This window comes from Dichotomicrobium thermohalophilum (genome assembly GCF_003550175.1).
GTDB classification, from domain to species: domain Bacteria; phylum Pseudomonadota; class Alphaproteobacteria; order Rhizobiales; family Rhodomicrobiaceae; genus Dichotomicrobium; species Dichotomicrobium thermohalophilum.
In genome coordinates this window covers 1-195,270 of record NZ_QXDF01000003.1, presented here as the reverse complement: position 1 = coordinate 195,270, position 195,270 = coordinate 1, and the positions used below count along the sequence as shown (strand labels likewise).

Below are 195,270 nucleotides of genomic sequence, written 5' to 3'. Positions count from 1 at the left end.
CCGCTCATCGCCCTGACCGCCGTCATGCGCAAACTCATCACCATTGCCAACGCCAAACTGCGCGATCACGCCATGCTCAAAACATGGTAGATCCACGAACTGGCCGAGACATTCGAAGTTGAATTGCGTCGCTTCGCTCGCAATGGCGGATGGTGCCACAGATTTCGCCTTGGCGCGGCTTAGGCGGGCGGCGGGCCGAACACCAGCACAGCGTTGAGGCCGCCGAACGCGAAGGAGTTCGACATGGCGTAATTGATCTCGTGCTCCCGGCCTTCATTCGGCACGTAGTCCAGATCACACTCGTCGCCGGGCGCGTCGAAGCCGATCGTTGGCGGTGCGTAGTTCTCCTCGATCGCCTTGATACAGGCGCTTGCCTCTATGCCGCCGCCTGCGCCCAGTGTGTGCCCGGTCATTGATTTCGTGGAAGACACCAGAAGGTCGTTCGCTGCGCTGCCGAATACCCGCTTGATCGCGTTCGTCTCGTTGACGTCGTTGATCGCCGTCGCGGTGCCGTGTGCGTTGAGGTAGTCGATCTCGGCGGGGCTGATCTGCGCGTCCTCCAGCGCAAGTTGCATCGCGGCGGTCGGCCCCTCAATGTCCGGATTGACCATATCGCCGGCATCCGCCGTCATCCCAAAGCCCATCACTTCTGCCAGGATGTTGGCGCCGCGCGCCCTTGCGTGCTCCAACTCTTCGAGCACCAGGATGCCCGCGCCCTCGGCCAGCACCGTGCCGTTGCGCCGCTGCGAGAAGGGATAGCAACCATCCGGCGAAAGAACGCGCATCGCCTGCCAGGCGCGCATCGAGCCGAAGGTGAGCGCAGCCTCGGAAGCACCGGCGACGCCAAGGTCGGCCGCGTTGCTGCGGATGAGTTGAAGCGTCAGGCCGATGGCGTGTGCGGCGGTCGAGCAGGCGCTCACCGTGCCGAAGCACGGACCCTTTATGCCATAGTCGATGCCGACATGCGCCGCCGCCGAGCTGCCGATTGTGCGCAACAGCGTCAGCGGATGCGTGGCCTTCTTGTTGTGAACGAAGAGATCTTCGTAGCCCTTTTCCAGGCTGACCAGGCCGCCGATGCCGGAACCGATAACGCAGGCGGTGCGCAGCCCGTTCTCGACCGGACCGTCAAACCCGGCCTGGGTCATCGCCTCCTTGGCGGCCACGCCCGCGAATTGGGAGTAGCGGTCGGCGAGCAGAATGTGTTTGCTGTCCAGCAGTTTGCGCGGCTCGAAGTCCTCCACTTCGCCGGCGATGTGGATGTAAAGCTCGCTGGTGTCGAAGCCCTTGATCTCGCCGATGCCGCACCGGCTAGCGCGCACGCTTTCCCAGAATGGTTCAATCCCGATCCCAATCGGGGTGACAGCCCCGTGGCCAGTTACGACAACGCGGCGCGCGCCATTGGACTTTGTCATTGCTCTTTCGTTTCGGTTGCGGGCCAGCGCGCGATTGACGGAACGATCAGCCGGGCCGTGCGGTTGCGCCGACGCCGGTCAGGCCGCGGCGCCGGACGCGTCGGAATTGGAAACAAGTTGCCGCACCCGCTCGACGACCGAGCCGACAGTGGCAAAGTCTTCCATTTCCTCGTTGGCGTTGTACGGGATCTCGATGCCGAAGCTGTCCTCGATGTCGAAGACGATCACGGCCAGGTCGAGCGACTCAATGTCCAGATCGCTCAGCTTCGTATCCAGAGAGATCGTCTCCGGCGGATCCTTCATGTTCTTTTTCAGGATCTCGATGATCTTGGAAGCGACTTCGTCCATACCGAACCCCCTGCCTGCCGTGGCTGGTTTGTCATTCGCCGATGTGGAATGCACGCAAATTCATGCTTGGAAAATATCTCGGTCCGCCAGCGTAGTGCTGGTTTCCCTTAATCGGAAACGAAGCCTAAGTCCAGCGCAGGATGGTATCGATCGTGCCTTTCAACCGCGCGTCCTCCACTTTGTGGAAGGCGGACGCGAAGTTGCCGCCGGCTGGCCTTGTTCTTCGCCCCGTCCTTCATCCATCATCGCGGCGATTGTGTTATGAAAGTGACACCAGCGTTGCAAGGGATGGGTTTTCGGCGAATTTGATCCTGTCCATACTCCCGGCGCACAAAGGACGCATGATGAGCGTCCCAACTCAAAACAAGAACCCGCAGCCATGGCGAAACACCCACAATTTTCCGAAACAGGCGCCGAGCTTGGCGCCGCTTCGGACGAGTCAAACCAGGAACTGTACGGCATTGGCGAACTGGCCGAAGAACTGGGGATCAGCCAGCGGGCGGTGCGCTTTTATGAGACCAAGGGACTCTTGAAGCCGCGGCGCGTGGGTGTGAACCGCGTCTATGACCGCCGGGACCGGGCGCGGCTCAAGCTCATCTTGCGCGGCAAACGGCTGGGTTTCTCGCTGCAGGAGATCGCCGAATATCTCGATCTCTACGACGAGGACCCGGAGCAGATCCGGCAGGTCCGGCATCTGCTGAACAAGGTCGAGCAGGCGATCGAGGACCTGCAGCGGAAGCGCGACGATATCGATTCCACGCTGGAGGAACTGGCCTCCATCCGCGAAGAGTGTCTGGGCCGGCTGAAGGCGGAGGAGTGAGGTCGATAATTCAGCCATGCCGTCATTGCGAACGACCTGAAGCAATCCAGCTATGCGCTCCGAACTCTCCGCTGGATTGCTTCGGTCTAAGGGCCTCGCAATGACATGCCTGTGCCTGGTTCAGGCTGCGGCCTCTTCCGTCCGCGGTGCCTCAAGAATTGCCGCGACGCCCATGCCGCCGGCCGTGCAGATCGAGATCAGCCCGCGCCCGCCGCCGCGCTCGTTCAGCAGCTTGGCGAGATGTGCCGTGATCCGTGCGCCGGTGGCCGCGAATGGGTGACCGTAGGCGATGCTTGAGCCACGCACGTTCAGCTTGCTGCGGTCGATCGGACCGAGCGGTTCGTCGCGTCCCAGCACCTCGCGGCAATACGCCGGCGATTCCCAGGCCTTGAGCGTGCACAGCACCTGCGCGGCAAACGCTTCGTGGATTTCGTAGAAGTCGAAGTCCTGCAAGCTCAGGCCCGCACGGTCCAGCATCTTCGACACGGCGATGGTCGGTGCCATCAGCAATCCGCGTCCGCCAACGAAGTCTATCCCGGCTGTCTGGCTCTCGACGATGTAGGCTTGCGGCACGAGGCCATTTTTCTGCGCCCAGTCCTCCGAGGCGATCAGGACGGCTGAAGCGCCGTCGGTGAGCGGGGTCGAATTGGCGGCCGTCAGCGTCCCGTTCTTCGACTTGTCAAAGACCGGATTCAGCGTGCCCATCTTTTCAAGGTCGATGTCCGGGCGGATGTTGTTGTCCTGGAACACGCCGGCGCAGGGGACGATCATGTCGTCAAGGAAGCCGTCCTTGTAGGCCTGTGCGGCGTTCTTGTGGCTGTTGTAGGCGAGCAGGTCCTGCTCCGCGCGGGGAATGTTCCACTCCTTCGCCATGAGTTCGGCGTGCTGGCCCATCGAGAGGCCGGTGCGTGGCTCATTGACACTCGGCGCTTGCGGGGCCAGCTCGCCGGGCTTGAAGTCGCCGAACTGCTTGAGCTTTTGCCCGAAGCTCTTGGCGCGGGAGGCGTTGATGAGCCGTTTGGCGAACTTGCGGTTGAAGACGATCGGCGCGTCCGAGACCGTGTCCGAGCCGGTGGCGATCGCGCAGTCAATCTGGCCTGTGGCGATCTTCGCCCCGCTGCCCAGCGCCGCCTGTAGGCTTGTGCCGCAGGCCTGCATCATGGTGATGCCCGGCGTGGAGGGCGCGAGGTCCGTCCCGATCACGGCTTCGCGCGCGAGGTTCCAGTCCTTCGCGTGGGTGACGACCGCGCCGCCGACCACCTCATCAATATGCTTACCTTTCAGGCCGTACTTCTCTGATAGACCGTTCAACGCGGTGGTCATCATGTCGAGGTTGGTCAGTTCGGCATAGGCGGTGTGGGAGCGGCAGAACGGCGTGCGCACCCCACCGATGACGGCGACTTTTCGCATGGCGTGGCTCTCTCAGCTTGTGATTCAGGCGGCCTGCGCGGTACTTTCGCCGGCCTTGTCCTTGGAGCGGCGGTAGTGCAGCGGCCCGCCCCGGAATGGCGCGAAGCCGGTGCCGAAGATCACACCGGCATCGACGAGATCGGCGTTCGCGACGATGCCGTCGTCCAGCACGCGCTCGCATTCGTCGATCAGCGGCTTCAGCATCTCCTCGCCAAGCCGCTCCAGTTCCGCCTCATCGTAATCCGTGCCGGCCTTCTGCGGCTTGCCCTTCTCCCAGGTGTAGAAGCCCTGGCCTGTCTTTTTGCCGAGTTTGCCGGCGGCGACGAGCCGACCCAGATCGCTGTCCTGCGCCGGGCTGGAGCCGAGTGTTTCGTTGACATTCATGCAGACATCCAGTCCGACGACGTCAGCCAACTCGATCGGCCCCATCGGCATACCGAACTTCTCCGCCGCAGCGTCCAGCTTCTCCTTCGGCGTGCCTTCCTGCAGGCGGGTGATCGAGCCGAGCAGGTATGGCGCGAGCACGCGGTTGACGAGGAAGCCGGGGCAACTTTTCACGATCAGCGGCAGCTTGCCGATGTGGTTGACGAAGGCCGCGCCCTTTTCGACTTCGTCCTCGCGCGATTGCTCGCCCTGTACGACTTCGACGAGCGGCATCTTCTCGACGGGATTGAAGAAGTGCAGGCCGATCAGGCGGCCGGGGTCCTGCAGGCTTTGCGCGATATCCTCGATGCGCAGCGAGGAGGTATTCGTCGCCAGCACCGCGCCAGGCTTGAGCTGCTTCTCAAGATCGGCGAACAGCTTCTGCTTGGCATCCAGGTTCTCGACAATCGCCTCTATCACGACATCTGCGCGCTTGATGTGCTCGCCCGGCACGTCGCTGATCAGCCGGCTCATGGCGACGTCAACGTCCCGGCTGGAGCGCATCCGCTTCTTGAAGAGCTTTTTCGCCCGGCCAAGCGCCGTGTTCACCTGATCCTGTGTCTGGTCCTGCAGCGACACCTCCATGCCCGAATAGACGCCCCAGGCCGCGATGTCGCCACCCATCGTGCCCGCGCCGATGACGTGCAGGCGCAACGGCTTGAACCGGCTCTTCGGCGCCTGGTCCTTCAGCATCTCCTGCAAGCGGAATACCCGGCGCAGGTTGCGCGAGGTGTCGCTGATCATCAGCGGGATGAAGGTGCGCGATTCCGCCGAGGCCATGCGCTGCGGGTCGCCGCCGTGGCGCTCGAACAGGTCGATCAGCTTGTAGGGCGCGGGGTAATGGTCGGGCCGCGCCTTCTTCTCGGTTTCCTTGCGCATCCTGTTGGCGAGATAGCCGCGCGCAGGCGATTTGGTCAGCAGGCGCTTCCACCAAGCGCCGCCTTTCGACTTGCGCTTCTGCAGCACGGCCTTGCGCGCTGTCCATGGCAGTTCGAGGTGGCTCGGGACGAGCTGGTCGACCACGCCCATGCCGCGGGCCGCGCCCGGGCGCAGCATCTTGCCGGTCAGCATCGCCTGCATGCCCGCGATCGGCCCGGCGAGCTGGAGCATCCGCACCGTGCCGTTCAGTCCCGGAATGATGCCGAGCTTGACTTCCGGCAGGCCGATGCGCGTGCCTTCCTCGCGCGTCGCGACGCGGTAGTGGCAGGCCATCGCGAATTCCAGCCCCCCGCCGAGGCAATAGCCGTTGATCGCGGCGACCGCCGGCACCTTGAGCCGCTCGACCCGGTTGAACAGCTCGATCACCGGGTTGATGACGTCTTCCACGTCTTTCTCGGTGCGCAGCGCGTCGAACTCGTTGATGTCAGCGCCGGCGATGAAGTTGTTGGGCTTGGATGAGATGAACACCACGCCTTTTACATCGCCACGCTGCGCCGCGTCCTCGACCGTGCTGACGATCTCGGCCAGCTCCTCCACCGGCTCGCGGCCCAGCGTGTTCATGCGCTGGCCTGCTGTGTCGAACCAGGCCCAGGCGATATTGTCGACGTCGATATCGAAGCGCCAATGCTTCAGGTTCGGCAGTTCGTAGGACATGTCGTTTCCAGTCTTTATGGTTTTATTCGGCCGCCTGCACGCCGCCGTCCTTACGGTCCGGCTCCGGCGCGGCCTCGGCTTCTGCGGGCTCGCTCACGCGGTCCTGATAATCGGGCCAGGGGGCGCGCTCCGTCGCCTCGGCCACTTCGTGATGGGGCGATCCGCTGTCCTCCCCGCGTGCGCGCCCGGTGATCGCTTCCGGGTCGAAGTGATCCACGGAGATCACCTTGAACACAAGCGCCTCCGTCTCGCGCAATAGCGTGACTTCCTCGCCCGTGATGATGCCTTTGGCCTCGGCGTCGCCCAGCCAGTCGCGGTCGAGCGAGCGACGGATCAATCCGGCTTTCAGCGCCTTTTCGACCTTGCGCTCGGCCGGTTCCGCCTCGATGATCTTCTCCAACGTGACCTCGAGAATGCCCATCGGGTCGTCTGCGTTGCGGCTGACGTATATGTCGCGGGTCAGCCGGTCGCGTACCTCGCCCGGCCCAAGCGCGGCGCGAACCGCGGATTTTCCGATGCTGTACCCGGCCGGTTCGAAGGGAAAGCCAAACGGGAAGACCAGCCGGCGCAGCACCCAGCCAACGCCGAAGAACGGGAAGTTGCGCGTAACCTCCTGCAGCGCGGTGTAGAAGCGGTACAGAGAATTGCGCAGGCAAAGCTCCACGATGCGCCGGTCAGCGAGAGGCTGGCCGTCGTCCTCGTAGCGCTTGAGCACGGTCGAGGCGAGATACAGTTCGGACAGCGCATCGGCCATCTGCCCGGTGAGGCGCTGGCGCGTGCGCAGACCGCCACCCAGGAGCGCGACGCACATGTCCGCCACAAGCGCAAAGTTCTGGCTGGCGCGGCTGAGCTGCTGATACCACTTCGCTGTCTCCGAAACGCGCGGGGCTTCGGCGAACTGGCCGAAGGTGACGTTATGGAACAGCGCGCCGAAAACGTTGCCGACGGCGAAGGCGACGTGATTCTCGAAGGCGTCCTCGAACATCTCGAAGCCCTGATCCTCGTCCCAGTGCTGGGCGGCTTCGATCTCCTTGTAGAGGAACGGGTGCGAGCGCAGCACGCCCTGCGTGAACGTGATGAGGCTGCGTGTGAGGATGTTCGCGCCCTCCACCGTGATACCGATCGGCACCATCTGGTAGGCGGCCTGCAGGTAGTTCGACGGGCCGTCGCATATCGCCTTGCCGCCGTGAATGTCCATCGCGTCAGAGACGGCCTGGCGCATCCGTTCGGTGGACTGGTATTTCATCATCGCCGACAGCACCGACGGCTTGGCCCCTTCCCCGACCATGGCGGCGGTGACGGAGCGCGCGGATTCGAGCAGGTAGGCGGTTTCCACGAGGCGCGCGAGCCGCTCTTCGATGCCCTCCATCCGACCAATGGCGATGCCGAACTGCTTGCGAATGCGGCCATAGGCCGTGGAGCTCCGCAGCATCGACTTGGCGGCCGCCGTGCTGGTCGCGGGCAGCGAGATCGCCCGGCCCGAGGACAGGCAGCTCATCAACATCCGCCAGCCCTGGCCGGCGCGCTCCGCCCCGCCAATAATCGCGTCCATCGGCACGAACACGTCCTCGCCCCAGGTCGGGCCGTTCGGGAAGGCGTTGCCGCAGGGCAGGTGACGGTCGCCGATATTCACCCCGGGGGTGTCGGTCGGCACAAGCGCGAGCGTGATGCCGAGTTCATTACCTTTGCCGAGGAGGTTGTCCGGGTCGTACAGACGGAAGGCCAGACCGAGCAGCGTCGCGTTCGGCGCGAGCGTGATGTAGCGCTTGTTCCAGGTCAGCTTGATGCCCAGCGTCTCCTGCCCGTTGTGCTCGGCCTTCGTGACGATTCCAACATCGCGCATGGATGCCGCGTCCGAGCCAGCATAGGGGCTGGTCAGCGCGAAGCAGGGGATTTCCTCGCCCTTTGCCAGCCGCGGCAGGTAATAATCCTTCTGGTGATCAGTGCCGAATTTCTCGATCAGTTCGCCCGGGCCGAGCGAGTTGGGGACCATGACGACCGTTGCTACGTCCGGGCTGCGCGAGGCGATCTTGCCGATAATGAGCGACTGCGCCTGCGGCGAGAAGCCTAGACCACCATGCTCCTTGGAGATCAGCATCCCCAGAAAGCCCTTTTCGATGATGAACTGCCAAATGTGTTGGGGGATCTCACGCTGATCGAAGCGAATGTTCCAGTCGTCGATCATCGCGCAGAGTTCGTCGACCGTCTCGTTCAGGAACGTCCGCTCCTCATCGGTCAGGGCAGGCGCACCAATGGCGCGGAGCTTGCTCCACTGCGGGGAGCCGGAGAAGAACTCGGCATCAAAGCCGACCGTGCCGGCTTCCAGCGCCTCCTTTTCGGTGTCAGAGACCGGCGGCAGGATACGCTTGACCGTGTGGAAGGCCGGGCGGGTGACGACCTGTTGGCGGATAGGCCGGAACGACAGTAGCCCGAGCCCGATCGCGGGTGCCCATGCGATCCAGGCGCCGATGCTGCCAAACGGCGCCTCGAATGTCGCCCAGGGGAGGCCGGTTTGCGCCAGGAAGGTGATTGCCGCGATGACGAGGGCCCAGGCCCAGAGCGGCGACCGCTGAATGGCCAGCGCCGTCAGCGCGGCCAGGCTCACGAGAACAAAAACGAGCGTAATCATGGCCTGTTGATCCTTTCTTCGCGGCGAGCAACGTCGTCCTGACTATAACTGCACATGATTGACGTTAACGTCAACTCACATGCGTCTGATGCCGCTGCCACTGCCCCTGTGATTTGGGCGCGCAGTTTAGCAGGATTGCCATACCGACGCGAACGCCGATGCCCGCGGCGGGGTTCCTGTTGGCGCCATTGTCAACCCGTTTTCGGAGCCAGTGTGGCGGCTCTGTCTTGCATCCACATCGCGCGAGCGGCAAAACAACAGGCATGATCCGACGTGCGGCCTTTTCCCTGCTACGCCCCTATTTCCGGCTGACCCGTGGCATGACGCTGGGAGCCCAGGGCGTGATCATCGATCGGGATGAGCGCGTCCTTCTCATTCGCCACGCCTATCAGCCCGGTTGGCGTTTTCCCGGCGGCGGCGTCGAGTGGCGTGAGACGCTCGAAGAGGCGTTGGCGCGCGAATTGTTCGAGGAGACGGGCGTGCGGGTCGCAGGCCGCCCCCGTCTCCATGGCGTCTTCGGCAATTTCACCACTTTCCCGAGCGATCACGTGGCCCTCTTCTTGATCCGCGAATGGGAGCAGGCGCATGTGCCCGAGCCGAACCGGGAAATCGCCGCCCAAGGTTTCTTCCCGCGCGACGCTGTCCCCGAGGATACGGTGCGGCCGGTGCGTCAGCGTCTCGCCGAGATTTTCGAGGGTGCGGAGCTAAGCGGTCATTGGTAGTGGCGAGGCGTTGGGCAGATGGTCCCGGCTGTGCGGTGCATTGAAGTGGATTTCCGGTCCCACCGGCACGATACGGGACGGGTTGATGGTCTCGTGTGAGCCGTAATAATGCCGCTTTATGTGATCGAGCGAGACGGTGTCCGCGATGCCCGGCATCTGGTAAAGCTCGCGGACATAGCCCCAGATGTTCGGGTAATCGATGATCCGGCGCTGATTGCACTTGAAGTGGCTGTAATAGACCGCGTCAAAGCGCACGAGCGTCGTGAACAACCGCCAGTCCGCCTCGGTCAGCCGGTCGCCGACGAGATAGCGGTTGCGTGACAGCCGGTCCTCGATGTGGTCGAGCGTGTCGAATAGCGGGTGGAAATTCTCTTCGTAGGCATCCTGCGTGGTGGCGAAGCCGCATTTGTAGACGCCGTTGTTCACGGTCGTGTAGACGCGCTCATTGATCGCGTCGATCTCATCGCGCAGTTCTTGCGGGTAGTAGTCGCCCTTGGCTGCGCCCACGTGGTCGAACGCGCTGTTCAACATGCGGATGATCTCGGCGGACTCGTTGCTGACGATCGTCTCGCGCTTCTTGTCCCATAGCGTCGGCACAGTCACGCGGCCGGTGTAGTCCGGTTTGGCCTTGAGGTAGTTTTCGTAGAGCCGTTTCGCGCCGTTCACGGTATCGCCCGTCGCGCCGGGGTAGCTGTCATCGAAGACCCAGCCTTCCGACCCCATATCCGGATGTACGACATCGACGCTGATCATGTCCTCCAGCCCCTTGAGGGCGCGGAAGATGAGGGTGCGGTGCGCCCACGGGCAGGCGAGCGAGACATAGAGGTGATAGCGGCCCGGTTCCGCCGCGAAGCCGCCTTCGCCCGAGGGGCCCGGCGATCCGTCGGGCGTGATCCAGTTGCGGAAGACCGACTCGCTACGGACGAAGCGGCCGCCGGTCTTTTCGGTGTCGTACCATTTGTCGTACCAGACTCCGTCTATCAGAAGTCCCATGACCCTCTCCTTGCTTTGGCCTTGGGCACGGGATGTCTGGCGAGGCTGCCCCCAGATCAAGGTGCGCGGCGGATTTTGCCTGTCACGATCGGGTGAGAGGGGCGGCTCGGTTTTGCTGGACGGGCCTGCGGGCGCATGCTATCGGCGATGCCATGATTCGTTATCCGGTCCATCCGCGCATGAGGGCGCAGCAGGCGCGACGACGAAGCCGTGGCTTCGCGCGTTGGCGCGTATGCGTGCGTCCGGTCCCCGAATTCGCATTGTCTCGCTGATCCGACCGAACCCGCCGCGCCAGCGCTCTTGATGTCTGGTAACGTGTGCGGTGGGGAGAAATGACGATGGACAACCGGTCGATCCGGCTGAGCGGGCCGGAAGACGCAGCGCTGATCGAACAGCTCCATGATGCGGTTTTCGGGCCGGGGCGTTTCACACGGACGGCCTATCGCGTGCGCGAGCAGGCGGGGGAGGCTGGCTTTGGGCTGACGGCCTGGTGCGACGGGGAACTGATCGGCTCGGTGCATTTCACGCCGGTGACGATCGGCGGGCGCGGTGGCGTGATGATGCTTGGCCCGCTGGCGGTTGCGCCGGGCTTCAAGGCGCAGGGTTTCGGGCGCTGGCTGGTTGAGGAGGGCGTCAAGGAAGCACGGGCGCGCGGTGCGGAATTGGTCATCCTGGTCGGCGATCTTCCCTATTACGCGCGGATGGGCTTCCAGCGAGTCCCAGCGGGCGAGATCAGCTTGCCTGGGCCAGTGGCGCCAGAGCGGCTGCTGGCGCGCGAACTGCGCGAGGGCGCACTCGCGGCTTATAGAGGGATGGTGGCTGGCGATAATGGATGGCGCCCTCGGGCGGCATCAGAGACCCCAGGGCAACGCGCCGCTGAGTAACGTGGCCATTTACTGGTCATTGCGTGGGGGCGTCCGCCCCGACGGAGAGCATCTCGCCGCCGTAACGGTTGATTTCCACCGTGGTAATGTCGTGGCGCGTGTCGTCTTCTCCCAGGGCCGGCTGGCCGCGCACGAACTTTTCCATCGGATGGGGCGCGATGCTTGCCCCGGCGTTCTCCACGTCGCTCGCAACCATGTCGTAGGGCAGATACAGCCGGATATCGCGCATAAGTGTTCCGACGGCACCTTCGCCCCCGGCCACGTAGGAATCGTCGCTGACTGAGACAACGAGGCTGCCCACAGGCGCCGCTTCGAGCGGGGTGGAGCGGAGCGCCCGGAGCTGCGCAGTGGCGGTCTGCAGGGCATTTTTTGTGCGGAAGCTGTCCCAGGCGGCCACAAAGTGCTCAGCCTGTTTGATGACCGCCGCCTGGGCATCCTGACCCATCTCGCGGTAGCGCGCTTCGATGCGCGCGCGCTGCGCGTCATCAGCGTTATTCATCGCGAGCACCAGCAGTGCCAGGCCCTGTGCCCGTAAACGGTCGTTGGCATCCGCCTGCCACAGCATTTCGCCGAGATAGGCCTGCGCCGGAGCATATCTCTTCTGGCTCGCCTTGAGGAGCCAGCTCGCCGCGAGGCGCCGGCTGCGTGCCACGCCATCGCCCTCGGCGTACATCCTACCGATTTCGAACTGCGCCCTGGGATCGCGGAAGTAGCTCGCGGCATCGCGCATCAATTGCGCCGCGCGTCGGGCATCGGGCTGAAGACCGATTTCGGGCACGCCGTCGCGGTAGAAGCGGGAGAGATTCCGCAGGGCTTCGGCGACATGCCGGGAGACCGGATGCAGCCGGTCGACATCGCCATATTCGTTGACGATCATGTGGTAGTAGGTCAGCGCTTTCGCGCGACTGCGGTAAGTCTCGTCGCTGCTGTACAGGCGCGCGAGCCGCAACTGCGCACCGAGCACCCCGCGATCCGCCGCGAATTCGAGCGCCGGTACGGCCCTGGCGACATCGTCGTTCGCCAGCGACTCGACACCGATCCGATAAGCCGCATGTGGCGAGGCGAAACGCGCCTCGTCATCCGGCCTTTCGCCATATGATCCGCCTTCGATCAGTGCGGCCAAGCCGGCCACCCCGATCGTCATCACGGCAAGGAGCGCAGCCCCCCGCCAGCCCCGCTTAGATATCCGCATAACACGACACTTCCGCTTCTGCCCCGGGATGGGTCACGGCCCCCTCGCGCGCCGCGCCTACCGTCTGGGCATACTTCCACAGCGCACCGCTCTGATAGTCCGTCTCGCGCGGCGTCCATTCAGCTTTGCGCCGCTCGAGTTCTGCCGCATCGACTTCCAGGTTGATCACGCCGTTTTCGGCGTCGATCAGGATCGGGTCGCCGTCCTTCACCAGCGCGATCGGACCGCCGACCGCCGCTTCCGGCCCCACATGGCCAATGCAGAAGCCGCGCGTCGCACCGGAGAAACGGCCATCCGTGATGAGCGCGACCTTGTCGCCCATGCCTTGGCCGTAGATTGCCGCCGTCGTGGAGAGCATCTCGCGCATCCCCGGGCCGCCCTTCGGGCCCTCGTAGCGGATGATGATGACGTCGCCCTCCTCGTACTGGCGCGCATCGACCGCCGCGAAGGCCTCCTCCTCGCTGTCGAAACAGCGCGCCTTGCCGCGAAAGACAAGGTTCTGCATGCCTGCGACCTTTACGATCGCGCCGTCGGGCGCCAACGTGCCCTTGAGGCCAACCACACCGCCGGTCGGGCGGATCGGGTTCGTCACCGGATACACGACATCCTGATTGTCCGGGAAGCGCACGTCTTCGAGATCTTGCGCGATGGTCTTGCCGGTGACGGTCAGGCAGTTCGGATGCAGATAGCCCCCCTCCAGAAGCGTCTTGAGCACGATCTGAACGCCGCCAACCTCGAACAGGTCTTTCGCAACGTACTTGCCGCCCGGCTTCAGATCAGCGATGTAAGGCGTCTTCTTGAAGATCTCCGCGACGTCGAAGAGGTCGAACGCGATGCCGGCCTCATGCGCGATCGCGGGCAGGTGCAGCGCGGCGTTCGTCGAGCCTCCGGTTGCCGCCACGACCACCGCTGCGTTTTCGAGCGCCTCGCGGGTTACGATGTCGCGCGGGCGGATCCCATCGGCGATCAGGCGCATGACGGCGCGGCCCGAGGCGTCGCCGTATTGATCGCGCGTCTCGTAGGGCGCGGGCGCGCCGGCCGAGCCGGGCAGGGCGATGCCCATCGCCTCGGAGACGCAGGCCATGGTGTTCGCGGTGAACTGCCCGCCGCAGGAGCCCGCGCTCGGGCAGGCGACGCATTCCAGCTCGTGCAGGTCCTCATCGGACATCTGGCCGCTGGAGTGCTTGCCGACGCCCTCGAACACGTCGACAACCGTGACCTCCTTGCCCTTGAACTTGCCGGGCAGGATCGTGCCGCCGTACATGAAAACGCTCGGCACGTTGAGCCGGACCATCGCCATCATCATGCCCGGCAGGGACTTGTCGCAACCGGCGAGGCCAACGAGTGCGTCGTAGCAATGACCGCGCATGGTTAATTCGATGGAATCGGCGATGACCTCGCGGCTGACCAGCGAGGACTTCATGCCCTGGTGGCCCATCGCGATGCCGTCGGTCACCGTAATCGTGCAGAACTCGCGCGGCGTGCCATGCTCTTCAAGAACGCCCTGTTTCACCGACTGAGCCTGGCGCTGGAGCGCGATATTGCATGGCGCAGCTTCGTTCCAGCAGGTCGCCACTCCGACGAAAGGCTGATGAATTTGTTCTTCGGTCAGCCCCATCGCGTAGTAATATGAGCGGTGCGGGGCCCGGTTGGCGCCTTCGGTTACGTGACGGCTGGGAAGCTTCGACTTATCGAACGTTTTGGCGTCCATGGCGTACTTTCACTGACCTCACTCGGCGCGGTGCCTGACCGCTCGGCACGCGACCTGAAAAGTTGCCACACCCCACCGGGCACCGGCTTCACGAATTTGTCATCGGCCGGTGATCGCAGGATCGATTGGTTGTCATAAACCACTCAGGGTGCACGGTCGAAATCCATTATGGCGCAAACTTGACGCGCATGCAGCAACATGTTGTGTCGTGGTCACACTCGGAGTGAAACCGGACTCGCAGGCCGGTTTTCGCGCGGCAGCGTTCACGCGCGCTTAACAGTTTGGGGACAATTTGCAGGCTTGTGATCGCGGCGCTCAGGCCGCGCTTTCCAGACGCTTCAGCGCCGCTTGCAGCCGCTGCGCCGCCGCTTCGGCCTCCGCGCGGCGCTCGCGTTGCTCATCGACCACATGCTCTGGTGCGCGGGAGACGAACTGCTCGTTGGCGAGCTTCTTGTCGATCTTCTCGATTTCCGAGCCCACCTTCTCGATCTCGCGGCGCAACCGGTCGCGCTCGGCGGCGATGTCGATCACGTCCGCCAGGGGCAGCGCGACAATGGTCTCGTCGACCACTGTCTGGATCGCGCCGGCAGGCGCTTCGTCCGCGAAACTGATGGACTCAAGTCGCGCCAACCGGGCGATGCTGTCCTCGTAGGTCTCTGCGCGTCGCCGTGTTGTCTGGTCCGCGCCGACCAGCACGACCGGCGCCTTGGCCGAGGCCGGCACGTTCATCTCCGCGCGGACCGAGCGAATTTCGCTGACCAGCGCGACGACCCAGCTCAGTTCGCGATCGGCTTCGGCGTCGGCCAGTCCCGTTGGATGCGGCCAGTCGCTCAAGCACAGCAACTCGTCGCGCGCGATTCCGGACTCCGCCGCGAGCTTCTCCCAAAGCTCCTCGGTGATGAACGGCATGAAGGGGTGCAGGAGCTTCAGGATCTGGTCCAGCGTCCATGAGGCTGCGGCCTGCGTTTCCGTCTTGACCGGGCCGTCCGGGCCGTTCAGCGCCGGCTTGATCAGTTCGACATACCAGTCGCAGAAGGTGCCCCAGATGAAGGTGTAGAGCGCGTTCGCTGCCTCATTGTAGCGGTGCTGCTCGATGGCCTGGGTCACCGAGCGGGCAGTGCGCTCAGTCTCACCGAGGATCCAGCGGTTGATCGGGTGCTCGACCGCGTGCGGGTCGAAGTTCGGGTCGATCCGGCAACCGTTCATCTGGGTGAAGCGCGCCGCGTTCCAGAGCTTGGTCGCGAAGTTGCGATAGCCTTCGACGCGCGCCGGCGACATTTTCACATCGCGGCCCTGCGCCGCCATCGCTGCCAGCGTGAACCGCAGCGCATCCGCGCTATAGGTCTCGATCATCTCCAGCGGGTCCAGCACGTTGCCCTTGGACTTGGACATCTTCTGGCCCTTCTCGTCGCGGACCAGCGCGTGCATGTAGACCGTATGGAACGGGACCTCCTCCATGAAGTAGAGCGACGCCATCATCATCCGCGCGACCCAGAAGAAGATGATATCGAAGCCGGTGACGAGCACGTCGGTCGGATAGTATCGCTGCAACTCAGGCGTCTCTTCGGGCCAGCCGAGCGTGGAGAACGGCCAGAGGGCGGACGAGAACCAGGTGTCCAGAACGTCCTCGTCCTGCTCCAGTTCAACCGCCTTCCCGTAATGCGCCTTGGCTTGCTCGTGCGCCTCGGCCTCGTCCATCGCAACGAAAATCTCTCCGTCCGGGCCGTACCACGCCGGGATGCGGTGCCCCCACCACAGTTGGCGCGAGATGCACCATGGCTGGATGTTGTGCATCCACTCGAAATAGGTCTTTTCCCAATTGCGCGGGACGAACTGCGTGCGGCCATCTTCAACCGCCTTGATGGCCGGCTTGGCGAGCGTGACCGCGTCAGCGAACCACTGGTCGGTCAGGTAAGGCTCGATCACGACATCGGAACGCTCGCCGTAGGGAACCATCAGCGTATGGTCCTCGACCTTCTCCAGCAGGCCAAGCGCGTCCAGGTCCTCGACAACTTTCTTGCGCGCCTCGAAGCGGTCCAGCCCCTGATAGGCTTCCGGCGCGTTTTCGTTGATGTGCGCGGTCTCGTCGAAGATGTTGATCATCGGCAGGTCATGGCGCCGGCCGACCTCGAAGTCGTTGAAGTCATGCGCCGGGGTGATCTTCACCGCGCCCGAGCCCTGCTCCGGGTCGGCGTGCTCATCCGCTATGATCGGGATTTCGCGCCCCGTGAGCGGCAGCTCGACCATCTTGCCGACATACTTCGTCCAGCGCGGGTCGTCCGGGTGAACCGCCACGGCGGTGTCGCCCAGCATGGTTTCCGGGCGCGTCGTTGCCACGGTAATGTATTTTGCCTTGCCCGGCTGCTTGATCTTGTAGCGCAGGTGCCAGAGATGGCCCTGCGTCTCGACCGAGTTGACCTCCAGGTCCGAGATCGCGGTCTGGAATTTCGGGTCCCAGTTGACGAGGCGTTTGTCGCGGTAGATCAGGCCGGCGCGGTACCAGTCGACGAAAACCTTCAGGACCGCCTTGCTCAGGCCCTCGTCCATCGTGAAGCGGGCGCGCGACCAGTCGCAACTTTCGCCCAGGCGCTTCTGCTGATCGACAATCATGCCGCCGGATTCAGCCTTCCACTCCCAGACGCGCTCGACGAACTTTTCCCGGCCCATCGTGCGACGATCGGGCTCCTGACGCTCCATCAGCTGGCGCTCGACGACCATCTGCGTGGCGATGCCGGCGTGATCCATGCCCGGCTGCCAGAGGACGTCGCGTCCACGCATCCGCTCGAACCGCGCGAGGATGTCCTGGATCGTGTGGTTGAGCGCGTGGCCCATGTGCAGCGAGCCGGTCACGTTTGGCGGCGGCAGCATGATGCAGTAGGGCTTTCCGGCGTCTTCGCCTTTCGCCGTGTCGGCGCGGCGGCCGGCGCGGAATGCACCCGCGTCTTCCCATTTCCTGTAAATGCGTGGTTCGACTTCCGCCGGATCGTAGGTTTTTTCAAACATCTGCAAGTCTTGCGTTCGCCACCGTCTCGCCCGTCGTCGTCGGGCGGAAGAATGCGCCTGTGTTGTGTCTGAAGTCTCGCGGCGGCCCGGCCCGACAAGGACGTCAGGGCCGGCTGCCGACGTGGATGACTGCTATTGCTGTATGACGCCCACGGCGAATTCGTCAATCTCCGAAAGAATGTGCGGCCTGTTCTTCTGCGGCCGGCTATGCTCACCGATCGTCGTCCTGACCTTCGTCTCGTGATGCGGGGCGGCTGTCATCGGAGGTTACGCCCTGCGACGCCGCCACGTGTTCTCGCATCGCTGCTTCGACCAGCCGCGGCATGTTCTTGTCCAGCCACTCCTGCAGCATCGGGCGCAGCAACTCCTTCACGCTGTCCTCCAGTGTCTTGCCGCCAACCGATGCCACGGGCGGCTCGGACGACTCCGATGCAGGGGGCTGTGCTGCCGCTTCTGGCGCAGAGGCGGCTTGGTGCGCCGTTGCCTGGTCTTCAATGGCTGCCGCGGTTCCCCGCGCCTCGGACACGGTTTCGGCGGGCTGTTCTGGCTCGGGCGCCGGGAATTGCACTGCGCTCATGTGACTCTCTTCCAGTTCATCCTCGGGCGCGCCCGTGGTGTTGCCCGCCATCAAGCCGTCGTCCGCCTCTTCCTGAGGTGTCTCGACGTGCGGTGTCTCTTCGGCCGCGAAGGTGTCCTGCGGCTGCGCAGGGCCAGCCCACTGGCGCGGGGGCATCCCGAAGACGGCCTCGAGCTCGTCCGCCGCGGGGAAGGTGCGGAGCGTTTGTGTCGTCTGCTCAGACGCTTGCTCTTCTGCTGCCGGCTCCTCGGCCATCTCGCTGTCGAGGCTGGGCTCGGCTTCCGCCTCCGCGTCGAGCTCCCAAGCCTCCCCGGCTTGGGCCTCGCTGAAAGAGGTCAACTCGATGCCCGGTTCATCCGCGTGGTCATCCTCAGCCGGCGTTTGGTCCTGCGGTTCCGCCGGCTCAGGTGTCTCTGGTTGCTCCTGCTCCTCGGCCTGGCGCGCGACGCGGGCGGCGGGCCCTTGCGAGCGCGCCAGCTTGTAGCTCTCCGTTACGTCAAAGGGGTCGTTTGAAGGCCAGGCGCTCTCCGGGTGGGTTTGGGTGGCGGTGAAAGGCGAGGTTGGTCCCCCTTCGCCAACCGGCATCTGAAAGTCCTGCGGCCAGGCATCCGCCTGCGTGATCGCTTCCTCGTCGGTCTCCGTTGCGGAAGGCTCGTCCAGTTTCGGTTCCTCTGGCGCCGACTCGTCCTGCTGCGTCTGGGCACCCGGTTGAGCCTGCGCCATCCGCTCCTGCTCGCGGCGCAGCGCGGCGGTCGCCTCGGTGACGATGAACTCTTCCGACAGGTCGAGCACGTCTTCGGCCGGTTCGGGCGCATTTTCGCCGGTCGCCGTCGTTTCCGCCTGCTGCCCGCCGCGCAGAACGCTCAGGATGTCGGGCTTTCCCGGCTCTCCGGCATCCGGCTGGGTGTCCGCGGTCTCACCGTTGCGCGGGACATTACCCTCGGTTCCGCCTTTCTCGTCGCTGTCATCTGCGATGATCTCGCGGATCGAGGACAGGATGTCATCAATGCTGGGTTGCGACTCTTTACTCTCCGCACTCATTGGAAGGTTCCCCGCTTACACCGCCGCACTGCTATCAAGGGAAAGAGGATACGGATCCAGTTTGCCCGACTCGCTCGTTAACGGATCTTTACCTTTTCTGCAGGGTGAATAACGCAGGTGGCCCCGTAACGACAAGATGTTCCGGGCCGTTTGCGCGGAGGATAAGACGAATTTCCGGCCTTTGGGGACAGGCCGGGATAAGTGGCGGCCAAGCCGCCACCGGTCACTTCAGGGACGTGGCGTCGTCATCGTCCGGCACGACCCACGGCTCGGTGCTCACGCCGACTCCCGCGGTCTGCTCATCGACCATTTCGAGCCCGGGCTCGAGAACCGCGTCGCCGCCGACGACGGTCGTGTCCTCCACCGGCAGGACGCTTGTCGTCCAGTGAAAGCCGAACGGGCGATTCTTCACGTCGCGATAGTGGACATCCGGATCATAGATCTCGGTCGGCAGGCCGAGATCCGACGGTGTCAGCCGCCCGATCGCGGCGAGCAGAGTGTAGGACGCCACGACGAGATCGCGCCGGCTGGTCACCAGCGAGACCTGCGAATCGAGCAACTCCTGCTCCGCGTCCAGAACGTCGAGAACGGTCCGCTGACCGACCTGCTCTTCGGCGCGCACACCGTCCAGCGCGATCTTGTTTGCCTCAACCGCAGCTCGATCCGACACCAGGGCCGCGCGGGCGGCCACTACTTGTCCCCAGGCCGACACCACGTCCGCGCGGACCGCCTGGCGGGCCTGATCCACCTGCTGGCGGCGCTGAAGTTCGGTGTCCTGCGCCTGGCGCACGCGCGCCGAGACTTCACCCGCCTGATAAATCGGAACGGTCATACGGCCTGTGATCGTCGTGGTGTCCCGCTCTTCCGCTAGCCCGGTCTCGAAGCTCTTCTCGTAGCTTGCCTCAAGCTGAACCTCTGGCAGCAGTTCGCCCTTGACGGTCTTGGTGTCATATTCCGACGCCTTGACGCGGAACAAGTTGGCCAGGATCTGCGGGTTCCGCATTTCCCCTTCCTTGAGGGCGGCTTCCAGCGTCGAAGGCAGAAGACGGTCCACCGGCTTCGGCGTCTTGAGATTGCGTGGCGGGAAGCCGATCACGCGCTCATAGGCGGCGCGGCTGGTTTTGAGATTGGCCTTGGCCAGGTTCAGCGCGGAAATCGCCTCGGAGCGACGTGCGCGGGCTTGCGCCACGTCCGTCTTGGTCACCTCCCCGACCTCGAATCGGTCCTGAGTGGCTTGCAATTGCTCCGTGAGGAACTGGACGTTGTTTTCGCGGAGGCGGACGATGGCCTGATCGCGCAGGACGTTCATGTACTGCGTCACCGCGTCCAGCAGCACCTGCTGTCCGGTGTCGCGCAGGTCCTCGCGGCTTGCCTCCACGTTCGCCTTGGCGGACTCGACCGAATTTATCGTCCGAAACCCGCGAAAAAGCGGCTGCGTCAGATTGATCGAATAGCTGCGTGGCCAGCGGTCACCGTCCGACGGAGAAGAAGGGCGAGACGATACATCCTGATACGAGTGTGTCACTTCGCCCTGAATGACCGGTCGGTAACCTGATTTCGCGCGCGAAACTTCCTCATCGGTCGCGCGCAACTGCGCCCGCTGTGCCTTGATTTGCGGGTTTGCGATGTAGGCCGCTGCTAGTGCCTCCTTGAGAGTTTCCCCATGAGCAGCGGGTGTTGACAGCGCGCCTGCCACTGCAAGCGCAAACGCTGACACGAGGACTGTGCGCATTATCGGATCGCCCTTTCGCCGGCTAGCAAGTTTCAAAAGCCCTGGCCTTGCCCTCCCTCGACGCGATCACCAGCAGCGAACGACCGTTTTGGCCGTCCGGAACAAGGCACCCCCGATGTCGGAAAACGTATCGGTCAGATGCGGCAGGTCAAAGCGCGGCGCATGGAGATGCACACAAGTTTTCCCACCACGTGACCTTTTTGCCGCGCTGCGCCCCTGCAACCTTGGCGAGTGCGGCATTCGGAGCACACTCGCCATCCTGACGAACATGTTTTACAGAAGAAATCCACTACCGGAGCGCAGCCAGCGGGCGAATCACGTAACTGCGTTGGTGCCCCGCGCCCTTTGCGCCTGGCCGTTAGCCGACTTGCGGTTCGGTGGTTGCGGCAGGATGCAGGTGACGGTCGTGCCCTCGCCAGGCTTGCTCTTGATGTCGAGACGGCCCTCATGCATTTCGAGGATCGAGCGCGAGATTGCGAGCCCAAGCCCTGACCCCTTGTGATCCTTGGTGAGCTGGTTGCCGACCTGCTGGAATGGCTTGCCGAGCTTGGCAATCTCGTGTTTCGGGATGCCGACCCCGGAGTCGCTGATCGATATGCGCACCGTTCCCTTGTAGCGATAGCTGCGAACCGAGATGTCACCGCCCTCCGGGGTAAACTTCACCGCGTTCGAAAGAAGGTTGAGCAGCACCTGCTTCAGCGCGCGCTTGTCGCCGGCGATTTCGATGTCCGGGTTGCCGGACTGGTTGAGGTCGATCTTGCGCTCTTCGGCAGTGGGCTGGACCACCCGCAGGCTTTCGTCGATCAGGTTGCCGGCGCGCACCGGCTCGATCGACAGCGAGAACTGTCCCGCCTCGATCTTCGACATGTCGAGGATGTCGTCGATCATCTCCAGCAGGTAGCGGCCGCTCTCGCTGATGTCGGTGGCGTAGTCGCGATACTTCTCGTGGCCGATCGGACCGAAGAACTCCTCGGTCATCACTTCCGAAAAGCCGATGATGGCATTAAGCGGTGTGCGGAGCTCGTGGCTGATGTTGGCCAGGAACTCGGACTTGGCCTTGCTGGCCTCCTCCGCGCGCGCTTTCTCCTTGGCGTATTTGTCCGCCAGCTCAACGAGCTGACTCGTCTGGCTTTCCAGCTTCTGCCGCGAATCCTCCAGTTCCTCCACGGTCGCGCGCAGTTCGCGCTCACTCTGGGCGAGGCGGCGCTCGTTGCGCTTCAGCGTGGTGATGTCGGTGGCGATGCTTACGAAATCGCTGGTGCGCGTGCGCCGCTCGGACACCGCGATCCAGCGGCCATCGTCCAGCTCGATATCGTAGCTCGCCTCTCGGGATTTTGGCGCGCCAGCCGCCGAGCGCGGCCCCTGCGGTACGTTGCATTCGGCGGCGGCCTGGATTTTCGCGTGAGGCATGCCGGGCATCGCCTGATCGCCGGCAAGGCCATACAGCTCAAGAAATCGCCGATTGCAGAACACCAGCCGTTCGCTACTGTCCCACAGCGCGATCGCATGCTGCTCGCTGTCCAGCGCCTCGGTAAGCCGCGCGGCCATTTGCACGTCCCGGCTTTCGCGACGCTCGTCGCTCGGCACTTCCATGATCATGCCGAGGAACACGGGCTGCGCCTGCCAGCCACCCTGAAAGATGCGCCCGCGCATTTCGAACCATACCCAGTCGCCCTGTGCATCGGCCATGCGGAAGCGGGCGGCGAAGTCGGGCGTGCCGTCCTTCATGGCGCGGTTGATGCTGCTGTAGAGGTCGTCTTCCGGGTGCAGCAGGCCGCGAAAACGGCTGAAGGCAATCGGCCCGGCCGGCGCATCGAGGCCCAGCGCAGTAAAGACCGAACCGGTGATCCGTAGTTCGCCGCGTACGATGTCCCAGAAGCAAAGCCCGGCGCGTCCGCCGTGCAGTGCTGCGTCCATGTCACTGCGGAAGGCTTCGGCGGAGCGCAGCAGAGCGTCGTGCCGGCCGAGCTGGCGAAGGAACAGCCAGAACATGCCTGCTGCTGTCAGGAGCGCGATAAGGCCAAGCGCGCCGAAGAGGATGACATCGTTGAACCAAACGGTGAGGGCGGCATTGGGCTTTGCCACCACGATGATTCGGCCGCCGTCATTGAGCGCACGTTCGGCGCGCAGGAAGCCGTCTGTATTCTCGGTGAGCGTGCTCACGGGCTTGCCGGCATGGCCGCGAACCGGCTGTTCAGCGATGACCTGGCCCTCGGCGTTGATGAGAAACGCGCCGTGGTAGTCGGCACCGCGCAGCGCCCGGCCAGTTTCGGACAAGGCGGCGCGCCAGGCGTCGTAAACGGCGACGGGCTTCGGCTCTGACGGCTCGCCCCCGTCTTGCGGCGGCGCTGATTGCCGTGGTTGCGCCCGGACTCGCCTGATTTCGGAAGCAACAAGCGCCGCTGCCATGTCGACGCGCTGCTCTGCGGTCTCCAGCGCGGATTGGCGCGCGTCGAGGAGATGAATGGCGATCCGCGCGCTCAGCCCCAGCAGCAACGCGATCGCGAGCAGCGGCAGCACCCAGCGAATCCAGAAGCGCGGAGTGCGCGTGACCGTGGCGAAAGAACCGGCCTGTGGCGAGATATGCCAGCCGGCTCCCGGAGGCGTGCCACCATGATCGGGCGATTCCGCCTCCATCACGCTCATCCGTCCTCGTGCTGCGTGTTGACTGCGCGCACCCTGCGCCAACTCCCAAATGCCCTTGGACTCTATCGAATGATTCGCTCGATCGGCCAAGCAGGCGGCCCGTCAGCCTGTGGACCATGCGGCGCCGTGTCCCGTCCCTTTGCATTGCGGGAAGGCGCGGCTGTCGCTATCTCCCCACGGAAGGAGATGGAGAACGAAAATGCTGCGCTGGATCCGATTCGGGCTTTTCCTTCTGGTGGCTTTTGCGCTTGGGCTGTCTGTACATTTGGCGCTTGAACGCTTCCAGCAGCCCGCGCCGCCGCAAACGGCGCAGAGCAGCGGCGAGGCGCTGATCGGCGGACCGTTCGAACTGGTGAGCCACGAGGGCGAGACAGTTACGCATAGGGACTTCGCCGGTAAGCACATGCTCGTCTTCTTCGGTTTCACGCATTGCCCGGATGTCTGCCCGGCCAAGCTGAACCATATCAGCGTGGCGCTTGACCGGCTTGGCCCGCTCGCTGACGAGGTTACGCCTATATTCATTACGGTCGATCCGGAACGGGACACGCCCGAGCGCATGGCGCAATACGTCTCCAACTTCAGCGAGCAAATCGTCGGCCTGACCGGCACGCCGGAGCAGATCCGCAAGGCGGCAAAGGCCTATCGCGTCTATTATGCGAAGGTCGAGATGGAGAACTCGGCCAGCGGCTATCTCATGGATCACAGCGCCTTCACCTACCTGATGGACGAGACCGGCGACTACGTCACCCACTTTGCCTATGGCGACAGCATCGAAAAGATGACCGAGCGGCTGCGCCGGGAACTCGGCGGGGACAAGACCGCCGCGCGTGTTGGCGCGGCCCCCACCGCGCAATAACGTCGCGCTTCTCAACAGCCGGATATCCCTTCCACATCGCTGCCATTGTTGCGGTGCAGCAATGCGCGTATGTTAACGGCTGATTTGCCTGTCCCATTTTGGGACAGCGGACAAGAAATGCGGGGTTTTAGTCAGTGCTCTACCACCTGTACGAGATGACGGCGGCCGCTATGGGGCCGGCGCGGGCGGCGAGTGATTCCTGCAGCCTGATGATGCGCAACCCGTTCAATCCGATTGGGCGGACCACGTTCGGCAAGGGTACGGTGGCGGCCTGCGAGCTATGGGAGCGCACGACGCGCCGCTATCCCAAGCCGGAATTCGGCATCCGGCATACCGAGGTTTTCGGCCGCAAGGTGCGGGTCGAAGAGGAGACGGTCTGGCGCAAGCCGTTCTGCCGCCTGCTGCACTTCCGGCGCGACACGCTCGATTCGCGCGCGGCGCGTCAGCCCCGGCTGCTGATCGTCGCGCCGATGTCGGGGCATTTCGCCACGCTTCTGCGCGGGACGGTTGAGGCGATGCTGCCCGATCATGACGTCTACATCACCGACTGGGAGGACGCGCGCCGTGTCCCGCGCGCGGCTGGCCGCTTCGATCTGGACGACTATATCGACTACGTCCAGGAGATGATCGAACTGTTCCGCGGCGATGTGCATGTCATGGCCGTGTGTCAGCCCTCCGTGCCGGTGCTGGCCGCTGTGGCAGACATGGAGGCCCGCCAGTCGCCGCATGTGCCGCGCAGCATGATCCTCAAGGGCGGGCCGGTCGACACACGCATCAACCCCACGCTCGTGAACGATCTCGCGGAAAAGCGCGGCACCGCCTGGTTCGCGCGCCGTGTCATCTCGACGGTACCGTGGCCCAATCCCGGCTATGGCCGGCCGGTCTATCCGGGCTTCCTGCAGCTCACCGGCTTCATGACCATGAACCTGGACCGGCACATCAACGCGCATCGCGAGCTGTTCTTCAACCTCGTGAAGGGCGACGGTGACTCGGCAGAGAAGCACCGCAAGTTCTACGACGAATATCTCGCGGTGATGGACCTGACGGCGGAGTTCTACCTTCAGACCGTGGATCAGGTTTTCGTGCGCCACGCGCTGCCGCGGGGCGAGATGACCCATCGCGGCCGGCGCATTGACCCCGGCCTGATCCGGCGCACTGCGCTCATGACGGTGGAGGGCGAGAAGGACGACATCACCGGCGTTGGCCAGTGCCATGCGGCGCACACGCTGTGCCATGCCCTGCCGCGCGCGAAGCGGGCGCACTGGTTGCAGCCGGGCGTCGGGCATTTCGGGATCTTCAACGGCTCGCGTTTCCGCGAAGAGGTCGCGCCGCGCGTCGCCCGGTTTATCCGTAAAAATGACGCGCGCACGAGCATCACCAAGCGGCTGGCGGCGGCCCTGACGGGCCGGCGGCGGATCCATGCCGCGCCGCCGGTGATCGTGCCAGGGCATGAGCAGGGCTGGCCGGAGCGCGCGCCCGCTCTGTTGGAGCCCCCGCGCTGAGCCGGACGCAATCTCGCCATGTTTTAGTCAAGAGAAAGGCGCAAAAGCGTCAGTATTTCCGTCTGATTTATGAAACTGTCGTGCAGCGGGACTTGCGCCTCAATAAGGGATTGCTTCACGCTTTATTTCGAATGATCCGCGAAAACGCGGTGGTTGATTTGACTTTATCTCCAGTGCGTGGCTTCTCGATGCGGACAAGAGGCTTCGGCCTCGCTCGCAACCCTGGAGAAGCAACATGACTCGACTTTTCGCACTCGCCGCCATCGCGCTGGCGCCCTTCGCCACCCCCGCGCTGGCGCAAGAGGCCTGCGACCCGGAAGCGCGCGTCGTCCTCGACCGGGCCGAGCCGAACGAACCCGTGAGTGAGCTGGAAGACGGCTACAATGAGCGGATCATCGTGTCGCGGTTCCTGAATAACAGGATCGACAACTGCGGCCCGCAGCAACAACAGATGCAGATGGTCGATGTGGAGGAGCAGCAACAGCAGCAGCCCGCGACCAACTAGGCTCTGTGGCGGCTCATCCGGTCCGGGTGAGCCGCTCAGCCGAGCGCCAATTCGCCGCGCGCGACATGTACCGCGTGACCGCCGATGCGCAGACCCGTCACCGTCCGCCCTGACACCTCGGCCTCAAGCACGATTTCACTGGGCCGGCCCATCTCGAAGCCCTGCTCGATCTCGTAGCGGTTCAAGCCATCGGCCGGGCGATCGAAACGGTTGATCGCACCCGCGAACGCCGCCGCAGCGGAGCCCGTTGCCGGGTCCTCGGGCACGCCCATCATCGGCGCGAACATCCGCGCATGATACGATGCCCGTTGACGAACCGTTTCCCGGCAATAGACGAAAGCGGCCATCAGCTCATCCCCGCGGAAAGCCTCTTCCCAGTGCGCGTGGACCACATGCGCGCGGCGGATCGCGTCGAGCCCATCGACTGGCACGAAAGTGAACGGCATGCCTGCGTTGAAGCGCGACGGGTGGTGGTTCTCGAACCCGATTTCGGAGGTCGCGAGACCGAGCGCCGCCGCGATCCGGTCCTCCGGCGCGGTTGCGCCCGCGTCGCCCGGCAGGCGCGGCGCGTCAAACTCGGCGTAGTCGGCCGTGCCGGGGATCATCCGCACGCCCACGCGCACCGCCCCGATGTTCTCCTCCAGCACGATGATCGCGTCCTGCTCGGTGCTCACCTCGCCGAACTTGAGCTGAGCCAGCAGGATGGCGGTGCCCACGGTCGGGTGGCCAGCGAACGGCAATTCGGATTTAGGCGTGAAGATGCGCACCCGCGCCGAATGCGCTTCGTGCTCCGGGTCCATCACGAACACCGTCTCGGAGAGATTGAACTCCCGCGCGATGCCCTGCATCCGGTCGGTGTCGAGACCGTCGGCACCGCACACCACGGCAAGCGGATTGCCGGCAAGCTGATCCTGGGTAAAGACATCGAGAACGTAGTAAGTCAGATTCATGTTGAGCGCGCCCGGCTGCTTGATCGGTCTGCTGATCGGGACGGGAGATTAGCGCAATCCGGGCGGCTTGACACCCGCCGATCGTTCGCCGTGCCCAGATTCCGGTTAGCCCGTAAGGCTTTCGCGCAGGCTGGTGCCGGTCACCGCGTCGATCAGTGCGGCGAAGGGGTAGAGCAGGGCATCCCACGGGCCGATGCCGCTGCCCGCGCGGACGATCTCCGGGAACACGATAAAACGGTAATAGAGCCAGGCGAACGCCACCGGCGCGAAAATGCTGAGGACGCGCGCGAAGGCATGCTGCGCCAGGCGCGGGGCGAGCCGGTCGGCGAGGCGGTAGGCGATGCCGTCCCATGCGCGCGGCGCGTCGATCAGCCGGAGGGCCTGCAAAAGCAGCCCGCCCATCGCGGTGTTGCGCCCGTCGGGGCCGGTGAAGGTTTCGCGGAGCTGCTGGTGAATGCGCCCGTAGAGGTAGAAGCGCGCTAGCCCGACCGGCCCTTGCCGCGTCGTCAGCCAGACCGCGGCGATTTCCCGCCAAGCCCACAGGCCGGTGATGACCAGCCACGCGCCGTAGCCGTAAATGGCGAGGATCAGCGTCGTCGTGACCAGCAGACGGGTCTCCCGGTCCTCGATCGCGCCGCCCGCCCACTGTGCCAGTGCCAGCAGCGCAATGAAGACGACGATGTGCAGCAGGAAGTCGCGCAGCCAGGCATGGATCGCCGCGTCGACCTCCGCCGTTGCCAGCCGCTCCAAGAGCATCTCGCCCTGGTCCGCCGCCGATTGCAGACGGCTCTGCAGCGACTTGCGCAGCGTATCGAAAACCATTTGTTGGGTCCGGCCTTCGCGTTAAAGTCGTGACTATATCAAACCGGGAGCCGTCGAACATGCCGATCCTCGCGCATCTCGATGCGGCGCTGGACGATCCGGATAGCTGGGCGGGGCTGTTCGCCGCGGCGAATGATAACGAGCTGGCGCCAATCGCGGAGGTTGTGGCGCCCTATGCGCCGGCAGGCACCGGCGAAGCCCCGAAGCGGGAGCGGTTGGCTGCGGGGGCCGCGGCGCTGGCCACAAAGGCACACGGTCAGCCCGGCCCGCTGGCACTGGCGCGTTGGGCTGTGCGCCGGCTGGGCGCGCAGCCCGAGACCCCGGAGGCGCTGGGCGACGTGGATGCCTGGCTGCTGAGCCTGCTTATGGCGGCTGCGGGCCTCGATGTCGCGACGCAGCACCCCGCGCGGGAGCCGCTGGCAGCTGCTGTTGAGGACGCCGTTCAGCGCGCCTCGGCGCCCGAGTTGGCCGCGATGCGCCTTGCGCTGGAGGCGGCCATTCTGCGCCGTGCCAAACGCGCGCGCTTCTTCCGCGTTGGACGATGGCTCGGCCTCGGTGCGCGCGCAAAGCCGGTCCCGTTCCCTGACCCTGCCGCGATCCGCGCAGCGGAGCCGGAAGCCGCCGGCCCGCGCTGGCGTGACCTGATGGACGCCGCGGGCAAAGTCCCGCTCGACCTCTGGGAGCAGCGCCTGAAGGAGGCGCGGGCTGAACTGGGCCGCTTCAATATCGTCGTCGCCGGACGCACCGGCGTCGGCAAGACCACGCTTATCGGCGCGGTGTTCGGCAAGGAGGTCGGCGATACGCTGGCGGGCCGGCCGCGTACGCGCGGGCGCATCTGGTATCCGGAAGAGCCGGGGGAGAAGGATATCCTGCGCGTCTGCGACACCGAGGGACTGGAAATCGAGCGGTTCCGGGAGACGCTGGACAATCTTCGCCAGGAAATTGCCGCCGCGAACAAGTCCGATGATCCCTTTGATCATATCCATTGCGCCTGGCTGTGCATCGACGAGCCGTCCCTCACGGTCCAGCCGGGTGAGGAAAAGGCCGTCGCGCTGTTCCGCGAGTTCGGCGTCCCGGTCATTTGCGTGTTGACGAAGGCCGGAATGGCGCCCGGGTTCCCTGAGCGCGTGCGCGAAATCCTGCCGGCGTGCGCAGCGGTGGTTCGCGTGCGTGCCCTCGCGATCGAGATCGAGGGGCAGACCTTTCAGCCGATGGGGCTGGACGATCTGATGGCCGAGACCGAGCGGGTCATGCCCGATGAGGCTGAACGCGCCTTCGCGCTCGCCTCGCGCAATCTGGAGGCCATGTCCGCCAAGGCGATGCAGACCGTGCGCGCCGCTGCCGGAGCGGCCGGAGCAACCGGCGCGACGCCGCTTCCGCTCGCCGACGCAGCCGGTGTTTTCGGCGTTCAGGCGGGCATGATCGTGCGTGTCTCGCTGCAGATGGGCGTGCCGCTGGAGCGCGGCGACCTGCGCAAGCTGGCGGGCACACTCCTGGGCGCACTGGGCCTGACTGCCAGCGGGCGCTTTCTCGCTGGGCGCGCGATCAAGCTGATTCCCGGCATCGGCCAGCTTGCCGGCTCGGCGATCACCGGCGCCACCGCAGCCGCCTTGACCTATGGCCTGGGTCACGCATATGTGACCTATCTGCGCCGGTTCCACGCGCGTCACCAGCGCATGCCGCGATCCGACGAGATCATCTCCGGCTTTACGGAGTTCTGGCGTAACTGGCGCGGCAAGCATGAAACGCCGCCTCCCGCCGCATTGCACCCTCAGTCCTGAGCGTCTATACCCAGCGGCACGCACGAAACCGGCAACACCACACGCAGCAGGAGTGAACGTATGAGCGTCGGCGCGAACTCTGACGAGAAGAGCACATTCTGGGAGACCGTGCGCGTCGTCGTCATCGCCCTGCTACTGGCGTTCCTCGTGCGTATTTTCCTGTATCAGCCCTTCAACATTCCGTCCGGCTCCATGAAGCCGACACTGTTGATTGGAGATTATCTTTTTGTCTCCAAGTTCAGCTACGGATACAGCCAGTATTCATTCCCTTTTGGACTGGCGTCGTTTGACGGGCGCATTTTCGCGGGGAAGCCGGAACGCGGTGACGTAGCGGTCTTCAAGCTGCCCCGCGACAACAACAGCGACTACATCAAGCGCATCGTCGGTCTGCCGGGCGATCGCATCCAGATGATCGACGGCGTGCTGCACATCAACGGCGAGGCGGTCAAGCGCGAGCGCCTGTCTGACTTCACCTTGCAGCTGGGTCGCGGGCGGACGCGGGAGGTGCGCCGCTACCGCGAGACGCTGCCCAACGGCGTCACCTACGAAACGCTTGACGTCTACGACAACCGCCCGGGCGATAACACCGATGTGTATGTCGTCCCCGAGGGTCATTACTTTATGATGGGTGACAATAGGGACAACTCCTCTGACAGCCGCTTTTTCGGTGCTCGGGGAGTCGGCTTCGTGCCGGCGGAAAACCTGATCGGGCGGGCGGAAATCACCTTCTTTTCGGTAAGCCCTGAAGGCAGCCTGTTCGAGTTCTGGGAGTGGCCCTTCGTGATCCGCTGGTCGCGGCTGTTCCAGGTGATCGAATAGAACAGGTGGCGGAACTGAAAGGGCAAAACACGCTGCCCGGAAGGCTGGGCTATGAATTTGCTGACGCCGGGCTCCTGCGGCTGGCGCTGACGCATCCGAGTGCGCAAACGGCGTCCAGCGGCGCGGACTATCAGCGGCTCGAGTTCCTGGGCGACCGGGTTCTGGGGCTGGTCGTGGCCGAAAGCCTCTACAATACGTGTCCGCAGGATAGTGAAGGCGCGCTCGCGCGGCGTTACAACGAGTTGGTGCACCGCGACACCTGTGCGGCGATCGCACGGTCACTGGACCTTGGCTCGCATGTCCGCATGAGTGAGGCCGAGGCGGCGAGCGGCGGTGCCGAGAAGGCCGCGATCCTCGCGGATGTCTGCGAATCGGTGATCGGCGCGGTATTTCTCGACGGCGGATATGATGCGGCGCGCGACCTCATACATCGGCTATGGGGCCAGCGGTTGAGCGAGCCGGGGCCGGTGCCGATCGACCCCAAGACCGCGCTGCAGGAATGGGCGCAGGGTATGAAGCTGCCCTTGCCGGAATATAATGACGTCGCGCGCACCGGGCCCGATCATGCGCCGCAGTTCACCGTGGAGGCGCGCGTCTCGGGGTATGAGCCGGCGCGGGGGACGGGTTCAAGCAAGCGGGCGGCACAGGAGGCGGCAGCGACGAAGATCCTCGTGCGCGAGGGCGTCTGGCCGGAGAGCAAGCGTGAGTGAGGCGCAGGACGCGAACACCCCGAACATCGAGGAGGGTGAGACCGCTTGCGGTTTCGCCGCGATAATCGGCGCGCCGAATGCCGGAAAGTCGACCCTGACCAATCAACTCGTCGGGTCCAAGGTCACTATTGTCACGCACAAGGTCCAGACCACGCGAACCCGGTTGAGGGGCATTCTGATCGCGGGCAACACGCAGATCATCCTGGTCGACACGCCGGGAATCTTCCGTCCGCGCCGCCGGCTTGATCGGGCCATGGTCGAAGCGGCCTGGCACGAGGCGCTGGAGGCGGATGTCGTCCTCTTGCTCGTGGATGCTCAGAAGGGTGTGGACGAGCAGGTCGATTCGATCATTGAGCGGCTGGCCGGGATCAAGCAACCGCTGCTCCTTGTGCTGAACAAGATCGACCGGGTCCGCAAGGACCGTCTGCTGGAGATGACGGCGCAACTCAGCGCGCGGGTGAACTTCGACCGGGTCTTTATGATCTCGGCGCTGACGGGTGACGGTGTTGCCGATCTGCGAGACTATCTCGCCGAGGCGATGCCGCCCGGCCCGTGGCTTTACCCGGAAGATCAGCTTGCAGATGCGCCGCTGCGCGTCTGGGCGGCGGAGGTCACGCGGGAGAAGGTTTTTCTGCGCCTGCACGACGAACTGCCCTACGAATCCACTGTCGAGACGACCGAGTTCAAGCATCTGAAGGATGGCTCGATCCGGATTGAGCAGATCATCTATGTCGCCCGCGAAAGCCAGCGGAAGATCGTGCTCGGCGCGGGTGGGCGCACGATCAAGCAGATCTCGATGCAGGCGCGACAGGAGTTGAGCGAACAACTCGGCGTTCCCGTGCATCTGTTCCTTCAGGTGAAGGTGCGCGAGCACTGGGCCGAAGACCCCTCGCTGTATGCCGCGATGGGGCTCGAATTTCCGAAGCGATAAGCCATGCAGTGGACGGATGAAGGCATCGTGCTGTCGGTGAGGCCGCACGGCGAGACGGCGGCGATTGCGGAACTGTTGACGCGCGAGCATGGCCGGCATCTCGGCCTGGTGCATGGCGGGCGCTCGCGGCGGCTGCGGCCGGTGCTGCAGCCGGGCAACGCAGTGCGCGCGCTCTGGCGGGCGCGGCTGCCCGACCAGTTGGGCGCGATGACGGTCGAGGCCGAAACGTCTTATGCGGCGCAGGCGATGAGCGACCGGCTGGCGCTGCTCGCGCTGAGTTCAGCGTGTTACCTGGCGCGGCTTCTGCCCGAACGGGATCCGCATCCTGAGGTCTATGAAAGCCTGCGCGAACTCATGGCGGCGTTGCCGGAACGGAACCTGTGGCCTGCGCTGCTCGTGACTTGGGAGCTGGCGCTGATCGGGGAGTTGGGCTTCGGCCTTGACCTGGGCCGCTGCGCAGCGACGGGGGCGCGGGCAGAGCTGCGCTATATCTCGCCGAAGTCGGGCCGCGCGGTCAGCGCCGGGGCGGGCGCCCCGTATCATGACAAGCTGTTGCCGCTGCCGCCGTTTCTCGCGGGCGACGACAAAGCACCATCCGATGCGGACATCTGTGACGGCTTGCGGCTGACCAGCTACTTCCTCGAAAAATGGGTGCTTGCGCCAAACGAGATGCGCCTGCCCGACGAGCGAATCCGGCTGCTACGCCAGCTTGAGAAGGCGGCCTCGCCTGCGCAAGGGTGAGGCAATTTTCGCTTGACCACTCGGCCTCGCCGCGTTTTTTCCCTACCGCGTTTGTGTTATGTTCCAATTTGAGAATTGCCGAGGAATAGGTGACTGCCAAGAAGAGGGAAGCGAGATGATGAAATCTGTCAGTTCAGTGTGCGCCGGGCTGATGGTCGCGGCCGGTCTGGCCGGCGCGGCTTCGGCGGCGCAGGTGGAGGCGCCGGTGTCCAACCTGCCGGCGGGCATCACGTCGCAGGCCGATGGTGTTCGCGTGGCCGACGCCGGGGATTTCGGCGCGGGCGTGGCCGTCGGCGTGATCGGCTCGCTGATCGCGCAGGGCATCGCCGAGGAGCGCGCCCGGGAAATCCGCAACGAGGAATGGCGTTGGCGCAAATGCGACCGGGAGTTTCGCTCGTTCGAGTGGGATACCGGCATGTACACGACCTATAGCGGTCATCGCCGCGTTTGCCCGTATCTGCGCTAAGCGCGCTGTTTTGATCGGTCAGCATCAGGTCACGCCTGTGCTTACCTGTGCTCGGGCTTGACGCGGGAAAGCGCAGTCCAGCGTCATCACCGGGCTTGACCCGGTGATCCAATCGCAAGGGCAACCTCTTGTTTCTGGATTGCCGGATTACTCGGGTCAGGCCCGAGCACATGCAAGTCCGGCAATGACGAAAAGATGAGCTTTTGCCACCTGTTGGACATTGTGGCCAACGGTGAAGCTGACGAGTAACGGATAAGCGCGGCTGGGGCTTCCAGCCGCGTTTTTTATTGCGCGGCGGTGTCGTCGAAGCGGCCGGATTTCGGGAAGCCGCGTGGGACGGGCTTGCCGGCGCTGGCGCGGCTGCCGGTCCATTCGGCCAGATCGGTGACGGTGCGCGTGCGCCCGGCGCTTCAAATCCTTACGATCCGTCCAGCAGCCGCGTGACAAGGTCATCGATTTGTTGGGAAAGACCAGCCTCCGCGAGAGCAGTGCGGATCACTTCGCGAGCCTTCTGGAAACCGACGGTCTTAGGGATATCGATGGCGGCGGCCACCTGTTCCGCCTCCGCACCGGCCGCGGCAAGGTCACCATGTAGCGGATTCTGGGCCGCAAACCGAGGTATGGGAAGGTTGAACATGACCTTATGGAAGTGGCGGGCACCCCATTGCCCTCTGGCTTGGAAGTCAGCGATGCGCATACGTGCGGTCTCACTGTTGAGAACGGTGGTGATATAGCGGGCTTCATCGAGTGATTCGAGTTTAGCCCAGTATACTCCACTTTCGACAATGGCTGAGCTGTCAGCCAACACTACTGCCGCGGGAATCTTGCCGGAGGTCGCATATGCGACCCGCAGAGATGGGACAGGAAACTGTGCGCCTAGTTCGTTGTGATAATTCCAGCGGTCGACGAGGAACATGTCGCTGGTCTTATTGGCATTCCAGGCGGCCTCCGCGTTCTCCATCCACGAGGCGAGATGCACCAAGCCCCGCCGCGATGCGCCGGCTGCGTCCAGCACATTGCCGTTTTGATCGGTTGGAATGACGCCCTCGAATGCCCTGAGCACGCGAAAAGGCGCGATCGATTCGCCAAGATAGACCGGCCGCAGAAACTCGGCCTCGACATTGCCTTCAAGGCCTTGGAGAGACTTCCAAGGCTCCTTTTCCTGGCGCGAACGCCAGCTCCGAACCAGCGGGGCGGCAGGGTTGCCGCCAAGCCGGCTTACGGGCGCTCGTTCGACAAGGCAAAGCATACGCGGCACCAATGTCGCTCCTTGCCGGAAGGCGGACCTGTAAGCCGATCCTCCTTCGTACTGCGCGGTTTCCAGCGCCGGAGCATTCTCGGTAATGGTGAGGTGAAGGTCCGCCATCTCCTCAGATGCATCGCGCTTCGGCAGACGCCCGGAAAACGCCGTTACCCGATCCGGCATGGCCTTTGCGAGCGCGTGTTCGCGGCGGGCGAACACAACGCAGGACGGCACAGGAAACAGAGGCTCAACGGAGTCGTCGAAAGTCCATGCCTCGTCGAAGGCAACCTTGGAGGACCCGAAAGACCCGTTGCGGAACGCTTCGAACTGGCCCCGAGTCAGCGCCGCCATCGGCATCACGAATGCGATACGTCCATCCCGCTTCAAATACAGTGCCACAGCACGGGCGAAGAACAGCGCGGAAAGATCGTTCTGGGCGGCGAGCTTGCCGCCGACATAAACCCGTTCGCCTCTGGAAAGTTCGCGAAACCTGTTTTGCAGGTCTTTATTCATGTGCCGAAACGCGAGCCAGGGCGGGTTGCCCACGATAACGTCCGCTTTACGGGTGTCTGCGGAGAGATATAGCGGGCGGCTCAGATTGCGGGCTACGTAAGCCCAGATCGAATTGCGGTCGGTACGGCGTAATTCGTCATAAAGTCTATAGGTTTCAGCAAGATCGGCCAGCACCCCTTCGTCCGCGATGCCCAAAGAGCGGACGGCAGCTACGAATGCCTTTACTCCACGGCCCTGTTCCGAGTGATCCTGCATACGTTGAACAACACTATCGAGCAGAGCGGGATCGCGGCAGACCACTTGCGGGAAGCGGAGCGCCTTCTCGCCAGTCGCCACCTGTCCCCGAGGTTCCTTCGCAGGGGGCGCAGGAACGGAAACGATCAGTTCCTCGCCCGCAAGCATGTGCTTGACCGAGAGTTGCAGGGCATCGCCGACATAGACAGGAATAGAGATGCTAGCTGCACGGCTCCCGAGAACAGGACCGAGCGCCAGGAGGTAGGTAACGCGAGCGATGATCGCCGCGACTGGGTGGATGTCCATTCCGGCGACAAGCGTAGTGGCGCGGGCCGCCCGCTCCGGCTCCGGGATCCCCTCCTCCGCAGCGACGGAAAGGAACCTCTTTACCGCATGGAACAGGAAGGTTCCCGAACCGCACGCGGGATCGAGCACACGCTGATTGAGGGGATCACTCACCGTGTGCCGAACGACCTTCTTGGCGAGCCAGTCGGGCGTATAGTATTCGCCAAGGCCATGCCGCTGCGCCCGGTCTATCAGCGATTCATAGAGCACCTTGAGAACGTCAGTGTCGACATCGACCAAGCGGAAACGGGCGACGTGTCGCACGATCCGCTGTACCAAATCGGGACCGCCGGGCGCTTCCAGTATCCAGTCGAAAAAATCGCTTTCTACGGCGCCGTTAACGCCGTGAGCGACGAACTGCTGGCCAGAAAGAAGGTCGTCCGGTTTGGAAGTGGGTAGTTCAAGAACCTTAGCTGCGATCGCCTTGGCGACGATGACGAGGAATGTATGCTGAAACCATAATGCCTCATCCTCGATATCGTTACCATAGACGAGGCGAAGGAGCTGCTGCCAGAGCTGACGCTTTAGTGCCGCGGTGGGGCGATCCGCTACCTTCTCCCAAGCATCGGAGAGATCGGCCAATGCGCGCTTAAATGCGACACTCTCGGCCCCGAGCTGCAAGCGGATCGTTTCGGCGTCGGGGGCAAGCTCTGAACCTACAGCCAAGGTCCCCTTTAAATGGCCCAGAAACTGTCCAGGACAGGAAGGATCGAGACGCCACTCCTTTAGCGTTACCAAAATACCTGCACGCAGTTCGTAAGCAATCCAGTCAAGACCGTCGGTTACGACGGCGACATAGCGCTCGCCGGTGTCACCCTCCCGCCCAGCGAGATAATCCGGCACACGGCGCTCTGCATCTGCGCGCTCGCGGCCGAGGTCAGACTTTACCTCGAAAATCGTGCGCCCCAGGACCGCATCAATACGGCCACGCACCTCTGGGACCGGTTCTTCAAAATAAACGTCGACCCGATCTGCCTTGAATTCGGCAACCAAAAGTTCCCGGATCGAGGATTTGACCTCGTCATGGCCGGGCTTGCGCGCGAGATCCTGTAGAAGGCTGTCGATGCGTTCGTTGCTCACAATGAAGCCTCTATCACGATCGCCCTCGCCCAATACATTTTATGAGAGTTGGGCTTAAAAAGCTTTTGGTAACCAACGAGCAAACGAATATAGCCGCTTCGAATCGATGAAGCGACCCGACAAATTTAATGTCTCAGGGCAAAGCACACTATGACGGCGTGTCGTCGAAGCGGCCGGATTTCGGGAAGCCGCGTGGGACGGGCTTGCCGGCGCTGGCGCGGCTGCCGGTCCATTCGGCCAGATCGGTGACGGTGCGCGTGCGCCCGGCGCTGTCGGTCCATTGCAGGCCCTCGGCGCGGGTGAACACGCGCGCATCGCTCAAGGCCCCGCCGCGATAACGCTGAAGCCGGACGCCGCGCCCGCGCGTCATCTCGTTGACCTCATCCAGCCCGAACACCAGCAGCTTACGGTTGTCGCCGACCACCGCGACGCTGTCGCCGTCCGCCGGGGTGCAGACGACCGCCCGTTCGCCCTTCCCGAGGTTGAGCGCCTGCTTGCCCTTGCGCGTGGCGGCGTAGACCTCGCTCTCGCTCACGATGAAGCCGTTGCCCGCGTTCGAGGCGATAAGCAGCTTGCGGTTCGGGTCGTGGACCAGCAGCTCGACGATCCCGGCGTCTTCCTCCAGATCGACCATCAGCCGCACCGGCTCGCCGGCGCCGCGCCCGCCGGGCAGGTCGCTTGCGCTGAGCGTGTAAAACTTGCCGTTGGTGGCGAACAGGATGAGCTTGTCGGTCGTCTGCGCCTTGAGCGCGCGCAGCAGCTTGTCGCCGGTCTTGAATTGCAGCTTGTCCAGGTCGTTACCGTGGCCTTTCAGCGCGCGGATCCAGCCCTTTTCCGACAGGATGACGGTGATCGGTTCGCGCTCGATCAGCGCCTCGTCCAGGTTGACCTCGATCTGCGGCACATCGCCAAAGTCGGTGCGGCGGCGGCCGACCTCGGTGTCCTTGCCGAAGCGCGCGCGGACCTCGCCGATCTCGTCCGAGATGCGCGCCCACTGCTTGTCGTCGGAGGCCAAAAGCGCTTCAATCTCGCCCTTCTCGGCGGTGAGGGTGTCGTGCTCCTTGCGGATTTCGATCTCTTCGAGCTTGCGCAGCGCGCGCAGCCGCATGTTCAGGATCGCCTCGGCCTGCACCTCGGTCAGGTCGAAGCGCTCCATCATCACCGCCTTGGGGTGGTCCTCCTCCCGGATGATGTGGATGACCTCGTCGATGTTGAGATAGGCGACGAGATAACCGCCCAGCACCTCCAGCCGGTGCTCGATCTTCGCCAGCCGGTGGCGCGAGCGCCGGACCAGCACCTCCTTGCGGTGCGCCAGCCACTCGTTCAGCACCTCCCGCAAAGACAGCACGCGTGGCACCTGCCCGCCGCTCAAGACGTTCATGTTGAGCGGGATACGCGATTCCAGATCGGTCAGGCGGAACAGCTGCTCCATCAGCAGGTCGGGCTCCACCGTTCGGGACCGCGGCTCCAGCACGATGCGGATGTCCTCGGTCGACTCGTCACGCACATCGGCCAAGAGCGGCAGCTTTTTCGCGGTGAGCAGCTCGGCGATCTTCTCGATCAGGCGGGATTTCTGCACCTGGTACGGGATTTCGGTGACGACGATCTGCCACTGCCCGCGCCCGGTATCCTCCCGGTGCCAGCGCGCCCGCACGCGAAAACCCCCGCGCCCGGTGGCGTAGGCGTCCCCGATCGACGCGCGGTCCTCCACGATCACGCCGCCGGTGGGGAAGTCCGGGCCGGGGACGATGTCGGCAAGCTCGGCCGCCGTGATGTCGGGCCGCGCAATCAGCGCCTGCGCCGCGGCGCAAAGCTCATCGAGGTTATGCGGCGGGATGTTCGTCGCCATGCCGACCGCGATCCCCGCCGCGCCATTGGCCAGCAGGTTCGGCAGCGCGGCGGGCAGCACCACCGGCTCGCTGTCCTCGCCGTCATAGGTGTCGCGGAAATCGACCGTGTCCTCGTCGATGCCGTCGAGCAGCGCGCGGGCCGCCTCGGTCAGCCGCGCCTCGGTGTAGCGCATGGCCGCGGCGTTATCGCCGTCGACATTGCCGAAATTGCCCTGGCCGTCGACCAGCGGATAGCGCACCGCGAAGTTCTGCGCGAGGCGCACCAGCGCGTCATAGACCGCCTGGTCGCCGTGGGGGTGGTATTTACCGATGACGTCGCCGACCACGCGCGCGCATTTCTTGAAGCCGGCATCCGGATCGAGCCGGAGCTGGCGCATGGCGTAGAGCAGGCGGCGGTGAACGGGTTTCAGCCCGTCGCGCACGTCGGGCAGCGCGCGGTGCATGATGGTGGAAAGCGCGTAGGACAGGTAGCGCTCTTCCAGCGCGTCGCGCAGGTTGACCGGGGTGGGGTCGGGCGTGGCGTCGGAGGGCGGTGGTGTCTGGTTCATGGGTTTTGGTTAGCGGAGTCGCGGTGGGGTGGCAAGCGCATCCACGCTTGACAAACCTCTTTATTGGCGATCCGAATCTGAGTATTTATTTTGCCTCCCACCCTTCAACAACCCTATATAAAATGATGCCATGCCCAACGACACCACGGGATCGCTCACAGACGAAGAAAAATCGATAGTCAAATCACTGTTAGCTGACGGCTGGAGAAATCAAGATATCCATGCTCTCGTGAACAATGGACGGAAAGCGACTGTCAACTTCGCGAGAATCACGGAGGTGAAACAAGATGATACGATTCCATTGGCCTCCGATAATACCGTTGAGCTATTTAAGGAAAAAAAGAGATCGTATGATCCAATTACTGGGTTAAATCTGTTTGATGACGAGCGCCTGATACGATCGCGAGAGGCGATGTATGTGGCTGTCCAAGTTTTTAACAACCCGAGCGTAAAATTCAAGACCGAGACATTCTGCGTAATGGCTATAATCGCCTGGACATACCTCCTACACGAGTATTATGTTCGGTCAAACATCAATATCGTAAACAAGCAAGGAAAAACATTCAGTCTATCATACATGTTGCGTCGGAATGACTGCCCCCTCCGAAAAGGGGTGATTCATAACCTTGAAGATATGATTGAAATTCGGGATGCTGTGGAGCACAAGCTTTTTGCAAGAGCCGACAAAAAGTTTTTTCCTTTATTTCAAGCGTGTTGTTTAAATTTTGATAATTCAATACGGGAGTTATTTGGAGAGTCGTGCTCACTCCGAAATGATCTTGATTTTGCATTGCAATTTGCTAAGTTAGATATTGAGCAAATTTCGGTGGTTCAGGATTTTGATATTCCTAGTCATATTAGCTCGCTGGACTCTGAGCTGACCGGAAGACGCAGCGAAGAAGAAATTAATGACCTCGAATATAGATTTAGGGTCGTGTATACTTTGGAAAGTGCGCCGAAAAGCCAAGCGCATATTAGATTTATCAATCCCAACAGCGAAGAAGGAAAAGAGATACGGCACGTTCTTGTAAAGCATAAGCCTTCAGACCAACTCTATCCGTATAAACCTAGTCATGCGGCTGCGCTTGTTGCTGAACGATCAGGGCGACACTTCAGCTTGCACCTTCACACAAAGGCTTGGAAAAAATACCGCGTGAGACCGCCTTCAGGATCTCCCAATCCTGATCAAACGGATCCGGATTATTGTACTTACAATTCGCTATACAAATCGTACTCATATTCTGACGCTTGGATAGATTTCCTTGTTGCTGAGATTGCTACCGATTCAGGTTATAATCAATTAAAAAATTTTACAGAGTCGAATTAAAGTCCATCAAATATCCAGCCCGTCCGCATAGGGCGCGCGCTCCTGGATAAACGCGAACCGCGCCTCCGGCTTCGTGCCCATCAGCCGGTCGACCACGCCGGCCGTCGCGCCGTCATCCTCTTCGATCGCCACGCGCAACAGGCTCCGCGTCGCCGGGTCCATCGTCGTCTCCTTGAGCTGCGCGGGCATCATCTCGCCCAGACCCTTGAACCGCGCGATCTCCACCTTGCCCTTGCCGGTGAATTCGCTTTCCAGCAGCGCGTCCTTGTGCGCGTCGTCGCGCGCATAAAGCGTCTTGCCGCCCTGCGTCAGCCGGTAGAGCGGCGGCACCGCAAGGTACAGATGCCCGCCCTCGATCAGCGGGCGCATCTGCGTGTAGAAGAAGGTCATCAGCAGCGAGGCGATATGCGCGCCGTCCACATCCGCGTCCGTCATCACGATCACCCGCTCATAGCGCAGGTCGTCCGCGCGGAAGGCGCTGCCCGTCCCGCAGCCCAGCGCCAGCACGAGGTCGGACAGAAGCTGGTTCTGCGCCAGCTTGGCGGATGAGGCGTTCGCCACGTTAAGGATCTTGCCGCGCAGCGGCAGCACCGCCTGCGTGCGCCGGTCACGCGCCTGCTTGGCCGAGCCGCCGGCCGAATCGCCCTCGACGATGAAGATTTCGCTGCCCGCCGCCGTGTTCTGCGAGCAGTCGGCCAGCTTGCCGGGCAGGCGCAGCTTGCGCGTCGCGGCCTTGCGGTTCACCTCCTTCTCGCGCTTGCGCCGCAGCCGCTCCTCCGCGCGCTCGATGACGAACTCCAGAAGGCGCGAGGCTTGCGCGGGGCTGGCCGTCAGCCAGTGGTCGAACTCGTCGCGCACCGCCTGCTCGACGATCCGCGCGGCGGACTGGCTGGCGAGCTTCTCCTTGGTCTGGCCCTGGAACTCCGGCTCGCGGATGAACACCGAGAGCATCGCGCCGGCGGCGGCCATCACGTCCTCGGCGGTGATCTGCGCGGCCTTCTTGTTGCCGACCATCTCGCCATAGGCGCGCAGGCCCTTCGACAGCGCGGCGCGCAGGCCGGTTTCATGCGTGCCGCCCTCGGGCGTCGGGACGGTGTTGCAATATGAGCTCATGAAGGCGTCGCGGTCGCCCAGCCAGGTGATCGCCCATTCGACCGTGCCGTGGCCGGTTTCCGCCTTGTGCTTGCCGGCGAATGGCGCAGGGGTGACGGTCGTCGCCCCGGCCGTTCGCTCGGCGAGGAAGTCGGCCAGCCCGCCAGGGAAGTGAAACTCGGCCTCCGCCGGGATGTCGTCATTTGCGCCGATCAGCTCCGGGTCGCAGGACCAGCCGATCTTCACGCCGCCGAACAGATATGCCTTCGCCCGGCTCATGCGGAAGATGCGCGCCGCGCGGAAGGCCGCGCCCTCGCCGAAAATCTCCGGGTCAGGCAGGAAGCGCATCGCGGTGCCGCGCCGCCCGCGCGTCGGGCCGACGCGCTCCAGCGCCGTGACGGGCTGCCCGCGCTCATAGACCTGCCGCCACAGCGCGCCGTCCCGCGCGACCTCCACCTCCAGCCGCGCAGAGAGCGCATTGACCACCGACACGCCCACGCCGTGCAGGCCGCCCGAGGTCGCGTAGACCTTCGAGTTGAACTTGCCGCCGGAGTGCAGCGTCGTGAGGATCACCTCCAGCGCCGACTTGTCGGTGAACTTCGGGTGCGGGTCTACGGGTATGCCGCGCCCGTCGTCGCGCACGGTCAGGAAGCCGTCGGCCTCCAGCTCGACCGTGATGCGCGTGGCGTGGCCCTCCACCGCCTCGTCCATCGCGTTGTCTATCACCTCGGCGAAGAGGTGGTGCAGCGCCTTCTCGTCCGTCCCGCCGATATACATGCCGGGCCGGCGGCGCACCGGCTCGAGACCTTCGAGAATTTCGATGTCGGCGGCGGTATAGGAGCCGTCCTTGTTGACGCGCGCCTTTGTGTTCTGGTTGCCCTGCGGCGCGGCGGCGAACAGATCGTTGGATGATGTCATATCTGGCTGTCGGTCGCTGTTTGGCTTGGCCCATTCTGCCCGATTCGCGCGCGCAGCGGCGCGAATCCCTCGCCGTCTTGCTCGCACGGGAACCTCAAGCCCGCAAGTGCCGCTGGGCGGGCTGTGGGCAGGTTTCACTTTGTTATTCGGGGCGGAAGGCAGCCCAAAAAAGGCGCCGGAGCCGTGTAACGGCCCGGCGCGGAGTTCAGACCTCGTCAACAGGATTCACGAACGGCTGCACCGGAATGCGCTGTCTGGCGCGGCAAGGAACCAGAGCGCCCCATCGCCGCTGTTCGTAAAACCCTACAGACCCATCGGCCTCGTCTCAACGCAGTGACAGCCGCCGACGGCTCCTGACTCCAGTCATAATCAATTCTGTGTGAGAAGAAAGCGGGCAATTTTGAAAAAATTGCATTTTTTACGGGTCAGGTAAATGCGGGAGTGTCCTTCGACACATGCTCACACGGCTGAAGCGGATTTGAGGACGTCTCGTCACGGAATGTTTCCGCGAGCCGCGAACCGAGGAGCGTGTCGTAGACGTCCAGCGTGGCAGACTGCATCGCCTGCGTCGTGAAGCGTGCCGTGACATGCGCCCGGCCGCGCGCGCCTATTCGCGCCAAGGTCTCGGGCGGGAGGCGCAGCGCGTTTTCGAGGCAGGCAGCGAGGGCATCCGGGTCGTCGGGCGCGACCAGCCAACCCGTGCCCTCGTCCCCCGAACAGCGCATCGGCACCAGCGTCTCCGGCAACGCACCGCGCTCCGCGACGATGACCGGTTTTTCGGCCGCCTGCGCTTCCGCCGAGGCGCGTCCGAAGGCTTCGGCCTCGCGTGAGGCGACCACGACGATCTCGGCCGCGCGGCAGGCGGCAGGCACGTCCGAAACGTGGCCGACCAGTTTGATCCGGCCGTCCAGTCCGTTCGCGGCGATCAGCTCGCGGAGTTGGCGTTCATATTCGTGCCGCCCCTGCGCATCGCCCGCGAGCACAACGGCCACGTCGCCCATATCGGCTTGCTTCAAGACGCGCGCGGCCGCGGCGATGACGATGTCCTGCCCCTTCCAGCGGGTGAGGCGGGCGACCTGCAGCACGATCCGCGTTTCCGGCGCGACGCCCCAGGCCGCGCGCAGCGCCGCGACCCGCTCGGGCGAAACGGCGTCCGGTGCGAACCGTTCGACATCCACTCCGCGATAGATCACGCGCACCTGTTCCGGCTGCGTCCCATGCCGGCGCATGAGCAGATCGGCGGTGTAGCGCGAATTGGCGATGACGACGTCGCCGCGCGCCATGACAGAGTTGTAAAAGCTCTTGGCCCGCGATTTCTGGTTATAGGCGCCGTGATAGGTTGTCACGAATGGCACCCCGGCTAGCCGGGCCGCCGCCAGCGCGCTCCAGGCCGGGGCGCGGCTGCGGGCATGGACCAGATCGACGCCGCGCGCCCGGATCAGACCGCGCAGCGCCGCGATGTTCGCCGCCATGCGCACGGGGTTCTTGGTGGCGAGCGGCAAGGGGCAAAGCTCGCCGCCCGCCCGCGCCAGCGTCTCCTCCAGGCGTCCGCCCTGCGAGGCCACAAGACACCGCCCGCCCGTGCGCGTCACCGCTTCGACCATCTCGATCGCGGACGCCTCGGCGCCCCCGGTGTCGAGTTCAGGCACGACTTGAAGTACTGTGGGTGAGGGCTTGCCGCTCACGCTTGAACCACCGCGCAGATATATGATGTTTGTCGGCTCGAGCCGGAAACGAGTGGGGACCTTAGAATGAGCACCGAGAACAATCAATTCCGCCTGCCTTCGCAGACGCTCCCAGTGACGGATGCCAGCGGCAACACGACCGACATCGCCACCATCTGGCACCGTGGCTCCGGCCCGTACCGCCCCACCATCATGTGGCTGAGCGGTTTCAAGTCCGACATGCGCGGCGGCAAGGCGATGAGTCTGGCGGAGTGGTGCGGCTGGCACGATTACGGTTTCCTGAGCCTCGATTATTCCGGCCACGGCGAGTCGGGCGGCCGCTTTGAAGACGGCACCATTGGCGACTGGCTCGCGCAGGCGCGGGCGGTCCTAGAGTGGGCCGATCCGGCGCGCTTCGTGATGGTGGGCTCCAGCATGGGCGGCTGGATCGCCATGCTGCTGATGCGTCAGTTGATGAAGGAAGATCCCGAACGCGCCAAGCGGGCGATCGGGCTGGTGCTGATCGCGCCGGCCTGGAACATGACCGAGCGCATCTACAACGAGATGACCGACGAACAACGCGCGGCGCTCGAACGCGACGGCGAGGTGATTCGCCCGTCCGACTATGATCCAGCCGGCTATCCCATCACCCGCAAGCTGATCGAGGAGGGCAAACGGTATCTGATCCCTTCAGACACTCCGATCGACGTGGGCGCGCCGGTGCGAATCATTCAGGGGATGCACGACGAAGATGTTCCGTGGCGCGATTCGCTGGAGCTCTTTCAGCGACTGGTGCAGGAGGACGCTCACCTGCATCTGGTCCGCGATGGCGAGCATCGCCTGTCACGGCCGCAGGACATCCATCTGATCTTTAATGCGGTGCGGCATGTGCTTGAAACCCTGACGGAGTCCTGAGGCTGTCCAGCGCGCTTGATTCGCCTTGGACTGTTCCGTTACCGTTTCCATTTAAAGTGGTGGCAAGGCGGGAATACTGCCGAGGACCCAGCCGCGAAGCGGAGCAAGTCGTGACCAAGCACGCCAGGCGATTTCCCGAGTTCTACATCACGGCGCCACAGCCCTGCCCATACCTGCCGAACCGGCGCGAGCGAAAACTGTTTACCCATCTCGTACCGGGAAAATCCTCGGCGATCATTGATAACCTGCTGACCAACGGCTTCAGGCGCAGCCAGAACATCGCTTACATCCCCTATTGCGAGAATTGCTCGGCCTGCGTGTCGGTCCGGATCGTCGTTGATCAGTTCGAACGAAAACGCACCAACAAGCGTATCTGGAAACGCAACCACGACCTGTATGTGGAGCGCGTCTCGGCGATCCCGACTGCAGAGCAATATGCGCTGTTCAGCGATTATGTCGGTACGCGCCACGCCGATGGCGGGATGGCCGATATGTCCGCGCTGGATTACTCGATGATGGTGCGCGACAGCGTCATCGACACGTTCCTGAGCGAGTACCGCCAGCGCCCGGAAGACGCCGCCCCGGATGCCGATCCGCAGGACTGGCCGCTGGTCGCCGTCGCGTTGTGCGACCGTCTGAGCGACGGGCTGTCGCTGGTCTACAGCTTCTTCGATCCGGAGCTGTCCTGGCGGAGCCTCGGCAACTTCATAATCCTTGAGCACATCGAGCAGGCGCGGCGCGAAGGCTTGCCCTACGTTTACCTGGGCTACTGGATCAAGGACTCGCCGAAGATGGCCTACAAGACGCGCTTTCAGCCGCAAGAGCATCTGACCGCGCGTGGTTGGGTGCTGTACGAGCCTGAAGACGGTGAGGAATAGCGGGTCTCAGATACGCTGGTTATATTCGCCGACCTCGTCGTAGCTCTGCAGGTGCGAATCGATCGCCTCGAAGATCGCGCGCATGTTCTCTTCGCTGGTCGGGCTTTCGACCACCACGACCAGCTTCGGCTCGTTCGACGAAGCGCGCACGAGGCCCCATGTCCCGTCCTCCAGCACGATCCGCACGCCGTTGACCGTGATGAGATCGCGAATCGGTTGCCCCGCCAGCTCCGCGCCGCTCCGGGAAAGCTGCTTGAAGTGCGCGGTCACCCGGTCGATCACGTCATACTTCTTGTCGTCCGGGCAGTGCGGCGACATCGTCGGCGACTGCCAGGCGGGCGGCAGGTCGCGCAGCAGATCGGCGAGGCTCTTGTCCGGGTTGCGGTCGAGCATCTCGCACACCGCCAGCCCGGCGATCAGGCCGTCGTCATAGCCCCGGCCCAGCGGCGGGTTGAAGAAAAAGTGCCCGGATTTCTCGAAGCCGACCAGCGCCCCGACCTCGTGGCTGTAGCGCTTGATGTAGGAGTGGCCGGTCTTCCAGTAGTCGGTCGTGGCTTGGTTCGCCTTCAGGACAGGATCGGTCAGGAACAGGCCGGTTGATTTGACGTCAGCGACGAACTTCGCGCCCTTGTGCTGGTAAGAGATGTCGCGCGCCAGCATCAGGCCCATCCGGTCGGCGAAAATCTCCTTGCCCTCGTTGTCGACGAAGCCGCAGCGGTCGCCGTCGCCGTCGAAGCCGAGCGCCACATCCGCCCCGTGCTCCAGCACCGCGTCGCGCATGGCATGGAGCATCGCCATGTCTTCCGGGTTCGGGTTGTGGCGGGGGAAAGTGTAGTCGAGCGTGCAGTCCAGCGGCACGACCTCGCAGCCCACCGCCTCGAACACGCGCGGCGAAAAATAGCCCGCCGTGCCGTTGCCGCAGGCCACGACGACCTTGGGCCGGCGCGTCAGCTTTGGCCGGTCGGTCAGATCGGCGATGTACCGCTCCGCCATGTCCGGCACGCGCATGTAGCGCCCGCCGCCCGGAAGTTCATATTCACCGTCAAGCACCATCCGGCGCAGCGCGTCCATCTCGTCCGGGCCGAAGGTCAGCGGGCGCTGCATCCCGATCTTGATGCCGGTCCAGCCGTTGGGGTTGTGGCTCGCCGTGACCATCGCCACACCCTCGACCTCAAGCGCGAACTGGGCGAAATAGGCCATCGGCGACAGCGCCAGCCCGATATCGTGCACCTCAGCGCCGCCCGACAGCAGTCCGGCGATCAGCGCCTGTTTCACGGCGCAGGAATAGGAGCGGTAATCATGCCCGACGACGATTCGCGCCGGCACGCCGCGCTGGCGCATGAGCGTTGCCAGGCTCGCGCCGATGGCGTGGAAGCCGGGCAGGTTGATGTCTTCGGGATAGCGCCAGCGCGCGTCGTACTCACGAAAACCCGACGGCTTGACATAGGCGAACTGCTCGAACTCCGCGGTGTTCGGCGTCAGATCGGTGCGCGGCTTCGCGGTCATGTCGCTCCCGTCGGTTGCGCGGGCGACGGCTATTGCGTGAGTGTCAGTTGCTGCCCGCTCATCTCGAATCGGCTTAGCCGATTGATGAAACTCATGCCAAGCAGATTTTGCCGGAGCCGCCCCGGTGCTGTCACCACGGCGTCGACATGGCGCACGACGATCTCGCCGATTCGCACCTCGTCGAGCACGACGGGCGCCACCGCCGTTGTCCCGTTGGCCGTTTCCGTCTTCTTGATGAAAGGCAGCTCGGACGGCTGGAGCCCCAAGCTCAACGCGGTCTTGAAGGTCAGCGCCACATAGGTCGCGCCGGTGTCGGTCATCATCTCCACCGGCATGCCGTTGATATCCGCGGTGACGCTGAAATGCCCGAGCGCGTTCGCCTTGAGGGTCACGCTGCGGTCCGGCTGCGAGTCCGAAGCCTGCGACTCATCGCTCTCCGCGCGCACGACTTCGGCTTGCCATGTCGGATCCGGCCGAACCTGCGCAACCGACAAATTCTGATGCGCCGGCTCGAAATAATGATAACTCGCCAGCGCCGCGAAAATCCCCGCAAGCGCGGGCGCGACACTGCACGCGCCGGGAAAGCGCCTCATGGCCCTTGTGTCCCCTCGTACTCCTGCACCCGAATCGAAACGCCTGCCGCTGTTACCCCCGCAGCGTCAGGACGTCTCCGGAGAACTCATAGGAACGCAAACGGCTTAAGAAACTCATACCAAGAAGGCTTTTTGAAAGCGAACCGGGCCGCGTGACCAGCGCCTCGACATTGCGCCGCACGACCGGGCCGACCGCCACCTCGTTCAGCCGCAGCCTTGCGGCGTAGGAGCGGCCATTCGCCGTCTGCACCGGCACATTATAAGAGATGCCGGACAGATCGATCCCGGCGCGGCGCGCATCCTCGGCCCGCAGCACCAGCGCGGACGCGCCCGTGTCAACGATCATGTCGATCTCGGCGCCCTTGACCGAGACCCGCGCGGTGAAATGCCCGTCCCAGCCGCGGCGCACGCGCACGGCCTGCGTCTCGCCCACGCTGGACACCGCCACCTGCGAGCCGCGCGGCAAAAGCTCGCCCGCCACCCGCTCGGCCACCACCAGCAGCTCGGCGCGGTAGGCGTACACGCCGACCAGGAACAGCATCAGCAGCAGCCACGCCGCGATGTCCCGCGCCGCGGTGCCGATTCGCCCGCGATACGCGCCCAGCAGCGCGCTGCCGAGGAACACCACCAGCGCCAGCCCCGCCACCAGCCGCGCGAACGCCTCGTTGCTGAACCCCGCGATGGTGCCCGCGTCATGCGACACGATCAGCGCGACCGCCGCCGCGCATAACACACCCAGGGCGATCCACACCGCCACGCTTTGCCCTCCTCACATTTGCCGCGCGTCACGCACGCGCGCACGATAGCGTTAATGCCTTAAAGGATAGTGCGCGCGCGCAAGTTTGGCGAGGGGCGCGGCCCGGCGTCATTGCGAGCGCAGCGACGCAATCCAGCCCGAAACGTTGTCCTCGCGGCTGGATCGCTTCGGCCTAGCGGCCTCGCGATGACGGTTGTCCCTGGTGCCGCCCGGCGTCATTGCGAACGAAGTGACGCAATCCAGCCGCAAACGCCAATGCTAACCGCTGGATCGCTTCGGGCCATCGGGCTTCGCGATGACGTCGGTGTCACGCGATGATCTCTGGATAGAGGTCGGCCCAACCAGGATTGTGCGCCTCGATCAGGGCAATTTTCTTCGCGCGCGAGCCGGCCTTGATTTGCTTCTCGCGGGCGATGGCATCGGCGATGTGGTCGAACAGCTCGAAGTGCACGAGCCGATCGCAGCCGTATCTTGCGGCGAAGCCCTCTGATACACCTGTCTTGTGCTCGTGGATTCGCTTGACGAGGTTGGATGTGACCCCGGTGTAAAGCGTCCCGTCGCGCCTGTTGGCAAGGATGTAGACCGCTGCTTGCCTGTCGTTGTGTATTGGCTTCATGACGTTGGCTCCCGTCCAGACGCGCGGCAACATTGTTGTCATTGCGCGCGTCTCGTTCTGTCATTGCGAACGAAGTGACGCAATCCAGCCGCAAACGCCAATGCCAACCGCTGGATGGCTTCGGGCCTGCGGCCCTCGCCATGACGGTTGTTATGGCGCCGCTCGTCGGCATTACGAATCCACCTCCCCATGTCATTGCGAGCGAAGCGAAGCAATCCAGCCAAGAACGCTAACGCTCGCCGCTGGATCGCTTCGGGCTTGCAGCCCTCGCGATGACGGTTGTCCTTGGCGCCGCCCGGCGTCATTGCGAACGAAGTGGAGCCGAAGGCCGGCGCGGAGCGACGACGCAATCCAGCCGCAAACGCCAATGCCAACCGCTGGATGGCTTCGGGCCTGCGGCCCTCGCCATGACGTGGCGGGCGGGGCTTCGCGATGACGCCAACCTGCGCCGCCACCAACCCCCAAGTGGCGCAAAAGCAACAAGGTCGCTCGGATTCCACACAGCGTGTTGGGTTGCTGTTTACCCCCCACGGCGATTGGACTAACAGTGAGATGCACGTTTGGTGCGCTGCTCAGCAAACGGCGGCTTGATCACCGCCTTGGGCAGCAAGCCAAGCACTGAACCGCTCCGGCGAACGGATGGGGGTCATCCAAGAGTTTGGCGGTGCGTTCATCAAGTCCGGCTAGCCAGATGGGGGTGCGCAAGCACTTGGCGAGGCCGGCAACAACGGCGCGGGAACGTTAATTCCCGCATTTGGGCACCTCGGTGCGTTTTTGCCGAGGTAAAACTGGAGATGGTGATGATTGGGGGAACTATGAAAACGACCAGTCGTTTTGCGCTGGCCGCTGCCGCCGGTCTCTTCGTGGGCGCGATGGCGTTCACGCCGGCGAAAGCTGCTGACCTGGGCGGTGACTGCTGCGCCGACCTGGAAGAGCGTGTTGCTGAGCTTGAGGCCACTACGGTCCGCAAGGGCAACCGCGTGGTCTCGGTCCAGCTTTATGGTCAGGTCAATCGTGCCCTGATGTTCTGGGATGACGGTGTCGACTCTGACGTTTACGAAGTCGACGGTGACGGGTCCGGCACGCGTATTGGCGTGCGTGGCTCGGGCGCCCTGATGTCGGGCGTGGAAGCCGGCTATCGCCTTGAGTGGGAGCTGCAGACCAATGACAGTTCCGACGTAAGTCAATTCAATCACGAGGGCGATGGCGTCAAAGACGGTATCGCTCTGCGTCAGGCAAACGTCTATCTCGACGGATCCTTCGGCCGTGTCACCCTGGGGCAGCAGTCTTCGGCGCTTGACGGCGTTGCCCAGGTAAATCTCGGCGGCACGTTCGCCGTGCCGGACAGCACGAGCGTCGGCGGCTTTTTGATCCGCGATGACAATGAGAACGTTACGCCTGGCTTCACTTGGGGCGATGTCATCTTTGACGGTGACGGTGGCCGCAACAACGGCATCCGTTATGATTCGCCGTCGCTGGCCGGGTTTATCTTGTCGGCCTTCTGGGGCGAGGATGATCTCGCCCAGGTCGCGCTGCGTTTTAGCAAGGAGTGGAACTCGGTTCGTGTTGCTGCGGCAGTCGGTTACGGCCTGAGTGATCCTGACTTGAAGACGGAAGGTCCAGGTGCTGGTACCGGTTTGGAGGGCTCTGACGACGAGCTCGAGTGGGTTGTCGGCTCTGTGTCGGCGATGCACGTGCCGACCGGCATCTTCGCAATGTTCAGCGCGCATGACAGCGAGCTGGATTATGAGGCGGCTGGCACCGATGATCTTGAGCGCTCGCACTGGTATGTGCAGGCCGGTGTGAACAAGAACTGGACCGGCATGGGCTCCACACGGATCTTCGGTGAGTACGGTGAGCATGAGACCGAGGGTGCTGTCGCCATTTCTGACGGAGTCTTCGACCCGAGCTTCCTCACTGGAGATGCCGAAGCTACCGTTATCGGTGGTGGTATCGAGCAGACCTTCGATGCTGCGGCGACCGACGTGTACCTCCATGTCCGCAACTATGAGCTGGACGGGGATACCCCGGACGAGTATGTGGAACAGGAGTACGAGGGTGACGCCGAAGATCTGACCACCGTCATGGGCGGTATGCGCGTCAAGTTCTAAGCCGGCTTGATCGCAGAACGATCCAAGGGGAGGCCGCCTTCGGGTGGCCTCTTTTTTTTTTGCGCTACCGCGCGCCGCGCCCGCCCGCCTGCCGTCATCGCGAGCGCAGCGCGGCGATCCAGCGTCGAACGCCGTGCCGTGCGGCTGGTTTGCTTCGGGCCTGCGGCCCTCGCAATGACGGTTACGCCGTCATCGCGAGCGCAGCGAAGCCGAAGGCCGGCGCGAAGCGACGACGCGATCCAGCCGCTAGCACCTTGCCGGGCGGCTGGTTTGCTTCAGCCCTTCGGGCTTCGCAATGACGAGGCGTCGCGGTGTGCTCTGCCGTCATCGCGAGCCTAGCGACGCGATCCAGCCAAGAACGCCGTACCTTGCCGCTGGTTTGCTTTGGGCCTGCGGCCCTCGCAATGACGGTTACGCCGTCATCGCGAGCGCAGCGTGGGGTGGACGCTGAGGCGCGCTCTGCCGTCATGCCCGTGCTTGACACGGGCATCCAGAGGTTGCGCCCACCCCTGATGGGTAGATCACCGGGTTCCCCGGATCGGTGTCCGGGGACAGGCAAGCCCGGTGGCGACGATGGCGTGGTGCTATTGTGTCATCGCGAGCGCAGCGAAGCGATCCAGCGTCGAACGCCGTGCCGTGCGGCTGGTTTGCTTCGGGCCTGCGGCCCTCGCAATGACGGTTACGCCGTCATCGCGAGCGAAGCGAAGCCGAAGGCCGGCGCGAAGCGACGACGCGATCCAGCGTCGAACGCCCTGCCGTGCGGCTGGTTTGCTTCAGCCCTTCGGGCTTCGCAATGACGAGGCGTCGCGGTGTGCTCTGCCGTCATCGCGAGCCTAGCGACGCGATCCAGCCAAGAACGCCGTACCGTGCCGCTGGTTTGCTTCGGGCCTGCGGCCCTCGCAATGACGGTTGACTTGGCACTTCCCCGTCATCGCGAGCGCAGCGAAGCGATCCAGCCTCACGCGCCGTACCTCTCGGCTGGATTGCTTCGGCCTGACGGCCTCGCAATGACGGCAATGACGCCGGTGTGGCATTGCGCTTGCCCCCTCCCAGCGCTTAAATCCGGGTTATGCCGAAAGCCGACAAGCCCACGCTCCCCAGCGCCGAAACCCTTCGCGCGCCCGCCGCCGCGCAATCCGCCCCGCCAGCGGACGCGCCTGCGCGCCCGGCCACCGGCCCCGACGTCATCGCCGGCTATCTCCCGCACCTGTCGGGCAGCCCCGGCGTCTACCGCATGATCGGCGCGGACGGCGAAGTGCTCTATGTCGGAAAGGCGCGCAACCTGAAAAAGCGCGTCAGCTCCTACGCGCGCGGCGGCGGGCACAACAACCGCATCACCAGCATGATCGCGCAGACCGCCGCGATGGAGTTCGTCACCACCGCGACCGAATCCGAGGCGCTGCTGCTCGAAGCGAACCTCATCAAGATCCACCGCCCGCGCTTCAACGTGTTGATGCGCGACGACAAGAGCTTCGCCAACATCCTGATCGCGCGCGACCACGAGGCCCCGCAACTGCGCAAGCATCGCGGCGCGCGCACGCGCAAGGGCGATTATTTCGGCCCCTTTGCCTCCGCCGGCGCGGTCAACCGCACGATCCACACGCTCCAGCGCGCGTTCTTGCTGCGCACCTGCACCGATTCGGTCTACGAAAGCCGCACGCGCCCCTGCCTGCTCTACCAGATCAAGCGCTGCGCCGGCCCCTGTACCGGCGAGATTTCGCTGGCCGACTATAACAAGCTCGCCGATGAGGCCGCCGCCTTCCTGCGCGGGGAGGGCAGCCGTGTGCGCGACGAGCTTCAGCAGAAGATGGAGGCCGCCAGCGCCGAACTCGACTTCGAGCGCGCCGCCATCTACCGCGACCGGCTCGCCGCGCTGGCGCAGATCACCGCGCGCCAGGACATCAACCTGGACGGCATCGAGGACGCCGACATCTTCGCCGCGGCGCAGGAGGGCGGGCAGACCTGCGTGCAGGTGTTCTTCTTCCGCGGCGGGCAGAACTGGGGCAACCGCGCCAACTTCCCGCGCGCCGACCAGCAGCAGACCGTCGAGGAGGTGCTGAGCGCCTTCATCGCGCAATTCTACGACGCGCAGCCCGCGCCGCCGACCGTGCTGGTCAGCCACGACCTGCCGGAGCGCGAATTGCTCTCCGAGGCGCTGAGCCTGAAGGCCGAGCGCAAGGTCCGCGTCCATGCGCCCAAGCGCGGCGAAAAGCGCGCCGCCGTCGAGCACGCGCAGCGCAACGCGCGCGAGGCGCTGGGCCGCCGTCTGGCCGAATCCGCGAGCCAGGCCCGCCTGCTGGAGGGGCTGGTCGACGCCTTCGGGCTGCAGGACGCGCCGCGCCGCATCGAGGTCTACGACAACAGCCACATCCAGGGCGGCCAGGCGGTCGGCGGGATGATCGTCGCGGGGCGCGAGGGCTTCGTGAAGTCGCACTACCGCAAGTTCAACATCAAGGCGGCCGATCTCACGCCGGGCGACGATTTCGGCATGATGCGCGAGGTGCTGCGCCGGCGCTTCACCCGGCTGATGAAGGAGGCCGCCCGCGCGCCGGACGCGCCCGCCGCTGGATCGCTTCGCGACGCTCGCGATGACGAGGAAGTAGGCCACACACCGTCATTGCGAGGGCCGCAGGCCCGAAGCAATCCAGCCCCGGACGACGCCGACCCCGACGCCTTTCCCGCTTGGCCGGACCTCGTGCTGATCGACGGCGGGCAGGGTCAGCTTTCGGCAGCTTCTGAGGTGTTCGCCGAACTGGGCATCAACGATGTGCCGCTCGTCGCCGTCGCCAAGGGGCCGGAGCGCAACGCCGGGCGCGAGCGCTTCTTCATGCCGGGCCGCAGCCCCTTCAGCCTGGAGCCGCGCGATCCAGTGCTCTACTTCATTCAGCGCCTGCGCGACGAAGCGCACCGCTTCGCCATCGGCGCGCACCGCACCCGGCGCAAGAACGCGAACGTGGCCAACCCGCTTGACGAAATCGCCGGCATCGGCCCGACGCGCAAACGCGCGCTCCTGAACCATTTCGGCTCGGCCAAGGCGGTGAGCCGCGCCGGGCTGGATGACCTCGCCGCCGTGCCCGGCATCAGCCGCTCGATGGCCGAGGCGATCTATAACCACTTCCACGACAAGTAAAAATCCCGCTGAGCATTTTCCGCGCTCTCACGATTTTAGCCCTGGCAGCCTTGCGCCCCGGCGGCCAAATCACCGATACTCTCTGCGTGGTGCGAACGTCGGCCAGCGGCGGGCCGGCGCGCCGCCAGATGCGAGGGGGCCCATGTCGTCCGAGCTTGCCTTTCGGGCGCAGCTCGTCATCAGCGAGCAACGCGAGGTTTACGATTATTGGCGACGCGCCGCGAACGGCCGGCCCATGCCGGCGCGCGCCGACCTTGATCCGGCGATGATGCGCCATCTGCTCCCCGGAATCAGCATCCTCGACGTGGGCGCGCGCTTCGACGCGTTGCGCTACCGGCTGGCCGGCACGCGACTTCATGACATCTACGGCTGTGAGGTGACCGGTCAGAACGTGTTCGAACTGCGCCTCGGGCCGAAACGACGCTATTGGCAGGCGGCCTATCGCCGCGTGGTGGAGGAGCGCATCCCGATGCAGGGCGCGGTAAAGGGGCCGGTCGCCGGGCGCGATCATGTCGTGCTGTTCTGGCTGCGCCTGCCGTTGTCTGATGACGGCGAGCGGGTGAGCAAGATCCTGTGTCACGATGTCGGGATCATGCCCGCGGCACTGGAGTCTGAAGCGCAGAGCGAGAATGTCGCGGAAGAATGAGGCTGGCGCCCATTGAGGTGGCGCCCCCTAGGGGAATCGAACCCCTGTTTCCAGGTTGAAAACCTGGCGTCCTAACCATTAGACGAAGGGGGCTTTGAAGCCCGGCCCGCGCTGCCCGCGAGCCGCCATAGCTTTACGTTCCGCGGCGCACGGCGTCAAGGGCGCTTTGCCGGCGCTGCGTCCTCAATCAGCACTTCGATGCGCTCGCGCCCGTTCCAGAAATCCCGCTGTAGCCGGCCGGCGATGTGCACCGGCGCATCGGGCTGCGACAATAGGTAATCGCCGAGCGGCGTGCCGACAACGCGGAACGCGACCGCGCCGATGGAGCCGCCGTCACTGCCGCGCAGAGAACAGCGTACATGGTTTTCACCAACCTGCTTGACGAAGCTTAGGCGCTGGCTCGGAAAGACGAAGCGCGGCGACGGGTTGCCCGCGCCGAACGGCCCGGCGCGTTCGATCTGGTCGATCAGCTCGGCGGTGGCCGCGCGCGGCGACAGCGCGCCGTCGATCTTCAGGCCGGCTTCGGCGCGCGCACGCATCGCGTCGCTGCCCAGCGCGTCGTCGAAAAAGGCGCGCAGGCTGTCAAGCCCGTCGCGCGCGATGGTGATGCCGGCCGCCATCTCGTGGCCGCCGCCCTGCAGCGCGAAGCCATTGGAGACCGCCGCGCGCACCGCCCGGCCGAGGTCGACGCCAGGAAGCGATCGGCCAGACCCTGTGCCGGTGCCCGCCGCATCGTCCCAGGCGAAGACGAAGCTCGGCCGCTGGAACCGCTCGACAAGCCGCGCGGCGACCAGCCCGATCAGCCCCTTGTGCCAGTCCGCCGAGCCGAGAAGCAAAACGGCGGTGTCCGGCTGTGCCTCCAGCATCGCCTCGGCCGCGGCGACCGCCTCTTCCAGCGCGCGGGCTTCCATCTCGCGGCGCTCCGCGTTCAGCGTGTCGAGCCGCGCGGCGATCTCGGCGGCCTCGCTCGCGTCGTCGCTGGCCAGCAGCCGCGCGCCCAGCCCGGCATCGCCGATCCGTCCGCCCGCATTGATGCGCGGGCCGAGCAGATAGCCCAGGTGATACGGCTCCGGCGGCTTGTTCAGCCCGGCGGCGTCGGCCAGCGCGGTGAGCCCTGGATTGCGCCGGCGGCGCATGACTTTCAGGCCCTGCGCCACGAGCGCGCGGTTCACGCCGGTGAGTGGCACGACATCGCAGACCGTCGCCAGCGCGACGAGATCGAGCAGCCCGCGCAGGTCCGGCCCCGCGTCCTGCCCGGCCGCGCGCAACTGTCGTGCCGTTTCAACCAGTAGCAGGAAGGTGACGCCCGCGCCGGCCAGATGGCCTTGCCCGCTCAGATCATCCTCACGGTTCGGATTGATGACGGCGTGGGCCGGGGGCAGCGTTTCGTCCGCCTGGTGATGGTCGACAACGACGACATCTGCCCCGAGCGTGACCGCCGCGGCGATTGGCTCGTGGCTCAGCGTTCCGCAGTCGACGGTGAGGATCAGCTTCGCTTCGCGCGCGAGCGCCTCCATCGCCGCGACATTCGGCCCGTAGCCCTCGCTCAGTCGGTCGGGAATATAGATGCGCGCTTCCAGACCGTGCGCGCGCAGGAATCGGGCCAGCAGCGCCGAGGATGCCGCGCCATCCACGTCGTAGTCGCCGAAAACCGCGACCGCCTCGCCTCGCCGGATCGCCTCGGCCACCCGCGCCGCGCCGGTTTCCATGTCGCGCAGCGAGGCGGGATCGGGCAGCAGGTCGCGCAGCGTCGGATTGAGCCAGGTGTCGATGTCCTCCAGCACCGCCCCGCGCGCCGCCAACACGCGCCCGAGCAGCTCGGGCAGGTCGTGGCGCTGGGAAATCGCCGTGGCGAGTGCGCTCTTATCTGGCGTAAGCCGGTCGATCCAGCGCAGACCGCGCACGGACTTCGTGATGCTCAGAAATGCGCTCTCCGGCTCGTCACTGATCGGTGGGGTCGGGGCAATGGCCATTCAGGCACTCGCACAATTACTTCTGAGTGGAGCCTACCCGATTCTGTGCATTGCGGGGCGGGCTGTGGAAAACGGGCAGAAGGTCATTCCCTGGTCAGGCGCTTGTGTCGGTAGCGCCCCAATCCAGCATCCAAGCTCACCGCTTCTGGATAGCTGCGGGCCTGTGCGGTCCACGGCTTTACGTTTCCGGGGGCGACCTGCGGGCTAAGCTGCCGCGAATCGGCACGAGTCAGCCCCTCGGCCCCCGCAGTGACGGTTTGCAGTCTAGGCGACGGGAAGATGCTTGTGCTGCGAGGAAACCCAGCGTACCGAACCACGCGCGCTGCGCATGGCGAGCGTGTGAGTGTGAATGCCGTTGGCGTCGGACAGGATGCCGCGCAATAGCGCGCCGCCACTGATCCCGGTCGCGGAGAAGACGATGTCGCCCGCCGCCAGTTCGTCGGCGCGATACTTGCGCTGCGGATCGAGACCGCTAGCGGCCACGAGCTGACGCTGATCGTTGTTGAGCGGGGTCAGTCGGGCCTGCATCCGTCCGCCCATGCAGCGTAATGCCGCCGCGGCGATGAGACCTTCGGGTGCGCCGCCCATGCCCATGTAGATATCCAGGCCGGTGAGGTCGGCGCGGGCGGTCTCGATGACGGCGGCGATATCGCCATCGCTTATGAGCCGCACGGCGGCGCCGGTTTCGCGCAACGCGGCGATCAGGTTGCCGTGACGCGGGCGGTCCAGCACGCACACAGTGATGTCCTTGGGCTGAACGCCTTTCGCCTCGGCCAGCGCTTGCAGATTATCGGCGGGCGACATGTCGAGATCGACGAGGCCCTCCGGGTAGCCAGGCCCGATGGCGATCTTTTCCATGTAGACGTCCGGCACGCTCAGCAGACTGTCGGGCAGGCCCATGACCACGGCGGACAGGGCGTTCGGCAAGGCCTTGGCGCAGAGCGTCGCGCCTTCCAGGGGGCTGACTGCCAGGTCGATGCGCGGCCCACCTGTCCCCACCCGCGTGCCGACCATCAGCCGCTCGTCTTCCATTTCGCTGTCGCCGACCATGATGCGGCCGTCCGCCTCCAGACGGTCCAGCTCGGCCAGAAGCATCTGTGCCGCTGCAGCCATGGCTGCCGGCTCGTCACCCCGACCGCGATGTGCTGCCGCCGCGATGGCCGTCGCCTCGGTCATCTGCAGCGCGGAGAGCAGCAGCCCGTCAGGCAGCATGTATTCGGAATCCGTCACGCGCGGCCCCCTTCCGGCGCGATACGCGCCCGTTTGGCACGACCCGGATGCGGCCCGTTACGCCACGGTGATGGACCGCGTGACTTGCCAGGTCTTTCCGTTTCCGTCGCGCCAAGTGAACGCGAATTCGCCGGACTCTTCAACCCGCACCGGAAAGGCGATGTAGGGATTCGCGGAAATGGCCGGATAAAGTTTTGCGCGGAACACTTCCTTGCCGTTAAAGCGAGCCGTGAACTCTTCGATGATGTTCCGCGGGATCAGTTCGCCGGTGCGCTCGTCGGCGCGCTGACCGCTTTCCATCGGGTGGGCGATGATCGTCTGGATCTCGATGGTTTCGCCGGCGGCCACTGTTTCCGGCATCTTGATCTGCGGTTCTGCGGGAAATGTCATTTTCAACCGTGTTCGTTTGTGCGGATCGGCTTACTCGCCGCAGCAGCCGACGAGAACTTCGATGCGCCGGCGGCCAATATAGAACTCCCCGCCATTGGTGTGGGCCAGCGCCACGATCTCCTGGGTGCGCAACAGGCGCATCCGGCTCGAAGCCCGGGCGATGCTGGAGGCCGGCGTGAAGTAGAACGAGGCGACCGGCGGTGCGTCATTGTCGGTCGCGATGACGTGGATGGCCTGGATGAAGTCGGTATCGGTCATCTGGTGATCGACCGCGACCGTGAATGGGACCAGGTTGCCGTTTTCCGACACTTCCGGCAGGTCGAGCGTGACCTTGTCCTCTACCGGCTCTTTCCCCTTGAGGATGGAATCGAGATGCGCCTGCCAGTCGGCCGGCGTCTCGCTTTCTGTCGCGCGAATCGGCCGATAGCCGAGTCCGAACGCGGCAAGCGTGGTCGCCGTCAGAGCAGTGAATTGCCGGCGGCTGAGCTGCATCAATGACTTGGGTGTTTTGTTCATCACTGTCTCAAAACGCTGCGCCTGAGAGCGCGGGTCATGCACAAATCTCGGGCGGAAACTGGCGGCGACGGCCTGCTGTCATGCCCGAACTGTATTCTATCACAGCCTCACTTGTATCGCGATTGCGTCGAAATTTTGTGCCACTGCGAAAAGCAAGGAAATTGCTTGGCCCGCGACATTTTTCCCAAGCGGTATATACTGGGGTGACATTGGCGCAATTTTTGCAAACCTCAATTGATTGAGGATGCAGACCCGCAACAGCATGTGGCCGTGGTGCTGACGGTCTCCGACGCCCCATTGCTGCAACGCAAAAAATCCTTGAAATCGATGCATGATTGGCCAACGATCAGTAAGCTTGTGGAATAGGCATTTTACACCACAGGCCCGACGCCCCGTCGGCTTCGTCCGAGAGTGCCCAAGGAGGAAACATCAATGACCGAACCCGCCGTCGCCAATACCGCCCCGGCCGGGCAGGAGTACAAGGACCTCTACGAGATCGGCGAGATCCCGCCGCTCGGGCATGTACCGAAGTCGATGTATGCGTGGGTGATCCGCAAGGAGCGGCACGGCCCGCCCGATCAGGCAATGCAGATGGAGGTCGTTCCGACGTGGGAACTCGACAGCCACGAGGTACTGGTCCTCGTGATGGCGGCGGGCGTGAACTACAATGGTGTTTGGGCCTGTCTCGGGCAGCCGGTATCAACGCTCGACATTCACAAGAACCCCTACCAGGTTGCCGGCTCCGACGCCGCGGGCGTGGTCTGGGCCGTCGGCTCGAAGGTTAAGCGCTGGAAGGTTGGTGACGAGGTCGTCATCCACTGCAACCAGGACGACGGCGACGATGAGGAATGCAACGGCGGCGACCCGATGCTGTCGCCCAGCCAGCGCAACTGGGGCTATGAGACGCCCGATGGCTCCTTCGGTCAGTTCACGCGCGTGCAGGATCGTCAGCTCATGCCGCGTCCGAAGCATCTGACATGGGAGGAGTCGGCCTGCTACACGCTCACTCTGGCCACATCCTACCGTATGCTGTTCGGCCACCGCCCGCATGTGCTGCGTCCTGGCCATAACGTGCTCGTCTGGGGCGCCAGCGGCGGTATCGGCTCGATGGCGGTACAGCTATGCGCGACCTCGGGCGCCAACGCTATTGGCGTGATCTCGGATGAGGACAAGCGGGAGTTTGTCCAGTCACTGGGCGCCAAGGGCGTGCTGAATCGCCGCGACTTCAACTGCTGGGGCGAGATGCCCAGCGTCGGAACCGAGGAATACAAGACCTGGCTGCAGGAAGTCCGCAAGTTCGGCAAGGCGATCTGGGACATCACTGGCAAGGGTGTGAATGTCGACTTCGTGTTCGAGCACCCCGGCGAGGCGACCTTCCCGGTCTCGGTTTTCGTGGTCAAGCGTGGCGGCATGGTCGTGATCTGCGCAGGTACGACCGGCTACAAGCTCACGCTGGACGCCCGGTATCTCTGGATGCATCAGAAGCGCGTGCAGGGCTCGCACTTCGCCAATCTGATGCAGGCCTCGCAGGCGAACAAGCTCGTGCTGGAGCGGCGCATTGACCCCTGCATGTCGGAGGTGTTCCCGTGGCATGACATACCAAAGGCGCATATGCGTATGTGGCGGAACGAGCATCGTCCGGGTAACATGGCTGTGCTGGTGAATGCGCCGCATGGCGGTCTGCGCACCTTTGAAGATGCCGTGGAAGTATCGCGCGCGCGTTACGGCTAGAACGACAAGGCCGCATGCGCGCGGGTACTCGTGAAAGCGTGGGAAGTGTCGACACGCCGGGACGCTTGACTATGATCGCGGCCGCGCACGCCGCGATGCAGACGAGAGAGACATCCGAACGTATGGGGCCTGCGAGATGAACGTATTTCCAAGCGATGTGGACGTCGTGCTTGATGAGCTGAGCGCGGTGCGCGCCCAGGCCGAGCATAAGCTGTCCGGCAACGATTACTTCAAGGCCGTCAGTCGGCTGGAAGAGCTTGCCGCAGAGGTCCGCCAGGCCAAGGCGTCGGGCGAGGCGAGCGAAGAGTTCTTGCGCGCCGTGGTGTTCGAGATGGACGGCATCCGCGCGCGCCATGATCTCGAATTGCCGCCGCGCAGCGTTGAAGAGGCGGGGACGCCCGCCGCGCTTGGCACAGGGCAAGCCGATGCGTCCGCCCAGCCAGAGGGTGAGCTCACCGGCAATGCCTATTACATGCAGGCGAGCCAGGCGGCGCTTTCGCAGGCCGAGACAGGCGCAGCGCCGGAAGCCGCTGCTACGTCAGCAACCGAGGCGGCTGCGCCCGCCGGCGAAGAGGCCGGTGAGCGTGCCAGCGAGGCGTTGACCGGAAACGAGTTCTACATGAAGGCCACCGCGACGGCCATGGCTGCGGGCGCCGTGGCCCGCGAAGCTGGCATGACCATCCAGCAGTTCGCGCAGTCGGTCGCCGAGAAGTCGGGCGAAACGGCACAGAGCTGGGCGCAGTCACTGGAAGGCCGGGCTTCCGAGGTCGTGAGCAGCGCGGCAGAACGGGCGCGGCAGGCGGGCGAGAGCGTGCAGTCGTTTGCCCAATCCGTCGCGGCCAAGGCTGGAGAGACTGCTCAAAGCTGGGCGCAGAATGTCGAGGAGCGGGCACCCGGCGTCGCGCAGGCGGCCGGAGAGCGGGCCCGCGAGGCCAGCGAAACCGTCTCGCAGTTTGCGCACACGGTCGCGGAAAAGGCCGGTGAGACGGCGCAAAGCTGGGCCCACACCGTGGAGGAGCGCGCGCCGGAGGTGGCCCAGCGCGCCGCGGACACCGCGCGGCACGCCAGCGAGAGCGTGCAGCAGTTCGCGCATTCGGTCGCCGAGCGCACGAGTGAAACCGCTCAGAGCTGGGCGCAGAAGATGGAACAGGAAGCCTCCCAGGCCGCCGGTACCGCTGCGGAGAGCGCCCGCGAGGCCGGGGAGAGCGCACAGGCGTTCGCACAGTCCGTGGGCGAACAAGCCCGGGAGACCGCGCAAAGCTGGGCTGCGTCGGTTGAGCAGCGCGGCGCGGAGGCAAGCGAGGCCGCTGCCGAGACGGCGGAACAGGCGAGCGAGACAGCACAGCGCTGGGCCGAGGGCGCCGAGCAACAGGCGTCCGAAACCGCCCAGCAAGCGGGCGAGGCCGTGAGCGATTTTGCGCAGTCCGTCGGGCAGAAGTCTGCCGAAACCGCGGAAAGCTGGGCGCAGACGGTCGAGGAGCAAGCATCTGAAACGGCCAGCGCGGCTGAGGAGACGGCGCGAGACGCAGCGGAGGCCGCCAAGGGTTGGGCACAGAGCGCCGAGGAACAGGCGTCCGAAACGGCCCAACAGGCCGGCGAAAGCGTGAGCGATTTCGCGCAGACGGTCGCGGAGAAATCCGGAGAAACCGCTGAAAGCTGGGCGCAGTCCCTTGAGGAACAGGGCGCGCAGACAGCCGGAGCGGCGCAGGAACGGGCGGAGGAAGCTGCCGAAACTGCGCAGCGCTGGGCGCAGAGCGCAGAGGAGCACGCCGCCGAAACTGCGCAGCAGGCGGGCGAGAGCGTAAGCGAGATTAGCCAGTCGATTGCCGAGAAGTCGGGCGAAACCGCAGAAACTTGGGCGCAGTCCGTCGAAGAAAGTGCGGCGCAGGCGTCTGGCGCAGCCGGAGAGACGGCCGAACAGGCGCGTGCGCAGGCCGAAGAGGCTGCGCAAGGGGTCGAAGAACGAGTCATGACTTCCGCGCCGGAAGAGCCGGAACAGGCGCCGGGCGAGCCCGCGACCGAAGGGCGGTCGCAGCCGGAATCCGAGGCTTCGGAAACGCGTGTCGCAGCAGAGCCCGTGGCCCCGCCAGTCTCGGACCTTTCCGGCGTTCGCATCGACCAGGCGCAGACCGGGGACCAATCGGCCGAGGCTCAGCCGGCCGCCGAACACCTGGCCGCGGAGCAGCGAGCCGAGCCAAAACAGGATCGCGGCGAAGGCGCCGTATCGCGCTTCTTCAAGGCGCTGCTAGGCCGGAAATCCTGATCGCCGCCCGGCGATCGTGATCCGTGAGCGCGTTGATGCGTAGGCGAGTGAGCCTGCGCAAAAGCCAAGGAGTTGGCCATGTCCGTTGCCCTTCAGTCACCGAGCGAGACGCCCGCCCTGCTGGACGACCTGCCCGTCCTTCTTGACCCGGCGGCAGACGCGGCCAAGCGGCTGGTCGAGTTGGTCCGCGAGGGTGTCTGGCAGCGGGTGGCAGGCGACGGCAAGCCTGACGCCGCGCTGATGGAGCAGGAGCAGCACGTCGCGCACGGTTTTGCCTGGTTGACGACGTATGAGCAGACGCTCGCCGAACTGGCCCGCCATGCTGCAAACGCCTCGGGAGAGGGGCGATTCGGCGAGCTTGAGGCGCTGCTTGCGCAGATCGCCTTCGCGGAGTACCTGCACCAGATGGTCGGCGGTATCCCGATGAGCCAGACAGAGGTCTTCCGCCCGACCGATCTCGGCTTTCGCGCCGCCGATATTGACGCCTGTCTGAACCCGCAGGCCCGCCGGCTGATGACGCTGGGCAACACGCCCGCCGCGCGGCAGCGCCTGGCTGAACTCATGATCGAGCGCGACGGCGCCGCGACCTTCGGCGATGCCGGCCTAGACGAGACAATGGAAGCGATGCGCGACGAAATGCGCCGCTTCACCGAGGCCGAAGTGGTGCCCTACGCCCACGAGTGGCACCTGCAGAACGCCTACATCCCGATGGAGACCATCTCGCAGATGAGCGAGCTGGGCGTGTTCGGGCTGACGATCCCGGAGCAATACGGCGGACTGGGGCTGGGCAAGGAAGCCATGTGCGTCGTGTCGGAGGAATTGTCGCGCGGGTACATCGGCGTCGGTTCGCTCGGCACACGTTCCGAGATCGCCGCGGAGTTGATCCTGCTGGGCGGCACGGAGGACCAGAAACAGCGCTGGCTGCCGGGTATTGCCTCCGGCGACATCCTCCCGGCGGCGGTGTTCACCGAGCCGAACACCGGTTCCGACCTGGCCTCGCTCAAGACCCGCGCGGTGCGCGACGGCGATGTCTACCGCATCACCGGCCAGAAGACCTGGGCGACGCACCCGGTCCGCGCCGACCTCATGACCGTTCTCGCGCGCACCGATCCAAACGAGCCGGGCTATCGCGGTTTGTCCATGTTCCTGGCGGAGAAGCCCCGCGGCACTGACGATAACCCGTTCCCGGCCGACGGCATGACCGGGGGCGAGATCGAGGTGCTCGGCTACCGCGGCATGAAGGAATACGAGATCGCCTTCGATGGCTTCGCGGTGCCGGCGAACAATCTGCTCGGCGAGACCGAGGGGCAGGGATTCAAGCAGCTCATGGCGACGTTCGAGTCCGCGCGCATCCAGACGGCCGCGCGGGCCGTCGGCGTGGCGCAGAACGCGCTTGATCTGGCGTTCCGCTATGCCCGCGAGCGGGAGCAGTTCGGCAAGCAGATTGTCAGCTTCCCGCGGGTGGCCAACAAGCTGGTGATGACGGCGGTCGAGACGCATGCCGCGCGCCTGCTGACCTACTATGCCGCGCGCGAGAAGGATCAGGGCCGGCGCTGCGACGTCGAGGCGGGCATGGCGAAGCTGCTCGCCGCGCGCGTGGCTTGGGCGGCGGCGGATAGCGGGGTGCAGATCCACGGCGGCAACGGCTTCGCGCTGGAATACCCCATCAGCCGCGTGCTGTGCGACGCCCGCATCCTGAGCATCTTCGAGGGGGCAGCCGAGATTCAGGCGCAGGTGATCGCGCGCCGTCTGCTCGAAAGCTAGGCGCAGCGCCCCGAAGGCGGTATAGGCCAAGCGCGATATGACCGTTCGGCTGCGGGCGCATCACCTGCTGTGTATGCTGACTTACGCTGGGGACGGCTATAGTCGCGCCTTCACGGCCAATTTCGATGCCATGGTGGCGCGAATCGCTGCTGGCGAGGAAGTGTTGATCGTTGCAGGGCCGGACGATATTTGCGCGCCGTTACTCTGCGAGGCCGAGTGTCACTGCCTGCGCGACAGCGTACGGGCACGCGACGAACTGGCCGCGCGTGATCTGGGTCGGTTGCTGGGCATTGATCTGTCCGAAGAGCAGCGACTGCTGGTCGGAAAGTCGGAATTGCGTCGAATGCGAGCGGCGTTCGCCGGCGGCGAAACGCGCGAGGCTTGCCGGGGCTGTGAATGGCATGGTCTGTGCACCAGGGTGGCGCGGCGCGGCTTTCGTGGCGCCAAGCTCGGCCGGACGGATTAGCGCCCCTCGCGATACCACATGAGCGCCAGCAGACCGAGCAGCAGCGCCAGCGCCAGCGGCCCGGCATAGAGCGGCGTGTATTTCACGCCAGTGACCATATAAGCCTGTCGGTCGCGCAGGCCCGCCCAGTCATCGCCGTGCATCTTTCGGCTCTGGCTCAGCATGCTGATGCGCGGTAGCCCTGCAGCAGCGGGTTCCTCCGCGCCGCCTAACCAGAAAGCGCCGCCGCCCGTCTCGTCCAGAACCGGCGCAAGCGGTTCGCGGCTTGCTGTGACCTCGGTCAGCTCGCGCGAGTTCACCGCGCCGACATGGGCAACCGCCGCGAGATCGCCCGAGGTCACGCGATAAAGACCCGGCGTCTCGGCCGTCACGTTCGCTCGCCAGCGCCCGTCGTCGACTTGCTCAAGCGTCACGCTGCGCTGCTCACCGTCAGGCGCATTGACCTCCACCGGCCCGATGCTGTCCGACATTGACCGCCGCGTGATCGTCAGGCTCTGCCGTCCGGCTGAGACATCAAGCGACTCTTCTTCCAGGTCCGGTTCCTTCATCAGCCAGTGTGAAATCCGCCGCAGAATGTCGGCATATGGCCCGCCGCCCTCATAGCCGCGCGCCCAGAGCCAGGCGTGGTCGGACAGGAACATGCCGACACGGCCTTCGCCCTGCCGCGCGAGAACCAGCAGTGGCGTGCCATCCGGCCCGGTCATCAGCACATCGCCCTCTGCGTTCTGCACGTCGATGGTGCGGAACCAGCGCCCCCACTCCGGCTCATCCGCATCGTTCGCGCCGGGCAGATCGGCGGTGACGGGATGGCGCTCGCCCTTGTCCGACACACGCGGCTTGAAAGCGCGCTCGATGATGCGCCCGGTCGGGCGCGCGGGCACGATCCGCGACAAGGGGGTCCGGTACAGGCTCAGCGGCGAGGCGAAATCCGGGCCCGCGGCAATCAGAACCGCGCCGCCTTCGCGGACATAGCGCGAGACGTTGTCGAGATAGATGAGCGGCAGGACGCCCCGGCGCTGGTAGCGGTCGAAGATGATCAGGTCGAATTCGTCGAGCTTTTCGGAGAACAGCTCGCGCGTCGGGAAGGCGATCAGCGAGAGCTGGTTGATCGGCGTTCCGTCCTGCTTCTCGGGCGGGCGCAGGATGGTGAAGTGCACGAGGTCCACCGAGGCGTCCGAGCGCAGCAAGTTCCGCCAGGTTCGCTCGCCGGCATGTGGCTCGCCGCTGACAAGCAGCACGCGCAGGTTCTCGCGCACGCCCTCGGCCTTCATCACAATCCGGTTGTTCGCCGTGGTCAGCTCGCCCTCGACCGGGGCCAGCGCGACCTCCATGTAGGTCGGCCCGGCGCGGGTGAATCGGAACGGCAACCGGATTGTCTGGCCCACGCCGACATTCAGCGTCTCCGGCCCTTCGCCCTCACGGCGCACGGTGAGCGTCGCGGTCTGTGGCTGGTCGTCGGCGCCGGTCTGGACGACCTCGATCTCGGCGGTCTGGGTGCTGCCGACGAGACCGAAGCGGGGCGCGGTATGGATCTTGATGTGCCGGTCGAACTCGCCCTCTTCGCCGGTCAGCATTGCATGAACGGGCGCGCCGAAGTTGACCTCGGCTGCCTCGCGCGGGACATCATGGATTTGGCCGTCCGTCACCATGAACACCCCCGCAAGGCGCTCCGCGGGAACGTCGGCCATGCCGCGATTGAGCGCATCGAACAGCCGGGTCTCCTCGCGCTCCGCATCGCCGCCGGGACCGGCGCGGACAAACCGGATATCGAGGTTTGGGATCTCCTGAAGCCGCTCGGATAGCTCCTGCCGGATCGCGTTGGTGCGCTCGGGCCGGCCGGCGATCTTCTGGCTGGAACTTTCATCGATAACGACCACGGCGATATTGCGCAGCGGTTCGCGCTCTTCCTGCTTGAGCACCGGGTTGGCGAGCGCCAAAAGCAGGAACGCCCCGGCGAGCAGGCGCAAGAACGCGCCGCGCTGGCGGCGGATCAGGTGCCCGATCACGGCCAGCGCCACGAGCACGCCCGCGCCGATCAGCACGCTTTGCGGCAGGAAGGGCGAAAATTCGATACTCCAGTTCATGCGAAATCCTTGCGACGGCCTATTGGCCGAGCCGTTCGAGCAGCGCCGGCAGATGAACCTGATCGGCCTTGTAATTGCCGGTCAGCGCGTACATGACGATGTTAACGCCGGTGCGGTACGCCATCTCGCGCTGCATCTCGCCACCCGGCACGACCGGAAACAGTGGTCGGCCGCTGTCATCGCGCGCCCAGGCGCCGGCGAAATCGTTGGCGGTGATGATGATGGAGCTCACGCCGTCCGCGCGCACCGCCTGGCCCGGCTCCGCCGACCCGGAGCGCGCCTCGACCCAGAGCGGTCCGCCATCCCAGCGGCCGGGGAAGTTGTCGAGCAGGTAAAACGATTTGGTCAGCACATGGTCCTGCGGTACCTGCTCGAGACGCGGCAGGTCCAGCCGCCCGATCAACGCGGCCAGCCCGGTCTCGCCCGGCGCGCCGCCCAGCCCCATCTCGTCGAAGGTGCGGCGATTCTGGTCCCGCGTGTCGAACAGGATCATGCCGCCCTGTTTCATATAGGCATCGACGCGCGCCAGCGTTTCGTCTTCCAGCGGGCGCGGCTCCCGCAGGACCGGCCAATAGATCAGCGGGAAGAACACCAGTTCATCGCGCGCCACGTCGAGGCCCACCGGCTCGGCGGGCTCTACCGCCGTGCGCGCGGTGAGCACCTCGGACAAGCCTTGCAGTCCGGCGCGGCTGACGCGGTCAATCTCCTCGTTGCCCGTAATGACATAAGCGAGGCGGGTCTCCAGCGCGCCTTTCAGCGCAAGTGCCTCGTCGCGCCGCTCGTCGCCTTGCGCGCGCGCATCGCCCATCAGCGCGAACGGTAGGGCTGCGGCCATCAGCACCGCGGCCGATCGGCCCGCTAGCCGGCCGCTTGTGCGCAGGTTCATCAGCAGGATTGCCAAACTCTCGACGATGAACACGGCAACCGCGGCCATGAACAGCCACGGCGCGAGGTCAACGGTCTCACCGGTCTGATAAACGGTCATTTGCGCTCCCGAGATCGGTTCCAGCGGCTTGATCTCCGCGCCTTCGCGGATGACGTTGAGCGCATACGCTCCGCCCGTGGGACCGTAGAGCCCTGGCGGGCGCTCCGGCCCCGGCACGGCCGAGGCGGCTTCGGTCGCCGGGAGCGGCGAGGCGGTTGGCGGCGGCGGGCCGAGCACGCCGAACCCGTCAACAATGCGACGCGGCATCAGATAGCCAGCCTCGCGGGTGCCTGTTTCGCTACCGGCCTCGCTGTCACCAGCCGGGCCGGCGGTGTCGGCCATTGCAACAGTGCGGCGGAGCATCTCCACGAAAGCCCCGGAAAGGGGCAGGTTCGACCAGTCGGAATTCGCTGTGACGTGGAACATCACCAGCCGGCCGTCGCCGCGTTCCCGCGCGGTCACGAGCGGCGTCCCGTCCTCCAGGCGTACCCAGACCTCGGCCTCCCCCAGACCGCTCGGGTCTGCCAGCACCTGCCGCTTGACCGTCACGTCTTCGGGCACCGCCATGCCGGCGAACGGGCTTTCCGGTGGATAGGGCGCAAGCTTCTGCGGTTGGCTCCAGGACAGCGCGCCGCCCAGCACGCGCCCGCCGCGGCGCAGCGGCACCGGCATAAGCTGGTCGCTGGCGCGCTCGAGCCGCGGGCCCGCGAAACGGATCAGCATCCCGCCGTCCTCGACCCAGTTAGTGATCTGCTGGGCGGACTGGCCGATGAGCTGCCCGACATCCGAGAGAATCAGCACGGAGGGCGAGCGGCTAAGCACGTCGTCGACAGCCGCCGCGATGTTGCGCTCCGAGACCGAGATGACCTCGGCGTAAGGATTGAGCGCCTTTTCGATGTAATAGGATTGGGAGAGCAGCGGCTGCGCCTGCCCGCGCGCCTCGCCGGTGATGATGCCCACCCGCCGCCAGCGCGCCCGGTCGTCGATGAGATGCACCGCCCCGGCGGAGTTCTCGCCCGGAATGCGCAGTTGCGCCACGTCGTTGCGAAGCTCCAGCGGCAGCTCGAAAGTCGCTTCTGTCGAGATCGCGCCGGCCTCAAAGCTGTAAGTTGCCTCGGCCAGCCGGTCCCCCCGGGCCGACAGCGCATGGATCTGACCGGATAGTGCCTCGCCACCGGGGCGAAGGATGCGTGCGCGCAGGCTGCGATCCTCGCCTGTGTAGCCGTACATGCCCAGCGGCGTCTGCCCACCGGGATCGCTAACCACCGTGACGTCGCCGTCGGCGGCTTCCCGCAGGCGTGCGACAAGTGCGTCGGTACCGGGATGGGCCACGCCGTCACTCAGCCAGAGCACGTCGAACACCTGATCCGGCGGCAGCGTGTCAGCCAGCCGGCTCGCCAGCAGTGCGTGGTCGGGCGCATACGGTACCGGCTCCAGACTTGCGGCACGTTCGCGCACGTCGGCAGGTGTGGCGGGTGCGGCGGACCAACTCTGCGATAGGCCCGCGGTCGGTGCGAGGACGACCGTCTGGCCGTTGCGCTGCGCGGCATCCAGCGCATTGTCCATCGCGGACTTGCGCGCGTCCCAGCGGCTTGCTGCGCTCCAGCCGTTGTCCACGACCAGCAGCAGCGGCGCTCCACCCGCCGTTTGGGCGCCCGGCGGGTTGAGCACCGGGCCGGAGAGCGCCAGCACGGCCAGCGTCACCAGCAGAATGCGCAGCGCCGTCAGCCACCACGGGCTGCGCGCAGGCGTGCGCTCGCGTGATTGCAGGCCGGCCAGCAAGCGGGTCGCCGGGAACATGATGCGCTTCGGCATTGGCGGCGTGAACCGCAGCAGCCACCAGATCAGCGGGATCGCGGCAAGGCCCAGCAGCAGCCACGGGTTGAGGAATGTCAGCGCGCCCAGACCCATGCGTCAGCCTCCCGCGTTTTCGGAGAGGTCGGCCTCCGTGGCGGGGCGGACCGGTTTGGCGCGGTAATGCTTGTCGAGCCCGGCCATGCGTGTGTGCAGTGCCAGCAGCGTTTCCTCCGCCGGCCGGTCGGTGTGATGACACAGGAATGGCCACTGCAGCTTGCGCGCGAAGCTCTCGACTTCGGCGCGGTGGGCGTGCAGCCGCGTCTGGTATTGCTCGCGCAGTTCGCTGGCGCGCTCTGCAGTAATGCGCTCTCCGGTCTCGCTGGCAATGAACTCGACGCGACCGTCATAGGGCAACGTCTCTTCCGCAGGGTCGAGCACCTGTACCAGGTGGCCGCGTGCATTCTGGTCGGCAATGCGCTGCAGGCTGTTTTGTATGTCCTCTATCGGATCGAGAAAGTCGCTGAATACCATGCAGTTGGCGTAGCGACTGATGCGCGCCGACGGCGGCAGACTTGGCATTGTCGAGCCGCTTCGCAGTTGCTTTGTCAGCGCCACCGCCATGCGATGGACGCCCTGGCGGCTGGTGCTGGGCGGTGTCAGGCCGAGCAGGCCGACGCGCTCGCCCCCCTGGATCAACAGCTCAGCCATTGCGAAGCCAAGGACGATTGCGCGCTCGGCCTTGGTCTGCGCCGCGAGATGCGAGCGAAAGCCCATCGAGTCCGACAGGTCCAGCCAGAGCCAGACGGTATGCGCCGCCTCCCATTCGCGCTCGCGCACGAAGAGGTGATCGGAGCCGGCCGAGCGCCGCCAGTCGATGCTGGTCGCGGTATCGGTCGACTCATAATGACGGAACTGCCAGAAGGTTTCGCCCGGTCCGGCGCGTCGGCGGCCGTGAATGCCGTGCGCAACAGTGTGCGCTGCCCGGTTCGCCTCGATCAGCAGGGCGGGCAGACGGGTCGCCAGCGCGTGTGCCGTGTTTTCCAGGTCTTGCGGCGCGGGCGCAGGGAAATGCTGCGGCATCGCTGGTGGTGGCACCTTGCTTAATTCAACAATTCTGTGAGATCGCCGATCACGTCGTCGATCGAGACATCCTCCGCACGGGCGGAGAAGGATAGCGCCATACGGTGACGCAGAACCGGTCCGGCAAGCTCGGCCACGTCGTCAATGGACGGTGACAGCCGGCCGTCGAGCAGTGCACGCGCCCGGATCGTCAGCATCATAGCCTGAGTAGCGCGCGGTCCGGGGCCCCAGACGACCAGATCGTTGATGCGCGGTAAAGCGTCCGGCGTGCCTGGCCGGGCAGCGCGGACGACGCGCAGGATGGCATCGACGACCTTCTCGCCCACGGGCATCTCGCGTACGAGCCGCTGGGTCGTCATCAGTTCGTCGGGTGTGATGACCCGGCTGGGCTTGCGCCGCTCCGCGCCGGTCGTCGCCAGCAGCATCTGCCGCTCCGCCGCCTCGTCCGGATAATCGACATTGATCTCAAGCAGGAACCGGTCAAGCTGCGCCTCTGGCAGCGGGTAGGTGCCTTCCTGTTCCAGCGGGTTCTGCGTGGCGAGGACGTGGAACGGGCTGGGCAGCTCGTGGCTCTCGCCCGCGACCGTCACGTGATGCTCCTGCATCGCCTGTAGCAGGGCCGACTGTGTCTTCGGGCTGGCGCGGTTGACCTCGTCGGCCATCAGCAGCTGCGTGAAGACGGGGCCGGGGATGAAGCGGAAGCTGCGCGCGCCGGTCTCGCTCTCCTCAAGAACCTCCGATCCGACGATGTCGGACGGCATCAGGTCCGGCGTGAACTGGATGCGCTTGGCGTCGAGCCCGAGCACCGCGCCAAGAGTCTCGACAAGGCTGGTTTTTGCGAGGCCCGGCACGCCGATCAACAGTGCGTGACCGCCCGACAAGAGCGTGATGAGCGACTGTTCGATCACGCGTTGCTGTCCAAAAATGACGGATTCGGTTTCTTCTCGGGCCTTGTGAATCTTGACAGCGGCCTCTTCGATTTGCTGGATGATGCGATCTTCAGACTGTCGTATATCCACCATTTTTGGACTTCAAAACCTTGTTGATGGCCGCGATGAGTTACTTGCGTCGTGTCTGAGGGTATCACAACGTCAAGTCGATTTCCGAGACATAAAGTGCGGTCGGGTGTTTCGCAAGTTCGCACGAGGGGGCAGCGATCATGGCGAATCGGGCTTCTTTCAAGAGGGCGGCACGGGTCAAGCGCACCGGGCGCATCCGGCCCCAGCTTCGTGCGGCGCGCAAGCCGGTCGTTGTTGCCCTTCAGGCTGACGCCTCCACTGCACCGCCCATCCGCATCGACAAGGACGGCCAATGGCACTCGCGCTATGGTCCGATCACACGCCAGCGCGTGCTGAAACTCTACGCGAAGGCCCTTCGCCGTGATGGTTATCGCAAATATTCACTGGCTGCGCCGTGCGACAAAGTGCGCGTGGAGGTTGAGGATGCGCCATTCATCGGCGTTCAGCTCACCTGCGAGGGCGAAGGACCGGACCGCAACCTCCGGCTGCGCACCAATCTCGACGAGGAAGTGACGATCGGCCGGGAAAACCCGGTTCGCTTTGACCGGGATGCGGAAACCGGCGGCCTCATTCCCTATGTTCTGCTGCGGGACGGGCTGGAAGCGCGTTGCTCGCGGTCTGTGGCGTTCGAACTGGCCGCGCTCGCAAACGAGGAGGTTTATGGCGGCGTGCCGCATCTGGGCTTGTGGAGCGCCGGCGTATTCTTTCCGATCTGTGCTGCCCAGATGGCGCAGCCAGCCTGAGTGTCGCCGCTGGCCCGTCCGCTGCAGCGAGAAGGTGACAGGTGGCCAGCGCCCATCCGACGAAATTCAGCGAAGACGATCTGCGAAGACGGGTGCAGCGCCGGCTCGGCGGCGGCATTGCGTCCGCGCCTACGCCGCAGGCCGGTGGGGACCACGAATTGAACCCGGAGTGGCCAGAGGCCGAGGAACACGGCCCCGTGCGCCGCCCCTGCGCCGTGCTCGTCCCGGTCACGATTCACCCGACCGGCGCCTGGGTGCTGATGACGCGTCGGGCGGATCATCTGCCGCAGCACGCGGGCCAGATTGCCTTCCCCGGCGGCAAGATCGGTCCTGAGGACCGCTCGCCCGTGAACGCGGCTTTGCGCGAGGCTTACGAGGAAATCGGGCTGCACCCGCAATTCGTTGACATCATCGGCCGGCTGGAGGATTACCGCACCGCGACGGGTTTCGACATCGCGCCGTTTCTCGGTATTGTCCGCGCGGGGTTCACGCTCGTGCCGGACCATAACGAGGTCGCACAGATCCTGCAGGTGCCGCTGGCGTTCCTGATGCAACCGGCGAACCACCAGATCCGCGAGGTCATCTGGCGCGGGCGGCCACGGCGGTTCTACGCGATGCCGTACAAGCAGCACTATATCTGGGGGGCAACCGCCGGAATTCTCCGGCGCATGTATGAAAGGCTCTACAGCGAATGATCCGTGTTATCCTGATCAACCTTTTCCTGCTGCTGCTGCCCTTCATCATCTATTTCGCGTATGTGTATCTGGTCAAAGGCGGGCGCGGCAAAAACGAGCCGATCAATTTCACGCCGCTTATCATCCTTTTGGGCATCGGGCTGATCTTGATGATGGGCGCGATCGCGTATTTCATCCAGTTCGAAAGCGGCAAGCCGGGTCAGCGTTACATTCCACCAAAGGTCGAGAACGGCGTCTTGAAGCCGGGGCGGCTGGAATAGCACCTCAAGGGCTTGCAGGGAGGAGCCTCCATTTCATGAGCGATCCCGCAAATACGAGGGAAGATGTCCAGCCAGGCCTGCTGGCGGGGGCGGAGTGGCTGGAACGCGCCTCTACGCAAAGGGTGCTGGAGCTGCTCAATCGCAATGGTCACGAGGCGCGTGCGGTCGGCGGATCGGTGCGCAACGCGCTCATGGGTATTCCCGTGACGGATGTCGACATCGCGACGACAGCGACCCCCGACGAGGTCATGCGGCTCGCCGGAGAGGCGGGCGTGAAAGCGGTTGATACCGGCTCCGAGCACGGCACTGTCACGCTTGTACCCGACCATGAGCCGATCGAGGTCACAACGCTGCGCCAGGATGTCGAGACCTATGGCCGCCATGCCCGCGTGACCTTCACCCGCGACTGGGCGAGTGATGCGCGCCGGCGCGATTTCACGATGAATGCGCTGTATGCCGGTCCGGACGGCACGGTCTACGACCCGCTCGGCGGCTATGCGGACCTGCAGGCGCGGCGCGTGCGCTTCATTGGGGATCCGCATGAACGCATCCGCGAGGATTATCTGCGGATCCTCCGCTTTTTCCGCTTCGAGGCGGAATACGGCGCGCCGGAATCGCCGCGGGAGACGATGGATTCAGAGGCGCTGGCCGCGATCGAGGAGGAGAGCGAGGGGCTGGAGCGGCTGTCGGGCGAGCGCGTGCACACCGAGCTGATCCGGCTGCTGGCGGCGCGCGGGGCCGCGCGCTCGCTGGAGGCGATGATGGACACCGGCGTGCTGGTGCGGCTGCTCGCCGGCGCGCCGCGGTTGACGGCGTTTTCGCGGGTTCAGGCGATCCAGCAGGCGCGGCGGTTCACCGCCGATCCGATGGTGCGGCTTGCGGCGCTCGCCGTGCGCGTCGAGGAAGAGGCAGAACGCCTGGCGGATAACCTGCGTCTGTCGAACGCCGAGCGGGACGAATTGGTCGCGTTGCCTCGCGCGGCGCGGCGGCTGGACGCGAGCATGGCGCAGCTCGACGCGAAGGCGGCACTCTATCGGTTGGGGCCGAAGGTTTACCGCGGCGGCTTGCTGCTGGCCTGGAGCGACTCGCGCGCGGCGGTGGAAGATACTGCGTGGGGCGCTCTGTTTACTCTGCCGGATGCGTGGGAGACCCCGGTCTTCCCGCTCAAGGGGGCTGACCTGCTTGCTCTCGGGATGCAGCCGGGCCCGGCGGTCGGCGAGGCGTTGCGCGCCCTGGAGCAGCGCTGGATCGAAGGCGACTTCGCGGCGGATCGCGAGACGCTCATGGACTGGGCGCGCGAGTTGGTCGCTAGCCGCGCTTGAGCATGTTGCGCAGTGCCAGCGCGGCCAGCACCAGCAACACGACGCCGATGACGTTTTGCATCAGTGCTGCGACCGACGCCGCTAGCGGCACCACGGCTGCGCCGCCCTCCAGTCCATACAGGCAGCCATAGACCCGTTGGGCTGCAAGCGGGCTTTCCCACGGCACGAAGAACAGGCTGTTCTTGAAGGACAGGTACAGCGCCTCCCCTGAGGCGCTGCCGTCGCCTGTCACGCAGCCGCCGGAGGCGTAGAGATTGGCGATCATGTGGAATGACCACTCACCAACGCCGGCCAGCCAGTCAAACATGCTCTGGAACGACCGCGTATCGGGCCAGGCCGGAAAAGGCGCTTCGGTCGTCGTTGGCGCGGGTGTGTCCCGCAGACCCAGGTAGACCAAGGCAAACAGGACGGTGGTCACCACCCACAGCCCCAGTGGCCGCAGGATCGATCGGCCGAAATTTGCGGTCCCGCCATACAGCCAGCCCAGCCAGAATCGCCCCGCGCCGCGCCCCAGCGGCTTGTGCCGCCAGAATCGGGCCGCGCGCAACTCGTCGGCATAGAAGGCGCCCTCGCGCTCGTGGTCCAGCCCGGCGCGTGCCAGATGGCGGAGTTGGCGGAACCGCGCGGCCTCCAGCCCATCCCGCGCCACAGGCATCAGCCGGAACAGCCACGGCCGCGGATCGCGTTGCCCATCGCCCCACCGGCGGAAGCGGCGCACGGGTGCCTTGATGCCCATGTTTTCCAACCGGGGCGGTTGTTTGATCTGCGCGTTCAGGAAATCCGGTGCGCCGTCGAAGCGCGTTTCCGCCAGCGTCAACGCGCTGTCACTGCGCAGACCGGAGAAATCCGCATCGCCGGCGAAAGCAGCCCCTTCGAAATCCGCGGGCGCGCGGAACCGGGCACTGTGGAAGCGAGCGTCAGTGAAATGCGCCGTGGCGAAGTCGGCCTGGTCCTTGAAGCGGGTCGCCGCAAAGCTCACAGGCGCGAAGAACCGGCAGGCACCGAAGCCCGCCCGGCCACCGAATTTCGCGTGGTTGAACGAGGCATTGTCGGCGAACACCGCGCCGCGAAACAGCGCGCCTTCCTCAAATTCCGCGCGCTCGAAGGAAGCCTCGCCCTCGAACCGGGCCTCGGCGAACCGCGCCTCGTCCTGCAGTTCCGCATCGGCGAAGCTCGCGTCGCCCGCGAATCGTGCCTGAGCGAAGGCAGCGATACCCTTGGCGCAGACCCCGGCGAAGTCCGCGGCGCCCTGGAAGGACGCGGAATCAAAGCGCATTCCCTCGTCAAAGCCGGAGCGCGTGAACTTGGCGTTGCCCGCGAAGGCTGTTTCCCGGAAATCCGTGCGCCCGGCGAACTGGCAGCGGCTGAACCGCGCGGCGATGACCAGCGGACCATCGCTGTCCATAGCGAATTGCGCGTGCTCGAAGGCCGCGTCCGCTGTGAACATCGCCTCGTCAAAATCCGCGATGCCGGCAAAATTCGCGCGTTTGAAGCTGGCCGCCGCCTCGAACCGCGCCTTGGTGAATACCGCGCCGGACTCGAAGCGCACATCATCGAAGGTTGCCCCGCCTGAAAATGCGCAGTTCGCGAACACGACAGGGCCGGGAAAGATGTAGCCCGCGAAATGCACGTTCTCCGGAAACACCTGATCCGAGAAATCGGCGCGCGCGTCCTCGAGCCACGCGCGCGTGGCGTCGTTTTCGCCCTCGCCGAACGGATTGGCCGCCCATTCATCCGCCTCGATCAGGCGGGCCTTGCGCGCCAGCAGCTCTTCCGCCCACGCGTTCCAGCTTTCCTTGCCTTCACCCCAACGCGCCAGTGTCTGTTCGACGCTCATGTCGCGCTCGCCATCACGAAAAATTGCCTTGCGCATTGGAAACCGGCCTTGGTCCCGAGAGGCTTCATCATTAAACAGTGAGGGAACGAAAAATAGGGCGGCGTCGGCCGGAACCGGCGATGGTGCCGCGCCATGATGCCCCGGCGCAACACAGTGTCACCTTCAGGGAGTGGTCCATGCTCTATGCCTGCATCTGCAAGGACAAGCCGAATGTGAGCGAGCTTCGCCAGCAAACACGCGAAGCACATCTCGAGCACCTGCGCGGGCACGCCGGCGCGATCGTCTCGGCTGGACCGCTACTGGGCGAGGATGGCAGCACCCCTGTTGGCAGCCTGTTGATCGTTGAGGCGGAATCGCTGGATGCGGCGCGGGCCATGATGGACGCGGACCCGTACGCGAAGGCCGGACTGTTCGATCAGATCAATGTCTATCCCTGGCGGTGGGTGCTGGGCACGGTCAATCTTCAGGAATAGCGAGGTGGACGGGAAATGCGTCTGCGTTATCTGATCCCGCTTGTCGCTGTGATCGTCTTAGCCGTCGCGGTCCCGCCGGAGCGGATCATCGCGGCTTACACCGGGAAATTCCAGGACCGGCTGGTGGCCGCTGCGATCGAGCGGACGCGCAGCGTTGTCATCTACGATCCGGCCTACCGGGATATTCCCAACGAATGGGGTGACGTTGCGCCCAATCGCGGGGTGTGCACGGATGTCGTGGTGCGGGCCTATCGCGATCTGGGAATAGATCTGCAAACGCGTGTGAAGCGCACGCTCGGCGGCGATCCCAATATCAAGCATCGGCGCGTGCGCGAACTGCGCAAGTTCTTCGCGCGTTACGGTCAGAGCCTGCCTGTAACGAAGAACCCGGACAACTACAAGCCAGGCGATCTCGTGACGTCGGTGCGCCCCGACGGTGTGACGCACATCGTCATCGTCACCGGGCGGCGCTCATGGGACGGAGAGCGCCCGCTGGTGGTTCATAACGAGGGCTTCGGCCCGAAACTGGACGACGCGCTGTTCAAGTATCGCGTGACTGGTCATTACCGCTACATCCCGCAGTCCTAGCCTCAGTCGGTGGTCAGCGCGACGCTGCGCCGCCCTTCGCGCGTGATGCGCCCGGCCAGTTCCAGCTCCATCAGGACGACCGCCACCGCGCGGGCGGAGAGCCCGGTCATGCGGATCAGCTCGTCGATCTCGATCGGCACGGGGCTGAGCGCCGCCGTCACCTGCTGGCGGGCGCGATCGTCGAGGTCGAAAGGGGCAGCGTCCGGCTCGGAAAAGCCGGCCAGCGAGGGCTGCGGCTCGGGGAAGATTTCCGCGGCACGCAGCGCTTCCAAAACATCGTCTGCATTTCGGATGAGCGCCGCGCCGTCCTTCAGGAGCGCGTTTGGCCCTTCCGCGCGCGGGTCGAGCGGGTGGCCGGGTACGGCCATCACGTCGCGCCCCTGCTCGCCGGCGTGTCGCGCCGTGACCATTGAGCCGGAGCGGCGCGCGGCCTCCACGACCAGCACGCCCGACGCCATCCCGGAGATAATGCGGTTGCGTCGGGGGAAGTCGACGCCGCGCGGCTTGAAGCCCGGCGCGCTCTCGGCGATCAGCAGACCCTGCTCGGCGATTGCGCCGTAAAGCGTCTCGTTTTCGGGCGGATAACGAATGTCGATGCCGCCCGCCAGAACGGCGATGGTGCCGCCTTCAAGTGCGCCCTCATGCGCGCTGGCGTCGATGCCGCGCGCGAGACCGGAGATGACGGCAATGCCTTCCGCGCTCAGGCCGCGGGCGATGTCCTGCGTCAGCTTCCGCCCGGCGGCCGAGGCGTTGCGCGATCCGACGATGGCGACGGCCTGCCTTTGCGCCAGCGTCGGCTCCCCGGCCATGTAGATCAGGGGCGGCGGCATCGGGATCAGGCCGAGCCGCACTGGGTAGTCCGGTTCACCGATGGCGACGAGGCGCGCGCGGCTGCGCTTCTGGGCCGTGGCGATCTCGCGTTCGGCTTCGCGCGGCGTGCAGATGCGCAGCGGATTGCGCCGGCCGCCGCGCTCGGCCAGTTCGGGAAGTGCCTCAAGTGCCTTTGCGGCGGTCCCGTATCGCTCCAGCAGATCGAAGAAGGTGACCGGGCCGACATTCTCGCTGCGGATCAGCCGCAGCCAATCCACGCGTTCCTGATCGTTCAGCCGCTTCCCCGCGTTCACGGCTTACCCTTTCACAGCTTGATCCGCGATTCTTCGCCGCGTACGAGCCGGCGGATGTTGCCCATGTGCTTGATGATGATGAGCACAGCGAGCAGCGCGAACAGCCCGGCGGCGAGCCAGCGGTCAAACGCGATGGCCGCCAGCGGCGTGGCCGCCGCGCCGATCAGCGCCGCGAGCGAGGAATAGCGCGTGACCCCCGCGACCGTCAGCCAGACGACGGCGAACACGGCCGCAACCTGCCAGACCGTCGCGCCGACGACGCCGAGGAAGGTCGCCACGCCCTTGCCGCCGCGAAAGCCGAGCCAGACCGGAAACAGATGCCCAAGAAACGCGCCCAGACCAGCGAGCGCGGCGGTGTCCGGCCCCCAGCGCGCGGCTAAGAGAACCGCGGCGACGCCCTTGCCAGCATCGGCGATAAGTGTGGCGGCGGCCAGCGACTTGCGCCCCGTGCGCAGCACGTTGGTCGCACCGATATTGCCGGAACCGATAGAGCGGATGTCCCCGACCCCAGCCAGCCGGGCAAAAAGATAGCCGAACGGGATGGACCCGAGCGCGTAGCCGAAGGCCAGCGCGGCCAGGAAATAGGGCCAGGAGACGCTCCAGGCGGTGTAACTGAACATCGCTCCGCTCGGACAGGCTTACCTCAGGCGTGATCGGCGGCAGCGTAGCGATAGACGATGCGCCCGGCAACAAGCGTCATCATCACGCGGCCCTGGAACATCTGGTCCTCGAAGGGCGTGTTCTTTGACTTCGAGCGCAGGGCGCGTTCCTCGACAACCCACGGTGCGTTGAGGTCCACGACGATCAGGTCAGCGGGCGCGCCGGTTGCAAGCCGTCCGCCGGGCAGGCCCAGCAATTCGGCCGGGCGCGCGGACAGTGCGTGGAGCAGACGCTGCAGCGGCACCTCGCCATTGTGATACAGCCGAAGCGCGGCCGCCAGAAGGGTCTCCAAGCCGATCGCTCCGTCAGCCGCTTCCTCGAACGGCCGGCGCTTGGCGTCAAAGTCCTGCGGATCGTGGCTGGAAACGATGACGTCGATCTCGCCATCGCGCAGCCCGCGGACCATCGCCTGCCTGTCCTCCTCGGTGCGTAGCGGCGGGCGAAGCTTGAAGTAGGTGCGATAGGCGCCCACGTCGTTCTCGTTCAGCGCGAGATGGTTGATCGAGACGCCGCACGAGACCGGCAGCCCGTCCGCGCGCGCCCGGCGCAGGACGTCGAGCGAGCCGGCACAGGAGATGGGCGCGGCGTGATAGCGCGCGCCCGTCAAGCCGACCAGGCGCACATCGCGGGCGAGCACGATCGTCTCGGCAACATCGGGAATGCCCGGCAGTCCCAGGCGTAACGACACCTCGCCCTCGTTCATCACCCCGCCGTCTGCGAGCGTATGCTCGTCCGGAAACTGCACGACGAGGGCGTCGAAGTCGCGCGCATATGCCAGCAGCAGGCGCATGAGCTGGGCGCTGGGCACGCTCGCGCGTCCCTCCGTGAAGGCTACCGCACCGGCGCTTTTCAGCAACCCGATCTCGGAGATGACCTCGCCGGCGAGGCCCTTGGTCGCTGCGGCCATCGGGTGGATGTTCACGATCGCGATATCCCGGGCGCGCCGCTCGATGAAGTCGACCAGCGCAACGCCGTCGATCACCGGCTGGGTGTTCGGCATACAGATGATCGTGGTCACGCCGCCGGCCGCCGCCGCGAGGCTTGCCGTCTCCAGCGTCTCGCGGTGCTCCAGCCCGGGCTCACCGGCGAAAACGCGCATATCGATCAGGCCCGGGGCGAGCAGCTTGCCCTCGCAGTTGATCGTTTCGACGCCGGGCGGGCCTGCGTCCGCCAGATGCGGGCCGAGATCCGCGATGACACCGTTCTCGACGTAGACGCCGCCGCGTTCATCGCGCCCACTGGTCGGGCACAGCAGGCGCGCATTGATGAGGGCAAGCGGCTGAGACGGTTCGCGGCGGGCGGGCAGGACGGGCGCGTTCATGTGCGGCCTTTATCGGTGGGAAAGGTTTTCGGCGAGCGCCTGGAGCACGGCCATGCGGACCGCAACGCCCATCTCGACCTGCTCCTGGATGACGCTGCGAGCATCGTCGGCGACGCCGGAGTCGATCTCGATACCGCGGTTCATGGGGCCGGGATGCATGATGAGCGCGTCGGGTTTGGCATAGGCCAGCTTGGCGTGGTCGAGGCCGAAGAAGTGGAAATATTCGCGACGCGAGGGCACATAGGACTGGCGCATTCGCTCGCGTTGCAGTCGCAGCATCATCACGATGTCGCAGTCCTTCAGCCCGTCCTCCATGCGCGTGTAGAGCTCCGCGCCGAGCTTGTCCGCCGCTGGCGGCATCAGCGTGGAGGGCGCGACGAGCCGAACGCGCGCGCCGAGCTTGTTGAACAGCGTGACGTTAGAGCGCGCTACACGCGAGTGCAGAATGTCGCCGCAGATGGCGATCGTCAGCCCTTCAATGCGTCCCTTGTGATGGCGGATCGTGAGCGCATCAAGCAGCGCCTGTGTCGGGTGCTCATGCGCGCCGTCGCCGGCGTTGATGACCGCGCATTCGACCTTCTGCGCCAGCAGCGCCGCGGCGCCCGCCGCCCGGTGGCGCACGACGAGCAGATCGGTTTTCATGGCGTTCAGGGTGATGGCGGTGTCCACCAGCGTCTCACCCTTCTGCACCGAGGAGGTCGGCACTGACATGTTCATCACGTCCGCGCCAAGGCGCTTGCCGGCCAGCTCGAACGAGCTTTGCGTGCGCGTGGAGGATTCGAAGAACAGATTGATTTGAGTGCGCCCGCGCAGTGTGTCACGCTTTCGGCCAAGCTCGTGACTGCCGTTATACTCCCGCTCGGCGCAGTCGAGCAGGTAGAGGATGTCCGGGACCGCAAGGCCTTCGATGCCCAGAAGCTGGCGGTGCGAAAAGGTGTGTGAGGGGGCGGACGGCGCGTGTTTCATTAAAGCCCGAGTTATACGCCTCTCCGCCCGGCTCGGCAATGAGATGTGAGCCCGCGCGCACAAATGAATGAACAAATCCGCCCTGCGCGAATGGAGGAACACCATGTCGGTCGAAGCCGTGACCGAAATCGGGACAGCGACCGAAACGCATGAGGTTTTCAACCAGAGTCCGGTCTTCGCCGATGTCGATTTGTTCGCGGCCAATCCGGGCCTGCGCGCGGCGCTGGCGCGCGAGGGCGCAGGCTGGGCCGCTGAAGAACTGGCGGCGCTCGGGCGTCGGGCTGGAAGTGCGGAGGTACTGGAATGGGGGCGGCGCGCGAACGAGAACCCACCAAAGCTGCGCACGTTCGACCAGAAGGGCCGGCGCATCGACGAGGTCGAGTACCACCCGCATTATCATGCGCTGATGCAGCTCTCGTCCGAATACGGGCTGCACGCGCGTTCCTGGGAGCATTTTAGCCAGGGGCGCGAGCGCTGGCCGGGCGAGGCCGTGGCCCGCGCGGCGGGCTTCTATATGATGGCGCAGGCCGAGGCCGGGCATTGCTGCCCGATCACCATGACACATGCGAGCATCCCCACGCTGCTGCTGAACCCGGAGCTTGCGCGGGAGTGGCTGCCGAAGATTGTCGCGCGCGATTATGAGCCGGAGCTTGCGCCGCTGGCCGAAAAGCGCGCGGTCAAGTTCGGCATGGGCATGACCGAGAAGCAGGGCGGGACCGATGTGCGCACCAACACGACCCGCGCGGAGCCAACCGGTGATGGCACCTTCCGCCTGACCGGGCACAAATGGTTCATGTCCGCGCCGATGTCGGATGCGTTCTTTGTGCTCGCGCAGGCGCCGGGCGGGCTCTCCTGCTTCCTCGTGCCGCGCGTGTTGCCGGACGGGTCACGCAACGCCATCCGCCTTCAGCGACTCAAGGACAAGCTCGGCAACCGCTCGAATGCGTCGTCGGAGGCCGAGTTCGTCGGCGCGCATGGCTGGCTGGTCGGAGAAGAAGGCCGCGGTGTGCCCGCGATCATCGAGATGGTGACGTATACGCGGCTGGACTGCGCGCTCGGCTCGGCCGGACTGATGCGGCTGGGGCTGGAGGTGGCCGCGCGGCACTGCGCGCATCGCACCGTGTTCCAGAAGAAGCTGATCGACCAGCCGATGATGACCCGCGTGCTGGCGGAGCTGGCGCTGGATGCGGAGGCCGCAATGATGCTGGCGATGAGGCTGGCCGGCAGCTTCGACCGGGCGGCAGAGGATGAGGACGAAGCCGCCTATCGCCGGCTGATGACGCCGGTCATCAAGTACTGGGTGTGCAAGGCCGCGCCGCCGTTCCTGTACGAAGCGATGGAGTGCCTGGGCGGCAATGGCTATGTCGAGGAGGGGCTACTGGCGCGCGCCTATCGGGAAGCGCCGGTCAACGCGATCTGGGAAGGCTCGGGCAATGTGATGTGCCTGGATGTTCTTCGGGTTCTGCAGCGCAGCCCGGAGGCGGCGGCGCGCGTGGCCGAGCGGTTCGCGAAGGAAGCGGCGGGCGAGCCGCGGCTGATCGCGGCGGTCGAGACGCTCAAGCAGGTGCTGGGTGCGCCGGCCGAGGCCGATGGGCGCCATCTCACCGAGACCCTCGCGCTGGTCGGCGCGGCGTGCGAAATGCACCAGCATGCGCCGTCGGCGGTCGCGGATGCGTTCATCGCCTCGCGGTTGGCGGGGGCTTCCGGCTATACCTTTGCGGCAGGCCCGGCCCATGGTGATGCCCGCGCGATCCTCGCCGGGGTCGTGCCGGCGACAAAGGGCACTGACCAAACAGACTGAAATATACAACGGGCGTCATTGCCGGACTTGATCTGGCAATCAAATCAACGGATTAGCGGATTCCAGTTGATGGATGCCCGTGTCAAGCACGGGCATGACGTGGCTCAAGCTGATCGGACGACGCGCTAGCGAGCAGGGCGCATCGGTGTCTACAGGTTTTCCGCGATGAAGACGAACAGCGGCAGCGTCACGGCGGCGAACAGCACCTGCACCGTCATGATGTTCGCCATCAGCGCGGCATCGCCGCCCATCTGCCGGGCCATGACATAGGACGAGGAGGCGGTCGGTACAGCCCCGGTGATGATCGCGATGGTGCGGGCCAGCCCGTCGAGCCCGACGATCCAGCATAGCAGCACCACCAGCAGCGGCATTCCGAGCAGCCGCATCAAGACGCCGACCGCGACCAGCATCTTGGTTTCCATCGCCTGCCCGATGCTTAGACCCGCGCCCACCGCAAGCAGCGCCAGACCCAGCCCGCCGTCGCCGATGATGTCGATCGCGCCATAGATGAAGTCGGGGACGCCGGTAATGTTCAGCGCGAAGCCGATGATGCAGGCAACGATCAGCGGATTGCTGGCGATCTTCAGGATGACCGTGGTCCAGTCCGGCTTTGCTTCCGCTTCCCCGAAGATGGTCAGAACGGCAACGTTCAGTATGTTGATGAGCGGCACCATCACGCCAATGGCGATGCCGCTGAGCGCGACGCCTTCATCGCCATAGAGCGAGCCGACGATCGCCAGCGCCATGAAGCCGTGAAAGCGCGTCGCGCCCTGGAAGATGCTCGTGAACGTCGGCCCGGAAATGCCGAAGCGGCGCGCGGTGACCGGCTGCAGGAGCAGCAGCAGGAGCGCCATGCCGATGACACCGCCGGTGATGGCGATGGCGAAATTCGTGATCGGGATCGCTCCGAGATCAGCCCGCGCCAAAGTGCGGATGATCAGGAACGGCATGAGAATGTAGAAGCAGATATGCTCAACGACCGGCCACATGTCGTCGGGCACCAGCCGGACTCGCTTGAGCAGGTTGCCGGTGATGATGATGAGGAAGATCGGCGCGATGGCGTTCAAGGTGGTGAGCATGCGCGCCTTTATGCCGCGCCGGCCGTGCGGGGCCAACCCCTTGAGCGCATAGCTGCTTCCGCCCTTAGAGGTTCTGGAGCCTGTCGAGCACGCCCTGCAATATATATGCGGCCGCGACCTTGTCGATGATCTCGGCGCGGCGCTTGCGCGAGGCATCGGCGGCGAGCAGGGCGCGCTCGGCGGCGACGGTGGACAGCCGCTCGTCCCACAGCAGGACGGGCAAGCCCGTTGCTGCCTCCAGATTGCGGGCATAGGCGCGGGCGGATTGCGCGCGCGGGCCTTCCGAGCCGTCCATGTTGAGCGGCAGGCCGATCACGACGCCGCCCACTTCGTAGTGCGCGACGATGTCATTCAGCCGGGCGAGATCGTCGCGGAACCTTGTGCGCTTTATCGTTTCCAGTGACGTGGCCACGCTGCGGTTCACGTCTGACACGGCCACGCCGATGGTCTTGGTGCCGAGGTCCAGTCCGATCAGCCGCGCGCCAGCAGGCAGGGCGGCCTGGAACTCCTCGACGGTCATGGCGTTGGCGCTGGGCATCGGTTCTGGCTGGTTTCTTGCGCCAAGGCTCTCGTGTTGAGGCGGCGCCTGTGCGATTTATACTGCGCCGCGTATCGACCCTCGCGCAACCGGCCAATTACTGAAAATGGAGGCCAAGCATGAAACTCACCTGGCTCGGACATTCCGCGTTCAGACTCGAAACGGGTTCCAACGTCATCCTCATCGATCCTTTCCTCTCCGGCAACGACAAATTCACCGGCTCGGTGGACGACGCTGCCCAGGGCTGCACCCATGTCGTGCTGACCCATGGCCATGACGACCACACCGGCGACGCCTTTGACATCTGTCAGAAGACGGGCGCGAAGCTGATCGCGGTCTATGAGCTGGCGCTCTACATGAACGCGAAGGGCATCGAGAACATCGACCCGGCCAACCCTGGCGGAACGCTGGCGCAGGACGGCTTCGATGTGTCCTTCGTCAAGGCGTTCCACTCCTCCGCGACCATGATCGACGGCAAGCCGGTCTATCTCGGCGCAGCCTGCGGCGTGGTCATCCGCGCGGAGGGCGAGAGCATCTATCACATGGGCGACACCGAGATCTTCTCCGACATGGCGCTCATCAACGAGGTGTTCGCGCCGACCGTCGGCCTCGTCCCGATCGGCGACCGCTTCACGATGGGCGCGAAGACCGCCGCGATGGCTTGCAAGCGCTATTTCAACTTCCGCACCGTCGTACCGATCCACTACGGCACCTTCCCGATCATCGACCCCGACCCCTCGAAGTTTCAGGCGCAGATGGAAGGGCAGAACGTGGTCGTGCCGGAGATCGGCGGGGATGTGGCGCTGTAAGCTGCGCGGCGGGGGCCGGCAAGCGTCCGGCCCGCGCCCGCCAGGGATGGCCAGGCACCTGTGTCCACAATGACACAGCTCGCCGTCTAATCGATTTGTGCGAGCACTACACCCCTAGATTGTAATAATTCTTTTCTTCCCTTTTTACGCGATCCGTTATACAACAACACCTGCCGCTGGTGCTGCGGGGCCGGAACTGCCCTTCCGGTCGCGCTTTCGGTCAATGTGTCGAGGGCTACGTTTTCGCCGGCGGTTCTCGACTTCGGCCGGAGCACGAAAAGGCGGCCGCCTCGATCCGAGTTGAATCCCACCAACTCCGAGCGGGGTGTTACCGGGGGAAGGGGTCGCCGTTCCGGCGGCCCCTTTATCATTTTTGCTGAGCAGCAGCGTTGAGTCGCCTGATGGCAGCGGTCGCCGCCAATCGTTGCGCGCGCAGACCGGTGATCAATGCGAAGCCGATGGCGCGGGCAGTCCGGCGTTGCAGGAAAAACACGATACGCGCCAAAACGCCCCTAATCAGTTTGTGTGGCGCCTACACGCCCAGATTGCAGGCGTTTTGCACTTCCCTTTTAGCGAGCATTCTCATAAAAACACAACCAATGCGGGTGCGACAGGCGCCCTTCGCCCACTCGGCGAATGCCCGGCTGGGCGGAGCCTGAACCCGCCTTTCACTGGCCCGTGCTTGATGCGGGCGCACCTGACAGGCGTTCAGGACAACAGGAGAAGTGAGGATGACAATATTCAAATGGCTTTGCAGCAAGAGGGCCATGGCGCTGGCAGCGGCTGGCGCGGTGGCGCTCGGGGTCGGGATGGTCGCGACGCCGAATGAAGCGGCGGCGCAATGTGCGATTGTCAACACGTCGGATGATCCAGATACAACCGTTGGGACTTTCGGTGAATTGAGGGATGCGACAACCAATCCGGATGGCGACAACGTCGCAGTCGACTGTACGGACTCGATCACGAGCGGGGACATCCAGACGGATGCGGTGACAACAAATGAAATCGCCGACGGCACGATCACGAGCGACGATCTCGGGACCGATTCCGTCACAGCGAATGAGCTCGCAAACAACGCGGTCGACACCGACGCGATCCAGGACGGCGCGGTGACCACCGACAAGATCGCCGACGACGCCGTCACCTGGGGCAAGCTGTCTCCGGGCGTCCGTGACCGGGTCAACGAAAACCAGGAAGGCGTGGCCATCGCGCTGGCCCTGCAGAACCCGGACCTCGTCGGGAACGAGACCTTCGGCATGTCCGTCAACTGGGGCGGCTTTGAAAGCTCCAACGCGCTCGGCATCGCCGCGACGGGCGTCCTCGGACATGACCTCTTCGGCGGTGGCGACCGGCTCGCCATCGCTGGCGGCGTCGGCTTCGGTCTCGACAAGGATACTGTCGGCGGCCGCGTCGGCGCGCAAGTCACCTGGTAACGGGTAGCGGGGTGTTGCCAGGGATGGGGCCGCCCCCGTGGCGGCCCCTCTTGCTCTCCTCGGCTGTTATGGTCCTGTGATGGTATCTCGTTCTTTCATTGCGGCGCTGCTCGTCTGCATGTCTTACGCGTTTTTGACGCCTGAGACGCCCGCCTTCGCGCAAGAGCAGCAGGCAAACGCAAAGGCGCGCAGGCCAGCTATACGGTCGGACGCCGATGCGCGCCGCATCGTCCGGCTCGTCCGCGAAACCTTCGCCGCGGTTCATCAGGCGAATGTTTCGGGCAACTATGCGGTCTTCCGCGATCTGGCCGCGCCGTCGCTGCGCTCGTCCATGTCTCTTCTCGACCTCGCCAACTATTTCGCGCCCTTGCGCAAGCAGAAGGCAGACCTTGGCCGCGCGCTCCTTGCCCTTCCGAAGTTCCGGGAGAAGCCGCTCATCGTCCGCAACAAGTTTCTCGTCCTGAAGGGCTACATCCCGGGGCAGCCCCGGCGCATCGCCTTCGATTTCACCTATCAGCGCGTCGGCGGGCGCTGGCGCTTCGTCAATATCGCCATAAGGCCCGTAACGGCGAAGGCGGATGCCGCTACCCCAGAGAACAAGAAACCTCAGCAGGCGGGATCCGCCACTGCACGGACCGTTATACCGCCTGCGCCGTCACGAAGACCTTTCGGGCAGCCGAAAAAGGCGGCCGCGCCCTCCGGCAGTGCACTGCAGACGACGACCATCGCGAAGACCCCATCGCCGCCGGAAAGCCCGGAAGAGGAGCACTGGCCAATGCGCCTGTGGTATTCCCTTCCGCTCACCGGCGGCCGGTGAGCTTGTCCCTGGCCCGGTATTGTCCGTATCGGGCGTGCACCGCGCGGCCCGTGTTGCGCTTTGGCGCGGGGAACGCTAAGACAGGCGAAACGTCCCGGACAGCGGGCGCGAAACGCTTTTTCACAAATCGGATCAGACAGCCAATGCAGATCGATGAGGCCACGGTGCGCCATATCGCCCGGTTGGCGCGCATAAAGATTGGCAAACAGGAAGCCGCGAACCTGGAGCGCGAACTCACCGCGATCCTCGACTGGGTGGACCAGCTCGGCGAGGTCGACACGGAAAATGTCGCCCCCCTGACCCGCATCGGCGACCTGACGCTGCCATGGCGCACTGACGAGGTCACGGCGGGCGGCTGCCAGGACGACATCCTCCGTAATGCCCCGATGACGGAAGACGGCTTCTTCGTCGTGCCCAAGGTCGTGGAGTAGGCATGCCCAAAACGAAGACGACCAATCCCACCGACCTGACGCTGACCGAGGCGCGCGACGCGCTGCAGTCCAAATCACTGAGCTCGGTTGACCTGACGCGCGCGCATCTGGAGGCCATCGCGGCAGGCAACGAGCAGCTTAACGCCTTCATCGAGGTGACGCTGGAGAAGGCGTTGGCGATGGCCGAGGAATCGGACGCGCGGATCGGACGTGGCGAGGCCCGTCCGCTGGAAGGCGTTCCGCTCGGCATCAAGGACCTGTTCTGTACGCGGGATGTGCACTCAACCGCCTGCTCCAACATTCTCAAAGGCTTCCAGCCGCCCTACGAGTCGACTGTCACGCAAAAGCTGTGGGACTCTGGCGCGGTCATGCTCGGCAAACTCAACATGGACGAGTTCGCCATGGGCTCGTCGAACGAGAGCAGCGCGCGCGGCCCCTGCGTGAACCCGTGGCGGGCGAAGGGCAAGCGCAAGAAGCTGGTGCCGGGCGGCTCGTCCGGCGGCTCGGCGGCGGCGGTTGCGGCGCGGTTCTGCCTCGGCGCGACGGCGTCGGACACCGGCGGATCGATCCGTCAACCCGCGGCCCTCACCGGCACGGTGGGCGTGAAGCCGACTTATGGCCGCTGTTCACGCTGGGGCATGGTCGCCTTCGCTTCCTCTCTCGACCAGGCGGGGGTGATAACCCGCACGGTCAAGGACAGCGCCATCCTTCTGCGCGAGATCTGCGGGCATGATCCCAAGGACTCGACCAGCGCGCCGGTCGATGTGCCGGACTTCGAGGCGGCGCTCGACGAAACGGTCAAAGGGCTGAGGGTCGGCGTTCCGAAGGAATACCGCCTCGACGGCATGTCGGCGGAGATGGTCGCGCTTTGGGAGAAGGGGATCGAATGGTTCCGCGATGCTGGCGCCGAGATCAAGGAAGTCAGCCTCCCCCACATGCGCTATGCGCTGCCGGCCTACTACATCATTGCCCCGGCCGAAGCCTCCTCGAATCTCGCCCGCTACGATGGCGTTCGCTACGGCCTGCGCGTCGACGGCAACGACCTGATCGACATGTACGAGCGCACGCGCGCGGAAGGCTTCGGAGCGGAGGTCAAGCGCCGGATCCTGATGGGCACCTACGTGCTCTCGGCTGGCTATTATGACGCCTATTACCTGAAGGCGCAGAAGGTCCGCACGCTGATCAAGCAGGATTTCGACACCGCCTTCGAGGATGTCGACGTTATGCTCACCCCGACGACGCCGGGCCCGGCCTTCGGCATTAATGAAAAGCAGGACCCAGTGGAGATGTATCTGAATGACATCTTCACAGTGCCGATCAACATGGCGGGGCTGCCCGGTTTGTCGGTGCCTGCCGGCCTGACGGAGAGCGGGCTGCCGCTGGGGCTGCAGCTCATCGGCCGACCCTACGACGAGGCGACGATGCTGCGCGCGGGGCAGGTGATCGAGGATGCTGCAGGGATGTTCCCGGCGCCGCGGAACTGGTGGGCCAAGTCAAAAGCGTGAGCCACGCTTTCAAGGCAAGTAGGAAACGAGCGGACGAGGGCGACGGCGATGAGCACCAAACGGCCGGAAGACTGTCAGAATATGGAACAGGTGCGCGCCGAGATCGACCGGATCGACGACGCGCTCGTCGACCTGATCGCCCAGCGCTTCACCTATGTCGACCGCGCGTGGCAGCTCAAATCCCGCCCGGAAGAAGCGACGGTGCCGTGGCGCATCCAGGAGGTGATCGACAAAGTCGAGGCACGCGCCCGTGACCGCGGCCTGCCGCCGGAACTGGCCGAGGCGCTGTGGCGTCAGATGATCGGCTGGTTCATCCAGTACGAGGAGCAGCGCCTCAGGCGCGAGCGCGGCGAACCCACATGATGGGCCAGCGCCGGCCGCTGAAGAGGAGCAGGGCGAATGAAACAGCGCAGCATCTGGCCGGCCGCTGCGGTTCACATTTTTACGGCGACCGGGGCGGTTCTCGGTTTCTTTGCGCTGACCGCCACGGCGCGCGGTGCTTTCGAAACGGCGTTCCTCTGGCTCGGCGCCGCTCTGCTTGTCGACGGGCTGGATGGTCCGCTGGCCCGGTATTTCTACGTCAAGCAGACGCTGCCTCGCATCTCCGGCGAGAGCCTGGATCTCGTCATCGATTACATGACCTATGTCATCGTGCCGGCCTTCATGCTCTATGAGGCAGACCTTGTGCCGGCGGGCTTTTCAGGTATTGCGGCTGGCGCAATCATGCTCACCTCGTTGTTTCATTTCGCTGATAACCATAGCAAGACGACGGATGGCTTTTTCGTTGGCTTCCCGGCGCTGTGGAACCTCTTCCTGCTCTATGCCTTTGTGCTGCAGCCGGCGCCGGAACTGGTGCTCGCCGGGGTGGCGCTGTTTTCGGTGCTGACATTCGTTCCGCTGAAATGGGGGCATCCGGTGCGGGTCCGGGCTTTCCGGTGGGTGACACTGACCGTCACCGCGATATGGTCGGTCGCCGCGATCGCCGTTCTCCTGCGCGGCTTCCCCGGCGATCTGGTCACGCAGGTGATTTTTGCGGGCGCAGCGGTTTATTACATCGCCCTGAGCCTGACACGTACGGCGGGCCTGGCAGCGCTCAACGAAACGCATTAAGCGGCGCGCAGCCGATAACGCGCCATTGATTTTTCATCGCCCGATCCGGAAAAAAAGGGGCACACAATGATTGAAATTCTCGCCGACACGAATGTGTGGGCCAGCCTTCTGACCCTGACGGCGATGGAGGTTGTGCTCGGCATCGATAACCTGGTTTTCATCTCCGTGCTGGCGTCCCGTCTCCCCGAGCATCAGCAGGCGAAGGCCCGAGCGATCGGGCTGGGTCTCGCGCTCCTGTTCCGCATCATAATGCTGTTCGGGCTGACCTATCTCATCGCGCTGCGCGAGCCGGAGTTCGTGGTCTACGGACACGAGATTTCCTGGCGCGACATCATCCTGCTCGGCGGCGGGCTGTTCCTGCTGGCGAAGGCGACACTGGAAATCCACGGCGAGATCGAGGGCCACAAGGACGAAGGCGGCGGAGTGGCTTATTCCGGCTTCTACATGGTTATCGCGCAGATCGCCGTGATCGACATGGTTTTCTCGGTCGACTCCATCATTACCGCCATCGGCATGACCGAGTATATCGGCGTGATGATTGCCGCGGTGACGATCGCCATTGCGGTGATGTTTGTCGCGTCGGAGCCGGCGACGCGTTTCATCGAGCGGCACCCCACCACCAAGATGCTGGCGCTGAGCTTCCTGATCCTGATCGGGGTACTGCTGGTGGCCGACGGGATGGGCTTCCACGTGCCGCGCGGCTACGTCTACTTCGCGATGGGCTTTGCAGCCATGGTCGAGGTGTTCAACGTGCTGGCCCGGCGGGCGCGGCGCGGGGGCACCGCCTGAGGTCAGCGGGCCAGCGCCAACGCGATCTCGTCGATGATCTTGCCTGCGGCGGCGGGCGGATCGTCGGCGGCGGTGATGGGCCGCCCGATGACGAGCTTGTCCGCGCCGGCGGCGATGGCGTCGGTTGGCGTCGCGGTGCGGCTCTGATCGCCCGCCTGCGTGCCCGCCGGCCGGACGCCCGGTGTGACGATTTCGAGACTGGTGCCGAAGGTTTCGCGCAGCGCGCCAGCCTCCTGAGGCGAGGCGATCACGCCGTCCAGCCCCGCGTCCAGCGCGAGGCGCGCGCGATGCAGCACCATCTCGCGCGGCGGGCGAGTGACGCCCTGCTCGCTCAGGTCCCGGAAGTCGAGATTCGTCATCACTGTCACCCCGAGCAGGCGCAGCGGGCTGGCGCCGCGGCCGCGAACGGCGGCCGTCAGCGTCTTGGTGTCGGTCGCATGAATGGTGAGATAACGCGCGCCAAGTCCCGCAATCTGGTCCGTCGCGCGCTCGACCGTGTTGCCAATGTCGAGCAGCTTGGCATCGAGGAAGACCTCATGCCCGCCCGCAGCCAACTCGCGCGCAAGGTCGATGCCGCCGGCATAAATCAGCTCAAGCCCGATCTTGAAGCTGGTGATGGGTGGGCTGAGTTGCTCGACCAGCGCCCGCGCCGCATCAACGGACGCCAGATCGAGTGCCACGAAAAGGCGCCCTGCGGCATCGGCGCGGGCCGCATCACCTGGTCCCAGGTTTTCCGGGGTGGTCATGTCCAGTTCCCCCTTGAGGGGTTAGCCGGTATCCCCGACACGCTCCCAGAAGGCCTTGACCCGCGACAGGAAGCCAGTGGCCTCCGGGCTGGTCTTCTGCGTGGAGCCCTTGGCGAACTCGCGCAGCAACTCCTTCTGCTTGCGAGTCAGGTTCTTGGGCGTCTCGACCTCGACCTGGACGTAAAGATCGCCGGTCGCCTTCGAGCGCAGCACGGGCATCCCCTTGCCATGGACGCGGAACTCGTGACCAGACTGCGTGCCTTCAGGGATGCGGATTTGCGCACTATCGCCGCTTATGGTCGGCACCTCGATCTGGCCGCCGAGCGCCGCTGTCGTCATCTGTATCGGCACGCGGCAGAACAGGTCCGCGCCGTCGCGTTGGAAAAGCTCATGCGGCTCGATCGACAGAAAGATGTAAAGATCGCCGGACGGACCGCCGCGTAGCCCCGCTTCGCCTTCGCCGGCGAGGCGGATGCGCGTGCCGTCCTCTACGCCGGGTGGGATTTCCACCGACAGCGTGCGTTCGCGCGTCTGGCGCCCGGTGCCGCCGCAGTCGGCGCAGGGGTTCTCGACCACTTCGCCGGCCCCGTGACATGCCGGGCAGGTGCGCTCGATCGTGAAAAATCCCTGGCTGGCGCGCACACGCCCGATACCGCCGCAGGTCCCGCAGGCGCTGGGTTGCGCGCCGCCGGCCGCGCCCGTGCCCGAGCAGCCTTCGCAGGCGATGGACGTCGGAACGCGGATTTCAGCGCGCTTGCCGAAATAAGCGTCGCCCAGAGTGATCTCCATGTTGTAGCGCAGATCACCGCCGCGCTCCCGGCCGCGCCGCCGGCGCGTCTGGCGTCCGCCGCCCATGAACTCGCCGAACAGGTCATCGAAGATGTCCGACATGGAAGCAGAAAAGTCGCTGCCGAACCCGTGCGGCCCGCCAGCGCTGCCGTCGAAGGCGGCGTGACCGAAGCGGTCATAGGCTGCGCGCTTCTGCGGGTCGCTCAGGACGTCATAGGCTTCGTTGACCTCGACGAAGCGGCGCTCGGCCTCCGGGTCGTCCGGGTTGCGATCCGGATGATGCGCCTTGGCCTGCCGACGGAACGCCTTCTTGATCTCGTCGTCACTCGCTCCGCGCGAAACGCCTAGAATCTTGTAATAGCAGCGCTTTTCCATAAAGACGCACTCTTTTCGTCAACTCGTTTCGTCGTCCGCGCAGGGGCTATGGAAGCTGACCTTCAGCTTGGTCCGCTCCTGTGAACGATAACCGTGTCCCCCGTGCAGGTCGATCACCGAGGTGCCGGCCTGTCTGCTGCATCAACAACGAGCCATCGCAGCGATAGCGCGCCGTCAAGTGACGTTGCGTATTTCCAGTTGAGCGCGCGCCGCTGCCGGAGCCAACAAACGCGTCTGAACAGATCGTGGCCCGTTTGGACGTCATGGCGGCTCAGCGGCCCCGTCGTGATTAGTCAGAACGCGAAAGCGGCGCGACCGATGGCCGCGCCGCTGTTCTTCAGGCGTTATGCCCGCTTTTTCTTCTCGTCGTCGTCGACTTCCTCGAAGTCGGCATCCACGACGCCTTCGCCCTCGCTGGAGGCTTGCTCGGCACCGCCAGCGGCGCCGCCTTCACTTTCCTCCGAGGACTGCTGATACATCGCTTCGCCGAGCTTCATGGACACTTGCGCCAGCGACTGGGTCTTGGCCTCGATGGCCTCCTTGTCGTCGCCTTCCAGCGCGGTCCGCAACTCGGAGACAGCATTCTCGACCGCGGTCTTGTCCTCCGCGGAGACCTTATCGCCGAGGTCGGACAGGCTCTTCTCGGTCGAGTGGATCAGCGCTTCGGCCTGGTTCTTCGCGTCGATCAGCTCCCGGCGCTTCTTGTCCTCTTCAGCGTGGGATTCGGCGTCCTTGACCATCTGCTCGATCTCTTCCTCTGTGAGACCGCCAGAGGCCTGGATGCGGATGGATTGCTCCTTGCCGGTCGCCTTGTCCTTCGCGGAGACGTTGACGATGCCGTTGGCGTCGATGTCAAAGGTGACCTCGATCTGCGGGACGCCGCGCGGCGCCGGCGGAATACCGACGAGGTCGAACTGACCGAGCAGCTTGTTGTCCGCCGCCATCTCGCGCTCACCCTGGTAGACGCGGATGGTCACGGCATTCTGATTGTCCTCGGCGGTCGAGAACACCTGGCTCTTCTTGGTCGGAATTGTCGTATTCCGGTCAATCAGACGGGTGAACACACCCCCCAGCGTCTCGATGCCCAGCGACAGTGGCGTCACGTCGAGCAGCAGCACGTCCTTGACGTCGCCCTGCAGCACGCCGGCCTGAATGGCCGCGCCGATGGCCACAACCTCGTCCGGGTTGACGCCCTTGTGCGGCTCCTTGCCGAAGAACGACTTCACGGTCTCCTGAACCTTCGGCATGCGGGTCATGCCGCCGACAAGGACCACCTCGTCGATCTCGCCCGGCTTCACGCCGGCGTCCTTCAGCGCAGCCTCGCACGGGCCGATCGTGCGCTGAATGAGGTCATCGACGAGGCTCTCCAGCTTGGCCCGCGTCACCTTCATGGTCAGGTGCTTCGGACCCGACTGGTCGGCCGTGATGAACGGGAGGTTGATCTCGGTCTGCTGCGTCGAGGACAATTCGACCTTCGCCTTTTCCGCAGCCTCTTTCAGGCGCTGGAGTGCCAGACGGTCATTGCGCAGGTCGATGCCGTTCTCGCGCTTGAACTCGTCCGCGAGATAGTCGACCAGGCGCATGTCGAAGTCCTCGCCGCCGAGGAAGGTATCGCCGTTGGTCGACTTCACCTCGAAAACGCCGTCGCCGATCTCCAGCACGGAGATGTCGAACGTGCCGCCGCCAAGGTCATAGACCGCAATGCGCTCGCCTTCCTTCTTGTCGAGGCCATAGGCCAGCGAGGCCGCGGTCGGCTCGTTGATGATGCGCAGCACTTCCAGCCCGGCGATCTTGCCCGCGTCCTTGGTGGCCTGGCGCTGGGCGTCGTTGAAGTAGGCCGGCACCGTGATGACGGCTTTCTCTACTTTCTCGCCGAGATAGCTCTCTGCCGTCTCCTTCATCTTGCGGAGCACGAAGGCAGAGATCTGCGACGGGGAATACTTCTTGCCGTGGGACTCGACCCAGGCGTCGCCATTGTCGGCCTTGACAATCTGATACGGAACCAGCTTCTGGTCCTTCTCGACGGTCGGGTCATCGAAGCGCCGCCCGATCAGGCGCTTGATCGCGAAGAAGGTGTTTTCCGGATTCGTCACCGCCTGGCGCTTGGCCGGGACGCCGACAAGCGTCTCGCCCTCTTCGGTGAAAGCCACCATCGACGGTGTCGTGCGCGATCCTTCAGCGTTTTCGATGACTTTCGGGTTCTTACCCTCCATTACGGCCACACACGAGTTCGTGGTGCCGAGATCGATGCCAATCACTTTCGACATGCTCATCAACCCTTATCGTTCTCTGAGATCCAGCGAATCGCCGGGCCCATACTCCATTGCGGAAGTTTGGTGGCACCCGACTCGACGCCGAAGCCGCTGCATCAGCCGACCCCGGCGTCACCCAATACGATTCCACAGCGCCCGACTTTGCCGCGTTATATATGCCGGGCCAAACTGTGCTGCAAGCCGCCTGATTTTGTTGTCCCGGGCGTTCCTGGGGACAATACTCCGCGGCCGCCAGTTAAATCTTCAATGTCGAGAAGTTTGTGACGACCGATGAGTACGGCTTTGCCCATCGATCACAGAGTTGGGTACCTCGACGCCGCCGCGCAAGCACGTCTGCTGCAGGCGATCCAAGCGGTTGTGGCCGAAGCGCCACTTTTTGTGCCGCGGATGCCACGTACGGGCCGGCAGTTTTCGGTGCGGATGACGAATTGCGGCCCGCTGGGATGGCTGGCGGACAAGCAAGGTGGCTATCGCTATGAGCCGGTGCATCCCGAGACGGGCAAGCCGTGGCCGCCTATCCCGCAGATGTTGCTGGACATCTGGGAAGATGTCGGCGGCGGAGCGCCGCCGGAAGCGTGCCTCATCAACTACTATGGGCAGGGCGCGAAGATGGGGCTGCACCAGGACCGGGACGAGGAAGACTTCTCCGCGCCGATCGTATCGGTGTCGCTTGGCGATACCGGACTGTTCCGCGTCGGCGGGAAAACGCGCAAGGCGCCGACGCAGCGTTATGAGCTGGCGTCCGGGGATGTGCTGGTGATGCGTGGCGAATCGCGGCTCGCCTACCACGGCATCGACCGCATTGTCCCCGGATCGAGCGACCTGCTGCCCGAGGGCGGGCGCATCAACATCACCATGCGGCGCGTGCACAAGCCGGATATCTAGGGAATGGGAATTTCGTCGCCATTACGGGGCTCGGTTCCGTGACACCCAATAGGACTCGCATCGCCGGGGCTGGGCCCCGTGATGACAAGAAGCTGCGTCCAAACCCGCTCGCGGGTGGCCAGGCCCACTGGTGGCGTTATGCCTTCCGGCTCGCCGAGTCGGCTCCGTAGCTCTCTTCCGTTTCGGCGTTGATGACCGGCTCGTTGAGGCGTGATGAGCCGCGCGGTTGCGCTGATGCGCTGTCGGTCTTGGAGGTGTCGCTCTCGGTGTTGTCCTCAGCGGACGCACTGGCGCTGCCGGTCTGGGTCTGCTCCGCGCGCTGTTCCGAGGCCGGATTGTCGCCGGTGCTCTGAGGCTGGTCGTTCGGCCTGTCCTGACCGCCCGACGTGGCGGGCGCGGCCTTCGACACGCCGACAAGCGCGGGACGCAGCACGCGGTCCTCAAGCAGATAGCCCGGCTGAACCACCTGCATCACCATACCGCTCGGCATGTCGGCGGTGGGGATCTCGAACATCGCCTGGTGAAAGTTCGGATCGAACTTCTCGCCTTCCGGGTTCAGCTTGGCGATCCCATGCCGCTCCATGGCCTTGTGCAACTCGCGTTCCGTCACCTCGATGCCTTCGAGGAAGGTCTTGAGCGCCTGGTCGTTCGCCGCGGCGTCCTTTGGCACGGCGTCGATGGCACGCTGAATGTTGTCGGCGATTCCGAGCACCTCACGGGCGAAGTTGGCGATGGCATATTTCGCGGTGTCCGCCTTTTCGCGCTCCATGCGCTTGCGCAGGTTCTCCTGTTCGGCCACGGCGCGCTTCAGGCGTTCTTCCAGTTCCTTGATGCGGTCTTCCGGCGTGCCGGCCTTGCTGGCAGCCTCCGCCGCTGCGGCTTCGCCAGCGCCTTCCTGCGCCCCGGCCTCGTTGGTCTTGGCTCGATCATCACCCGAAGCGGCTGCGCCTTCGGCTTTCGTTTCCGCGTCGTCGCGCGCGAAAGGATCGTCGTTTTGGCGCGCCTTCTCGGTTTCCGCCGTCGTGTCTGATTTCTTCTCGTTGCTCATCGCTTTCGGATCTCTCGTGGAAATGGTCGGTTCGTCAGCGCCGGCCGATCGCATGTTTGCGACTTCTTTCGGCCGGTCGCGGCGTTCAAGTCAACAGTCGTCCGACAAGTTTGGCGGTGTAGTCCACCACCGGAATGACCCGCGCATAATTCAGTCGCGTCGGCCCGATAACGCCGAGCACGCCGACAATGTTCCTGTCATTGTCGCGGAACGGCGCGACGATCACCGAAGAGCCGGACAGCGAAAAGAGCTGATTCTCGGAGCCGATGAAGATGCGCACGCCCTCGGCCTCGTCGGCCAGGTCCAGCAGCCGGACCAGTTCCTTCTTGGACTCAAGGTCCTCAAACAGCAGCCGGATGCGCTCCAGCTCCTCGATCGCCTTTAGGTCCTCAAGCAGATGCGCGCGGCCGCGCACGATCAGGCTCTTGGTCTCCTCGCGTCCGCCGGACCATTCCGCCAGGCCTGCCTCAATCAGCCCCTTGGTCAGCTCGTCGAGCAGGTCGCGCTTTTCTTTGAGCTCCTGATTGATGCGCTCCTTGGCTTCGTGCAGCGTCAGCCCGCGAATGCGCGCGTTGAGATAGTTGCCGGCCTCGATCAGCGCGGAGGGCGGCAGCCCTTCCGGCAGATTCACGACGCGGTTTTCGACCGCGCCGTCCTCGCCCACCAGAACCAGCAGCGCGCGCCCGTTGTCCAGATTGACGAATTCGATGTGCTTGATGCGGTTGATCTGCTTTTCCGCGACCACGAGGCCCGCGCATCGCGACAGGCCGGAGAGCATTCCGCTGGCCTCGGACAGGACTTCGTCGACGCCCTGGCGGGTGTACTCGGCGGTCATCTGGCGCTGGATCTGCTCGCGCTCGCGCGTGCTGAGATCGCCGATCTCCAGCAGGCAGTCGACGAACATGCGCAGCCCCGCATGCGTCGGCATGCGGCCCGCGCTGGCATGCGGCGCGTATATCAGGCCCATCGCCTCCAGGTCCGCCATGACGTTGCGCACCGAAGCCGGCGACAGCGTCATTGGCAGTTGCCGGCTCAGGTTGCGGGAGCCAACGGGCGCGCCCGTCTCAAGGTACGTTTCGACGATTTGTCTGAAAATCTCGCGCGAGCGCTCGTTGAGCTCTTTCAAGCCGCCCAGAGGTTCGGTCATCTGTTTCACCGAAAGGAAAAAAAACCAGCACCTCGTTTACTTGCTGCAGAAAACCCCTGACAGTGGCCTTAACATAGGCGTGGTCCGTGAAAGCGTCAATTCGGCCCGGGCGCTAGCCCCGCATGTCAGGCGCCTGCCAGACCGGGTGTTTTTCGCGTTTTGATCGCGCACAAAAGCGGTTTGCGCCGCCGCGGCGATCGGCTAGGGTGCGCGCCATTCCCGAAGACGAGCGAGCAGCAAGAGGTCGACATGACGGATCAAACGGGGGCTAACCGATGAGGCCGTCCGGGCGTGAAGCCGATGCGTTGCGGCGGGTGAGTTTCGAGCGCGCGGTGTCGCGCCATGCCGAAGGATCGTGCCTGGTTAAGTTCGGGCACACGCATGTGCTGTGCACCGCAACCATCGAGGAGCGCACGCCGCCCTGGCTGAAGGGTCAGGGCAAGGGCTGGGTCACTGCGGAATATGGAATGCTGCCGCGCGCCACAACCGAGCGGACGCGCCGCGAAGCCGCGAGTGGCCGCCAGTCCGGACGCACGCAGGAAATCCAGCGGCTCATTGGCCGGTCGCTTCGTGCGGTGATGGACCTTCAACTGCTTGGCGAGCGCCAAATCCTCGTGGATTGCGATGTGCTGCAGGCCGATGGCGGCACCCGCACCGCGGCGATCACCGGCGCCTGGGTGGCGCTCAAGGACGCCGTTGACTGGATGCAGGCGCGCGACATGGTGAATGCCAGCCCGCTGAGCGACCAGGTGGCGGCGGTGTCCTGCGGGCTGTATGGCGGCGAGGCCGTCCTTGATCTGGACTATGAAGAAGATTCCGAGGCCGACGCCGACGCCAATTTCGTCATGACCGGCGCGGGCGGGATCGTCGAAATCCAGTGCACGGCCGAGACCAGCGCCTTCAGCGAGGATGACTTCGCCAAGCTGATGAGCCTTGCGAAGAAAGGCATCGCCGAGCTGACTGAGCTGCAGAAAATGGCGGTGGCCTGATGGCGGAGGCGCCTGCGAGCCGAAAGCTGGTCATCGCCAGCCACAACCCCGGCAAGGTGCGCGAAATCCGCGATTTGCTCGCCCCGCTTGGCTTCGACATCATCTCCGCAGGCGAGGCCGGCGCACCGGAGCCGGAGGAGACCGGCCACACATTCGCGCAGAACGCACTCATCAAGGCGGAAGCCTGCATGACCGCGACGGGATTGCCGGCGCTTGCCGACGACTCCGGGCTTGAGGTCGACGCGCTGGGCGGGGCGCCGGGAATTTATGCGGCGCGCTGGGCCGGACCGGAGAAGGACTTCGGCGTGGCCATGGAGCGCGTCGAGCGCGAACTGCAACAAGCTGGCGCGAAAACGCTGCAAGACCGCCGCGCCAATTTCGCCTGCGCGCTTGCTCTGGCGGGCACGGACGACTGCTATCATATCTTCATCGGCCGGGTTTTCGGGCATCTGGTCTGGCCGCCGCGCGGCGATCGCGGCTTTGGCTACGACCCGATCTTTGTGCCCGACGGTTATGACATCACCTTCGGCGAGATGGACCCGGCGGAAAAGCACCGGATTTCCCATCGCGCGGCGGCATTCGCGAAGCTGGTGGCGCATCTGCGCCGCACGGAAACAACGCTATGAGCATGGACCAGCCCTCTGACGCCGGTTTCGGTGTTTACGTTCACTGGCCGTACTGCGCGGCCAAGTGCCCGTATTGCGATTTCAACTCGCATGTGCCGCGCGGCGCGGTGAACGAGCAGCGCTATGCCAAGGCGGTCATCCGCGAGTTGGAGCATCACGCGGCGCTGACGCCGGGGCGTCGAGTCGACACGATCTTTTTCGGCGGCGGCACGCCGTCGCTCATGCAGCCCGACACGGTTGCCTCAGTGATCGACGCGATCGCCGCGCTCTGGCCCCTCGCGTCGGATGCCGAGGTCACGCTGGAAGCCAATCCGTCGAGCGTGGAGGCCGCGCGCTTCGCCGGCTACCGCGCGGCTGGCGTCAATCGCGTTTCGCTTGGCGTGCAGTCGCTGCGCGATGACGCGCTGCAATTTCTTGGACGGCTGCATTCCGCGGGTCAGGCGCGCAACGCTGTGGACGTCGCGCATGCTCATTTCGAGCGCGTCTCGATCGACCTGATCTACGCGCGGCCGGGCCATGCCGTCGAGGCCTGGCGCGATGAACTGCGCGAGGCGCTCGCGCTCGGCGTCCGGCACCTGTCAGCCTACCAACTCACGATCGAGCCGGGCACCGCTTTTTATCGCCTGCACGCGGCGGGCAAGCTCGACACGCCACCCGACGACACCGCGACCGCGCTGTTCAAAGCGACGCAGGAGCTTTGCGCCGAGGCCGGACTTGCGTCTTATGAGGTCTCGAACCACGCCGCGCCGGGCGAGGAAAGCCGGCACAATCTGATCTATTGGCGCTACGGTGATTACGTCGGCGTTGGACCGGGCGCGCATGGCCGGATCGCTTTGGCGGATGGCGCGCGCTTGGCGACGGAGACGGTCCGCGACCCGGCTGCATGGCTGGAACAGGTCGAAGGGGACGGCCACGGTATCGAGACGCAGACCACGCTCGCCTCGCTGGAGCAGGCTGAGGAGATGCTCCTGATGGGGCTGCGGTTGGCCGACGGTGTCTCCCGTGCGCGGCTGCGCGGGCTTAGCGGGCACGATATCGCGCCGACGACGTTGGAGGACTTGCGCGCACTCGGCCTGATCGCTGTTGTGGATGAGCGCGTTCGCGTCACGGATGACGGCCGGCTGCTGCTGAACCAGATCGCGCTCAAGCTTGCCGACGCGCTGAACCCGGTGGAAAGCGCACCGGCCGCTGCGACCGGCTAGAACTGGGCGCCCGCAAACGTACGCGGCGCCGGATCGACCACGTTTGCACCGAACCGCTGCACCTCAAGGATCGCCAGCCCGCGCTGGGACAGTCCGTTGTCCCGCAGCCGGAACAAGCCATCCACGCCCGAAAAGCCGCTATCCCGTGTCAGCCGGTCGGCGGTGTAGCGGTTGCCTTTCGACCCTTCCGACAGTGTGGCCGCGAGGCTCACCGCGTCATAGGCAAGGCTCGCCAGGCGTGGCGGCGGGTCGCCGTAGGTCTCGACGTAGCGCTTGGTGAAGTCCTGCCAGCCACTCGGGTCGGCTGCCGGGAACCAGGCGCCGCGTAGCGGCTTCTCGCGGCCGATGCCGGTGTAGTCCCAGCCGTTTGAGCCGAGGATCTGGATCGACGCGGTGTCCACCTCGAAGTAGGGTAGAAGCGGGGCCAGCGCGGGCAGCGTGTCCGAACTGCCGGGCATGAACAGCGCATCGAACTGGGGCGGTTGCTCGCTACCCTTCTTCGCCAGCGCGGCGACCTGTTCGACCGGCTTGAGCATGCTGTTGGCGTCCGGCTTGTAGGTCTGCAGCGCCACGATCTGCCCGCCCGTGTCGCGCACAGCCGTTTCGAACGCCTCCTGCATGATCTTGCCGAAGGCGTTTTCGGGGATCAGCGCCGCAAAGCGCCGATGGCCCTGCGTCATGGCGTAGGAGACGATCCGGCGCACCTCGCTTCCGGCCAGGAAGCTCAGCAGGTAGACACCATTGCCGGCAACCTTGCGGTTGCTGGAAAAAGCGATGACCGGCACGCCCGCCTTGCGCGCGACGGGTGCCGCACCCTGCACCGCCTCGGCAAAAAGCGGGCCGATGATCAGTTCCGCGCCTTCCTGAACGGCCTGTTCCGCGGCGACTTTCGCGCCCTCCGGTGTGCCTCGGGTGTCCTTCGTCATCAACTGGAGTTCTGGGTTCTTGAAGTCGAACAGCGCCAGTTCCCCGGCGCGCTTCATCGCCTCGGCAATCTTCTTGGTGTTCCCTTCGGCCGAGAGCGGCAGCAGGACTGCCACCTTGATCGAGGGTCGCTTCCGCGTGGGCGATCCGGTTGTGTCGCTCGACGCGGTCACCTGGCTGCCGGGCATGGAGTTCGGCCCGCCGACAGTGCAGCCGGTCAACATCAGCGCCGCAATGAGAAGGCCCATCAGCGTCGACAACCGGCTTGCAAGATTTGAAATCAGCGGCTTGGCGTTGACCTCGGGACGAGGCGCAAGGCCGGGGCTTGGATGGGCAGTGGCTGGCATCAAGTCCCTTGCGGATAAGCTGTTTTGAGATTTTAGCCCGCGCGAACGGCGCATACCGTCAGATTGTGATTCGCGCCGTATGTCAGCAGACAGCTATGGCCCCTTTGTGGCGACGGCTCTGCGGGCGCGGCTGGCCGTTCCCTTTCGCGATCCGGTTGTGATACCGCTGTTCCATGAGCGAGAACGAACACGGCACAAACCGCGGCGCGCGGATCTCCAGGCGCACGGACAGCCAGCTCGAAGCGCTGCTGAACCAGGGATTGGCGCCCGGGCTGCATATCGTCGCCACGCCCATCGGGAATCTCGGCGATATCAGCCTGCGGGCGCTTGCAGCGCTGGCCAGCGCGGACAGGCTTTTGTGCGAGGACACCCGGCGTGCGCGCAAGCTGCTTTCGCATTATGGGATCAGCCGGGACTTGCGTGTCTATGAGGAGCATAGTGCCGAGCGTATCCGGCCGTACGTGCTCGAATGGCTGCGCGCGGGGGAGGCGGTGGCGCTGATCTCCGATGCCGGCACGCCGCTGATTTCCGACCCCGGTTACAAGCTCGTGCGAGACGCGGTTGAGGCTGGTGTGCCAGTGCATACGGTGCCGGGCCCGGTTGCGGCCGTGGCCGCTCTGACGGTCAGTGGGCTCCCAACCGACAGCTTTTTCTTCGCAGGCTTCCTGCCGCCGAGGGCGGCAGCGCGCCGGCAACGGCTCAGTGAACTGGCCGGAGTTGAGGCAACGCTAATCTTCTATGAAAGCGCGGCCCGTTTGATGTCGGTGCTTCGCGACATCGCGGATACGCTCGGCGAACGCAAGGTTACGATCGTCCGCGAGATCACCAAGCGCTTCGAAACGCATTATCGTGGAACGGCCGAGGCGCTTCTCGCGGAACTCGAAGGACCGGCCCTCAAGGGTGAGATTGTCGTCCTCGTAGAGCCGCCGACGACACAAGGCGAGGTTAGCGATGAGCTGATTTTGCAACAGTTGGAGCAGGCGACGAGGACGATGTCCCCGCGCGACGCTGTTCGATGGGTTGCGGATGTGTTAAACGTTCAACGTAAACGTGTTTACGATTTGATGGTGGCGCAGCGCCGGGATCAGGACCACTAGCTTGGGGGCCTGACACGTTCGGCCTAATGAGAAAGCAGCGGGCGGCGGGCGATTCCCGGATCATCGATACACGGGTGGCGCTCGTCGTGCGGTGGTTTGCAAAACGCATGATCGCGGATTTGCGTCCCTGGATTTGAATGGGGCAATTGATGCTCGAAGTCGAAGAATCAACAAACGCCGTGAACCCGGGTAACAACCAGTCGAGCGCCCTGCGAACCCGCAAGCGCCGCAAAGCACCTTCGTCCTACTTGAAGGGCATCGACGCGGAAGCGATCGCAGCGCAGATTCTGCAGCGCAAGGGGTTTCGTCTGCTGGATCGCCGTTACCGAACGGCGGCCGGCGAACTCGATCTTGTCGTGGCCGACGGACAGAGCCTTGCATTCGTGGAGGTGAAGCGCCGAACGTCCCACGCCACAGCCGGTGAGGCCATCACTGTCCGCCAGCAGATCCGCATGACTGGCGCCGCGGAAATCTGGCTCCAGGAGCACCCTGAATACGCGGATCGTGACATCACCTTTGATGCGGTCCTGATCTGTCCACGATCTGCGCCGCAACATATACCCGACGCATTCAGGCCTGCGGCGTAGCCGCGCCGGCCAAAACACGCGCAAAGGCATCGCGCTTGAGCGCGGGAAGACGGATGGCAAGCGTCAAGGCGCGCGTGATGAACAGCACCATCAGTGCGGCCCACAGCCCGTGGTTGCCGAATGGCGGCGTTAACGCGGCCCAGGCCAGCAAGTAAACTGCCAGACTGACCAGCATCATGTTGCGCATGTCCCGAGTCCGTGTCGCGCCGATGAAAATCCCGTCGAGCTGAAAGCAGGCAACGCCGATAACGGGCGCCAGGGCGGCCCAGACGAGGTAGTCCCGCGCCAAAGAGCGCACGGCTTCGTTAACGGTCATCGCGTCGATGACAGTGTCGCCGCCCAGCCAGAACACCGCGCCGACGGCCAGGCTCAACCCCGCAGCCCAGATCGACGATAGCCGCACCGCATCATGAAAGCGGGCCAGATTGCGCGCGCCTATGGCCTTCCCGGTCAGCGCCTCGGTCGCATAGGCTATCCCGTCAAGGAAATACGCCGAGACCGAGAGGAAGTGCATCAGGATCGCGTTTGCTGCCAGGATGAGGTCGCCGGCCCGCGCGCCCTGCGCCGTGAAGAAGGAGAAGGCAAAGAGCAGGCTGAGCGTACGGATCATGATGTCGCCGTTGACGGCGATCATGCGCCGCAGCTTGGCAGCGTTGAACACGCGCCAGAGCCGTATCTGCAGCCCGGCGGATGCCCGCAGCGCCACCGCCAGCCCCACGAGCGCGGCGCCCGTCTCCGCGATCAGCGTGCCCGCTGCGACACCGGCCACGCCCCAGCCGAAGGCGAGCACGAACAGCGCGTCCAGCGCGATATTCGTCAGGTTGAGCAGAAGCTGGAGCCGGAACGCCATGCCCGCGCGCCCCAGACCGATGAACCAGCCGACCAACGCGTAGTTTGCCAGTGCCGCAGGCGCGCTCCAGATGCGGATGGCGAAATAGGTACGGGCGGCCTCGTCGACATCGGGCGAGGCACCCATGAGCGCGAAGGCCGCTTCGGCGATCGGCCATTGCAGCATGATGATCGCGACGCCCGCGGTACCGGCAACCAGCAGCGCGCGATAGAGCGTGGCCAGTACTTCGCGGTTGCGCTCCGCGCCGCTGGCCTGCGCGGTCAGGCCGGTCGTGCCCATGCGCAGGAAGCCGAAGGCCCAGTAGAAAAACGTGAAGATGGTCGCGCCGACGGCCACCGCGCCGATGAGATGCGCCGCTCCGAGTTGTCCGATCACGGCGGTGTCCACCGCGCCGATGAGCGGTGTTGTGACGTTGGAGAAGATCATCGGCCCGGCGATCGCCAGCACGTCGCGGTGGCGCAAGCGGGCTGCCGGCTGATCGGTGCTGAGCGGGGTTACGCTTGCCTCCCTTCAGACGCAGTGGGATGTCCGGATGTCGATTGCCGGTGGTGTAGCACGCTCTTGGCCGTGCTGCGTCCAGCCTGATGCATAGCCGTTAAGCGCTCGTCGCGGATCGCGCATTCCGAGGCACACGTCTCCCGCAAGCGGCGAGAGCATTAACGGATGTCTCTTGGGGCATGGATGGTGCCGCATGGCGGACTCGAACCACCGACCCACGCATTACGAATGCGTTGCTCTACCAACTGAGCTAATGCGGCCGCCTGCTCTTGAGATACTCGCATCTGCGCTGCCATGCAAGCATGGTCGGCGAATTTCGCGGTATGTGTGCAGCTCGTCGAGCGCCGCCAAGGCATATGCGTTCGCGATCTGGGAATTCATGTGGCGACCGCGCCCGATGCGCCTTAGATAGGCAATCCCCGCCGAGGAAATTTTATGAAAGGATTCCATTTACGCGTTGGGTTTACCTGCCGGCCAGGCCGTTGGCCGTTATCGCCGTCGTGCAGCCGGATCCGGCAAAGGCCTCCCACAATCTGCCCGATCTCGTGATCCGCTCGGTCGAGCTGAAAGCCAGCGGCACATGCAACGCGTTCCAGCCGATCGTGACGGGGACGCTGGTTATCAAGAACATTTCGGATGTTCGCGCGCCGCTGGTGGTGGATGCGCCCCTGTTCGAGGCGTTCGGACGTCGATGACCGGAGCTTTTTCGACAAGGATTTCCGCCCGCTGGAATCGCTCGCGCCGGACGAGACCGCGACCGCATGCGTGCGGGTGGGGGCGTTTTGCAACAAGGATGGCGTGAGGGCGTACGCCGCTTCGTCGCGGTCGCCGACCCGGAAGACCGGACCGAAGAAAGCAATGAGCGGAACAATTCCTATTTCATGCGCGTTCGCGTGAACGGCCCCTAAAGCGGTGTTTTCTCGGGGCGCACTGCGCCGGGGCCGTGGGCTCCGGCGTTTTCTTTTCAGCGATTTTTGCCGCTGGCTTGTGAGACGCATCGCGCAGCCTCACGTACTGCGGGGAGCGCGATCTGTCGCTCCGCTTACCCCGCAAGGTTGTCGACCGGATGTCCAATCACAGCTCGTTCGAGCCAACGCGCACGCCGCCGCCCGCATCCGGGCCGCCGCGGCCCGAACGCGGCAAGTTCACGCGCGGCTCCACGATGCGCCATATCCTGGTGATGAGCGGGTCGTCGGGCATCGGCTTGATGGCGGTGTTTCTCGTCGACTTCGCCGATCTTTATTTCCTCGGGCTGCTGGGCGAGATCGAGGTCGCCGCGGCCATCGGCTATGCCGGCTCGGTGCTGTTCTTCACCGTGGCGTTGGGCGTGGCTCTGTCCATCGCGGCAACCGCGCTCGTCTCGCCAGCTCTCGGAGCAGGCAAGAAGCCGCGGGCGCGGCGCCGGGCGATCAATGCGCTCATTTTCGCAGTCGGCGCTGCGTCGGTCCTGTCGCTGGTCTTGTGGCTCAGCGTGCCAGTGCTGCTCGGCTGGCTTGGTGCGGAAGATCGGGCGTTTGAGCTTGCGTCTTCCTATCTGCGCATTGTTCTTGTTGCCACGCCGCTGCTCGTCGTGGGCATGAACTGCGCGGCGCTCTTGCGCTCGGTGGGCGATGCCAAACGGGCGATGTACGTCACGCTGTCGGGCGCCATCATCAACGGGCTGCTCGATCCGCTGTTCATCTTCGCGCTGGGGCTTGGCGTGGACGGCGCGGCGATCGCCTCGGCGCTGGCGCGCACAACGATGGCGTTGGTCGGGCTCTATGGCGTTGTGCTTGTGCACGGGCTGCTTGCCTATCCCAAGCCCAGCCGGTTCTGGCCGGATGCGCTGACGATCGCGGGCGTGGCCGCGCCGGTCGCGCTCACCAATCTCGCGACACCCATTGCCAATGCCTACGTGACCTCCTCTATGGCGCCTTTCGGGGTGAGCGCGGTTGCGGGCTGGGCCGTGCTGAGCCGGCTGATACCTGTGTCCTTTGCGGGCATTTTCGCACTCTCAGGCGCGATTGGACCAGTGCTCGGCCAAAATCTGGGCGCGCGGGAGTATGCCCGGCTACGGCACGCGTTCCTGAACGGCGTCATCGTCGTGCTGATCTACGCGCTCGCGGTCTGGGCGATTCTTGCGAGCTTTCACGAGTACATCGCACACGCCTTCAATGCCCGTGGCGATGCCGTCCGGGTGATCGCGTTCTTTTGCGTCTGGCTCAGTCCCGGCTTTGGCGTGCTGGGGCTGCTGTTCATGTCGAACGCCGCGTTCAACAATCTCGGCCGGCCGCATTACGCAACGATTCTCAACTGGGGCCGGGCGACGCTCGGCACGATGCTCCCGGTGTCGATCGCCAGCCAGTATTTCGGGCCCTATGGCGTCCTCGCCGGGCAGGTGCTGGGGGGCATGAGCTTCGGCATCATCGCTGCCACAGCGTGTTATCTTTATATCTGCAGCCTCGAACGCGCCGCGCACAGCGCGCCCGCTCCGGAGCCGGCACCGGCGGAATAGTCCGGCTTGTCGTTGCGTTTGCGCAACAGTCGGAAAGACTTTCCGACAATGCCTGTTCATGATGGGCTCAGTTTCAACACAACCCTGCCGCGAACCATTACCATTCTACGTCAAAGTGTGATTCGCATCTCCCCAAGTTCCCTGCGTCGATGCGGTTGGTCCTGCGTGCGCGTTAGCAAACGCCGCGCCGAGCGAGCGCGGGCACTCGAACCAATTTCGACAGAACGGGAAGCGAACCCATGAAGCTGTTTCGAATTATAGCCGGCGCTCAGAATGGGCGTGTCTTCGCGAATCTGGGCGCCTTGGTCGGCCTTTCGGAAGAGGCGACCGCCAAATGTGTTGAATGCCTTGGGCAGCCGCTTGTTGACGCTCTGGGCCGGCGGACGAGCGACCGGCAGGGCGTGATCGACCTGCTCGATCTGTTCTCGGCGCGCCGCTATGACCGGTTTCTGACGACGACGCAGATCTTCGGTCATCCGCGCTCGGCATCGGAAGGTCAGCGGATCCTTGATTTCCTTATCGGAGATCGCGAGACACTGGAGCACATCATCCGCACCCAGCAGGAAAAGTTCGAACTGGAGCGCACCACGGTCGAGGCGCTCTTGCCCTATGTCGCCATCATGGTGATGGGTGCGATGGAACACCGCCTGCGCGAGCCGTTCTTCGAGATCGTCAAGAAGCTGGACGACCCGGAGCTCGTCAAGCAGGCCGAGCGCAATCCGTTCGTCACGCTGGCCGAGCTGCTTCGCGCACGTCTCGGCACCAGCCGGGAGGAACCGGTCGAGGCGGACGCCCAAGGCGAGGCCAGCGAGGTCAGCCTGCAGCGCACCAGCGAGCCGGGCGATCTGATCGACAAGCTGGTCTCGGAGGGCGGGTCGCAGCACGCGGCCTGACCCGCGGGGCGTTCAGTAGGCGATTTCTTCGAACAGGTGGTCGATGTCGCCGTCCCACTCGCCGTGATACTTCTCCAGCAGCCACTCCGCGGGCGTGCGGTTCTCCGCGACGATGGTCTCGAGCGGTTCCAGATAGCTGGACTCGTCGTTGCCGTCGGCGTCGCGGAAGTCGCGCGCCTGCAGGCCGTGGCGGGCGATCGCCAGCATCTCGCGTGACAGTGTGCCGACCTTATGCCGGCCGACCCGGGCGTTCAGCCCGTGGCGCGGCACCTCGTCGCGCAGCGTCTCGCGCTGCTCATGCGTCCATTTCTTGACCATGTCCCAGGCGGCGTCGAGGCTGGTCTGGTCATACATAAGTCCGACCCACAGAGCCGGCAGGGCGCACAGGCGCGGCTGCGGGCCGCTGTCGGCGCCGCGCATCTCCAGGAAATGCTTGAGCCGGACCTCCGGGAACAGCGTCGTGAGGTGGTCGGACCAGTCCGCCATCGCCGGGCGCTCACCGGGCAGCGCGGGCAGGCGCCCTTCCATGAAGTCGCGGAAGGACTCGCCGGCGACATCGAGCTGCTCGCCGCCACGCTTGATGAAATACATCGGAACGTCGAGGGCGTAATCCACGTAACGCTCGAAGCCCATGCCGTCCTCGAAGGCAAAGGGCAGCATCCCGGTCCGGTCCGGGTCCGTATCGCGCCACAGTTCACTGCGGTATGACAGGAAACCGTTGGGCTTGCCGTCGGTGAAGGGCGAGTTGGCAAACATCGCCGTCGCGAGCGGCTGCAGCGCCAGGCCGACCCGCAGCTTCTTGACCATGTCGGCTTCGCTGGAGAAGTCGAGATTGACCTGCACGGTCGCCGAGCGGAACATCATGTCGCGCCCAAGGCGGCCAACCTTCGGCATGTAGCGCCGCATGATCTTGTAGCGCTGCTTCGGCATGACCGGCGTCTCAGCCAGCGTCCATTTCGGTGAAAAGCCGATGGCCAGAAAGCCGATGTTGAGCGCCTCGGCCACTTCACGCACCTGCCGCAAGTGGGTGCTTACCTCCGTTGCGGTCTCGTGAATGTTCGTCAGCGGCGCGCCGGATAACTCGAACTGCCCGCCCGGCTCCAGCGTGATATTGCCGCCATGCTCGCAGCAGGGGTCCTTCAGCGCGACGACATTGCCCGCCTCCATCACCTGCTCCCAGCCGAAGCGCTCGGCAACGCCTTCCAGCAGCGCCTGGATGCTGCGGTCGTTCTCGTAGGGGACGGGGCGCAGATCGTCGCGGCGAAAGCCGATCTTCTCGTGCTCGGTGCCGATGCGCCAGTCCGTGCGAGGCTTGCAGCCGGCTTCCAGATACGCCACCAGCTCATCGCGGCTTTCGATGGGCCGCGCGATGGCGTCCTCGTCTTGAGCCAACATGGGTGCTGTTCTCCAGGTTATCTGCGGGCGATGCGGCGACCGCCATTATTGTGTTTCGTCAGCCCGGCCGACGGCCTCAGTGACGCGAAAGCTGCGCGCATGACGCACCCTGCCGTTTTGGCGCTCAGTGAAACAGTATACAAGATGGCATCACCTCATCGCCAGTCGCCGAGCACGGCATTCACCAGCGCCAGCGCGGCCACGGCGGCGGTATCGGCGCGCATGACGCGCGGGCCGAGCGAGATCGGGACAGCGAACGAGGCGTTGCGTAAAACGGCGCGTTCCTCGGCGTTGAAGCCGCCTTCCGGCCCGACGAGAACCCCCAGGGGGCCGGGTGCGACCGCTCCCAGAGCCTCGACCGGGCTGGCGATCGGCGCGGCCTCATCACAAAAAATTAATCGCCGCTCCTCCGGCCAGTGGGCCAGCACGGCGCGAAGTGGCTGCGGCTCCGAAACCTCCGGCACCCAGAGGATATTGCACTGTTCGGCCGCCTCGATCGCATTTGCGCGCATCCGCTCCAGGTTGACTCGATCGGCGACGGTATAGGCCGTCATCACCGGGCGCAGCGCCGCGACGCCCATCTCGGTTGCCTTCTGAACCATGTAGTCCAGCCGGGCCTTCTTCAGCGGCGCGAACAGGTAGTCTATGTCCGGCGGCGTTTCCTGCGCGCGCAGCGTTTCGCGGATTTGGAGCGTGCATTTGCCCCGCTTGGCCGTCGTGATCTCCGCCAGCCACTCGCCATCGCGGCCATTGAACAGGCGCACGGCCGCACCGGCCCGCAGCCGGAGAACATTCACCAGATAATTCGCCTGGCCCGGCTCGCAGGTGACTTCCGCGCCTGCTGCGAGATCGGCCGCAACGAACAGGCGCGGCGCCTTGGCAATGCGGTTTTCTTTGTGCGTTTGCGTCACGGTCGCTCGTTTTGCGGTTGTTCATGGGTCGCGGCCGCTAGGGCTTGCTCAATCGCGCCCGCGAGGCCACTATCCGGCTCAGAAAAGCGTGCCGTTCCGGCCGCTGAATGTCCAACCTCTGACCGAGCCAGGCTGATGACGCAAGCGGATACCGAATCCGTCGCTGATGCCCCGCGCGGCAACTGGGTCGATAGCTGGGCGCCCGCGCCGACGCGCCCCTATCTGCGCATGATCCGGGCGGACCGGCCTATTGGAACATGGCTTCTGCTGTGGCCGTGCTGGTGGTCGACCGCGCTGGCGGCGGTCGCCGCGGGCGACCGGCTGCCGAATTTGTGGTATCTGGCGCTGTTCGCGATCGGCGCGTTCGTGATGCGCGGGGCTGGTTGCGTCTACAACGACATTGTGGATCAGGATGTCGATGCCGCCGTGGCAAGGACGCGCTCGCGCCCGTTGCCGAGCGGCCAGGTGAGCGAGACAGCCGCCAAGATCTTCATGCTCGCGCTGGCTTTCACCGGTTTTCTGGTTCTGATCCAGTTCAATCCATTCACGATCGTGCTTGGCATCGCCTCACTCGGCATCGTCGCGGTCTATCCGTTCATGAAACGCATCACCCACTGGCCGCAGGCGGTTCTGGGGCTGGCATTCTCGTGGGGTGCGCTGATGGGCTGGGCGGCGGTGTTCGGCCGGCTCGATCTCGCGCCGGTGCTGCTCTACGCTGCCTGCATGGCGTGGACGATCGGCTATGACACCATCTACGCGCACCAGGACAAGGAAGACGATGCGCTGATCGGCCTGAAATCGACGGCCTTGAAGTTCGGCGAACGGACGAAGCCGTGGATGGTGCTGTTCTATGGGCTGGCGATTGCCGGCATCGCGGCGGCGGGGCTGCTGGCCGGTAGCGGGCCCGTGTTCCTCGTCGGCTTGGCGCTCGGCGCGGCGCATCTGGGTTGGCAGATCATGACGCTGGACGTGAACGATGGCGACAATTGCCTGAAACGATTCCGGTCGAACCGGGATTTCGGCGCGATCATCTTCATTGCGCTGGTGGCCGAGGCTGCGTTGAGCGTCTGAGAACGTGCAGCGCCCCAGCGCGAAGGACGAGCTTTTAAGCGATGACCTCTTCGAAAGACGCGCGCGATGATCGCCTGCCGGAGCTTTCCGAAGACTATGATCTCTTGCGCCGGGCGGTCCGCGACGCCGGCGCGACCGCGCTCACGTATTTTCGACGCGACACACCTGTCTACCACAAGGGCGACGGAAGCGAGGTGACGGACGCCGACCTCGCCGTCGATGCACAGCTTCACGCTGAATTGCGCACGCCGCGCCCCGCTTATGGCTGGCTCTCGGAAGAAACCATAGATGAGACGGAACGGCTTGACGCCAGGCGCGTTTGGATCGTGGACCCTATCGACGGGACGAGGGCGTTCATTCAGGACCGGGATCAGTGGGTAATTTCCGCGGCACTTGTCGAGGATGGCGAACCGGTTGCAGCGGCGGTCTATAATCCGGCGCGGGATGAGTTGTTCGCCGCCTTCAGCGGACACGGCGCGGAGCTGAACGGCAAGCCTGCGCAGGTGTCGCCGCGGCACGACCTGCACGGCGCCCTCATCCTTGCGCCGAAAGGGGTCGCGAAGCGCGCGGGCTGGCATGAGCCGGGGGAGCCCGACGTCAGGACGACGTTCGTCTACTCGATTGCATACCGGATGTGTCTCGTCGCGGCGGGGCGCGCCGACGGTCTTATCGCAAAGGGCCGAAAGAGCGAGTGGGACGTTGCGGCGGGAACCTTGATCGTGCAAGAAGCAGGCGGACGGGTGACATCGACTGACGGCGCGCGGTATCGCTTCAACCAGAGCAAACCCCTTCTGGACGGAACTATTGCCGCGCCGCCCGGCCTCCACGAGCGCCTGTTGGCCGCCGTTCGGTAGCCGGCGAGACGAAAATGCGGAGCGAGAGACGCCATGCCGGAGCAGGAGAGAGAGCAACCGAAGAAGCAGCTTCTTCACCTCGTTTTTGGCGGCGAGTTGAAATCGCTGGACAGTCTCGAGTTCAAGGATGTTTCAAAACTCGATATTGTCGGGATGTATCCGAACTACGCACAGGCTTATGATGCGTGGAAGGACGCCGCCCAGCGGACGGTCGATGATGCCCATATGCGCTACTTCATCGTGCATATTCATCGGCTTCTCGACCCCGAAAGCGGGACGGTTTCGGAAACCGATTGAGAAAAACGCGCCCGCCGCGTCGGCAATGCCGCGATCATCGTGAGTGTTTCATGGCGCAACGCCGTTCCACACCACAGGCTCTGAAGAAGGCTCTTGGCTGGTTTGCCGCGCGGTACATTGCGCTCGTGCGCGACACCTCGAAGGTAATCCGTGTGCCGGAAGACATGGACCGGCGCATTGATGAGCTGGCGCCCGCGATCTTTACGACCTGGCACGGCCAGTTCCTGATGTCGGCGACAATGAAGCCGGCGCATCAACCGGCGAAGATGATGATCGCGCGCCATGGTGACGCGGAGGTGATCGCACAGGCCGTGCGCCATTTCGATATCGAGCTGATCCGCGGCGCCGGCGCTGCCGGACGCCGGAAGGATCGTGGCGGAGCGACTGCCTTCAGGTCCGCGCTGGGCAGCCTTCAGGATGGCGTCAACGTGGCGATGACCGCCGATGTGCCGCCCGGCCCAGCGCGCAAGGCCGGTACCGGCGTGGTGGCGCTTGCGAGCGCGTCTGGCCGACCGATCATCCCGATGGGTTTCGCCACCCGGCATACCATCGCCTTCAGGAGCTGGAGCCGCTTCACGCTCAATCTGCCCTTCTCGAAATTCGCGATGGTGATGGGCGACCCGCTGCGCGTGCCCGAGGATGCGGATGACGAGGAGCTTGAGGCGAGCCGGCGCGATCTGGAGCAGCGGGTCAATGCCGTCACGCGGCGAGCCTACGCCCTGGCGGGCGGCAGCGCACATCTGGCCGAGCCGGTCAGCGCCGCGAACCCCGAACGGCCCGGCCTTGCACTGAAGACGTATCGGCTGCTGACGCGGGTGGCGCGCCCGGCCGCCGGCTCGCTCCTGCGTCGGCGCGTGGCACGGGGCAAGGAGATCGGTGAGCGGCTCGGTGAGCGCTTCGGAAGGCCGGGGCGCACGCGCCCACCGGGGCGGCTGTGGTGGTTCCACGCGGCGAGCGTGGGCGAGACGAACGCGATCCTGCCGCTCATGCACGCGCTGCGGGAGCGTTACCCCGATATCCGTTTCGTGCTGACTACCTTCACCGTGACCTCCGCGCGCATCGCGAGCAACCGTCTGCCCGAAGGCGCGGTGCACCAGTTCGCCCCGCTGGATTCGCCGCAGTTCGTCCGTCGTTTTCTGGATTACTGGAAGCCGGAGCTGGCGGCTTTCACCGAGTCGGAAATCTGGCCGAACCTCATCATGGAAACCCACGCGCGCGGTGTCCCGATGGTGCTGGTCAATGCGCGCATGTCGCCACGCTCGTTCAAGCGGTGGCGCAAGCAGCCGGGGATGAGCCGACCGCTGTTTTCGCGCTTCGACATGGTGCTGGCGCAGGACCAGACACTGGCACGTCGCTTCATGAAATCTGGCGCCCATACGGTTCACACTCTGGGCAACCTGAAGGCCGATGCACCCGCGCCGCCCGTTGATGAGGCACTGCAAGGCGAACTTGCTGCGGCGCTGGCGGCCCGGCCAATTTTGCTGGCGGCAAGCACGCATCCGGGCGAGGACGAGATCGTCACGGAGGCCGCCGAGCGGCTGCGCGCGCGTATTCCCGACCTGCTTACGGTGATCGTCCCGCGCCATCCCGAGCGTGGCGCGACGATCCTGGAGATGGCGAAACAGCGGGGCGTCTCGGCGGCGCGGCGCTCACGCACGCCGCTGCCCGGCGCGGACACCGAGCTGTTCATCGCTGACACACTTGGCGAACTGGGCACCTGGTATGCCGTCTCGCCGCTGGCGCTGATCGGCGGCTCGCTCGTGCCGCATGGCGGACAAAACCCGATCGAGGCGGTTAAGCTTGAGACCGGGGTCATCACTGGACCGCACCACGAGAATTTCGCCCAGAGCTTCGAGGCGCTTATGAAGGCCGGCGGCTGCCGCGAGGTGGCGAGTGCTCAGGACCTTGCGGACACGGTCGCGGAGCTTTTGGCCGACCCGCAGGCGCTTGAGGATATGCGTGCTTCCGCCCGCGCGGCCGCCGCCGAGCTTCAAGGCGCGCTGGAGCGTACGCTGGCCGCGCTGGCGCCCTACGCCGAAGACGACGCCGTCCGCCCGACGCAGCGCATCCTGCCCAGCGGGGCCGTCGCTGCTGCGTCCGGGCTGGCGTCGGGCGAGGCCGCGGCGTCGGAAGCCCGCGCGGATACGCGCCATGCCTCGTGATGCACCGGGGTGGTGGTCGGACGCGCCTGACCGCCGCACGTCCACGCGGGATTGGCTCACGAAGGCCGCGCTGACGCCGCTGGCCTGGCTCTACGGCGCGATAACGCCGCTGCGGTTCGCGCTCGCCCGCCCCTACCGCGCGAATGTCCCCGTGATTTGCATCGGCAACTTCACGGCCGGCGGCGCGGGCAAGACGCCGACGGCCATCGCAGTCGCGGAAATGCTGCAGGACATGGAGGTGTACCCGACCTTCCTCAGCCGCGGCTACGGCGGCGCGCGCGCAGGCTCGCACCTCGTCAACCCGGATCGCGACCACGCGGGCGCGGTGGGCGATGAGCCGCTGCTGCTGGCGCGCCATGCGCCAACGGTGATTTCGCGGAACCGTAAGGCCGGCGCGGCGCTGATCGAGCGCCAGCACGCCGGCGCAATCATCATGGATGACGGCTTCCAGAATCCGCAGCTCGCAAAGGATTTCTCGCTGGTCGTTGTCGATGCCGCCGTCGGGGTGGGCAACGGCGCGGTGATCCCGGCGGGGCCGCTGCGTGCGCCGCTCGGCTTTCAGGCGCGGCGCGCGGATGCGCTGCTGCTCATCGGCGAGGGGGGCGCGGGCGAAGAGCTGGCGCGGCGGCTGGAACTGCCGGTGCTGCGCGGCCGGCTCGTGGCGGATGCCGACACGCGCTGGCTCGAAGCCGGCCCGGTGATCGCCTATTCGGGAATCGGGCGGCCCGCAAAGTTCTTTGAAACGCTGGAGCGACTCGGCGCGCGGATCACGGGGCGGTATGCCTTCCCCGACCATCACGACTACACGCCCGAGGACGCCGCAAAGCTCCTGACTCACGCGCAGCAGGCGGAAGCGCGTCTGGTGACCACGCAAAAGGACTGGGTGCGGATGCCCGAGGGCCGGACCCCGGTTGGCGCGCTCAAGTTGGCATCACATATCCTGCCTGTCCGGCTGGTGCTGGATGCGGACAGCGAGGGCCGGATGCACCGCATGCTCGCTGGCGTCGTCGGTCAATAGCGCAGCACGCGCAGCGGAAAACCTTGGGTAAGCGGCTGGATTGTTGCCCGCGCGGCTGATACAACGCGCGCAAACGCCGCGCTACTTTCGCAAAAACTCGCATGTAAAGAGCCACCAGGACGATGGAACACGTCAAGACCCCAACAGGCGCAGCCGAGGCCGAAGCGCCGTCCGAGCGCGACTGGCGCGAGACCCTGTTTCTGCCGAAGACCGACTTCCCGATGAAGGCCGGGTTGCCAAAACGCGAACCCGAATTTCTGGCGCGCTGGGAAAAGCTCGACCTCTACAAGCGTTTGCGCAAGGAGGCGAAGGGCCGCCCGCCGTTCACGCTGCATGACGGCCCGCCCTATGCCAACGGCCACATCCATATCGGCACGGGGATGAACAAGATCCTCAAGGATGCAGTCGTGCGCTCGCAGCAAATGATGGGGCGGGACGCGAATTATGTGCCCGGCTGGGATTGTCACGGCCTGCCGATCGAATGGAAGATCGAGGAGCAGTACCGCAAGAAGGGCAAGAACAAGGACGAGGTGCCGATCGTCGACTTTCGCCGCGAGTGCCGTGAGTTCGCCGATCACTGGATCGAGGTCCAGCGCGAGGAATTCAAGCGCCTCGGCGTCGAGGGCGACTGGGAGAAGCCCTACCTCACCATGAGCTACGAGGCCGAGAGCGTCATCGCCCACGAGTTGATGAAGTTCGCAATGGCGGGCGCCCTTTATCAGGGGTCGAAGCCGGTGATGTGGTCGGTGGTGGAACGCACCGCGCTGGCCGAGGCGGAAATCGAGTACTACGAGCACGAGAGCCCGACGATCTTCGTGAAGTTTCCGCTGCAGGAAAATGCGGCGTCCAAGGGGCTGGCGGACGCGAAGATCGTTATCTGGACGACGACGCCGTGGACGATCCCCGGCAACCGCGCCATCGCCTATTCGCCGGACATTTCCTACGGCTTGTACGAAATCACTGAAGCGCCAGAGGGCAACTGGGCTGCCGTCGGCGAGAAACTGATCGTGGCCGACAGCCTCGCGGAGAGCCTGAAAAACGCTGCGCGGGTTGAAGCGTGGGAGCGCGTGCGCGATGTCAACCCGGCAGGTTTCGTCTGCCGCCATCCGTTCCACGAGAGCGGCTACGATTTCGAGGTCCGGCTCTATCCGGCCGATTTCGTGACCGAGGAAGCAGGCACGGGTTTTGTCCATGTCGCGCCCGGCCACGGTGCGGACGACTACAACCTGTTCGTCGCCAACAGGAAGAGTTTTGCCGAAGCCGGCATCCCCGAAGTGCCGCACACGGTGCGCGAGGACGGTTATTACTTTGAGGATGTCCCGCTTTTCGGCGGCGACGAGCCGAAGCGCGTCATCACGGACAAGGGCAAGTTCGGCGACGCCAATGACGCGGTCATCACCGCGTTGATAGAGGCCGGGATGCTCGCCGCGCGCGGCAAGCTGCGGCACCAGTACCCGCATTCGTGGCGGTCGAAGGCACCGGTGATCTTCCGCAACACGCCGCAGTGGTTCATCCCCATGGACCAGAAGATCAAGGTGAAGGGCCGCCGCAAGCAGTCGACGCTGCGCGAGATGGCGCTGGAGGCGATCGACGAGACGCGCTTCGTGCCCGCCGCCGGTCAGCGCCGCCTGCGCTCGATGATCGAGCACCGTCCGGACTGGGTGATCTCGCGCCAGCGCGCCTGGGGCGTGCCGCTGACGATCTTCGTGCATCGCGAGACGGGCGAATACATCCCGCGCGGCGATTTCGACGGCTCGACGGAGCTGGTCAAGCGCATCACCGATGCCTTCAAGCAGGAGGGCGCGGACGCCTGGTTCGCCGATGGCATGCGCGAGCGGTTCCTCGACGGGCTGGTCAAGAACCCGGCGGAGTGGGAGCCGGTGACGGACATCCTGGACGTCTGGTTCGACTCCGGCTCGACCCATGTCTTCACGCTCGAAAAGCGCCGCGACCTGCAATGGCCCGCCTCGCTCTATCTCGAAGGCTCGGACCAGCACCGTGGCTGGTTCCAGTCCTCCCTGCTGGAAAGCTGCGGCACCCGCGGCCGCGCGCCGTACGAGACCGTGCTGACCCACGGTTTCGTCATGGCTGAGGACGGGCGCAAGATGTCGAAATCGCTTGGCAACGTCGTCGCGCCGCAGGATGTGATCAAGCAGAACGGCGCGGAAATCCTTCGCATCTGGGCCCTCAGCGCGGACTATGCGGAGGACGTCCGGGTCGGGCAGGAGATCATCAAGTCAAGCGTGGATGCCTACCGCAAGCTGCGCAACACGCTGCGCTTCATGCTGGGCAACCTGGCGCATTACGAGGATGATCTGCGCGTGGCGCCGGAGGAGATGCCGGAACTGGAGCGTTATATTCTGCACCGGCTGGCCGAACTGGACGAGCTGGTGCGCACGGCTTACGACGCCTTCGACTTCAAGAGGGTGTTCCACGCGCTCTACAACTTCGCGACCATCGACCTGTCCGCGTTCTACTTCGACATCCGCAAGGACACGCTCTATTGCGAGCCGTATTACAGCGTGAAGCGGCGCGCCGCGCTGACCGTGCTGGATGAGCTGTTCTCCTGCCTGACGGCGTGGCTCGCGCCGATCCTGTGCTTCACGATGGAAGAGGTTTGGCTCTCGCGCTTCCCGTCAAAGGATGGGTCGGTTCATCTGCGCCTGTTCCCGGAGGTGCCGGCGGACTGGCGCGACGAGGCACTGGCGGAACGCTGGTCGAAAATTCGCAAGGTTCGCCGCGTTGTCACCGGGGCATTGGAGATCGAGCGGCGCGAGAAGCGCATCGGCGCCAGCCTGGAGGCCGCGCCGGTGATCTATATCAGCGATGATGCGCTCTATGAGGCCGCGAAGGGCATGGACTGGGCGGAAATCGCGATCACCAGCGATGCAACACTCAAGCATGGCGAAGGTCCGGCGGACGCCTATCGCTTCGAGGAGGTCGAGGGCGTTGCGGTCGTGCCCGAACTGGCGCAGGGGCGCAAATGCGCGCGCTCGTGGAAGATATCGCCGGACGTCGGGAGCGACCCGGAATTCCCGAACCTGACGCCGCGCGACGCGGAGGCTGTGCGCCAGTACGACGCGCGCTTCGGCGCCTGAGGGGGCGGCGATGTCCCTGGGCCCGTGGTTTCGGCTGGGGCTGGGCGTGGCGCTCGTCGCGCTCGTGCTCGATCAGGTCACGAAGTGGTGGATCGTCCATGTCTACGAGCTGCCGGAGCGCGGGCGTGTCGCTGTTACGCCGTTCTTCGACCTGGTCATGCTCTGGAACCCAGGCATTTCTTACGGACTGCTCGCGCAGAACACCGATTTCGGTCGCAACGTGCTGATCGCTCTGGCGGTCGTCGCGGCGGTCGTGCTCACCGTCTGGATTGCGCGGACGCATAACCGGCTGCTCGCGATCTCCCTGGGCCTGATCGTGGGCGGGGCGATCGGCAACGCTGTCGACCGGGCGGTTTATGGCGCGGTTGCTGACTTCATCTCGCTGCACGCCTATGGCTACTATTGGTACGTATTCAACATCGCGGACGCAGCGATCGCGGTCGGCGTCATCGGCCTCCTTTACGACACGGTGGCGCCGGGCCATAAAATCGACGCAAAGCGTTCCGATTCCTCAAGTAACTAACGATTTGATTCGCAGGACGCTCGGGGGCGTATTTCATGGCACGACGGCGCACAAGCATCAGGCTGGCGCGCATTGGAGCGGTGGGCGGACTCGCCATGCTGCTGTCCGGCTGCGCGGGCACCGACGTGCAGATTGACGCGCCGATCCTTGAGGCGGCTGGCGTCAACCTAACCTCGAAGCCGCCGCCCGAGCCGGATCTGGAGGAAAAACCGCCGCTCGTGGTGCCGCCGACCACCGAGAAGCTGCCCGAGCCGGGCGAGCGCCAGGTGGCCACGGCGGAAGAGCAGTGGCCGGAAGACCCTGACCTGATCGCCAAGCGCAAGGCCGAACAGGCCGAGAAAGAGCGTGAACGCTACTGCCGCGAGGGCGACTGGTCTGATGATGCGGGCATCGAGGAATTCCGGAAGAATATGGGCCAAGAGCAGCGCTGCCGCAGCCAGCTCGGCAAGGCCCTTAGCGAAGCCCTTGGTGGCGGCTCCGCATCCGACGGGCAGACAGAGTAACTCTCCGACGCTCAAGAAGGCGTGCCAGATCGTCGCGTTTGGCGCGCCTTCCTTCTTTTCGCCGGCTGACGCGCTGAATCGTTCTTCTTGATGACGTGCTGTTAACTTGCACCTTGTCGCCGGCGCGCTACATTTTTTCCAGACCTGATGCAATCACGCGCTGCACACCGCAGCAGAGGAGCCATCATGGACCGCACCGGCAGTCGCATGCCACGCGCGTTCGCCGCCCGCGCGACGCGCAATTCCCTTCTTGACCGTATCGGCGTTTCCGGCTTCGCCACCCTTATCGCCATGGGGATCGCGATTATGACAATCTCCAACGCTCACGCAGAGGACCAGCCCGGCGCCAGCGCCCTCGAACTCGCCGGCAGCGCACCGCAAGTCGCCAGCTACACGCTGGACAACGGCATGAACGTCGTCGTCATCCCGGACAATCGTGCGCCGGTCGTCACGCACATGGTCTGGTACAAGGTCGGGGCGGCGGATGAACCGCCCGGACATTCCGGCATCGCGCACTTCCTTGAACACCTGATGTTCAAGGGCACGGAAAAGCTCGACCCGGGCGAATTTTCGAAGATGGTCGCGCGCTGGGGCGGGCAGGACAACGCCTTCACATCACAGGACGTGACCGCCTACTTTCAGCGCATCCCGAAGGATCGGCTCGGCGACGTCATGAAGATGGAGGCAGACCGGATGGTCAATCTTCGTCTCGCCGAGGAAAATGTCGTGACGGAGCGCGACGTGATCCTGGAAGAGCGGCGCATGCGCGTCGACAACGACCCCGCAAACATCCTGATGGAGCAGGCAAAGGCCGCGCTGTACTTGGCACACCCCTACGGCACGCCGATCATCGGCTGGGACACCGAAATCCGTCAGCTTGACCGCCGGGACGCACTTTCTTTCTATGAGCGGTTCTATGCGCCGAACAACGCCGTTCTTGTCGTCTCGGGCGATGTCGCGCCCGAAGAGGTGCTGGAGCTTGCCCGTAAGCATTACGGCGACATCGCGCGCCGCGACGAGGTCAGCCGCGGCAGCCGGCCGGCCGAGCCAGAGCCGCGCGCGCCGCGCGAGGTGATGCTGAAGGACCCGCGTGCGGCCAAGCCGACGCTCTACCGTTATTATCTCGCGCCGAGCTATGCGCAGGATGAGGGGCTTGAGGCCGAGGCGCTGGAGCTGCTCATGCGTATCGTCGGCGAAAACCCGACCGGTCGGCTCTACCAGGAACTGGTCGTGAAGCAGAAGCTGGCCACGACCGCCGGCGGTTGGTTCTCCGGCATCACGCGCGATTATGGCTCGTTGGGTATTTATGCGGTCGCCACACCGCAGACCGATATCGTGGATGTCGAGGCCGCGCTGGATCGGGTCATCAGCGACGTCGCTGAAAACGGCGTGACAGAGGACGAGCTGGAGCGGGCGCGCCGCGCGGCGATCGCCGAGCTGGTCTACGACTATGACAGCCAGACCAGCATGGCCCGCATCTACGGTTACGCGCTCGCGACAGGCCGCAGCGTTGAGGACATTGCCAAGCATCCGCAGCGCCTCGCGCAGGTGACGATGGAGGATGTTGCCGCGGCGGCCGAAAAATATCTGCAGGCCGAGCGCTCCGTCACCGCGAAGCTGATCCCTGACCCACAGGCGGTGGCCGAAGACAGGCAGCAGACGGCCCAGCCGCCTGCCGGACCGACAACAACAATCCAGTGAGGCGGCGCAGCGGCGCGTCTCATTCCCAGCGAGGTTGAACCATGCTCCGATCGCGAGCGATTGCGGCGCTTTGCGTCAAAGCCTTTAGCGTCCTAACCTTCGTCGCCGTCCTTTTCGCCACAAGCCACGCGGCCAACGCCATGCGCATTCAGAAAGTCGTCAGCCCCTCCGGTATCGAAGCCTGGCTTATCGAGGAGCACCGGATCCCGCTGATCACGATGGAGTTCGGCTTTGACGGCGCGGGCGCCAAGCAGGACCCGGACGACAAGGCGGGTCGCGCGCATTTCCTTTCCGGGATGCTGGACGAAGGCGCGGGCGAGATGGACGCGCAAGCTTTCCAGCAGCGGCTCGAGGACCTGGCGATCCGCCTCAGCTTTGATGCCGGGCGTGATAACTTTACCGGGCGCCTGCAGACCCTGACCGCGAACAAGGACGAGGCCGCGCGCCTGCTGAGCCTGGCGCTGAGCGAGCCGCGCTTCGATGCGGATGCCATGGAACGCATTCGCGGCTCCATTCAGACCGATCTGAAATTTGCGCAGGAAGACCCGGGCAAGGTCTCTACCCGCGAATGGTTCGAGTTGGCCTTCACCGACCACCCTTACGCCCGCCCGACCAAGGGCACGCTGGAAACAGTCGAGGGGATTACCGCCCAGGATTTGCGGGACGCGATGGGTGACACCTTCGCGCGCAGCAACCTGAAGGTTGCGGTCGTCGGCGACATCACGGCCGAAGAACTGGCGCCGATGCTGGATGAGATGTTCGGCGGGCTGCCGGCCAAAGCGACGCTGCGGGAGGTCGCCGATGCCAAGCTTGCGAGCAAGCCCGAGCCGGAAATCGTCACGATGGATGTGCCGCAGTCCACGGTGCGCTTTGGCCTGCCGGGCTATAAACGCCACCACGAGGATTTCTACGCGGCCTATGTCCTCAATTACATCATCGGCGGTGGCGGCTTCGCCTCCAGGCTGATGGAAGAGGTGCGCGAGAAGCGCGGGCTGGCCTATTCCGTGTTCACCTATCTCTATCCCCTGGATCATGCCGGCATGATGATCGGCGGCGTCGCTACCAAGAACGAGGCCGTGGGGCAGAGCATCGAGGTTATCCGCGAGGTGCTGTCTGATATTGCCGAGAATGGGGTCAGCGACGAAACGCTGAAATACGCGAAACAGTATCTTGTCGGTTCCTACGCGTTGCGTTTCGATACCAGCGGCAAGATCGCGCAGCAACTCCTCGGCGTGCAGCTCGATGAGCTTGGCATCGACTATTTCGACAGTCGCAACAGCTATATCGAGGCGGTGACGCAGGAAGACATCAAGCGGGTGGCCGCCGACCTGCTCAAGCCAGAGCAGCTCATCACGGTTATCGTTGGCCAGCCCCGGATGGAGGCCGCTCCCCGGGGCTGACGCCGTGGCCGTTTATTTCCCCGAGCGGCTTTGCTAAAAGCGCGTCATTCACAGAGGACGCGCAGCAATGCGCGAGATGGCGGGCACCATGACCTTTCACCACGACATCACCGGTTGTCTGGACGAGCGTATCGGCGCGCGAGGGCTGGCGCACGCTGCGCTGGATGCGCGGCTGCACGCTCTGGAGCCGAAATTGGCGGAGTTGCGCGAGAGCCTGGGCCAGGGCGGCTACCGCATGCTCGGGATCGCGCGCGAAAACCAGGACATCGAGACGACGCGCGCCGCGCTTGAGCGCCTGTTCGACGGCGCGAAGACGCTGGTGGTGTTCGGGACCGGCGGCTCAAGTCTGGGCGGGCAGACGCTCGCACGGCTTGCGGGCTGGTGCATCCCCGGCGATCAGCGGCCTGCGGCCAACACGCTGCCGCGCGTGCGCTTTTACGACAACCTCGACCCCTTGTCGCTGCAGCACGGGCTGAACCTGCTCGACCCGGAAACCACGCGCTTTCTCGTGATCTCCAAGTCCGGCGGTACGGCGGAAACGCTGATGCAGGCGCTGAGCGCGCTCGACTGGATGCGCCGCGCTGACATGGGACACATGATCCCGCGCGCCTTCCTCGGGCTGAGCGAGCCTGCGCGCGAGGGCACGAAAAACCCGCTGCGCCAGCTCTTTGAGGGCTTGGGCGTCCCGCTGCTCGACCATGACCCGGAAATCGGTGGGCGATTCTCGGTGTTCAGCAATGTCGGCATGATCGTGGCGCTCGCGCGCGGGCTCGATGCGCACGCGATCCGCGATGGCGGTCGGCAGGTGCTGGACGAGCTTGAAAGCCAGTCGGCCGCGGACTTCGCCCCGGCAGTCGGCGCGGCCACGGCCGTTGCCCTGGCCGAGGACAAGGGCGTGCGCGTCAATGTGATGATGCCCTACGCCGACCGGCTGTCGCACCTTGCGCGCTGGTATGTGCAGCTCTGGGCGGAAAGCCTCGGCAAGGACGGCAAGGGCACGACGCCGCTTGCCGCGCTGGGACCCGTGGACCAGCACAGCCAGCTCCAGCTTTTCATGGACGGCCCGCCCGACCACATGATCACACTGATCCGGCCCGCGCATGGCCGCGACGACCCGCCCATGCCCGCCGATCTCGCGGAAATGGCCGGGGCCGAGAACCTCGCCGGCCGGCGCGTCAGCGAGCTGGTGTCCGCGCAGCAGCAGGCCATTGGCGATGCGCTGATGCAGGCGGGGCGTCCGGTCCGCGTCATTGATGTGGACAATCCCGACGAAACGACGCTTGGCCACCTGCTCATGCATATGATGGTCGAGACGATTCTCGCCGGGCACCTGCTCGGGGTCGACCCGTTCGGCCAGCCCGGTGTGGAGCTTGGCAAGAAGCTGACACGGGAATACCTGGCCGCATCCGATGAGCGCGACTCAGCACATTCGCCAGCTCGACGCGGGGCTGATTAATCGCATCGCGGCGGGCGAGGTCATCGAGCGGCCCGCCAGCGTGGTCAAGGAACTCGTCGAAAACGCGATTGATGCGGACGCGCGCCAGATCGACGTGGTGACGGCGGGCGGCGGCTCGTCTCTGATCCGCGTGGCGGACGATGGTGTGGGCATGGACGCGAACGATCTCGCGCTATGCGTCGAGCGCCACGCGACATCGAAGCTGCCGGGCGATGATCTCGCGCATATCGACACGCTCGGCTTTCGGGGTGAGGCGCTGCCATCCATCGGCGCGGTCGCAGACCTGCGGATTACCAGCCGGCGCGCGGGGGCGGACAGCGCGCATGAGATCGCGGTCACCGCTGGGGCTAAGGGCGAGATGCGGCCCGCCGCGCTGAACGCCGGCACGGTCGTCGAGGTCCGCGAGCTCTTCCACGCCACGCCCGCGCGGCTGAAATTCATGAAATCCGAGCGCGCGGAAAACGCCGCGATCGCGGATGTGGTCAAGCGCATCGCGCTGGCGCACCCGGAAATCGGCTTTACGCTGACGACCGGCGAGCGCACCGGCCTGAAGCTGCCCGCCGCGGGCGATGATGATGCCATCCGTCATCGGCTGGAGCGCATTGTGGGCGCGGAATTCGCGGCCGACGCAACGGCGCTGGAGGCCGAGCGCGAGGGTCTGCGGCTCGCCGGGTATGCCGCGCCGCCGACGCTCCACCGCGCGACCGGGCAGGCGCAGTATCTCTACGTGAACGGGCGGCCCGTGCGCGACAAGCTGCTGCTCGGCGCGGTGCGCGCGGCCTATGCCGATTTCCTGCCGCGCGGACGCTTCCCACAGCTTGTGCTGTTTCTGGAGGTCGCGCCGGAGCGCGTGGATGTGAACGTGCATCCGGCCAAGGCGGAGGTGCGTTTCCGCGACGCCGGGCTGGTCCGCGCCTTCGTGCATGGCGCCTTGCGCCGCGCGCTGGGGGCCGAAGCCGGCCAGCGGACGACGCAGACGATCGCGGCGGAGACGCTTGAGCGCGTGAGGCCCAACGGCTTTTCAGCTCCCCGCCAGCCAGCCTACGCTGCCGCCGACTGGCAGAGGCCCATCGCCGAACTCGACCGTCCCAGCGCCGATGCCGCCGAGCCGACCGGCGAACCGGCGAACCATCCGCTCGGCGCGGCTCGGGCACAGGTCCATTCCGCCTACATCATCTCGCAGACCGAGGATTCGCTCGTCATCGTCGATCAGCACGCCGCGCATGAGCGCCTCGTCTATGAAAAGCTGAAAGCCGCCCTGTCGAATGGCGGCGTGAAAAGTCAGGGCCTGCTGATCCCCGAGATCGTCGAGATGGACGAGAGCGACATCGACCTGATGATGGCGCAGGGGGAGGATTTCGCCCGGCTCGGCCTGATGATCGAGCGGTTCGGTCCCGGCGCGCTGGCGGTTCACGGTGTGCCGGCCCTTTTCGGCGACGGTGACATCAAGGGGCTGATCCGCGATCTGGCGGACGAACTGCGCGGCCACGGCGCGGCCTTCAGCCTTGAGCAGCATCTGTATGACATCTGCGCGAAGATCGCCTGTTATGGCAGCGTGCGGGCCGGGCGGCGGCTTAAGCCTGCCGAGATGGATGCGCTCCTGCGCGAGATGGAAGCGACGCCGCATTCCGGCCAGTGCAACCACGGGCGGCCGACCTATATCGAACTCAAGCTGCACGATATCGAGCGGCTGTTCGGCCGGCGGTGACTCGGGCGTATTGGACCGTCATTACGAGGCCCGAAGGGCCGAAGTAATCCAGCGTCGTGCCTGGCGCTTAAAGCTTGATTGCGTCGCTTCGCTCGCAATGACGCAATTCGCCCGTTAGCCCTCGAACCGCAGGAAGTGAACGGCGGTATCCCCATAGCGGCGCGCGTCCAGTGTCGTGAAGCCTTCCGGCGCGGCGAACCCGGCATCCGCGCGCTCCTCGATCACGCAGACGGCCCCGGGCTTAAGCCAGTCGCCTTGGGCTGCCGCGGTGAGCGCCCGTTCCGCCAGCCCCTGCCCATAAGGCGGGTCCGCGAACAGCAGATCGAACGGCTTCATTGACCCCGCCGGCCCTAGCCGCGTGGCATCGCGCCGAAACAGGCGCGTGACGCCCGTGAGTTCCAGATTCTCGATGTTCTGTCGGATCAGTCCGCGTGATGAGGGCGCGTTGTCAACGAACAGGCAGAAAGCCGCGCCGCGCGACAGCGCTTCGCAGCCCAGCGCGCCCGTGCCCGCGAACAGGTCGATGACCCGCACGCCGTCGATCTCGAAGTCCTCGATGCCGTGCGCCAAGATGTTGAAGATCGCTTCGCGCACCTTGTCGCTCGTCGGGCGCAGGCGCTGGTCCTGCGGCGTGGCCAGCTTCGCGCCGCGCAGGCGGCCGCCGACGATCCTCATCGCCGCGCGCCCCGCGCCGCTGCCTTGCGCCGCGGCGGCTTGCCGCGCTCCGGCGGCTTTGCCTTGGCATGGCCGGTCCGCCCGCCCAGAGCGAATTGCCGTGCCAACTCGGGCCCGAGTTGATCGGCCAGCACGCGCGGCTTGATCTCTTCCACCGCGCCGACCGGCAGATCGCCCAGCATGAATGGCCCGAAGGACACGCGAATCAGCCGGTTCACCGACAGCCCGAGATGCTCCATCAGTCGGCGGATTTCACGGTTTTTCCCCTCACGCAGACCGACCGTCAGCCAGATGTTCGCGCCCTGCACCTTGTCGATACGCGCCTCGATCGCGCCGTAGCGCACGCCTTCGATGGTCACGCCGTCCTTGAGCTTGTCGAGGGCGGCCTGATCAACCTTGCCGCGCGCCCGCACGCGATAGCGGCGCAGCCAGCCGGTGGCTGGCAACTCCAGATGCCGCGCCAGTTCGCCGTTGGTCGTCAGCAGCAGCAGCCCTTCGGTGTTCATGTCGAGCCGACCGACAGAGACCACGCGCGGCATGTCCTCGGGTAGCGCCTCGAACACGGTCGGCCGGCCTTCCGGGTCACGATGGGTGGTCACGCGTCCGCGCGGCTTGTGATGGCGCCAGGCGCGCGTTGGCTGCGGTTCGGGCAGCGGTTTTCCATCCACGGTGATTCGCGCGTCCGGCATCACGTCCAGCGCCGCGCTTTCAAGCACGCGACCGTTCACGGCCACACGGCCTTCAGCGATCAGCCGCTCGGCCTCCCGTCGGGAGCACAGCCCCGCATGTGCGATTCGCTTGGCGACGCGCATCCCCTCCTCAGGCTTTATTGATTTCTTGCCTGCCATGAATTCGACCCATATTACCGCCACGGTCTCTGGTTGTAGGCTTGTACGGGCACAAGTCTACCTGAAAAGAAACGCCAGATGGGGGCCAGCCATGCGGCGCGATGATATTGTGAAGGCCGTGGATACCCTGCGCGATGCCTTACAGGCTGCGCGTATCCGCGAATTGCTGCGCATTAATCGAAACGGAGAGTCCGAAGGCGTCAATCGGACCCAGAAAGTTCTGCTCGCATATAGTGTTTTCACCCGACATTATCAGGCTTTCGGAGAGCAGGAAAAGGAGCTGATGGCCTATTTCGGCCTGTCGCCGCTGCTCGACATCAATTTCTGGTCAGGATTGCTGGAAAGCGACCAGGGCGTTTCGCGCAAGGTGCTCGCCGATCTGGATGTCGGCGCGTACAATGTCATCTATGTCATGCCGCGGCTGCGTGACCTGCTGATTCGCGAAACCGAATCAGATGAGTTGACCATCGCGGACAGTGCTGGGGCAGAAACGCAGATGCGCCGCCTGCGAATCATGCTCGCCGAGCGGCCTCGGGCACTCACGGATCCACAGGTCCTTGTCGGCGTGATTCGCTCGGTTGAGGAGGTCTACGAGGCGTTGAGCACGCTGCGGCGGAGCGAAAACACGCCGCTGGTGATCGGGGCGATGGACGCGGGTGACTCCAAGTCGATCGACTTCTTCGGGTCGAGCACGATCGTCGAAGAGCTTCAGAGGCTGATCCTCGATGTCTGGGACCGGCTGAAATACAGCACGCAGGAGAACTATCGTTACCAGATCGAGGTGGCGCTGATGGCTGCCGGTTTTGTCGGTGCGGTGAACGAATCGCGCACAGCCGAGGGTATCAGCGAGGAAGAGGGCCAGCGTATCACGCGGCGCGTGGCCAAGGCGATCGAAGCGCTGTTCAAGGCCGGAGCTTATACGCCGGAAATGGACGAGCCGCGCGAGGTGCGGGCCAGCGACGTGCTTGCGCCGAAGCGGGAGATGCTCGAATACAAGGCGGAAGAGCGTCCCAGCGATCCGGCTGATGAGCGCCGCGGCGAGGATCTGTCACCGGAAAAGATCGAGCCGATGCTGCGCGGCCATGATGCGTTGTTACGCGAGCTGGGCGGCGATAAGGTCAAACCGGAAGAGTCGGCCGCATCGAAATCGCGCGCCGAGGAGAAGCCCGCGCCTGCTGCTGCGATCACCAATGGCGACGCCAGCAAGGGCCAGCCGCTGAAGTGAGCCGGGCGGCGCGGGTCGCCCAGCAGTCGTCATGCCCGAGCCGTGCCAGGACAGCCCTATGGACCGCGCCTTCGCCGAGGCACAAGCCGCTGCCGCACGCGGCGAAGTGCCGGTTGGCGCGGCGATCGTCTGCAACGAGCGCGGCATCATCGCTAGTGCAGGCAACCGCACGCTGGAGTGGCGCGATCCCACTGCCCATGCCGAGATCATTGCGATCCGGGAAGCGTGCCGCGTGATGGCCAGCGAGCGTCTGCCCGCCTGCGATATCTACGTTACGCTGGAACCCTGCACGATGTGCGCCGCGGCGATCTCCTTCGCGCGGTTGCGGCGACTCTATTTTGCGGCCTATGACCCGAAGGCGGGCGCGGTCGAAAACGGTGTGTGCTTTTACGCGCAGCCAACCTGCCACCATGCGCCGGACGTGTATGGCGGGATCGCCGAAACCCGCGCGCGCGCGCTGCTTCAGCGCTTCTTCAAGCTCCTACGCGATTGAGATAGGTATCAAGCGCGTGCTTGACCTCGTCGCGGATCGGCTCGGATTCCTCCAGGATCGTTGCGATCTTGAAGAAGTCGAGGACGTTGTACTGACAGACGTCGGGCCGGATGAGTGCATCCGGCGCGCCGGCACGCAACTTCTCCGCCTGGATCGAGTTCAGCGTGATCTGCGTGCTCCCGATGATCGCTTCCAGAGCGGAGGGCATGTCCGTGCGGCCGTACTCCGGACCGGCGCTGACATCGACCGCGACGGTGTAGTCACAGTCGTCACGCAGGATGTCGAAGGGCAGCGGATTGACGAAGCCGCCGTCAATCAGGATGCGCTCCTCGATGCGCACCGGCTTGAGCAGGCCGGGCAACGCGGAACTCGCCGCAATCGCGGGCAGCACATCCCCGGCTTCGATGACGAACTCGCTCTGGGTGTAGAAGTCCGATGTCATCACCTTCAGGGGGATCTTGAGATCGGAGAACTTGCAGTCGAGTTCTTCCGGCACGAGGGCGCGCAGCAGCACGACGGGATCGAACATCGCCGGCCTGCGCGGTGTCCAGAGCGCGAACAGCTTGCCGGTCTTGCCGTTCATCACCCGGCGGATGACCGCCGTCCGGTTGGAGAACAGCGCGACGCAGTAGTCGCGGATGTCCTTTCCGCTCATGCCGGCTGAATAGGCCGCGCCGAAAATCGCGCCGATGCTGGTCCCGGCAATGATGCCCGGGCGCACGCCTAGTTCGTCGAAGGCTTCGAGCACGATGATGTGGGCCAGTCCGCGCGCGCCGCCGCCGCCGAGAGCAAGGCCGATGCCAGACGGCGCGCCGGTCTCCACGGCGTGCTGTGCCCCGCCGTGCGCCGCGACATCTCCGCCGTTGCCGGCGGCCGGCTCGCTATCCTTGGCCATCAACGCGTTCCTTTCCATTGGCCGGTTCTCCGGCGGTTTCCCGTACTACATCGCGCCAGCCGATATCCTGCCGGTAAAAGCCTGCCGGCCAGTCGATGCGGCTGACCGCCTCATAGGCGCGGGCATGCGCTTCGCGCACCGTTTTGCCGAGCGCGGTGACGCTCAGGACACGTCCCCCTGAAGCGATCAACTTTCCGCCTTCGCGTTTCGTTCCGGCATGGAACACCTCGACGTCAGCCATCCCGGCAGCGTCCTCGACCCCGCGAATTTCGCTGCCTTTCTCATAGGCGCCGGGGTAGCCGCGCGTCGCCATCACGACGGTCAAGGCCGTCTCGGCGCGCCAGGCGATATCCGCCTCGTGCAGCCTGCCGTCGCACGCCGCGAGCAGGACCGGCAGCAGGTCGGATTGCAGGCGCATCATCAGCACCTGCGCCTCCGGGTCGCCGAAACGGACATTGTATTCGATCAGCCTGGGCCCGTCCGCCGTGATCATCAACCCGGCGTAGAGCACGCCACGATAGGGGGTCGCGCGCGCGGCCATCGCCTTTACGGTCGGCGTGATGATCTCGTCCATGACGCGGTCGCACATTGCAGGCGACATGATCTTCGCGGGAGAATACGCGCCCATCCCGCCGGTATTCGGGCCGGTGTCGCCGTCGAAAGCGCGCTTGTGATCCTGTGCGGCGACCAACGGCAACACGGTTTCGCCGTCGACGATTGCGAAGAAGCTCGCTTCCTCCCCCTGGAGGCAGTCCTCTATAACCACTTGCGCGCCCGCCTGCCCGAACGCGCCGGAAAAGCAGGCGTCGATGGCGGCCTCGGCTTCGTGTTGGGTCTTTGCGACCGCCACGCCTTTGCCGGCGGCCAGGCCGTCCGCCTTGATAACGACGGGCAGGGCGCGTTCTTTCAGATGCGCGCGGGCGGCCTCGGCGGTGTCGAACGCGGCATAATCGGCGGTCGGGATGCCGGCCTCGGCGCACAGGTCTTTCGTGAAGCGCTTCGAGCCTTCGAGTTGGGCTGCAGCCTTCGACGGTCCGAAGACGCGAATGCCCGCCGCCTCCAGCGCGTCGCCCAGCCCGGCGACCAGCGGCGCTTCCGGCCCGACCACAACCAGGTCGATCGTCTCCTCCCGGCAGAACGCGACAATATCCTCATACCCGTCCACATCGAGGGCCACGCATTCGCCGATTTCCGCGAGACCCGGATTGCCGGGTGCGCAATAAAGCTGCGTAAGCACGGGACTTTTCGATAGCGCCCAGCCGAGTGCGTGTTCGCGGGCGCCGGAGCCGATCAGAAGCACTTTCATGAGGACAAATCGCTTTTCACCTTTGCCGCCGCCTGCGGCACTGGGCTTTTTCTAAACGGAAAACCGCGCCGGCGAAACCGGAGGGCCGTTTTCATCGCCGTGCTTTTGGCGATGGTCCCGAGAACCCTTATGTTAGATAAGCCTTCGCGCCAAGGAACAGGAGGTCCCTTGCCCAGGCCTGCGCCCGCAAGTAACGTCGCGGAGTACTCCGTCTCCGAAATCTCCACCGCCATCAAGCGGACGATGGAGGACAATTTTGGCTTCGTGCGTGTGCGCGGGGAAGTGGGGCGGGTCTCGCGGCCGGCCTCGGGGCATGTCTATCTCGACCTGAAGGACGAGCGGGCGGTGCTCGCCGGGGTGATCTGGCGCAGCACGGCGTCGAAGCTGAAATTCAAGCCCGAGGAAGGGCTGGAGGTCATCGCCACAGGGCGCATTACGACCTATCCCGGCTCGTCGAAATACCAGATCGTTATCGAGGCACTGGAGCCTGCCGGCACTGGCGCGCTGATGGCGCTGCTGGAAGAGCGCAAGCGGAAGCTGGCGGCTGAAGGGCTGTTCGCCGAGGCGCGCAAGAAGGCACTGCCCTACCTCCCGCGCGTGATTGGGATTGTGACCTCGCCGAGCGGGGCGGTGATCCGCGACATGCTTCACGGCTTCGATGAGCGGTTTCCCAGCCATATCATTGTCTGGCCCGTGCGCGTGCAGGGCGAGACCTGCGCGGGCGAGGTGGCGGCGGCGGTGCGCGGCTTCAATGCGCTCGCGCCCGGCGATCCGTTGCCCCGGCCGGACTTGCTGATCGTCGCGCGCGGCGGCGGCAGTATCGAGGATCTTTGGGGTTTCAACGAAGAAGCGCCGGTGCGCGCTGTTGCAGCGAGCGACATTCCTGTGATTTCGGCCGTCGGCCATGAGACCGATTGGACGCTGATCGACCTGGTGGCGGATGCGCGCGCGCCAACCCCGACGAAGGCGGCCGAATGGGCCGTACCGCGGCGCTCCGACCTGCTGGCGCGTGTCGTCGAATTGCGGGACCGTCAACGGCTGGCGATCCAGCGCACCCTTGAGAGTCACCGGCGCGAGTTGCGCGGGCTGGCGCGTGGGCTTCCAAGGCTCACCGATCTGCTTTCGCTTCCGCGGCAGCGGTTCGATGCGGCGGCAGAGCGGCTGGCGCGGGCGCGCTATACCTATGTCGCGCAGCGGCGCGGCGAACTGCAGGCCTGGAGCGGGCGGTTGCGGCCCAGCCTTCTGACGCAGCGTACAGCGCAGGCGCGCGAGCGACTGGACGTTGTCAAAGGGCGCCTGTTACGCGCTCTCGCCGAGCGTGTTAGTCGTGAACGCCAGCAGTTGGCGGCATGGGCTGGACGTTTGCGGCCCGATCTGCTCACGCAGCGCACGGTCCAGGCGCGCGAGCGACTGGACGTGGCGACGGGGCGCCTGCGCCGGTCGACGGTCGCCACCGTCAAGCGCGAGCGGCAGCGGCTCGACGCGCAGGCCCAGCTTCTGCGCGCTCTGAGCCACAAGGGTGTTCTGGCGCGCGGCTTCGCGCTGGTCCGCGACGCGGAGGGGCACGCCGTACGCACGGCCGAAGCGGCGCAGGCCCTCACCCGCGTCGACATCGAATTTGCAGATGGCACGGTCGGCGCACATATCGAAGGCAAGGGGCAGAACCCCGCCAGAGCAGGCGGGCAGCGCGGTGCGTCGCGATCGGCTGGTCCGGCCAAACAGGGCAAGCTGCTTTGATCGCTCTCGCACTTTGGCGCGCGGCGCGTTATCGTGGTTGAAACGGCATCAGAACATCCCGGACCTGCATGAATCGTTACGAGAAATCCTTCGGTCTGACGAAAGAGGCGCGTCTGCGCTACGACGACGGGGAGTATCACGTTGTGATCCCCGGCGACTTCGTGCGCTGCGCCGTTACCGGCAAGCAAATCCCGCTTTCGGAGTTGCGTTACTGGAGCGTGGAGCACCAGGAGGCCTATGCCAGCGCGGCGATCTCGTTCCGCCGCTACCTGGAATTGATCGGCCATCCGCGCGCGAGCGAGTCGCCCGAGCCTTACGGCGACGAGGACTAAAAGACCTTGGCGAGCCGGGCGCAGGCATCGTGGCGCGGGCAGGTGACGAGGTGGTCGTTCACCATTCCGATCGACTGCATATAGGCGTAGGCCAGCGTTGGGCCGGTGAAGCGAAAGCCGCGCTCGCGCAGCGCGCGTGAAAGCCGCTCGCTCAGCGGCGTGACGGCAGGCACATTCGCCGGATCGGTGAAGCGGTTCTGGATCGCCTCGCCATCGACGAAATCCCACAGGAAATCAGCAAGCGTCGCGGTCTCGCGCAGGCGTAAATAGGCTCCTGCATTGTTGATCACCGCCTCGATCTTGCGCCGGTTGCGGATGATGCCCGGCTCGGCCATCAGCGCGTCGATCTTCTCCGGCCCGTAGCAGGCCACCGTCTCGGCGTCGAACCCGTCGAACGCGGCGTTGAACGCCTCGCGCTTGCGCAGGACGGTCAGCCACGACAGCCCGGCCTGAAACACCTCCAGACAGAGCTTTTCAAACAGGGCGGCGTCATCAGTTTTCGGCACGCCCCATTCCTCGTCGTGATAGGCGATGTAGAGCGGGTCGCTCGTCGTCCAGGCGCACTCAACGGTCCGCGGCGCGCTCATTCCGCCGGCACGGGGAAGTCGAACGCCGCCCAGTCCGGCCGCACCAGTTCCACCGGAATCTCGCCAGCCTTGATCGCCTCGCCGCGCGACAGCGCCTCGCCCGCGCGGTCGATGCGCACGAGCGCGAGGCCGCGGCCGCCGGCCACAGAGGTCAGCTTGCCAAGATTGGTCGAGCCCGCCGTCACGGCCGCGCCCGGCTCGGGCAGGCCCCGGCCGCGCACCGCAACGAAGCGTTTGCGCGCCGTGCCGCGGTGATGCATCCGCGAGACGACCTCCTGGCCGACATAACAGCCCTTATGGAAGTCGATGCCGCCGAGTTGGTCGATGCAGGCGTCATGCGCGAACACCTCGCCGGACTCGTAATCCTTGAAGCCCTCGGGCACGCCCTGCGAGATCCGGTGCGCTTCGTAGTCCGCCGGTTCCGCCAGGGCCCAGCCCTGCTTTTCGGCCGCCTGGCGCAGTTTGTCCTCGGACGCGATCAACCGCCGGCCCAGGCCTTCCGCGCGCGGATCGGCGAACGCGTGCCCGCCAGCGGGCGCGGCGGCCTCATCGGGCGCGTCCCAAAGGGCGGCAACGGCCAACTCTTCCGACTTGTCGGCGATCTCCACTTTCGACCGCAGCTTGTAAAAGCCAAGGCGGCGCGTGAGATCGGACAGGGCCGCGCGCGCGCAGTCCAGCAGATAGCCGCCCTCATGGCGCAGCACGAGGAAATCGAACAACACCTTGCCCTGCGGCGTCAGCAGCGCGGTGTAGGTCGCCTCACCCGGCTTCAGGTTCTCGATGTTCTGCGTGACGAGCCCGTGCAGGAACGGCGTCGCATCCTCCCCGGTGACGCTGATGACGCCGCGATCGGGCAGAATCGCCAAGCACCCGTTGTTCATGAACCGCTCTCCTCCCTTGAACCTTAGGGCATGATTGCGTAAGCGCTTCTGAGCATCAAGAGCGCGCTGCGCACTCGTAAACGTAAGTCAACCCATGACCTCCAGCTATGATCTCGTCGTCGTCAACGGAACCATCGTCAATCACGATGGCGTGTGGGAGGGCGACATAGGCGTGCGCGACGGCAAGATCGCCGGGCTGGGGCAGATCGGCGCGCAGGCGGGCGCGGAGGTGATCGATGCGCGCGGGCTGCATGTTTTGCCCGGCGTGATCGACAGCCATGTGCATTTCCGCGAACCGGGCGCGGAGCAGAAGGAAGACCTGGAGACCGGCAGCCGGGCTGCGGTGATGGGCGGCGTGACGACCGTCTTCGAGATGCCCAACACATCGCCGCCGACGACAACCGCCGAGGCGCTGGCCGACAAACTGCGCCGGGCCGAAGGGCGGATGTATTGCGACCATGCCTTCTACATCGGGGCGAGCCTGGAAAATCTGGGCGAACTGGCGACGCTGGAGCGGCTGCCCGGCGTGGCGGGGGTCAAGGTCTTTGCGGGCTCATCGACAGGTAACCTGCTGATCGCGGAGGAGCCGGACCTTGCGCGCGTGTTTGCGCGGATCACGCGGCGCACGGCGTTCCACAGCGAGGATGAGGCGCGGCTGACCGATCGGCTTGGCGAACGGCGGCCAGGCGATCCGGCCAGCCATCCGGTCTGGCGCGATCCGAAGGCGGCGCGCGACTGCACCGCGTTGCTGCTGCGGCTGGCGCGCGCGCATGGCAAGCGCATTCACATCCTGCATGTAACCACCGGCGACGAGATGCCGCTTCTGGCGGCAAACAAGGACGTGGCGACCGTGGAGGTCACGCCACACCACCTGACGCTGCAGGCGCCGGAGGATTATGAGCGGCTCGGCACGCAAGCGCAGATCAATCCGCCCGTCCGTGACGCGGCGCATCGTGCGGCGCTGTGGGCTGCGTTGGCTGACGGGACCGTGGACACGATCGGCTCCGATCATGCGCCGCACCTGCTCGATGAAAAGGCGCGGCGATACCCCGAGTCGCCGTCCGGAATGCCGGGCGTGCAGACGCTGGTGCCGGTGATGCTGGATCACGTCAATGCCGGGCGGCTGTCGCTGCAGCGCTTCGTCGACCTCGTTTGCCACGGGCCGCAGCGCGTCTACGGCATCGCGGGCAAGGGGAGGATTGCGGCGGGCTATGACGCGGATCTGACGCTGGTCGACATGGGACGCCGGGAAGAGATTACGGAAGATTGGCTTGCGAGCCGCTGCGGCTGGAGCCCCTACACGGGCAAGCAGGTGAAGGGCTGGCCGGTCGGTACGGTCGTCCGGGGGCAAGCCGTGATGCGTGATGGCGAACTGATAGCGCCACCAGCGGGCAAGCCCGCCCGCTTCCTTGAGGCGCTGCCGCCGGAAGGGGCAGGTTAGGTCATTGCGGGGCCCGCAGGGCCGAAGCAAAGCGGCGGCAGGGCGAGACGCCGGATTGCGTCGTCGCTGCGCGCCGGACTTCGGCTCCGCTTCGCTCGCAATGACTGCGTCCTACGAGCCGCGCCAGCTTACCCGCCCTCATAGAAAAAATGCCAGGTGCCGTCCGCGCCGATCCCGAGGCGGTAATGGTCGTAGCCGTCCTCAGCCATGCGCTCTGCCTCCTTCGGTGAGACGAGCCGGAAAAGCTCCACCTTCTCGGGCGGTGTCAGGTCGGTCACGCCGCGCGCGGCGAAATGCGGCCAGACATACATCTCCGTGTCCGGCTGCTTCGCGACGACGTAACCGCTGGTCAGGATCTCGATCAGCACCGCCATGATCTCCAGACCCGCCCCATCGCCGGAGATGTCGCGCCAATGCTTGAGCGGTTTGTCGACCTTCTCACCGGCCGACAGCACGGGCATGATTTCGTTGCGCTCCAGGACGTAGCGCATCTCCTCCAGATTGCCGGAGCTGGCCGCGCGCAGGATCGAGACACGCATGTCCTGCACCGGGGCGGGGAGGGCGGTTACATCCCGCTGAACCGGCGGGCGGGCATCATGTCGTGCCTTCGCACTCTCTTCGGCGAAAGCTGTGGGCGCGCCGGTCACGGCGAGGGTGATCGCTAGGCACAGCGCGCGGACTTCGTTAAGACACGAATCGTTGATTGGCATGGCGGGGAAAGCGTCGGCCTTGTCATCGGATGGTTAGACGCTTCTGTTATCTCCATGCGCTGATGAAAGCGCAAGGCGGGATTGCTGCGCTGAGCTATGGGCGGGGCCCAGAGAGTTCAGGGCCGAAGAGGCTATGATTTTTGAGACGGCATCGCTGGTGCAGACGGTCCTTTCCGAGACGCAGCTGATCGTGACCGGGCTGGTAATCGGGGTGATCGTCGCCGCGCCGGTCGGGCCGGTCAACGTCTTATGCATCCAGCGCACGCTGGAGCGTGGTTTCTGGGCTGGTGTCGCGGCTGGCTTTGGTGCCGTGCTTGGCGACGGGCTTATCGCTGCCGCCGCTGCGTTTGGCGTCACGGCCATCTCCAACGTCACGACCGATTATCGGACGACCATCCAACTGATCGGCGGGGCCATCCTGCTGTTGTTCGGTGTGCGGCTCTACTTCGCCGCGCCGCGCACCGGGGCGCAGGGGTCGCGTTGGGCTGAGCTTCGGCGGATCGCCGAGACCATCCCCGACATGTTCCGGCCGATGATGCGCTATCAGATCTGGCGCATCGTACCCCATGCCAGTGTGATCCCGCAGAGCTTCTTTCTGACGGTGACGAACCCCGGCGCAATCCTGGGAATGTTCGCGATCTTCGGCGGCCTTGGGTCGCTGACGGGCGGGCTCACGTCCTACCTGGAGGCGTTCACGCTGGTGCTTTCAGTGATGGGCGGCAGCCTGCTGTGGTGGATCGGTCTGTCCCACATCATTTCGATCGTCCGGCACAAGCTGGACGAGGACCGGCTCCAGCGCATCAACCAGATCGCGGGCGGCGTGCTGGTCGGATTCGGCGTCTTGCTAATCGGGCAGTTGATCGTGGCGTGAGCGTGCGGTTCAACGCGCGGCTTGTTCGAGAACCTGCCCCTTTCCGAATCGCGCCCTATTGCAGCCGGCGCTTGAGCGTGAACTCGCCGCGCTCCACGCGCGCTTTCAGGCCTTCGGCCATGCTGATGACCGCGCTCTCGCCATAGGTCTCGACAAGTTGGGAGAACGCCGCGAACAGCGCCGCGTTGGCAAGCACGCGGGGGTCGATGCCGTCGCCGCTGGCCTCGTCCCACGCCTCCGCGATATAGCGCAGCGCCTCGGTTTCTTCTGCCTCCAACTCCGGGGGCAGGCTTTCCAGCCGATCCTGTAACCAGCGCGTATCCACGGCTCACGCTCCATGACGTCGTCGCCACCGTGCAGCGAATTAGGCTTTACCCGCCGATTCGCGAACGGTAGCACGGCGAAGATGAACGCCGGCAGAATAGCGCTGCGCGCGTCTGCACGCATGGGTTGGTCAAATTAACGATTAATTCAGAAGATGTCGCACTGTGGTCAGCCCGCCGTATCGAGTATGCGCTTGGCGAGCGTCCGGCCTTCCTTCATCAGCCGCTCGATGGAGCGGCGTGCGAGATCGGTGCAGCGGCGGTAGGTCCGGCCATAGCCGCGATAGCCCTTGTTGAAGCTGCGCACGAGCTGCGCGCGGCGCAGTGCCGAGGCGCCTTCGGCGTCGACCAGCCCGCGCATCTGGTCGCGCCATTTCTGGCCCTCGTCGGCGCCGCACAGCGCGCGGAGATAGTGGACCGCACCGAGCACTTCAGCAAGCTGGAACAGTTCCTTGTCGTAAGGGCGGGAGTCCTTCCGCTGTGATGCGGCCTCGCCGGCCTCTTGGGCGTTCGCGACCGGCCCAGCGATGAGCACGATGCCAATCATCAGGCTCGCCAGCAGGCCAACGCGCCTTGTGTTGCCCTGTCCCATCATGCTCAAAGCGGTCCGCAAGGTCTGCATCCGGCATTATTGCGCCGGATGCGTTGATTTTCCGCGAAGGTTACGCCTGTGCGGCGTCTTCCTTCTTGATTTCCTTGCCGGTCTCCTGGTCGACCATCTTCATGGACAGGCGCACCTTGCCGCGGTCGTCAAACCCGAGCAGCTTCACATACACCTGGTCGCCTTCTTTCACGTAATCGCCGACCGATTTCGCGCGCTCTGCGGAAAGCTGGGAGATATGGACCAGGCCATCGCGCGAGCCGAAGAAGTTCACGAAGGCGCCGAAGTCAACGACCTTGACCACCTTGCCCTTGTAGATTTCGCCAACCTCCGGCTCGGACGTCATGCCCTTGATGCGGTTCATGGCGTCTGCGATCGACTGCTCGTTCGCCGCGGCGATCTTTACCGTGCCGTCGTCGCTGATGTCGATCTTGGCGCCGGTCTCCTCGACGATGGCGCGAATGACAGCACCGCCGGGGCCGATCACCTCGCGGATCTTGTCGGTCGGGATGTGGATGATCTCGATGCGCGGAGCATGCGCGCCCACGGCCGGTCGGGCTGCGTCGAGCGCCTTCTTCATCTCGTCGAGGATGTGCAGGCGTCCCTGCTTCGCCTGATCCAGCGCGACCTGCATGATGTCGCGGTTAATGCCGGTGATCTTGATGTCCATCTGTAGCGAGGTCACGCCGTCGGCGGTGCCGGCGACCTTGAAGTCCATGTCGCCGAGATGGTCCTCGTCGCCGATGATGTCGGAGAGAACGGCGAAGTCGTCGTCCTCCTTGATAAGGCCCATCGCGATGCCCGCCACCGGGCTCTTGATCGGGATGCCCGCATCCATCATCGCCAGCGACGAACCGCAGACCGTGGCCATGGACGATGAGCCGTTCGACTCGGTGATCTCCGAGACGATGCGCACCGTGTAGGGGAAAGCGTCCTGCGAGGGCATCATCGGGTGCAGCGCGCGCCAGGCAAGCTTGCCGTGGCCGATCTCGCGCCGTCCGGGGCTGCCGACGCGGCCCGTCTCACCAACCGAGAACGGCGGGAAGTTGTAGTGCAGCATGAAGGTTTCCTTGTACGTCCCCTCCAGCGCATCCACGAACTGCTCGTCCTCACCCGTGCCGAGCGTGGCGACAACCAGCGCTTGCGTCTCGCCGCGTGTGAACAGCGCCGAGCCGTGGGTGCGCGGCAGCACGCCGACTTCCGAGCTGATCGGCCGGACAGTGTCCAGATCGCGGCCGTCGATCCGCTTCTTCGTCTTGATGATGTCGCCGCGGACAACGTCCTTCTCGACCGATTTGAAGGCTTCGGAGACCGCCTGGGCGATCGTGCCATCGTCATCTTCGGGAACCAGCTCCGCCGTGACCTTCGCCTTGACTTCGGCAACCTTATCCTGCCGCGCGAGCTTCTCGCTGATCTTGTAGGCGCTGGACAGGTCCTCTTTCGCGAACTGGGCCACCTTGTTCTTGTACTCCGACTCGGCAGCCTCCGGCGCCTCCCACGGCTCCTTGGCGGCAGCTTCGGCCAGCTCGATGATCGCGTCGATGACCGGCTGGAAATGCTCGTGGCCGAACATGACGGCTTCGAGCATGGTCTCCTCCGGCAGCTCGGATGCTTCCGACTCGACCATCATCACCGCTTCGCCGGTGCCGGCCACGACGAGGTCCAGCTTGCTCTCGGCCATGTCGTCAAGCGACGGGTTCAAGACGAAGTCGCCCTCGATATGGCCTACGCGGGCTGCGCCGATCGGGCCGAGAAAGGGAATTCCGGAGAGCGTGAGCGCGGCCGAGGTCGCAATCATCGCGACAATGTCCGGGTCGTTTTCCATGTCATGGGAGAGGACCGTGGCGATGACCTGCGTCTCGTTCTTGAAGCCGTCGGCGAAGAGCGGACGAATCGGCCGGTCGATCAGGCGCGAAGTCAGCGTTTCCTTTTCGGTCGGCCGGCCTTCGCGCTTAAAAAAGCCGCCCGGGATCTTGCCGGCGGCGTAGGTTTTTTCCTGATAGTGAACGGTGAGCGGGAAGAAGTCCAAGCCCTTTGGCGGCTGTTTCTCGGCGACGACCGTTGCCAGTACGGAGGTCTCGCCGTACTGCACCATGACGGCGGCGTCTGCCTGACGGGCAATGCGGCCCGTTTCGAAGATGAGCGGACGTCCGCCCCAACTGATTTCCTTGCGATGTATGTCGAACATTGAGCTTCCAATTACCTTGGCCCGGCCGGACTGCCGGGCGCGAGTCTTTTGCTGTCTCTTGCGAGCATAGATGGTGTACCGCGATTTTGCTGTCCATCATAGAGCGAATTGGCCGCCGCCCGGAATCGCTCCCGGTGGGCGGCAGCTTCTCGCCTGGACAGGCCATGTTGTGGCGTCGCGTTTTGCCGTCAGCGGCGAATGCCGAGCCGCTGGATCAGGTCCAGATAACGCTGACGGTCCTTCGCCTTCACGTAATCAAGAAGGCGGCGGCGCTGGCTCACCAGCTTGAGAAGGCCGCGCCGCGAATGGTTGTCTTTCTTGTGCGTCTTGAAGTGCTCGGTCAGATTCGCAATGCGCTCGGTGAGCACTGCGACCTGCACTTCGGGAGACCCCGTGTCGTTCGGCTTGGTGCCGAATTCGTCGATGAGCGCCTTCTTGCGTTCCGGTGTAATCGACATCGTCAACTCCTCAATTCCGGTGGTTGTCCGCACGGCGAGCCGGGATGTCGTCCAGCAAGCGTGCAAGGGGTGAATGTGTCGAGAATGCGCGCTATGTCAAGCGCCGTTTCATTGGCTTACGGCACCGGCAGGTTGAAGACCCTTTCCGGCGTGAACTCGCCATGTGAGACCTCGCCCAGCGCGACGAGCGTACCGCGCGTGGTGGCAAAGGCCTTTGCGTTCAGGATCGGTGCATCGCGTCCGCGCAGCAATACGGCCTGACCGCGGCGCACGCGGGCCGCGTCCTGCTGCGATAGGCGGATTTCCGGCAGGGACGCAAGCGCCGTGTGGACCGGCGCGAGCAGATCCTGCAGCGCGCCCGGCTCGGCCTCTGCGGCGGATTCCACCTCGTCCAGCGTCACGGCCTCGTCGATGCGGAACGCGCCCACCCGCGTGCGCTCCAGTGCGCAGATATGGCCCAGGCAGCCCAGGGCCCGGCCCAGATCGCGGGCAATCGCGCGGACATAGGTGCCGCGGCCGCAATCGGCCTCGAACACGCAAGTGTCGCGGTCGGGGATCTCGACGATTTCCAGCCGGTGAACGTCCACCGTGCGCGAGCGCAACTCGAACGCTTCGCCCTCGCGCGCCAGATCATAGGCGCGCGCGCCCTCGACCTTCACCGCCGAGAAGCGCGGCGGCGTCTGTTCGATCTCACCGCGGAAGTCGTCCAGCGCGGCCTCGACCTGGTCGCGAGTGGGGCGCTTGTCGCTCTCCTCGACGATTTCGCCTTCGCTGTCGTCAGTGGTGGTTTCCGCGCCCCAGCAGACGGTGAAGCGGTAGCCCTTCTCGGAGTCCACGGCGTAAGGGACAGTTTTCGTGGCCTCGCCGAAGGCGATCGGCAGGACCCCGGTGGCCAGCGGGTCGAGCGTGCCGGCATGTCCGGCCTTGCGGGCATTGAACAGCCGCTTGACCTTGTTGAGTGCCGCGACCGAGGTCAGCCCGACCGGCTTGTTCAGCACCAGCCAGCCGTTGACCGCCGCGCGCTTGCTTCGTGATCCGCCCTTGATCGGTTTTGACGCCATGAGTTTCTGAAAATGTCTCGTGATTATCGTTTCGGCAGTCGCCGCTAGTCGAGGTCGCGCGCGACCTCGGGAGACCGCAGAATTGCGTCGATCCGCTCGCCCGTGTCAATCGACGTGTCCGCCGCGAACCGCAATTCGGGGACGTATTTCAGTTCGACGCGCCGGCCAAGCTCGCCCCGCAGGAACTTCTTGTGACGCGACAGCACTTCAAGTGCCTGCTTCATCTGGTCCTGTGCCGTCTGGACGTAGACCGTGGCGTGGCGCATGTCCGGGCTGGGCGAGACCTGCGAGATCGTAATGCGCAGCTCGTTAAGCTCCGGGTCCGCGATGTCGCCGCGCAGCAGAATATCCGCCAGCGTGTGCCGCAACAGCTCCCCGACGCGAAGCTGGCGCTGGGACGGGCCTTTTGCGGCCGAGCGTTTCGCCATTTCCGCCTCCATTGATCCGGTTTCGCCTCAGGCCAGCACGCCCAGGCGATAGGCATAGGCCGACAGGGCAAACGCCGCTGCGCTGAAGATGCCGGCGTTTCGCGTGGCGCGCCAGCGTGGGCGGTCGGCGCGTTCTGTATCATCGGCGAGACGCCACGACAGCGGGTAATAGGCCGCCTGCAGCACAAGCCCGGCGCCCAGCAGCCATACGCCCCAGATGCTGAGCGCCAAAAGCGCCACACCTGCCGAAAGGTAGATCACGCCGAAGGCCAGAAGAAACAGCACCTCCCAGCGGCCCGGCGCCGATTGCAGGCTGATTTGCGCGATCGCCCTGTCGAGCAGCCACTCCGTGCGAGCGGTGCGCAAAAGCAGAAAGCCGCCCAGGATATAGAACGCGCCGAGAAGGCGGATGATCCATTCCATGAGCGGCCAGCCTGATGGCGTCGAGGCGCGCCCGCCTTACAGCGAGCGTTCCACCTTCTCGACGCGGTAGCACTCGATGATGTCGCCCTTGCGGATGTCCTGGTAGTTCTCGAAGGACATGCCGCATTCCTGGCCGACCTGGACCTCTTTCACCTCGTCCTTGAAGCGCTTGAGCGTGGAGAGCTTGCCTTCGTGCACAACGACATTGTCGCGGATCAGGCGCACGCCCGCGCCGCGCTCCACCTTGCCTTCAGTCACGCGGCAACCGGCGACCTTGCCGACCTTGGTGATGTTGAACACCTCCAGGATTTCCGCGTTGCCGAGGAAGGTCTCGCGCAGGGTTGGCTCCAGCAGGCCGGACATGGCCGCCTTGATGTCATCGACCAGGTCATAGATCACGTTGTAATAGCGGATCTCGATGCCTTCCTGCCGCGCAGCCTGGCGGGCCTGCGCGTTGGCGCGGACGTTGAAGCCGACAACCGCCGCGTCCGAAGCCTTGGCCAGCGTTACGTCGGACTCGGTCACGCCGCCGACGCCGGCATGGACCACGCGCGCTTCGACCTCATCGGTGCCGAGTTTCTCGAGCGCGGATGTGATTGCCTCGACCGAGCCTTGCACATCGCCCTTGATGATGAGCGGGAACTCCTTGGCGCCTTCTTCGCCGAGCTGGCTCATCATCTTTTCGAGCGAGCCCCGCGTGCCGGCGCCGGCCGCCTTCACCTCGCGCAGCTTCCGCTGGCGGTAATCCGTGATCTCGCGGGCGCGCGCCTCGTTCTCGACGACCGCGAACTGGTCGCCCGCCTCCGGTGCGCTGTCGAGGCCGAGGATCTCGACCGGCTGCGATGGGCCGGCCTGTACGGTGTTTTCGCCACGATCGCTGATAAGTGCGCGGACCTTGCCCCAAGAGCGGCCGGCGACAACGACCTGACCGACCTTCAGCGTGCCACGCTGGACCAGAACGGTTGCCACGGGGCCGCGGCCGCGTTCGAGCTTCGCCTCGATCACGACACCCTCGGCCGGACGGTCCGGGTTGGCCTTAAGCTCGAGAAGCTCGGCCTGAAGCTGGATTGCCTCCAGCAGCTTGTCGAGGTTCATGTGCTTGAGCGCGGAGACTTCCACCTCAAGCGTCTCGCCCGACATGCTCTCGACGATCACCTCGTGCTGCAGCAGTTCGGTGCGCACGCGGTTCGGGTCGGAATCCGGCTTGTCGATCTTGTTGATCGCAACGACGATCGGCACACCGGCGGCCTTCGCGTGGTCGATGGCCTCGATCGTCTGCGGCATCACGCCGTCATCCGCTGCCACGACCAGCACGACTACGTCGGTGACCTTCGCGCCGCGCGCGCGCATCGACGTGAACGCGGCATGGCCCGGCGTGTCGATGAATGTCACCGGATGGCCGGACTCCGTCTCCACCTGGTAGGCGCCGATATGCTGGGTAATACCGCCAGCCTCGCCCGCGACGACGTTTTCCTTGCGCAACGCATCGAGTAGCGAGGTCTTGCCGTGGTCAACATGGCCCATGACCGTGACGACCGGGGCGCGCGGCTCGAGGTCTTCCTCGCGGTCCTCGCCGCCAAGGAAGCCTTCCTCCACGTCCGCCTCGGAGACGCGCTTCGGCGTATGCCCGAATTCAATGACAATCAGCTCGGCCAGATCAGCTTCGATCACGTCATTGATCTTGTGCATCTGGCCCTGCTTCATCAGGAACTTGATGACATCGACCGCACGCTCGGTCATGCGGTTGGCCAGCTCCTGAATCGTGATCGCCTCGGGAATCTGAACCTCGCGCTTGATCTTCTTGCCTTCCTCGCGCGCGGCAGCGGCCTGTTTCTTCTGGCGCTCGCGGTGACGGCGGAGGGAGGCAAGGCTGCGCTCGCGCTGATCGTCGTCGAGCGCGTTGGCAAGGGTCAGCTTCGAGCGGGCGCGGCGTTCCTCGCCGGCCGGGCGTTTGGGCGCAGGGCGCTGTTCGGCGCGGCCCTTCTTGCCACGGGCCTCGCCCTTGCCCTTGCGGGTTTCTTCCTCAGCTTCTTCGGCCGGTTTGGCAGGACGCTTGCGCGCTTCGGCCGGCGCCTCGGTCTCGGTCGCCGGAGCTTCTTCGGCGGCTTCGGCCTGCTGCACTTCAGTCTTGGCCTCGGCTTGGGCCGGCTCGGCTTCAGGCGCCTCGGCACCTTCCGGTGCCTGCGCTTCGGCCTCGGCGGCTTCGGCCTGTTTCCTGGCCTCTTCCTCCGCCTGGCGCTTGGCTTCCTCGGCCGCACGCTGACGTTCGCGCTCCGCCTCCTCGGCGGCGCGGCGTTCGCGTTCCTTGCGTTCGGCTTCCTCGCGCTTGCGAGCCTCGTTCAGTGCGCGAATACGGGCATCGCGCTCTTCCTCGGAAAGCTGGCGCAGGACGCGCTCGCTCTTTTCCGTCTGCTTGGCCTCGGCCTTGGGTTCTGCACGCGCCTCGCCATCGCCGCGCGCCTTGGTCTCGGCCGGTTTCTCGGCCGCGGGCGCCGCGGGTTTCGTGCTCTCGGCCTGCGGCGCGGGCGGCGCTGCCGTGCGCTTGCGCTTCTTCTCGACGAGCACCGACTTCGACCGGCCGTGGCTGAAACTTTGGCGCACGCGTCCCTGCTCGACGGATTTGCCGAGATTCAGGGTCATCGTCTTGCGCGATGTGCGCTTGTTGCCGCTTTCGGTCTCTTTGGTATCGCTCATTCAGTATCCTGTTTCGCCGGTTCTGCGTTTCCGGCCGATGTTTCGCCCCTCGAAGGACCGCCTGTTTGCGCGATCCCGTCTCCTGTGAACTGACACAGCCGCATCGCTGCCGCAATGAAGCTGGTACCGGCGCCACCCTGCAAGGCCGCGGCATGGTTGACGTTGTCCCGCCCGAGCGCCTGGCTCAAGACCTCCAAAGGGAACCGGAAAATCCGTACGGCGCGCGCTTTGTCTTCATCGCCGCCCTGCGCGATGAATTTCCGATCAAGGCGCCGACAGCCATCCGGCGCGGCCTCCTCGGCATGGATCAGCGCGGCGGCTTTGCCCTTGTCTATCGCCTGAGCGACCTTTGCAAAACCCGCCACCGCCTGTCCAGCCTTATTCGCCAGTGACAGACGGTTCAGCGCGTCCCGTCGCAGCGCATCCTCTACACGATCCGGCAGTTCTGCCGGCACCTGTACATTTCGGCGCAGCGAACGGTTGAAGGCCTTACGCTTCACCGCTTCGGCCAGGATCGGCTTCGATGCCGTGATCCAGACACCGCGCCCTGGCAGTTTCCGCTTCAGATCGAAACAGATGACGCCATCGGCATCAGCGACGAAGCGCAACAGTTCATGTTCAGGGCGCGTTTCGCGTGTGACGGCGCAGCGCCTTGTGACTTCACGACTAGATATAGCGCGTTCCGCCACCGAATTCACCCTTTCTCTCAGCCCTCCGCTACAGTTTTTGCTTCGGATTCATCTTCTTCTGCCGCGGCTTCGGCCTCCGCTTGGGCTTCGGCGGCGCGGCGATCGGCTTCGAGTTCTTCCTCGGTGAACCAGCCCGCTGCCACACGCGCGCGCATGATCAGGTCTTCCGCCTCCTCGCGGCCCAGGTCGAAGTTTTCGAGCGGACCGGGGATGTGCTGGCGCCCCTCTTCGGTGCGCTCGTCATAGCCGAGCAGGTCATCGGCCGCGCAATCGGCGACGTCTTCCACCGTCTTGATGTCGTTTTCGCCCAGCGCGACCAGCATCGCGGTGTTCAGATGTGGCAATTCGGCAACAGCATCCGCCACGCCAAGCTCCTTCCGGCGCTCATCGAGTTCGGCCTCGCGCCGTTCCAGATACTCGCGCGCGCGGTCCTGGATCTCCTGTGCGGTGTCCTCGTCGAAGCCCTCGATGCCCGAGATTTCGTCCAGCTCGACATAGGCGATCTCTTCGATGCTTGCGAAGCCCTCCGAAGCCAGAAGCTGGGCGATGACCTCGTCCACGTCCAGCGCGTCCATGAAGGCCTGCGTCCGCTCGGCAAACTCCTTCTGCCGGCGCTCCGCCTCTTCCGCCTCGGTCATGATGTCGATGTCCCAGCCGGTGAGCTGCGAAGCGAGGCGCACGTTCTGGCCGCGCCGGCCGATCGCCAGGCTGAGCTGGTCGTCGGGTACCACGACCTCGATGCGTTCGGCCTCCTCGTCGAGCACGACCTTGACTACCTCGGCAGGCGCAAGCGCATTTACGATGAAGGTCGCGGCATCGGGCGACCACTGGATGATGTCGATCTTCTCGCCCTGAAGCTCGTTCACGACTGCCTGCACGCGGCTGCCGCGCATGCCGACACAGGCACCGACCGGGTCGATCGAGGAGTCATGCGAGACGACGGCGATCTTGGCGCGGCTGCCAGGGTCGCGCGCGACCGACTTGATCTCGACGACGCCGTCATAAATTTCCGGCACTTCCTGCATGAACAGCTTGGCCATGAACTCCGGCCGCGTCCGCGACAGGAAAATCTGCGGGCCGCGAGTCTCCGGGCGCACGTCGTATATATAGGCGCGGACGCGGTCGCCGTATTTGAACTGCTCACGCGGCAGGGTCTCGTCGCGGCGGATGATCGCTTCGGCGCGGCCCAGATCGACGATCACGTTGCCGTATTCGACGCGCTTGATGACGCCGTTGACGATCTCGCCGATGCGATCCTTGTATTCTTCGTACTGGCGCTCGCGCTCAGCCTGGCGGACCTTCTGGACGATGACCTGTTTCGCGCTCTGCGCGGCGACGCGGCCGAAATCGAGCGGCGGCAGCGGCTCGGCAATATAGTCGTCGATCTCGGCTTCCGGGTTGCGGGCGCGGGCCTCTTCCAGAGAAATTTCGGTCGAGTCGTCCTCGACCTCCTCAACCACGCGCAAAAGCCGCGCCAGGCGGGTCTCGCCCGTTTTCGGGTCGATCTCCGCGCGGATCTCGCTGTCCGCACCGTAGCGCGCGCGGGCCGCCTTCTGGATGGCGTCCTCCATCGCGGAGATGACCAGTTCGCGGTCGATCTGTTTTTCGCGCGCGACCGCATCGGCGATCTGCAGCAGTTCGAGCCGGTTCGCGCTTACACCTTGCTGTGACATTTACGTTTGCTCCACTCAAGAAAAGCTCAAGTTCATTCCGTTTCCGCGCCGTTCGGCGCGTCCGATCCATCATCGTCGCTGCCCATGCGGCGCGCTTTCGAGGCGGCCATCAGTGCGTCAGTCATGACGAGCTTGGCGCTCTCGATCAGCGAGACCGGGAAGCCGAGGATGTCGGGTTCGCTCTTTCCCTCCAGCGTCACGGCGAGCCGCACTTCGTCCGTGGTCTCGTCATACCCGTCGATCACGCCGCGGAACCGCTTGCGTCCATCCACCGGCTCTCGAAGCATGACCTTGGCCTCATGGCCTGCCCATTCATCGAAGTCCGATGGGCGCACCAACGGTCTGTCGATCCCCGGCGAGGAGACTTCCAGATTGTACCGCCCCGGGATTGGGTCATGCGCGTCCAGAAGCGGTGAGATCGCGCGGCTTGCGTCCGCACAGTCCTCGACTGTCACCTCGCCTTCGGTGCGATCGACCATGACCTGCACCGTCCCGCCGTCGCGTCCGGAAACCAGCACCCGTACCAGCCGCAGCCCCAGGTCCTCCAGCACCGGCTCGGCCAGCGCAGCGACCTCCGCAGCCGCGCCAGTCTCCTCCACGAAGCGGCGCTCCGTACGGGTTGAGCTTGCGTTGTCGGCCTGACGTGTCGCCAAGGAAACCGTCTCCTGTGGTGATACAAATCGGCGATTGCTGCCGGGGCCACAAACAAAAAGAGCGGACCCCGTCAAGGAGCCCACCCGCCGGTTCCGATCGGTGGAAACTTGCATTCAAGGTAGGCGAAGCCGCGCGAATATGCAACGGCTGCGCGGTATTTATCTTGGCAAAATTGTGGGCGGTTCAGGTATTTGCGAATTCAGCGCCGGCGAAACCGGAAATAGGCGCAAGCCCGGCCAGCGGCGATCGCCTTGGCCTCGTAGCGGGTTTGCGGCCAGTCGTCGGGGCGCTCGCGCCAGTCCCTCGGGCGCTGTGCCGTCCACGCGAAGGACCCTTCGCGCATGAAGGCCAGCAGCGCCGTGCGGGCATAATCGCCGATGTCGGTGGCGAAGCGAAGTTCCCCGCCGGGCTGCATCACGCGCGCCAAAGCGGCGATGTTCTCTTCCCGCAGGAAGCGGCGCTTGCGGTGGCGTCGCTTCGGCCACGGATCGGGGAACAGGATGAAGGCGCGCGCGATGGATGCCTCGGGCAGCCAGGAGAGCAGATCGCGCGCGTCGTCCGGGTGAACTGCGACGTTGCGCAGGTCATGCGTCTCTACGGCCGTCAGGACCTTCGCAACCCCGTTGATGTAGGGTTCGCATCCGAGCAGCCCGGCATGCGGGTTGGCGCGGGCTTGCCAGAGCAGATGCTCGCCCGCGCCGAAGCCGATCTCCAGCCAGACCTCGCTGACCGGCGCCGCAAACAGCGTCGTCAGCGGGTCGGGCGGCGGCTGCGACAGGTCGGGCTGCAAGCGCGGGAGCAACTCATCGACGAGCCGACTTTGGCGCAGCGAGAGCTTGTGCCCCTTGCGCCGGCCGAAACTGCGTTCGCCGAGTGGCTGGCGGTCGCTTGCGGACATGGTCGCAGCCGGGGCGCCCGGCGGGTTAGCTCAGCGCGGCCTTGAGCGGTTCCACGAGGTCGAGCTTCTCCCAGGAGAAACCGCCATCCGGCTCCGGATCGCGGCCAAAGTGGCCATAGGCGGCCGTGCGCTTGTAGATCGGCCGGCCAAGCTGCAGGTGGTTGAAGATGCCACGCGGGCTCAGGTCGATGACCTCGCGGATTGCCGCATCGAGCTTCAGTTCATCCACGTTGCCCGTGCCGTGCAGATCGGCGTAGATCGCCAGCGGCTTGGCCACGCCGATCGCATAGGCGAGCTGGATCGTGCACTTCTCGGCCAGCCCGGCCGCGACAACGTTCTTGGCCACGTAGCGCGCGGCGTAGGCCGCCGAGCGGTCCACCTTTGAAGGGTCCTTGCCCGAGAACGCGCCGCCGCCATGCAGCGCCGCGCCGCCATAGGTGTCGACGATCACCTTGCGGCCGGTCAGGCCCGCGTCGCCTTCCGGTCCGCCGATCACGAAGCGGCCGGTCGGGTTGACGTAGAAATGCGCTTCGTCCGGCATCCAACCGGGCGGAAGCACTTCCTCCACGAAGCTGCGGGCGATTTCGCGCACGCGCTCGTTGGTGGCTTCCTCGGTGTGCTGCGTGGAGACAACAACGGACTGCGCGCGGACCGGCCTGCCGTCCTCATATTCCAGCGTCACCTGGCTCTTGGCATCCGGGCCGAGTTCCGGGATGCGGCCAGAGTGGCGCGCCTTGGACATGTTCAGCAGGATCTTGTTGGCATAGTCGATCGGCGCTGGCATCAGCGAGTCGGTCTCGTTGCAGGCGTAGCCGAACATGATGCCCTGGTCGCCGGCGCCCTGGTCTTCTTCCTTGTCGCGGTCGACGCCCATGGCGATGTCCGCGGACTGCTCATGGACGTAGCAGGAGACCTCGGCGTCGCGCCAATGGAAGCCAGCTTGCTCGTAGCCGATCTCGCGCACGGTCTCCCGTGCGAGCCTGACCAGCGTGTCATGATCGATTTCCTCTGGCCCCTTGGTCTCGCCCAACAGAATGATGCGATTCGTGGTGACGGCCGTCTCGCAAGCAACGCGCGATCCGGGATCAGCGGCGAGAAATGCATCGACAACGGCGTCAGAAATCTGGTCGCAGACCTTGTCGGGATGGCCTTCCGAAACCGATTCGCTCGTGAAGAGATAGTTCCTGTGACTCACACGGACCTCCTTGAAAGCTACTCGGACGGGCAGACGTGAAAATCCATGAACCTGACGCCCGCCGTGCCAGGCCCAAAAAGCGGCAGCAGCGCACAACGCGCCGCGCCTAGCGGGTCAATGGTGCTTGATCAGCCGGCCTCGTCCTGCTCGGCGTCGGCCATGGCGCGGACCATATCGACGATCGATTTGCGGACCTTCGGGTCCTTGATCCGAACGAATGCCCTGTTGAGTTCGACGCCTTCGCGGCTATCGAGGAAGTCCATCACGTAGGACTCCGAATTCGGTTCGGCAAATCCGGCGGCTTGAGCACCCTGCGCGGGTGCCTCAAGGCCCTCGAAGAAGAAGCCGACGGGCACGTTCAGGACCTCGGCAAGCTGGAACAGGCGGCTGGCCCCGATCCGGTTTGTGCCCTTTTCATATTTTTGGATCTGCTGGAATGTCAAATTCATTTGCTCGCCGAGGCGCTCCTGACTCATGCCGATGAACATGCGTCGCAGCCTGACGCGGCTGCCGACATGCACGTCGATATGATGCGGCTTGCGGGCGGCGACAGTCGTCCGCTCATCCGCTGCTGGCAGAGCCTCTGTCATTTCTGCTGTTGTCTTTTTGGCCGTGTAGCCGGCCTGCGCCTCGCGATCACGCGCCATTCCTCTTTCCCCCACACTCGTTAGTGCCCAGCGCTACTGTACACAATTTCACGGTTGTAGATAGCCCGGAATACAGCGTCAACTGATCGTTAAGGCTAGAAGCCCGTTTCGACGCGATTCTGGTTAAGCGCTGTGGCGGATTCAGGCGCCGAATCGGCGGCCGCGCGCCGGTGTCAGCAGCTGCAGGGCCAGGGCCAGGCTCAGGCCGGCAATGGCAATCGCCCAATGGATGAGAGCGCCTGCGCGAGCGTAAAGCGGCTCTCCGACCGCGGCCGGGAGAGCAGTGTCCATTGCCCCCATGCTGCCCAGCGCCAGCCGCTTGCGCAGCGTCCCGCGCGGGCCGATCACGGCTGAAATTCCGGTGTTGGCCGCGCGGATGACCGGCAGCCCTTCCTCGACAGCGCGCATCCGTGCCTGATGTAGGTGTTGATACGGGCCTGCCGTCTCGCCGAACCAGGAATCGTCGGTCACGTTCAGCAGCCAGGCGGGACGATTTTTTGGCGTGACCGCGCCGGGGAAGATGATTTCGTAGCAGATCAGGGGCGTGAACAGCGGCAGACCCGCCAGCTCCAGATTTCTCGGACCCTGGCCAGCCGCGAAGCCGCCCGGCAGGTTGGTAAGCTGGCGGATGCCGACGGCCTCCAGCGTCTCCTGAAACGGCAGATATTCGCCGAACGGAACCAGATGCGATTTATCGGCGGTTGTGATCACCGCGCCGCGGTCATCGATCGCCAGAATGCTGTTATAAACGTCTGACACGACACGCTCGCCCGCGCCGTTGGTTACGGTCTCGGCGCGGTTCGCGCCTGTGATCAGCATCGCCTCCGGCGGCAGCAGCCGGTCGAAAGCTTCACGCTGACTCTCCTTCGCGATGTCGTCGTCGAACAGGTAGACGAAGGGCAGGGCGGCCTCCGGCCAGATGACATGCGTGACACCGGACCCGGCCAGCGAGACGCCGCCCCGGCTCAGGCGCAGGTAGCGCTGGAAAATCCAGTCGCGCGCCTCCGGCTTCCACTTGTCGGCCTGCGGGATGTTGGCCTGCACGATGCGCAGCTTCGGCCCCGCCACGTCCGGTGGCAGGGGTTGCGCGAGGCGCCACCAGCCCCATCCCGCCATCCCGGCGAGCAGCAGCACCGCGAGCGCGGGCATGAGATAGCGAAGGGCCCGGCCGGTCCGGTCGGTCAGCGTCGCCGGCGCGGCGAAGACCAGGACGGCGAAAAAGCTCAGGCCGTAGACGCCAACGAGCGCCCCTGCCTGCATGAGCGTCTCCGGCGCGGCCAGGGTGTAGCCGATTGCGTTCCAGGGAAAGCCGGTGAGAATGTGCCCGCGCAGCAGTTCCACCGCGAAAAAGGCCAGTGCGAAGAAGAAGAGTCGCGCCGGCCCCGGTCTCCACACTGCGCTCGCCATGGCCAGGCCCAGCGCGTAGAACAGGGCCAGCCCGGCGGGCATGACAAGTATGCCCAGCGGGGACATCCACGCGAATCGGTCGGCCTGCACGAAGAAGGCGAAGCCGATCCAGTAGAGACTGGCCAAGAAATAGCCGAAGCCGAAGCACCAGCCGAGAATCGCCGCGCTGCGCAGGCGGGCGGCAAAGGTCGGCGCGCGCGCGACGATGCCATCCAGCAGCCAGGCGAGTACCGGCAGCGTGGCAAACATCACCGGCCAAAGATGCAGCGGTGCCAGCGCCAGCGTGGAGATGCCGCCCACGGCGAAGGCGACAAGATTGCGCCGCCAGCCCGCGAGCGTGCGCACGCCGGTTTCCAGCCGGTGGTCGCGCACCGCCCTGGTTTCTGCGACGCGCTTTGCTTCGGCGGATGTCTCCGCGGTGTCGCGCCCGGCGTGCGTGTTCAGCATGTGCCGATCCCTCCGTTGCGTGCGTGATCCTGTCCGGAAATGCGGCAAATATCGTGACGCCAGCCGCTTTTCCGTCATCGGATCAAGATAGTGCCGTGACGCATTGTGACGCGGTCGGGCATCCCGCGGTGGCGCTCGCGCGTTCCGGGTTCATCGGCCGTGCGAAACGGGAGGCGCAAGCATGACCACCACGACCCTATATTACCTGATCGCGCTCGGCGTCGGCGTGGTAGCCGGCACGTATCTGCCCATGAATGGCCGGTTTGGCGAACAGGTTGGCTCGCCGCTGCTGGCGACGGCGGTGTTCTTCGTCGTGGGCGCGGTGACGGCCGTGGCGGTCTGGGTGGCACTCGGCGAGGGCGGGACGTGGACTCGGCTGTCGCGCGGGTTTCCGCTGTTTTTCCTGCTCGGGATGGTCAGTTTCGGGATCATCTTCGCCGCGACATTCTTCATCCCGCGGATGGGCGCGGGCGCCTATTTTGTCTGTCTTGTCTCGGGGCAGGTGCTGGCCGGGATGGTGCTCAGCCATTTCGGCATTTTCGCGCCCGAGCGGTTGCCGATGACCCCGCTGAAGGCCATCGGGGCGCTCGCGGTGATCGCCGGAGTCATCCTCATACGCATTGCCGAGAGCAACGACCTTCGGCGCGCGCAGGCAAACGACCCGCCGCCCGCGGAGGAGACTCGCACGGCGCGGCGTTAGCTAGGGTTCTGGCTGGCATTGCGGGCAGATATAGGCGCCCCGGCCGGCTGCGCTGACCTTCTCGATCGCGCCGCCGCAGCGCGGGCATTTTGCCCCCTCATCCCGATGGGGGAGCAGCCAGCCCTGAGGAAGGTTGTCAAACAGGTCTGCCGAGCCGGCCCCCTTGTCGATGGCAACGTTTAGGACGTTCATCATCGCCGCATAGAGCGTGTGAACAGCGGCATCGTCCAGATCGCTGATCAGCGTTTTCGGGTGAATGCCCGCCTGGAACAGCATCTCATCGGAGTAGACGTTGCCGATTCCCGCGATCAGGCTCTGGTCCATGAGGGCGGACTTGACCTGGCCGCGCCGCTCCGCCAGCACATGCCGGAAGGCGTCCTCATCCAGCGCGAGCGCATCCGGACCAAGCTCCTGTTCTGTGATGAATGCGGCGGGGTCCTCCACGACGCCGACTTCGCCGAACAGCCGCTGGTTCACGAAGGCCAGGTGATAGCCGTTGTCGAAGTCCAGCCTCAGGCGGTCGTGTTCGGGATCGTCGTCCAGGTTCTGGAAATAAGCGAGAAAGCCGGTCATGCCGAAATGCAGCATCAGCCAGGGGCCGTCGTCGAGTTCGGCGAACAGGTGCTTCCCGTGGCGATATGTTCGGCTCAGCGCGTGGCCAGTCAGGGCCGCGGCGAGCTTCTGGCGAGTGACGCCGTGAAGGACCTTCTCGCTGGTCAGCGTGATGTGCTCGATCCGCTTGTGAAGGCCGGTCGCGTCCAGATAGCGCTTGAAGTTCTCGACATCGGGCAGTTCCGGCACGCGGACCTCCTTCAGCGTAGCACCACGCTCATGCCGTCATGGGCGATGGCTGCATCCACGCCGCGCTCGCGGCCCATCTCTTCGACCTTTGGACCGAGCGTGCGCTCGTCGCCCTCTACGATCTCGCTGCCGCAATGGGTGAACAGCGCGCGGGGTATGCCGGCCTCCTGGCACCAGCCGATCTGGGCGCGCACGGTCGTATGCCCGAACAGCTTGTCATCATGCCGGCGCACCAAGCTTTTGGTAAGCGTCGCGCCGTCGCCGATGAACAGTTCGCAGCCGGCGAGCGCCGCCTCCCGGTCGTGAACGTCAACAACATCCGGCACGTAGAAGATCGTCTTGCGCCCCGCTTCGATGCGATAGCCCACGGCCGGCGCCCGCAGCGAATGCATGACCGGGAACGCCTCGAAGTTCACGCCGCCGATCTCGAACCTTACCCGCGGCTTTACCTCTGTACAATTATCGATTGGGTAATCCTCGATGGATGACCAGGTTGCCGCCGTCGCATAGACCGGGCAGTCCGTCCCGTCCTGCAGCCCGAAGGCATGATCGGGATGCGCATGGGTGAGCACGATTGCATCCGGCCCGATCTCCTGAAATTCGCCTTTCCAGTCCGCTCCGCAGTCGATCATGACGTCCGTGTCATAGTAGGTGACCAGCAGCGCGCTATGGCGCCGGTGCCGCCTGTTCGCCGCCTCGATGTATCCGCGCGTGCCCAGAAAGGTCAGTTTCATGGCGGCCTGTTCGCTCGCGGCGTTGCCCTCGGATGACATTAACGCATGGCCTGGCGGCAAAGTTGCCCCGCCGGACGGCGATGACCATTTGCGCATCCCATTGCCAAACCGCTATGCAATTTTGCTAGGCTTTGCGCCTCGGGGGCGATCCGCCCCGCTGCCATTTCCCGCCGGACGAGATTGCGCATTCATGGCTGAGACAGACGCCCACGCCAGAGAAGAACCACAAGGTCGTCTTCTCAGTCTCGTTCTGCTCGCCACCGTTCTTCTTGTTATCGGCGTGGAGTGGCACGGCGCGATGCTATTCGTTCACGGCGCATCCGCGGCGGTGCTCGTGTTCGTCGTTCTGGCGACGCCGCTTGTGGGATGGTCCCGGCGCATTTTTGTGCTGGTTGGGCTGGTCCTGTTCATTGCGGCGCTCATCACCCGATCCGACTGGCTGCGGATCATTGAGGCGGGCCTGGAGAGCGCGGCCTTCATCGCCGCATTCTTCTCGGCCTCGGCCTGCCTGCGCAACGCCTCTGCGACGTCTCCCTCGATCGCCGAGAGCGGGCGTTATCTGGCGCATCAGCCCCCGGGCCGGCGCTATGCCGCGCTGACGGCGGGGGGGCATCTGTTCGGGATCATCCTTCTTTATGGCGCGATCGCGCTGCTCGGGGGGCTGGCGGAGGCGAGCGCCCGGCGCGAAGCCAACGAGGAAGTCCGGCGCGTTCGACTGCGGCGCATGGTGCTGGCAATCCAGCGCGGTTTCGTCTCCACGCTCTGCTGGTCGCCGCTGACCTTCTCGATGGCGATCTCGACAACCCTTGTGCCGGGCGCTACCTGGGGCGATGCGTTTGGTTTCGGCTTGATCGGCGCGGTGATTCTCGCGGGCATGGGCTGGGCCCTGGACACGATCTTCAAACCGCGTCTGTCCGGGCCGCGCCCGCCGGTGCAGCGGGTTGGGACGTGGCGCAGTCTGATCCCGATGCTCATTCTGCTGGCGATTCTGCTGTCTACCGTCGGCGGGCTGTCGGCGGTGACGGGCTTGCGCGCGGTCGCGGTGGTGCTGGTCGTGGTGCCGCTTCTCGCGGCCGGTTGGATCGCGATGCAGCACCTCGGGGATTTGCCCCTGCGCCGGGTCGTGCAGCGGGCGGTCGGCTATTCCGAGGACCTGTTCAACTATCGTTCCGAGCTTGTTCTGTTGGTCATGGCGGGCTTCATCGGCACGCTGGGCGCGCGGCTGCTGCTACCGCTCATGGCCGGTTCCAGCCTCGACCTGCTTGCTGTACCCGCCTGGGCGATTCTCGTGGCGATCGTCTGGATCATTCCGCTGGCCGGGCTGGTCGGTATGAACCCGATCCTGTCGGTCTCGCTGATGGCGCCGCTCTTGCCCAGCGCCGAGGCGATAGGGATCACGCCCGCGGCAATCATCGTTGCCATTACCTCCGGCTGGGCGCTGAGCGGCGCCAGTTCGCCTTATACCGCGACGACGCTCCTGGCCGGGAGCATCGGCGGGGTCAGCGCCTGGCGCGTCGGGCTGTCGTGGAATGGCCTTTACACGTTGCTGGGCGGCTTGATGCTCTCGGGCTGGGTTACGGTCGTCTCGCTTTTGTAAAACATTACCATCAATTAATCGTGTATTCGATTTCGCTCCTGATCGGTGAGCGACGTTCTTTCGTATGCTAATTTGTCGGAACGCAAAGATTTACGAAAGGTATTGTTCCATGAAAATCAGGGACCGCCTTGAATTTGCGACGAAACCCGAGCCGCTTACGTTCCCGCCGGCTGCGCTTGTCTCGGAAGCCGCGGCCGAAATGGCTGGACGGGACTATGGTTCGGTGATCGTCGTCGATGAACAGGACCGCGTGCTGGGCATGGTCACCGAGCGCGACATCCTCAAACGGCTGGTCAATCGGGGCCGCGACCCGAAGGAGACCAAGCTCTCCGACATCATGACCGAGAAACCCCGCGTGGCACGCGCTGACGACAATCTGCTGGAGTGGCTGGCGATCATGTCGAACGAACGCTTCCGCCGTCTGCCAATCGTCGACGAAAACGGTCGCGTGATCTCGATAATGACGCAGGGTGACTTCGTCTCCTACACGTGGCCCGACCTGCTGCAGAATGCCAAGCGGCTGACCAGCGCGACGGTGAGCAACAACTATCAGATCATGCTGGTGCTTGGCGGGGTGCTGGTGTATTCGGTCGCGCTGATCGGCGTGCTGCAGACCCTGTGACGCCTCAGTCGTCGCCTTCTCGTTTCTGCCGCTCGCGCCGGCGGTGCCACCAGACCACGAAGCGGCGCCGCCAGCGCCGCGCGAAGGGCAGGTCATAGGACAGCACGAGCAGGCCTAGCGGGAGCATCCAGAAGCCGACAATCGGCAGGAAGCCGAGCAGGCCGCCTATGACGAGCATGATGCCCAGGCCGATCCGTAGAAACGGCGAGCGCGGCAGTGCGATCTCCCGGCCGCCCAGCTTGACCCTGTGCGCCCAGGTGGAGCGGTCTTTTTCGCGGCGCTCGCGCTCCGGCTGCTCCTTTTGCCCCTCTTCGGCGGTCATGGTGTGGCGATCCTGCGTGCCGCCCGAGGGATTATCAACATTTCTCATTCGCTTAGGCGTTGCGAAGAGCCGCTTGGTGCTCTAAGTTTAGATTGGCGACGCACGGATGTGTCTGCTATATGCTTCTTTCCAGCGAAGGGCAAATTCCCCGGTAGCTCAGTGGTAGAGCAATCGGCTGTTAACCGATTGGTCGCTGGTTCGAATCCGGCCCGGGGAGCCATCCCTCTTCGGGATCGCTACGCCGCAAAGTCCTTCGACGTCCCCAACGTTTGCTGAGTGCCTTTCGTGATCGCCCGGCGGTGAGGCGCGCCTAGCCGGCTTCGCGCTGGTCGCTGCGCACGCCGGCGGCGAGTTGCTGCACGAGCGAGAAGACCGCCGGCGCTGTCTGCTCGGTCGCGCGGCCCTGTTCGTCCAAACTCTCCGCGATCGCGTTCACCAGCGCCGAGCCAACCACCACGCCGTCTGCCACCGCGCCGATCGCGGCCGCCTGTTCCGGTGTCTTCACGCCGAAGCCCACGGCCACGGGCAGCGGCGTATGCGACTTGATCCGCGCGACATTAGCCGCGACCTCGCCGGTATCGGGCGTGCGCGTGCCGGTGATGCCGGTGATCGAGACGTAGTAGACGAAGCCCGAGGTGTTAGCGAGCACCGCCGGAAGGCGCGCATCGTCGGTCGTCGGCGCGGCGAGCCGGATGAAGTTCAGCCCCGCGGCGCGGGCGGGCAGGCACAGCTCGTTGTCGGCTTCCGGCGGCAGATCGACGACGATCAGACCGTCCACACCCGCTTCCCCGGCTTCGGCGACGAACCGCTCAGGCCCGCGGAAATAGATCGGGTTATAGTAGCCCATCAGCACGATCGGGGTCTCCTGATCGCCTTTGCGGAATTCGCGCACCATCTCCAGCGTCATGTTCATCTTGTGTCCGGCCCGGAGCGCGCGCTGGGACGCCTCCTGGATCGCCGGGCCGTCGGCCATCGGGTCGGAGAATGGCATTCCCAGTTCGATCACGTCCGCCCCGGCGGCCGGCAGCCCGCGCAGGATCTCCAGCGAGGTCTCATAGTCCGGGTCGCCCGCCGTGATGAAGGTCACGAGCGCGGGGCAGCGGATGGCGAAGCGATTTTCGATGCGCGACATTGGTTTGCTCTCTGCGCTTTTTGGGCCGTCGTCGTCTTGGTATCCGACCTTTTGGACCCCGTCATGCCCGTGCTTGACACGGGCATCCATATTTATTGTGGAAACTGTCCGCTCGATTGCCGGATCAAGTCTGGCAATGACGACGCTTCCGTTTTGCCGGTGGAAAGAAAACGCGCTACATCTCCATGTCCAGATGCTCGGCAACGGTATAGATGTCCTTGTCGCCGCGCCCGCACATGTTCATCACCAGCAGATGATCCTTCGGCAGGTCCGGGGCGATCTTCATGACCTGCGCCAGCGCGTGCGCCGGCTCCAGCGCCGGGATGATGCCTTCCTTGCGCGTGCAAAGCTGGAACGCCTCCATGGCCTCGTCATCGGTGATGGCGACGTATTCGACGCGCCCGCTCTCCTTCAGCCAGGCATGCTCCGGCCCGATCCCGGGGTAGTCGAGGCCTGCCGAGATCGAATGCCCCTCGATGATCTGACCGTCGTCGTCCTGAAGCAGATAGGTGCGGTTGCCGTGCAGCACGCCCGGCTTGCCGCCGTTGAGCGAGGCGGCGTGGCCGTCCATCGTGTCCAGGCCATAGCCGCCGGCCTCGACGCCGATCAGGCGTGTGCTCGGCTCATCCAGGAACGGATGGAAAAGGCCCATCGCGTTCGAGCCGCCGCCGATGCACGCGACCAGCGAGTCGGGGAGGCGTCCTTCGGTCTCCATCATCTGCTCGCGCAACTCCTGCCCGATGACGGACTGGAAGTCGCGCACCATCGCCGGGTAGGGATGCGGGCCAGCAACAGTGCCAATGATGTAGAAGGTGTTGTCGACATTGGCGACCCAGTCGCGCAGCGCGTCGTTCATCGCGTCTTTCAGCGTGCCGCGCCCCGAGGTCACGGGCCGTACCTCCGCGCCGAGCAGCTTCATGCGGAACACGTTGGGACGCTGACGTTCAATGTCGGTCGCGCCCATATAGATCACGCAGGGCAGGCCGAACCGCGCCGCCACCGTGGCCACGGCCACGCCGTGCTGGCCCGCGCCGGTCTCCGCGATGATGCGCGTCTTGCCCATGCGCTTGGCGAGCAGGATCTGGCCGAGGCAGTTATTGATCTTGTGGCTGCCGGTGTGGTTTAGCTCATCGCGCTTGAAGTAGATCTTCGCGCCGCCAAGGTGCTCGGTCAGCCGCTCGGCGAAATAGAGCGGGCTGGGCCGGCCGGTATAGTGCTTGTTCATCGTGTCGAGTTCGGCGCGGAAGTCCGGATCAGCCTTGGCATCCGCGTAGGCGCGCTCCAGCTCCAGGATCAGCGGCATCAGCGTCTCGGCGACGAATCGCCCGCCAAAATCGCCGAAATGGCCGCGCTCGTCCGGGCCGGAGCGGAAGGTATTGGGGATTTGATCCATAGGGTTTCTCTTTGTCGGCAAATGTCAGAATCTGGTGGACGAGCAAATGGCCGGTTGCGGGATCGGAATTAATCCGACCATTCGTACGTGAACACGAGCACGTCTTCCACGAAGCGTCCGGTCGGCTGGCAGCCCTTGGCGTAGACTTCGCGCTCGCCGCGCATGACGATCCGCATGCCGTTATCCGTCACCGGGCCCTCGACCTCGTAAACAAGCGGCGACTCGCAATACTTCGAGAAGCGCCGCGCTCGGCCGATGTAATAGTCTCCGACATTCCGGCCGTCAAATAGCACAGTGCCGGCCGTGACACCGGCGCGCCGCATGAGCGCGCGGGGCTCCTCGTAAGTGAAGACACGCTGCATACCATCGGCCTGCAACCGCATCAGCGAGCCGTTATGGTCCCAGTAGGAGTCGGCCAGAGCCGACGACGCGAACACCACAGCGCAAAACGCGGCGAGAAGGAGGCTTTGTCGCGCAGTTTGCATCCCGGCTTTCGCCAATGGCGCTTTCAGCATGGTTTCACGCGGCCTCGATGGGCATGCGCTCGGTGACGGCCTTGGCGGCCTGCACGAAGCGGCGGATCGCGGCCGGGTCTTTCTCGCCCGGGGCGCGCTCGACACCAGAGGAGGTGTCGACGGCCTGGGCGCCTGTCACGCGGATCGCCTCGGAGATATTGTCGGTCGTCAGCCCACCGGAAAGCATGTAGGGCCGGTCGGGCGGCGTCTGCGCCAGCAGCGGCCAGTCGAACGGCACGCCGTTACCGCCGGGGAGCGAAGCGGTCTTGGCCGGCTTGGCGTCGAAAAGGAACATATCCGCGGCCGGGAACGCGCTCGCGGCTACGATATCGGCCGCGGTTGCGACCTTCACCGCCTTGAGAACGGGACGCGCGGCCTGAATCCGAATTTCGGCGACGCGCTCCGGCGTCTCCGCCCCATGAAGCTGGATGATGTCCGGGTCGACGGTGGTCAGGACTCGGTCGAGGTCGGCGTCGCTGGGGTCGACCAGTAGCGCCACTGTGCGGATGCGTCCGCGTGCCCGCTCGGCCAGGCGGCCCGCGGTCTCGGCATCAACATATCGCGGACTCTTCGCGAAAAACACAAAGCCCACGAAGTCCGCGCCCGCCTCGATCGCCGCCTCGAGCGCCTCTTCGGTCTTGATCCCGCATATTTTAACCTGCACCGCCATGCCCCTGTTATCACAGAAGGCTTGGGGCTTGCGCAAGTGCCTTGTGAGGCCGGCGAGAGGGACAATTCGGCGCGATCAGCGTGCGGATAGCGGGGCCACCGCCGTGCCGCCGCTTTCCTGAGCGGTTTGCAGGTCGCGGGCAAGGCGTTCGCGGTCCTTGCGTAAGCGGTAGGTTTCCTTGGTGCGCCGGCGGGCGAGGTCGCGCCATTTGCTCTGGCTCGCCCAGGCGCCGATGCCACCGAGGATAAACCCGACGAGCAATGCGGCGAACAGGAACACGAACATTGGCGCCTCGATGGTCGCGGCCGGCGCGCCCTGGGCGAACGGGTCGAGGGCAACCATGGCGGTATGCCGGTTCGCCACCATCAGCGCGATGATCGCAACGGCGACCACCAGCAGGATGAGACGGCGAAAAAAGCGGATCATCGTTTTGGTCTCTCGGATTGGCGGGCGACCCCGCTTCCCCTCGGCTCAGCGGCGCCTTGAGGCGTTCTTCTTGCGCGGAGCGAGGCTGGGGTTCAGCCGTTCGCGCAATTCCTTACCAGTCTTGAAGAAGGGAACGAATTTTTCGTCAACGGGCACCTGCTCGCCGGTGCGCGGGTTGCGGCCCATGCGCGCCGGCCTGTGCTTGACCGAGAATGCGCCGAAGCCGCGCAACTCCACGCGGTCGCCGCGCTCCATCGCTGTCACGATGGTCTCGAAAATCGTATTCACAATCCGCTCCACATCGCGCTGGTAAAGATGCGGGTTTTCAGAAGCGATTTTCTCTATCAGTTCAGATTTTATCATGCAGCACGACCCGCTTCCGGGCACAAGTCATTAAAACATCCTTAATTTTCAGGCTGCCAGACGGATACGAGACCGTCAAGCCTGATGGATTTGAGGCCGGGCGTGCGCCCGTCCTCAAACGATGTGGCGAGGTCCATGCCGACCAGGCGGGAAAGGCCGGCCAAAGCGACATCGACCCAGCTGAAACGGTCGGTCCCTTCCGGCTTCCAGTCAATGATCTTCGTGTTTTCAGGGATGTCGTGTTCTTCGCTGAGCCATTTTCGAGCCTCGCGCTCCCCGCCGAGCTGATCAACGAGACCGAGCGCCCTGGCCTGCGCGCCGGTGTAGATGCGGCCCGTTCGGATGTCGGCAAGGGCCGACCCGCTCAGGTCGCGCCGCTCATCCACCTTGTTGACGAACCACTGAAAGCTGTCTTCCATCACCGTGCGGGTGGCTTCACGCTGTTCTTCCGTCGTTGGCTCGAAGGGGTTCGGTACAGCCTTGAGGTCGCCGCTCTTGATCTGGTTGACGTCGACACCGAAGCTTTTCAGTAGTTCGCTGACCTCGGCCCACTGGACGATGACGCCGACAGAACCGGTGATGGAGTTGGCGCGCGCGATGATGTGGTCTGCCGCAATCGCGGCCATGTAGGCAGCCGAGGTCGCCGTGGTGGCGAAGACCGCGACGACCGGCTTCTTCTCGCTTAGCGCGCGCAATTCGGTGTAGAGCGCTTCGCCCCCCGCGGTGCTTCCGCCGGGGCTGTTGATCCGTACGATAACGGCCTTGGCGGTGCTGCTTTCGGCAATCTTGCGCAGCAACTCCTGCTGCTTGCGGTCGTCGGAGATGAAGCCGCTGACATTCACGCGGGCGATGTGGCCGCCCAGTCCGAACATCTCGCCGACCGCTCCGCCGCGCTCCCGCGCGAACAATACGGCCGCCACCACCGCGATGGCTACTACAGCAATGATGCGCCAGAAGGTGATACGGCGTTTCAGCCGGCGGCGTTCGACAACGGCATCAGCGTCCAGCGTCACGTCAACGCTCCTTCACAAGCGGATAGAGATCAGAACGCAGCCCCGCAGGGCCGCGTTCGTCAGGCCGTCTCGGGCATGCCGCCCGTTACTTCTTGCCGCCGTCGGTCTTGGTGTCGCTTTCTTCGCCCTGGGCCTTGTTGAGCGCCGCGCCAAGAATTTCGCCAAGCGAGGCGCCGCTGTCGGTTGAGCCGAATTGCTCGACGGCCTTCTTCTCTTCGGCGATCTCCAGGGCCTTGATGGACAGCGAGATCTTGCGGTTGCTGCGGTCGATCTGGGTGACGGCCGCGTCGATCTTGTCACCCGGGGCAAAGCGTTCCGGCCGCTGCTCGGAGCGGTCACGCGACAGATCGGCCCGGCGGATGAAGGTGGAAATATCGGTGTCGGCCAGACGGACCTGCAAGCCGGAATCCTTCACTTCTTCCACCTCGCAGGTGACGGTCGACCCCTTCTTCAGACCAGACAGCCCCTCGAACGGATCGCCGCTGACCTGCTTGATGCCGAGGCTGATGCGCTCCTTCTCCGGGTCGGTTTCGAGCACGACCGCGCGCACCGTGTCGCCCTTCTTGTATTCCTTGATGGCTTCCTCGCCCGGCTTGTTCCAGTCCAGATCGGACAGGTGAACCATGCCGTCGATGCCGCCTTCCAGGCCGACGAACAGGCCGAACTCGGTGATATTGCGCACCGTGCCCTCGATCTCGGTACCCTTCGGATGGCTGGCGGCGAAGGCCTCCCACGGGTTTTCCTGGGTCTGCTTGAGGCCCAGCGAGATGCGCCGCTTGTTGGGATCGACTTCCAGCACCTGCACCTCGACCTCCTCGCTTGTGGAGAGGATCTTGCCGGGGTGCACGTTCTTCTTGACCCAGCTCATCTCGGAGACGTGGATCAGGCCTTCGACACCCGGCTCCAGCTCCACGAACGCGCCGTAGTCGGTGATGTTCGTGACACGGCCGGTGAACTTGGCGCCGACAGGATATTTCGCCTCGATGCCTTCCCACGGGTCGGCCTGAAGCTGTTTCATGCCTAGGCTGATGCGCTGGGTTTCCGGGTTGATGCGGATGATCTGCACCTTCACGGTGTCGCCGACATTGACGATCTCGCTCGGGTGGTTGACCCGGCGCCAGGCCATGTCGGTGACGTGCAGCAGCCCGTCGATCCCGCCCAGGTCGATGAACGCGCCATAATCGGTGATGTTCTTGACGATGCCCTCGACCACCTGGCCTTCGGCGAGGTTGGCGAAGATCTCGCTGCGCTGTTCGGCGCGCGTTTCCTCCAGCACGGCGCGGCGCGAGACGACGATATTGCCGCGTCGGCGGTCCATCTTGAGGATCTGGAAGGGCTGCGGCGTGTTCATCAGGTTGGAAGCGTCGCGCACCGGGCGAATGTCGACCTGGCTGCCCGGCAGGAATGCCACGGCGCCGTTGAGATCGACGGTGAAACCGCCCTTGACACGGTTGAAGATGACGCCTTCGACCTTCTCGCCCTTCTCGAAGCTTTTCTCCAGCTTGGCCCAGCTTTCCTCGCGGCGCGCCTTCTCGCGGCTCAGGACGGCCTCGCCCAGCGCATTCTCGATGCGCTCAAGGTAGACCTCGACCTCATCTCCGACATTGATATCCGGCTCCTGCCCGGCGACGGAGAATTCCTTGAGCGGCACGCGACCTTCGGTCTTCAGGCCGACATCGATGACGGCCAGATCCTTCTCGATCGCAACAACGGTGCCCTTGACGACAGAGCCTTCCTGCGGTTCCGTTTCGGAAAATGATTCTTCGAGCAGCGAGGCGAAGTCCTCGCGGGCCGGGTTAAGTTCGGCGGTTTGTGTTTCGGGGCTCTGTGCCGGGTTCATCTAGTCTCCTTAAAACCCTTGTATCTCGTTCGGGAACCGGCCCTTGCGGCGCGGCTCGGTTGCATTTCGGTCCTGACCGGCGCTGACTGGCCAACCCTGGCTGCGTGCGCCGGAAACGTCTTTCCTTAGACTGCCGGGAGAGAAAAGCGCCACACGACGGTGGCGGGCGCGAATTTACGCGCCCATCCCCGCTATCCGGTGAAAGCAAATAGCAGGCGCGGCACCCGCCGCTACGACCCATCCCCGGATCGTCTCGGCGCGCGCGCCGCATTGATCAGTCCCAAAGCAGCTTTGAATGCCTGCTCTATATCCAAATTCGTGGTATCGAGCAAGTGCGCATCGTCCGCTTTGCGCAAAGGTGCGGCCGATCTCTCCTGATCCCGGTGGTCACGCTTGAGAATGTCTTGATAGATCTCGTCCTCGTCAACGTGTTCGCCGCGATCGCGCAACTCTAGATAGCGACGATGCGCGCGCTCCTCCGCGCTTGCCGTGATATATAGTTTCACATCCGCCCCGGGACAAACCACCGTGCCGATATCTCGCCCGTCGAGCACAGCGCCGCCGGGCCGGTGGGCAAAGTCGCGCTGCAGTTCCAGAAGCGCCTCGCGCACAGCCGGGGAGGCCGCGACCCGTGAGGCTGCCTCACCCATGCGCCGCTCGCGCAGGCGCGGGTCGTCGAGGCCGTCCAGGTCGAGGGATTTTGCCGCCCGCACCGCCGCATCTTCATCATCGAGCGGCAGCCCCTGATCCAGCATATCGCGCGCAACGGCGCGGTAGAGTAGGCCGGTGTCCAGATAAGGCAGCCCGAGTTGCGCAGCGATCCGGCGCGAAACGCTGCCCTTGCCCGACGCTGAAGGCCCGTCCACCGCGATAATCATTCCGACCCGCCTGAATCGTCGAAATCCGCGCCGATCGCGCGCATCCGCTCGGCGAAGCCGGGGAAGCTCGTGTCGATCATGGCGGTGTCGTCGATGCGGACCGGCTGCTCCGCCACCAGACCCAGAACCGCAAAGGCCATGGCAATGCGATGGTCCATGTGCGTTTCCACGGTGCCGCCGCCGGGAATGCGCTCCGCGCCGCGAACGACCAGCGTGTCGCCCTCCGCCCAGGCGGTGACGCCGCAAGCGGTCAGCCCGGCGATGGTTGCGGCGAGCCGGTCGCTCTCCTTCACGCGCAGTTCAGCCAGCCCTTCCATGCGCGTCTCGCCCTCGGCTGTGGCGGCGACGACCGCGAGGACCGGGTATTCGTCGATCATGCGCGGGGCGCGTTCGGGCGGCACCCTGACGGCCTTGAGCTTCCCGGCCCGCACCCGCAGGTCGGCGACCTTCTCGCCGCCGCTGCGCCGCTCATTCTCGAAGCGCAGATCCGCGCCCATCTCGGCCAGCGTGTCGTATAAGCCGGTGCGCGTCGGGTTCACCAGCACGTTCTCGATCGTCACGTCCGAGCCGGGGCAGATCAGGGCCGCCGCCGTCGGGAAAGCGGCCGAGCTGGGGTCACCGGGCACCTCGACATCACGGCCATGCAGAACCGCCTCGCCGGTCACCGTGATGCTGCGCTCGGCCGTGACTTGTTCAATGCGCACTTCGGCGCCGAAATGGCGCATCATGGTCTCAGTGTGATCGCGCGTGGCTTCCGGCTCGATCACGGTCGTCTCGCCGGGCGTCATCAGCCCGGCAAGCAGGATTGCCGACTTTACCTGCGCCGAGGCCACCGGCAGGCGGTAGGTGATTGGCGCCAGATCGCCCGAGCCGACGAGGGTCAGCGGTAACCGGTCGCCTCCGTGGACTTCCGCGCCCATCTGCTTGAGCGGGTCCAGCACGCGGCCCATCGGCCGACGCTGCAGAGACTCGTCACCGATCAACTCCGCAGCGAAGTCGTGCCCCGCGATCACGCCCATCATCAGGCGCACGCCCGTGCCGGCATTGCCGAAATCCAGCGGTCCCTCTGGCGGTGCGAGCCCGCCGCAGCCGACCCCGACGACGCGCCAGTTTCCGTCCTCACGGGTCATCTGCACCCCCATCTGCTGAAGTGCGTGCGCCGTCGCCAGGACGTCGGCGGATTCGAGGAGGCCGGAAATGTGCGTCTCGCCGATCGACAGCGCGCCGAAAATCAGCGCACGATGAGAAATCGACTTGTCGCCGGGCACCCGCAGGGCGCCGCTCAACGCGGTGGACTTGCGGGCGATCAAGGGGCGGGGCATGGCCTGAGGTCTCGCAAAATCTGGGCGCGGCGCGGCAGGGCGCCTGCCACTATGTCGACACTTCGGGCGGTATAGAGCAGAGCGCGCGTGAAGCTGTCAATCAGGCCCGCGGGGACGCATGGATTTCCCCTTGCATTCGCCTTTGACAAGCCCAAGTCGCCTCGCTAGACAACTCAACCTTCCGGCAAGACGAAAGCACAGGGAACCGATTATGTCGAACAAAGCCGCACGCGGAACCAAGCGGACCTGTCAGAGCTGCGGCGCGCGTTTTTACGATCTCAACCGCGACCCGATCATCTGCCCGGTCTGCGGTGCGGAATTCAAGCTGACCGGGGAGGCCGCGCAGGCGCATGCCCAGCGCGCCGCCGAAGCGCGGGAGCAGGAGGCAGACACCGAGGTCGCGCCCGAGACCGAGGATGTGGAGGTCGTCCCGCTCGAGGAGGCCGAGGCCAGCGAAGAGGATATCCCGGATATCGAGAGCGAAGACCTTGACGATCTCGATGCCGAAAGCAATCTCAGCAGTGACGAAGACGCGCTTATGCCGGACGACGACTCGGAAGACGACGATGTCTCCGGCTTCCTCGGCGGCTCGATCAACGAGGACCAGGAGGACGAAACCTGATCGCGCCGGCGCGTGGCAGGTTCCTCTTGATCCGCCGCGCGCAACGTCTTATTCATTCGCGTTACGCGCTTAGCGCAAATCGGGGCCATAGCTCAGTTGGGAGAGCGCGTGAATGGCATTCACGAGGTCGGCGGTTCGATTCCGCCTGGCTCCACCATCTTTTCCCCTGGATTTCTAGGCTGATTCTGTCGACCGCGGCCCGACGAGGGCGCCTGCGATGAGCGCGAGCGCCGCGACGCCTGCCGCGCCCCAGACCAGATACGCCTCGGGGCTGTCCATCGCCAGCAGCGTGCCGCCGCCGATCACGCACCACACAAGCGGGATCAGCGCCAGCAGCCAGCGCCACGCCTCCGCCAGCGCAACCATCACGCCGAGCGTCGCAATCGCGGTCGGGTCCGGCGTCAGCGCGAAGAACTCGACCTCGTACCATTGCCGGTCGAGCGCGAGCCCGGCCAAGGGCAGAACCACCAGCGCAAACACCAACACCGCCGCGCCCGTCCAGCGCGCCCAGACCGCGCCGGGCCGCAGACCGCCGGGCCAGATCGCCGCGAGCACCATCAAGGCCGCCTGCGCCGCGAACAGCCAGCCGAAATTGTCCGCTGCCCAGTTGATCTCGGCGTAGCGCTGCGCATGGAAGGCGTAAGCCACCCACACCCACATGGCCGCCAGCACGACCAGCATCGCCTGAATGCGCGGCAACCGGCCCCGCAGCATAGCTGGCAGCATCGCCATGCCGAACGCTGCGGCCAGAATATGCGCCGGCCAGACGTCACGGTGGTAAAGCTCGAACAGCCGCAGATAAGTCTCCCGGGAGAACAGAAGCAGGTCTTCCAGCGGGTAGTTCAGCCACTCTTCCATCACAGGCTGTCCACATAGGCCGCCATGCGCTGGCGCATCTCTGGGTCGGGAAGGCGGCCATGCAGCGCGCCCATGTTCTCCAGCATATGGTCCACGCGCGTGGTGGCGGGGATCGCGCAGGTCAGCGCCGGATGCGAGATGATGAATTTCAGGAAGAACTGCGCCCAGTTCGTCGCGTCGAACTCGCTGATCCAGTCGGGCAGCGGCTTGTCCTGATACCAGTCGAAGAGTTGGCCGCGCCGGAAAGGCCGGTTGGCGATCACGCCAAGCCCGCGTTCCTGCGCCAGCGGCAGAAGCCGGTTCTCGGCCCAGCGGTCCACGACGTTGTAGGTGAGCTGCACGAAGTCAATCGGCTGGGTTTCCATGACCCGCTCAAGCTCGTCGTGCCGGCGGCCATGCGAGGTCGTGACGCCAATATAACGGATGCGGCCGCGCGCCTTCATCTCCAGAAGCGTCTCCATGTGCGCTTCCCAGGAGACAAGATTGTGAATCTGCATCAGGTCGAACGGCTTGACACCCCAGAGCCTCTCGGAGGTTGAGACCTGCTCGCGGGCGCTGTCCCCGAACGGCGTCCAGACCTTGGTGGCGGAGAACAGGCCCGGCTGCGGCCCGAGCTTGTCCAGCCCGTAGCCGATTACTTCCTCGGATGAGCCATACATCGGCGACGAGTCGATCATGCCGCCACCCTGTTCAAAGAAGTTGCGCAGCACCTCGGTGCGCTGGTTGCGCGCCTGGATGTCATCGCCGACGTTGAAGGTGATCCATGTGCCCATGCCAACAGCCGGGACCGCCTCACCGGTCGCGGGGATCCGCTTGGTGCGGATTTGTTCGGCCCGCACCGGGCCGGCGGGCAGCGCCGCGGACAGGCCGGCAGCGGCGGAGGACAGCAGGAAATCGCGGCGTGTCAGGCGCGGCATGGATCGTCCTTTTGCTTTCCGTCTCCGAACAGGAAGTGGTCGGCCTTAACGCAGGGTCAAGCCGGCGCGCGGGTTCGCCTCACAGGCCGGAAGCGCTTTGGTCAGCGGTTTGCGTGCTGCGCCGGCGCAACCGGCGGATCAGCAGCATAACCGAAGGCAGGATCATCAAATCGCCAATCAGCGCGGCAATCAGCGTGATCGCCGCAAGCCGCCCGAACAGCCGCAGCGATGGCAGGTCCGAGAACATGGCGACCGCGAGGCCGCAGGCGAGCACGATGGTGGTGAGCATCAACGCCGGGCCGATCAGAACCGTCGCGCGCTTGATGACCTCGCGTGGGTCGGCTCCGGGGCGGTCCTCCTGCTGGAGCCGGTTGAGATAGTGGATCGTCGCGTCCAGCCCCAGGCCGAACGCGACCGTCAGCGCCACGATGCTGGCGAATTGCAGCCCTTCGCCGGTGAAGGCCAGCAGTGCGCCCGACGCGAAGATCGGGAACAGGCCGGGCAGCGCCGCCACGGCCCCGATGATAATCGAGCGGAAGGCGAGCGCGATCATGAGCGCGACCACCACCATTTCGGCAGACAGGCCGCGGCTGAGTTGGTTGATCATGTCGGCGCTGTTGCGCGCGGCGATCGCCGGCAGGCCGGTGACGGAAATCTCGAAGCCGGGATACTCCTGGCGGATGTCGTCGAGCTTGGCGTCGATGGAGTCGATCACCGGAAGCAGCCGGCTGGCGTCGATATCCGGCACGCGGCCGGTGACGACGACGCTTTGACCATCCTCCGCGAGGAAGCGGCGGACCAGATGCTCGGGCAGGATTTCGACATACTGCTTGAGCTTGGCGATGGAATATTCATCCGAGCGTTGCAGCCAGTCGCGCAGCGTCTCGACCGACCAGACATTGCCGACCTTCGGCTCGCTCTGCACCAGCCGGTGGATCTTGCCGACCACCTCCAGCGTGTGCGGATCGTAAACGTCCTGCCCTTCCTTGAATTCGATGAGGATGTGCACAGGGTTCGCGCCGGTCAGCTTCTCGTCCAGCCGGCTGCTGGCCTCAAGCGCCTGTTCGCGGTCCGGCACCTGATCGGCCAGTCGATAGTGCGGTTCCAGGCTCAGATGCGCTGCACCCATCGTCACGATCAGGACCACGCTCAACGAAGCGAAGAAGATCGGCCGCGCCGTCACGCCATCCGCGATCCATTCGCACAAGCCCCGCAGCGCCCGCATCGGCCGGTCATGCCCGCCCTTGTCTTCGCGGAGCTTGCTGTGGTCGTTGCCGAGCAGGAGCATTCCGAGCAACGGCACCAGCGTGATGACCGCCACATAGGCGATGACGCAGGAGAGCGCGCCCGCCGCGCCAAAGGTGCGGATCAGCGCGGAGTCCGAGATCAACAGCGTGATGAACGAGGCCGCTGCCGTCGCCACCGTCAGCACGCAGGCCGGCCCGACCCGCAGGATCGCGTAGCGCAGCGCCGTGCGCTTGTCGTCGCCAGCTACCAGCCGGTCGCGCATGGCAAAGGTGATCTGCATGGTGTCGGAAAACGCCATGACCATGATGAGCGGCGACATGACGTTCAGGAACAGGTTGAGCCGGAAATCCATCCAGCCAAGTGCGCCGAGCGACCACAGGATGGCAAGCGCCGGTGGCCCGGCGGCGATCACGACCAGCGACAGGCGTCGGAAGAAAACAAGGGCGATCAGCGCGCCAATTGCAAAGCCCAGCCCGTTATAGATCAGCCGGTCGCGCTCCACCGCGTTGCGGATTTCAAGCTGCATGACCGGCGCGCCGGAGAGCTGGGCCGTCAGGCCGGTGCCGCGCAGGTTCTCGTCAACGATCCGCTCGATCTCGCCAACCACCGCGCGGAGTCCCTGCTCGCGCACCGCCGCCTGATCGAGCGCGATAACGATGAGCGTCAGCGTTCCGTCCGGCGAGAGCAGCTTGTCGCGCAGGATTTCGTTCTCGCGCACCTTTTCGATCAGTTCGTCGAATGCTTCGCCTTTTGGCAGCTCGGCCGGGAACAGCGGCGGTGGAATCTCGCCCGCCTCGGTCGGCGGCTGGCGCGCGGAAAACATGGAGATCATGCCGCGCTGTTCCTCAACGAACTGCAGCTCCAGAACGATGTCGCGCAGGGTCTGCAGCGCCGGGCGCGTGAGCAGTTCCTCGCCCTCGATGACAACGAGCACGTCGAACTCACTGGAGGGAAAACGCTCGGTCAGCGTCTGGTAGGTGCGGAATTCCGGCGTGTCGGTGCGGAACAGCTCGGTCAGCGAATCCTCGACCTTCAGGCGGTTGTAGCCGACGACGGACGCAGCCGTGATCGCGGCGATCAGCACGAGGAACAGGATCGGGAAGCGCAACGGGAGCAGGCCCAGCCGCTCCAGCCCCAGTCCGATCCGTCTCTGATGCGCCTGCTGGATGGCCAAGAATTGAACCCGATGCTCTGGCCGCGAGATGGTTGCGAACTTCCTAAGCGGCGTTTGCCAACGCAGGATAGGCGAAGCCAGGCGGTCACGCTACTGCGGCTTGAGAGTTGCACACCGGCCCTCAGGGGCGATCACGGCAGCGGCGCGTGACTTGGACCCGAATCGCGCGCGGCTGGAGCGGAAGCAGCGCGGCTTCACGGGCAGGTCACACGCAGGGTCTGGAAGCGCGCCAGTTCGTCTGGCAGAGCATCGACCCCCAGCCCCGGCGCCGCGTCGAGCGTCCAGGTGCCATCACCCACATGCGTCGCGGGCGATGCGATTGTCGCGCGCAGCGGGTTCGGGTTCACGTCGACCTCGAGAAGGCCGTCGCCACCCGCGGCCGCCAGCAGGTGCGCCGAAGCCAGTAGCCCGATCCCGCCACCTAGGAAATGCGGACAGTAGGTGCGCCTGGCGGCCAGCGCGGCGCGCGCGACTGCGAAGCACTCCGTCACGCCGCCCCACTTCGCGACATCTGGCTGGATCACCGATAGCAGACCCTCGGAAATAACATGCTCGAACGCCTCCCGGCCCGCGATGTTTTCGCCGCCTGCCAAGGGGACATGGCTATGTCCGGCCAGCGTCCGCCATGCCTCCTCCGGTGCATCCACGGGCAACGGCTCCTCCAGCCAGCCCAGTGCGCCGTCGGCGACGCCCGCGAGAAAATTCGCAGCCTCTGGGCCGCTCCATGCCTGGTTCGCGTCGGCGAACAGCCGCTCGCCCTCGGTCAGCGTCCCGGACAGCCGGTTGATCTCCTCGGCTTCATTCGCGGTGTCGAATCCCACCTTGACCTTGAACGCCCAGAAGCCCGCCGCACGTGCTCCCGCGATCACGGGCTCCGCGCCGCGAAGCGCGATCCCGCTGGCATAGGCCGGCACGCGCATCGCGGCTCCGGCATCGAGAAAGCGGCACAGGGGAAGCCCCGCCCGGCGCGCAAACAGGTCCCAGACCGCCGTATCAAGTCCCGCGATAACCTGCCGGAACGGGCCGAACTCGCCTGACTGAACCATGGCCGTATGCGTGCGCGCCGTAAGGGCCCGATAAAGATCGGAAGGGTGCGTGAGCGGCAACCCGAGCGCGGTATCGGCAACGTCGCGGGCAAGCAGATTGGCGCGGTGCTCGGCCCCCGCCGCCGGCCAGTTGGCGAAAATCTCGCCCCAACCGTGGCCCCCCTCGCTGTCTTCCACTCGCACGAACACAGCCGGGCGATCGCGCATGATGCCGAAGGAAGTCGCAACCGGCTCTTCGATCGGCACGCGGTAGACGAAGGCCTCAATCCGGTTGAGCTTTACTGGTTCCGCCATCGCTTCAAGGCCTTTTCGTGCGGAGTCGTCGAAGCGGCAAGTCGGGCGCGCATACGAGCTGTTCGATTGCCGCCATGTCAGATCCAGCCCTTCCGACGAAACAGCAGGTAAGGTAGCACCATCGAAGCAATCATCACCACGATGGCCAGTGGATAGCCGAACCACCAATCCAGCTCGGGCATATGCTCGAAATTCATGCCGTAGACACTGGCGATCAGCGTGGGCGGCAGAAACACAACCGCGACCACCGAGAAAATCTTGATCAGGCTGTTCTGCTCGATGTTGATCATGCCGAGCAGGGCGTCCAGCAGAAACGCGCTCTTGTTCGTCTGCCAGCCCGAATGCTGGGAGAGCACCTCAACGTCCTGGCCGACCGTGCGCACCTTGCGCGCGACCTCGTCGTCGGCCTGCACTGTGTCCAGCCCGCGCGCGAAGGTTACGAGCAGCGCCATTCCAACGAGGCTCTCGCTCGCTTTAGAAATGACCTCGCCGCAGCGGCCCAGCTTTTGCATCTGGTCGCGCAGGTCGCGGGAGGTCGCTTTGCCGGTGAAGACGGAGCGGCCGAGGGTGTCGAGATCGCGTCCGGTCATCTCCAGCGTGTCGGCCAGGCGATCGACGATGGCGTCAAGCAAACCGGCGAAGGCGATGCCCGGCCCGGCAAGCGCCTCGGGGCGCCGCTCGATGATCTCGGCGAAGTCGGCAAATGACGGCGGCTCGCCGTAGCGCACGGTGACGAGCCGGCGCGGTGTCAGGATGAAGGCGACGTGAGTCGTCTCGGGATATTGCCCGGCGCTTCTTATGAGCAGTGGCACCGTCATCACCGCAACATCGTGTACGGCGTAAAGACGGCTGGATTTCTCGATCTCGACCATGTCCTCATGCGTGGGGATGGCAGCGCCCAAAAGGCTTTCAATCCTTTCTGCTTCCCGGGGCGTCGGCTCGGACAGGTCGATCCAGGTTGCTGTGTCGGCCCCGTCGCGCGCCGCATCGCCTTCTGCGACGTCAATCCGGCCGGAACTCATGCGGTATGTTCGTATCATCGATTCCTCGTGGACTGACCCGCATTGCATCGCAAATTGTCGGAGACGTACAGCCTTGCCAAATCGCAAAGGGCGGCATCGGCGCATGGAGGTGTGCCAGTCACGGATTTGCCCTATACGAAGCAACGGTGCAAAGCCAGAGGGCGAAACTGGCTGCGGGAAAGGCGCGGGTTGAGGAAGCCCAGGCGACACTCGCGGAGAAAAAGTTGGACTATGAGCGCAAGCGCCGCCTCGTGAAGCGGGGCGTCGTCTCGGAGCATGACTTCGAGGTTGCACAGGCCGCCTATGAGCGGGCCATCGCGGAGGTGGAAAGCGCGAAGGCCGATGTTGCTGCCGCCGCTGCTGATCTGCAGTTGAGCGAGACGAACCTCGCCAAGGCGTGCATCTGTTCGCCGATCAAGGGGACAGTGCTGGATCGGAACGTCGAGCCGGGCCAGACGGTCGCGACCAGCTTCCAGGCGCCGACGCTCTTCACGATCGCCGAGGACCTGACGCAGATGGAGGTCCGCGTCGATGTCGATGAAGCCGATGTCGGCGAGGTTGCGGAGGGGCAGCGCGCGACCTTTAGCGTAGACGCCTATCCGAACAGGACCTTCACCGCGCATATCAAAGAATTGCGTTACGGTTCGGAGACGGTGCAGGGCGTCGTGACCTACAAGGCCGTGCTCCAGACACAGAACCCGGATCTGCTGCTGCGCCCCGGCATGACCGCGACGGCCGAGATCACCGTCCAGCAACTTGATGACGTGATCACGATTCCTAACGAGGCGCTGCGCTACGTTCCCGAGCCGGACAAGACCGGAGATGACCGCAGCTTCATCCGGCGGCTACTCCCCGGGCCGCCGCGCCTGCGCGAGCCGACCCGGCAAGCGACCACCGGGCCTGAGCGCCAGATCTGGGTCCTTACGGAGGACGAGCCCAAGCAGGTTGAGGTGACGATCGGACCTAGCGATGGTCGGCGCACGCAGGTCGTTGAAGGCGATATCGAACCGGGCCAGCGCGTGATCGTGGACACGGCCGCCACCACCTCGTGAGAGGGCTTCCATGCCAAAGGCCGCCGCAAAAGCGCCCCTTATCGAGTTAACAGGCGTGACCAAGGTTTATGGTACCGGAAACGCGCAGGTGCGCGCGCTGGACGGCATCGACCTGCGTATCGAGGAGGGCGAGTTCGTCGCGATCATGGGGCCGTCCGGGTCCGGCAAGTCCACTGTCGCGAACATCATCGGATGTCTGGATGAGCCGACGGACGGTACTTATCGCTTCATGGGGGTAGATGTCGCCAGCCTGACGCGGAACCAGCGCGCACTCCTGCGGCGCAATTTTCTTGGTTTCGTGTTTCAGGGCTTCAACCTGCTGGCGCGCACCTCGGCCATCGAGAATGTCGAGCTTCCGTTGATCTATCGCGGCATGGGGCGCAGGGAAAGGCTGCACCTGGCGATGCAGGCTCTCCAGCATGTCGGGCTGGGTGATCGGGCCGGGCATACGCCCGGCGAGTTGTCCGGCGGGCAGCAACAGCGCGTGGCCATTGCTCGTGCCATCGTAACCCGCCCATATGTGCTGCTTGCAGATGAGCCGACCGGCAACGTCGACACCCGGACCAGCCATGAAGTCATGGACCTGATGACCCGGCTCAACCGTGATCAGGGCATCACGGTTCTTATGGTGACGCACGAACATGACATGGCCGAATATGCCGACCGGGTGGTCCGCTTCGTGGACGGCCGGATCGACTCGGACACGCGCAAGGAAGAGGCGGGCGCATGTTCTACGAGACCGTGAAGCTTGCCTTCCAGGCGATCCTTCGTAACGCGCTGCGCTCGTTTTTGACGCTGCTCGGCGTGGTCATCGGCGTCGGGGCGGTGATCGCGATGGTCACGATCGGCAAGGGCACAACCGCGCGGGTCGAAGCGGAGATGGAGAAGCTCGGCTCCAATCTCCTCTTCGTTCGGCCCGGTCAGTTCGGTCCCGGCCGCGCCACCGCCGAGGCACAGCCATTTGACGCGCGCGACATCGAGGCGCTGCGAAGCCAGTTGCGCAATGTCCGCGCCGTCGCGCCCGTGTCGCGGAGCATGGCCACCGTGGTGCTCGGCTCGCAAAGCCGTTCCGTGACGGTAATCGGAACGGACAATGCCTATTTCATCACGCAGGACTTGGGTCTCCAGCGCGGGCGGCGCTTCCTGGAAGGCGAGATCCGAGGTGGTCAGGCCGTCTGCCTCATCGGCGAGACGGTGCGCGGAGAATTGTTCGGATCGACCGACCCGCTCGGACGGCGCATTCGCGTCAACAAGGTGTCGTGCGAGGTGATCGGGCTGCTGGAGGAGAAGGGCGAGACCGGCTTCGGCCGGGACCAGGACGATGTCGTGATCATGCCGATGCGCACCTATCAGCGCCGCATCGCTGGCAATACGGACATTGGTACAATCTATGTCTCAGCGAGCCAAAAGGACCTGACCCCCAGAGTTCAGGCCGACATCGAGTGGTTGCTCCGCGAGCGGCGGAACATCAGCCCGGGCGAAGAAGATGACTTCGCAGTGGCCGACATGCAGCAGATTGCCGCCACCCAGACTCAGACAACCTCGATCCTGACGGTCCTGCTCGGCGCGGTCGCGGGTGTAAGCCTTCTGGTCGGCGGGATCGGCATCATGAACATCATGCTGGTCTCGGTGACCGAGCGCACGCGCGAGATCGGCATCCGGCTGGCGATTGGTGCGAAGGAATCGCAGGTGCTGATGCAGTTTCTGGTCGAGGCGGTCGTGCTGTCGCTGATCGGCGGGGTGATCGGTGTGCTCCTCGGGCTGTCGCTCGCCGGTCTGGCGGTCCAGGCGATGGACATCCCGTTTATTCTCGATGTTCAGATCGTCGTCGTCGCGTTCCTGTTCTCCGCGCTGGTGGGGATCATATTCGGCTATTTTCCGGCGCGTCGCGCAGCGCATCTGAACCCGATCGATGCGCTGCGCCACGAGTGAGCGGCTGATTGAGCCGTCAGCCCTTCTTGGCGAAGGCGTCATAGGCGCGCAGGGCCTCGCCGCCATACACCATCGAAGGCCCGCCACCCATGTGCACGGCCACGCCGATTGCCTCGGCGACCTCCTCCCGCGTCGCGCCTTTCTCATAAGCCGAGCGCACGTGGTAGGACACGCATCCGTCGCAGCGCACGGTGATACCGATGGCCAGTGCGATCAGCTCCTTGTGCTTGGGCGAGAGCGCGCCGTCCTTGTAGGTGGCGGCGCCGAGCTGGGCGAAGCCGGCCATCTGGTCGGGGATCGCTTCGCGCAGCGCCGCCGCGTCGTTGGAAACGTCATCCGCAATTTCCGGAAAGTCCTTGGTCATGGTGGCTCCCTTGGAGTCTGGGCTGAGTGGATGCTCGCGCCCGCAGGATGCCCCGGCTCCAGTGGTCGTCAAGGCTTTTGCGCGAGACGGATGATCAGAGCGGAACATTGCGCGCGCGGCGTGTTAGCCTTTCCGGCACAGAACAAAAAAGGGAGGACGCCATGGACAATCTGCAGCGACCGTTCCGGCGCGCCCGGCCCGAGGATGCGCCTTTGCTGGCCGAACTGATCAATAACGCGGGTGAGGGCCTTCCGCTGCATCTTTGGCGTGGCATGGCGGGCGAGAGCGAAAGCGGCTGGGATGTCGGCGTGGCACGCGCCCGGCGCGAGACCGGAGGCTTCTCCTATCGCAACGCGATCATGATCGAGGCAGACGGCGGCACGGCCGGTTGCCTGATCGGCTATCCCATCCCCGAACAGGTAGAGCCAATTGAACCGGATTTTCCGCCGCTCCTGCGGCCGCTGCAGGAGTTGGAGAACCTTGCGCCGGGGACGTGGTACGTGAATGTTCTGGCGGTGCGGCCAGAGGCGCGCGGACGCGGTCTGGGCGGGCAGTTGCTGGCGCTCGCCGAAGAAATCGGCAGTGATACCGGCGCGCGCGGAATGAGCGTCATCGTCGCTGACAGGAACACCGGCGCATTCAGGCTCTATGAACGGTCCGGCTACCGCCAGACGGCGGCACGCGCGATCGTGAAGAACGGTTGGTCGGTGGAGAGCGACAACTGGCTGCTGATGACCAAGAGCTTCTAGCCGCGCGCAATTTGGCTTGCTGGCAACGCACTGGATGGCTAGGCTCCGCCGGCATCGGACACGGCCGGGCAGATGCCGCCGGCCCGAACGGCTCACGGCTGGCCCGGCGGACATGCGCAAGACGGGCGACGCCGGGCCTCAATCCAAGAACATTTTCGTAACGAGGAGCTTCGAGAGAGATGCGCGTCTACTACGATCGTGATGCCGATATCAACCTGATCAAGAACAAGAATGTCGCGATTATCGGCTTTGGCAGCCAGGGCCATGCCCATGCGCTCAACCTGCGGGACTCCGGCGTCGCGAATGTGGTGGTGGGCCTGCGCGAAGGCTCCAGCTCAGCGCGAAAAGCCGAGGCGCAGGGGCTGACCGTGATGAGTGTGGCCGATGCGGCGAAGGCCGCCGACGTGGTTATGATCCTCACGCCGGACGAGTTGCAGGGTGACATCTACAACGAGCATCTGAAGGACAATCTGCGCGGCGGCGCGGCGCTGTTCTTCGCGCACGGGCTGAACATCCATTTCAACCTGATCGAGCCGCGCGTCGACCTCGACGTTGCGATGGTCGCGCCGAAGGGGCCGGGCCACACGGTGCGCGCGGAATATCAGCGCGGCGCGGGCGTGCCCTGCCTGATGGCCGTCGACCGCGACGCCAGCGGTAACGCGCATGATCTCGCGCTGTCCTACGCCGCAGCGATCGGCGGTGGCCGTGCGGGCATCATCGAGACGACGTTCCGCGAGGAGTGCGAAACCGACCTGTTCGGCGAGCAGACCGTGCTGTGCGGCGGTCTTGTGGAGCTGATGCGCGCTGGCTACGAGACGCTGGTGGAGGCCGGCTATGCGCCTGAGATGGCGTATTTCGAGTGCGTTCACGAGGTGAAGCTGATCGTCGACCTGATCTACGAGGGCGGCATCGCCAACATGAACTACTCTGTGTCCAACACGGCGGAATACGGCGAATATGTCTCCGGCCCGCGAGTCATCACACCGGAAACCAAGCAGCGGATGAAAGAGGTTCTGGCGGACATTCAGACCGGCCGCTTTACCCGGGACTGGATGCTGGAGAACAAGGTCAACCAGACCAGCTTCAAGGCCCGCCGCGCGGCCAGCGAGAAGCACGAGATCGAGGAAGTTGGCCGGAAGCTGCGCGGCATGATGCCGTGGATCACCGAAGGCGCGCTGGTCGACAAGGAGCGCAACTAACCTATCGCTCTCTTCCTCTTGGCAACGACGGTCTTTGGCTTGATGCCGGGCCGTCGCTGCCCTGTTACGGCCTTCACACCACGCTCACGGCGATCTCGCCGACGCCGGCCACCCGCCCATGCATGACGTCGCCACGCTGGACGGCCCCCACGCCGGACGGCGTGCCGGTCATGATGAGGTCGCCCGGTCGGAGCGTGAAATACTCCGACAGGATGGCGATCATCTCGGGCACCTTCCAGATCATCTGGTTGAGATCGCCGTCCTGGCGGCGCTCGCCATTGACGTCGAGCGTAATCGCTCCTTCGCTGGGGTGCCCGATGCGCGAGGCTGGAACGAGGGGCCCGCAAGGCGCGGAGTTCTCGAAGCTCTTGGCCACGTCCCACGGGCAGCCGCGTTTCTTGGCTTCGCTCTGAAGGTCGCGCCTTGTCATGTCCAGCCCAACGGCATAGCCGTAGACGTGAGCGAGCGCATCGGCAACCGGGATGTCCGTGCCCCCCTTTTCCAGCGCGACGACCATCTCGATCTCGTGATGCACATCCGCCGTCTTCGCCGGATAGGGGAACGCGCCGCTCGTCTCCAGCGCGCTCGCGTGCTTTAGGAAAAAGAATGGCGGCTCCTTGTCCGGGTCGTGCCCCATCTCCACCGCGTGGGCGGCATAGTTCCGGCCGATACAGAAGATGCGATTGACCGGGAACAGCGCCCCGCTGTCGTGAATCGGGAGTGCCGTGACGGCGGGCGGCTCGATCACATAGCCTTCGCCGGGGGCGTCATGGATTGCGTGAGACATCGGCTCGTTTCCTGGCTCCTGTTGGGGTCTCGATGCGCTGGAATGGCCGGCCTGTCGCTCCTGCGCGCGCCGGTTCAGGGGCGCAAGGGCTCAGCGGCCTCATTCGCATTTGCACTCAGCGATAGAGATCGGCGCGGGTAGGCGGTAGCGGCGGGTCGCCGCGCGCGCTGCGCGAGGCGAGCGTCTGGAAAATTCGCGCGGATCCGCGCTCGAAGGCCAGCGAGCACCCTGCCAGATAGGCCGTCCAGATGCGATAGGTCGGCGCGCCGACAAGCGCCTCTGCCTCTTCGCGCCGCGCCATCAGCCGTTCGCACCACAGCCGCGTGGTCCGCGCATAATGCCGGCGCCAGCCTTCGACGTCATGCACCTCGAAACCGGCCTGTTCCATCGCCTGCACGGTGTGGCCGATGTCGTCCAGTTCGCCGCCGGGAAAGATGTAGCGTTTCAGGGCGCGCTGTTCGGCGCGAGCGCCGAAGCGGCGGCGGTTCCGCTTCGACCGGCGCGAGATCGCGTGGTTGAGGAACAAGCCGTCCGGCGCCAGCACGCGGCGCACCGCGCGCATGTATTTGTCGATGTTCGCCAGCCCGATATGCTCGTACATCCCCACCGAGACCACCTTGTCGTAAGTCCCGGAAATATCGACGTAATCCGTCAGGCCAACCGTGACGCGTTCACTTAACCCCTGCGCGGCGATGCGCGCCTTTGCCACTTCCAGCTGCGCGGGCGACAGCGTGATTCCATGCGCCGTGACGCCATAGTGCTCCGCGGCATAACAGATCAGCCCGCCCCAGCCGCAGCCGATGTCCAGAACCCGGTCGCCCGGTTCCAGGCGCAGCTTGCGGCAGATCATCTCCAGCTTGTCGGTCTGCGCCTGATCGAGCGAGTTGGCTGGATCCGTGAAATAGGCGCAGGAATACTGCATCCGCTCGTCGAGGAAGAGCCGGTAGAAGTCGTTGCCGACATCATAATGGAACTGAACGAAGTCGCGGTTCTGCGCCTGCGCGCGGCCCGACCCATCGGCGTCGCCGGCAAAAGCACGGGCGTCACCCGGCGGTTGCGCCCGAGTGAGCAGGAAGGACAGCAACGCAGCCGCGACCCGGCGCTTGCTGACGCCCTTGAGGGACTTGCGCCTCCCGCCTTCCTCGAGTTGATGGCCAAGATCGATCAGCGAGCCGCTTTCAAGCTCGATGTCACCGGCCGCGTAATGCCGGATCAGCCGGTCCAGCGTTGGCCAGCGGAGAAGCGAGGCTATAACGCCCGGCGCGGCGATCGAGATCGTCAGCGGGCCCCGCGGGTCACGTCCCAGTGGGAGCAGCGTTCCGTCCCAGAGCCGCACCGAGGCATCCAGATCCAGATGATCCGCCAGATGCGCGACCAGGCCGCGCGCCGCCGCCACTTGGCGGTCCTGTGCCTGGGCCTTCATCGCTGGGCCCTTATCCCCTTTAATCCGGCTCGTAGCGCTCGGCGCGGAATTCTTCTTCAGCCAACTCGATCTGCTCCTGCAGCAGGTCGACCGGTTGCGCGCCGACCACGGCGCGCTTGCCGCCTAGGACAAAGGCCGGCACGGCGTTGACCCCGGCCTTCTGCATTTCCTCGACCATCTTGAGGATCGTGTCTCGGTCCCGGTCATCGGCGAGCTTTTCGCGCACCGCTTCGGCATCCATGCCGGCCTCCGCCGCCGCATCGGCGAGCACGTCGGGGTCGCTGATATCCGCGCCTTCGAGGAAGTAAAGCTGAAACAGCCGCTCGACGACGGCGTCCTGCGTCTTGGGATCGCCCGCCCAGTAGATCAGGCGGTGCGCGTCCACCGTGTTCGGCGACCGCTCGATCGCGTCGAAGGCGAATTCGATGCCATCCTCGCGCCCGACCTCGCGCAACGCGAGATACATTTCGCCGCCATCCGAAGAGCCGAATTTTTTCTGCAGGTATTCGCCTCGGTCCATGCCTTCGGGCGGGATCGTCGGATCCAGCAGGAATGGCCACCAGGTCACGACCGCCTCGATATGCGGCAGCCGCTCCAACGCGCGCTCCAACCGGCGCTTTCCGACGAAGCACCACGGGCACATCACGTCGGCGATCACCTTGATCGGGAATGGTTCGAGCGGCGCGGATCCGAACGGCTGAGTCATGCGCAGACTATGCCTGACGCGATGGTTTGTGCCAACAGGTTGCAGGTGCTTTTCCCGTCTCGCGGTTAGCCCGCCACGTCGTAACCCGCGAGCGCCGCGAAGTTCACCAGATCATTATCGGTCGCGCCGAGCCCGGCGATCTGCACCGGCCTGTTCAGCCCGACGATAAGCGGCCCGACGACCTTGCTGCCGCCCAGTTCCTGCAGCATTTTCGTCGAGATGCTGGCCGAGTAGAACGCCGGCATGATCAGAACATTGGCGGTGTCCGACAGCCGACAGAACGGATAGGCCGACATCGCCTTGCGGTTCAGAGCCGTGTCGGCGGCCATCTCGCCGTCGTACTCGAAGTCCACGCCCCAGTCGTCCAGGATCTTCACTGCATCGCGCACACTCTCGCCGCGCTCGCCTGTCGGATGTCCGAAGGTCGAATGCGCCAGCAGCGCGATACGTGGCTTGAACCCCAGACGGCGGGCCACGCGAGCAGCTTCGACGGTGATGTAGGCCAGCTCGGTCGGGTTGGGCATTTCGTGCACGGAGATGTCCGCGACCAGCACCATGCGCCCCCGGCACTGAATGAGCGAGACGCCGATCGGCGTATGGCCGGGCTTTGGATCCAGCACTTTGCGCACGTCCTGGTACGCGGTCTCCCAATTGCGCGTCACGCCCGTGACCATCGCGTCGGCGTGGCCCATCGCCACCATGCAGGCCGCGAAGATGTTGCGGTCGGTGTTTACCAGCCGCTGGCAGTCCCGCTTGAGGTAACCGCGCCGCTGCAGCCGAGCGTATAGAAACTCGGCGTATTCGGCGTTGTGCTCCGAGACCCGGGCGTTGACGACTTCAATCTCGTCGCATTCGCGCATGATGCCGGCTTGATCCATCATCTCGCGCACGCCTTCTTCGCGGCCGATCAGCACGGGCGTGCCGAGTTCCGCTTCGGCGAAGGCGCTGGCGGCGCGGACGACCTGCTCCTCCTCGCCCTCGGCAAAGACGACGCGCTTGGGCGACTCGCGCAGGTTCTCGAAGATCATGTGGAAGAAGCCGGCGGTGGGGTCCATGCGCTCCGACAACCGCGCCTTGTAACCGTCCATGTCGACGATCGGGCGTGAGGCCACGCCGGAGTCCATCGCCGCTTTGGCCACCGCCGCCGAGACGTGGCTGATCAGGCGCGGGTCGAACGGCGCCGGGATGATGTATTCCGGCCCGTAGCGCAGCCGCCGGCCCTGATAGGCGGCAGCCACCTGATCCGGCACGTCGGCGCGGGCCAACTCCGCCAGCGCCTCTGCCGCGGCAATCTTCATCGCGTCATTGATGGTGCTCGCCTGCACGTCGAGCGCGCCGCGGAATATGTAGGGGAAGCCGAGGACGTTATTCACCTGGTTCGGGTAGTCGGACCGGCCTGTCGCCATGATCGCGTCGTCGCAGACTTCGGCCACCTCCTCGGGCGTGATTTCGGGATCCGGGTTGGCCATGGCGAAGATGATCGGCTTGTCGGCCATGCTCTTGACCATCTCCTGCGTCACAGCACCGGCGATCGACAGGCCGAAGAAGGCGTCGGCCCCTTCCAGCGCGTCCTCAAGCGTGCGCGCGGGCGTGTCGACCGCATGGGCCGACTTCCACTGGTTCATGCCCTTCTCGCGGCCCTGATAGATCACCCCGCGCGAGTCGCACAAAATCGCCTGATTGTGCGGCAGACCCATCGCCTTCACCAGTTCCAGACAGGCGATGCCGGCCGCCCCGGCGCCGTTCACGACGAGCTTGATGTCCTTGAGTTCCCTTCCGGTCAGGTGCATGGCATTGATGAGCCCGGCAATGGCGATGATCGCGGTGCCGTGCTGGTCGTCATGGAAGACCGGAATGTCCATGTATTCGCGGAGCTGCTGCTCGATCACGAAGCAATCGGGCGCGCGTATGTCTTCCAGATTGATGCCGCCGAAGGACGGACCGAGATAGCGCACCGATTGAATGAAGGTGTCCACGTCCTCGGTATCGACTTCCAGGTCGATGGAGTCGATATCCGCGAAGCGCTTGAAGAGGACCGATTTGCCCTCCATCACCGGCTTGGAGGCCAGCGCCCCCAGATTGCCCAGCCCGAGAATCGCCGTACCATTCGAGATCACGGCGACGAGGTTGCCCTTGGTCGTGTAGTCGTAGGCGAGGTCGGGCTTCTCCGCGATGGCCTGAACCGGCACGGCCACGCCCGGCGAATAGGCCAGGCTCAGGTCGCGCTGGGTGGACATCGGCTTGCTGGGGGCGATCTCCAACTTGCCCGGGCGGCCCTCTTGGTGGAACTGGAGCGCCTCCTGGCGGGTGAACTGCGTTTCCTTGGACTTCGTGGACATCGGTTTTTGGATTTTCTGTGGGTTAGGCCGAAGCGCTCATGTGCTGACGCTGCGTGGCGGATCGAAAAATGTGACCATAGACACCGCCTGCGACCGCTTCAAGGAGATCATTTTCATCCTATCGCAGGGGTCTTAAGCGTTTTCGAGGGACAGTCCCCATGCACGGCACGGTGAAAAAGGCAGATTCCGCGACGGACGCCGATGCTGTCACGCCGATGATGGCGCAGTATCTGGAGATCAAGGCGGCCCATCCGGGCTATCTGCTGTTCTACCGGATGGGGGATTTCTTCGAGCTGTTTTTCGATGATGCCGTCGAGGCCGCCGCGGCGCTCGGCATCCACCTGACCAAGCGCGGCAAGCATCTGGGTGAGGACATCCCGATGGCCGGGGTGCCGGTCGCGCGCGCCGAGGAGTACCTGCACAAGCTGATCGGGAAGGGCTACCGCGTCGCCGTCTGCGACCAGACCGAAGATCCGGCCGAGGCGAAGAAGCGTGGCGCGAAGGTTGTCGTGCGGCGCGAGGTTGTGCGGCTGGTTACGCCGGGTACGCTGACCGAGGACGGGCTGCTGGAGGCGGGCGGAAACAACTTCCTCACTTCGGTGTGCACCGCGCGGCTGGCGGGCGGCGGTGCGGGATACGCGCTGGCGTCGGTCGATATCTCGACCGGTGAATTCATCCTGAGCGAGGTGGCGGCGGCGGACCTGCCCGGCGAACTGGCGCGGCTTGGCCCCCGCGAAATCCTCGCGCCCGATAGTGCGGACGCTGAGCTTCAGGCGGTTTTCGACGAGCACCCCGCGGCGATAACGCCGACGCCGGATGCGCATTTCAGCGCTCGGGCCGGGGAAGCGGCGATGAAGGCCGCGCTGGAAGTGAGCGTGCTCGACGGCTTCGGTGACTTCACGACGGGCGAGTTATCGGCTGTGGGTGCCGCGCTCAAATACATCGAACTCACCCAGGTCGGTGCGAAGCCGTTGCTCCGGCCACCGCGCAAGGCCGCCGGCCACGACGCCATGATCATGGATGCGGCCACACGCGCGAGCCTGGAGCTGACGCAGGGGATCAACGGCGGGCGCGAGGGCAGCCTGCTCTGGGCGGTCGACCGGACCGTGACCGCGCCCGGCGCGCGGGAACTGGCCGCGCGGATCAACCGGCCGCTGACATCGCCGGAGGCGATCGACGCGCGCCTCAGTGCGGTCGCGCTGCTTCTGGATGCGCCGCGCCTGCGCTCGGGCCTTCGAGAAAGGCTGCGCGAAGCGCCGGACGGGGCGCGGGCGCTATCGCGGCTCAAGCTGGGACGGGGGAGTCCGCGCGATCTTGGCGCGGTGGGGCATATGCTCGCTTGCGCTGCAGCGCTGCGCGAACTGCTGGCCGGTGCGGACGCCTTGCCGGGCGAGCTTGGCGAGATTGCCGAAGTTCTGACGAACTCGCAGACGCCGGTCCGCGCAACGCTGTCCGCGGCGCTGGAGGACGAATTGCCTGGCTCAGCGCGCGATGGCGGCTTCATCCGCGCGGGCTACGATGCCGACCTCGACGAGAACCGCAAGCTGCGCGATGACAGCCGCTCCGTCATCGCCGGGCTGCAGGCCAAATACGCCGAAGAAACCGGGCTGAAATCGCTCAAGGTCCGCCACAACAACATCCTCGGTTACTTCCTGGAGGTCAGCGCGACGCAGGCCGAACGCCTACGCGAACCGCCGCACAACGAGACCTTCCGTCTGCGCCAGTCGCTCGCGAACGCTTTGCGCTTCACCACGCCGGAACTGGCGGAGACCGAGACGCGCATCACGCTTGCGGGCGAGAGGGCGCGGGCGATCGAGCAGGAGATTTTCGGGCGGCTGAGCGAAGAGGTGCTGGCTGAGCAGGACGCCTTGAGCGCTCTTGCCGAAGCGATCGCGCGGCTGGACGTGGCCTGCGCGCTGGCCGAACTCGCGGAAGAGCGCAATTATGTACGGCCCAGGGTGGACGACAGCGGCGCATTCGTCGTTGAGGGCGGGCGGCACCCGGTGGTCGAGCAGACGCTGAGAGGAAGCACCCCGTTCATCGCCAATGACTGCGCCCTATCGGCCGATTCCGAGGACGCCGCGCGGCTTGTGCTGCTGACCGGGCCGAACATGGCCGGCAAGTCGACCTATCTGCGGCAGAACGCGCTGATTGCCATCCTCGCGCAGGCCGGCTCGTTCGTGCCTGCGAAGTCGGCGCATATCGGCGTGGTGGATCGTCTGTTCAGCCGCGTGGGCGCGTCGGACGATCTGGCGCGCGGGCGCTCCACCTTCATGGTCGAGATGGTCGAGACCGCCGCGATCCTGAACCAGGCCGGGCCGCGCGCGCTGGTCATCCTCGATGAGATCGGGCGGGGCACCGCAACCTATGACGGGCTCTCGATTGCCTGGGCGGCCGCAGAGCATCTGCACGATGTGAACCAGTGTCGAGCGCTCTTCGCGACGCATTATCACGAGCTGACCGTGCTCGCCGAACGGCTGCCGGGGGTGGCCAATGCCACCATCCGCGTGAAGGAATGGCGCGACGAGATCGTCTTTCTGCACGAGGTCGCACCCGGCGCGGCGGACCGCTCTTACGGCATTCAGGTGGCCAAGCTGGCGGGGCTGCCGCGCGCGGCGGTGAAGCGGGCGCGGGAGGTGCTGGCGCGGCTGGAGCGCGAGGGGAGCAGCGCCGGCGCGGCGATGGACGATCTGCCGCTTTTCGCTGCGGCGCTGCAGGAGCCGGCACAGGAGGCGTATGACGGCGCGGACGAGGAGATCGCGGCGCTCAAGACGCTGCGCGAGGAGATCACCGCGCTCGATCCTGACGGCATGACTCCGCGCGACGCGCTTGCAGAGCTTTACCGGCTAAAGGCGCTCATCGATTGATCTGCGCGGTGGCAGTCCAAATTTGCTGCGGGTGGTTGCCCCGGTTGCGTGCGCGGGAGCGAAGCGATACATACGAGACAGAGGCCGTTGCGCCACGCGCGGAGAGGTGCCGGAGTGGTCGAACGGGGCGGTCTCGAAAACCGTTGAGCGCGCAAGCGTTCCGTGGGTTCGAATCCCACCCTCTCCGCCAATTCCTCGCGGAAAATGCCCGAATATCAAGGCGTTACGCGACCAGCCACGAAAGCGGTCCCACGCTGAGTCCCCCTTCGCGCATCGTTTCGGCGCGCGCCGATCGCGCCGCGGCCCCCGGCCGGTTTCCGCAACGCCCCCGCCCCTTTTTTCGCTGTGTAGAAACTTCCCGCCATCGAAAGCCGTTTGTTGGATGTTGATGGCGCGCAGGAGCGCCGCCGGTCCTGAACGCGGTCCGCGCGATTTTCCACCCCGCCCCCGGGGCTATGGCAGGCCGCGGATGCGATACTTGGCGTGCAGACAGCGCGCGCAGGCCCACCACAACGCCCCGCCGCGCAGCTTGTCGTTCTCCTCGACAGCATCCAAGCGCACCTGGATGAGCGCGGTGAAGCTGTAGCCGAGCTGTTCGGAGCAATGGCCGCACTTGTAGGGGCGAACGTGAACCGGCTCGCCCGTCTTGCGGCTGCGATACTTCGGCGAAGGCTTGTCGCCGTCGACCACCTGAAATCGGCGCTTCGGCGCATCGTCGCTCATTGGCCTGTCAGCCGGTTATCCTGCATTCTGCCGCGATAGCGCCTGCCACGCCTTCGCCTCGCGTTCGCGGAGCTGCTCCAGCGTCAGCATACGCCCGTCGTTGATGAACTGCGACAGGTTCAGCCGGCCCTCGCGGTACAGCCTGCCCTTCTTTTTCCCGAGCACCTCATCCTGGACCGCCGCCGGCTGGTCGCGGAGCCATTCGTCGTATTTCGGCTGGCTCTCCGGGACGTCCTCGAACTTGGTGAAGTAGCGTACCACACTTCGGCAACCCCAATGACCTGGGGGCAGCGGTCCCTCGCCTTGATTGTAGATCCGGCCCGCGCGGGACTGGCAAATCGGCGTCGTGCGCGAGTCCAGCACCGAAACCCACTCGTATTTCTTCGAGAACAGCTTGGGGTTGTGCTTGACGACCTCTTCGTGCGCGCGGGACTGCACATGGTTCACGGCCGTGCGGGTCAGCGCCTCGGCGTTGCGCTTGTCCTTGGCGAACTGGCCGTCGGTGAAATTCAGCGCCCGCGTGCCCCTGAGGCGCTGGACGATCTCTTCGATGCTCTCGCCCTCGGTCAGCCCGATCTGGATTTGCTGCTTGATCCGCCGAAGCTGGTTGGCTTCCATCTGCTGGGCCCAGCTCCGCAGCACGTCACCGCGGAACGGCTCCGAGGTCACGATCGCGCGAAGCAGCTCACGCGATGGCCGGTCAAAGGCCGAGTTGATCCCGAGGCCGTTGGTGTAGAGCTGCTCGACGAACTCGGCTTCATATTCCGCCAGGTCGACGAGGCCGTCCCGCTGGTCCTTCCTGAGCGCGATATGCGCTTCGGCCAGCAGATCCTCGATGACCTTATTCATGCGGGTGAGGCGGCGCCGGTTCTTCTGCTTCGTGATGACGCCGCGCTCGTCGATGAACGGCCCGCGCTGGTTGATCTGGTCGACGATATCCTTTTGGACCCGCTGCAGGTGCCGGCGGATCCTGTTGTTGATCGTGTTCGTGTACTGCTCCAGCCCGACGCGGTGGCGGATAATCATGTCGAGTGCGGGGTCGGCCATCGCGTCGCTGCTATTCTTCGACTTCCGTGATTTCCTTCCGGCCGCGGGTCATGTAGGCGAGCAGCCCGGTGATGCCGGCCAGGCAGACCCACACGACGAGGATCACGGTCAGGCCCACCGCCATGCCCGCGCCGTAGCCGGCCTGTTCGGCTTCCGTCGTCAGGGTTTGAGCCTGCTCGCCCCAACGCCCCATGCTTGCGCCCAGCCATACGACCATCAGGCCGTTGACCGCCCAGAACAGCGCCAGCATGATCCAGCCGAAGAAGCCGCGCCGGCGCTTCTCGATGTATTTCTTGGGCAAGATTTCCTCCCCTCAGTCTTTGATGAATCCGTAAGATACTGCCACCCGCCGGATCTGCGTGCAGTGCGCCGTGCGCTCGGATGCAGACATGCTCTTCAGACCGGAGCGCTGCCATTTGGTCATCCCCCGCAGCGTCGAAGCGAAGCCCATATCATCAGCGGCGACATTCTCTTCGATGAAAGCGGCAATCGCGTCCTGGTCATAGCTGAGGCCGCACGCTTCTTCGGAGGCGAGCACGGTTCCAAGCTGGTTGGCGAGATTCATGCTTTCGAGGTCTTGCGCGGCTGCCGTGGCAGCACTCAGAGGCAAGGCGAAAGCGATAGCGAACAGTGCTTTCATCTGGCGCGATCCTTAGTCTGTGACGATCTGAAATTGTACGTTATCGGCGCAACTATCACGCGGCAAGAGATCGGGAGCGTGTCTAACAGGCGATCAGGGCGTCCGGCCGCTTTTGCGTGCTGGTTCCGGGGTGTCCGCCCCGGGGGCAGGCGTCCCGGCACCCGTTAAACCTTTGCTTGCCGCTTTTTGTGCCGCTCCTTGTTCGCCTGGAGTCGCTCGGATTGTTTGTCGAGCGGGATCGGCCGGCGCTTGCGCCTTTCGTCACCCTTCGTCCGGCCGTACACTTGCGCCATTACGCGAAGATCTTCGGCGATAACGGCGAGATCGTGCGGCGCGATCCGCCCATTCGTAACTTGCCGGTCGAACCACTCGACAACGCCGGGCAGGCGAGAGTTTTCGCCCGCAACGTAGCCCCCGTCCCGACCTGTCGGTGCGGGGAAGGGGTCGTCGGTTTCGTCATGTGACGAAGATGTACAACCCATCTTCTCGTTCACCGCGTGCCACCCTTGTTTCGCCACCCTCGCCGCCGCGCTGAGCTCCTCCGCGCTGGGCTGCTTGGGCCGAGGCGTGTGATCCTGCTTTTTCGCCGTCATCAATCCTTCTCCTTATCCGCTTTCTCGGCCTTCAGGCCGCGCCGCGCTCAGACGCGCTTGCGCAGCCGCACGCCGGGGCCGCCGCCGTTCGCGTCGATGAACTCGACGCCAGCTTGCTCCAGCGCGTCCTGGATAGCTTGCAGCGTCTCGACATGCACCCTTGTGAGCGGTCCAGACATGCGCTCTAGCCGCTTGATCGTTTCCAGCGACACAGACGCCCGCTCTGCTGCCGTGGATTGCGACCAGCGCACCAACGCGCGAGCGGCGCGCAACTGCTCAGCCGTCATCGTTACCCTTTTTCGTTATTTTGATGCCTATTTTATGTTGATTGCCCCTAGGTGACGCGTTACACTTTTTGTGTAGCGCGAAACCTAGGAGGATGCAATGACGAAACTCCCTAGCAGCTACAGAGCGGAGCACGAAGCGATCCTTCGGGACGTTTTCCAGCTTCTCGGCATCGTCCAGATGAGCGTTGCCACGGGCAAGGCCGGCATCACGCACAGCGCCCTGATCGACTGGCTGAAGCTCACCCTGGAGCGTGCGGGCGTCGAGCCGAATATCGACCTCGACGACCTGATGGCCCGTGCGAAGCAGAACGAAGCGGCCAAGCAGAAGCCGCAGCAGCCCGAAGGCAAGCCCGAACTCCGCGCCGTGAAGTAACAACTCGCCCCGCCGGCCGCCGCGCCGGTGGGGCGCTCTGACGACGAGGCAAGCAATGCCAATGCAGACGCAAAGCGATTTGCTTCACAAGCTCCGCGAAGCCCAGCGGCACCTGATCGAAGCCGCCCGCGCGATCGACGGCGCGTCGATCCACGTGGGAACGCTGATCGAGGCCGTGGAGAACAGCCGCAACGCCAGCAAGGGGGAAAACGATGATGCCTGAGATTCAGGACCAGTTGAACGAGCTTCATGGCCTTCTAATCGCGGCCCGGAAGATCACGCTGGAAGGCGAGTCGGGCGGC

At 65.0% G+C, this 195,270-nt stretch carries 174 protein-coding genes and 5 tRNA genes; 79 read left to right on the top strand and 100 right to left on the bottom strand.

The genetic code is table 11. From position 1 onward, the window contains the following. Window positions 1-179: 179 nt before the first annotated feature. Complete coding sequence (locus tag BXY53_RS12610) at window positions 180-1,412, bottom strand: beta-ketoacyl-[acyl-carrier-protein] synthase family protein (RefSeq protein ID WP_119062348.1); 1,233 nt, start codon at window positions 1,410-1,412, stop codon at window positions 180-182. A 78-nt stretch (window positions 1,413-1,490) separates the two neighbouring features. Next, window positions 1,491-1,760 (bottom strand): acyl carrier protein, encoded by a 270-nt coding sequence (locus BXY53_RS12605; protein WP_119062347.1) that lies wholly within the window; start codon window positions 1,758-1,760, stop codon window positions 1,491-1,493. A 379-nt stretch (window positions 1,761-2,139) separates the two neighbouring features. Here BXY53_RS12605 and BXY53_RS12600 point away from each other — a divergent pair, with 379 nt between their 5' ends. Next, on the top strand, window positions 2,140-2,580 hold the full coding sequence (locus tag BXY53_RS12600; RefSeq protein ID WP_119062346.1) for a MerR family transcriptional regulator: 441 nt from the start codon (window positions 2,140-2,142) through the stop codon (window positions 2,578-2,580). Window positions 2,581-2,700: 120 nt separating this feature from the next. Here the strand turns inward: BXY53_RS12600 and BXY53_RS12595 are convergent, their stop codons facing one another. The 3 genes from BXY53_RS12595 to BXY53_RS12585 are packed head-to-tail and all read right to left on the bottom strand — an operon-like array spanning window position 2,701 to window position 8,635. Beyond that, window positions 2,701-3,990 (bottom strand): acetyl-CoA C-acetyltransferase, encoded by a 1,290-nt coding sequence (locus BXY53_RS12595; RefSeq protein WP_119062345.1) that lies wholly within the window; start codon window positions 3,988-3,990, stop codon window positions 2,701-2,703. A gap of 24 nt (window positions 3,991-4,014) precedes the next feature. Then, the gene (locus BXY53_RS12590; protein ID WP_119062344.1) at window positions 4,015-6,006 is read right to left on the bottom strand and encodes a 3-hydroxyacyl-CoA dehydrogenase NAD-binding domain-containing protein; all 1,992 of its coding nucleotides are present in this window, start codon (window positions 6,004-6,006) and stop codon (window positions 4,015-4,017) included. 22 nt (window positions 6,007-6,028) lie between these two features. After that, complete coding sequence (locus BXY53_RS12585; protein WP_119062343.1) at window positions 6,029-8,635, bottom strand: acyl-CoA dehydrogenase; 2,607 nt, start codon at window positions 8,633-8,635, stop codon at window positions 6,029-6,031. Window positions 8,636-8,898: 263 nt separating this feature from the next. On the opposite strand from BXY53_RS12585, the gene BXY53_RS12580 reads away from it, so the two are divergent. Then, the gene (locus BXY53_RS12580) at window positions 8,899-9,357 is read left to right on the top strand and encodes an NUDIX domain-containing protein (protein ID WP_119062342.1); all 459 of its coding nucleotides are present in this window, start codon (window positions 8,899-8,901) and stop codon (window positions 9,355-9,357) included. On the opposite strand, the gene BXY53_RS12575 is transcribed toward BXY53_RS12580, so the two are convergent. Further along, window positions 9,340-10,350, bottom strand: coding sequence for a glutathione S-transferase family protein (locus BXY53_RS12575; protein ID WP_119062341.1), 1,011 nt, complete (start codon window positions 10,348-10,350; stop codon window positions 9,340-9,342). The two genes, BXY53_RS12580 and BXY53_RS12575, sit on opposite strands and share 18 nt — an antisense overlap. Before the next feature lie 338 nt (window positions 10,351-10,688). Between BXY53_RS12575 and BXY53_RS12570 the strand changes: the two genes are divergently transcribed. Then, window positions 10,689-11,234 (top strand): GNAT family N-acetyltransferase, encoded by a 546-nt coding sequence (locus BXY53_RS12570; protein WP_119062340.1) that lies wholly within the window; start codon window positions 10,689-10,691, stop codon window positions 11,232-11,234. A gap of 16 nt (window positions 11,235-11,250) precedes the next feature. On the opposite strand, the gene BXY53_RS12565 is transcribed toward BXY53_RS12570, so the two are convergent. The 6 genes from BXY53_RS12565 to BXY53_RS12540 all read right to left on the bottom strand — a co-directional run bounded on the left by BXY53_RS12565 (window position 11,251) and on the right by BXY53_RS12540 (window position 23,127). Then, window positions 11,251-12,357 (bottom strand): tetratricopeptide repeat protein, encoded by a 1,107-nt coding sequence (locus BXY53_RS12565; protein ID WP_147361561.1) that lies wholly within the window; start codon window positions 12,355-12,357, stop codon window positions 11,251-11,253. A gap of 55 nt (window positions 12,358-12,412) precedes the next feature. After that, window positions 12,413-14,137, bottom strand: a complete 1,725-nt coding sequence (gene ilvD, locus BXY53_RS12560; protein WP_119062338.1) for a dihydroxy-acid dehydratase — start codon at window positions 14,135-14,137, stop codon at window positions 12,413-12,415. 315 nt (window positions 14,138-14,452) lie between these two features. Then, the gene (locus BXY53_RS12555) at window positions 14,453-17,140 is read right to left on the bottom strand and encodes a valine--tRNA ligase (protein WP_119062337.1); all 2,688 of its coding nucleotides are present in this window, start codon (window positions 17,138-17,140) and stop codon (window positions 14,453-14,455) included. Between the two features lie 211 nt (window positions 17,141-17,351). Beyond that, a complete protein-coding gene (locus tag BXY53_RS14375; RefSeq protein WP_119062336.1) occupies window positions 17,352-18,758 on the bottom strand; it encodes a DUF2497 domain-containing protein in 1,407 nt (468 codons plus the stop codon). Window positions 18,759-18,981: 223 nt separating this feature from the next. Next, on the bottom strand, window positions 18,982-20,490 hold the full coding sequence (locus BXY53_RS12545) for a TolC family outer membrane protein (RefSeq protein ID WP_119062335.1): 1,509 nt from the start codon (window positions 20,488-20,490) through the stop codon (window positions 18,982-18,984). A gap of 315 nt (window positions 20,491-20,805) precedes the next feature. Next, complete coding sequence (locus BXY53_RS12540) at window positions 20,806-23,127, bottom strand: PAS domain-containing sensor histidine kinase (protein WP_170144452.1); 2,322 nt, start codon at window positions 23,125-23,127, stop codon at window positions 20,806-20,808. Between the two features lie 208 nt (window positions 23,128-23,335). Between BXY53_RS12540 and BXY53_RS12535 the strand changes: the two genes are divergently transcribed. The 3 genes from BXY53_RS12535 (at window position 23,336) to BXY53_RS12525 (ending at window position 25,999) form a co-directional block, all read left to right on the top strand. Then, complete coding sequence (locus tag BXY53_RS12535) at window positions 23,336-23,992, top strand: SCO family protein (RefSeq protein WP_119062333.1); 657 nt, start codon at window positions 23,336-23,338, stop codon at window positions 23,990-23,992. A 155-nt stretch (window positions 23,993-24,147) separates the two neighbouring features. Continuing rightward, window positions 24,148-25,494: a polyhydroxyalkanoate depolymerase gene (locus tag BXY53_RS12530; RefSeq protein ID WP_119062370.1), complete on the top strand. Its 1,347-nt coding sequence runs from the start codon at window positions 24,148-24,150 to the stop codon at window positions 25,492-25,494. 235 nt (window positions 25,495-25,729) lie between these two features. Further along, window positions 25,730-25,999: a hypothetical protein gene (locus BXY53_RS12525; RefSeq protein ID WP_119062332.1), complete on the top strand. Its 270-nt coding sequence runs from the start codon at window positions 25,730-25,732 to the stop codon at window positions 25,997-25,999. 35 nt (window positions 26,000-26,034) lie between these two features. On the opposite strand, the gene BXY53_RS12520 is transcribed toward BXY53_RS12525, so the two are convergent. Together BXY53_RS12520 and BXY53_RS12515 are read right to left on the bottom strand one after the other, a co-directional pair. Next, complete coding sequence (locus tag BXY53_RS12520) at window positions 26,035-26,949, bottom strand: PhzF family phenazine biosynthesis protein (protein WP_119062331.1); 915 nt, start codon at window positions 26,947-26,949, stop codon at window positions 26,035-26,037. A gap of 105 nt (window positions 26,950-27,054) precedes the next feature. Continuing rightward, window positions 27,055-27,771: a hypothetical protein gene (locus BXY53_RS12515; protein ID WP_119062330.1), complete on the bottom strand. Its 717-nt coding sequence runs from the start codon at window positions 27,769-27,771 to the stop codon at window positions 27,055-27,057. A gap of 59 nt (window positions 27,772-27,830) precedes the next feature. Here BXY53_RS12515 and BXY53_RS12510 point away from each other — a divergent pair, with 59 nt between their 5' ends. The 6 genes from BXY53_RS12510 to BXY53_RS12485 all read left to right on the top strand — a co-directional run bounded on the left by BXY53_RS12510 (window position 27,831) and on the right by BXY53_RS12485 (window position 33,219). Next, complete coding sequence (locus tag BXY53_RS12510) at window positions 27,831-29,552, top strand: YcjF family protein (protein ID WP_119062329.1); 1,722 nt, start codon at window positions 27,831-27,833, stop codon at window positions 29,550-29,552. Window positions 29,553-29,612: 60 nt separating this feature from the next. Continuing rightward, window positions 29,613-30,371, top strand: coding sequence for a signal peptidase I (gene lepB / locus BXY53_RS12505; RefSeq protein ID WP_119062328.1), 759 nt, complete (start codon window positions 29,613-29,615; stop codon window positions 30,369-30,371). A 5-nt stretch (window positions 30,372-30,376) separates the two neighbouring features. Then, on the top strand, window positions 30,377-31,081 hold the full coding sequence (rnc, locus tag BXY53_RS12500) for a ribonuclease III (protein ID WP_119062327.1): 705 nt from the start codon (window positions 30,377-30,379) through the stop codon (window positions 31,079-31,081). Beyond that, window positions 31,074-32,012 carry a GTPase Era gene (gene era, locus BXY53_RS12495; protein ID WP_245410469.1) on the top strand — a complete coding sequence of 313 codons (939 nt, stop codon included), beginning with the start codon at window positions 31,074-31,076 and terminating at the stop codon, window positions 32,010-32,012. The genes rnc and era overlap by 8 nt, the downstream gene beginning before the upstream one ends. A 3-nt stretch (window positions 32,013-32,015) precedes the next feature. Further along, a complete protein-coding gene (gene recO, locus BXY53_RS12490) occupies window positions 32,016-32,753 on the top strand; it encodes a DNA repair protein RecO (protein WP_119062325.1) in 738 nt (245 codons plus the stop codon). A 115-nt stretch (window positions 32,754-32,868) separates the two neighbouring features. Beyond that, complete coding sequence (locus tag BXY53_RS12485; protein WP_170144450.1) at window positions 32,869-33,219, top strand: BA14K family protein; 351 nt, start codon at window positions 32,869-32,871, stop codon at window positions 33,217-33,219. 418 nt (window positions 33,220-33,637) lie between these two features. Here the strand turns inward: BXY53_RS12485 and BXY53_RS12480 are convergent, their stop codons facing one another. Together BXY53_RS12480 and parC are read right to left on the bottom strand one after the other, a co-directional pair. Further along, window positions 33,638-36,634, bottom strand: a complete 2,997-nt coding sequence (locus BXY53_RS12480; protein WP_170144449.1) for an N-6 DNA methylase — start codon at window positions 36,632-36,634, stop codon at window positions 33,638-33,640. Window positions 36,635-36,782: 148 nt separating this feature from the next. Beyond that, entirely contained in the window at window positions 36,783-39,032 is a 2,250-nt protein-coding gene (gene parC / locus BXY53_RS12475) for a DNA topoisomerase IV subunit A (protein WP_119062322.1), read from the bottom strand. A gap of 130 nt (window positions 39,033-39,162) precedes the next feature. Between parC and BXY53_RS12470 the strand changes: the two genes are divergently transcribed. Then, the gene (locus BXY53_RS12470) at window positions 39,163-40,359 is read left to right on the top strand and encodes a DUF3644 domain-containing protein (RefSeq protein ID WP_119062321.1); all 1,197 of its coding nucleotides are present in this window, start codon (window positions 39,163-39,165) and stop codon (window positions 40,357-40,359) included. Between the two features lie 6 nt (window positions 40,360-40,365). On the opposite strand, the gene parE is transcribed toward BXY53_RS12470, so the two are convergent. Both parE and BXY53_RS12460 read right to left on the bottom strand, forming a co-directional pair. Beyond that, window positions 40,366-42,369: a DNA topoisomerase IV subunit B gene (gene parE / locus BXY53_RS12465; RefSeq protein ID WP_119062320.1), complete on the bottom strand. Its 2,004-nt coding sequence runs from the start codon at window positions 42,367-42,369 to the stop codon at window positions 40,366-40,368. Between the two features lie 425 nt (window positions 42,370-42,794). Next, window positions 42,795-44,018, bottom strand: coding sequence for a glycosyltransferase family 4 protein (locus BXY53_RS12460; protein ID WP_245410468.1), 1,224 nt, complete (start codon window positions 44,016-44,018; stop codon window positions 42,795-42,797). Between the two features lie 102 nt (window positions 44,019-44,120). Between BXY53_RS12460 and BXY53_RS12455 the strand changes: the two genes are divergently transcribed. Next, the gene (locus BXY53_RS12455; protein WP_119062319.1) at window positions 44,121-44,948 is read left to right on the top strand and encodes an alpha/beta hydrolase; all 828 of its coding nucleotides are present in this window, start codon (window positions 44,121-44,123) and stop codon (window positions 44,946-44,948) included. Window positions 44,949-45,058: 110 nt separating this feature from the next. Next, a complete protein-coding gene (locus tag BXY53_RS12450) occupies window positions 45,059-45,826 on the top strand; it encodes an arginyltransferase (protein WP_119062318.1) in 768 nt (255 codons plus the stop codon). Window positions 45,827-45,832: 6 nt separating this feature from the next. On the opposite strand, the gene BXY53_RS12445 is transcribed toward BXY53_RS12450, so the two are convergent. The 5 genes from BXY53_RS12445 to BXY53_RS14030 form a co-directional block, all read right to left on the bottom strand. Continuing rightward, a complete protein-coding gene (locus BXY53_RS12445; RefSeq protein ID WP_119062317.1) occupies window positions 45,833-47,332 on the bottom strand; it encodes a phosphomannomutase/phosphoglucomutase in 1,500 nt (499 codons plus the stop codon). A gap of 29 nt (window positions 47,333-47,361) precedes the next feature. Next, window positions 47,362-47,925: a retropepsin-like aspartic protease family protein gene (locus tag BXY53_RS12440; protein ID WP_119062316.1), complete on the bottom strand. Its 564-nt coding sequence runs from the start codon at window positions 47,923-47,925 to the stop codon at window positions 47,362-47,364. 52 nt (window positions 47,926-47,977) lie between these two features. Further along, window positions 47,978-48,682 carry a retropepsin-like aspartic protease family protein gene (locus tag BXY53_RS12435; protein WP_119062315.1) on the bottom strand — a complete coding sequence of 235 codons (705 nt, stop codon included), beginning with the start codon at window positions 48,680-48,682 and terminating at the stop codon, window positions 47,978-47,980. Between the two features lie 307 nt (window positions 48,683-48,989). Continuing rightward, entirely contained in the window at window positions 48,990-49,298 is a 309-nt protein-coding gene (locus tag BXY53_RS12430; RefSeq protein ID WP_119062368.1) for a GIY-YIG nuclease family protein, read from the bottom strand. Between the two features lie 38 nt (window positions 49,299-49,336). Next, entirely contained in the window at window positions 49,337-49,753 is a 417-nt protein-coding gene (locus BXY53_RS14030; RefSeq protein ID WP_147361560.1) for a hypothetical protein, read from the bottom strand. 339 nt (window positions 49,754-50,092) lie between these two features. On the opposite strand from BXY53_RS14030, the gene BXY53_RS12425 reads away from it, so the two are divergent. The 3 genes from BXY53_RS12425 to BXY53_RS12415 all read left to right on the top strand — a co-directional run bounded on the left by BXY53_RS12425 (window position 50,093) and on the right by BXY53_RS12415 (window position 55,185). Continuing rightward, window positions 50,093-51,409 carry a porin gene (locus tag BXY53_RS12425; protein ID WP_119062314.1) on the top strand — a complete coding sequence of 439 codons (1,317 nt, stop codon included), beginning with the start codon at window positions 50,093-50,095 and terminating at the stop codon, window positions 51,407-51,409. A 1,069-nt stretch (window positions 51,410-52,478) separates the two neighbouring features. After that, window positions 52,479-54,539 (top strand): excinuclease ABC subunit UvrC, encoded by a 2,061-nt coding sequence (gene uvrC, locus BXY53_RS12420; RefSeq protein ID WP_119062313.1) that lies wholly within the window; start codon window positions 52,479-52,481, stop codon window positions 54,537-54,539. A gap of 142 nt (window positions 54,540-54,681) precedes the next feature. Beyond that, window positions 54,682-55,185, top strand: coding sequence for a PAS domain-containing protein (locus tag BXY53_RS12415; RefSeq protein WP_170144448.1), 504 nt, complete (start codon window positions 54,682-54,684; stop codon window positions 55,183-55,185). Between the two features lie 18 nt (window positions 55,186-55,203). Here the strand turns inward: BXY53_RS12415 and BXY53_RS12410 are convergent. The 5 genes from BXY53_RS12410 to BXY53_RS12390 all read right to left on the bottom strand — a co-directional run bounded on the left by BXY53_RS12410 (window position 55,204) and on the right by BXY53_RS12390 (window position 59,294). After that, window positions 55,204-55,278 (bottom strand) — tRNA-Glu (locus tag BXY53_RS12410). A 62-nt stretch (window positions 55,279-55,340) separates the two neighbouring features. Next, the gene (gene recJ, locus BXY53_RS12405) at window positions 55,341-57,158 is read right to left on the bottom strand and encodes a single-stranded-DNA-specific exonuclease RecJ (protein ID WP_119062311.1); all 1,818 of its coding nucleotides are present in this window, start codon (window positions 57,156-57,158) and stop codon (window positions 55,341-55,343) included. Window positions 57,159-57,422: 264 nt separating this feature from the next. Then, window positions 57,423-58,388, bottom strand: a complete 966-nt coding sequence (locus BXY53_RS12400; RefSeq protein ID WP_245410467.1) for a class II fructose-bisphosphatase family protein — start codon at window positions 58,386-58,388, stop codon at window positions 57,423-57,425. A gap of 57 nt (window positions 58,389-58,445) precedes the next feature. After that, a complete protein-coding gene (soxZ, locus tag BXY53_RS12395) occupies window positions 58,446-58,748 on the bottom strand; it encodes a thiosulfate oxidation carrier complex protein SoxZ (protein WP_342634977.1) in 303 nt (100 codons plus the stop codon). A gap of 60 nt (window positions 58,749-58,808) precedes the next feature. Continuing rightward, a complete protein-coding gene (locus tag BXY53_RS12390) occupies window positions 58,809-59,294 on the bottom strand; it encodes a thiosulfate oxidation carrier protein SoxY (RefSeq protein ID WP_119062309.1) in 486 nt (161 codons plus the stop codon). A gap of 432 nt (window positions 59,295-59,726) precedes the next feature. Here BXY53_RS12390 and ccrA point away from each other — a divergent pair, with 432 nt between their 5' ends. The 4 genes from ccrA to BXY53_RS12370 all read left to right on the top strand — a co-directional run bounded on the left by ccrA (window position 59,727) and on the right by BXY53_RS12370 (window position 65,518). Further along, on the top strand, window positions 59,727-61,025 hold the full coding sequence (gene ccrA / locus BXY53_RS12385; RefSeq protein ID WP_119062308.1) for a crotonyl-CoA carboxylase/reductase: 1,299 nt from the start codon (window positions 59,727-59,729) through the stop codon (window positions 61,023-61,025). Between the two features lie 136 nt (window positions 61,026-61,161). Then, entirely contained in the window at window positions 61,162-63,288 is a 2,127-nt protein-coding gene (locus BXY53_RS12380) for a hypothetical protein (RefSeq protein ID WP_119062307.1), read from the top strand. A gap of 78 nt (window positions 63,289-63,366) precedes the next feature. Continuing rightward, window positions 63,367-65,052 (top strand): acyl-CoA dehydrogenase family protein, encoded by a 1,686-nt coding sequence (locus BXY53_RS12375; protein WP_119062306.1) that lies wholly within the window; start codon window positions 63,367-63,369, stop codon window positions 65,050-65,052. Window positions 65,053-65,089: 37 nt separating this feature from the next. Next, on the top strand, window positions 65,090-65,518 hold the full coding sequence (locus BXY53_RS12370; protein WP_119062305.1) for a DUF1284 domain-containing protein: 429 nt from the start codon (window positions 65,090-65,092) through the stop codon (window positions 65,516-65,518). On the opposite strand, the gene BXY53_RS12365 is transcribed toward BXY53_RS12370, so the two are convergent. Genes BXY53_RS12365 through BXY53_RS12350 form a run of 4 tightly spaced genes read right to left on the bottom strand, consistent with a single transcriptional unit; the run spans window position 65,515 to window position 72,426 of the window. Then, the gene (locus BXY53_RS12365; protein ID WP_119062304.1) at window positions 65,515-67,602 is read right to left on the bottom strand and encodes a hypothetical protein; all 2,088 of its coding nucleotides are present in this window, start codon (window positions 67,600-67,602) and stop codon (window positions 65,515-65,517) included. The two genes, BXY53_RS12370 and BXY53_RS12365, sit on opposite strands and share 4 nt — an antisense overlap. A 19-nt stretch (window positions 67,603-67,621) precedes the next feature. Then, the gene (locus BXY53_RS12360) at window positions 67,622-70,438 is read right to left on the bottom strand and encodes a DUF4159 domain-containing protein (protein WP_119062303.1); all 2,817 of its coding nucleotides are present in this window, start codon (window positions 70,436-70,438) and stop codon (window positions 67,622-67,624) included. Window positions 70,439-70,441: 3 nt separating this feature from the next. Then, a complete protein-coding gene (locus tag BXY53_RS12355; protein ID WP_119062302.1) occupies window positions 70,442-71,404 on the bottom strand; it encodes a DUF58 domain-containing protein in 963 nt (320 codons plus the stop codon). Between the two features lie 20 nt (window positions 71,405-71,424). Next, window positions 71,425-72,426: an AAA family ATPase gene (locus BXY53_RS12350; protein WP_119062301.1), complete on the bottom strand. Its 1,002-nt coding sequence runs from the start codon at window positions 72,424-72,426 to the stop codon at window positions 71,425-71,427. Window positions 72,427-72,563: 137 nt separating this feature from the next. Between BXY53_RS12350 and BXY53_RS12345 the strand changes: the two genes are divergently transcribed. Genes BXY53_RS12345 through BXY53_RS12335 form a run of 4 tightly spaced genes read left to right on the top strand, consistent with a single transcriptional unit; the run spans window position 72,564 to window position 75,443 of the window. Next, the gene (locus tag BXY53_RS12345; RefSeq protein WP_119062300.1) at window positions 72,564-73,166 is read left to right on the top strand and encodes a DUF1285 domain-containing protein; all 603 of its coding nucleotides are present in this window, start codon (window positions 72,564-72,566) and stop codon (window positions 73,164-73,166) included. Window positions 73,167-73,207: 41 nt separating this feature from the next. Then, window positions 73,208-73,861, top strand: coding sequence for a CoA pyrophosphatase (locus tag BXY53_RS12340; protein WP_119062299.1), 654 nt, complete (start codon window positions 73,208-73,210; stop codon window positions 73,859-73,861). Further along, on the top strand, window positions 73,858-74,121 hold the full coding sequence (locus BXY53_RS14185; RefSeq protein WP_170144447.1) for a DUF6111 family protein: 264 nt from the start codon (window positions 73,858-73,860) through the stop codon (window positions 74,119-74,121). Before BXY53_RS12340 ends, BXY53_RS14185 begins: the two co-directional genes overlap by 4 nt. 35 nt (window positions 74,122-74,156) lie before the next feature. After that, window positions 74,157-75,443: a CCA tRNA nucleotidyltransferase gene (locus BXY53_RS12335; RefSeq protein ID WP_170144446.1), complete on the top strand. Its 1,287-nt coding sequence runs from the start codon at window positions 74,157-74,159 to the stop codon at window positions 75,441-75,443. Here the strand turns inward: BXY53_RS12335 and BXY53_RS12330 are convergent. Next, the gene (locus tag BXY53_RS12330; RefSeq protein ID WP_170144445.1) at window positions 75,430-77,280 is read right to left on the bottom strand and encodes a pentapeptide repeat-containing protein; all 1,851 of its coding nucleotides are present in this window, start codon (window positions 77,278-77,280) and stop codon (window positions 75,430-75,432) included. The genes BXY53_RS12335 and BXY53_RS12330 overlap by 14 nt on opposite strands. A 176-nt stretch (window positions 77,281-77,456) precedes the next feature. On the opposite strand from BXY53_RS12330, the gene BXY53_RS12325 reads away from it, so the two are divergent. Together BXY53_RS12325 and BXY53_RS12320 are read left to right on the top strand one after the other, a co-directional pair. Further along, entirely contained in the window at window positions 77,457-77,753 is a 297-nt protein-coding gene (locus BXY53_RS12325; RefSeq protein WP_119062296.1) for a YciI family protein, read from the top strand. 15 nt (window positions 77,754-77,768) lie between these two features. Then, window positions 77,769-78,341, top strand: coding sequence for a DUF1287 domain-containing protein (locus tag BXY53_RS12320; protein WP_119062295.1), 573 nt, complete (start codon window positions 77,769-77,771; stop codon window positions 78,339-78,341). A 2-nt stretch (window positions 78,342-78,343) separates the two neighbouring features. Here the strand turns inward: BXY53_RS12320 and dprA are convergent, their stop codons facing one another. The 4 genes from dprA to BXY53_RS12300 are packed head-to-tail and all read right to left on the bottom strand — an operon-like array spanning window position 78,344 to window position 82,412. Continuing rightward, window positions 78,344-79,465 (bottom strand): DNA-processing protein DprA, encoded by a 1,122-nt coding sequence (dprA, locus tag BXY53_RS12315; protein WP_210209236.1) that lies wholly within the window; start codon window positions 79,463-79,465, stop codon window positions 78,344-78,346. Window positions 79,466-79,476: 11 nt separating this feature from the next. Continuing rightward, window positions 79,477-80,085, bottom strand: coding sequence for a glycerol-3-phosphate 1-O-acyltransferase PlsY (plsY, locus tag BXY53_RS12310; RefSeq protein ID WP_119062294.1), 609 nt, complete (start codon window positions 80,083-80,085; stop codon window positions 79,477-79,479). Window positions 80,086-80,108: 23 nt separating this feature from the next. After that, on the bottom strand, window positions 80,109-81,446 hold the full coding sequence (pyrC, locus tag BXY53_RS12305; protein WP_119062293.1) for a dihydroorotase: 1,338 nt from the start codon (window positions 81,444-81,446) through the stop codon (window positions 80,109-80,111). A 9-nt stretch (window positions 81,447-81,455) separates the two neighbouring features. Beyond that, complete coding sequence (locus BXY53_RS12300; RefSeq protein ID WP_119062292.1) at window positions 81,456-82,412, bottom strand: aspartate carbamoyltransferase catalytic subunit; 957 nt, start codon at window positions 82,410-82,412, stop codon at window positions 81,456-81,458. A gap of 103 nt (window positions 82,413-82,515) precedes the next feature. Between BXY53_RS12300 and BXY53_RS12295 the strand changes: the two genes are divergently transcribed. Then, window positions 82,516-84,213, top strand: a complete 1,698-nt coding sequence (locus BXY53_RS12295) for an isovaleryl-CoA dehydrogenase (RefSeq protein WP_119062365.1) — start codon at window positions 82,516-82,518, stop codon at window positions 84,211-84,213. Window positions 84,214-84,362: 149 nt separating this feature from the next. Here the strand turns inward: BXY53_RS12295 and BXY53_RS12290 are convergent, their stop codons facing one another. Both BXY53_RS12290 and ruvX read right to left on the bottom strand, forming a co-directional pair. Continuing rightward, the gene (locus BXY53_RS12290; protein ID WP_170144444.1) at window positions 84,363-85,292 is read right to left on the bottom strand and encodes an AEC family transporter; all 930 of its coding nucleotides are present in this window, start codon (window positions 85,290-85,292) and stop codon (window positions 84,363-84,365) included. 64 nt (window positions 85,293-85,356) lie between these two features. Next, window positions 85,357-85,830: a Holliday junction resolvase RuvX gene (gene ruvX / locus BXY53_RS12285; protein ID WP_245410466.1), complete on the bottom strand. Its 474-nt coding sequence runs from the start codon at window positions 85,828-85,830 to the stop codon at window positions 85,357-85,359. A 119-nt stretch (window positions 85,831-85,949) separates the two neighbouring features. Between ruvX and BXY53_RS12280 the strand changes: the two genes are divergently transcribed. From BXY53_RS12280 to BXY53_RS12245, 8 genes are all read left to right on the top strand, one after another. Further along, window positions 85,950-86,639, top strand: coding sequence for a metal-dependent hydrolase (locus tag BXY53_RS12280; RefSeq protein ID WP_119062290.1), 690 nt, complete (start codon window positions 85,950-85,952; stop codon window positions 86,637-86,639). 731 nt (window positions 86,640-87,370) lie between these two features. Further along, window positions 87,371-88,072, top strand: a complete 702-nt coding sequence (locus tag BXY53_RS12275) for a hypothetical protein (protein ID WP_147361559.1) — start codon at window positions 87,371-87,373, stop codon at window positions 88,070-88,072. A gap of 79 nt (window positions 88,073-88,151) precedes the next feature. After that, a complete protein-coding gene (locus BXY53_RS12270; RefSeq protein ID WP_147361558.1) occupies window positions 88,152-88,889 on the top strand; it encodes a hypothetical protein in 738 nt (245 codons plus the stop codon). Between the two features lie 143 nt (window positions 88,890-89,032). Beyond that, window positions 89,033-89,320, top strand: coding sequence for an Asp-tRNA(Asn)/Glu-tRNA(Gln) amidotransferase subunit GatC (gene gatC / locus BXY53_RS12265; RefSeq protein WP_119062287.1), 288 nt, complete (start codon window positions 89,033-89,035; stop codon window positions 89,318-89,320). Window positions 89,321-89,322: 2 nt separating this feature from the next. Then, on the top strand, window positions 89,323-90,825 hold the full coding sequence (gene gatA / locus BXY53_RS12260; RefSeq protein ID WP_119062286.1) for an Asp-tRNA(Asn)/Glu-tRNA(Gln) amidotransferase subunit GatA: 1,503 nt from the start codon (window positions 89,323-89,325) through the stop codon (window positions 90,823-90,825). Between the two features lie 48 nt (window positions 90,826-90,873). Further along, a complete protein-coding gene (locus BXY53_RS12255) occupies window positions 90,874-91,188 on the top strand; it encodes a chorismate mutase (RefSeq protein WP_119062285.1) in 315 nt (104 codons plus the stop codon). Window positions 91,189-91,224: 36 nt separating this feature from the next. Further along, the gene (locus BXY53_RS12250) at window positions 91,225-91,935 is read left to right on the top strand and encodes a CDP-alcohol phosphatidyltransferase family protein (RefSeq protein WP_119062284.1); all 711 of its coding nucleotides are present in this window, start codon (window positions 91,225-91,227) and stop codon (window positions 91,933-91,935) included. 66 nt (window positions 91,936-92,001) lie between these two features. Continuing rightward, window positions 92,002-92,724, top strand: a complete 723-nt coding sequence (locus tag BXY53_RS12245) for a TerC family protein (protein ID WP_119062283.1) — start codon at window positions 92,002-92,004, stop codon at window positions 92,722-92,724. A 2-nt stretch (window positions 92,725-92,726) separates the two neighbouring features. Here BXY53_RS12245 and pyrF read toward each other — a convergent pair whose 3' ends face one another. From pyrF to dnaK, 3 genes are all read right to left on the bottom strand, one after another. Then, window positions 92,727-93,470, bottom strand: a complete 744-nt coding sequence (gene pyrF / locus BXY53_RS12240; RefSeq protein WP_119062282.1) for an orotidine-5'-phosphate decarboxylase — start codon at window positions 93,468-93,470, stop codon at window positions 92,727-92,729. A 21-nt stretch (window positions 93,471-93,491) separates the two neighbouring features. Then, window positions 93,492-94,634, bottom strand: coding sequence for a molecular chaperone DnaJ (gene dnaJ, locus BXY53_RS12235; RefSeq protein ID WP_119062281.1), 1,143 nt, complete (start codon window positions 94,632-94,634; stop codon window positions 93,492-93,494). Between the two features lie 344 nt (window positions 94,635-94,978). Continuing rightward, window positions 94,979-96,901, bottom strand: a complete 1,923-nt coding sequence (gene dnaK, locus BXY53_RS12230; protein ID WP_119062363.1) for a molecular chaperone DnaK — start codon at window positions 96,899-96,901, stop codon at window positions 94,979-94,981. 276 nt (window positions 96,902-97,177) lie between these two features. On the opposite strand from dnaK, the gene BXY53_RS12225 reads away from it, so the two are divergent. Continuing rightward, a complete protein-coding gene (locus BXY53_RS12225; protein ID WP_119062280.1) occupies window positions 97,178-97,792 on the top strand; it encodes an alpha-ketoglutarate-dependent dioxygenase AlkB family protein in 615 nt (204 codons plus the stop codon). A gap of 136 nt (window positions 97,793-97,928) precedes the next feature. On the opposite strand, the gene grpE is transcribed toward BXY53_RS12225, so the two are convergent. Further along, complete coding sequence (gene grpE, locus BXY53_RS12220; protein WP_119062279.1) at window positions 97,929-98,840, bottom strand: nucleotide exchange factor GrpE; 912 nt, start codon at window positions 98,838-98,840, stop codon at window positions 97,929-97,931. Window positions 98,841-98,925: 85 nt separating this feature from the next. Continuing rightward, complete coding sequence (gene hrcA, locus BXY53_RS12215) at window positions 98,926-99,987, bottom strand: heat-inducible transcriptional repressor HrcA (protein ID WP_119062278.1); 1,062 nt, start codon at window positions 99,985-99,987, stop codon at window positions 98,926-98,928. 275 nt (window positions 99,988-100,262) lie between these two features. Here hrcA and rph point away from each other — a divergent pair, with 275 nt between their 5' ends. Genes rph through hemW form a run of 3 tightly spaced genes read left to right on the top strand, consistent with a single transcriptional unit; the run spans window position 100,263 to window position 102,804 of the window. Then, window positions 100,263-100,976 (top strand): ribonuclease PH, encoded by a 714-nt coding sequence (rph, locus tag BXY53_RS12210; protein WP_119062277.1) that lies wholly within the window; start codon window positions 100,263-100,265, stop codon window positions 100,974-100,976. Beyond that, window positions 100,976-101,602: an RdgB/HAM1 family non-canonical purine NTP pyrophosphatase gene (rdgB, locus tag BXY53_RS12205; RefSeq protein WP_119062276.1), complete on the top strand. Its 627-nt coding sequence runs from the start codon at window positions 100,976-100,978 to the stop codon at window positions 101,600-101,602. Before rph ends, rdgB begins: the two co-directional genes overlap by 1 nt. Then, window positions 101,599-102,804 (top strand): radical SAM family heme chaperone HemW, encoded by a 1,206-nt coding sequence (gene hemW / locus BXY53_RS12200; RefSeq protein WP_425359188.1) that lies wholly within the window; start codon window positions 101,599-101,601, stop codon window positions 102,802-102,804. The genes rdgB and hemW overlap by 4 nt, the downstream gene beginning before the upstream one ends. Here hemW and BXY53_RS12195 read toward each other — a convergent pair. Further along, on the bottom strand, window positions 102,801-104,075 hold the full coding sequence (locus tag BXY53_RS12195; protein WP_170144443.1) for a penicillin-binding protein activator: 1,275 nt from the start codon (window positions 104,073-104,075) through the stop codon (window positions 102,801-102,803). The genes hemW and BXY53_RS12195 overlap by 4 nt on opposite strands. Before the next feature lie 173 nt (window positions 104,076-104,248). Between BXY53_RS12195 and rsmI the strand changes: the two genes are divergently transcribed. Both rsmI and BXY53_RS12185 read left to right on the top strand, forming a co-directional pair. Continuing rightward, window positions 104,249-105,172, top strand: coding sequence for a 16S rRNA (cytidine(1402)-2'-O)-methyltransferase (rsmI, locus tag BXY53_RS12190; RefSeq protein ID WP_119062273.1), 924 nt, complete (start codon window positions 104,249-104,251; stop codon window positions 105,170-105,172). Window positions 105,173-105,321: 149 nt separating this feature from the next. Continuing rightward, a complete protein-coding gene (locus tag BXY53_RS12185; RefSeq protein WP_119062362.1) occupies window positions 105,322-105,759 on the top strand; it encodes a YraN family protein in 438 nt (145 codons plus the stop codon). On the opposite strand, the gene BXY53_RS12180 is transcribed toward BXY53_RS12185, so the two are convergent. Both BXY53_RS12180 and BXY53_RS12175 read right to left on the bottom strand, forming a co-directional pair. Beyond that, window positions 105,743-107,071: an MATE family efflux transporter gene (locus BXY53_RS12180; protein WP_245410465.1), complete on the bottom strand. Its 1,329-nt coding sequence runs from the start codon at window positions 107,069-107,071 to the stop codon at window positions 105,743-105,745. The genes BXY53_RS12185 and BXY53_RS12180 overlap by 17 nt on opposite strands. Before the next feature lie 220 nt (window positions 107,072-107,291). Further along, window positions 107,292-107,367 (bottom strand) — tRNA-Thr (locus tag BXY53_RS12175). A 222-nt stretch (window positions 107,368-107,589) separates the two neighbouring features. On the opposite strand from BXY53_RS12175, the gene BXY53_RS12170 reads away from it, so the two are divergent. The 3 genes from BXY53_RS12170 (at window position 107,590) to BXY53_RS12160 (ending at window position 110,494) form a co-directional block, all read left to right on the top strand. Continuing rightward, entirely contained in the window at window positions 107,590-107,802 is a 213-nt protein-coding gene (locus BXY53_RS12170; RefSeq protein WP_119062272.1) for a hypothetical protein, read from the top strand. Between the two features lie 371 nt (window positions 107,803-108,173). Beyond that, window positions 108,174-109,601 (top strand): MATE family efflux transporter, encoded by a 1,428-nt coding sequence (locus BXY53_RS12165; RefSeq protein ID WP_119062271.1) that lies wholly within the window; start codon window positions 108,174-108,176, stop codon window positions 109,599-109,601. Between the two features lie 239 nt (window positions 109,602-109,840). Next, the gene (locus tag BXY53_RS12160; protein WP_119062270.1) at window positions 109,841-110,494 is read left to right on the top strand and encodes a DUF937 domain-containing protein; all 654 of its coding nucleotides are present in this window, start codon (window positions 109,841-109,843) and stop codon (window positions 110,492-110,494) included. 12 nt (window positions 110,495-110,506) lie between these two features. On the opposite strand, the gene BXY53_RS12155 is transcribed toward BXY53_RS12160, so the two are convergent. Then, a complete protein-coding gene (locus BXY53_RS12155; RefSeq protein ID WP_119062360.1) occupies window positions 110,507-111,886 on the bottom strand; it encodes a glutamate--cysteine ligase in 1,380 nt (459 codons plus the stop codon). A gap of 158 nt (window positions 111,887-112,044) precedes the next feature. Beyond that, on the bottom strand, window positions 112,045-112,800 hold the full coding sequence (locus tag BXY53_RS12150) for a 16S rRNA (uracil(1498)-N(3))-methyltransferase (RefSeq protein WP_245410464.1): 756 nt from the start codon (window positions 112,798-112,800) through the stop codon (window positions 112,045-112,047). A 135-nt stretch (window positions 112,801-112,935) separates the two neighbouring features. Here BXY53_RS12150 and ubiA point away from each other — a divergent pair, with 135 nt between their 5' ends. From ubiA to mutL, 12 genes are all read left to right on the top strand, one after another. Beyond that, window positions 112,936-113,871 carry a 4-hydroxybenzoate octaprenyltransferase gene (gene ubiA, locus BXY53_RS12145; RefSeq protein ID WP_119062269.1) on the top strand — a complete coding sequence of 312 codons (936 nt, stop codon included), beginning with the start codon at window positions 112,936-112,938 and terminating at the stop codon, window positions 113,869-113,871. Window positions 113,872-113,912: 41 nt separating this feature from the next. Further along, a complete protein-coding gene (locus tag BXY53_RS12140) occupies window positions 113,913-114,725 on the top strand; it encodes a 3'(2'),5'-bisphosphate nucleotidase CysQ (protein ID WP_119062268.1) in 813 nt (270 codons plus the stop codon). A gap of 33 nt (window positions 114,726-114,758) precedes the next feature. Next, window positions 114,759-115,022 carry a DUF4170 domain-containing protein gene (locus tag BXY53_RS12135; RefSeq protein ID WP_119062267.1) on the top strand — a complete coding sequence of 88 codons (264 nt, stop codon included), beginning with the start codon at window positions 114,759-114,761 and terminating at the stop codon, window positions 115,020-115,022. 50 nt (window positions 115,023-115,072) lie between these two features. Continuing rightward, the gene (locus tag BXY53_RS12130; protein WP_119062266.1) at window positions 115,073-117,184 is read left to right on the top strand and encodes a glycosyltransferase N-terminal domain-containing protein; all 2,112 of its coding nucleotides are present in this window, start codon (window positions 115,073-115,075) and stop codon (window positions 117,182-117,184) included. After that, window positions 117,174-118,202: a tetraacyldisaccharide 4'-kinase gene (gene lpxK, locus BXY53_RS12125; protein ID WP_119062265.1), complete on the top strand. Its 1,029-nt coding sequence runs from the start codon at window positions 117,174-117,176 to the stop codon at window positions 118,200-118,202. Before BXY53_RS12130 ends, lpxK begins: the two co-directional genes overlap by 11 nt. A 122-nt stretch (window positions 118,203-118,324) precedes the next feature. Further along, window positions 118,325-121,300, top strand: coding sequence for an isoleucine--tRNA ligase (gene ileS / locus BXY53_RS12120; RefSeq protein WP_119062264.1), 2,976 nt, complete (start codon window positions 118,325-118,327; stop codon window positions 121,298-121,300). A 10-nt stretch (window positions 121,301-121,310) separates the two neighbouring features. After that, on the top strand, window positions 121,311-121,823 hold the full coding sequence (gene lspA / locus BXY53_RS12115; RefSeq protein WP_119062263.1) for a signal peptidase II: 513 nt from the start codon (window positions 121,311-121,313) through the stop codon (window positions 121,821-121,823). Between the two features lie 35 nt (window positions 121,824-121,858). After that, window positions 121,859-122,326, top strand: a complete 468-nt coding sequence (locus tag BXY53_RS12110) for a hypothetical protein (protein WP_119062262.1) — start codon at window positions 121,859-121,861, stop codon at window positions 122,324-122,326. Between the two features lie 186 nt (window positions 122,327-122,512). Beyond that, on the top strand, window positions 122,513-124,027 hold the full coding sequence (locus BXY53_RS12105) for a M16 family metallopeptidase (protein WP_245410463.1): 1,515 nt from the start codon (window positions 122,513-122,515) through the stop codon (window positions 124,025-124,027). Between the two features lie 41 nt (window positions 124,028-124,068). After that, window positions 124,069-125,427: a M16 family metallopeptidase gene (locus tag BXY53_RS12100; protein WP_119062261.1), complete on the top strand. Its 1,359-nt coding sequence runs from the start codon at window positions 124,069-124,071 to the stop codon at window positions 125,425-125,427. Window positions 125,428-125,494: 67 nt separating this feature from the next. Next, window positions 125,495-126,883: a glucose-6-phosphate isomerase gene (locus BXY53_RS12095; protein ID WP_119062260.1), complete on the top strand. Its 1,389-nt coding sequence runs from the start codon at window positions 125,495-125,497 to the stop codon at window positions 126,881-126,883. Continuing rightward, window positions 126,837-128,591, top strand: a complete 1,755-nt coding sequence (gene mutL, locus BXY53_RS12090; RefSeq protein WP_119062259.1) for a DNA mismatch repair endonuclease MutL — start codon at window positions 126,837-126,839, stop codon at window positions 128,589-128,591. The genes BXY53_RS12095 and mutL overlap by 47 nt, the downstream gene beginning before the upstream one ends. A gap of 114 nt (window positions 128,592-128,705) precedes the next feature. On the opposite strand, the gene rsmD is transcribed toward mutL, so the two are convergent. Both rsmD and BXY53_RS12080 read right to left on the bottom strand, forming a co-directional pair. Continuing rightward, window positions 128,706-129,266 carry a 16S rRNA (guanine(966)-N(2))-methyltransferase RsmD gene (gene rsmD, locus BXY53_RS12085; RefSeq protein ID WP_119062258.1) on the bottom strand — a complete coding sequence of 187 codons (561 nt, stop codon included), beginning with the start codon at window positions 129,264-129,266 and terminating at the stop codon, window positions 128,706-128,708. Then, window positions 129,263-130,114 (bottom strand): pseudouridine synthase, encoded by an 852-nt coding sequence (locus BXY53_RS12080; protein WP_119062257.1) that lies wholly within the window; start codon window positions 130,112-130,114, stop codon window positions 129,263-129,265. The genes rsmD and BXY53_RS12080 overlap by 4 nt, the downstream gene beginning before the upstream one ends. Window positions 130,115-130,205: 91 nt before the next feature. Between BXY53_RS12080 and BXY53_RS12075 the strand changes: the two genes are divergently transcribed. Then, complete coding sequence (locus BXY53_RS12075; protein WP_119062256.1) at window positions 130,206-131,339, top strand: hypothetical protein; 1,134 nt, start codon at window positions 130,206-130,208, stop codon at window positions 131,337-131,339. 31 nt (window positions 131,340-131,370) lie between these two features. Beyond that, on the top strand, window positions 131,371-131,832 hold the full coding sequence (locus BXY53_RS12070; RefSeq protein ID WP_245410462.1) for a nucleoside deaminase: 462 nt from the start codon (window positions 131,371-131,373) through the stop codon (window positions 131,830-131,832). On the opposite strand, the gene BXY53_RS12065 is transcribed toward BXY53_RS12070, so the two are convergent. Both BXY53_RS12065 and purD read right to left on the bottom strand, forming a co-directional pair. Continuing rightward, window positions 131,813-132,727 (bottom strand): patatin-like phospholipase family protein, encoded by a 915-nt coding sequence (locus tag BXY53_RS12065; protein ID WP_119062254.1) that lies wholly within the window; start codon window positions 132,725-132,727, stop codon window positions 131,813-131,815. The genes BXY53_RS12070 and BXY53_RS12065 overlap by 20 nt on opposite strands. Then, window positions 132,714-134,033 carry a phosphoribosylamine--glycine ligase gene (gene purD, locus BXY53_RS12060; RefSeq protein WP_119062253.1) on the bottom strand — a complete coding sequence of 440 codons (1,320 nt, stop codon included), beginning with the start codon at window positions 134,031-134,033 and terminating at the stop codon, window positions 132,714-132,716. Before purD ends, BXY53_RS12065 begins: the two co-directional genes overlap by 14 nt. A gap of 129 nt (window positions 134,034-134,162) precedes the next feature. Here purD and xseA point away from each other — a divergent pair, with 129 nt between their 5' ends. Both xseA and BXY53_RS12050 read left to right on the top strand, forming a co-directional pair. After that, complete coding sequence (gene xseA / locus BXY53_RS12055; RefSeq protein WP_119062357.1) at window positions 134,163-135,770, top strand: exodeoxyribonuclease VII large subunit; 1,608 nt, start codon at window positions 134,163-134,165, stop codon at window positions 135,768-135,770. 68 nt (window positions 135,771-135,838) lie between these two features. Then, entirely contained in the window at window positions 135,839-136,102 is a 264-nt protein-coding gene (locus BXY53_RS12050) for a DUF2093 domain-containing protein (protein WP_119062252.1), read from the top strand. Here the strand turns inward: BXY53_RS12050 and BXY53_RS12045 are convergent. Both BXY53_RS12045 and ygfZ read right to left on the bottom strand, forming a co-directional pair. After that, window positions 136,099-136,689: a DNA-3-methyladenine glycosylase I gene (locus tag BXY53_RS12045; RefSeq protein WP_119062251.1), complete on the bottom strand. Its 591-nt coding sequence runs from the start codon at window positions 136,687-136,689 to the stop codon at window positions 136,099-136,101. The two genes, BXY53_RS12050 and BXY53_RS12045, sit on opposite strands and share 4 nt — an antisense overlap. After that, entirely contained in the window at window positions 136,686-137,570 is an 885-nt protein-coding gene (gene ygfZ, locus BXY53_RS12040) for a CAF17-like 4Fe-4S cluster assembly/insertion protein YgfZ (RefSeq protein WP_119062250.1), read from the bottom strand. The genes BXY53_RS12045 and ygfZ overlap by 4 nt, the downstream gene beginning before the upstream one ends. A gap of 94 nt (window positions 137,571-137,664) precedes the next feature. On the opposite strand from ygfZ, the gene BXY53_RS12035 reads away from it, so the two are divergent. Beyond that, window positions 137,665-139,011, top strand: a complete 1,347-nt coding sequence (locus tag BXY53_RS12035) for a dihydroorotase (protein ID WP_119062249.1) — start codon at window positions 137,665-137,667, stop codon at window positions 139,009-139,011. 128 nt (window positions 139,012-139,139) lie between these two features. On the opposite strand, the gene BXY53_RS12030 is transcribed toward BXY53_RS12035, so the two are convergent. Continuing rightward, window positions 139,140-139,721 (bottom strand): hypothetical protein, encoded by a 582-nt coding sequence (locus BXY53_RS12030; RefSeq protein ID WP_119062248.1) that lies wholly within the window; start codon window positions 139,719-139,721, stop codon window positions 139,140-139,142. Window positions 139,722-139,854: 133 nt separating this feature from the next. On the opposite strand from BXY53_RS12030, the gene BXY53_RS12025 reads away from it, so the two are divergent. After that, the gene (locus BXY53_RS12025) at window positions 139,855-140,592 is read left to right on the top strand and encodes a LysE family translocator (protein WP_119062247.1); all 738 of its coding nucleotides are present in this window, start codon (window positions 139,855-139,857) and stop codon (window positions 140,590-140,592) included. A gap of 55 nt (window positions 140,593-140,647) precedes the next feature. Here BXY53_RS12025 and BXY53_RS12020 read toward each other — a convergent pair whose 3' ends face one another. The 15 genes from BXY53_RS12020 to lnt form a co-directional block, all read right to left on the bottom strand. Beyond that, window positions 140,648-140,917, bottom strand: a complete 270-nt coding sequence (locus BXY53_RS12020) for a hypothetical protein (RefSeq protein ID WP_119062246.1) — start codon at window positions 140,915-140,917, stop codon at window positions 140,648-140,650. A 167-nt stretch (window positions 140,918-141,084) separates the two neighbouring features. Next, window positions 141,085-141,528 carry a TIGR02301 family protein gene (locus tag BXY53_RS12015; protein WP_245410460.1) on the bottom strand — a complete coding sequence of 148 codons (444 nt, stop codon included), beginning with the start codon at window positions 141,526-141,528 and terminating at the stop codon, window positions 141,085-141,087. A gap of 49 nt (window positions 141,529-141,577) precedes the next feature. After that, window positions 141,578-143,704, bottom strand: coding sequence for a polyribonucleotide nucleotidyltransferase (pnp, locus tag BXY53_RS12010; RefSeq protein ID WP_119062245.1), 2,127 nt, complete (start codon window positions 143,702-143,704; stop codon window positions 141,578-141,580). A 188-nt stretch (window positions 143,705-143,892) separates the two neighbouring features. Beyond that, window positions 143,893-144,162, bottom strand: a complete 270-nt coding sequence (rpsO, locus tag BXY53_RS12005) for a 30S ribosomal protein S15 (protein ID WP_119062244.1) — start codon at window positions 144,160-144,162, stop codon at window positions 143,893-143,895. 116 nt (window positions 144,163-144,278) lie between these two features. Beyond that, window positions 144,279-145,223 carry a tRNA pseudouridine(55) synthase TruB gene (truB, locus tag BXY53_RS12000; protein ID WP_119062243.1) on the bottom strand — a complete coding sequence of 315 codons (945 nt, stop codon included), beginning with the start codon at window positions 145,221-145,223 and terminating at the stop codon, window positions 144,279-144,281. Between the two features lie 44 nt (window positions 145,224-145,267). Further along, a complete protein-coding gene (gene rbfA, locus BXY53_RS11995) occupies window positions 145,268-145,651 on the bottom strand; it encodes a 30S ribosome-binding factor RbfA (protein ID WP_119062355.1) in 384 nt (127 codons plus the stop codon). Window positions 145,652-145,678: 27 nt separating this feature from the next. Next, window positions 145,679-146,074 carry a hypothetical protein gene (locus BXY53_RS11990; protein WP_119062242.1) on the bottom strand — a complete coding sequence of 132 codons (396 nt, stop codon included), beginning with the start codon at window positions 146,072-146,074 and terminating at the stop codon, window positions 145,679-145,681. Between the two features lie 36 nt (window positions 146,075-146,110). Beyond that, window positions 146,111-148,768 (bottom strand): translation initiation factor IF-2, encoded by a 2,658-nt coding sequence (infB, locus tag BXY53_RS11985; RefSeq protein WP_119062241.1) that lies wholly within the window; start codon window positions 148,766-148,768, stop codon window positions 146,111-146,113. After that, window positions 148,765-149,457 carry an RNA-binding protein gene (locus BXY53_RS11980; RefSeq protein ID WP_170144442.1) on the bottom strand — a complete coding sequence of 231 codons (693 nt, stop codon included), beginning with the start codon at window positions 149,455-149,457 and terminating at the stop codon, window positions 148,765-148,767. Before BXY53_RS11980 ends, infB begins: the two co-directional genes overlap by 4 nt. A 17-nt stretch (window positions 149,458-149,474) precedes the next feature. After that, window positions 149,475-151,130 (bottom strand): transcription termination factor NusA, encoded by a 1,656-nt coding sequence (nusA, locus tag BXY53_RS11975; RefSeq protein ID WP_119062239.1) that lies wholly within the window; start codon window positions 151,128-151,130, stop codon window positions 149,475-149,477. Between the two features lie 32 nt (window positions 151,131-151,162). After that, window positions 151,163-151,783, bottom strand: coding sequence for a ribosome maturation factor RimP (gene rimP / locus BXY53_RS11970; RefSeq protein ID WP_245410459.1), 621 nt, complete (start codon window positions 151,781-151,783; stop codon window positions 151,163-151,165). Between the two features lie 200 nt (window positions 151,784-151,983). Then, window positions 151,984-152,682, bottom strand: coding sequence for a tRNA (guanine(46)-N(7))-methyltransferase TrmB (trmB, locus tag BXY53_RS11965; protein ID WP_119062237.1), 699 nt, complete (start codon window positions 152,680-152,682; stop codon window positions 151,984-151,986). Window positions 152,683-152,707: 25 nt separating this feature from the next. Beyond that, window positions 152,708-153,877 (bottom strand): methionine adenosyltransferase, encoded by a 1,170-nt coding sequence (metK, locus tag BXY53_RS11960; protein ID WP_119062236.1) that lies wholly within the window; start codon window positions 153,875-153,877, stop codon window positions 152,708-152,710. A 128-nt stretch (window positions 153,878-154,005) separates the two neighbouring features. After that, window positions 154,006-154,467: a helix-turn-helix domain-containing protein gene (locus BXY53_RS11955; RefSeq protein WP_119062354.1), complete on the bottom strand. Its 462-nt coding sequence runs from the start codon at window positions 154,465-154,467 to the stop codon at window positions 154,006-154,008. A gap of 198 nt (window positions 154,468-154,665) precedes the next feature. Further along, window positions 154,666-156,378 carry an apolipoprotein N-acyltransferase gene (gene lnt, locus BXY53_RS11950; protein ID WP_119062235.1) on the bottom strand — a complete coding sequence of 571 codons (1,713 nt, stop codon included), beginning with the start codon at window positions 156,376-156,378 and terminating at the stop codon, window positions 154,666-154,668. A 181-nt stretch (window positions 156,379-156,559) separates the two neighbouring features. Here lnt and BXY53_RS11945 point away from each other — a divergent pair, with 181 nt between their 5' ends. Then, the gene (locus BXY53_RS11945) at window positions 156,560-157,078 is read left to right on the top strand and encodes a DMT family transporter (RefSeq protein ID WP_119062234.1); all 519 of its coding nucleotides are present in this window, start codon (window positions 156,560-156,562) and stop codon (window positions 157,076-157,078) included. On the opposite strand, the gene BXY53_RS11940 is transcribed toward BXY53_RS11945, so the two are convergent. Both BXY53_RS11940 and BXY53_RS11935 read right to left on the bottom strand, forming a co-directional pair. After that, complete coding sequence (locus BXY53_RS11940) at window positions 157,079-157,879, bottom strand: Fpg/Nei family DNA glycosylase (protein WP_119062233.1); 801 nt, start codon at window positions 157,877-157,879, stop codon at window positions 157,079-157,081. An 11-nt stretch (window positions 157,880-157,890) separates the two neighbouring features. After that, window positions 157,891-158,613, bottom strand: coding sequence for an MBL fold metallo-hydrolase (locus tag BXY53_RS11935; protein WP_119062353.1), 723 nt, complete (start codon window positions 158,611-158,613; stop codon window positions 157,891-157,893). A gap of 190 nt (window positions 158,614-158,803) precedes the next feature. On the opposite strand from BXY53_RS11935, the gene BXY53_RS11930 reads away from it, so the two are divergent. Both BXY53_RS11930 and BXY53_RS11925 read left to right on the top strand, forming a co-directional pair. Then, window positions 158,804-160,210, top strand: a complete 1,407-nt coding sequence (locus BXY53_RS11930; RefSeq protein WP_245410458.1) for a hypothetical protein — start codon at window positions 158,804-158,806, stop codon at window positions 160,208-160,210. 109 nt (window positions 160,211-160,319) lie between these two features. Continuing rightward, window positions 160,320-160,832: a CBS domain-containing protein gene (locus BXY53_RS11925; protein WP_119062232.1), complete on the top strand. Its 513-nt coding sequence runs from the start codon at window positions 160,320-160,322 to the stop codon at window positions 160,830-160,832. A gap of 4 nt (window positions 160,833-160,836) precedes the next feature. On the opposite strand, the gene BXY53_RS11920 is transcribed toward BXY53_RS11925, so the two are convergent. Beyond that, entirely contained in the window at window positions 160,837-161,202 is a 366-nt protein-coding gene (locus BXY53_RS11920; RefSeq protein ID WP_342634976.1) for a hypothetical protein, read from the bottom strand. Window positions 161,203-161,299: 97 nt separating this feature from the next. On the opposite strand from BXY53_RS11920, the gene BXY53_RS11915 reads away from it, so the two are divergent. After that, a tRNA-Asn gene (locus tag BXY53_RS11915) sits at window positions 161,300-161,374 on the top strand. A gap of 90 nt (window positions 161,375-161,464) precedes the next feature. Here the strand turns inward: BXY53_RS11915 and trpA are convergent. From trpA to aroA, 10 genes are all read right to left on the bottom strand, one after another. Then, window positions 161,465-162,286, bottom strand: coding sequence for a tryptophan synthase subunit alpha (gene trpA, locus BXY53_RS11910; protein ID WP_119062231.1), 822 nt, complete (start codon window positions 162,284-162,286; stop codon window positions 161,465-161,467). Between the two features lie 175 nt (window positions 162,287-162,461). After that, window positions 162,462-163,679: a tryptophan synthase subunit beta gene (trpB, locus tag BXY53_RS11905; RefSeq protein WP_119062230.1), complete on the bottom strand. Its 1,218-nt coding sequence runs from the start codon at window positions 163,677-163,679 to the stop codon at window positions 162,462-162,464. A gap of 68 nt (window positions 163,680-163,747) precedes the next feature. Further along, window positions 163,748-164,194 (bottom strand): glycoside hydrolase family 25 domain-containing protein, encoded by a 447-nt coding sequence (locus tag BXY53_RS11900; RefSeq protein WP_210209235.1) that lies wholly within the window; start codon window positions 164,192-164,194, stop codon window positions 163,748-163,750. A 4-nt stretch (window positions 164,195-164,198) separates the two neighbouring features. Beyond that, window positions 164,199-164,864, bottom strand: a complete 666-nt coding sequence (locus BXY53_RS11895; RefSeq protein WP_119062229.1) for a phosphoribosylanthranilate isomerase — start codon at window positions 164,862-164,864, stop codon at window positions 164,199-164,201. 75 nt (window positions 164,865-164,939) lie between these two features. Next, the gene (locus tag BXY53_RS11890) at window positions 164,940-165,290 is read right to left on the bottom strand and encodes a LapA family protein (RefSeq protein ID WP_119062228.1); all 351 of its coding nucleotides are present in this window, start codon (window positions 165,288-165,290) and stop codon (window positions 164,940-164,942) included. A 45-nt stretch (window positions 165,291-165,335) separates the two neighbouring features. Continuing rightward, window positions 165,336-165,653, bottom strand: coding sequence for an integration host factor subunit beta (gene ihfB, locus BXY53_RS11885; protein ID WP_119062227.1), 318 nt, complete (start codon window positions 165,651-165,653; stop codon window positions 165,336-165,338). A gap of 41 nt (window positions 165,654-165,694) precedes the next feature. Further along, window positions 165,695-166,666, bottom strand: a complete 972-nt coding sequence (gene sppA / locus BXY53_RS11880) for a signal peptide peptidase SppA (protein WP_119062226.1) — start codon at window positions 166,664-166,666, stop codon at window positions 165,695-165,697. A gap of 85 nt (window positions 166,667-166,751) precedes the next feature. Beyond that, on the bottom strand, window positions 166,752-168,506 hold the full coding sequence (rpsA, locus tag BXY53_RS11875) for a 30S ribosomal protein S1 (RefSeq protein ID WP_119062225.1): 1,755 nt from the start codon (window positions 168,504-168,506) through the stop codon (window positions 166,752-166,754). A gap of 230 nt (window positions 168,507-168,736) precedes the next feature. Further along, window positions 168,737-169,384, bottom strand: a complete 648-nt coding sequence (gene cmk, locus BXY53_RS11870; protein WP_119062224.1) for a (d)CMP kinase — start codon at window positions 169,382-169,384, stop codon at window positions 168,737-168,739. Beyond that, window positions 169,381-170,706 (bottom strand): 3-phosphoshikimate 1-carboxyvinyltransferase, encoded by a 1,326-nt coding sequence (gene aroA, locus BXY53_RS11865; RefSeq protein ID WP_119062223.1) that lies wholly within the window; start codon window positions 170,704-170,706, stop codon window positions 169,381-169,383. Before aroA ends, cmk begins: the two co-directional genes overlap by 4 nt. Before the next feature lie 211 nt (window positions 170,707-170,917). Here aroA and BXY53_RS11860 point away from each other — a divergent pair, with 211 nt between their 5' ends. Together BXY53_RS11860 and BXY53_RS11855 are read left to right on the top strand one after the other, a co-directional pair. Further along, complete coding sequence (locus tag BXY53_RS11860) at window positions 170,918-171,328, top strand: TIGR02300 family protein (protein WP_170144441.1); 411 nt, start codon at window positions 170,918-170,920, stop codon at window positions 171,326-171,328. 81 nt (window positions 171,329-171,409) lie between these two features. Continuing rightward, a tRNA-Ala gene (locus tag BXY53_RS11855) sits at window positions 171,410-171,485 on the top strand. Between the two features lie 17 nt (window positions 171,486-171,502). Here BXY53_RS11855 and BXY53_RS11850 read toward each other — a convergent pair. The 5 genes from BXY53_RS11850 to BXY53_RS11830 all read right to left on the bottom strand — a co-directional run bounded on the left by BXY53_RS11850 (window position 171,503) and on the right by BXY53_RS11830 (window position 177,905). Continuing rightward, window positions 171,503-172,186 carry a DUF6064 family protein gene (locus tag BXY53_RS11850; RefSeq protein ID WP_119062221.1) on the bottom strand — a complete coding sequence of 228 codons (684 nt, stop codon included), beginning with the start codon at window positions 172,184-172,186 and terminating at the stop codon, window positions 171,503-171,505. After that, window positions 172,186-173,103, bottom strand: a complete 918-nt coding sequence (locus tag BXY53_RS11845) for an aldo/keto reductase (protein WP_119062220.1) — start codon at window positions 173,101-173,103, stop codon at window positions 172,186-172,188. Before BXY53_RS11845 ends, BXY53_RS11850 begins: the two co-directional genes overlap by 1 nt. A 79-nt stretch (window positions 173,104-173,182) precedes the next feature. Further along, window positions 173,183-175,525: an efflux RND transporter permease subunit gene (locus BXY53_RS11840; RefSeq protein WP_119062219.1), complete on the bottom strand. Its 2,343-nt coding sequence runs from the start codon at window positions 175,523-175,525 to the stop codon at window positions 173,183-173,185. A gap of 194 nt (window positions 175,526-175,719) precedes the next feature. Continuing rightward, window positions 175,720-176,865 carry a mandelate racemase/muconate lactonizing enzyme family protein gene (locus tag BXY53_RS11835; protein WP_119062218.1) on the bottom strand — a complete coding sequence of 382 codons (1,146 nt, stop codon included), beginning with the start codon at window positions 176,863-176,865 and terminating at the stop codon, window positions 175,720-175,722. Window positions 176,866-176,942: 77 nt separating this feature from the next. After that, window positions 176,943-177,905 carry a magnesium transporter CorA family protein gene (locus BXY53_RS11830; RefSeq protein WP_170144440.1) on the bottom strand — a complete coding sequence of 321 codons (963 nt, stop codon included), beginning with the start codon at window positions 177,903-177,905 and terminating at the stop codon, window positions 176,943-176,945. Between the two features lie 128 nt (window positions 177,906-178,033). On the opposite strand from BXY53_RS11830, the gene BXY53_RS11825 reads away from it, so the two are divergent. Genes BXY53_RS11825 through BXY53_RS11815 form a run of 3 tightly spaced genes read left to right on the top strand, consistent with a single transcriptional unit; the run spans window position 178,034 to window position 180,871 of the window. After that, window positions 178,034-178,939, top strand: a complete 906-nt coding sequence (locus BXY53_RS11825) for an efflux RND transporter periplasmic adaptor subunit (protein WP_170144439.1) — start codon at window positions 178,034-178,036, stop codon at window positions 178,937-178,939. Between the two features lie 10 nt (window positions 178,940-178,949). Further along, window positions 178,950-179,684: an ABC transporter ATP-binding protein gene (locus BXY53_RS11820; RefSeq protein WP_119062216.1), complete on the top strand. Its 735-nt coding sequence runs from the start codon at window positions 178,950-178,952 to the stop codon at window positions 179,682-179,684. After that, a complete protein-coding gene (locus BXY53_RS11815) occupies window positions 179,666-180,871 on the top strand; it encodes an ABC transporter permease (RefSeq protein WP_119062215.1) in 1,206 nt (401 codons plus the stop codon). Before BXY53_RS11820 ends, BXY53_RS11815 begins: the two co-directional genes overlap by 19 nt. Window positions 180,872-180,887: 16 nt before the next feature. Here the strand turns inward: BXY53_RS11815 and BXY53_RS11810 are convergent, their stop codons facing one another. Continuing rightward, on the bottom strand, window positions 180,888-181,235 hold the full coding sequence (locus BXY53_RS11810; RefSeq protein ID WP_119062214.1) for a carboxymuconolactone decarboxylase family protein: 348 nt from the start codon (window positions 181,233-181,235) through the stop codon (window positions 180,888-180,890). A gap of 161 nt (window positions 181,236-181,396) precedes the next feature. Here BXY53_RS11810 and BXY53_RS11805 point away from each other — a divergent pair, with 161 nt between their 5' ends. Then, complete coding sequence (locus tag BXY53_RS11805) at window positions 181,397-181,984, top strand: GNAT family N-acetyltransferase (RefSeq protein ID WP_119062213.1); 588 nt, start codon at window positions 181,397-181,399, stop codon at window positions 181,982-181,984. 179 nt (window positions 181,985-182,163) lie between these two features. Next, window positions 182,164-183,183: a ketol-acid reductoisomerase gene (ilvC, locus tag BXY53_RS11800; protein WP_119062212.1), complete on the top strand. Its 1,020-nt coding sequence runs from the start codon at window positions 182,164-182,166 to the stop codon at window positions 183,181-183,183. Window positions 183,184-183,256: 73 nt separating this feature from the next. Here the strand turns inward: ilvC and BXY53_RS11795 are convergent, their stop codons facing one another. From BXY53_RS11795 to BXY53_RS11780, 4 genes are all read right to left on the bottom strand, one after another. Further along, window positions 183,257-183,970 carry a fumarylacetoacetate hydrolase family protein gene (locus tag BXY53_RS11795; RefSeq protein ID WP_119062211.1) on the bottom strand — a complete coding sequence of 238 codons (714 nt, stop codon included), beginning with the start codon at window positions 183,968-183,970 and terminating at the stop codon, window positions 183,257-183,259. Window positions 183,971-184,085: 115 nt separating this feature from the next. After that, a complete protein-coding gene (locus BXY53_RS11790) occupies window positions 184,086-185,393 on the bottom strand; it encodes an SAM-dependent methyltransferase (protein WP_119062210.1) in 1,308 nt (435 codons plus the stop codon). Window positions 185,394-185,412: 19 nt separating this feature from the next. Beyond that, window positions 185,413-186,099: a DsbA family oxidoreductase gene (locus BXY53_RS11785; RefSeq protein WP_119062209.1), complete on the bottom strand. Its 687-nt coding sequence runs from the start codon at window positions 186,097-186,099 to the stop codon at window positions 185,413-185,415. Window positions 186,100-186,164: 65 nt separating this feature from the next. Then, window positions 186,165-188,438, bottom strand: coding sequence for an NADP-dependent malic enzyme (locus BXY53_RS11780; RefSeq protein ID WP_119062208.1), 2,274 nt, complete (start codon window positions 188,436-188,438; stop codon window positions 186,165-186,167). A 158-nt stretch (window positions 188,439-188,596) separates the two neighbouring features. On the opposite strand from BXY53_RS11780, the gene mutS reads away from it, so the two are divergent. Both mutS and BXY53_RS11770 read left to right on the top strand, forming a co-directional pair. Continuing rightward, complete coding sequence (gene mutS / locus BXY53_RS11775) at window positions 188,597-191,305, top strand: DNA mismatch repair protein MutS (RefSeq protein WP_119062207.1); 2,709 nt, start codon at window positions 188,597-188,599, stop codon at window positions 191,303-191,305. Window positions 191,306-191,405: 100 nt separating this feature from the next. Then, window positions 191,406-191,495: transfer RNA gene (locus tag BXY53_RS11770), tRNA-Ser, on the top strand. A gap of 263 nt (window positions 191,496-191,758) precedes the next feature. Here the strand turns inward: BXY53_RS11770 and BXY53_RS11765 are convergent. The 6 genes from BXY53_RS11765 to BXY53_RS11740 all read right to left on the bottom strand — a co-directional run bounded on the left by BXY53_RS11765 (window position 191,759) and on the right by BXY53_RS11740 (window position 194,595). Continuing rightward, a complete protein-coding gene (locus BXY53_RS11765) occupies window positions 191,759-192,028 on the bottom strand; it encodes a hypothetical protein (protein ID WP_119062206.1) in 270 nt (89 codons plus the stop codon). Window positions 192,029-192,043: 15 nt separating this feature from the next. Then, window positions 192,044-193,075, bottom strand: a complete 1,032-nt coding sequence (locus BXY53_RS11760; RefSeq protein WP_119062205.1) for a minor capsid protein — start codon at window positions 193,073-193,075, stop codon at window positions 192,044-192,046. A gap of 10 nt (window positions 193,076-193,085) precedes the next feature. Beyond that, entirely contained in the window at window positions 193,086-193,376 is a 291-nt protein-coding gene (locus tag BXY53_RS11755) for a hypothetical protein (protein WP_119062204.1), read from the bottom strand. 12 nt (window positions 193,377-193,388) lie between these two features. Continuing rightward, on the bottom strand, window positions 193,389-193,715 hold the full coding sequence (locus BXY53_RS11750; RefSeq protein ID WP_119062203.1) for a signal recognition particle: 327 nt from the start codon (window positions 193,713-193,715) through the stop codon (window positions 193,389-193,391). A gap of 164 nt (window positions 193,716-193,879) precedes the next feature. Then, window positions 193,880-194,308, bottom strand: a complete 429-nt coding sequence (locus BXY53_RS11745; RefSeq protein ID WP_119062202.1) for a hypothetical protein — start codon at window positions 194,306-194,308, stop codon at window positions 193,880-193,882. Window positions 194,309-194,355: 47 nt separating this feature from the next. Further along, the gene (locus BXY53_RS11740) at window positions 194,356-194,595 is read right to left on the bottom strand and encodes a helix-turn-helix domain-containing protein (RefSeq protein ID WP_119062201.1); all 240 of its coding nucleotides are present in this window, start codon (window positions 194,593-194,595) and stop codon (window positions 194,356-194,358) included. Between the two features lie 97 nt (window positions 194,596-194,692). Between BXY53_RS11740 and BXY53_RS11735 the strand changes: the two genes are divergently transcribed. Beyond that, complete coding sequence (locus tag BXY53_RS11735) at window positions 194,693-194,968, top strand: hypothetical protein (RefSeq protein ID WP_119062200.1); 276 nt, start codon at window positions 194,693-194,695, stop codon at window positions 194,966-194,968. A gap of 55 nt (window positions 194,969-195,023) precedes the next feature. Then, window positions 195,024-195,191, top strand: a complete 168-nt coding sequence (locus tag BXY53_RS14180; protein ID WP_210209234.1) for a hypothetical protein — start codon at window positions 195,024-195,026, stop codon at window positions 195,189-195,191. The last annotated feature ends 79 nt before the right edge of the window (window positions 195,192-195,270 follow it).

Coding starts and splice junctions, on each gene's coding strand:
- BXY53_RS11750 (WP_119062203.1), bottom strand. CDS start 193,715: ATGAAAGCACTGTTCGCTATCGCTTTCGCCTTGCCTCTGAGTGCTGCC.
- trmB (WP_119062237.1), bottom strand. CDS start 152,682: ATGTCCGCAAGCGACCGCCAGCCACTCGGCGAACGCAGTTTCGGCCGG.
- ygfZ (WP_119062250.1), bottom strand. CDS start 137,570: ATGAACAACGGGTGCTTGGCGATTCTGCCCGATCGCGGCGTCATCAGC.
- BXY53_RS12415 (WP_170144448.1), top strand. CDS start 54,682: ATGTCGTCCGAGCTTGCCTTTCGGGCGCAGCTCGTCATCAGCGAGCAA.
- lpxK (WP_119062265.1), top strand. CDS start 117,174: ATGCCTCGTGATGCACCGGGGTGGTGGTCGGACGCGCCTGACCGCCGC.
- BXY53_RS11900 (WP_210209235.1), bottom strand. CDS start 164,194: ATGCTGAAAGCGCCATTGGCGAAAGCCGGGATGCAAACTGCGCGACAA.
- BXY53_RS12380 (WP_119062307.1), top strand. CDS start 61,162: ATGAACGTATTTCCAAGCGATGTGGACGTCGTGCTTGATGAGCTGAGC.
- BXY53_RS12065 (WP_119062254.1), bottom strand. CDS start 132,727: ATGGCCAAGGATAGCGAGCCGGCCGCCGGCAACGGCGGAGATGTCGCG.
- BXY53_RS12110 (WP_119062262.1), top strand. CDS start 121,859: ATGGCACGACGGCGCACAAGCATCAGGCTGGCGCGCATTGGAGCGGTG.
- BXY53_RS12140 (WP_119062268.1), top strand. CDS start 113,913: ATGACCTCTTCGAAAGACGCGCGCGATGATCGCCTGCCGGAGCTTTCC.
- BXY53_RS11795 (WP_119062211.1), bottom strand. CDS start 183,970: ATGTCTCACGCAATCCATGACGCCCCCGGCGAAGGCTATGTGATCGAG.
- BXY53_RS11810 (WP_119062214.1), bottom strand. CDS start 181,235: ATGACCAAGGACTTTCCGGAAATTGCGGATGACGTTTCCAACGACGCG.
- BXY53_RS12225 (WP_119062280.1), top strand. CDS start 97,178: ATGAGTACGGCTTTGCCCATCGATCACAGAGTTGGGTACCTCGACGCC.
- BXY53_RS14375 (WP_119062336.1), bottom strand. CDS start 18,758: ATGAGTGCGGAGAGTAAAGAGTCGCAACCCAGCATTGATGACATCCTG.
- BXY53_RS12255 (WP_119062285.1), top strand. CDS start 90,874: ATGAGCACCAAACGGCCGGAAGACTGTCAGAATATGGAACAGGTGCGC.
- ruvX (WP_245410466.1), bottom strand. CDS start 85,830: ATGCCCAGCGCCAACGCCATGACCGTCGAGGAGTTCCAGGCCGCCCTG.
- BXY53_RS12540 (WP_170144452.1), bottom strand. CDS start 23,127: ATGGAGGCGGAATCGCCCGATCATGGTGGCACGCCTCCGGGAGCCGGC.
- BXY53_RS12530 (WP_119062370.1), top strand. CDS start 24,148: ATGACGGCGGCCGCTATGGGGCCGGCGCGGGCGGCGAGTGATTCCTGC.
- BXY53_RS11790 (WP_119062210.1), bottom strand. CDS start 185,393: ATGAAGGCCCAGGCACAGGACCGCCAAGTGGCGGCGGCGCGCGGCCTG.
- BXY53_RS12390 (WP_119062309.1), bottom strand. CDS start 59,294: ATGAACAAAACACCCAAGTCATTGATGCAGCTCAGCCGCCGGCAATTC.
- BXY53_RS11930 (WP_245410458.1), top strand. CDS start 158,804: ATGGCTGAGACAGACGCCCACGCCAGAGAAGAACCACAAGGTCGTCTT.
- recJ (WP_119062311.1), bottom strand. CDS start 57,158: ATGGCCATTGCCCCGACCCCACCGATCAGTGACGAGCCGGAGAGCGCA.
- BXY53_RS12455 (WP_119062319.1), top strand. CDS start 44,121: ATGAGCACCGAGAACAATCAATTCCGCCTGCCTTCGCAGACGCTCCCA.
- hemW (WP_425359188.1), top strand. CDS start 101,599: ATGAGCATGGACCAGCCCTCTGACGCCGGTTTCGGTGTTTACGTTCAC.
- BXY53_RS12600 (WP_119062346.1), top strand. CDS start 2,140: ATGGCGAAACACCCACAATTTTCCGAAACAGGCGCCGAGCTTGGCGCC.
- BXY53_RS12335 (WP_170144446.1), top strand. CDS start 74,157: ATGAGCGATCCCGCAAATACGAGGGAAGATGTCCAGCCAGGCCTGCTG.
- ilvC (WP_119062212.1), top strand. CDS start 182,164: ATGCGCGTCTACTACGATCGTGATGCCGATATCAACCTGATCAAGAAC.
- BXY53_RS11745 (WP_119062202.1), bottom strand. CDS start 194,308: ATGACGGCGAAAAAGCAGGATCACACGCCTCGGCCCAAGCAGCCCAGC.
- BXY53_RS12485 (WP_170144450.1), top strand. CDS start 32,869: ATGATGAAATCTGTCAGTTCAGTGTGCGCCGGGCTGATGGTCGCGGCC.
- BXY53_RS11765 (WP_119062206.1), bottom strand. CDS start 192,028: ATGAGCGACGATGCGCCGAAGCGCCGATTTCAGGTGGTCGACGGCGAC.
- BXY53_RS12030 (WP_119062248.1), bottom strand. CDS start 139,721: ATGCCAATCAACGATTCGTGTCTTAACGAAGTCCGCGCGCTGTGCCTA.
- lepB (WP_119062328.1), top strand. CDS start 29,613: ATGAGCGTCGGCGCGAACTCTGACGAGAAGAGCACATTCTGGGAGACC.
- hrcA (WP_119062278.1), bottom strand. CDS start 99,987: ATGACCGAACCTCTGGGCGGCTTGAAAGAGCTCAACGAGCGCTCGCGC.
- plsY (WP_119062294.1), bottom strand. CDS start 80,085: ATGTTCAGTTACACCGCCTGGAGCGTCTCCTGGCCCTATTTCCTGGCC.
- BXY53_RS12370 (WP_119062305.1), top strand. CDS start 65,090: ATGACCGTTCGGCTGCGGGCGCATCACCTGCTGTGTATGCTGACTTAC.
- BXY53_RS12535 (WP_119062333.1), top strand. CDS start 23,336: ATGCTGCGCTGGATCCGATTCGGGCTTTTCCTTCTGGTGGCTTTTGCG.
- BXY53_RS12245 (WP_119062283.1), top strand. CDS start 92,002: ATGATTGAAATTCTCGCCGACACGAATGTGTGGGCCAGCCTTCTGACC.
- BXY53_RS12100 (WP_119062261.1), top strand. CDS start 124,069: ATGCTCCGATCGCGAGCGATTGCGGCGCTTTGCGTCAAAGCCTTTAGC.
- BXY53_RS11785 (WP_119062209.1), bottom strand. CDS start 186,099: ATGACTCAGCCGTTCGGATCCGCGCCGCTCGAACCATTCCCGATCAAG.
- infB (WP_119062241.1), bottom strand. CDS start 148,768: ATGAGCGATACCAAAGAGACCGAAAGCGGCAACAAGCGCACATCGCGC.
- BXY53_RS12510 (WP_119062329.1), top strand. CDS start 27,831: ATGCCGATCCTCGCGCATCTCGATGCGGCGCTGGACGATCCGGATAGC.
- rpsO (WP_119062244.1), bottom strand. CDS start 144,162: ATGTCGATTACACCGGAACGCAAGAAGGCGCTCATCGACGAATTCGGC.
- BXY53_RS12350 (WP_119062301.1), bottom strand. CDS start 72,426: ATGGTGGATATACGACAGTCTGAAGATCGCATCATCCAGCAAATCGAA.
- BXY53_RS12280 (WP_119062290.1), top strand. CDS start 85,950: ATGAAACTCACCTGGCTCGGACATTCCGCGTTCAGACTCGAAACGGGT.
- BXY53_RS12270 (WP_147361558.1), top strand. CDS start 88,152: ATGGTATCTCGTTCTTTCATTGCGGCGCTGCTCGTCTGCATGTCTTAC.
- BXY53_RS12555 (WP_119062337.1), bottom strand. CDS start 17,140: ATGTTTGAAAAAACCTACGATCCGGCGGAAGTCGAACCACGCATTTAC.
- BXY53_RS11925 (WP_119062232.1), top strand. CDS start 160,320: ATGAAAATCAGGGACCGCCTTGAATTTGCGACGAAACCCGAGCCGCTT.
- BXY53_RS11955 (WP_119062354.1), bottom strand. CDS start 154,467: ATGACAGAGGCTCTGCCAGCAGCGGATGAGCGGACGACTGTCGCCGCC.
- BXY53_RS12545 (WP_119062335.1), bottom strand. CDS start 20,490: ATGCGCACAGTCCTCGTGTCAGCGTTTGCGCTTGCAGTGGCAGGCGCG.
- BXY53_RS12325 (WP_119062296.1), top strand. CDS start 77,457: ATGCTCTATGCCTGCATCTGCAAGGACAAGCCGAATGTGAGCGAGCTT.
- BXY53_RS12320 (WP_119062295.1), top strand. CDS start 77,769: ATGCGTCTGCGTTATCTGATCCCGCTTGTCGCTGTGATCGTCTTAGCC.
- BXY53_RS12360 (WP_119062303.1), bottom strand. CDS start 70,438: ATGGGTCTGGGCGCGCTGACATTCCTCAACCCGTGGCTGCTGCTGGGC.
- BXY53_RS12160 (WP_119062270.1), top strand. CDS start 109,841: ATGAAGCTGTTTCGAATTATAGCCGGCGCTCAGAATGGGCGTGTCTTC.
- mutL (WP_119062259.1), top strand. CDS start 126,837: ATGAGCGCGACTCAGCACATTCGCCAGCTCGACGCGGGGCTGATTAAT.
- BXY53_RS11890 (WP_119062228.1), bottom strand. CDS start 165,290: ATGATCCGCTTTTTTCGCCGTCTCATCCTGCTGGTGGTCGCCGTTGCG.
- rdgB (WP_119062276.1), top strand. CDS start 100,976: ATGGCGGAGGCGCCTGCGAGCCGAAAGCTGGTCATCGCCAGCCACAAC.
- trpB (WP_119062230.1), bottom strand. CDS start 163,679: ATGGATCAAATCCCCAATACCTTCCGCTCCGGCCCGGACGAGCGCGGC.
- ubiA (WP_119062269.1), top strand. CDS start 112,936: ATGACGCAAGCGGATACCGAATCCGTCGCTGATGCCCCGCGCGGCAAC.
- parC (WP_119062322.1), bottom strand. CDS start 39,032: ATGAACCAGACACCACCGCCCTCCGACGCCACGCCCGACCCCACCCCG.
- rsmI (WP_119062273.1), top strand. CDS start 104,249: ATGAGCGAGAACGAACACGGCACAAACCGCGGCGCGCGGATCTCCAGG.
- dnaJ (WP_119062281.1), bottom strand. CDS start 94,634: ATGGAAAAGCGCTGCTATTACAAGATTCTAGGCGTTTCGCGCGGAGCG.
- BXY53_RS12080 (WP_119062257.1), bottom strand. CDS start 130,114: ATGGCAGGCAAGAAATCAATAAAGCCTGAGGAGGGGATGCGCGTCGCC.
- BXY53_RS12610 (WP_119062348.1), bottom strand. CDS start 1,412: ATGACAAAGTCCAATGGCGCGCGCCGCGTTGTCGTAACTGGCCACGGG.
- BXY53_RS12590 (WP_119062344.1), bottom strand. CDS start 6,006: ATGTCCTACGAACTGCCGAACCTGAAGCATTGGCGCTTCGATATCGAC.
- ileS (WP_119062264.1), top strand. CDS start 118,325: ATGGAACACGTCAAGACCCCAACAGGCGCAGCCGAGGCCGAAGCGCCG.
- cmk (WP_119062224.1), bottom strand. CDS start 169,384: ATGATTATCGCGGTGGACGGGCCTTCAGCGTCGGGCAAGGGCAGCGTT.
- soxZ (WP_342634977.1), bottom strand. CDS start 58,748: ATGCCGGAAACAGTGGCCGCCGGCGAAACCATCGAGATCCAGACGATC.
- truB (WP_119062243.1), bottom strand. CDS start 145,223: ATGGCGTCAAAACCGATCAAGGGCGGATCACGAAGCAAGCGCGCGGCG.
- BXY53_RS11735 (WP_119062200.1), top strand. CDS start 194,693: ATGACGAAACTCCCTAGCAGCTACAGAGCGGAGCACGAAGCGATCCTT.
- BXY53_RS12275 (WP_147361559.1), top strand. CDS start 87,371: ATGACAATATTCAAATGGCTTTGCAGCAAGAGGGCCATGGCGCTGGCA.
- BXY53_RS12515 (WP_119062330.1), bottom strand. CDS start 27,771: ATGGTTTTCGATACGCTGCGCAAGTCGCTGCAGAGCCGTCTGCAATCG.
- BXY53_RS11895 (WP_119062229.1), bottom strand. CDS start 164,864: ATGGCGGTGCAGGTTAAAATATGCGGGATCAAGACCGAAGAGGCGCTC.
- BXY53_RS11830 (WP_170144440.1), bottom strand. CDS start 177,905: ATGATACGAACATACCGCATGAGTTCCGGCCGGATTGACGTCGCAGAA.
- aroA (WP_119062223.1), bottom strand. CDS start 170,706: ATGCCCCGCCCCTTGATCGCCCGCAAGTCCACCGCGTTGAGCGGCGCC.
- BXY53_RS12075 (WP_119062256.1), top strand. CDS start 130,206: ATGCGGCGCGATGATATTGTGAAGGCCGTGGATACCCTGCGCGATGCC.
- BXY53_RS12605 (WP_119062347.1), bottom strand. CDS start 1,760: ATGGACGAAGTCGCTTCCAAGATCATCGAGATCCTGAAAAAGAACATG.
- BXY53_RS11990 (WP_119062242.1), bottom strand. CDS start 146,074: ATGGAATGGATCATCCGCCTTCTCGGCGCGTTCTATATCCTGGGCGGC.
- BXY53_RS12595 (WP_119062345.1), bottom strand. CDS start 3,990: ATGCGAAAAGTCGCCGTCATCGGTGGGGTGCGCACGCCGTTCTGCCGC.
- uvrC (WP_119062313.1), top strand. CDS start 52,479: ATGCCGAAAGCCGACAAGCCCACGCTCCCCAGCGCCGAAACCCTTCGC.
- pnp (WP_119062245.1), bottom strand. CDS start 143,704: ATGTTCGACATACATCGCAAGGAAATCAGTTGGGGCGGACGTCCGCTC.
- ccrA (WP_119062308.1), top strand. CDS start 59,727: ATGACCGAACCCGCCGTCGCCAATACCGCCCCGGCCGGGCAGGAGTAC.
- parE (WP_119062320.1), bottom strand. CDS start 42,369: ATGACATCATCCAACGATCTGTTCGCCGCCGCGCCGCAGGGCAACCAG.
- BXY53_RS12375 (WP_119062306.1), top strand. CDS start 63,367: ATGTCCGTTGCCCTTCAGTCACCGAGCGAGACGCCCGCCCTGCTGGAC.
- BXY53_RS12130 (WP_119062266.1), top strand. CDS start 115,073: ATGGCGCAACGCCGTTCCACACCACAGGCTCTGAAGAAGGCTCTTGGC.
- BXY53_RS11860 (WP_170144441.1), top strand. CDS start 170,918: ATGTCGAACAAAGCCGCACGCGGAACCAAGCGGACCTGTCAGAGCTGC.
- BXY53_RS11740 (WP_119062201.1), bottom strand. CDS start 194,595: ATGACGGCTGAGCAGTTGCGCGCCGCTCGCGCGTTGGTGCGCTGGTCG.
- lspA (WP_119062263.1), top strand. CDS start 121,311: ATGTCCCTGGGCCCGTGGTTTCGGCTGGGGCTGGGCGTGGCGCTCGTC.
- recO (WP_119062325.1), top strand. CDS start 32,016: ATGCAGTGGACGGATGAAGGCATCGTGCTGTCGGTGAGGCCGCACGGC.
- trpA (WP_119062231.1), bottom strand. CDS start 162,286: ATGTCGCGCATCGAAAATCGCTTCGCCATCCGCTGCCCCGCGCTCGTG.
- BXY53_RS12330 (WP_170144445.1), bottom strand. CDS start 77,280: ATGAGCGTCGAACAGACACTGGCGCGTTGGGGTGAAGGCAAGGAAAGC.
- BXY53_RS12300 (WP_119062292.1), bottom strand. CDS start 82,412: ATGAAACACGCGCCGTCCGCCCCCTCACACACCTTTTCGCACCGCCAG.
- BXY53_RS12295 (WP_119062365.1), top strand. CDS start 82,516: ATGTCGGTCGAAGCCGTGACCGAAATCGGGACAGCGACCGAAACGCAT.
- BXY53_RS11835 (WP_119062218.1), bottom strand. CDS start 176,865: ATGGCGGAACCAGTAAAGCTCAACCGGATTGAGGCCTTCGTCTACCGC.
- BXY53_RS12345 (WP_119062300.1), top strand. CDS start 72,564: ATGGCGAATCGGGCTTCTTTCAAGAGGGCGGCACGGGTCAAGCGCACC.
- BXY53_RS12575 (WP_119062341.1), bottom strand. CDS start 10,350: ATGGGACTTCTGATAGACGGAGTCTGGTACGACAAATGGTACGACACC.
- BXY53_RS12050 (WP_119062252.1), top strand. CDS start 135,839: ATGAATCGTTACGAGAAATCCTTCGGTCTGACGAAAGAGGCGCGTCTG.
- BXY53_RS11850 (WP_119062221.1), bottom strand. CDS start 172,186: ATGGAAGAGTGGCTGAACTACCCGCTGGAAGACCTGCTTCTGTTCTCC.
- BXY53_RS12440 (WP_119062316.1), bottom strand. CDS start 47,925: ATGAGGCGCTTTCCCGGCGCGTGCAGTGTCGCGCCCGCGCTTGCGGGG.
- BXY53_RS11780 (WP_119062208.1), bottom strand. CDS start 188,438: ATGTCCACGAAGTCCAAGGAAACGCAGTTCACCCGCCAGGAGGCGCTC.
- rbfA (WP_119062355.1), bottom strand. CDS start 145,651: ATGGCGAAACGCTCGGCCGCAAAAGGCCCGTCCCAGCGCCAGCTTCGC.
- BXY53_RS11845 (WP_119062220.1), bottom strand. CDS start 173,103: ATGCCGCGCCTGACACGCCGCGATTTCCTGCTGTCCTCCGCCGCTGCC.
- BXY53_RS12195 (WP_170144443.1), bottom strand. CDS start 104,075: ATGCCAGCCACTGCCCATCCAAGCCCCGGCCTTGCGCCTCGTCCCGAG.
- BXY53_RS11935 (WP_119062353.1), bottom strand. CDS start 158,613: ATGAAACTGACCTTTCTGGGCACGCGCGGATACATCGAGGCGGCGAAC.
- ilvD (WP_119062338.1), bottom strand. CDS start 14,137: ATGGACGCCAAAACGTTCGATAAGTCGAAGCTTCCCAGCCGTCACGTA.
- BXY53_RS12045 (WP_119062251.1), bottom strand. CDS start 136,689: ATGAGCGCGCCGCGGACCGTTGAGTGCGCCTGGACGACGAGCGACCCG.
- BXY53_RS12585 (WP_119062343.1), bottom strand. CDS start 8,635: ATGATTACGCTCGTTTTTGTTCTCGTGAGCCTGGCCGCGCTGACGGCG.
- BXY53_RS12105 (WP_245410463.1), top strand. CDS start 122,513: ATGGACCGCACCGGCAGTCGCATGCCACGCGCGTTCGCCGCCCGCGCG.
- BXY53_RS12570 (WP_119062340.1), top strand. CDS start 10,689: ATGGACAACCGGTCGATCCGGCTGAGCGGGCCGGAAGACGCAGCGCTG.
- BXY53_RS12165 (WP_119062271.1), top strand. CDS start 108,174: ATGTCCAATCACAGCTCGTTCGAGCCAACGCGCACGCCGCCGCCCGCA.
- BXY53_RS12430 (WP_119062368.1), bottom strand. CDS start 49,298: ATGAAGCCAATACACAACGACAGGCAAGCAGCGGTCTACATCCTTGCC.
- lnt (WP_119062235.1), bottom strand. CDS start 156,378: ATGCTGAACACGCACGCCGGGCGCGACACCGCGGAGACATCCGCCGAA.
- BXY53_RS12095 (WP_119062260.1), top strand. CDS start 125,495: ATGCGCGAGATGGCGGGCACCATGACCTTTCACCACGACATCACCGGT.
- gatA (WP_119062286.1), top strand. CDS start 89,323: ATGCCCAAAACGAAGACGACCAATCCCACCGACCTGACGCTGACCGAG.
- rsmD (WP_119062258.1), bottom strand. CDS start 129,266: ATGAGGATCGTCGGCGGCCGCCTGCGCGGCGCGAAGCTGGCCACGCCG.
- ihfB (WP_119062227.1), bottom strand. CDS start 165,653: ATGATAAAATCTGAACTGATAGAGAAAATCGCTTCTGAAAACCCGCAT.
- BXY53_RS12035 (WP_119062249.1), top strand. CDS start 137,665: ATGACCTCCAGCTATGATCTCGTCGTCGTCAACGGAACCATCGTCAAT.
- BXY53_RS12290 (WP_170144444.1), bottom strand. CDS start 85,292: ATGCTCACCACCTTGAACGCCATCGCGCCGATCTTCCTCATCATCATC.
- BXY53_RS12135 (WP_119062267.1), top strand. CDS start 114,759: ATGCCGGAGCAGGAGAGAGAGCAACCGAAGAAGCAGCTTCTTCACCTC.
- nusA (WP_119062239.1), bottom strand. CDS start 151,130: ATGTCACAGCAAGGTGTAAGCGCGAACCGGCTCGAACTGCTGCAGATC.
- BXY53_RS12425 (WP_119062314.1), top strand. CDS start 50,093: ATGGTGATGATTGGGGGAACTATGAAAACGACCAGTCGTTTTGCGCTG.
- pyrF (WP_119062282.1), bottom strand. CDS start 93,470: ATGACCACCCCGGAAAACCTGGGACCAGGTGATGCGGCCCGCGCCGAT.
- BXY53_RS11760 (WP_119062205.1), bottom strand. CDS start 193,075: ATGGCCGACCCCGCACTCGACATGATTATCCGCCACCGCGTCGGGCTG.
- BXY53_RS12250 (WP_119062284.1), top strand. CDS start 91,225: ATGAAACAGCGCAGCATCTGGCCGGCCGCTGCGGTTCACATTTTTACG.
- gatC (WP_119062287.1), top strand. CDS start 89,033: ATGCAGATCGATGAGGCCACGGTGCGCCATATCGCCCGGTTGGCGCGC.
- rpsA (WP_119062225.1), bottom strand. CDS start 168,506: ATGAACCCGGCACAGAGCCCCGAAACACAAACCGCCGAACTTAACCCG.
- BXY53_RS12355 (WP_119062302.1), bottom strand. CDS start 71,404: ATGCCGCAGCATTTCCCTGCGCCCGCGCCGCAAGACCTGGAAAACACG.
- BXY53_RS11920 (WP_342634976.1), bottom strand. CDS start 161,202: ATGAGAAATGTTGATAATCCCTCGGGCGGCACGCAGGATCGCCACACC.
- BXY53_RS12470 (WP_119062321.1), top strand. CDS start 39,163: ATGCCCAACGACACCACGGGATCGCTCACAGACGAAGAAAAATCGATA.
- rph (WP_119062277.1), top strand. CDS start 100,263: ATGAGGCCGTCCGGGCGTGAAGCCGATGCGTTGCGGCGGGTGAGTTTC.
- BXY53_RS14185 (WP_170144447.1), top strand. CDS start 73,858: ATGATCCGTGTTATCCTGATCAACCTTTTCCTGCTGCTGCTGCCCTTC.
- BXY53_RS12185 (WP_119062362.1), top strand. CDS start 105,322: ATGCTCGAAGTCGAAGAATCAACAAACGCCGTGAACCCGGGTAACAAC.
- BXY53_RS12445 (WP_119062317.1), bottom strand. CDS start 47,332: ATGACCGCGAAGCCGCGCACCGATCTGACGCCGAACACCGCGGAGTTC.
- BXY53_RS12525 (WP_119062332.1), top strand. CDS start 25,730: ATGACTCGACTTTTCGCACTCGCCGCCATCGCGCTGGCGCCCTTCGCC.
- mutS (WP_119062207.1), top strand. CDS start 188,597: ATGCACGGCACGGTGAAAAAGGCAGATTCCGCGACGGACGCCGATGCT.
- xseA (WP_119062357.1), top strand. CDS start 134,163: ATGTTAGATAAGCCTTCGCGCCAAGGAACAGGAGGTCCCTTGCCCAGG.
- BXY53_RS11805 (WP_119062213.1), top strand. CDS start 181,397: ATGGACAATCTGCAGCGACCGTTCCGGCGCGCCCGGCCCGAGGATGCG.
- BXY53_RS14180 (WP_210209234.1), top strand. CDS start 195,024: ATGCCAATGCAGACGCAAAGCGATTTGCTTCACAAGCTCCGCGAAGCC.
- BXY53_RS12025 (WP_119062247.1), top strand. CDS start 139,855: ATGATTTTTGAGACGGCATCGCTGGTGCAGACGGTCCTTTCCGAGACG.
- dnaK (WP_119062363.1), bottom strand. CDS start 96,901: ATGTCGAAAGTGATTGGCATCGATCTCGGCACCACGAACTCGTGTGTG.
- BXY53_RS12070 (WP_245410462.1), top strand. CDS start 131,371: ATGCCCGAGCCGTGCCAGGACAGCCCTATGGACCGCGCCTTCGCCGAG.
- pyrC (WP_119062293.1), bottom strand. CDS start 81,446: ATGAACGCGCCCGTCCTGCCCGCCCGCCGCGAACCGTCTCAGCCGCTT.
- BXY53_RS11945 (WP_119062234.1), top strand. CDS start 156,560: ATGACCACCACGACCCTATATTACCTGATCGCGCTCGGCGTCGGCGTG.
- BXY53_RS12520 (WP_119062331.1), bottom strand. CDS start 26,949: ATGAATCTGACTTACTACGTTCTCGATGTCTTTACCCAGGATCAGCTT.
- BXY53_RS12365 (WP_119062304.1), bottom strand. CDS start 67,602: ATGAACTGGAGTATCGAATTTTCGCCCTTCCTGCCGCAAAGCGTGCTG.
- grpE (WP_119062279.1), bottom strand. CDS start 98,840: ATGAGCAACGAGAAGAAATCAGACACGACGGCGGAAACCGAGAAGGCG.
- BXY53_RS11820 (WP_119062216.1), top strand. CDS start 178,950: ATGCCAAAGGCCGCCGCAAAAGCGCCCCTTATCGAGTTAACAGGCGTG.
- BXY53_RS12580 (WP_119062342.1), top strand. CDS start 8,899: ATGATCCGACGTGCGGCCTTTTCCCTGCTACGCCCCTATTTCCGGCTG.
- purD (WP_119062253.1), bottom strand. CDS start 134,033: ATGAAAGTGCTTCTGATCGGCTCCGGCGCCCGCGAACACGCACTCGGC.
- BXY53_RS11815 (WP_119062215.1), top strand. CDS start 179,666: ATGTTCTACGAGACCGTGAAGCTTGCCTTCCAGGCGATCCTTCGTAAC.